Raw genomic sequence first — 230,686 nt, 5'->3', positions numbered from 1 at the left:
ATCATCATTTGCCATTTGGTGGCCGGGGAAACAGTGGCCTGGGGGCGTATCATGGAAAATACACCTTCAACCTGTTCAGCCATGCAAAGGCAGTGATGAAAACGCCCACCTGGTTTGATCCTGCAATCAAATACCCGCCATTTAAAGGAAAGCTGAAACTATTTAAATGGATAATAAGGTAAGGCGTAACTGACGACAATGGCGTTCAACAAATACCCGCCATTTAAAGGGAAGCTGAAACTATTTAAATGGATAATAAGGTAAGGCGTAACTGACGACAATAGCGTTCAACAAATAATACAATAGTTATGACAGGCAGGCAAAGAGTTTTAAAAATAGTATACCCCGTATGGATCGCCCTCACCAAACTGATGGGCAGGAATACTAAAATACTGGCGAATGCAAAAAATATTAAACCGGCACAGTCAATTTATGACCTTAGTGTTTCATTAAACAACGGGAATTCCCTGCCTTTGCAATCCTTCAGGGGTAAAAAATTATTACTGGTAAATACCGCCAGCAATTGTGGATATACCAACCAGTACGAAGACCTGCAAAAGCTATATCAACAATTCAACAATCAGTTGCAGATCATCGCATTTCCGGCCAATGATTTTAAAGAGCAGGAAAAAGGCAGTGATACTGATATTGCCCAATTTTGCCAGGTGAACTTCGGGGTTACCTTTCCCCTCGCCAAAAAAAGTGTGGTTATACCATCAGGCGATCAAAACAATGTTTTTCAATGGCTCACTGATAAATCGAAAAACGGCTGGAATGAACAATCGCCTTCCTGGAACTTTTCAAAGTACCTGGTAAATGAGCAGGGCACGCTTACCCATTATTTTGATCCTTCCGTTTCGCCCCTGAGTTCAGCCGTGATAAATGCGGTGCTTACTGCTTAATGCGGAAGGCCTAAGGCTGCTTCACATTCGCGCCTGCAGCTGTTTTTGGCCTTCAGCCTTTGGCCATTTGCATTATTTAATAAACCTGATGGCAAAAGGATATTTATAGAATTCGCCGTTATTGGCTTTTAATCCGGCCACTACAGCCAGTATCAACGCTGCCAGGTTAATGATCACGATGATGAGCCCCAGGCCAAATCCACCGCTCAAAAGAAAAAACGGACTGCGCCATATATGACGGAAACCGAATGCCGCTCCAATGGTTCCAACAAAAGCAATGGACGCAATTACATTAATGATCAAAATGGTTAACTGAAAATTGAGGGCCTCTTTTCCATAAGGTTCAATTTCGGGCAACTCGTTCTTCTTTATTTGCCAAACTATTAATGGCCCCAGAATATTTCCAAGCCAACCGAAAATTAAACCGGCAAGGGCTGATAAATGACAAAGCATGGCCCACGTGCGTACGTTTTGTTCCTGGGAATTCATGTTGAAGGGTATTTTATGTTTAAGATAAGAAAGAATGCCTTATCTATAAACATTAGTATCGGGCCAGGTTGAAATATTACAGGGCAAACAGCTACTGCACTACATCGGGGCGGTCGAGCAGGGAGGCCACTGCGGTGATCATGGCACATACCTGATAATAGAAACTTTTATTCACTTTATCGAAGGTATCGCCTGGGCGGTGGTAATCTGCATGATCTTCCACGCCAAAATACAGATATGGAATATTTTTTTGATAGAAGGGAAAATGATCCGATTGATTGGTCCAGTCTTCCGAACTGGGTTTATCACCGTCGTGCCCAAATCGTATATGTACCGCCGTGAAAGGCTGAATACTATCTACATAGCTTTTTAAAAAGGGAAAATGAGAAGTGCCGGAGGCGAAGATCTCGCTGCTATCGTTTCGGCTCACCATATCCATATTCACATTAAGCATAATGCTGCCTATTGGAACGGGGCTATTCGAAACGAAATATTTTGATCCCATTAACCCTTTTTCCTCGGCATCAAACGCTACAAACAGCAGGGAGTGTTTGGGTGGGTATTTTTTGAAATACTGGGCCATGGCCAGCAGGGCAGCAGTGCCCGATGCATTATCATCGGTTCCGTAATAAATATCTCCGTTGCGCTTGCCCAGATGATCGTAATGGGCAGTTATTGCGATGTAATTTTTTTCATAAACCGTTCCTTTAACCACCCCGATGATATTGTTGCCTTGCTGGTTGTTATTACCAAAAGGAAAGGGTTGTAACCAGGAATTGCCGACCTTATCTAACTTAAGCGAATCGAAAATTTTTACAATATACTCGCGTGCCAGCTGATTACCCGGGGTGGCCGTTTCGCGCCCTTCCATAACGGCAGATGATAAATACGCCAGGTGATTTATTAATGTAGCACTATCAATATTCGACAGCATATTGGCGGCAGCACGCTTCTTCTCCTTTTGGGGTGGGCAACCTGTAAACACCAGGCTTGCTGCGATAATTGTTATGGATGCAATTACCGGACTGAGCATTTTTTTTACACAGGACCTATAACGGTTAAACATATATGGAGAATTAAAGTGCCGTTTAGCATGCGCAGGCAGGTAGCTGGTCTTCACTTAAAGGAATTACCTCTCTTTCCAATACGATGCCTGCAAATTTTTCTTTTACCTCGTTCAATATTTCATCTACTTCTGCCAGTGTTTTTACGGTTACCAGGCGGGTACGGAATTCTTTAACATGGGGCAGTCCTTTAAGGTAATTGGAATAATGGCGGCGCATTTCAAGAATGCCCAATATCTCACCTTTCCACTCAACCGATTTGCGGGCATGTGTGCGGCAAACTTCCACGCGTTCTTCAATGGAAGGCAGCGGAAGTATTTGACCGGTTTGCAAATAATGTTTGATCTCCCTGAAGATCCAGGGATAGCCGATAGCTGCCCGGCCGATCATAACCCCATCAACACCAAAGCGGTTTTTATAGTCGAGCGCTTTCTGCGGCGAATCAATATCGCCATTCCCGAAAATGGGGATCTGAATACGGGGATTGTTTTTTACGGCTGCGATCAACGTCCAGTCGGCTTCCCCTTTATACAGTTGCGCGCGGGTGCGGCCATGTATGGTAAGGGCTTTAATACCAACATCCTGTAGGCGTTCAGCCACTTCCTCAATATTTTTACTATTGTCGTCCCAGCCAAGCCGGGTTTTAACGGTAACCGGTAAAGAAGTAGATTTTACAACGGCTGCTGTTAAGCGAACCATGGCATTCACATCCTTTAATACCGCAGCGCCGGCGCCCTTGCTTACCACTTTTTTAACGGGACAACCAAAATTGATATCAACCAGATCGGGTTGAACGGTGTCTACAATTCTGGCACTCAGGGCCATGGCTTCTTCATCGCCGCCAAAGATCTGAATACCAAAGGGCCGTTCAAATTCGGCAAAGTCGAGCTTTTGTTTGCTTTTGATGGCGTCGCGTATCAACCCTTCGCTGGAAATGAATTCACTGTACATCAGATCGGCCCCGTTCTGTTTGCATACAAAACGGAATGGCGGGTCGCTCACATCCTCCATGGGCGCCAGAAGCAGCGGGAAATCAGGAAGCAATATGTTAGCGATATGTACCATTTTGTAGCCTTTTTTAGTTCAACGGGTTGAACCAACCTAATGAATTTTAATAATTTGAAAGCAAATCACAATGCTTATCTTGCAGCTTTTGCAAGGATTTGCCGGGCAGCAAATTTACACACTAATATTTGTTTATACCAGCCTATGAGAGGTCATTTACGCATAAAATCACCCCTGTCGCAATTAGGGTTATTCCTGGGGATCTTTGGAGTAGCGTATATTCTAATTGGCGTACTATCGGTGCTCATATACCAGGCCAATGGTATAAGCATTGCTTCCCTTGAAACTATTGACTGGAACAACCCGCATTTTATAAGCATATCCAAATGGGTACAGGCGCTTTCTTCGGTATTCCTGTTCATACTGCCTGCCTATTTATACGCAAGATTTACGTTTACAGGGAATTATAGCTATTTTTTAGGCTTCAGAAATGCTGAAAAGGCAAATATGTATGTATTGGCGGTCGTTGGTATTTTGCTGGCCATTCCCTTTGTGTTCTGGATCGGAAAATTGAATGAAGGCATACCCCTGCCTGAAGGCTTAACAAAACTTGAACAACAGGCCGGGCAGCAAATGGCCGCCTTTCTTAAAATAAGGAACCCCTTCGATATTGTTGTGAATGTATTCATTATCGCCTTATTACCGGCAATAGGGGAGGAACTGTGCTTTAGAGGCGCGCTGCAGAGAATATTGATACAGGTTACCCGCAATCCCTGGGCAGGAATAGTTTTAACAGCTGTATTATTTTCGGCGTTGCATTTACAGTTCAGCGGTTTTTTGCCCCGGATGTTCCTGGGCATTGCGCTTGGCGCTTTTTACTGGTTCAGTGGAAGCATTTATACCAGCATGATCGCGCATTTTGTAAATAATGCCGTGCAGGTGATCTGGGCTTCCTATGCGCCGGACGTTATTGAAAAAAATCCTGAGATCCCGGTACTGGCAGCCATTGCCAGCGGAATAGTTGTATGGGCCATACTGTGGTTTTTTCAAAAACAATCAACTGTTACCTGGGCCAAAGTGTACCATACAGATGAGCTTACACCTTTCGATCAATTCATAGCATAAAATATATTCCCTTCGCCTATGGCGCTCAATGTACAAACATTTAAAACAAGGTCGCTGACCGCGGTAGTGTTCGTAGTAGTGATGCTTACAGGGTTGCTATGGAACCACTGGGCTTTTTTTATATTATTCAGTATTATTCATTTCGGTTGCTGGACTGAATTCCAGAAGCTGGTTGGATTGATAGACCCTGATTATACCAATATAACGCCGTTCCATAAGTATGGCGTGAAACTGGCTGGCTGGTGCCTTATGCTGTATTTTACCAATGACCAGTTCTCGATCTTCGGCATGCATTTGCATGAGCTGGGCTGGTGGCTGGGTTTGCTGTTTATTTTTATTCTGCCCATTATTGAATTACTATTTGCCCGGGAAATAAAGCCAAAGAATATTGGTTATTCTGCAATAGGATTGGTTTATATCTCGTTAGCGTGGGGGTTAATGATGGACCTGCGCAGCTCTTTTGTGCCGGCCAGGGCAGGTTTTACCGTATCGCCCGAAAGCTGGGGAAAACTGATCACCTGCGCATTGATCTTCAGCATCTGGATCAATGATACCATGGCCTACATGGTGGGGTCGTTGATAGGGAAAACCCCCTTTTCAAAGATCTCGCCTAAAAAGACCTGGGAGGGAACGGTTGGCGGGGCTATTTTGTGTGTTGTGGTAATTGCTTTGCTGGGGTATTTTACGGCTCCTGCCAACGGATATGCTGTTATTCACTGGATTATAATTGCCGCTATCGCTGCTGTGGTAGGCACCGCAGGCGATTTGGCAGAGAGCAAGTTAAAACGTGTTGCCAATGTAAAAGACAGTGGCCATATTATGCCTGGCCATGGTGGATTTTTAGACCGGTTCGATTCTTTGCTGTTAGCCATTCTTTTTGTTTGGTTATATATTCAACTGGCGCTAAAATGAAACGTTCATCCTGATGCCATCGGAATGATAATTTCCCCGTTCGGGAGCGGGCATCTGGCCAACAAAAAATAATATCTCCAGATGAAATACCAATTACTGATCATTATCCTTATTACGGCTTTCGCAAGCTGTACTGCCGCCCCTGGTGAAGCGCCTGTACCCTTGCTGGAATTTAAACCCGGCATGATCAATAAAAAATTGTATAAAGGGCAAATAAAAGAAGGAAGGCGATGGAAAGATAAACGGGGCGAAAACATTGTGATACTTACCGCAACCGGCATTTACTGGTCGAACGTGTATGAGGCTACCCGCGGCGCCAAACTGTTTGCCTATCATTTCATAAGAACGGCCGACAGTACATTGAAGGAAGTGTGGAAAATAAGTGAAACGGTTGATGAATGCGCATTTGATGTGCGTTGCGATTTTTTTATGAATTCCCTTACGGTTACCGATCTTGATGGCGATGGTATTGCCGAAGTGGGTTTTGCCTTTGAAAAAGGGTGTAAATCAGAATCGGGCCCCGATGAAAAGAAGCTGGTGTTTTATGAAGGAAAAGACCTGTACCAGATAAAAGGCACCACTACCGTTGTAAAGGGCACCCAAAAGCTGGGTGGCGATAAACAGGTGGAGAAAAAGTTTGAAGAGGCGCCTGAGGCATTTCTTGAATTTGCCAATAAACAATGGAATAAATTCGGCAATGCCAAGGTGGCGAAATAAAGAAATGCTGTTGTGCGATACTATTTTGTAATTTTAACCCCTAAAATTTTTAAATGACCATTCATAAAGAAGGCTACAAGAGTATATTGATCACGGCTATATTATTTGCTGTTGTTAACCTTGCATCGTTTTATTTTCTCAGTTTTTACTTTGCATGGTTAACCTGGTTGATTTTTATACTCACGCTGGGCTTGTTGTTGTTCATCATTTCTTTCTTCCGTGTTCCGCGCCGGCAGTTAACGCTGGGCAGCAACCTGGTTATTTGCCCTGCCGATGGCAAGGTGGTGGTTATTGAGGAAGTGTATGATGAGGAATATTTCAAAGACAAAAGATTGCAGGTTTCCATTTTTATGAGTCCCGCGAACGTGCACCAGAACCGCAACCCGGTTACCGGTGAAGTGGTATATAACCAATACCATAAAGGGAAATACCTGGTAGCCTGGCATCCCAAATCATCAACCGAAAATGAACGTCATTCAGTGGTGATCCGTCACCCGAAAGGAGAGATACTGGTAAAACAGATCGCCGGCGCATTGGCCAAAAGAATAGTGAACTATCTGAGTGTGGGACAAAAAGTGGAGCAATGTACCGAAATGGGCTTTATAAAATTCGGCAGCCGGGTTGATGTGTTATTGCCTTTGGACGCCAAGGTTAACGTACAATTCAATCAGGTGGTGAAGGGTGGTGTAACGGTGCTCGCTACTTTAGCGTAAAGGCAGCCACCACTGATCAAAAATAGTAAAGGGTTCGCCAGCTGGCGAACCCTTTTTTCTTAGAATATATTCTCCAGTTCTTTTAATGAATACACTGTATAGGTGGGCTGTATGGCCGGGGCAATATTCAGGTGGTTTACGTATATCTGATCAATACCGGCATTAATGGCGCCCTGTATATCCACTTCCACATTATCGCCGATCATGATGCTTTCGGCCGGCAAAGCATTTGTTTTTTGAAAGGCGTATTCAAAGATCTCCTTGTTGGGTTTTATATAGTTGCTGCCTTCCGAAGTGATCACTTCTATAAAATAGCTATCGATACCCGCGTATTTTAATTTCATATGCTGTACCTGTTCAAACCCGTTAGTGATCAAATGCAGGCGGTATCCCTTGTTGGTGAGATAGGTAAGTATTTCAACGGTGTGCGGAAACAGGGTTTTGCGGGTTGGTAACAGGTCGAGGAACCGGTTGGCCATATCCAACGCCAGTTTTTGATCGCCGATCTTAAAATCGAGCAGGGAAAGCCACATACGTTTCCAGCGCAGTTCATCTATTTTGATAAAGCCCTTTCTGAAGCGGTCCCACAATTTTTCATTGTGTACCATATAGTTTTGATAGAACAGCTCAAAGCTGTGTACGCCTTTTTCCTGCAAATTGTAAGCATGAAACAGTTCTTCGAGCGTTTGGCGGCTATTTGTTTCGAAATCCCACAGTGTATGATCGAGGTCAAAAAAGATATGCTGGTACTTCATTCCGCAAGATACGAAATACCTGTTTTGTATTTAATTTGCAACTATGAATGTTATAATTACCGGTGCATCAAGAGGATTGGGCAAAGCCATTGCTCATTTATTTGCACAGAACGGGCATAATCTGGTGCTCACCTCCCGTAATGAAGTGGCTTTATACAACGCCATGCAGGAAATAATGACTGCCTACCCGGCCATTACGGTGAAAGCCAAAGCATTTGATCTTTCACAAAAAGAAGATGCGCAGGCTTTTGGAAAATGGGTGCTCAGTTTGCAGGCCCCTGTTGATGTGCTGGTGAATAATGCCGGCTTGTTTGACCCCGGCAGTGTATACAATGAGCCCGATGGCACGCTGGAGCATATGATGGCGGTGAATTTGTACAGTGCCTATCATGTAACCCGCACGGTCATCGATCAAATGATTGCACAGAAAAGCGGTCATATTTTTAACATGTGTTCCATTGCTTCGTTGAAGGCATACCCCAATGGGGGCGCCTACAGCATCAGCAAGTATGCCCTGGCGGGGTTTTCGACCAACCTGCGTGAAGAAATGAAACCTTTTGGCATAAAAGTTACAGCTGTTTATCCCGGCGCCGCTTATACCGATTCGTGGGCCGAAAGCGGGGTTGATCCCAAACGTATTATGCAGGCTGATGATATTGCCCGCATGATCTATACTGCTTCGCAATTATCGCCCCAGGCCTGTGTGGAAGAAATTATCATGCGCCCGCAGCTGGGCGACCTGTGAGTTAATTTCCAGGAAAATAAATTAACAGCCCTTTGCCATTTAACATGGCCAATTGCCAATTGTCAATGACTATTGGTTTAACGCAGCTTTAACGCTAACATTTTTTCCCTCCTAAACCGGCAAAATTTATATTTGTTACAGGTCATATGAGTTATTGAATTTAAAAAAGCCAGCATCAGGAAAATTCTACATATTATTTTAACGGGGCTGTTTTTTTGCCTGTTTACCGGGTCGTTAAAGGCACAGGTACGATTTTATACGCTTGTTAGTGAATCTACTATTTCTGTGCGCCAAACCTTCCAGGTGCAATATATTGTTGAAGGCGCCAGCAACATCCGTCAATTTAAAGTTCCGCGCTTCAGGGATTTTGATATAGCCGATGTTTTCGACTTCAATTCAACCAATTTTGGCCAGGGCATCGACACCTATTCAAAAATAATTGTGCTGCTTGCTCCCCGAAAAGGGCGGTTCACCATTCCCGGCGCTACGGCCATTATCAATGGAAAGCAAATGCATTCCAATGCGGTTCATATTGCAGTGAAACCGGGCATGCCGGGCATGTATAATATTGATCCCGATGAAATTGATACCGAAGAAGAATCGGTTTTGCATCCGGGGGAGAATATCAATGATAAAATAGAAAAGAACCTGTTCCTGCGGGTTGAAACCAGCAAAACCACCTGTTACGTAGGTGAACCCTTGATGGTAGTATATAAGGCCTATTCGCGGCTGAATGCCAACTCCCAGGTTATGAGACGGCCATCCCTTACCGGGTTTAGTGTAATGGAAATGGTAGATGCCTATGACGGAAAACCGGAAATTGAAAAGTTGAACGGCCGCACGTACTATACCAACCTGGTGCGCAAGGTGCAGTTGTTCCCTTTGCAGGAAGGTAAATATACGCTCGATCCGGCCGAGATCGAAAGCGTGATCCATTTTATTAAAACAAATGAACCGGCCGGTAAAAAACATGGATCTTCATTGTATAGCAGGAACGGTACCCCTATGTTTCCCACGGCCATCAACCACCGCACTATTGTACGTACCGAGCCCAAAACGATCATTGTAAAACCATTGCCCACGGCCAATCAGCCAGCCGATTTTTCGGGTGCTGTTGGCCAGTTTACTTTGACCGTTAAAGCGCCCGGTGCGCCCATACACAGGGGCGATCTGGTAAAAATACAGGTAGCTATCAGCGGTAGTGGTAACCTGTCGCTGCTTACCCCGCCAGCTATAAAATGGCCGAAAGGGGTTGATACTGCCGAACCTTCTGTTAAAGAAAATATTAACAAATATAATTTCCCTTTAAGCGGTTCCAAAACATTTGAATATTCCTTTGCGGCCCCCGATACGGGTGATTATGTAATACCTGTTGCGCATTTGCCTTATTATGATCCGGTAGCAAATAAGTACAAAACCGCTGTCAGCGATTCCATTACCTTACATGTGCTGCCCGGGGTAAAGAAAACCGATGCGGGAACGGGCATGAATGCGGTTGATCACGTTGGTGCCATCAGGCCTGCTTATTACTGGTTTGCCGCTATTGCACTGGTCATTATTGCCTGCATTGCATACCAGGTCATTTCCTTACAGAAAGGAAAAAAGAAAGTGGAAGAGAAACCAACGGCTCCGGAGCCTGTAAAAGAAGTGCCCTCTCCTCAACAAGCGGCTTCCAAACTGCTTGCCAATGCAAGGCTGGCATTGCAATACCACCGGCAACAGGCTTTTTATCATGACGTACAGCAAGCCATTTGGCAGGTTATTGCAGAGAATTACCAGCTGTTACCTTCAAAAATGAACAAGCACTATATTGTTCAGGTGCTTACTGAAAAGCAGGTGCCGGCCGCAACCATCCACAACCTGTTGGCCATACTCGATGAATGCGAATGGGCTTTGTACACCCCCGGTCAATCTGTTAGCAGTATGGAAGAATTGGCCAGTAAAACCGAGGGTTTGTTAATAGTTCTGCTTGAAGTAAAATCCTGACCCTTCGATCCTTCGGCTTCGCTCAGGACGCTCAGGGCCCTGCTTTCCGTTATTCTGTGTATTTATAACCTACGCCGCGTACTGAATGAAAGTAGCGGGGATTGCGGCTGTCGTGTTCAAAATATTTGCGAAAGTTCAATATGAAGTTGTCGATAGTGCGGGTAGTAGGATAAACGTTGTATCCCCATACGGTTTGCAGGATCTTTTCGCGGGGCACCACATCATTCTTGTTTTCGAATAACAGCTTCAGCAGCATGGCTTCTTTTTTACTGAGCTGAATGCGTTGTCCTTCTTTTGTGACCGCTTCCTGGGCATTAAAATCAATTGTATGACCACCGAACTGATAGGTATCGCCCACCGTATCCTTATCCTGCATTTTTTTATTCTTTTCTATCAGCTTCTGCACCCGTAACAACAGCTCTTCGAGGTTAAAGGGTTTGGTAAGGTAATCATCGGCCCCCTTTTTTAAACCCAATACCCGGTCTGAACTGGTGTTTTTTGCGCTGAGTATCAAAATGGGCACCTGGTTGTTTTGAACGCGAATGGTTTCGGTTATGCTAATGCCATCTACATCGGGCAGCATTACGTCGAGTATGATAAGATCGAAATATTCGCTTTGTACTTTTTGCAGGGCTTCGCTGCCGGTAAAGGAAGAAGTAATTTCATACCCTTCCAACTCAAGGTTCAGTTTAAGCGCTTCGTGCAGGTTTTCTTCGTCTTCAACCAGTAATATCGATGGTTTATTGCTCATGGGCATGTTTTACAGTAAAACTTACTATAAAAGTACTGCCTCTGTTCAAATTATCGGTCACTCTGATGTGTCCGTGGTGATCTTCGACAATCTTTTTACAAAGGTAAAGCCCCAAACCGGTGCCTTTGGTGGTGCGGGTTGTTTCGTTGCCTATGCGGTAGAACTTTTCGAATACCCGTTTTTTTTCATCATCGGCTATACCGGGACCTTCATCCAATACCTGAAATTGTACAGATCTGTTCTTCTGGAACAATTTGCAGGTGATAAGGCTTTCTTTGGGTGAATATTTGATGGCGTTTTCGATGAGGTTATTTACCAGTATCTGTAACAGTAAGGAGTCGCCGTTGATATCTATTTCGGGTTCTATTTCGCTTTGCCAGTGGTGGTCGGGGAACCGGTTCCTGAATTCATTGACCGCAGTTTTTACCAGGTCTGAAAGGTCGAGCTCTTCCTTTGAGATGCGGTAACGGCCGCCTTCGAGTTGTGAGGATACCAGGATGTTGCTGACCAGGGTATTCAGCCGGTTGGTTTCCTGCAGGGTTGCCTGCAACATTTTCAGTTTCTTTTCTTCGGGCAGGGTATACTTCAGCAGGGTTTCGAGGTTGAGTTTGGCAATGGCAATGGGTGTTTTTAACTCATGCGTTATGGCCATCATAAAATTTTCCTGCTGGTGCTGCAGTCTTATCTGGCGCCGCACTGCCTGGTACACAAATATGGAAGCAATTAGAATAACAACGAGGAAAATACTGCCTTCGCCAACATTCCGGAAATTTTTGCGGCGTTTTTCATCAGCGATCGCCTGGTATTTGGCGGGAAAGGAGGGATCGTCCATTTTAAGCTCACTGATCTTATAGGTGGCCATCTGGTGGTTTTGCCGTTGCAGTGCAATGAACCACCATACCAGCGCCACAACTATGTAAGCCAGCAAAAGCCAGTATACAATACTGACAACAGCGAGTCGCTTTTTTTTGAATACATCCATTTTACAACATATAAACCTTATGGCGCCTTTTCAACCCGCACCCCAACATTCATTACATTTTTCAAAGGGTCTTCGCGCATAATGTTCTCGAGTTTAAAGCGATAGGTGCCTGCGTTTAGTGGTACAGGAGATTGCGGCGGTGTAATAAGTATGCGGTGTTCAAAAATATCATCCATTCCGGTACCCAGCCAGCCTTTACTGTCGGTTGCCAGTTGCAGGTTGAGGGGCAGGTTTTGAACAACCCCGTTTGGTGCTTCGGAATGAAAGTTTATCCAGATGTTCTTATAACGATAGGCGTCTGTATGCCTGATCACTATATAAATATTGTACCTGGCCGTAGTATCCTTAGGGTCTACCGTGAATACTATTTCCGGTTTATAGGAACTTTTCCAGAGTTGTTTTGGAATAGTGGCATTCTTTTCAAAAACATCTACTGTACCACAGGCAGGAAGGAGGAGGTACGAAGTAAGTAATACGAATATTGAAATATAGTTAAGGATATGCTTGCTCAAGGGAAAATTTTTGGCAAAGATAGGGATCGGGGGCAGAAGGTGCAAGGCGGGCGGGTTGAAGGTTTAAGGTAGAACGTAACCTCAATTGCGGTAAACCTTCTACCTTAAACATTAAACCGGTTATAACACGTTTAAAACCTGTTCTTTTGCTTTTTCCAGCTCGTCCTTCATAAGCACCACGCATTTCTGAATGGATGAATCATACGCTTTGGCGCCGGTTGTATTGATCTCACGGCCTATTTCCTGCAGCACAAAGGATAGCTTTTTACCTTTTCCGTCTTCAGGCTCGTTCAAAATGGTTTTAAAATATTCGCAATGTGTTTTCAGGCGTACCTGTTCTTCACTAAGGTCTATTTTTTCGATATAGTAAATAAGCTCCTGTTCGAGGCGGTTGGGATCGTAGTTCTCTTTCCCCACATTATCTTCCAGCACTTTGGTAAGGCCTTCCTTGATCTTTGTTTTTCGCAAAGGTTCCAGGGTGGCAATGATGTCCTGTTGTTTTTGAATATTGCTTATACGCAACAGCAGGTCGGCTTCCATTATCTTTCCTTCTTCGAGCCGGTGCGTAGTCAGGTTTTCTATAGCTGCTTCTATTACTTTTTCAAACTGGTCCCATTCTTCATCGGTTAGGGTTTCACCGGTAGGGGTGATCACTTCGGGTAGTTTGATGAGGGTGCTTAAGATATGTGATGGATCGAGGTTGAGGGCCTGTGATAATTCGGCGATGGGCTGATAATAAGCTCTTGCCAGATCGGTATTGATACTTACCGGTTTGGCGGCACCGCTTTCTTTAAGGCTTACGGTACAATCAATGGTGCCTCTTCCGAGTTTTTTAGATAATATCGTTCGTATATCGAATTCAAAGGGCTTTAAGAAAGCCGGTATTTTTAAGGATAGTTCGAATTGTTTTCCATTCAGTGATTTTATGTCAACCAGGAAGGTCTTATCTCCCACGGTTTGTTCACTTCTTCCAAAGCCGGTCATTGATTTCAACATAACGTACCTTTTTTTAGCAAGGTAATGAATTAAAAGTTAAGCCCGCCCGGATGAATCGTTCGGACGGGGAATAAGGTTTAACATCTTACCCGAACAATCGGGTATAGATGTCATTTTTATTCATTTCACGCAGCTCACCAGGTAATAAACCATCTAAAGTAATGCCACCAATGCGGTAACGGATCAAACGAAGGGTTGGAAAACCGGTTTGGGCTGTCATTTTTCGAACCTGGCGGTTCTTGCCTTCCGTTAAAACCAAACTGATCCAACTGGTAGGGATGTCTTTACGATATCGAATGGGTGGGTTGCGATCTGGAACAGCTGGTGTGTTAGTAAAACGCGTTGCTTTACAGGGCCGGGTTTTATATTTAGCGCCATTGATTGTTATGGTAACCCCTTTTTGTAACTCCTGCAATGCTTTTTCATGCATGTTGCCATCAACCTGTACCCAGTATTCCCTTTCGTGGGCAAATGAAGGATTCAGCAGGCGATGATTGAGTGTAGTATCATTAGTGAGTATCAGTAATCCTTCACTGTCATGATCTAACCGGCCAACAGGATAAACATCAGCAGGTACATTAAAGAATGCCTTCAATGTTTGTTTGCCTTCTTCAGAAGTGAATTGTGATAGTACTTGATATGGTTTATAGATAATAAAATAGCGATGCATACAAAAGAAAATCTCCCGGTGAGCCGGGAGATTCATTATGTGGATGGGTTAGTAAGTACCGGGAAATAAATTTCCCTACACAATATTAAAAATAATTTTTTCTATCTGGAAAAATTTTCTAATAAATTTTATTCACATTTTTTTTATGTAATGGGGAAAAGCATAGCCTTATTTCATCATTATCTGCAAAGTTGAACATGAATTTATAACTCCTTTATCGATCATGTGGGTATGTTTTGATTTTTTGCATAAGCTGAAACATGCACTGGCAACGGGTTGTAGCCTATGTAGTATAATGAGCGATAACTTATCAGTTGTTTAAATGAAGATCTGTAAAGCATTTATCTGTACATGCATCACAGTAAGATATTCCATCGATGAAGCCCGGCAACCCGCATTTATTTTTTGGCAAAAAGATCATTGAAACGGTAAAATGGCGCCCTTTAAAGACATAACAGGTTGTTTAAGCCGGTATGAAGTTGCGGTTTAAGTAATAAAGGGATGCTTTGATAGCAAATTCACGATGTTTATGCTTGTTTGAACCATTAATATATCAGAAAACACGAAACTGAAGGGAAGAATTACCCATCCTGTGTGCCCATCGTGCGTTACTTTTGCGAAAATTCAACGGATATGAAATTTCCTGCTCCCGTTTCGGTTCAATGGATAGCTCAATTGATAGGCGCTGAGCTTGCCGGCAATACAGAAGGAATAGCTACAGGTATAAATGAGATACACAAAGTGGAACCAGGTGACCTGGTTTTTGTTGATCATCCCAAGTATTACAACAAGTGCCTGCATTCAGAAGCCTCCTTTATCATCATCAATCAAAAAACTGATTGTCCGGAAGGTAAAGCGTTGCTGATCGTTGATAAACCATTCGAAGCATACCAAACTATAGTACGTCACTTTCGGCCCTTTAAGCCTGCTGTTAAACCTGTGAGCGATTCAGCTACTATAGGCGAGGGAACTTATATAGCACCTAACGTTTATATCGGGCACGAAGTAAGCATTGGAAAGAATTGCTTTATAGCGCCCAATGTTTCCATCCTGGATTATTGCATTATTGGCGACAACGTGATCATTCAGGCCGGAACGGTTATAGGTTCTGATGCTTTTTATTACAATACAAAGAAGGACCGCGAAGTATGGTATAAAAAAATGGAAAGCTGCGGAAGGGTGGTCATTGAAAATGATGTGGAGATCGGCGCCGGTTGTACGATCGACCGGGGTGTTTCGCATGATACCCGTATTGGCCGGGGCAGCAAGCTCGATAATATGGTGCATATTGGCCATGATACCGTTTTAGGGGCTAATTGCTTACTGGCTGCACAGGTTGGCATAGCTGGCGCTACAACCCTTGGCAATGGCGTTATATTGTGGGGACAGGTTGGGGTTTCAAAAACACTTACAATTGAAGATAATGTGGTAGTACTGGCGCAAAGCGGGGTAGGTGGTACGCTTGAAAAAGGCAAAGTTTATTTTGGATCGCCGTGCGAGGAAGCAGGCATTAAAAAAAGAGAACTGGTTTGGGTGAAACGGATCCCTGAGATCTGGGAACGGATAAAGTCACTTAAATAGACCGTTTTTCGGTAATAGCGATATGAAGTAAGAGGTATGAGGTAAGAAGTAAGAAGAATTCCTAATTTCTTAGCTCATACTATTTTTACTTCAGGGTATTTGAAAAAGGAAGGGAAGCCTGATAACTTTTGAACTTCTTAACTCATATTTCCTACTTCTTACTTCTGTATTCGTGGCTATTTGAATTTTGACAGAAACTCATCCTTCTTCCGCATAGATACTTCAATAGTGGTCCCATCTTCCATTTCAATGGTTCCGCCCCGGCCGCGATTATATTTTTTTATAAAATGATGGTTGATAATATATGACTGGTGCACCCGGGAAAAGTTTTCAAAAGGCAGGATGTCTTCAAATTCCTTTAATGTGCGCGATACCATTATTTTTTGCTGATCGTGCATATAAACGAATGTATAGCTGCCCCTTGCTTCGAGCCAAACCAGCTCATTGATGTTAACAAATACCAACCCATCGAGCGTAGGAAGCGCTACTTTTTGTAAAACAGGCTTACTTACCGACAGATTATACAGTAACGTATCAATTTTAGTGGTAATATTTTTTGTTTTAATACGATCTGCTGCCTTTTGTATGGCGTTCTGCAACTCTTTTATATTGACCGGCTTTAATAAATAATCCAGCGCAGAGTACTTTATAGCATTGATGGCGTAATTATCGAAGGCAGTAACAAAGATGATCTCAAAATTCACCGGCGACAGGTTGTTCAGCAGCTCAAATGCATTGCCGAACGGCATTTCAATATCCAGGAAAACCAGATCGGGCTGCGTATCCAAAATAAGGGCCTGGCCGGTGCGGATGTTTTCTGCCACGCCTGCAAGCTCAATAATGGGGCAATATTTTGTCAGCAGCAGTTTGAGCGCTTCAATGTTATTTGGTTCGTCGTCTATAATGATGGTTCTTATCATTTCTTCACAGGTTTATAATTAATGGAAAAGGGAATACGAAGAATAACTCTTGTGCCCATGGCTTGATTTTGTGCATTGGTTAAGTCTATTATTTCGATGGTTATAGGATCAATTAACTGGCGGTTTAAAATATTTATCCTTTCTGCGGTCAGTGACATGCCTTTTGACTGGTACTCAACATGCATTTGGGATTTATATTCCTGCGCCTTTTTTCTTCCGATGCCGTTATCCTCGATAATGCATATGAACCCGTTGCTGCTTTTCTGAAATTTTATGTCTATGCGGCCGTTACGGTCTTCTTTGTACCGGATCCCATGCCTGATGCTGTTCTCTATATAAGGTTGCAGTATCATGGTTGGAATGTTGACCAGGTCGCTGTCGAGATCGGGGGAAACTTCTATTTCATAGCTGAAAGAGTGGCCAAAGCGCATCATTTCCAGGTCGAGGTATCTTTTCAGGTATAATACTTCGTTAGTAATGGAAATGGTGCTTTTTTCAGAATTGTCGAGTGTTTGCCTGATGAGGTGCGCAAACTCCGACAAATACCAGTTAGAGGCTTCCAGGTCGTTTGTTATAATAAAATTTTGTATACTATTGAGGCAGTTAAAAATGAAGTGGGGGTTCATTTGTGCCCGTAAAGCCATTTGCTCCAGCTCATTTAGCTTTTGTTGCACCGACATTTTTTCCTGTTCTTCCCTGCGCAGGATACTAAAGCGCCAGGCAACCAGGAGCCAGGTTATTAAAATCACCACCGCTATTACCAGGATCTGAAAAGGCAGGGTTTGCCAAAAAGGTGCTTCCACCATGAATGCGATCTTTATCGCGTTGCTGATAATTCCTTTTTTATTTACTGCGATCAGTTCGAACTCATAATTGCCCGGCGGTACAGATGGATATTCCAGTACGGTTTGACCGGTTGAATCCCAGTTATCATTCAACCCTTTTAACCGGTAACGGTACGAAATACTGCCACCCGATTTGAATGAGATACCAGCATAGGATATTTTTAAACTGTTTTCATTGTAACGCACCTGGTAACTATCCTGAATTGGCTGGGCTTTACCGGCCACCGAAATATCGAGCAGGCGCAAATTACATTTTGAATAATTGGTCACTTTGCTTTCGTCGAAAAAGGTAAGCCCGGCTGGCGAACCTGCATATATGGTATTGCCATCAACATAAACAGCATTTATGATATCGCTGGGTAATCCATCGCTTGTGGTGTAAGTAGAAACCAGGTACGGTGTTTGGGTGATATTTATTTTATTGATGCCCTTATCGGTGCCGGCCCACAGGAAGTTATTGCTTACAAATATGGTACGGCATATATTGCTTGAAATACCATTACTGGTGGTTATCTGGTTGATCACCTGGTCGTTCTTCATGCAGATAATGCCTGCGCCAAAAGTGGCTATCCATAAAAGGCCATCGGGCGATTTGCAGAAATAGCTGATGCGCTGCCGTAACGCGGAATACACATCGCCCATAAACCGGGCGTGCTTATCTTTTGAAAGTATATACAAACCATCAACGGTTCCAATATAGTACTCGTTATTATAGTAACATACACTGGTAGTACGGTTAGGCCAAATGGTATCGAGGGTAGTTAACTTTTCAGCATCAACCAGCAGTGTCCTTCTGCCTGTGCAAACCACTAAAGAGCCATTGTCTGTTTCATCGACTGCTTTTACAGAATAGATGCTGGGATTGGAAATATATCCTTCAGGCGATTTTTTTGTTAAAAGACCATCTGACCCAATGATCAGTGACCCGTCTTTCAGTTGTTTTAAACAGGTTATCCGGTTGTTTGAATTGACGTTCGGAGAACGGTAAAAAAATTTTTGTACGTTAAGTGTGTCAATAGCTATACCACTTTTCACGTATGCACGGCCCACTCCCGAACCTGCGTATATTTTATCTTTAAACTTCAGGAGGGAGAAGATCTCTGCGGTCTTGTTGTTTTTGAAAAACCAGGTTTTGAATTCCCTGGATGCCAGTTTATAAACCCCTTCACCCAGGGTAGTAAACCAGATATTCTTTTCCCTGTCGACCAGGCCATGACTTACCTGTTTTCCTTTCAGAAATAATTCTTCATAATTGGCAAATGTAGTCGTGTCTACCATCCAGGAACCATTATAGGTACTGGTGAACCTTATACTATTTACACCAGGCGTAAAATCTTCAGCGGTAACACCTTTTATTGCTTTTCTGAAGCGTTGCAGGGCTTTATTAAAAAAAGCATCTTTGCCAACTATGTCACAGGAAATTTTATTTACCTGACCATCCATTACAATATAACACGAATCGTAATTTAAATTCAATTGAAACCCGTTCCCCACAGGGTTCGGCCTCATAAATATCTGATTAACACCTTTTATATAATGGCTGAGAACATCAACAGTATTATCTGAACGTATTGTGAAAAGATCTTTGTCTGAGTGCAGCAGGATGGTATGGTCGGCGCTTTCCTGCATTACACTAATAACAGATACCGGTTTTATCTTTTTGAGCACCGGGTCATTTTCCTGGTTATGTATTTTGCCATTATAATAATAACAAATGCTGTTTTTGAAAGGAGCCATCCAGATCCTTCCCTTCGAATCGGCAAAAAGTTTTATTACTTCAGTTTCAGGTAGTCCATCGGTAGTGGTGAAATTTTTAAAATGGGTGCCATCGAAACGGCTGATACCCGCTTCGGTTGCAAACCAAATGAACCCGTCTTTATCCTGGCACTCGTCATATACTGTAGAACCAGCCAACCCGTCTTTTACATCGTAATGTATGTAATTATATTCCTGGGCATAGGAGGTACAAGCAGTTAGTAAACCGGCAAAAATTAGCAGAGCTCCGATATAACGTTTGGTGATCATAGAGAGTTCAGCTACTATGATGGCAAGGGTCCCCATAAGCTACAGTCATTCTGCAAGCGCGCTGGCGGCTTTCAGAATTCCGTTTGAAGGTATAAAAAAAGGTTTTAGGCCAATATTTTAAAATGCAAAGGTTTTATTAATACGCGTATGAAGGACAATAAATAACAGGCAGGCCACTCTGCTCTTTAACTTTTCGGTTCCGCTCAGGGCAAGCCGCAGGCCCACTCCTGATCATTTATCGGTATTCGTAATCGTATGGTAATAGCTCGGCCAGTTTTTTCCAGGCCCAGTAACCTGTGTTGGTGACATCATACTGATCGTAGAAGTAGCCGTTCTTTTCAATGACAAAAGGATTGGCGATTTCCAGCACAGTGATCTGAAAACGGGTAGAAGGGGGTAATTTATATTCTTCCAGGAATTGCTTGTCGGGGTGAACATTTCCATAGCTGATGCGGTAACGGCCGGTCCAGTTTATTTCTACATCCCCACTGTCTGACAAATAATCCTGTTCGTTATAAGGGTTGGTAATAAATGTGCCTTTTACGTTTTGCTGATCGTCGTTCAGCTTTTCAAGAATGAAACCCTCCTTAATAAGGGTGCTGTCGTAAAACGACCGCATAAAATGCAGGCGTGAGCCAAGGTAGGTATGCGCCCGGTTCTTTTTCCACTGGGTTTTTACATCTTCGGTGCTATCCATTTCCTGAAACAAAGGCGAACCGGTGTATTGAGTAATACTGCTTGAATAATCGTAGCTGAAAGAATCGAGTTGGTACCGGATCTTATAACCGAGGAAATAGTTTACTATGATAAGGTCTTCTTTTGCCAATATTTTTAACCGGTTCCTTTTTTTGGAGTAGTAAAACTTCAATACTTCAGGATTTTGAATGGTACACTGGCCGGCAGAAGCGGTATTGCCAATAAAGTTCTCTGAAAAAAACTTTCCATATTTTGTTAATCCTTCCGGGTCTTCTGTGCTGGCTACCACGGCCACTTCGGTCAGTGATTTATCGGCTTTTCCCAGTTCTACCAGCATGGTATCTGTTTGGGGCTGGTTATTACTGATGCGGATTATTTTCTTTTCATAGCCGGTATAGGTAACCACCATGTCGTACCCGCCATTGGGCAGGCGCATATAAAACAATCCCTGATTATTTGAAACCGTTCCCTGTGTGGTATTTTGACAATAAGCCGAAGCGTTGGGCAACGGTTGTTTCGTTTCTGCATCGATCACTTTCCCCATAATGGAGAATGTTTTTTCCTGTGCTAACAAGGATGTACAACAGGTTGCGGATAAAAACAGGATCAGTAAATTTTTCATTTCGAATATTTACAATAATTCTTCACAAGATAGATATCGAATTTGCACTTTGACCGGGTAAAACCTCCAATAAACTTGTTGTTTTTACCTGGCAGGTTGCATAGATAAGAATAAATTCAAATATGCAACGGACTAATATGTTTTAGAACGTTTTACAGGCTTTGAAAGTATTGATTTCCCTCCTTTTGATGCCAGGTTCGGGGTTAAATTTCTTTAACATATTGGCCGGTAAGGTGTATACAACAAGTTTACTGCCAGTTATAGTGGTTGCAGGTGGGCCAGGTACTGTTCGCAGTCTTTTTGAATAGCTTTTTCGAGGGGAGTAAATGAAAAACCCGGCAGGGCCCTTAATAATTTGCTGTTATCGAAGTAGGTAACGCTTTGGGCAACCCGGGCGCTTTCGCGGGTGAGTAAGGGTTTTTTCCCCGAAAACATTGATTTCAGCTTCTCCATTCGCCAGGCAATTTTGCCCATAAAAGGAGTGGCTTCTTTATGCGGTTGTTTTTTCCCAAAGCCATCGGCAATGGTATTTAATAATTGTTGAAACGTCCAGTTATCGCCGTTCACAATAAACCGCTCGTTCGAATGGTTGCTTTCCATAAGCAATACGGCGGCTTTGGCAACATCGGCCACTGCTACAAAACCATTGATCCCTTTGGTGAACCAGGGAAATTCGCGGTATACGTTTTTGAATATGGCGCAACTCGACATACTCCAGTCGCCATAACCTAATACGGTGCTTGGGTTTACGATCACTGTATTGAGGCCTTCTGCGGCGGCGCGCCATACCTCCAGTTCAGCGTGGTATTTGCTGATGGCATAGGTGGTATGCCATTTTCCCGGCTGCCATTTCTTTTCTTCGTTAATTGTTTCGCCGCTTATGGTGCGGCCAATGGCGGCTACCGAGCTGATGTGCACAAAGCGCTGAATGTTTTTTTCGATCGCCATGTTCACCACGTTGGCAGTGCCGTCAATATTGATCTTGTTTAGTGTTCTTCTTTCACTGTCATGAAACGATACTTTGGCGGCGGCATGAATAACTGCATCAACACCGTCCATAGTCTCATAAAGCGATACCACATCCAGAATATCGCATTGTACCCATTCTACCTGGGCATTAATATGTGCAGGAATAAAAAATGGAGCTGCCTTGCTGTGCCGGATTGCCCGCACAGCATAGCCTTTTTCCACCAGTTCTTTTATGATGTAAGCGCCTATAAAGCCCGATCCGCCTGTAACGAGTATTTTGGTTAACAAGTGTAATAATTAACAGGGCACGAAGATAACTTTTATCATGAGTATTCGTAATACCCTTTCCCTGTTTTGCGGCCGAGTTCGCCTTTTTCTACTTTTTCCTGCTGAATGGGAGATGGTTGCAGTCTTTCGGGTTTGCCAAGGGCATCGTACACCTGGCAGCTGACGGCATAATTTATATCATTGCCAATGAGGTCCATCAAACGGAAGGGGCCCATTTTAAAACCGGTTGCCTCCAGCAGGGTGTCGATGGTTTGAAAATCGGTTACTCCCTGTTCGGCCAGCTTCAATGCTTCGAGGTAATACGGGCGGGCAACATGATTTACAATAAAACCCGGTGCATCCTGGCACAGAACAGGGGTTTTATCCATTTGCCGGGCGGTTTGTACTATGGTTTCAATAGTTTGTTCATTGCTGAAAGGGGTAGTCACTACTTCAACCAGCTTCATAATGGTGGCGGGGTTAAAGAAGTGCATGCCTGCTACCCGTTCGGGGTGTATGATCTTTTTGGCAATTTCGGTGACCGATAAGGATGATGTATTGGTTGCAAACACCACTTCGCTGTGATTCACTTCGGCCAGTTGGTTGAACAGGGCCACTTTTACTTCCGGTTTTTCAACAATGGCCTCTATTACCAGGTCGGCCAGGCAATCGTTGATATCTGAAACAAACTGAATGCGGCTTATGATGGCAGAACCCGCTTCGGCGGTGAGCTTGTTTTTCTGCACCAGGGTTTGCAGGTTGCTTTCCATAGCCGTTCGGGCTTTTTCAAGCATACCTGTACTTACGTCGTATAAAATAACGTGAAAGTTGTGCTGGGCTGCTGCCTGGGCAATACTACTGCCCATAGTGCCTGCGCCGCATATGCATATTGTTTGTACCATGGTAATGAGTTGCTAAGTCGCGCTCGTAAACTGTCGCAGGAACCGCACGTCGTTTTCGCTGAATAAGCGAATGTCATTGATACCATATTTGAGCAGGGCGGGGCGTTCAATACCCATCCCGAACGCAAAGCCGGTATATTTTTCGGGGTCAATATTACAATTCTCCAATACTTTCGGGTGTACCATACCGCAACCTAATATTTCGAGCCAGCCGGTACGTTTGCACACAGCGCAGCCTACGCCACCGCAAAGCTGGCAGCTGATATCCATTTCGGCGCTGGGCTCGGTGAAGGGGAAATAGGAGGGGCGGAACCGCACCTTTACATCCTTGCCATACATTTCCTGCACAAAGAAGTACAGGGTTTGTTTAAGGTCGGCAAAGGAAACATTTTCGTCGATATACAATCCTTCGATCTGGTGAAAAAAGCAATGGCTGCGGGCACTGATGGTTTCGTTGCGGTAAACGCGGCCGGGACATACAATGCGAATGGGCAGCTGGCCTTTTTCCATAGCCCTGATCTGGGTGTTGCTGGTATGGGTACGCAGCAGCCAGTCGGGATTTTGCTGTATATAAAAGGTATCCTGCATATCGCGCGCCGGGTGATGTTCGGGCAGGTTCAATGCAGTGAAGTTGTGCCAGTCGTCTTCGATCTCAGGACCTTCAGCCACCGAAAAACCGAGGCGGTTGAAAATGCTGATCACATGGTTCAGGAACAGGTTTATAGGATGGCGGGTGCCAAGGGGCAATGGATCGCCGGGCAGGGTTACATCAATGGCTGCTGCAGCGGTAGTGCCGGAACCTTCCAGCTGCTGTTTCCAGATTTCGTATTTTGATTCGGCCAATTGCTTGAATTCGTTCAGGATAAGCCCGAATTCTTTCTTTTTATCGGCCGGTACATTCCTCATTTCGGTAAACAGGTTCTTTACGATACCCTTTGTACCCAGGAATTTAATACGAAAAGCTTCCAGTGAATCGGCCCCATTGGTTGGCTGATTCTCGATCTCCTGCTTATAGGCTGCAATTTGTTGTAACAATTCATCCATACGGCAAAGATAGGGTTCTGGGGTCAATGGTGAATACCCGTTTAGGGACCCTACAAATATGTATTTTTTCTGTTACCACCTTGTGCCTTATTCAATTATCTTGCACCATATGTCAGATGCATTATATATCGGGGATTTTTTGCAGCCTGTTAACCGGTACATGATTTCGGATGATGAGGGCTATAAAGATGGGCAGATCGGTAAAAAGATCGTGGTGTATGAAGATGAAGAAGTGCCCGATGTGCGTTCGGCTGACATTGTATTGGTGGGTTGCAATGAATGGAGGGGAAACGGGAAGGCGCTTACGGGTATTTCGGCCCCTGATGCCATTCGCCGCCAGTTTTATTCCTTATATCAGTGGCACAGCGATGTTAACCTGGTCGATATCGGCAATATCATCATTGGCGCCGGTTTAAACGATACCTATGCCGCCCTGAAAACGGTGCTGTCTGAACTGGCAGATGCCGGAAAGACCATCGTGGTACTGGGCGGTTCTCACGATCTTACCCTGGCGCAGTACCATTCCTATACCAGCAAACACCAGATCATTGAAGCCACCTGTGTTGATGCGCTTATTGACCTGAGCATGGAATCGCGCAACCGGTCGGAGAATTTTTTAATGGAAATGCTTACCGGCGAGCCCAATTTTGTAAAACATTATAACCACGTCGCTTTTCAAAGCTATTATGTGCACCCGCATATGCTTGAAACGATGGATAAATTGCGTTTTGATTGTTTCAGGGTAGGCCATGTGAAAGAGAATATTGAAGAAATGGAGCCGGTGATCCGCAATTCGCAACTGTTCAGTTTTGATATTTCGGCCATCGCCAATGGTTTTGCGCCAGCCAATACTATTACGCCGAACGGACTAACGGGTGAGGAAGCCTGTGTGCTGATGCAATATGCAGGGTTGAGTCCCACTATCAATACTATTGGTATTTACGGGTATTCGCCCGACCGCGATAAGGATGAGCTTACGGCCAAACAGATCAGCCATATGTTGTGGTACCTGGTTGATGGCTATAACAGGAGCCTGCGCGAAGCAAAGCTGGAAGAAAAAGATTCATTTAACGAGTTCCATATGGCATTCGCCGAAATAGAAACGGTTTTTTTACAAAGCAAGAAAACCGGCCGCTGGTGGATGCAGCTGCCCGATAAGAAATATATAGCCTGTTCGTATAAAGATTATCTGCTTGCAAGCAGTAATGAAATTCCGGAAAGATGGCTGCGGGCGCAGGAACGGGAGTAATATTATAAAAAGGTATTAAACCAGATTGCCAGGGCTACTGCTTGTCACAATAAATAATTAATTTTCAGCATGAACATGCGAAGCAGATCCTGTTTTATTTTCCGTTCCACTCCTGTAGTCACTAATCCAGTTCTTAAAAGCTTTCTGCTTATAGCTTGCGGTTGGCTGGCGGCCTGCAGTACCCAACGCCAAATTTCCAAAGCAGCCAATGCGGCCCTTTTTCAGGATTCCACCATGCAACATGCGCATGTAGGCATCAGCCTGTTCAATGCAACAGATAATAAATACCTTTTTGACCATAATGCTAAAAAGTATTTTGTTCCGGCTTCCAACACCAAGCTCTTCAGCTGTTATGCCGCGTTGAAATACCTGGGCGATAGCCTGCCGGGCATTAAATACTGGGCAAACGATACGGCGGTTTATTTGGTTGGAACCGGCGACCCCAGTTTGCTACACCCCGATTTTAAAAAAAACCCGGTTATCGATTTCCTGCAGCAAACAAAAAAACCGGTCTATATAACTGATATTAACTGGAAAGATGAGGCCCTGGGCAACGGCTGGTCGTGGAACGACTATAACGACAATTATATGGTAGAGCGCAGCGCTTTACCGGTGTATGGCAACTATATTCACTGGGTGCAGGAGATGGGCGATAGCGTTAGCAATGCTGCCCAGGAAGATCAAACCCCTTCTATTTATTCCATTCCCGAAATAAACTGGAAAGTGCGTTTTAATGCCGGCATTATGCGCAAAGCCTTTTTTGTGCAGCGGAACCGCGACGAAAATTTCTTCCTGATCACTGAGGGAAAAGAAAAGAAAAAAGAGCAGGATGTGCCTTTTGTTACCCATGGCATTCAATCGGCCATTGAATTACTGCCCGATACAATTGGCAAACAGATCACCTATTTACCCGAATTCAAAAAACTGCCCGCCAACCTGCACACCATTTATTCGCAGCCGGTTGATTCGCTGTTACAGCCCATGATGTACCGCAGCGATAATTTTTTTGCAGAACAATCGCTGCTGATGGTGAGCCAGGTAAAACTGGGCGAAATGAATGACAGCAGAATTATAGATACCCTGCTGAAGACCGATCTGGCCGATCTGCCTCAAAAGCCCCGGTGGGTCGATGGCAGCGGGTTAAGCCGGTATAATTTATTTACACCCAACGACTTCGTAGTGCTTTTGCAGAAAATGCAGCGGGAAGTTGGCATGAAGCGGCTGCAGGGGATATTGCCCACGGGCGGCAAGGGCACGCTGGCCAATTTGTATAAACAGGATAGTAATTATATCTTTGCCAAGACCGGGACCTTGTCGGGCATTGTAGCATTGAGCGGTTATTTGTATACAAAGAAGAATAAGCTGCTGATCTTTTCGGTTCTTATCAATAATCACACAGGCAGCGCAGGTTCTATCCGCAGTAGAGTTGAGTCTTTCCTGACCGGTATCCGGGACCGGTATTAACAAAGTTTATAGATTTTTCTCTTTTCTCCCCCAACCGTAGCGCTATCATACCCCGTATTATTATCAGCAACTGGCAATTGGCCGTTAAACTAAAGAGAAAATTAGCATTCATAGTACAATTCAGGTTTAAAAAAATACCTGCGGGTACTACATGGACCAAAGCACTGCTACCATGAGTAAATTTACCAGGTATCAAATTCGGGGAAAGAACACCAAATAACAGGCTTGATTGTCCACCAATGCTACTGATATAGAACTCATAAATGGTTGTATAAATAACAACCGCAAGGCCCAGGAACACTTGTATAAGAAGTTTTACGGGCCTATGGCATCTATTTGTCTGCGATACACCCGTAACCAGGAAGATGCAATTGAAGTATTGCACAATGGTTTTTTGAAGGTATTCAAGAATATCCATATGTATGATATGAGCCGGGCCTCATTATATACCTGGGTACGAACGATTGTCATCAATTCGGCCATTGATTTTGTGAGGCAGCGCAGCAAATTTCATACGCACATTGAACTTGAAAAAGTAGATGAACCATCCATTGATGCAGATGCAATACAACGAATGTCTTCCCATGAAGTTTTATTACTCGTACAAAAGTTATCACCGGCCACCCAAACGGTGTTTAACCTGTATGTAGTTGAAGGATATAATCACCGGGAAATAGCTAACCTATTGGGTATTAGTGAAGGTACCAGCAAATGGCACCTGAGCGAAGCCCGCAAACAATTGCAAAAACTATTACAAACATTGCAAGTGTAAATGTGATGAACTCGAAACATCCATACGAAAAACACTTAGCGGAGAAACTGGTGCAGCTTCCGCCACCTGATGACCCTGACCAAAACTGGCAGCGTATGAAGACGTTGCTCGACAAAAATATGCCGCGGGGTGGAGGGGGATCTGGTGGATCATACCGCTGGTGGATCACCGGCACTGTTATAGTTGCCGTGGTGGTTGGTACATGGTTTGGAGGTAAAACATTCCTTACCAGGGAGCAGCGGAATGAATCCGTTGCCGGTACCATAAAAACCGTTAACAATAAAACGGCGTCATCCGTTGCTTCAACCGAAAATAATGCGGAGCAACCGGGTGGCTTTGCTGATGCTGATAATTCAGCTGGCAGCACTGCTAAACCAAAAACCAAACTGCCTGGTGCTGCTTATGCATCGAGCACAAGCCCAGCAGGCAACGACAATGCTGTTGCCGGCGATCAGCCTGTGCCCGTTACTACCGGTAAGGCCAATGAAAATAATTACGGCGAGTCGAAAAAAGATATTGCTGCCACCAATAGTTCAGCTAAAAATAATGCCATCACCATTGAGGAAGCTGAAAAGGCCCGAAGTAGCGGTAATAATGAAAATAACCCCCGGTTGTTAGCAAATAATAACAGTCCGGCTGCGACCGAAACCCCATCAAGCTATCACTCTAAAACTTCCCCTGATCGAAACAAAATTTACGCTTCTGATTCAAAGAATAATAAAACCAGTGCTGGTAATAAACATACAACCAATAATCGCCATCAACCAGCCAATAACTATACAAATATTCAAGCCAATGAAGCTTCCGTTGTAAAGAATACAACCGGGCGCAGGGTTACCAATAAAAAAGGAAAGAACCCCATAAAGAAAGCAGGGGTTGATGAAAATGGTGAAAATACAGCCGGTAATGAAGAAGCGGAGAAGCACCCGTATACTTATAAGCCGAAGATCACGTTGCCTTCCCAGCCATCTACCGGTTCTGAATTGAAGGCCTCGCCGGTTACTTATGATATTAATTATACAGCGGCATTGGTGGTGTCGCCTTCCGGTGTTATTCAACGGGAATTTACTTATTATACCCAGGCCGACCTGTTCCCTGATATGGCTACCCGCAACAAACCGGCAAACCGCAAGGCCTCAAGGGAATCAACCTCGCCCGAAGATAAAAGCTTTGCTGTGGGCTTATCGCTGCCACTTGGTTTTCCGGTTGGCGATCAGCAGGCCATGGGTTATAACAGGAATGCAGGTGTAAATACTCTTTCAGATTATATTCCATCACCGCATTTTCAATATCATTTCAATAATAAAACATACATCCAGGTAGGGTTGCAGTTTTCGGCGCCACAGTATATAAGCCCGGTGTTGTTATATCAGGAAAAACTCTATTCGGGAGGGCCTGTTCCCTCAGAACAGATCACCTCAATTACCGCCCGTAAATTGTATTATTTCAATTTACCGCTGACCATTTATCATAGTCCGCTCAAGAATTTTTATCTGGGTACGGGTTTACAGTACTCTTCTTTGTTAAGTGGCATAGCGCAATATGAGAAAATAAAGCGCAGTATGGCGGGGCCGCAACAGGAATATGTGCTTGAAAATTACTTTACCCGGTTCGGGAACGACTGGCTGTCGCATCGCCTGAACGGTAATGAACTGCGGTTATTGATCGATATGAGCTATTACTGGAGCAAGTTCACCGTTGGGTTGCAGTATAACCAGGCTTTCAATAATTATGTGAGTTTTCAGGTTACACCAACTTCACCTTATACATTCGATAAAAATAAAAGCCTTCAATTTTATCTGCGGTATAATATCTGGGAAGATAAAAAGCGGAAACAGCCTAAAGGGCAATCTTTGTTAACGCTTAAATAATTGCTCCAGGTAATCTTTTTTAAATTCTATATAGGTGGGATTGCCGCCGGCCGTCACATTGGGCTGGTTGCATTTGAAAAGATCGGTTGTTAACATTCGCATTTCTTCCAGTGAAAGCGGCGTTCCGGGCTTTATAGCCTGTTGCCAGGCCAGGGAGCGGATGAGCTTTTCGCGGCGCGAAAACTTAAGATCGCTGCTGAAATGTTTGAATTGTTCCAACAGGCTTTCGATGGCCAGTTTTTCATTACCGGCCGATACATCGGCCGGGGTGCCCTGTATAACGAAGGCATTGGCGCCAAATGGTTCAATGAGGTAGCCCAGCTGGTTGAGGTCAGTGGTCAGTTCCTGCAGCAATACGGCGTCTGAGGCTGATAGTTGCAGGGTAACGGGGAACAGGCTGCGCTGGGTAGCTATGCTTTTTCCGTGGGCGGCGGTAACAAAGCGTTCGTATAAGACGCGTTCATGCGCCAGCTGTTGGTGAATGAGCATAAATCCCCGGGCGGTAGGCGCCACAATATAGGTGCAATGCAGCTGAAAAAGCAGGGCATTGTCATCGACCAGCTGTTTGGCAAAAGGCGTATAATGCGTGGGAAGCGGAGAGTCGCTTCCAGGATCCTGTTTTTTTAATTTATCGAGAAGCGATTCAAACTTTTCTTCTTTTTGTCCGGTGCTGCCCGAAAAGCCCTGCGAACCTGAAGCAGATCTTTCATTTCCCGATTGGCTGTTGCCGCCCGGTTCAAAAAAATCTTTCCAGTGTTTGAGCTCTGTTTTGTCGGTAGGCTGTATAAAATGGGCCTGGTTCTTTTGCGTAAAGTTTTTGGCCAGGTCTGAGGAAAGGGCGGCGTCCTTTTTATCGTCAGTAAATGGTTTGTTTATGGCATCGAGCTGTTGAATGCCGGGATCAAGGTCGAACTCAAGCGTAGGTGTTATGCTGAACTGGGCCAGGGCATGTTTAACGGCTGCCTGCACAAATGCATATACGATCTTTTCATCTTCAAACTTTATTTCCTGTTTGGTAGGATGCACGTTGATATCGACCTGCGTTGGGTCAAGATCAATAAAGAGCGCATACAGGGGAAAACTATCGGCCGGTATCATTTCCTTGAATGCGCTCATGACCGCATGGTTTAAATAAGCACTGCGAATGAACCGGTTGTTTACAAAGAAGTATTGATCGCCGCGGGTTTTTTTGGCGGTATCGGGTTTTCCTACAAAACCATAGATGTTCAGGTAATCGGTTTTTTCCTGAACGGTTACCAGCCGGGCATTGTAATGCTGGCCAAGTACCTGCACTATGCGTTGTTTAAGACTGCCTTTTTCGAGGTGGAATATCTGTGTACCGCTGCTGCTAAGGGAAAAGAATATATTGGGGAACGACAGGGCTACCCGCATAAATTCATCTACAATATGCCGCATTTCGGCGGCATTGCTTTTCAGGAAATTGCGGCGGGCAGGTACATTGAAGAACAGGTTCTTCATGGCAATGCTGGTACCATTGGCGGCGGCCACCGGTTCCTGCTTTTTTACCATGCTGTTCTCTATTTCAATGCAGGTGCCTGTTTCATCTTCGGCGCGTTTGCTTTTGAGCTCAACCTGGGCAACGGCGGCAATGGAAGCCAGGGCCTCGCCCCGGAAACCCATGGTGCGAATATGGAACAGGTCGTCGATATTGCGGATCTTGGAAGTAGCATGGCGTTCAAAACACATGCGGGCATCGGTTTCGCTCATGCCTTTACCGTTATCAATTACCTGTACCAGTTGTTTACCGGCATCCTGGATAATCAATTTAATTTCGGTGGCGCCGGCATCAACGGCATTTTCCAGCAACTCCTTTACGGCGCTGGCTGGCCGCTGGATCACTTCGCCGGCAGCGATCTGATTGGCAATGTTGTCGGGTAATAATTGAATGATATCTGCCAAAAGCTACTCCTGATTTTGAGAGGGCAAATGTAAGATTATTTAATTGCATATAACAGGTCTCAAAAGCCGGCAACAAAACAGGGCTTATGGATATTCAGCTTTGAAGCTGATCGGTATAAACAATTACCTTAATGTGCTGTAAATACTGGGTTTCAGCCCCGCTCACTTGCACAAAACCGCACCCAATATTAGAAGAATTTTAATGATCCCAAAGCCTTATTAACATTAAATTTGATGCTCATTGCTGGCTTACTAAAATCACTTCATGTACATGAGGAATATGTTAAAAACAATTGGTTTAATTCTATTGGTCAGTTTGGTTGGTGGTCCTGTTCTAGCGCAACGTTCTTCCGGTAATCCTGCAGCCGATCATTGGGTTGACAGCGTTTTCAAAACACTTTCAAAAAATCAGAAAATAGCACAGCTTATGGTTGTGCGGGTGTCATCGATTGGGCCCGACCGCACCGTAATTTTTTATGATAAACAGGTTGAAGAGGCCATTCGTAAATACAATATTGGTGGTCTTTGTCTTTTTCAGGGCGGCCCCATAAAACAGGCTGCAATTCTCAATTATTTGCAAACAATTGCCAAAACACCCTTGCTGGTGACCATTGATGCCGAAAACGGCGTTGGTATGCGTATGGATAGCGTATTGCCTTTGCCCCGGCAAATGATGATGGGGGCTGTGCAGGACCGTTCTCTCATTTACGAATATGGCCGGGTGGTAGGGGAACAATGCAAACGGATAGGCATTCAGGTAAACTATGCACCGGTGGTTGATATTAATAATAATCCCAATAACCCGGTCATCAACGACCGGTCGTTCGGGGAAGATAAATACAAGGTGGCCGAATATGGGATTGCCTATATGAAAGGTATGCAGGATGTTGGCGTAATGGGTTGCGCCAAACATTTTCCCGGTCATGGCGATGTAGATGTGGATTCCCATCTCGATCTGCCGGTGATCAATAAAACAAAGCAGCAGCTCGATTCGCTGGAACTGTATCCTTTTAACAGGATCTTCAGGGCCGGTGTGGGCAGTGTAATGGTGGCCCATTTATCGGTGCCGGCGATTGACAGTACCGAACATACGCCTACATCCATTTCCTATAACAGCGTTACCCAGCTGTTACGCAAAGAGCTTAATTACAACGGGCTCACTTTTACCGATGCGTTGGAGATGAAGGGCGTGGCCAAATATTTTCCCGATGGCGAAGCATCGCGCCAGGCCCTTATAGCCGGTAATGATATGTTGTGTTTGCCTGGCGATATTCGCGGAAGCATTAAGAAAGTACGCAAGGCCATCCGTCGCCATAAGCTCCATTGGGCCGATATAAATGAACATGTGCGGAAAGTATTATATGCCAAGTACCAGTATGGACTGGCTAACTGGAGCCCTATCGATACCGCCAACCTGCTGGCCGACCTCAATAGCAAGGTGCCTGCCATGCGCCGCGACATTGCAAAAAGCGCGCTTACGCTGTTGCGTAATGATGAACCGGCCGTGTTTCCCCTGTTTAAAGGACCACGGGTGGCATATGTAGGTATAGGCTTAACGCAGGATAATGCTTTTGCAACACATGTGCGCAAGGACTACAATGCAAGCGTATATTATTTCGATTATAAAAAAGACAGCACCGAAGTGCAGCCCTTGTTGCAAAGAATGAAAGATTCTTTTGATGTGGTGATCATTGGGGTGCACAAATACGCCCGCTATCCGGCCAATAATTTCGGCATCAGCAATGCGGCGCTGCAATTGATAAACGGTATACAGGCGCAGCATAAGACCATTACCATGGTGTTTGGTAACCCGTATGCCATCAAAAATATGTGCGATGCCCGCGTGCTGGTAGCGGCTTATGAAGATGATGACATTACCCAGGTTACGGCCTGCGACCTGTTGCACGGGCGTTTTCTGGCCAATGGTAAATTACCGGTAACGGTTTGTTCTGCTTTCAAATATGGCGATGGCATTATTGCCCGAAGATTGTTGCCTTCGGTTCCTGCCAACCAGCTGGGATTTAATAGCGTGAAATTGACCAACGCCATTGATTCAATCGTAAATGACGCTATTAAACAAAAGGCTATTCCCGGCGCTGTAGTGCTGGTGGCAAAAGACGGCAAGATCGCTTATGAAAAAGCGTTCGGTTATCTTACTTTTGACAGTATAGAACCGGTTTATCCTGAAACCATCTATGACCTGGCTTCGGTTACCAAGATCATGGCCACTACTTTATCGGTAATGAAGTTATACGATGAAGGCAAGCTGGACCTGCAAAAAACATTGGGTGATTACCTGCCCAAAACACGTGGCAGCAATAAAGCGCCACTGAAGTTGTGGGATATATTACTGCATCAGGCCGGGTTAAAAGCGTTCATTCCTTTTTACCGCGAAACACTCGATGCTACGAACGGTAACCTGCCGCTGTCAACATTATACAAAACCACGCCTGAGGAAAATTATACGGTTCCGGTTGCGGCAAACTTATACCTGCGCAATGATTGGGAAGATACCATGTTCAACCGCATCCTGAAAAGCGATTTAGGTCCACATGGTAAATATGTTTACAGCGATAACGATTATATTTTTCTGGGCAAGATAGTAGAAGCAGTTACGAAAATGCCGCTTGACAAATACGTAAAGAAAACATTTTACGACAAGCTGAACCTGGCGGTTACCGGGTTTAATCCCGCTGAACGTTTCCCGTTGGATTATATAGCACCTACCGAACGGGAAAAAGAATTCCGCGGTCAATTGATACATGGGTATGTACACGACCCCGGCGCGGCTATGTTTGGCGGTGTGGCGGGCCATGCGGGTTTGTTCAGCAATGGGTATGAAATGGCCGTACTGGCGCAAATGCTGCTGAATGGCGGAGTGCTGAACGGACAAAACTTTTTTAGCCGGGCAACAGTTGATTATTTCAATCAATACCATAGCGACATCAGCCGCCGCGGGCTGGGTTTCGATAAACCCGAACGCGATAATGCCACCCGGGAAGATCCGTATCCCTGCGCTTCTGCTTCCCCGTTAACATTTGGCCACACCGGTTTTACCGGAACCTGTTTCTGGGTAGATCCTAAAAACAACCTGGTCTATGTTTTTCTGTCGAACCGGGTTAACAGTCCCGATGTAAACAAGTTCCTGCGAATGAGCGTACGGCCGAAAGTGCATGAAGCTATTTACCAGGCGTTGAAACTATATTGATCGAATTATGTTAGTAATAACAAGCCGTTCCGTAACCGGGGCGGCTTTTTTATTCAAGACTGTATCTTTAACTTCTTTTATACTCAATTTATGGCACAGGCAAAACCTGAAGTATGGCTGCGTGGTGCTCTGGCGGGTATACCGGCATTGGTGCAACCCGTTGCTCATGCTTTATTGCAGGCGCAGGAAGAGATCCATGAAATGATGAATGCGTTTCCTGATGAGCTGTTATGGCAACGCCCGGCAGGTGTGGCATCACCGGGCTTTCATTTGAAGCATATAGCAGGGGTTCTTGACCGGTTATTTACTTATGCTGCCGGTAAATCACTTACTGGTGAACAACTGAATTACCTGAAAGCAGAAGGGGAGGGAACCGGAGCAATTACAGTACGATCACTGCTCAATGGGTTGGATGCACAGATCGCTTCTTCACTTGACGCTTTAAAAGCTATCGATGCAGCTACAGTAACTGAACCAAGGGGAGTTGGCCGCCAGCAACTTCCTTCCACGGTATTGGGTTTACTTTTTCATGCTGCCGAACACACGATGCGGCATACGGGTCAATTGATGGTGACGGTAAAAATATTGCTCAGTGAACAAAAAAAGTAGCCCGTTGAAGTAAGGCCACTTCAACAGGCTACATGCAGGATCCGATGTTACTTTACACCCGGATATTTACTGGCGACAACCAGCTCATAATCTTCGCGGCTTTTTAATCTTTTGATCAGTTCGGCCAGCTCACAGCTGTCGTCTGTATCGTCGTATACCTGGTCGTGGGCCAGCAACACCAGGTTTTCGGGCAATCTTGTTTTGTTGTGGGCAAACATGCTGTCAATTTCATCTAACAGAAATTCAGACCTGTTCTTCAGGGTGAATGTCTTGTGATCATAATGCCATTCAAGGTCCCAGCCCATAATGGTAAAACCTGCCTGTTGTAAAGAGTCGGCGGCTGCGGCGCTTTTCTTCAGATCGGTGAACGTAAGGGTATCAACGCGCCAAATGTTTCGTCCCGGCGTTCGTACAATATCGTTACCCAGCTGCAGGCTGTCGTGGCAACGCCTGAAATCCTTTACTACCGAATCAGGTTGTTGATAAAAGCGAGCATAGTGATTGTGCGCATGCGTGTAGCTGTGATTGCACAATTCAATTGAATCGGTCATTTTCAGGCTGTCCCAGGTAGCATGTTGCGAGGTGCTGGCAAATACATGTTCTCCAACAATAAAAAAGGTAACGGGAACCTGTTCCTGTTGTACAATGCGAAGTACTTTGCGGGTGCCTTTGTTGGGGCCATCATCAAAGGTGAGGTAGATCTTCTTCTTTTTCTTTTTTGGGGGCGATGCCCTGACCGTTCCTTCAGGCGGGTCGTTGGGCACATTGTTCTTGTGGAATTTGAAGTTACCCTCGCGGGCGGTTTTGGTGGTTATTATTAATACCAGAAAGAGCATAAGGGGCCGATAAAAGAAGGCGGCGGTATTAGAATCGCCTTCCTCAGCATTTGTTTCCATAAATTGTTGTTGGGGATTTTGTTGTATGAAATTATAATGAGAACTGCGTATTGTAAAAGGCGCTTTGGTTAAAGAATGTATAAATTGGTGAATGGTGAGTGGTGAATGGGTTTCCGATTATTTTAAAAGTTAATATTATTGGCCTACAGGCGCATATTCTGGAGGAAAGGCGGTTCCAACAAATATTTAAAGCACTGAATTGAAGGCGGCAGCAATAGCCTGATTTCATCGAAATAGCAGAAAATCAAATGGCTGTATCATTTTTCCGCTAATCGTAAATGCCGCCGGAACCCGTGTTTAATGTGCATTTTACATATGAATATGGCAACCAATTACCGGCACCTGGTGTAATTATATCAGCAATCTGTCTTAACTTATACTAATTTTGCAAAATAACTAGAACAATTAGTCCAATGATTCGTAAAGAACAGCTCCTGCAGGATGTAGTGATCAAATTTGCAGGCGATTCCGGCGACGGAATGCAATTGACCGGCACCCAGTTTACTAACAATACTGCCTTGCTGGGCATTGACCTTGCCACTTTCCCTGATTTTCCGGCCGAGATACGCGCGCCCCAGGGTACCCTGCCCGGCGTGAGCGGTTACCAATTGCGGTTCTCGAGCGACCGGGTGTTTACCCCGGGTGATGAATGTGATGTACTGGTAGCTATGAATGCGGCGGCGTTGAAGGCGAACCTGAAGGGATTGAAAAAGGGCGGTAAGATCATTGCCAATACCGATGGTTTTGATACCAAGAACCTGCGTTTGGCCAATTATCCCGATGGGGTGAACCCGCTTGATGACGGCAGCCTGGGTAATTATGAGGTCATCAGAATGGATGTGACCAAGATGACCCGCGAGGCGCTGAAAGAAATCACCATGGGCACCAAGGAGAAGGACCGGGCCAAGAACATGTTTGTGCTCGGCTTTTTATACTGGATGTATAACCGCGATATGGACAATACCATCCAGTTCCTGAAAGACAAATTTGGTAAGAAGCCCGAGATACTGGATAGTAACGTGAAGGCATTACAGGCCGGTTATAATTTTGGCGATACCACCGAAACTTTTACCACCCGTTATAAAGTAGAAAAAGCCCGGATGGATGCCGGTGAATACCGTTCTATCATGGGTAACCAGGCTGTGGCCTATGGTTTAATTGCTGCTTCGCAAAAAAGCGGCTTATCCCTGTTCCTGGGTTCTTACCCCATTACGCCCGCTTCAGACATTTTACATGAGCTGAGCCGGCACAAGAGTTTTGGGGTGAAGACCTTTCAGGCCGAAGATGAAATTGCTGGTATTACTTCAGCCATTGGCGCTGCTTATGGCGGTGCATTGGGGGTTACTACCACTTCGGGGCCCGGTATGGCATTAAAGGCAGAAGCCATGGGCCTGGCCGTTATGCTCGAGATCCCACTGCTTATTGTGGATGTTCAACGCGGTGGCCCTTCAACCGGCTTGCCTACCAAAACTGAGCAAAGCGATCTGTTACAGGCTTATTATGGCCGTAATGGCGAATGCCCCATGCCGATCGTATCGGCCAGCACACCCAGTGATTGCTTTGGTGCAGTGTATGAGGCGGTACGCATTGCTGTTCAACATATGACCCCGGTTATTTTCCTGAGCGATGGATATATTGCCAATGGCGCTGAACCCTGGCGCTTCCCCAAGAGTGATGACCTTCCGTCAATAACGGTTAAGTTCAAGACCGAGTTGGGACATGGGGAAGAAAAATTCCAGCCTTATCTGCGTGACGAGAAGCTGGTTCGCCCCTGGGCTATTCCGGGTGTACCGGGGCTTGAACACCGTATTGGTGGTTTGGAAAAACAAAACAATACCGGTAACGTAAGCTATGATCCCGAGAACCACCAGCTGATGGTGAAGATCAGGCAGGAGAAAGTAGATAAAATAGCAGATCATATACCTGAACAAACTTTAGACAGCGGTCCTGAAACCGGTAAAATACTGGTGCTGGGCTGGGGCAGTACCTATGGCGCTATCAAGAGTGCAGTGGCTGAAATGCAACAACAAGGGTATGCAGTAAGTCATGCCCATTTACGGTATGTGCGTCCATTCCCAAGAAACCTGGGCACTATATTGAAGAATTTTGAACAGGTGCTGATACCGGAGATCAATAACGGACAACTGATTAAAATTATCCGCGACCAGTATTTTGTAGATGCAAAGGGATACAATAAGATAATGGGTGTGCCCATTACCAAAACAGAATTAGTGATGAAGTTGCAGGAAATGCTGGGCAGGGTAAATTAAGATACTAACAACTGAATAAAAATGTAATCCCTCCTGGTATACCGGGAGGGATTTTTATTTAAACAAACCAACATCATTTTCATGGGCAAGAACAGGTAGTTAATCATTTGTGCTTACGCTGTTCTGCATTCATCATCTTAATATTTTCCGGGTTTCATCTTCATGTGCGTTGAATCTCCTTTCATCTTCATATCTGCACTTTTCATCTTCATTTCATTATTATCCATTTTAAATTTTTTATTCCCGTCTTTCATTTTCAATTCATTTTTTTCCAGCTTTACCTTTTTCATGTCCAGCTTATACGGGCCTTCGGGCGTTTTGATGATATAATTGTTCACCACATATCTGCCCATTCCATAAATGGTGTCACCGGTACTCATGTCTACATAAAAATCAACAGGTTCATTGGTGACGGTTGAATAAACCCTGTTCTTCTTTGCGTCATAATAAAGATCAACCACCTGACCGGTATTCAGATCAATATATCTGGGTGCGGCCATGCCTGATATCACAGTATCAGCATTATTCATCATAGTATCAGTTCTGCCCTTTGGCACAGTATCAACCGCAGAATGTTCTTTAGCGGCAACATCACTTTCATTGTTGATATCCTGGCAACTTGCAATTATCAGCGCACTTCCCGTAATTGCCAGAAGTTTTGTAATGGTGTTCATAAAGGATTTAATTTATGATATTACAAGCAATTATTATGCGATGGTAAATGGTAACATTATTGCTAACGATGGGGAAAAACAGCAACGCTTTGTAAATAACTCAGAACTTTAAGGCAAATAACTCCATGGCCGATTCTTTTCCTTTCAGGTCAACCAAACCAAGGTTTATTGATTCCCAGTTCTTTAAATTGGTTTGCGTTGCGAAGTCTTTTGAAATGATCACTGTCTGGTTCAGTTCGCTGGTGGCGGAACGCAGGCGGGCGGCCGTGTTCATGGTATCGCCACTCATGGCGAGGTCTTTTTTTATAACACCTATTTCGCCAATGGTGATTTCACCGGTATGAATACCTGCTCTGAATTCAGGTACAACGCCGTATTGTCTTTTAAAGTAATTTTTATTGCGTGCTAATATTCGTTTACAGTCCAGCAGGGCCTGCAGGCATTTTCTGTTGGCGTTTGGCTTTTTTACGATCCACGATACAACTACTTCATCTCCTACATACTGGTATATCTGTCCCTCATTTTCGAGCAACGCCAAAGAAATAAAGTAAATAAAATCACGAATGAAGCGGAAGTATTTTTTATGGCCCAGGTGTTCTGCTATGGTGGTGGAATCAACGAGGTCGATAAACATGACGGTCCTTTTCTCGATCTTTGGGCTTATATAGCGACCGACCAGGATGTCGAAAAAAACGCCGGGCGAATATTTTTCATTTACCTCTATCAACAATATCGTAATTAAGAACGTGATCAACCAACGGATCATTTGACTTACAAACAAAGAGGTTTGAAATATCTTGTAATAGTTATGCCCCAGCTCGGTGGTGAGGGGCTCCCGTTCAATAAGCCAAATGTAGGTGAAGTGTAAGATATAGTTCAGTAAGAAAGCCGCTGCCACCAGAATGATGCTTTTTATGATGAGCCCAAACCATAATGGTAAATTACGCACCAAATGTTTTAGCTGATAGATCAACAGATACGCCATGGCCAGGCAAATAACAAATATAAGCCCCGACCGCAGCGCCAATACCACCGATGAATGCATATCGAACGGATGTTCTGCCAGGTTAATGCGATCGCGGTAAAATTTGTATAAATAAACAGCTGTGTCAATGATCGTCCAGAATAATGCGATCATCACCATCTCTTTTGCGCGGTATTTGTTGATGACACCCTTACTCAATATTTTACGGCGATCGCTTTTCATATATATTAACTGTATGGCGAAACAGACGATGAATTGATAACCGGTTGTTGCGGAGTATGCACCATGATGGCAACTATAAACGCAATTACCGAAACGAACAATCCGATCATAAATACGGTATAGGCCAGCCTGATGAGTTTGTATTTTCTTGCCAGCACAACACCCAGCTGATGTATATCCATTATCAATGAGCTGTACAAATAGTCGGGATCACGCATCATGGTATGCATGGCCCACTGGTATTCGCTAACCTTTGATCTGTAAAAATTGCCAAAGAACAACAGATTGGTATTCCTGTTAAGGATATCTTCCCGGCTGAAGTTACCTTGTGATACCTTTGGCCGGGTGGCCATAATGGCGATAATTATGGTGGTCAATGATGATGCCAGGAATACAAATGTGGGAATGGTCAAATGCGTTTCTACTTCAATACGGCGGATCAATACCGAAAGAATGACCGAGATGATGATGGCATTCACACTAATGAGGATGCTTGCTTTTCCATCGGCCATGTTACTTAGTTCCACATGGTTTTCGGAGATTAACCGCAACATGGTTTGTATGCCTCTGGCAACGAGCGAGTTTTTTCTTTTGTTGGCATTCCCTTTCCCATCCTCAGGAAGCAGCAGCGTTTCACTCACATTTATACCCTCCAGTTCGCGCCCGGTTATTTTTTTAGTCAGCCTGCGAATGTTCTTTTCTTTACCCCGCTGCAATGTGCCAATACAATAGGAAGTAAAGAACTGGTGTTTTTTCAGGAGTTCAAGGCTGTTCTTTTCCCAATCCAACACCATAGTGTTCATATTACGCAGGATCAGTTCCTTCTTCATGGCTTTATTGGTTTGCTTGAAGTCGGGCAGCCCGAAATGATAGGTATCGGCATCGCAAATGATCATTTCGGGCAAAGATTGCGGCGATGGTGGAAATTTGGTTATGCGTATCAATTTGGCAATATTATTTACCAACCCCTCATCATTGGTTTTAGTTTTCATATATGCCAGCATGAGCTCAACGCTTTTTTCCTCATGGTCGGGTGGGTCAGTTATGAGGTGGCCCGTATCATGAAACCAGGCGGCTATTGATAGTTCAAGCAGGTCTTTATCGGGTACCTGGTAATGCGCGGCAATTTCATACACCCGGTCTGCCACTTTTATCGTGTGGTCAAGATTATGAAAAATCAGGTTGGGGTTGTTATGCTGTTTAAATAATTCCCTTACATAGCTTTCTGTGTCAATTAAAAGGGCGTTATATGTTGACATGTGAATTCAATTAAAATGTTAAGTTCAACTTTGTGCCCAGTGTAAAGTTCACCAGGCTTTCTTCGCGCGATAAGGCAACGGTGGCCGATACCAGCACCATATTATAAGGCACATAATAAAAACCGCCGCCATAGGCATAATGCCATTTATTGCTGTTTTCGCCTTTTAACCATACCCGGCCAATATCATTAAAGGCTACCAGCCCTACCTGGCCAGGGAATACATACGATTTGCTATCGAACAGCTTTATGCGAAATTCCAGGCTGGCATAGGCAAGGGAGTTTCCTGTAAACCGGTTCTTCCTGAATCCGCGCAGGTAGTTATTTGCTCCCAATGTCATGGCCTGAAAATATTCAAGGCTATCGCTGTAGATCTTTCCGGCCCCTAATCGCAGCACGGTTACCCATTTTGCGGGAAAGCTCAGGCTGGCATACACCGTCATGTCGGATTCCAGTTTTGTGAGCGATGAACTGTTTTTATTAAGTGGTTGCAATTGGGTAAAGGTGGTTAACCAGTATATACCCCGGGTGGGGAACAGCTCGTTATTCAGGTTATTGAGTTGTATGCCCAATTTGCCACCCAAATATTCTTTTACAGAGTAAATATTGTTTGAGTCAAGTCCAATAAGCGAAGGCTTGCCGAGGATATAATCTTTATTGGTGGCGGGTTTATTCCAGTAACGGTAGTAAGAGGGGCCTGCAAACACGCTTAGTACCGAAACGATCTTTCTGCGGAAGAGAAAATCGCTTTCTATGTTTTTAAACCGGGCCCGGTAATACTTAATAGTTGAATCATTATTGACCTTTGTTTCGTTGCCAAAGCCAAAAAAGTTATTCAGGGCCGGGTCTTTCATTGCTGCATTGACCACAATATCTGTTTTGGGGAAAACGTCAACAAACAATCCGTGATACATGAACTGAAATGCCCGCTGCGAAACAGAGAACAGGGCCGAGAACCGTTGTTCTGATGCGAATGGTGATTTTCGCCAGGCATTATGCCGGTACCATAAACCAAAGCCAAGCATAAATCCATCATCGGCATTCCAGCCAATATTTATACGGGGAAAATGGAAAATGTTGTACTGATATTCACCGGTGAAATCGTAATCATTCACCTGGGTGTTTTGGCTAAGGCGATTAATTGTTTTTGTGTGAGCGCTTTTTTCCAGGAAATTCTTTTCGCTGGAGAGGTCGTACACATAGTTTTTGATATTGCCATTTATATTAAATGTGTCGTCACCCTTTCCGCCAATAATACGAAGGAAGGTATGGCTGCTGGTATTTGCTTTTATATCAAACTTATCGTTACCACGAAAACCGTACAGCCTTATTTCCTTGGTTATTTTAGGGTCGAACAACCGGTCGTACTTAACAAAGCTTGTATCTTTCTCTTCGCGCGCCAGCACCTGTACGCGAATGCTTTTGCCCTCATTGAACACCTTGAAGTATTCAGTTTTATTACTACCCAGGATGGTTACGCGTTTTGACAGAAAATCATAATACTTTATTGATTGTTTTTGCAGTTCATTTCTGCGGCTGATGAGCCGGCTGATGGTTTGTTTGCCATTAATGGCAAATATTTCGGGCGGCATTTGTTTTACTGCACGAATAATAGCCGTATCGGGCAACTGCTGCCGGAACACCGTTGTTACCGAATCCCATTCTTTTTTGTCGATCTCATTCAGGAACAGGCGGTCGAAGTCTTTTGAAATAGCCGATAAATGATCTACGTCGGGAATGTTATGTTTAAATCCTTTTAAAAAAGGCAGCCGTTTACGCGATACATACGCCAATAACAAACCATCTGATTTGAAGAATGCCTGATCGCGGTCTTTGGGAATGGGATAATAGATCTTGCCGCGTCCTGTATCCTGTACGCCCCATTTCCATTGGTCCATGTGCCGGTCCCAATCGGCGATCAGTATATCGAGCAGGCGGGCTTTTAATACTTCAGTTTGTTCTATGCGTTTGTCGTTGTCTTCAATCATATTATTGAATACAGTTACCGAGCTTTTGGTATCGGTGCCATCCCAGGAAGCATCTTTTTCCTCGAGCATACATACTTTATTGGCGAACATTGGCCGGTAAATGCCAAATGCCAGATCATCGGGCACCAGGTAAAACTTCGGAGTGGCATGGGGGATATGCAGTGAGGTAGCTAATGATGCAACGGGCAATGGGGCATAGGGATGTGCGGCGGAGATCATATCCTGCACAATTTCTGAAGCCACCGTATTGCGCAGGTTTTCGGGCAATGCGAGTTCGGGATCTTTATCAATAGTGCGTAATGACCATTCCTTGCCGTTTTTATCTTCGAGAGTCAGCGACTTGGTTTGTTTACCACCGCCCATGCTCTTGATCTTAAACCCGCCATGTTCTTCTTTCAGCCTGAATACTTTAAAGTTCACCGGTTGTGCCCAGATATTGCGGTAGTTGTTTCCCAGCACCAATCGTTTTAAAGCCGATGCATTTTTTTTATAATGGGCGCCGGCAGCTGTTTCATAATACTCTTTGTAGGCTGGTATCTTTAATTTGGCTGTGTCTTGTGCCAGGGCTGGTGGCTTTGAAAAATTCAGGATATTTTTTGAGAAGGCTTCTTTGGCTGAAGCCGAGTCAATATCTACAGTATAAAATTTAACCCGTACGTTTTTATTTTTTGATACTTCCAGTACGGCAAAGCCCAATGAGTCGCCATTAACATACAGCGAGTTCTTACTTTTTTCAACCCGGCTGGTATGGCAACCGCTGCCACTTACAATATAGAAATGACTGGTATCTTTCAGCAATTGCAAACTGTGATCATGGCCGGTGGCATAAATTATGTTGGGGTGTAACCGGGTTTCTGACCTTATGGTGTTCACCATGTTGGTATAGGCGGGATAGCTGATATCCTGGGGGCTGCCAAATACGCTTCTGCTGATGGGATAAATTGAACCTAATACCGGCAGGGGAATGTATAGATTCTTTTTCATGTCGGTAAAGGGAAAGATATGTTGTTTTAAGCCAAAATACCCTCCATGTATACCATTGCTCATAAAAGGGTGATGGCAGGCCATAATCACCAGCTTATTGTAGTTTTTACGTAGCAACTCCGAAAGCTGTAACATGAATTCACTTATTGTTTTGCAGGGGCAATCCCATTCAACACCGGGCTTATCGTTTTGTTGTAAAAACCACTGGCTGTCGAATACGATCATGACTATATCGTTTCCAATGGGAACTTCTACCGGTCCGGGACACCCTTCTTTGGGAATAAACTCAACGTTTTTTTCCTTCATCAGGTTTACATAAGCTTCCTGGCGCAATAGGGTTTCCCAGCCATAAGTTCGGCCGTTGGCCCAGTCGTGGTTGCCCGGGATCAAATAAACATGGGCAGGGGTATTGGCTGCTACCGCCATTTGCGAATCGAGTACTGTTCTTGATAATACATAATTTCTGTTGCCTTCATCGGGCAGGCCAAACTGATACAGGTTATCGCCGAGGTAAACAATGGTTGTTTTTTTATCGGGATGCAGGTAGTGTTTTACTGCTGAAGCAACGGGATGTTTGCCGTTTACCAATGCGCCGCCATCGCCAATTAAAATGATCCGCGCAGTTACTGAATCATCTGTTTGGGCAAATATTGCATGGCCAGCCAGTAACAGATAAAAGGCAAACAGGTATTTCATGATCTTGTTTTCTTGTTATATTTAAAAAATAAGAGATTCGCCACGCCCCGGTCGGCCGATTCGTTTGAAATGATCATATCTCCTTCCGGTGTAAAAGTAATTCCTTCCGGTTGTTTAAAAAGGCTGCCATCAATAGGAAAGGTTTGTTTCGGATTACCATTACGGTCAGTTATTACCAGCAGTTTATTTACCGATGATAAAATGTATAATTCATCGGTAACCGGGTTTATGGCTGCGGCTGAAGGTTTGAATTTGATCTTTTTTTCACCGATCATGTTGGCGATGGTGGTTACGTTTATGGAAGAAGAATCGTCGAAACGTTTGTGAAGCAAATCGAACCAGAAAGCGGTGAGGGCTTTCTTTTTATCTGTTTCACAATCTTTACAAAGCAAAATAAGTTTGAACATGTACGAGTCGTAATACAGGATCTCGAATTCGTTGCCCGAAGCGGGGAATTGTTGTTGCTGGGCGTGTATCTGGTTGTGTTCATCAAAGGTAAAGGCTGTTATATTGCCATTGCTTTGCAACACATAAAAGACTTTGTCAACCATAACCAGGTCTTCATAATCGCCCTCATTTGAAAATTTCCATTTGCGTATGGGTTTGCCGGCCGTTAAGGGAATTTTGTACAACCAGCCGAATTCATCGCCGATGGCAAAAACGCTGCTGTCGCGCGCATAAAAGGCCACGCCCGAGATCTCATCGAGCTCAACGGGTAGCTTTAAAAAGAAAGGTTTATTAAGATCGTAACCGGCAGGACTTCTATAGGTATGGCTATTATCTGCTGATGAAGTGCAGCGGCTATTAATAAAAACAACAAAAAGGAATATGAAGCATTGGTATCTGCAAAGCATAAAAAATGTAATGGGACATAGGTTATATGTCAAAATCTGGTGCCATACCTATAGCCATTGAACTTTTTATGCTGCTGTATTATGATTTACTGCCTTAATAATAACAGGTTCTGTTATATGTGTAGAAAAAGGTCTACAATGGGAGTTGAACGATCGATGAGTTGAAAAGCCGGGAATTAGCCTATAGTTGATAAGTTGAAAGTTGAGTGAGAGTCACAGAAGAGATGTGTTATTTGTTATGGTATTGATAATCAATATATTTTGTGTTAAGCCGCCTTTTTTCAATTTAATTGGCGGCCTTTCAATTGAATTGAACGCTCTTGTAATTGAATTAAACGGCCTGCTAATTCAATTACACGGTCCGCTAATTCAATTGAAAGCCCTTGTAATTAAATTACACGGCCCGCCAATTGAATTAAACGGTCTTCTAATTAAATTACACGGTCTGCTAATTTAATTGAAAGCCCTTGTAATTAAATTACACAGCCCGCCAATTGAATTAAACGGTCTGCAAATTAAATTGCACGCCCCGCTAAATTAATCGAAAGCCCTTCCAATTGAAAGGTTCTTCCAATTCAATTACTTTTTAGGCTTAACCTCTTTTTGATAATATTTACAGACTTCTGTTATACCGCATTTGTCGCACTTTGGGTTACGGGCAACACAAACATACCGGCCATGCAAAATGAGCCAGTGGTGGGCTATATGGATGAGCTCACGCGGAATGTGTTGAATAAGTTGTTTTTCTGTGGCCAGTGGAGTTTTGGCGTTTACGGTAAGGCCAATTCGGGCGGCTACCCTGAAAACATGGGTGTCAACCGCCATATTGGGCTGCTGATCAACCACTGAAGTAATTACATTGGCTGTTTTGCGACCAACACCAGGCAGGGTCACCAGCTCATCTACGGTAAGGGGAACCTGGCCATTAAACTGCTCCCGCAGCTTTTGGGCCATGCCAATCAGGTGTTTTGTTTTGTTGTTGGGGTATGAAATGCTTTTGATCAGCGGGAACAGTTCATCAAAAGTGGCTTTTGACAAACTGTCCGCGTCCGGATATTTTTCAAAAATAGCCGGTGTGGTCATATTAACCCGCTTGTCGGTACATTGTGCCGACAGGATCACTGCCACCAGTAACTGGTAGGGATTATCATACAACAATTCAGTTTCTGCATCGGGTGCGTGATGCAGAAAATAGTCGATTACAAACTGGTAACGTTGTTTTTTGGTCATTCTTTTACGTAGAATGACTGCGAAATTAAGGGAGTGGATTAATGTAGCCCAATGATTGTTAAATTATTGGGGGTCTACTGTTCTGCCTGAAGCTTTTAAGCAGTTGCAATCACCGATTCACGGGCGTATTGCAAAATGTTCATAATAACTTCTGTTCTGGGAGATTCAACGATCTTGTCCAGGTTACGGGCAGAGGCTTTCAATACCTCTAATTTTTCGCGAAGCGTCCAGTCTTCCTCTAATGCAGCTTCAATAGCGGCATTCATCGCCGGCGAGGTTTCTTTATACAAATAGCGTAAAAGGTCCTCCGGTGTAAAGAGAATAGTCATAGGCAAACCATTTATGTCCTTATAAAATTCCGAAAGAGTCAATTTCGGAGTCCGTCCGTGTTTAAAACGATATTAGGTTTCTCTTATTGTGCAGGAAATTGGATGGGAGAGTTGTAATTCGGTGGAAAGATAAAAAAAGGCGGTGAATGATGCAATAGGGCGCATCAAAACAACTTATTCAGGTGTTATAAACAAATCTTCGTTGTCTTTTTTCATCAAATATTTCTCGCGGGCGTATTTTTCCAGCATTTCGGGGTTCTGCTTCAGGCCTTCCAGCTCTTTTTGGGTGGTATCGATCTGCTGCAGGTAATAATCCCGGGTTTGTTCCAGCTGCCTGAGTTCGTTGCGGTACTTAAAATGGGTGGTAATTATATCGCGGTCGTCGAAGAACAGTAACCACACTGAAAACACCAGCAGGGTGAGAAAGTATTTGTTTTTAAGCCAGGGTGGTATGTTCTTTAAAACTTTCAAGCCTCTATATTCAAATTATGGGGTTGACCTTATTGATCAACCCCATGTAATATAATTATTTACCAAATTTAATTCTTCCTTTTGGATAAATAGCGTTTCCGTTCAGTGCTTCTTCAATACGGAGCAGCTGGTTGTATTTAGCCAAGCGGTCGGTACGGCTTGCAGAACCGGTCTTTATTTGTCCGCAGTTGAGGGCCACAGCCAGGTCGGCAATGGTGGTATCCTCGGTTTCACCGCTGCGGTGGCTCATAATAGACGTATAACCATTGGTTTGCGCCAGTTGAACGGCGTTAATGGTTTCGGTTATGGTACCAATCTGGTTTACTTTTACCAGGATGCTGTTGGCAATTCCTTTGTCGATACCTTCCTGCAGGCGTTTAACATTGGTTACGAACAGGTCGTCGCCTACCAGCTGGCATTTGCTGCCGATGGCTTCGGTAAGCTTTTTCCAGCCATCCCAATCATCTTCGGCCATACCATCTTCAATTGAAACGATGGGGTATTTCTTCACCCAATCGGCCCAATAGGCTACCATTTCATCGCTGCTGATGGTTTTGCCTGAGCTTTTGTAGAATTTATAGGTCTTTTTAGCTTCGTCGTACATTTCGGTGCTGGCTGCGTCCATGGCAATACCAATTTGCTCACCTGCTTTGTAACCGGCAGCTTCTATGGCTTGCAGAACGGTTTCAATAGCCTCTTCGGGGCTTTGGATATCTGGTGCATAACCACCTTCATCACCTACGTTGGTGCCGTAGCCTTTCTTTTTCAGAATAGATTTCAGGTTATGGAAAATTTCCACACCCCAGCGTAAGCCTTCACTGAAAGAAGGAGCGCCAATGGGAACGATCATAAATTCCTGGAAATCAATTTTGTTATCAGCGTGTACACCTCCGTTCAGGATGTTCATCAACGGCATGGGTAATACGGTTGCATTTACACCGCCCAGGTAACGGTACAGGGGCAGGCTGCTTTCTTCAGCGGCAGCTTTTGCAACGGCCATTGAAACAGCCAGGGTTGCGTTGGCGCCCAGTTTGGCTTTGTTTTCAGTACCGTCGATCTTTATCAGCAGGTCGTCGATGTAGGCTTGTTTTACTACTTCAATACCAATCAGTTGGTCAGCAATAATGTCATTTACATTTTTTACTGCCTGCAAAACCCCTTTGCCCATGTAGGTTTTTTTATCGCCATCGCGCAGCTCAACTGCTTCGTGTTTACCGGTTGATGCACCGCTGGGAACGGCTGCTCTTCCTAAAAATCCGTTATCGGTAACTACATCTACTTCTACTGTGGGATTGCCGCGACTGTCTAAGATCTGGCGGGCATGAATGTCTGCAATGTAACTCATGATTGGTTATTAGTTTTTTGAATTTAAACGCTCGGTTTTTCAATTTTTAGTCCTGGGCAGAACCCCTGCCGTTGATCGGGGCCAAAGGCTCAAAGGACGTGCAAAGAAACAAAGTTTGTGTTATAATTTTTCTGTTGTGGTCAAACTTCTGAACACATCTTCCAAACTTTGTCCGCCCGATTGTAAGGAAACGATATTAAGGTTGTGCTGAAGGGCCAGCTCAAGCAATTGCCGTTTGGCTTCTGTGGCTTCCCTGCAAACCAGTTCCCATTCATAGGTACTGATCTTGTTTACCTTTTGCACTGCGCTCAACCGTTCGAGCCAGGCAGCTTCCAGGGGTTCCTTGAAGGTTACTTTTAATAAATTGTTATTATCGACCTGCTGGCGCAGATTGCTTAATTTATCATTGGCCACCAGTTTACCCCGGTTAATAATGATCACCCGGTCGCAAATGGCTTCCACTTCCTGTAAAATGTGCGATGAAAATAATACGGTCTTGTTCTGCCCCAGGTTTTTTATCACTTCCCTGATCTCAATGATCTGGTTAGGGTCTAAACCGGTGGTAGGCTCGTCGAGTATCAATACTTCCGGATCGTGTATGAGGGCCGCGGCCAGGCCTACACGCTGTTTATATCCTTTCGACAGCTGGCCGATCTTTTTATTGCTTTCCAGGCTTAACCCAACAGTTTGGATCACCGCCTCTATGCGTTCTTTTTTTGTTTTGGCCGGAACCCGGTGCACATCTGCAATAAAGCCGAGGTATTCGCGTACAAACTGATCGTAGTACAGGGGATTGGCTTCGGGCAAATACCCGATAGTGGCCTTGGCATCGAGCGGTTGTTTTTTTACAGAAATGCCCGATACAACGGCTTCCCCTTTATCGGGCTGCAGGTAGCCGGTGATGATCTTCATAGTGGTGGATTTACCGGCTCCATTGGGCCCCAAAAAGCCAACAATCTCACCTTTATTTACAGTAAAGGTTATATTGTCGATAGCCTTTTGCTCGCCATATACTTTGGTAAGATTGTTTACTTCAATTGACATAATTACTGCGCAAATTAGCGAATTTGAAATTACCCGGCGGTTTGTAAAACGGATTCCCGGCCTGCAAAGTATGCAATGAACAACTGTTCGTTTTTTATGGATATGTTAATTGCTTAACTGGCAAACTGCTATTTTAGAGTCGGCAGTGCCGTAATACAGCAACCATTTGTTATTGACCTTCACCAGGCCTTCTATAAAACAAACCCGGTTCACCTGCCCGGTGACCTCGTATGGTTTATCGGGTTTTATAAAACAGGTATCCATTCGCTGTACCACCTGCGTTGGGTCATTTTTATTCAGTAAGATCTGCGCAGCTGCGTACGTGCCTTCGGGTAAACTGCTGTCGCCAATAGCGGGTATGTTGCGGCTGTTATAAAGAAGTACAATACCATCATCTGTTAACATCGCCGGTGGACCGGGTTCTACCAGATCACTATCGAATTTTTTGGGTCTTGGGCCAAATACGATCTTTATTTCGGGCATATCCTTCGCGTAATGGCGTAGGGGAATAGCAGGTTTTTCTCCCGGCGTGTACAATACGGGTGTCCAGTTTATAAGGTCATCACTGGTAGCCGCCCAAATGTTTACATCACCCCAGTACATCCAGTATTTACCATTGATCTTTACGGCAATGATATCGCCATTTACATATTTTGAAACTATGGAACCCGACTTTGACCAGGTATTGAGGTATTTGCCATTAAACGCTTTGGCAAATGCAGGCCCGTGTTTGTGCCATTGCAATAAATTTTTTGAAGAAGCCACCATTAACCGGGCGGTTTGTCCGTCGTAGGCCGTATAGGTCATAATGTAAGTGCCCGCGCTGTCCTGCACAACCCGGGGATCTTCACAGCCGCCTTCCCATTCATATTTTTTCTGTTCGTCGGGCGCCGGAAACAGTACCGGTTGGGCAAACCGGGTGAAATGCAATCCATCGGTACTTTGGGCCAGCCCTATGCGTGAGGTTCCGGCATATTTACCAATGGAATCTTCAGCGCGGTACAGCAGGTAAACCTTTCCATCTTTTATAATGGCGGCGGGGTTGAACACATCTTTTTCTTCCCAGTTAACCCGCTGCTTTCGTATGGGGCAATTAAAAGTTCCATGGCCTGGCTGCAGTATGGGGTTAACGGAATCAATTTTTACAAAAGGCAGCAGCATCCAGTGGCTGTCAGTAGCAGCTGTTGTGGCTTGTTGTTTTTTAGCTTCCGGTTGTTGACAGGCCAACAAACAGGCAACAATGGCTGCCAGGCTGTTGAAAAGGGCAATTGTATTTTTTATTGGCAGAACCGGCATATGTATGTTATTAAATGGCAGCAAGGGCGCTAATGGCAGTTTGTACAGTAATTTACAAAAAAAAAGTCCTCCCGATGAATCGGGAGGACTATAGTTAGCGTAATCGTATTAAAGGTGAGCACAATCTTTAAAGATCATCATACTCGTATAGAGGGTCAATGTGGGTGCCGGCCTTCATTTCAAAAACCGGTTTTATAAGGCCGTCTTTTAATCCGTATACCCATCCATGTAAGTCGGGTGCATTTTTTTCTTTCCAGGCACGCTGAATAATGGATGTTTTGGCCAGGTTATTTACCTGTTCACGAACGTTTAGCTCAACCAGCCTGTCGGTACGTCTTTCTTCATCCTTAATTGATTCCAGTTCTTCGCGGTGCAGGCGGTAAACATCTTTTATATTGCGCAGCCACATATTTAATACAGCCTTGAAATCATTTTGGGTAGCCGCAGCTTTTACGCCGCCGCAACCATAATGGCCGCAAACGATCACGTGCTTTACTTTCAGGTGGGTAACTGCATAATCGAGTACGCTCAGCAAATTCACATCGGTGTTCACCACCATGTTGGCAATGTTGCGGTGTACAAAGATCTCTCCGGGCTGGGTACCTGTAATTTCATTGGCTGGTACACGGCTATCGCTGCAACCGATCCATAAAAATTCGGGTGTTTGAATATGGGCCAGGCGGTTAAAATACTCCGGGTCGTCAGTTACTTTTTCTGAGGCCCAGGCTTTATTCTCCAGTAATAATTTTTCGTATGATTGCATGTTCAGTCTTTTTGTTGTGGTAAAATTAAACAACCTGCTTTTAATGGCCCGGTTGTGGTTTCGTTAACAGCACAGGCTATCGGCGGTTGGCTTTTTTATATTGCTGCCATTTCTTCTTTCTTAACAACGGGTTTGCCCTGTATCAGGATCTTGCCTCCATTGGCCGAAAATCCCTGCTCTCTATTTGCACTCTTTTTCAATTCAACAGTGATGCCTTTCAATGGCGCATGCTTTAAAAAATCTTCGATCACCTCTATAATGTCCTTGTCAATGAAATCGGCCCGGGTTGCATCGATGAGCACGTATGAATTTTCCGGAACTTTTTCCAATCTGTTCTTGACGATGGGTTTATTCAGGAACGATACATCTTTGCGTAAACGGAACAGGTACCGGTTGGCATCATTTACAACCAGCACAGCCGATTTAAAGTTGCTTCGGATCACAAAGAACAGTCCTACAAAGCAACCAACCAAAATACCTTTTAACAGATCGGTGAGCAAAATAGCCACAATAGTTATGGCAAAGGGTAAAAACTGGTCCCATCCTTTTTTGTAGAACTTAATGAACAGGGAGGGTTTGGCCAGTTTGAAACCTGTATATATAAGAATGGCTGCCAATGCTGATAACGGTATAAGGTTAAGCAGGGAGGGGATAAACGCTACCGAAAGCAGCAAAAATATACCATGAAGAATAGCCGACATTTTCGTTTTTGCGCCGGCATTGATGTTGGCCGAGGTGCGCACTACCACTGAGGTGATGGGCAGGCCGCCAATCAATCCTGAAAACATATTACCGGCTCCCTGGGCCATTAACTCGCGGTTGGTAGGCGTAACGCGTTGATAGGGGTCAAGGTCATCGGCCGCTTCAATATTCAATAAGGTTTCGAGGCTGGCTACAATGGCGATGGTTATAGCGGTTGTCCATACCACCGGGTTCAGTATATGGCTGAAATCGGGGAATGTAAAGAACGAGATAAAGGAGTTGATAGAATCAGCCACCGGCATTTTTACCAGGTGCGATTCTTTTATAGCCAGGGCAGGCGATGAGGCTTTTAATGATTCATTTATGGCTACAGCCACCAGAACCACTATCAATGGCGCAGGTATCAGTTGCAGTATCCTCGCTTTGGGCGCTACAAATTTTTCCCAAACGATCTGTATAAGCAGCGAAACCACGCCTATCAGTAAAGCCGCAGGTATCAAATGACCCAGGGCGCCAAACAGGCCGCTGAACGTATTTTTGCCATCGGCCTGCGAAAAGCTTTCATCGCCGGGGAAATCGGCATCATAGCCTACCAGGTGAGGAAATTGTTTCAGGATCAGTATAAGTCCTATGGCAGCCAGCATGCCTTTGATAACACTCGAAGGAATGTAATCGCCGAGAATACCGGCTTTTAAAAAGCCCAGGATGATCTGAATAATACCTCCCAGCACCACGGCCAGTAAAAAGGCTTCGTATACCTGTAATTTGCCAATAGCTACCACCACTATGGCGGTTAAACCGGCGGCCGGTCCGCTCACACTTAATTGCGAACCACTCAATGAACCAATGACAATACCGCCTATCATACCGGCTATAATGCCTGAAAACAACGGAGCGCCTGATGCCAGGGCTATGCCCAAACACAGGGGAAGCGCTACCAGGAATACAACTACAGCGGATGGTAAATCATATCGCAAAGCGCTTGCGTATTGTTTTACTTTCTGAACCATAAATAAATGTTTTTATGAGAAGCACATGGCTTGCCCGGTTTTAAACAATAAGATACCTGGTTGAAATCCTGTTGCACACAGTAAACCCGCAGGGGTTACAGCCTGATGTACAATTCATATCAACAAGCAATAGAGATCCCGGCTCGTGCGGGATGCAATGAAAAGATCAAATGAACGATAGGGTAAATGAGGGAAAACTATTAAGCTTCCGGAGGAGGTGAAAAAGATTCAGGATGAAATATGCAGAGTTTCTCTGTTTCATGCACTTTGTGCTGAAAGAAAGTATTGATCCAATCGGGACTTACCGGATTGTGATATTCATGCAGAAATTCTTCGGAAATGGTGATGGGCGCATCGGGCGATTTTTCGTCGGGACCAGCAGGATTGCTGTTGCAATCGGAACCGCTGTCATCATCGCCATTAGTATCAATACAGGTAACGAGGGCCGAACCAGGATCTTTCGATAAATACAAAAAATTAATACCGGTGATCCAGAGCAGTAAAAGCATCATGGCGCAGGCCACGATCCTTTTCGCAACAGAAGCGGTATATACTCTTTGTATTGATTTATTCATGCGTGCAATTAACGATGCAAAAATAAGGTTTCAAACCTCAGGTGACAAACGTTAAATTTTATTAACAATTGTGATAATAGTCCACTAAAATTATGCAATAAATGTAGAACTACCTACCGCTTATATATCTATGTTCAAACTATATAATAATAAACCCCGCCTGCACCCATTAATGTTTTACAAGCGGGGTTAAATTAAGTTGACCCAACTATCTTTTATATTTCGCGGGAGCTTTCGGGTAAATGGTCGTATTCGCCCTTAAAAGCATAATACCCAAAAATGGTGATGCCAATGGCAATGGGAATAAATACTATTACAAATACAGCCCATTGAATTTTGGTATCAATAACGGGTTTTTTGGCAATTTCAGCAGCTGCCGTTTTAACCAGGTAATATATAGCAACGGGACCCAGGATCATCCAGATCACGCCGAGGTATTTTTTTATTGCATTCATGATGGATTCTCTTTTATTATTATTTAATCGTTAACATCGGGGTCAATGCGGTTCGAAATATAGATAGCGCCAATGAACAGGCAAACTGCGCCAACTATGATCGTATACCACAAACCCGATAATTTATCAGTTACATAAATAGTGGTCAGTAAAGTAGCGATGAAGGGTGTTAAGCCTCCGAATACGCCATTGCCAATATGATAGGGCAACGACATGGATGTGTACCTGATGCGGGTAGGGAACAATTCAACCAGGAAGGCGGCAATAGGCCCATACACCATGGTCACATAAAGTATTAATATAAATACCCAGCCTACGATCTTTCGGTAGGCCACCGTACTGAGCTTTTTTTCTTTATACTTGATTGATGTTTTGGTAACAGCGGCACGGGCTGCGTCGGCAAATAAAGTATCGGCCTTTACTTCTTTAAACACAGCGCCATCGTTGTAATGCACTTCTGTAGTAACCAGGTGAATGCTATCGGCCGGGTTCTTTTCACTAACGATCGTTTTGTTCTCGAGCAGTTTTCTTTGACCGGTGAGCTCTGTTTTTCCTGCAGGATCAGTTAATATCATGAATTGTTTGAAAATGTATTGATAGGTGCATATGGCCAACAACATACCGGCCAGCATGATCCATTTGCGGCCTATTTTATCGCTCCAGCCGCCAAAGACCACAAAGAAAGGCGTGGCAAACAAAATACCCCAAATGAGTATGGTGCGCGACTGATCGAAATCTATACTGCAAACGTTTTCGAGGAAAGATTGCGCATAAAACTGACCGGTATACCATACAACACCCTGCCCCATGGTAGCGCCGAACAGGGCCAGTAATACCATTTTCAAATTGGCTTTATGACCAAAACTTTCCTTCAACGGGTTCACTGCGGTCTTGCCTTCTGTTTTCAGTTTGGCAAACAGCGGCGACTCATTCATGCGCAATCGAATGTATATTGACACAACTACCAATAATATAGAAACCAGGAAGGGAATGCGCCAGCCCCAGTCGTTAAAGCGTTGAATGGAGGTAGGTAGATCGGGCGCCAGCATGTGGCGGGTGATCAATATTACACCAAGCGAAATGAATAAACCCAGTGTAGCGGTTGTTTGTATCCAGCTTGTAAAATACCCGCGCCGGTGCGGCGGTGCATGTTCTGCTACATAAGTAGCGGCGCCACCATATTCACCGCCCAGGGCCAACCCCTGCAATAAACGAAGCAGCAATACAATGAGCGGGGCTGCAAACCCAATGGTAGCATAACCCGGTACCAACCCTATTGCGAAGGTAGAACCACCCATAAGCACCAGGGTAAGCAGGAAAGTATATTTTCTGCCAATGAGATCACCGAGGCGGCCAAAGACCAATGCGCCGAACGGGCGTACGATAAACCCGGCTGCAAAGGTGGCCAGCGTTGATAGCAACGCTGCAGTGGGATTTGTTTTTGGGAAGAACTGGCTTGCAATAACTGTTGCCAGACTACCGAAAATATAAAAGTCGTACCATTCAATTAAGGTTCCTAATGAAGAGGCTGCAATCACCTGCCAGATTGTTTTTTTTTCAGATTGGTGCGTCATATGGGAAGATGCGGGTTTAACTACTGATTAAGCTATAAATATAAGGGACAGTAACCTTTTTCTTCGTATTTTACCGCCCTAATTTTAAAAAGAGGATTTAAACAGATTGATATGTCATATCCTTATCAGATAAAATCAGTAGACCAATACAATGCAGCGTATGAAAAAAGTGTCAAAGACCCTGAAGGCTTCTGGGGTGAAGTAGCTGCCAACTTTTACTGGCGTAAAAAATGGGATAAAGTACTGGAGTGGAATTTCAAAAAACCAACCATAAAATGGTTTGGCGGTGGTAAGTTGAATATTACCGAAAACTGTATCGATCGTCACCTCGATACATTAGGCAATACGCCTGCTATCATTTGGGAGTCGAATGATCCTGAAGAACATCATCGTGTATTAACTTACCGCGATCTGCACGCCAAAGTGGTACAATTTGCCAATGTTCTTAAGAACAACGGTGTAAAGAAAGGCGACCGCGTTTGTATTTATATGGGCATGGTGCCTGAGCTGGCTATTGCCGTGCTGGCCTGCGCCCGCATTGGTGCTATTCACTCAGTCGTTTTCGGCGGTTTTAGCGCGCAAAGCATTGCCGACCGTTTGCAGGATGCAAAGGCAGAATTTGTAGTTACCATGGATGGTGCTTTCCGTGGCAATAAAGAAATTCCACTTAAAAGTGTAATTGATGATGCGCTTGTACAATGCCCCTTTGTAAAACGGGTGATCGTTTTAACAAGAACGCGTACAGCTGTTTCCATGATCAAGGGCCGCGATGTGTGGTGGGAAGATGAGATCAGGATCGTTGAAACGCAAGGCAATCCCGATTGCCCGGCCGAGGAAATGGATGCAGAAGATATGCTGTTTATATTATACACCTCCGGTTCAACCGGTAAACCCAAAGGAGTAGTGCATACCTGTGGTGGTTATATGGTGTATACCAATTATAGTTTTGTAAATGTGTTCCAGTACCAGCCTGGCGATGTTCATTTTTGCACAGCCGATATTGGCTGGATAACCGGTCATAGTTATATTGTATATGGCCCATTGAGCGCTGGCGCTACCTCGCTGATGTTCGAAGGTATTCCCACCTGGCCCAATGCCGGCAGGTTTTGGGATATCGTTGATAAGTACAAGGTAAATGTGCTGTATACGGCGCCAACTGCCATCAGGTCACTGATGGGCTTTGGCCTCGATCCGGTAAAAGACCATAAGCTTGATTCTTTAAAAGTACTGGGCACTGTGGGTGAACCCATCAATGAAGAAGCATGGCATTGGTACGATGAGCACATTGGTAAAAAGAAATGTCCCATTGTTGATACCTGGTGGCAAACAGAAACCGGTGGAATTCTTATATCCAATTTGGCGGGTGTTACACCAGCCAAACCGGCCCACGCCACTTTGCCTTTACCGGGCGTTCAACCCATACTGGTAGATGAGAACGGCAAAGAGGTTACGGGCAATTCGGTAAGCGGTAATCTTTGTATCAAATTCCCCTGGCCCGGCATGCTGCGCACTACATATGGCGATCATGAACGTTGCCGCCAGAACTATTTTGCCACTTACGATAATTTATATTTTACCGGTGATGGTTGTTTGCGCGATGAAGTGGGCAATTATCGTATAACCGGCCGGGTTGATGATGTGCTGAATGTGAGCGGCCACCGTATTGGTACGGCCGAAGTGGAAAATGCCATTAACATGCATGCGGGCGTGGTTGAAAGCGCCGTGGTGGGTTATCCGCATGATATTAAAGGACAGGGCATTTATGCATTTGTGATCTATCAGGGTACGCATGGTGACGATACTTTGGCCCGTCAGGATATTACCAAAACGGTATCGCGTATCATTGGCGCCATTGCCAAACCCGATAAAATTCAATTTGTAAGCGGACTGCCCAAAACAAGAAGCGGTAAGATCATGCGCAGAATATTACGTAAGATCGCCGAAGGTGAGATCGATAAACTGGGTGATACCAGTACATTGCTTGATCCTGCTGTAGTAAATGAAATTGCCAACGGAAGATTATAATTGCACACAATTTTTTAAACCCTGCCACCGGCAGGGTTTGTTTTTGGTACAGGGTATGAAGGCGTGTTAGTTTTTAGCCGCAAAATCGTGGATTATGTCAGTTGCATTCAATATTGATTTTAATAACCTGTATGAAATAGATAATATTTCAACTGATCTGCGATACAGCAGTTTTAAAAGCAATCTGAATAATGGAAAGGAAATACCGCTTGTTGTTAAAATAAGTAATGAAACACATGCCCTGCTTCCCAATGTATATAACCTGGCATTTGGGCCATTGAACCCGAAAGGCAAGATCGATGATAAGGCAGAGCTAAAGCATGAAGATTATTCGAAAGTGTTTTCGACCATATTATTCTCGGCGTTTGCCTATTTAAAAAACAACCCCGGTCATTACCTGGGAATCGACGGTTCAGATAATGCCCGGGCATACTTTTATTACCGGGCCATTCAAAGGAATTTCAGGTACCTCGATCAGCATTTTCGCATGTTTGGTATCAAGTATTTTGTCAGAATTACCCGGTTTGGAAAAACGCAGTACGATAACCCCTTTGATTTTGAGGATATTATGCCTTACCCGTTCAGGATTGAAAAAGGGTCAAGAATATCGCAGGACCAGATGTACAATTATTTTATTTTTAACCTTAAGGAATATCCTGCGAATAAAAAGATCAAAAAAACATTGTAAATTTGGTCACAATGAACAAGTCGATAGAACGTAAACTAGCGGCGCTTACAAAAAAGGCCAAAGAGAATGGCCGGAAAGCGGATGCCAAGGCACCCGTAAGTTCTTCTTTGCATAAAGTGATCAAAACCAAAGAGCAGGCTGACCTGTTCATGAAATTGCTGAAAGAAGCCTGATCGCAACTCCCCGTTTCCCCCGGTTAATTTTATTACTTATTTATTCAGAAAGAAAATTCGTTGGTGGTGGTAAAAGAGAAAACCCCACTGGCTGGAGATTGTGGGGTCTTCATAGAGACGGAAACATTGACCGTTTTCTAAAGCCAATGCTCGTGTATGGATTGTTTTGTCTCACAAATTTGTGATCCCGCTTTACGGGAAATATGCCATTGCAATATACGGGTGAAATGGCAAAACAGGTTGGCCTGTACCTGCTAATAAATATCAACATGACAATAAAATACCCTGGAAAGTTGCTGCTATCCTAAAAATACAGGGCGAATTAGTAATTGTACTATATGTATAAACGTAAAAGCCTTACCGGCGTATGCGTGAATACACCCGGTGCAGGTTTTACACAGTGTGGTTTGGGGGTTATAATAATAAAAGCGAAGTTATCTTTTGATGATCACCCTGGTGCCAACCGGCAATATGTCGTCCAGTTCATCAAGGTCTTCGTTCTTTAAGGCAACGCAGCCATTGGTCCAGTTGGTAAAATCATCAACCACCAGGTCGTCGTGCGGCCAGGTGCCGTGAATGGCAATACCACCGCCAATTTTAGCGCCTTGAGGTATAAGGCCTTTGGCTTTGCGTTCTTTGAATTTAGCCCAGCTTTCCTGGGTAGGAAAGTCCAGCATCAGCATTTTATGCCATTTCTGATGGGGTTTTTTGGAGATGATCTTGAAAGTGCCTTCCGGGGTGCGGCGATCGCCTTCTGTGAGTTTGTCAGAAAGGTCCTTGTTGCCGAATACAACGGGATAAGTAGCATACCAGCCATCTTCGTCAAACACCTGTAGTTCATAATCAGACTTATCTACAACGACATACACCTCACCTGCAGGTTTAGATCTGAAAATATTCTTTTTAATAACCCTTCTTTCAATGGTTTTAAAAGCCGCTAATCCGGTAACAGCAAGAATAATAAGACCTGCAAAGAGCCATTTAGATTTCATAAGTAAACCTGGTTTTAAGCGTAAAGACCAAGCAAATGATTAATGGGTTTAAAAATATATAAAAAAAGTTTTCCTGTTGCAATATGTGGATAATGGAACAGTCCACTCGACAAAACGCAACCGGCCGCCATTTATTTTTTGCGCAAAGGGCATTAACAATTTTTTTGTTTGTGATTAATATAAAAAAATAAATACCATTGAAAATCAATGGGGCGCAAGATAGTGGTAAAAACAAAAAACCAGTGCTGGCAACACTGGTTTTTATTCATGGCTATGTTACTTAATTCTACCAATTACTTAGGCGCAATCCAAAACTATAAGGTGTTTGATCGAGTCCTTTTTCGAACATGCTTTGTGAGGCAATGGAAGCATATAATTTTACGTAGCCCAGCGTTAATTCTCCGATATAGGAAATTTTCCATGGGCGCAGGTCAAAATCATCGTGTTCTTTTTCCTTGCCATCTGTATTGGTAATGGTTTTTTGCCGGCTCGAATACAGGTATCCCGCACTGGCGCCTGCGCTGAACCCGAATCCATGCTTTTTATGCGGGGTAAAATTAAAGTTCAGCAATAAGGGAACGGTTATGTAATCTGCGGCCAGTTTATTTTTTGAATAACTTTTTACATTGTCAAAGACTACCTGTGTAGGATTGGTCAGGAATTTTATCGGTTGCCTGTACCGGTAATTATTCAGTTCAACACCCAGGCCGTATTTCAGGTTCACTACATTGTGGGTGATGTTCAGTTTTTGCATGAACACCCAAATGTTTACGTTCACTGATTTGCCGGTGCGTAATTTAAAATCATCTTTATTGAGACCGGGGGCAAAACCGGTAACCGGATTTTGTATGGCTGCACTGGTGTAATCTGTATTATCGGTATAGTTGGTAAAACCAAGGTCAACGATCCACCAGTTGGTGCTTATGCGGCCTGATTTATTTTTACGATGGTAGGATTTGGCTTCATTATTATCATTGTCTTTATCGTGGCCATGTTTTTTAATAATGATCATACCACCTACCCGAATGGTATCATTTTGCTCATGTTCTGTTGAATCGGTTTGGGCCAGGCCAGTGATGTACATACTAATCCCCGCCAGGAGTGTAATTACCTGTTTCATGTTTCTGATTTTAACTTTAATGGTATTATTTCAAAGCAAATTCAAGGTTGGCTATACGTATGGCCCCTTTGCCATTATCGTCGGAGTTGGTAACCTTATCAACCACCCGCGAAACTTTGCGGAAGAAACCCCGTAACGGTGTTTTATTGATCGAAGCAGTGAGAATAGCTTGCTGCGATTGATCATTTTCATCGCCGGGTTTTTCTGCTACTGTGTTAACCGCTAATGGCTCATTGATAGTACGTTTAATGAGCCCGCTTTTAACAACTGGTGTTTCATTCGTATTGTTAAGAACTGCATAAACCGGTTTGGGTGCAAACGTTTTTTCTTCCCCACCTGCAGGTGTTTCCGGTTGTTTGCTTGCTTGTTTTACGTATGTGGGTTGCTGAATGTTACTCTCTTTTGGAATATTTTTTTTCAGCTTGTTTTGGGCAGTTGTATTATCAGTTTGGTTGGCCGCGGCTACAGGGGGCACAGCCTGGGGTGTTTTAATAACAGCATTGCTGTTATCGGCAACAGCGTCTTTAACAGGTGCTGTATCGTTATCCTTATTATTATGGACAACGGGCGGCTGGGTATTTTTTTCGTTACCTGATCTTTCAGGAAACCTGCCAGCTACATCTGTACCGGTATGTTGCGCTGAAATATACCAGGCCAGGCTGCCGATCACCAGTAAGGCAATAGCTGCTGCTGAAAGCCGCCACCAGGGAAATGCGATCACTCTTGAATCATCTTCCTCTGTGCGGTACAGATAGGTTTTATCAGGAAAAGTGAGCGCTTTATCGGGTACCAGCTTTACCTGTTGTATGAGTTCAAATTCTGCCTGGTATTGGGGGTGTTTATAAACGAACTGTTCAACTTTATCTTTCTCTTCATTCGTTAATTCATCATCGCCATACAACACAAAATATTCTTCATAGTTCAACTCGTTTATCAGCAGTGCTGCCGCCGCATCTTTAAACAGGAGTTCTTTTTGTTCAAATATGATATTGTCATCGGCCCGTAATACCGATTGCTGCAACATGACCATTTCTTCTTCGAGATCGGGGTTTTGTTGTACAAACCGCTCAACGGCTTTACGGTCAGCAGCGCTCAGTTCATTATCTACATACATTACGAAATACATTTCGTAATTATCACGGGTGATGATGGCTCCCTGGCTGCCGCCGGCAGAAGCAAAGAAATCATCGGTTCTGATAATATAGTAGTAGTTAAATGACATTCTCAGGTTTTACCAGATAGTTTTTTAATTGAATACGGGCCCGGTGAAGATACACTTTTACCTGGCTTTCGTTAAGTCCGGTAATTTGTCCGATCTCTTCATACGAATACCCCTCATAATCTTTCAACAGCACCAGCGAACGCTGGGTTTCGTTTAACCGGCTTAATGCTTCTTCAAGGATCTTCCGGGTATTGTACATGGGTTTATCGTAAACCGTTGTTTCTTCCCGGAACTCATCGCGTAATTGCACACGTTTGGCTTTACGCAGGTGATCGATCATTTGGTTATAGGCAACCGTAAACAGGTAACTTTTACATTTGGTATTATCTACATCCGATCTGTTGCGCCACATTTTTTCAAAGGCCGCCTGAACAACATCCCGGGCATCCTCTTCATGACGAAGGTTTTTTAGGATGAACCGGTACACGTTGTCTGCATACTCAGCCACGCATTGATTATATTCTTTCTCGGTCATAAGCAGGACCTGTCTGTTATTCTAATTTAAGAGTGATACGCACCAGGGTATTGAATAGTTACAATGATTTTCAATAAAAATAAAAAAAGACCCCGCCTGGCGGGATCTTTTATAATGAAATGTTGATTGTCATAAAGTTAGAATTGTCCGTTCGCAGCAATAGCCCGGCTAAGCGACTCCCAGATAATAAAATCACTTTGGGTTTTCTTGTTACAGCATTCTTTTTCTGAGGATGGTGTACACCCCTGATTGACCGGCTTTTTTGAAGTATGGGTTGTGGCAAAAACAAATATTCCAGCCAAAGCCACCATTATTATGAGGGTTGAACGGATAAAGGTTTTCTTCCACATAATGAGTCGTTTTGTATTATAAGACGAAGTTATTGTGAATTTGTTACAGTTTTTATAATAAAAAGTTAGAATTATAAGGTAGTCGTATGGGTTATTTAGAAGATTCGAATAATAAGTAATACGATATTAATGGTTTACAGGATTGCTGTTTGAACAGGGAATAAATGAGCAAGGGGAAAAAAACGGGATAAGCAGGGAAAATCAGCTGATGAAGGAGGTTAAAAGTTACTCCCGGCCTGGCAAGGCGCTGGTTATGGGTTTCAGCCGGATAGTGGAGCAGCACAAAAGTGCGATCCCGACTAAAGTACGGCCAGTCCCAACAGGTGCCTGATAGCAAATCATTATCCGGGGGAGGCACAACTTGTCCAGACTTTGTCGGGATTAGCAAATCAGCAAAATATCACATCGACTATTATTACATTTGTGGCATTACAAAAACTACATGCTCCATGAACGAAAAATTTGTACAGCGCCTTGCCACTGAACTGGCCGAGATCAAAGCGGCTGGTTTATACAAAACAGAACGAATTATTGAATCGCCACAAGGCGCTGAAATAAGGGTAAATGGTAAAACAGTCCTTAATTTTTGCGCCAACAACTACCTCGGGTTATCGTCGCACCCCAAAGTAATTGAAGCTGCCAAAAAGTATGTTGATCACCGGGGATACGGCATGAGCAGCGTACGTTTTATTTGTGGCACGCAGGACATTCACAAAGAACTGGAACAAAAAATATCGACCTTCCTGGGTACTGAAGACACGATCCTGTATGTGGCTGCCTTTGATGCCAATGGCGGGGTGTTTGAACCCCTGTACAACGAGCAGGATGCCATCATTTCAGATGAGCTGAACCATGCCTCTATCATCGACGGCGTTCGTTTATGCAAGGCCCAGCGGTTTCGCTATAAGCATAATAACATGGCCGACCTGGAAGAGAAGCTGAAAGAGTCGCAAACGGCCCGCAACCGCGTCATCGTTACCGATGGCAGCTTTAGCATGGATGGCACTATTGCCCAACTGGATGCCATTGTGGAACTGGCTGAAAAATATGATGCGGCAGTCATGATTGATGAAAGCCATTCAAGCGGATTCCTGGGTAAAACAGGCCGTGGAACGCATGAATACCGTGGTGTAATGGGTAAAATTGACATCATTACCGGAACGCTGGGAAAAGCCCTGGGTGGTGCATCGGGCGGTTTTACGAGCGGACGAAAAGAAGTGATTGAGATGTTGCGGCAACGCTCACGGCCTTATTTGTTCTCCAATACGCTGGCGCCGGGTATTGTGGGCGCTTCCATTGCCGTGCTTGATCTATTAAGCGAAACCACCGAGTTGCGCGATAAGCTCGAATTCAATACCAAATATTTCCGCAGTAAAATGACGGAAGCCGGTTTTGATATAAAGCCCGGTGATCACCCCATAGTGCCCATCATGCTGTATGATGCTGTTATAGCCCAAAATTTTGCAGCCCGCCTGCTCGATGAAGGCATTTATGTAATTGGCTTCTTTTATCCTGTGGTGGCTAAAGGGCAGGCCCGTATTCGCGTGCAGTTAAGCGCCGCACATGAACAGCGCCATCTTGATAAAGCCATTGCTGCTTTTGCCAAAATAGGAAAGGAGCTGGGCGTGCTGAAAGCTGAAAAATTGACGAATTAATAAACCTGCCTGCCAGGTCAACGTTTAGATATTGGGTCCGGTAGATGTGCGTAGCAATACAAGCGGCTGCCGGACTTTTTATTTAGGGCCTGCCGAAACTGATCATCTCGTTTTTGTATAAAGCGGTTGAAAAACCGGTTGAATAAATGATTCATACAGATCATTGACCTGTATGAATCATTTGATTTTTATGATGACTTTATTTCGCTGCGATCATACTTATTTCAACATTCACATTGCGCGGCAGCCCTTTAACGGCCACTGTTTCCCGAGCCGGGTAATTGCCACTGAAATACTTTCCATACACTTCATTTACGGCGGTGAAATGCGACATATCGCTCAGGAAGATGGTGGTCTTTACAACATGACTGAAATCGTAGCCTGCTTCTGTTAATACCGCATTCAGGTTCTTCATTACCTGTTCGGTTTCGCCGGCAACATCGGTAGCTTCAATAGTACCGGTAGCCGGGTTTAAGGGTACCTGGCCGGAAATAAATAACAAATTACCTGCCTGTACTGCCTGGCTGTAAGGGCCAATAGGAGCTGGCGCCTGGGTGGTATTGATGATGTTTTTTTGCATAGCCAAAGGTAAGTGCTCAATGTGATAATGTGATAATTTGCTAAAGTGTTAATGGGCGTTAAACGGGGACGTCCCCACTCATTGGGGGCAGGTCACGAACCGGAAACATGGACAACTTATTCACCATTGACTATTCACGATAATAAACTTTCTTTGCGAATAAATTCAGCAGCACATGACAGTGGCCATATTAGCCGATGAACAATTATTACAGGAGTTTAAAAGTAAGGGAGTGCCAGCTGGTACTGAGGTGATTTTTACCGACTCCGTACGTGCTTTAACCATTGCAGAAGCCGATGTATATATAGACCTGTTGTTTGAACCGGATGCAGAAAGGACCCAACATTTAAAAAGATTATTGCCCAAACCTGTTTTGGTAAATGCGGTAAGCTATACCACCAAAGAGATAGGCGCCAACTTTATAAGAATAAATGCCTGGCCGGGTTTACTACAGCGTTCGGTAACGGAGCTGGCTTTGCCGGCTGCAATAAGCGAAGCGGCCATAAAAGAGATCTTCGACCAGTTACAATGGAAGTATGTGCTGACGCCCGATATACCCGGTATGATAACCGCCCGCGTACTGGCGACCATCATCAATGAAGCGTACCATACCCTGGGCGCTCAGGTAAGCAGCAGGGAAGAAATAGATATCGCCATGAAGCTGGGCACGAGTTACCCCTATGGACCGTTTGAATGGAGCGCGAAGATAGGTTTACAACGGGTGTATGAATTATTGATACAGTTAAGCAGTGTTGATAAACGTTATATGCCTGCAGGGTTGCTGAAAGAAGAAGTGGAAAAATTGCAGCGTTAATAAGATCATGGGTGTTGAAATACGACAGAAGGAATAAGAAGCAGGGAAAAAGAGGGTGAAGTCAAAAAATACCCATTCACCATTAGGGCCGCCTTTGCTGATGTTACGGGCGGCCAGGTATTCACCATTTAGAATTTGGAACTTACAATTTATACAGAGAGATGATCTTAAGCATAGACACCGCCACCGAGCAAGCCAGTGTATGTTTATCGAAAGATGGCGAGGTAATAAACACATTGATAAATGATTATCAGAAAGATCATGCAGGCTGGGTGCAGGTTGCTATAAACAGCTTATTGCAGAAGGAAGGGGTCACCTTGCAACAGCTGGAAGCGGTGGCTGTAACCGCAGGACCCGGCTCCTATACTGGTTTACGGGTAGGCATGGCAACAGCCAAAGGGTTATGCTTTGCCTTGCAAATACCACTCATAACAATTAATACCCTGCAGGCAATGGCATACGGAGCCATTACGCAATGGCGATCAAAGACAGAAAGTATACAATCACCGCTGGGTTATTGCCCAATGATAGATGCCCGCCGTATGGAAGTGTTCACAGCGGTATATAATGAGGACTTACAGGAGATCGTAAATCCTAAAGCGATGATCCTTGACGAATTATCTTTTAAGGAAGAGTTAAATAATCTTTCGTTGGTATGCTTCGGAAACGGTAGTAATAAGTGGAGAAATGTAAGCAGGTATCCTAACGTTCTATTTATAGATGAAAAAATTGATATTGCTAAATCTCTTGCTAAACTGGCGTCCGGCTTGTATTTGACGCAGAATTTTGCCAACTTGGCGTATGCTGAACCCGTTTATCTAAAAGAATTTTACTCTTATATCAAAAAATGACCAAATGAAACTTTTATCCTCCTTTCATCCCTAGCATATCAATTTTCTTGTAAATTTGATTTTTAGCGTTATCCTATTAAATATCTTAAAAGCTCTGATGTGCACATGAACGTAACAACCAATTACTCCATGGTCTTAAATGCAGATGGTGGGGATGGTGAATCGGTAAAAGTTGACTTCCTGAACCTAAAAAAGGCTGCGATGATTCTTCGCGCCTTGAACCACAAGCTGCGACAACAGATCGTTAAACTGATCGATGAGAACAAGCGTCTTACCGTGACGGAGATCTATGTACGCCTGCGGTTGGAACAGTCCGTTGCTTCTCAACACCTCGCCATTTTACGTAGAGCAGGTATCGTGAAAACTGACCGGGATGGTAAATTTATTTACTATTCTGTAAACAGTTCACGGGTTGCTCACATCATGAAATGCGTGGACGACCTAAACATCTGATAAGACGGAGACGACAAATTTAGTTTTTAAAACAGTTAACCTGTAGCCCATTTGGCTACGGGTTAACTTGTTATGGTGTATTTTTGCCCAAAAAAGACTACATGTTTATTAAGCAATTGTATACCGGCTGCCTCAGCGAAGCAGCCTATTACATTGAAAGTGATGGAGTTGCGGCAATTATTGACCCCCTCAGAGATATAGATAGTTATGTACAGCTGGCCCGGGAACGGAAGGCTGAGATAAAATACATCTTCGAAACCCATTTTCACGCCGATTTTGTAAGTGGCCACCTCGATCTGCAAAAAGCAACCGGTGCGCCCATTGTTTACGGTCCCAATACAGAAACCAGTTTTCCCATACACCTGGCTAAAGACGGTGAAACATTTCAATTGGGTAAAGCGGCTATTGAAGTGTTACACACCCCCGGTCATACCATAGAAAGCACCTGTTACCTGCTGCGCGGCGAAAACGGTGAACCCCATGCGGTGTTTACCGGCGATACGCTGTTTGTGGGTGAAGTAGGCCGCCCCGACCTTAGCAGTGGTAATCTCGACAAGGAAGAGCTGGCTTCTCTGTTATACGATTCATTAAACCAGAAATTAGCCAGCCTGCCCGATGCGGTGATCGTTTATCCGGCCCATGGTCCGGGTAGTAATTGCGGCAAAAATCTTGGCCCGGCCACCTCAAGTACAATTGGGGAAGAAAAAGCAAACAACTATGCCCTGCAACCGCAGGAGCGTGAAGCGTTTATAAAGGCCGTTACGGCCGATTTGCCGGCTGCCCCATCGTATTTCCCCATTAACGCGCGAATCAATAAGGAAGGCTATGACAGCCTGGAGAAGATACTGGAAACGGCGTTGATACCCCTTACCCCCGCCGATTTCAAAAAATGGATGGAACAGGAAGATACCATCATACTCGATACCCGCAGTGCGGGTGATTTCACCGCAGCATTTGTTCCGGGTTCTATCAGCATTGGCCTTGAAGGGCGTTTTGCTGAATGGGCCGGTAGCCTGTTACCCTTCAATAAACCGATCATACTGGTAACTGAGAATGGCCAGGAAAGGGAAAGCGTTGTTCGCCTGGCCCGGGTTGGGTTCTCACAAATACATGGTTACCTGGCGGGTGGCATACAAGCCTGGCGCCAGGCTGGCTCAGCAATTGACCTGATCATTGACGTTGAGGTTGATGAACTGGCCATGGACCTGCCCTACGATGATCATCTTGTAGCAGTTGACGTGCGCCGTGAAGCAGAGTTTGCCGACGGTCACGTGCGGGGCGCAGTAAACATTCCTTTAAATGAACTCACCGATCCCGGTTCAATGGCCAATATTGATGAGTTGCAGAACCTGTACCTGTATTGCGGCAGCGGTTATCGCAGCGTTATTGCTGCTTCGCTGATGAAGCGGCAGGGCATTCACAACCTGCGGAATGTATTGGGTGGTTTTAATGCCATTCGTTTACAGCAAGGTATTGAGATCGTGAAAGATAGCAGTGTGTTGAACTAACGGGTTACCCGGTTATAAATAAAAGCCTGTAAGGAACTGAGTAATTGCTCAATTTCTTATAGGCTTTTTGTTTTCCTATAACTATTCGCTGCTGCTACACATTCACTATGTTATTCTTGATAGCGTATAAAACAAGTCCAACCCGGCTTTTAACATTCAGTTTCTCAAATAAGGCATCGCGGTAACCATCAATAGTGCGGGCGCTGAGGTACATTTTTTCTGCTATTTCCTTATAGGTCATTTCGGTGCAAACCAGTTTTAAAAAATCTATCTCCCTGGCATTGAGCGATACAAGGCCTTTCAGGGCTTCATCTGGTTCATCTAACTGGCTAACAGCGTGTATGAGTTTACCGGTGATCAGTTCTGAGGAATAGAATCCTTTGCGTGTTAATGCATCGAGCGCCCGGCGAAACTCCAGGGGGTCAACATCTTTCAGGATAAAACCTTTGGCGCCATTTTTCATCATACGGATCACAGAATTCTCATTATCGTATGATGATAGTGCGAGGATCTTGATACCAGGGTAATTTCGTTTTAGCCACCAGGCTGTTTCATATCCATCCCGCAATGGCATATTCACGTCGAGTAGTGCAATGCCTGGTAATCTGGGTCGTAGTTGTTTGAAGATCTCTTTTCCGGTACTGGCTTCAAAAAGAACCGCATACGTCTCGAGGCCCCGGATAAGATTTACAAGTCCGTTGCGTAGCAGAATGTGATCATCTACAATAGCCACGCTGGCATTAGTCTTTAGCATAATGGTTAAGGGTTTATGGTGAGAAAAAGGGTAGGGAAAAGAGTCACGTAGTTCCTATTCGGGGGATACTGGTAAGATTTGATTCGTGCATTGAGTACCAGGGCCTGGTCTGCTAATGATCTGATGGCCCTCTTCTTTCAAAATTAGGACTTTCATTTATATTCAACAACCGTAATACTACCTTTTCCAATGTCCGTTATAGTTACTAGGTGTAACCCTATAAAAGAAATTGATCAGGATTAAGTTCTTAATCGAAATGTTACCAGTTGTAAGAAACATTTTATCATCTCTGTGTGCAGAGTATGACAGCTGTTGCTGATCATAATCAGTATCAACTTAACAAAACAGTAACCTGTTTGAGTGAGAATATAAATGTTCAACCAGTCATTTACTACGGTTAGAATAACCGAAATAAAATGTGCTGTGTTTTAATGCAATTATTTACAGGAAGATAGTTGTGCTGATCTTTAAATTGGTCCTTGCGGGACTCAACAATTATAAACTCAAATAGATGAGAGGGGCGTTATTTTATTCAACCCAGTTTTTTCTCCATTCTTCATTCCAGTCTTTTTTCCAGCGGCGATGGCTCCACAACCACATATCGGGTTGTTGTTTAATCACTTGCTCCAGATAGCGGGCATAACGCAGGGTAAGTTCGCCTCTTTTCAACGAGGAAGGCTGGTCTTCGGCCAGGGTAAACACCACTTTATAATAACCCCGCCTGGGCTTTTCAATATTGGCAAAAACAACCGGGATATTGTTTGCGCGGGCGCCTGTTTCGGGGCCGGGTACAAAGCCGGTTGGTTTTCCAAAAAAGTTACACCAGAAGCTTTTTTCGGCCGCTGAGGGTGACTGATCGGCTACCAGGCCAATACAGTATTGTTTGTTGCGCCAGGGAAGCATGGCCGTACGCATTTCGGTGGCCGGCAATAATACGGAGCCTGATTTGCTGCGGAGATGTCTGAATAACCGGTCGAAGGTTTTGTTCTTAATGGGCATATAAACACCCAAAAAGGTATAATGCATGGCTTTGGCCCCCACCAGGTTGGCCCATTCCCAGTTGAACGTATGACCCAGGTGTATTTGGCAGCTGCGGCCGGTTTTATAAAGATCATTCAACACTTCCCAGTTACCGCTTACCCTTTTTTTGATATAAGCATCACTGGCTGAAACCATTTTCAGGCTTTCTATAATGGAATCGATAAAATTATGGTAGAATTTGCTGGCGATCTTTTTTCGTTCGGCCAGGGTTTTCTCTGGAAATGCGATTTGCAGGTTGTCGAGCACTACTTTGCGGCGATAACCTAATATGCGATAGACCAGTACATAAAAGGCATCTGACAAAATATACAATACGCGCAGGGGCAATAACGAAATCAGGTACAATAAACCGTAAACAATGTAATACATGGGCTGCAAAGATAGTAGTTAGTTGCCTTTTCGCAGAACCAGGCTCAAAGTTTGCCGTTTATCCAACGCACTTTGTGGTTAATTGATTCTCAACCATTCACCCAGTTTTTCGCTTCCTGCTCCACGTGCTTTAACTCTACCTTAACCCTGAACTTATTGCGCAGGTGGCGGGCCAGGGCATCGGCCGCATAAACACTGCGGTGCTGGCCGCCGGTACAGCCAAAACTTACGGAAAGGTTCTCGAAACCGCGGCGGATATAATCTTCAACCGAGATGTCAACGATGTCGAATACACTGTTCAGGAACTCAGCCATACGGGTTTGTTGTTCCAGGTAGTCCTTCACCCCTTTATCGCGGCCGGTTTGGGTTTTGAATTGTTCAATGCGGCCCGGGTTTAAAATACCCCGGCAGTCGAATACGTAACCACCGCCATTGCCTGAAGGATCGGTAGGAAGGCCTTTTTTAAATGAAAAGCTTTGTACCCGTACTACCAGCGGGGTTTCCTCATCGGCGGTCAATGGGGTGAACCGGTCAACGATCTCATCACTTACGCAAACCTGTAATACTTTGCTGAATTCAGGTACGGCAATGCCCATGCTTTGGTCGTTGATAAACGAGCGCAGGTTTTTTAACGCCTGCGGTATGCTGGTCAGGAACTGGGCCTTCCGCTCAAACAGTCCGCGGAAACCGTATGCGCCTAAAACCTGCAGCAACCTGATGAGCACATAGCCGTTATACTGGCTTTTGAACAGGTCGCGGTTAACCTGTTCGTTCATGATGTGTTCAAAAGAATCGATATAGTCGTTCAGCAGGCGTTCCTTCCACTCGTCGGGTAAATTGGCCCTTGCCTGCCATATCATACTGGCCACATCGTATTGGGGTGCGCCCTGCATGCCACCCTGGTAATCGATAAAATGTACCGAGTCATCGGGCGATACCAGAATGTTGCGGCTCTGAAAGTCGCGGAACATGAAATATTTATACTCTGTATGCGTGAGGTAGTTACTCAGCGCTTCAAAATCATCGATCAGTTTTTGCTTGTCGTAGGGCTTACGCAATGCATCCAGGAAATAGTATTTAAAATACAGGAGATCGGCCATAATAGCCTGTTTGCCAAATTCCTGGTTGGTAAGGCAGCGGGTGTAATCGAGCCCCACGTGGCCTTTTATCTGTAACTGGGCCAGCTGGTGCAGGCTCTTTTTAAAAAGAGCATAAATGTTTTCGGTAAACCCTTCTGCCTCGAGCCGGTTCAATAATGACACATCGCCGAAATCCTGCTGCAGATAGATCGTTTTATCTTCTCCCAAAGCATAGATCTGAGGAACTGGAAGCTGCTGATTATAAAAGTGTTCTGAGAAATAAAGGAAGGCCTCATTTTCGGGAACGTTATGGCCGTGGGTGGCAATGCAGGTCCCGGTAGGAGTATGGATACGAAAATATCGCCTGTCGGAGCCGGATTGAGGTAAGATCTCGATTCGTTCACAGGTTGAGCCGCTCCACTCAGCATAGAGCTTATTGATTCCGTCGATTATTGATTGCATAGTGTTATTGGTCAGTAAAAATAACGTAATAAAATCATGAGCGGGTGCAAAAAAACGCAGTTAAATTTTCCCCATTGAGGGTGGAATGCAATAAGGATTGAGGGGGAAGAAAAACGGGTGCTGGCAGCACATAACAAGGGCTCTAAAAGAACCGGGGTCAGGGTATAAGTGGTGGACCTGCCGGTGACATTCCGGGTACTGACGGGGTTTTGCATGCGGGGTGCAGGCGAAGTGTAGGCGAGGTGCAGTCGAGTTACGAGCGAGTTACAGGCGAGTAGCCAGCGAGTATAATCCCTATAAGTTCCCTATAACTCCCCTATAACTCCCCTATAAGTCGCCTGTAATTGGCAATTGGGTGCAACTATTCAAAAGTCTCGAATAGTTCAGGCCCTGGGTTCCCGCCATATTTTTTTAATCATCGTCGTCCTCATCTGCCTTGTTCAACTTCACAAAGGCTGCCCGCCGGGGGCCGGGGAAGGGAATATCATCGCCTTTTAAGCCATGCCATAATACGATATTGAATTCGAGGTCGGGCACCGCATCTTCTTTCAATAAGTTAAAGGCTTCTGACTTTTGCTGCCATTTGTTGACCGCCGTATTTTTTTCGTTGAGGTCAATATTCGAAGATAGCGAAGTGTATGGCGTGCTGTTGGGCGTGGTGGTAAAGCAATTCCACATGGGAGTGGCGGCTGCATCGTACTGACTCATGGGCGGAATGCGCAGTATCAACTCCATTGTTCTTAACATGGATGAGGTGGAGTACATGGTATGATCAACAAAATGACGCTTTACCAGTCCACCGGCCACATACGCCGTGCTGCGATGGGCGTCAACATGGTCGGCGCCATTTTGCGCATCGTCTTCAATGATAAAGACGGCGCATTGGTTCCAGATAGCGCTTTTACTTAAGTACTCGATGAACATACCTACTGCCAGGTCATTATCGGCAACATGTGCAAAAGGCGTAGGTCTTCCTTTGCGCAGGCCTTCTGTATGGTCATTGCCAAAACGCACTGAATTAAACTGCGGCAGTTGGTTTATGGCCAGTAACGAATCAAAATCTTTTTTCCATTGATAAAAACGAACGGTATCGCGGGTTGCCAGGTCCCAGCCGGTATAGCTGGTACAAAAATGCCCTTTTAAAACAGGGATATTGGGTTTGTAGTCGTCGGCAAACTCACCATAGGTGCGAAAGCTAACGCCGGCCCGTTGGCAGTGGTCCCACAAAAAGCCTTTTTTATTATTGGCAACGGCACGGTTACCTTCAGCCGAATAGGTGCCGCCACGGCCGCCATAACTGGTAGGCCAGGTTTTTTCGAGATAATCGGTTGCATAGGCGCCCATGGTCCAGTTATGGCCATCGGCACTTACTTCGCCATCGACATAAAAATTATCGAGCAACACAAATTCACGTGCAATGGCATGCAGGTTAGGCGTTATTTTTTCACCGAACAATACGAGTTTTTTATCTCCATTGCCTTCGGATATATCGCCCAGCACCTGGTCGTAGGTGCGGTTTTCCTTGATCACATAGAACACATACTTTATGGGGGAAGGATCACCAATTTTCATAGGCACCGGGTTACCGGCTTCGCCCTGCGTATGCAATTCTTTTTCCTTGTTATAAGGCGAATTGTCATACACCATCTTTGAAAAAGCGCCCATTTGTTTTTCAGCCGGTTCGTCAATGATGCTTAATGTGCCTTTGAATAAACCGGCAATGTATTGCACGTTTGTGGGCTTTTTGCTATCGCCCTGTTGATAATTTACTTCTTCCTGGGTTTTAACCGGCTTGGGTCCATTGGGGTTGGGCAGGGAAGAAAAGCCTTTGCCATTGGCAACATATATTTTCCGGCCGATCACTTTTACGCTGGTAGGGTACCAGCCGGTGGGTATAAATCCTTTTGATGAACTGGCTGCGGGTTTGGTTACATCAAAAACGGCCAAACAATTATTGTCGGCATTGGCGATGTACAGTGTTTTTTCATTGGCGCTTAATGCCAGCCCGTTGGTGGTAGAACCATTGGGCGCATCGGCGTATAAAGCGGTATTGAACGTTTCTATCACTTTGCGTTGCGCCACATCTATCACTGAAACGGAGTTGTCATTGGCATTGGCAACATACAGGTATTTACCGTTTTTTGTGAGGCAAAGCTCATTGGGGTTATCGCCTACCGGAATGGAATCGGTAACAGTTCGGCTATCGGTATTCACCACAATCAGTTGATCGCCGCCCCATAATGAAATGTACAGTTCTTTTTTGTCGGGCGATAGCACACAGGTAAACGCTTCGGCAGTTAACTGTATGCGTTGTACTATTTTTTTGGTAGAAAGGTCAATGATGTACAAACTGTTGTTCTCGCGGGTAACCACGTACAATAACTTCTTTGCATCGTCAATATCCAAACCGGCCGGTGAAATTTTAGCCGGCCATTTCTTACCCAGTATAATACTGTCTTTTAATACCAGTTTATTATCGGTGATGGCGTATTGTAATATCCAGTTATCGTTGCCGCCTGAAGCATAGAGGAATTTTTCATCGGCAGAGAACCGCAGCCCGTACCAGCTTTTGGGAATGATTTCGCTGTACAATACTTTTTCATGCTTTGCATCGATCAGTTGCAGCGACTGCACACTTTGCCCGTTATTTGTTACGGCCAGGTATTTTTTTGAAGGGGAAACAACCAGGTTCAGGGGCAGATCGCCCAGCGGTAATGACCGGCCTGTTGGCGAAAGATACCAGCCATTCGACAGTTTTACTTTTTCGGAAGAATTGCTGTTATAGGGTGTAGGTTGAGCAAAAGCAACAAAAGTGGTCAACAGTAAAATGAAAATGGCAGGAATGGATGTCTTTATCATGTGCAGTAACTAAGGTGATAAAGATACTGCATAGGCCCATTGATGAACCTGTTTAATAATTTTTTAATAATAGCCGTATGGCGGGGCTTTCAGCCTGCAAAAACCTGCAATATTTATTTGCTGAACAATAACTCTGCTTCGGCTACTGAATCGGGCTTGCCAACATCGATAAACCGCGAGCCGCTGTGATCGAATCCTTTTATGGTATGCGTAGCGGCGAGTTCAAGATATACGTCAACGATCGAGAATTTTCCCTGTTGTTTTATGAGGGGCAACATTCTTTTACTGATCACATGTATACCGCTGAACGCCCTGGGTATATAAGTGGCCGCTGCGCGGGCGATCTTTTCTTCGCCGGTTTTGGTGTTGCGCCAGCCGCAGAGGTTGTTGAGTTCATCAAAAAGAAAATAACGGGAAGTGGTCCTGTTGGTGATGGCGATGGTTGAAACAGGATTGATCTGCTGGTGATAAGCAATGAGCTTACCGAGGTCGAGGTCGGTAAGAATATCGACATTGATCACCACAATGTTTTCGGTGGTAAAAAGCGGTTCGGCTTTTTTGATACCGCCACCGGTTTCCAACACCATATCGGTTTCATCGCTGATGGTGATGGCGCTGCCCCAGCCATTATTTTTTTTAAGTGCATCGATGATCTGACCAGCAAAATGATGCACGTTCACCACTACATTGGTAATGCCATATTGTTGCAGGTATTCAATATTGCGTTGCAGCAGGCTTTTCCCATTCACCACTGCCAGTGCTTTGGGATGTTTATCGGTCCATGGTTTGAACCGGGTACCCAAACCCGCGGCGAAGATCATGCCCCCGAATGTTTGTTGAGTGTGATTCATTGGTCTTGTTCTGCTGATTATAAAACAATATTCTGTACCAGCGTACTCTTGTACGGGTAATCGGTATTGAAATGCAATCCACGGCTTTCTTTGCGGAACTGGGCGCATTTTACGATCAGGTAGCCAACGGTGATCATATTACGCAGTTCGCACAATTGGGGCGAGAGGGCAGTGGTTTGATACAGGGCTTCTGTTTCTTCCCACAACAGATCGAGGCGTTTGGCGGCACGTTCTAAACGGATGTTGGTTCGTACGATACCCACATAATCGCTCATTACCTGTTGCAGCTCTTTCAGGCTTTGGGTAATAAGGATCATTTCCTTGGGCTGGGTGGTGCCGGTAGCTTTCCAGTCGGGCACCAGGGTGGCGTTCTCGCCCAGCCCTTTTAATTTTATTTTCTCCGATGCATCAACAAAACAACGGTGGGCAAAAACCATTGCTTCCAACAGGGAATTACTGGCCAGGCGGTTGGCGCCATGCAGGCCAGTGCTGGCGCATTCGCCGGCTGCATATAAATTAATTATTGAGGTACGTCCCCATTCATCGGTCTTGATGCCGCCGCAGCTATAGTGTGCAGCTGGGGCTACCGGTATCAGCTGTTTGCTTACATCGATTCCAATAGAGCGGCATTTTTCGTAAATGTTGGGAAAATGCTCAATGAATTTATCGGTGGGAATATGGGTAACGTCGAGGTACACATGCTCGGTACCGGTGATCTTCATTTCACTATCGATGGCGCGGGCAACAATATCGCGGGGCGCCAGGTCTTTCCGCGGATCGTACCGTTCCATAAACGCTTCCCCGTTCTCATTGCGCAAAATACCGCCATCGCCGCGAACGGCTTCCGAAATAAGGAATGATTGTCCGCGTACACCCGGTTCATACAACGCCGTAGGGTGAAACTGGATGAATTCCATATTCTCGATGCGGCCCTTGGCACGGTATACCATAGCAATGCCATCGCCGGTTGCAATATTGGGATTGGTGGTTGAGCGGTACACCTGCCCGTTTCCACCACTGGCCAGCACTGTTATTTTGGCCAGTATTTTTTCCATCTGGTTGTTCTGGAGATTTAATACATACACGCCATAACATTCAATATGGGGCGTTGATTTGGTGACCAGGTACCCGAGGTGGTGCTGTGTGAGCAGGTCAACAACAAAACAGTGTTTTACAATTTCGATATTGGGAAAGCTTTGGGCTGCTTCGAGCAGGGCCCGTTCCATTTCCTTTCCGGTAACATCTTTATGATGTAATATGCGAAACTCACTGTGTCCGCCTTCCTTGCCGAGTTTGTAATCGCCATCCGATTCTTTATCGAATTGAGCGCCCCAGTCTATCAGTTCCTGAATGCGGTCAACACCTTCCTTTACCACAATTTCAACCACCTGTTTATTGCACAGGCCATCGCCAGACACAAGGGTGTCTTCAATATGTTTTTCGAAGCTGTCTTTTTCAAAATCGGTTACGCCGGCAATACCGCCCTGGGCATATTTGGTATTGGTTTCATCGGCCTGCGTTTTTGTGATTACCAGGACTTTTTTATCAGGAAAACGTTGAGCTGCCTTTATTGCAAAGGTCATTCCGGCTATGCCGGATCCGATAACAAGAAAATCAGTTTGCATAATATATTGGGTTCCAAAACCTCAAACCTAGTTAAAAATGCGTATTAATCAAACGTTATGCTTCCGGCTCAATATTGTATGGAGTAAGCAAATTTATCGGGGTTTTCGAGCAACTCAAGCAGGTTGTACTTCATGGTCACTGTTTTTTTGTCTTCCGATAATTTGATCATCGGGTTATCGGTCTTTTTCGCTGCACGGGGTAATTTAATGGTAGTGGTGTACAGGATCTCCATACCTGAGCTGTTCAATTGTTTCATTTGCGCCATTTCGGGGCGGTCCATGAATTCTTTATATTTCGCTGCATTTACTTTTTTCTGAATGAGGCCATTCTTGATGGTTACATCATAAATGGCGGCAAAATCGCCCATATCGGGTGCTTTGGGTGCGCCTGGTTGGTCGGCCGGTTCATCTTTTTTACCGAACATGTTCTTGAATGCGCTGGAAATACCGGTTCCGCTGCCGCCTTTGCCGCTCATTAACAGTTGCAGACTGTTCTGGTCTTTGAAAGGGAAATTCATATCCATTTTGAATATCTTTTCCTTGATATTCATTTGCATTTTCATTTTGCCATCTTTCATCAGCTCTTTTTGCTCAGCCGTAACATCTTTTGCCGAATCGAGCAGGCTTTTAAAAAGAATGGTGGTATCGTATACTTTATCGAGGCCATCTTTTTTCAATTCTTCATCGCCGGCGAAGGTTTGCATCATATCTATCAACTGGCCCATATCCATTTTGGTAACATAGGTGCCGCTGCCATCGGAGTTGATCTCAATTTCTTCATTTACTTCATAACAGCTTACAAAAAAAACAGAGAGCGCTACGGCCAAAACGTATTTGAAATACTTTTTCATTACAGGTGGTGGTTTATTACGGCAAGTTAATCGTTTTCAGCCACTCCTGCCTTGTACCAAACTGTAAAAGTTTGCGAACGGCTGGGCGCCAGCATATACAGGCCCATGCCATTATTGAAGCAATCGGGTGCGGCGCTGAGGTTTTCAATGGCGATGCTTTTGCGATGCGGTGGTGTATACAGCTGTAAATAGGGATAGCGGTTATTGGTGAAAATAGAAATATAAGCGCCGTTGGCGGGGTTGTACAACACTGCGCAGGGGCGTTGTTCCACCGGGTGTACTACAAAACAGTTATCGAGCTGCAGGTCGCCAATGCGGATGGGGTTCGAAAACCGGTGATCAGGAATGAGATTTCCGGTGGGAATAAGACCTTCATCGAACTCAACCATGGTATCGGAGCTCATCTGAAATTCGTAATCATTAATATTTCCGCCCAGTTGAAAATAGGGATGCCAGCCATCGGCCAGTGGAATTGATACGGTATCGAGGTTCAGCAGCACCGTTTCAACCTGCAAAATACTTTGCGGCAACAGGGTGTAGCGCACTTCACAAACGTAATCGTAGGGATAACCCGCGTCTTCGTGTTTGAAATGATATTTGAGCGTTACGTTGGCCTGGTTGTCGTCGGCAAATTCATCAGATATTTTAAAAGGTTTATCGAACAATAAACCATGAATGGCGTTTCCGTCGGTAAATTTTTTACTGATCTCGAATTCTTCGTCTTCGAGGGTATATTTCCCATTGCGAAGCCGGCAAACGAATGGTGATAATTTGCTGCTTTTGTAGGAGTTCGCCAGGGTTTGTTCAACATCTTCCTTACCGGAATAATTGTCGATAATATTCAGGGTTTCACCGTTTACCGGTATTTCAAAACCATGTAACAGGGCGCCATATTGAGGAAGAATGGTAATGATTGTATTTGTTGCATTATCTTGCAGCTTTACCAATGATAACCCGTTTTGGGTAATGCGGGAAACTCTGAAACTCATAGTATCAATTTAGGTACAAAGAAAATTTTTTAAAATTAATTTATCTAACGATAGTAGCATGATCAAAAAATTACAAAAGGCTTTCAGCGAACGCTTTAATAAGGAGCCAATCGTCTTTGGTGCACCGGGAAGGGTTAATCTCATTGGCGAACACACCGATTATAATAACGGTTTTGTGTTACCGGGCGCGGTTGATAAAAAGATCTATGTGGCCATTGCGCCCAATAATACCAATACGGTAAACGTATTTGCCAACCAGTTTAATGAGTCATATTCATTTTCTTTAGATATCACCGAGCCGCATAAGGGCTGGATGAACTACCTGCTGGGCGTTACCTATCACATTCAGCAACAGGGAAAAAAGATCGGTGGGGTTGATTTGATCATCGATGGCGATATTCCGGTAGGCGCCGGTATGAGCTCGTCGGCTGCTTTATGCTCGGCCTACGGCTTTGCATTGAATGAATTGTTCCAGTGCGGACTCAGCAGGATGGACCTCGCGTTCATTGGTCAAAAAACCGAACATACGTTTGTTGGTTTAAAGTGTGGTATCATGGACCAGTTTGCCAGTTTGCATGGTAAAAAAGGTCATGTAATGAAACTCGATTGCCGCAGTCTGGAGTATGAATATATTCCGTTCGATTTTCCGGGTTACAAAATCGTGTTGGTGAACAGCATGGTTAGCCATTCACTGGCCAGCAGCGAATACAATGTTCGCCGCCAGCAATGTGAGGAAGGCATTTCTATTCTGAAAAAGCATTATCCCGATATTTCTTCCCTACGCGATGTAGAACCAGCGCAGTTGCTGCAACATAAAGAGGAGCTGCCACCGATCGTATTCGATCGCTGCTCGTATGTGGTGTATGAGAAAGAAAGATTGCTCGCCGGTTGCGAAGCCCTCAAAAAAAATGACCTGACTGCTTTCGGAAAATACATGTTTGCCACGCATGAGGGATTAAGTAAGAAATATTCGGTGAGCTGTACCGAACTTGATTTTCTGGCTGAATGTGCTGAACATATTACCGGTGTTGCCGGCGCCCGTATGATGGGTGGCGGTTTTGGCGGTTGCACCATCAACATCGTTCAAACAGAAGCTGTGGAAACCTTTACGCAAAAGATACAGTCGGCATTTCACGGGTTGTTCAAAATAACACCTGAGGTATATGTAACGCAAATTGAAGACGGCGCGAAAGTATTGGATATGCAAACCGCTTAGTTCGCTAAAGCGCGACAGCTGCGGAAAATATAAAACAAAACGTCCCGATACATCGGGACGTTTTGCATTAAATATAAACCGGCAACAGGCGTTTTCTGGCGTTCGGCCGGTTTTGTGTTTTTCCTGGCGATACCCCAATTTGTATTTCGGTCATGTTCTTTTCTGGTTCGGCAAAATTTATATTCAGGAATACTTCCCGGCACTCATTGGTAACCGGTATATGATTTTCGGCCAACCGTTCCATGATCTGGGCATGACTGCCGGGCAATTGTTCCCAGGGCCCTTCATGCGGAAAAGTGATGGCTTTAAAAAAATCGAGCTCCTTTACCCTGAATCTTGATGAAAGAAATGCTTTTCTTACAGGAATAGCGATCTCGAGGGTGAACACCGTATCGGGGTTCCCATCCATTCCATAATAGATCCAGTGTAGCGGGCCATTGATAAAACTTTTGCGGCCGGCTTCTGCATATAATTCAGCCATAACCGGACCAAACTTTTGTAATTCGGCTATAGTGGTTTGATGTATACTGCTTAAAACCGTTAATGGCGGATATGTTTTGATGTTCATATGGATGCCGTTTGGATGTCGTTTGAATGTTTCATGACGTATGAGACAAGATAAATCAGACAAAATAGGTATACGAAGTAAGAAGTAGGAAGCACGAATTAAGAAGTATGAGATAAGAAATAGACGGTATGAAATAAGGCATGACTAATACTTAACAGGCAATAAAATTCAGCTTCTTCTTATGTCTTACTTCTTACATCCTATTTCGGCTTCTTCGGGTCCAATATTTTGTTCTTTCAAAATGGCTTCCTACAAACGCACACTATGCCAACGGTACCTTGCCCCAGGCTTCCCATTCTTCCTTGCTGGGTCCATATATGCCCGGAACTTTTAATCCGGCCATGCGCATCAGCACGGTCATTTGCCCCCGGTGATGTGTTTGGTGCGTTAGCAATACCCACAGCGAAAACCCATTCTTCCACGAAGCACCGTACATATTAGTGTCTTTTTCGAGCGTATCATCACTCCAGTGGCTGATAATGGCGCCTGCCAGCTGATCAGCATATTTTTTGTAATGTGTTACCAGTTCCTGTACAGTCGTATAGTTTACGGTTTCTTCCATAATAGGTAAACCCAATTGGTGGGGCATTTCAGTAACCGTTTCAACTATGTGATTGGCAAGCCGGCCCAGGGTGCGGCCGCCGGGAATAGCCACCTGCAGCGATTCGTCGGTAAGGCTTTTAAAGATCTTCAGCGTAGCGTCGGTCTCTTCTTTCCAGCGTTCGAGAAAGTCATGGATAGTGCGTATCATTTTGATCTGGTTTTTAATGTGAAGGTTACAAGACCAAAATAACAGCCGGTTTGTGACAACAGTATGTCAGTAGGAAGTTGTTGTTTGTAGATTTTTTTTGAAATGGGGCGTGTTTCAACACTTCGGCTTTCTGCCACCAGGCACACGTGCGCTCAAGGTATGCCCGCTCAATGCTTTAGCAACTGGTCCTTCGGCTTTCCGCCGGCAGGCGGATACGTGCGCTCAGGACCTTTAAGGCTGTTCAACAGGCAGATAGTGCTGGCGCACTTCTTCGGACAGTTCTTTCATGACGGTAAGCAGGGCTTCCGGTGATTCAACATTGACATGGTGTGTATACATCAACAGCCAACGGCCAAAGTATTCAAGATGCGAGGTCACAAAATATATGTACACGCCATCGTCTTTAACTTCTTCGCGCACATAACCGTAGAAATATTTTTGACTGCCCAGGTGACGGGCGGCGTTTTTTTCGAACCGCACCACTACTTCCTGCAGTTCGGAGCTCCTGATCATAGTTTGCAGGTACTCCTGCAGCGAGGGATGTGAATCGGGTTCGAAGGTTTTATCGAGTATTTCCAGGTGTTGTATGCGGCTTACCCTGAAATCGCGATACCCGTTGCGTAAATGACACCAGCCGATCAGGTGCCAGGCCTGGCCATAATGACAAAGTCCGATGGGCTCAAGGGTGCGTTCTGTCAATGCATCCTGGCCCGATTGATACCTGATATGAATTTCTTTTTTATCGCCCAGCGCTTTTTGCAGTTCTACGAGGTAACGGCCTGCTGAATCGTCGTGCGGCAGGCGCGACAAAACCGCAATATTATCATTCAGCTGGTCCATATGCTCCTTGTCGGAGGTGCGCAGTACCGCTTTTATTTTGAATAGGGCGGAATTGAATTGTTTTTTGATTGACTCGTCGGTGAGGTGTTCGGTAATTTTAGCGCCCAGCAATAAGGCAGAGGCTTCTTCCTGGGTGAACATGACGGGTGGCAACCGGTACCCTTCCATAATGGTATAACCGCTGCCTGCTTCGCCAATGACCGGCACGCCGCTTTCTTCCAATGCTTTAACATCGCGATATACGGTGCGTAAGCTGATGTTAAAGCGATCGGCTACCTCCTGCGCAGTAACCCTTTTTTTACTTTGCAGGTGAGTTAAAATGGCATGAAGTCGATCGATCCGGTTCACGAAAAAGCAGTATTTAGTTTGTTATAGCGAAATCCTTAAACGGTCTTTTCTATCCAGGCATCATTTTCCTTCAACAAATTAATCAATTCTTCAACAGCAATGGCGCTATCGACATTGCGTTTCACGATTTCTTTGCCTTTATATAAAGTGATCTTGCCGGGGCCGCTGCCTACATAACCAAAATCGGCATCGGCCATTTCGCCGGGGCCGTTCACAATACAACCCATGATGGCGATCTTCACCCCTTTCAGGTGATGGGTCACCGAGCGGATCTTCGCTGTGGTTTCCTGCAGATCGAACAGGGTGCGCCCGCATGAGGGGCAGGAAATATATTCTGTTTTGGAAATGCGTGTACGGGTGGCCTGTAAAATTGAGAACGAGGTGTTATTGATGAACTGGTGATTGTTCCTGGTTTCCAGATACGTGCGGCCACTCACTTTCTGGTTCATGATCTTTTCGGGCTCGTTCATGAGCCAGATGCCATCGCCCATACCATCGAGCAGCAACGCGCCACTGTCGGTTGAAAAATGGATCAGTTGTTCATCAATAGTTGTATCATGGCTTTCAACCGCCAGTATTACCGGACAGCTAATACCCTGGTTCATGAGCTCGATGATGTAACGCCGTACCGAAGGCATGGCATGCGCATTCGTAGAATACAGGCACAGCACTACTGTGTGATCTTTGCGAATTTTCTGTAAAAGTTCCTGTGAGGCAGGTTCGTTTACATTGGCCGACACAAAATTCAGGACGCCTGAATGATCGGTACGTTGCAGGTATTCGGTCGATTGAAACAACGGATAATATTTCTCTTTGTCAGGCGCATTTAACCAGGTAGCGTGATCGCAGATCACTTTCAGGGTGCCGGGCAAAGCAAAGTCGAGCAGCTTTTTACCGGTGTACAGGTAATCGGCTGCTGCGTCGGCAATGGTGAATTTATCCGTGGCGGTGTTATAGGTATAGCCAATGGCCTGCAGGTCTTCGTGGCGAATGGTGGCTGCTTTCATAAAGTCGGCCACTACCACCGGCACCTGCTTACCGCCGATATTTGAGACGGTGTTTGTATTTCTTCTGGTATATTCAAAGAGAGAAAAAGGAACTTTAATAATGGCAGGAATTCCGGATTGCTGATTTTCAATTGTCAGTTGCCGGCTTGTATATCGCTTCACCAGATCGCGGCAAACCGGGATCTCAAATTCAGGGTCTTCGGTCAGTGAAACGCGAATGGTATCGCCCAAACCATCTTCGAGCAAAGAGCCAATACCGATGGCCGATTTAATTCTTCCATCTTCGCCATCGCCGGCTTCTGTTACACCGAGGTGCAGGGGATAGCATTCGCCAAATTCATCCATCATCACGTTCACCAGCAACCGGTAGGCCTGTACCATTACCTGGGGATTGCTGGCTTTCATACTTAATACAATATTGTGATAGCTTTCATTGCGGGCAATGCGAAGGAATTCCATGGCGCTTTCAACCATACCCATGGGGGTATCGCCATAGCGGCTCATGATGCGATCGCTGAGTGAACCGTGATTGGTGCCAATACGCATGGCGGTACCATATTCTTTACAGATCTTAACGAGTGGTGTAAAACGGTCACGAATGCGATCTATTTCTTCGGCATATTCCGCATCGGTATAATCGATTTGTTCAAATTTCTTTTTATCGACATAGTTGCCCGGGTTCACCCGCACTTTTTCAATGATACGGGCAGCTATTTCGGCCGCATTGGGTGTAAAATGAATATCGGCTACAAGGGGTGTTTTATACCCTCTGCGGTGCAGCTCTTTTTTTATTTCCAGTAAATTCTCCGCTTCTTTTTTGCTGGGCGCAGTAATGCGTACCAATTCGGCGCCCGCTTCAATACAACGGATACTTTGCTCAACGGTAGCAATGGTATCCATGGTATCGGTAGTGGTCATGGTTTGCACACGAATGGGGTTGAAGTTGCCCAGCAGCAGGTCCCCAACTCGTACTTCACGGGTTGCCAGGCGTTTATATTCGGTCAGTGAGTCGCAGTAAAGCTGCATTGTATTATTTCAGGTTTAAAAGTAATTGCCGGTTGGTAAAACGGCAAAATGTCTGCAAAATTACGATAAAGTGGGAAGTAAGAGGTGTTAAGGAATAAGTAAAGGTAAATGCATGCTGCGGCAGGCTTATTACCGGTAATTGGCAATGGTGAATGGTCAATGGTCAATGGTGAATGGTCAATGGTGAATGGTTCCTGTTAGCCAGGTTTCTGACTCCCCCTTTAGGGGGCTGGTGGGTATTACCAGTCTTTTTCGGGCTGGGTTACAGCGCGGGAGCGGTTTTGCTGCATTTTTCGCTGAACTTCCTGTTCTTTTTGTTCAAGCGATTTTAAATACTGCTCCATCTTCTTTTTATCGAGCTTGTTGTTCTGCTGCTTTTGTTTTTGCTGCTGCTTTTGCTGTTGCTGTTTTTCCTGTGGCTGTTGTTTTTTCAGCTCGGTCAACGCTTTTTGCAGGTTGAAGCGGGCGTCTTCATCGGTGGGGTCGAGCTTTAAAGCATTTTTGTAGGATTCGATGCTTTCCAACAGTTTTTTCTGCTTTGTTAAGGTTACGCCCTTGTTATAATAGCCTTTCTCTTTATAATTCTTTTCATTCGATTTTTCGATCAGCTCATCAAACGACTTTTCCGCATCGGGCAAATTACCGGTGCGGTAGCGGGCATTGGCCAGGTTGTACCGGGCTTTTGTATTGTTGGGATTTTGCTCAATAGCTTTTTGATAGGCGGGCAGTGCTTTCTCATACTGCCGTTCTTTGTACAGCTTATTGCCTTCACGGATGGCAGCGTTTTCATCCTGCGCCAATACCCAGGCAGGGAGTACAATGAACAATGGCATGAGCCATACTATATAGAATAATTTTTTCAAGCTGCTTTTAATTTCCGTTCAGGTAAAAAGAATTCAATCAGCAGGAATACAAAGGCAATGGCCAGAAACCATTGAAAATAGTTTTTGTAATCCCTGAATGCATTATCATCAAGCGATGATGATTCAATAGTGCTTAACTGTTTGGTGATCGCATTTACTGTAGCGTCTACATCATTCAGTTTTACATAAACGCCCCTGGTAGCGCCGGCCAGTTGTTGCAATTCTGTTTCGTTCAGTCTTGATACAACGGTATTACCGGTTTCGTCTTTTTTGTATGTATTGGTGGCTGGGTCCATGATGGGCGCGCCTTCTGCCGAGCCAATACCCACTGTATTGATCATAACGCCGTCCTGCGCCAGTTGTTGCGCCAGGGGAACTGCCTGCGGGTCATGGTCTTCCCCGTCGGTGATCAATACTATTGATTTAAATTTTCTTTCCTTGCTGTTGAATGCGGAATTGCTGGCGCGTAACGCTTCTGAAATTACAGTGCCCTGGGTAGGCACTACCTCGGGGCCAGCCTGTTGAATGTACATGTGGGCAGCGCCATGATCGGTGGTGAGCGGCATTTGCAAATAAGCCCTGCCGGCAAACAGTACCAGCCCCACCCGGTCGTTCGGTAACTGGTCCATTAATTTATACACCAGCTGCCGGGCCCTTTCGAGGCGATTGGGTTTTATATCTTCAGCCAGCATGCTTTTGCTAACATCCATGGCTATTACTACATCTACCCCTTTGCGTTGAACGTTCTCCATAGCGCCCGGTTTTTGCAAATTGGCGGCAGCTATAATGACTGCGGTCAGCGCCAGGGCGAAGAACATGAATTTAAGGAGGAAATTAATGGGCGAATAATTGGCAATAAGGGCCTGAACCAGTTTTGGGTCCCCAATCTTTTTGATGGTATTTTTTTTCCAGTACAGTAACTGGAAGTATAATAATACTATCAGGGGAATAGTGGCCAGGGCTATCAAATACTCAATATGTTGAAACCTGTAATTCAATGTGATAATTGGATTATCGATAAAGTATTATGGGCAATGCAAGAATTAAACCAAATTACAATTCCATACAAATTAAGTATTTGCGCGCGTATTTTCCTGTTAAAATACATCGTATAATTAACAGGAACAGGCTTTTCATGATGCTGGGCGCCGGCGATCGCGCCCAGCATCACAACTTGTCCCGACAAAGTCGGGATTATCGAATTAGCTAATTATTTCTTGCCTTCGAAGAACCCGTAACTTTTCAGAATGGTTTTCAGCAATTCGACCCTGATGGTTTTGAAATCGACATTTTTATCGGGCGATTCAACCTGCAGCACAAAAAAGTAGGGATGGTTGTTTTCTTCGATCCAGCCAATGATCCAGCCGATCTGATTGCCTTTGTCTGTCGTGTTCCAGCCGGTTTTATAGCTCAGTTTGTAGTTGCTGTTGCTTTCCCACAACATCATGCTGCGTACAATGCGTTGTGATCTTTTTTGAAAAGGCAGTTGATCGAAATATAATTTCTTTACCAACCCCAATTGTTCATCGCCGGTTACTTTGGCGGTATTATCGAGCCAGAAGGTATCGAGGTTGTTCTTTATTCTAAAGGTATCGTACCGGCGGGCATAGCCTAAGGTATCGAGCCAGTGTTGCATTTTCGGCTGGCCAATTTTGCGGGCCAGTTGCTGGTACCATGGCGGACAGGAAATGCGGAAGGCATCCCACATGGTCATATCGCGGTTACATTCGGTGCGGGGGCGCGCCACACTGTCCCATTTAAACATTGTGTTGGTATCATTTACGATCCCTTCTTCTAACCCAATGAGGGAGTTTACGATTTTGAAAGTGGAAGCGGGCGTATAGGTGCTGTCGCTAAAGCGGGGCAGGTTGTAAATGGTAAAGCTTCCCTGACCGTTATCGAAAAGGCCAAAGCAGCCGGTGACTTTATTTTGATCGAAATATTTTTTCAGGCTGTTGTCTACTGTTACATTATTGGGTGAGCAGGCGGCCAGGGCAATTGTCACTAACAGGCCGGCTGTAATCCATTTAATCATAGCGGAAATTTGCGCAAAAGTAAGGCAATTGGTCAATGGTGAATGGCCAATGGTGAATAAGTTCCCGAAATGCTGTTTTCCCCTCTGCATTACTTCGGCATCCCGAACTTATTGATCAGGGCCAGCAGCACCCCGTTCGTCCAGCCGAAACCATCCTGACCGGGATATTCGCCACCGCCTGCTTCGAGGTTCAGGTCAACCACATTGTATTTTTCCATGAGTTTGCCGGTGCGTTTATATACATCAACATTCAGTTTGATCCAGCGTTCTGCAATATCGCGTGCCAGTTCGCGCTGGCCGCAGCGGTCGAGTCCCCAAATGGTCATCCATTCAAGGGGCGCCCAGCCATTGGGGGCATCCCATTGCTGTCCGGTTGTAAAGGGAGAAGCCGTAATACCACCGGGCTGTAATAATTTTGTTTTTACCTGTTCGGCGGCCTGGCGGGCAAGCAGGCTCATATAGTCAAGCTGTTTGGTGAACACGCAGAACGGGTACATACCGGCGGGCGTTACCACATCAGATGGTTTGCGGGTTTTGAAATTAAAATCTGTATAATATTTCAGGGTCTTGTTCCAGCAGTATTTATCAATGGCAATTCTTCTTCTTTCGGCTTTGCGTGTATAGTCGGCCGAAGCCTGGGCATCATGGACTATGAACTTGGCCTTTGCCAGCACGGTTTCCAACACATATAATAAACTGTTCAGGTCAACCGGCACCATGTTGGTAACGTTGATGGAGGTAAGGTTCTTTTTGTCTTTGAACCAGCGGCTGCTGTAATCGATGCCGCTTTCGGCGCCGGCGCGCAGGTTGGTATACATTTCCTTTTTATCCCGGCCCGATCTTTGGGCTGTTTCCACATCTTCTTTATAGCTTTCCTGGCGGGGAAAAGGATAATCGTCCCAGTAGCGGTTCAACACCAGGGTATCGTTTAATTTAACTACCCGCCTGACGGCCTGGCCCGTTTTTAATTTTGCGGCGCCTTCCATCCAGAATTCGTATTCCTTTTCCAGCGCAGGCATAAACGTTAGGTAGGTACTGTCGTTTTTGATCTCGGCCAGTAATTCAACCATCAGGGCAAAGAAGGGCGGTTGCGAGCGGCTGAGGTAATAGGTTCGGTTACCGTTGGGAATGTGCCCATAAATGTCGATCATCCAGGCAAAGTTCTTTACCATGTTTTCGATCATTTCGCCTTCACCGCTTGCCCGCAGGCCAAGCATGGTAAAATAGGAATCCCAATAGTACACTTCCCTGAAGCGGCCACCGGGCACAATATACGGGTTGGGCAATGCCAGTAATGAACTTCCTATAACAACGGTATCGGGCTCACGGCGCAGGTTGCCCCACAGGTTTTTTATGTGTTTGGTAACATCTTTTTCCTGCATAATGTAATTGAGCTGCGGCGGGGGCGGCGGCATTTCAAAATTGTTCTGAACAAATTGTTTCAGATCGAATTTGGCCGTGCCTTTCTGCTGCAGGTAATCGGTGACAATATTTTTGGGATTTCTTTTCGGTATGCAGTCAACAAATGTTTTTCCATCGGGGAATACCTTGCTTAACTGCACATCACGGAATAATTCGCCATAAATTTTATCAGGAGTAGCCGGCGGCTGCGCAATCGTGTAAACAAACTGCCAGCTGATCAGCAGGCACAGCATCAATTTTTTCATTCCTTACTTCGTTTAAGTTACCTGTGGTTGTTCCAGAATCAAATGTAGTAAGTAGTTATAAAATAAAAAACCGTCCCAATGGAAATCGGGACGGTACGTTTGACTTACTATTTATGCTCTCAAAAACAAAGGTGATCCCTTAGAACCGGCAATCCACCGTTATGTACCCTTCACGGCCATCAGATGACCAAATGCCGGGGTCGGGGTAAAAGGTTGGCCTTTTAGTGAAATATTGTTTGTTGGCTATCGTGCTCTGGTTCTCGAAAGAGATGACTTTACCGCTATTTGATTAATTATATTTTAGTTGCCCGCGCCATCGGTTTTAGCGCGTTGCACAGCATAATCGCCCACATGCTTCCCACAATCAAGACCGGTTTCACAATCGGCGCGGTAATGTATACCGGCCAGCATCCGCGATAAAGAGGCTTCCTGCGCCATGGCGGCATAGGCGCTTGCCCGCTCGGGAACGATGTACGACAAAATAGTGGCGGCAGCACCGCTAAAAGTGGAATGGCCTGAAACGTATGATGGGAAATTGGGAACACCGGTAAGGGTTTTTATTTTAGGGTTCATTTGCGAAGGCCGCGGATTGAAATAATAGTATTTAGTATCCCAGCATACAATGGCGGCATCCATCAGCGACATGTTCAGCAAGGCCATATTGCGGGCCCAGCGCACCTCGCTGTAATTCTTTTTAATAAAATCTTCAGCCGCAATAGCATCCCAATGACCGGGTGGGGTAGAAGTGCCTACGCCATCGGCCCAGAAATGCACAATACGGTAATGTTCACGTGAATCGTCCTTGGTAAGGTTATATATTTCCTCGGTTTCATCTTTCATTTTGCTGCTGGCAGTAAGCGGTGGCGGGCCGGGTCGTAATGAAATGGCAGTTAATGAATCGAACAGAAAGGCTTTCACTTTTCCGAACATCGGCAACATGGGTGGGCGTTTGGGCGTTTCCAGGCTGTACCAGGGTGTTTCACCTTTGGCTATACAATCGGTTTCCAGTTTGGTCCAGTCGGTTTGTGTGCCTGCTGCTGCCCCAGCGCGGTCGCCGCGGGCGCGGGTCACAAATTTTTGGGCCACTGCTTTACCCAGCGCTTCACCGGCTTCTATATCACTGCGTACATTGGCGCCGGCAATAATGCGGGCCCGTTTATGTTCTTCGGCTTTTTGCTGAATGTAATCCTGGTCGCCGGGAAACAACAGCTTCAACATTTCCACAGCGGCGCCTTCAACCACCGCATCTTCCGACGGATAGGAGGGCAGGTCTGATGTTGGTATCAATACATTGATAGTTGCATCTACTTTATAGGGCGCCGGCCGGTTGTATAATTTTTTATAATAGAACGCTGCTACCAGTGCATCGTACTGTGCAGCGCTTACATAGGCATAGGCACGGGCGGCATAAGGCGGGTTTGCAAACGGGAATTGCGGATAAGCCAGCGGGTTATTGGCGCTGGGGAAAGGATAGGTGCCGTCATCGTTTTGGTAAGGCGGCAGGTTATGTTTGGCAACCAGCTGCCGCAAGATCTCGTTCCAGCGCAATATGGCTCCGGCGCTCCAGTATTTTACGATGTTCTTTTCATCATCACTTAATGAAGCCTGCCAGCTTTTGATCTCATTCATTTGCGCGATATATTCCGGTGTGGTGGTAGCAACAGGCGCGGCGACGGCAAATTCACTGGCTGATGTGAGCAGAATGGGTTTCCAGCTGCCGGCATCAATATCGGTTTTATCGGGTTGCAATGCGGGCGCATCATCTGTACGGCCGCTTATGCTTTTTGAGCAGGCAAAAGGTACAACGGCTGAGGCGATGACCAGCAGTGCAATTGCCGGGTATAATAATTTTTTCATTTGGTTTGTTGTTGAAGCGATGAAGATGCTGGTTTCTTTTTATTGAAATCAAGTATATAGAACAAACCGCCGCTTATGCTGGTTGACTGCCCCACATTGCGCCCGGCAATAACATAATTACCCGTAGCGATTAAAGAGAGCCCCCGCGGTACGTTCAATTCATATTTCAACCAGGTACCCAGCCTTGTCGCATTCATTTTATTGCTGGGAAACGGCATGTTGTTGCGCGTTATATCAAAACCACCGAGGGTGGTTTGGTTATCGAGAAAAGCTTCGGCAACTACATTGTTATGCCTATAGCCGGTTCGTATGTTGAAAGTGAGCACATCGGGCATTGATACCTCGTTGGTATAATGCATTTCGGTGGTGTAATAGGCATCGCGGTCGATCTTTATATTGCTTCTGTATATATAGGTACCCGATGCGGTAACAAAGAATTTACCCAGCTGGTAATCGCCCATGGCCCTTAATGAAAAGGTTTTGCTGTGTAAACCGATAGAAAGTGGCAGAAAGTCGGCTACATAATTCGAAAGCGGCACCGATGCGCCGGCCAATGCGTACAGCGACAGATCGCCTTTACCGATCGTTTTATCGAATGCCATGTATTTTACCCATAACGAAGCATCCTGAATGCCCTTTTGGCCATGCAGAGTGCCTGCAGATGCCTTGGTAGTTACGTAAGGCACGTCGAACAGGACATTCAATTTATCACTTATGCCAAAAACACCCATCACGCTGTACATGTGTGTAGAAACGGTGCCGAGGTTCAGGTTCTCTCTTTTCAGCGTTCCCTCCCAATAATGCTTCCAGCTGCTATAGCCAAACATGGGTCCAATGCACAAGTTGTTTTTCTTCATCATAATGCCGTCGATATCTGTTTGGGCCATAGCGGGCGCCAGAACCAGAATAAGGAACGTAATTAACAGGCAAGATTGCCGGCAGGCCTTCCAGAATTGTATCATAAACAGGTTGGTTTTGCGCGTTGCGGTTAAAATTTAAAGGTGCAACCAATATTTACCAGGTAATCGGCAAAAGCGGCATCACCCTGGGCATGAACCCCGGTGGCTGCTGTTTTTAATTTATCGGCATTGCTTTGCGTGCGGTTCCGTTTAACAGCGTATGGAACATAGGCATATAAAGTAGCTTTTTTGAACTGATAGTTCACGCCCGGTTCAAGCGAAATAATATAACCCGGCCGGCGGAAACCACTGCTGCCTCCAACGAGGTCTTTCGATGGCTGGCATTCCATGCGCATACCGCCTGAAAGCGTGAATTTTTCAATACTGGCGCTGGCGCCGGCGCGTATCATATATTGGTCGGGCACGCTCATTACTGCGGTGCCATATTTTAATGCATCGGAAGATACGGTTCCACCCCGGGCGGTTGATACGCCATTTTGTTCGCGGGGATTAAGCAGGTAATAGAAGTTCGTATAAACCCCGAATTGCGGAATGAAATTATAATAAGCATTCATTTCGAAGGTAAATCCGGTTCCGCCATCACCTAACTGTATCGATTGATCGACCGGACCTAATATTTTGGTAGAATCATTTTTTATAAAATAGTCCTGGTACCGGTAATCGCCGGTTGGCAGTTTGAGACCCAAACCCACCTGTATGTTGCCCTTGGGCATTTTGCTTTGGTCGAACAGCCATTTATACACTGCTACGCGTACATCGCCGATGCCGAAAGCCTTGGTTGAATGCCGGGCGCTCTCCTCAGTACCGCCACCATGCTCATACAACGAGGAGCGGGTATTGGAAATAATGGGAACGTCAAGGCCGATTGACCAGCCATTTTTGAGATTGCGGAAAAGTGTAAGGTCCAACGTATATGCATAGTTAATTACTTCGGTGCCCTGTTCGAGGCGTTGTTTCTGTTCTTCGGTTCCAACAAAATGGCGGAACGATTTAAAATACCGGTTGCTGACCGACAGCATCCAGTTGTTGTTGTCGTGTTGCGTGGCCTGGTCGCGGGTGCAAAAGCCACCAGTGCTTCTTATAGCTACACAGCCCTGTGATTGCGCCTGGTGCGACAGTAAAAGGTAAAGAACCGATGCAATAACAATCTTCTTCATAATAGTTTGTTTTGGTGTGGTTGGATGTTTTAATGTTATTTACTGGCGAGCTGTTCTTTTCTCATATTAAGCTTTGATAACACATAGTTGCCCACTTTTTCGCCCTGTTCGCGGGCTACAATTATAGAAGGCCGGTAGTGAATACCACCATAGAAGCGGCTTATGCCGGCTTCATCAGCGGCTTGCCGGGGTGAATTAAAGGTTCGGTCGGGAAAGCCCCAGGGGCGTTCAGTACTGTCTCTGAACGCAGTTTGCTGTCCATATATATGTTCCAGTATGGTTGCAGCGGCAGTTGAAATAATGGAGTGGCCGCTGGTATATTCCGGAAAAGGCGGTGTTTGCAGAAAAGGTTTCCAGTTGGCATCGATGTACTTGTTGATCACTGTTTCGGGGCGCACCAGGTTAAACGTGTATTTGGCATCCCAGCAGGCGATAAATGCATCCATTAACCCAAAGGAAACTGCAGTATAGGTGTACACGGTTTTATTGAAGTTGGCTTGCTCGTTCTGGCAAATGATGCCGGTAATGCCCATCCAGTGGCCGCCTGGTGTCATAGCCTTGGTAGCATACATCGTATGCCCCACTACGTTTAGTTTAAAACCATTGCAATCCCAGAAGCTGGCGATGGCTTTTTGTTCTTCAGTTAAATTAATACCGGTATCCAGTACCTGTTTGGTCATTTTGTAAAAAGGGCAGGTGGAGTCTTTGCCAAATGCGCAGGGTGGCGGCGGGGCAAACTGGTTGCAGCTGTCGAGGGCAATGGTGCGAATGGTTTTCCATTGCGGTTCTACGGCCTGGAAATAGCCGGGTGGGGTTGGCACCCATTTGCCTTCGTCGTTGGGCACTGTGTATTTGGCCGCCGAACGGGTTTGTGCATAATTGTCTTTCTTGCTCCAGGCCAGTATGGCTTTGGCAACAGCTACGCCATAGGCTTCGGAGTTTTGCTTCATGTCGGCAGGCATTCCATGATCTTTGGCCAGCATTTTCAGCGAGTCAACAATTTTATCGGTCATGTCTTTTGAGAAGGTCAGCGTTCTGCCCACTTCCATAAATGCCAGCAGGGCGGCATATGGATAATCGATCGCTTTGCCGGCTTCGGGACTGGGCACTTCGGCAAAACCTTTCAGCTGACCCTTCAGCGATGTATAACTGCTATCGCCCCGCGCCATGGTTTCAAAAGCAGCCAGGTGTGAGTAAGCATAAATGCGGCTCGCTACGGGCGGCGTAAAAATATCATAGGTAATAACATCGGTGAGCTCACCGGTTATTTTACTATACAGAACAGGATCATGAAGTACTTGCTGGTAATCGGCAGCGCGTTGTGTACAGGCGACTGCGCCTACCATAATGATAGCAAACAAAAATGCACGCATGATTGTGTTTCAATTATGATTGAATCAAAAATTACATGAATGACAGGCTATAACTTTCCCATAAAAATTGATGGAACTAACCCTCGGGAGGCTGTGCCGGTGTTGTAGTGGGTGGTGAAGAGGGAATAACCGCCGCATAGGAGGTGTAATGGTGCTGCTGTGCAGCCAATGCTTCAAAATGCCAGTTATTTTGTTGTTGCCAGTATTCAGTTACCGGGCTCTTTACGGTGTGGGCAGGCGCCGGGCTTTTGGTGGGCGCATTCTGCAGATCGTTCACCAGCTTGAAGAATTCATCGCGGGCGTTTTGCAACCGCATCCGGTTTTCGTTGGGTAAACACAAAAGCACCAGTTCGCCATTGGCAACTTTACGCTTTACATATTTATAATGTATTCCGTTGTATTCAATTTCGCCATCGTACCGTTCAAAATCGGAAGAAACATTCTGGTAAGGCATGTTGAGGGGAATGCGGATCTCTATGAGGTTGGCTTCATTGTATTGGTTCTGATCGAGTTGTGATTCCAGCCGGGTATCGGCCCGGTGTTGAAGATAATCGGATAGCAGCCGATATCCAAACCAGTTAAACAGGAAGATGAGAAGCAGCAATATGGCAGCAGCCCGTTTCATCTAAGAGGCAATCGCTTTGAGTTACCACAAAATAAGACAATTCGGGGTATGAAAATGCTGTAAGCCAAAATATTTTAGCTGTTGTTTTGGTTATGAATGCAGTAGCAGTATCAGTCGATAACTATAAGTGCATGCTAACGGTGAGTTTGTAATCAAAAAAGTGTGGCATTAAATAAAAGGCAGATGAAGTAATGGGAACTTTGGCGTCACTGAACAATACTCCGGTTAGGTTGTGGTTTGGTTGTGGTCGTATTGTGGTAATATTAGGTTAACCTTTTGTTTACCCCTTAGGTAATAAAAAGGAAATGAAAAGGTAAAGGCAATATTACCCTAAAATAAAGGGTACCTGAAGAAGGGAGAAGAAAAGCCAACCAGGGGGTAATGAAAAGGAGAAGACGGGGTAATGAAAGGGTAAAGAAAAAGAGAAGGATACCCAGGCGGGAGGTAAAGAATAGGTAACCAGGGGTAAAGAAATGATTTTGTTGATCATAGAAATCAATTGGTTACGAAACGCAGCAGTAACCAGGAGGTAAAGAATAGGTAAAGAACCGGTTAGATCTGTTATAACAAAAAAAGCGTTCCGAAACCCCGGAACGCTTTATAACGTATTGAAATATTATTACTTAGTTGTTCAATTTCACAAAACCACCGTCGATGGGGTAATCGCAGCCGGTGATAAAAGAGGCCTCATTTGAGCACAGGTACAGCGCCAGGTACCCGATCTCTTCGGGTTTGCCCATACGGCCAATAGGCTGGGTCTTCGACAGCTTTTCAAACATTTCCTCTTCCTTGCCCGGATAGTTCTTAGCCAGGAAGCCATCTACAAAAGGGGTATGCACACGGGCCGGTGAAATACAGTTACAACGAATATTGTATTTCAGGTAATCCTTGGCAACTGATAAGGTCATACCTACTACGGCGCCCTTGGTCATGGAATAAGCAAAACGGTCGGGTATACCAACCAGTGAGGCAATAGAGGCCATGTTCACAATAGAGCCGCCGTTCTGTTTCATATGCGGCAGTACGGTATGTAAACAATTGTATACGCCTTTAACGTTCACGCTCATTAACCGGTCGAAATCGGTTTCGGCAGTGGTATCGGCAGTGCCGATGTGTGCAATGCCCGCATTGTTCACGAGGATATCGATGGAACCGCTGGCTGCAATGCCGTCGACTATTTGTTTTACTTCGGCCTGTTTTGATACATCACATTTGTAGAACTGTGCTTTGCCCCCATCTGTAGTAATTTCTTTTACTACATTGTTAGCGCCCTGCTCATCCATATCGAGAATATGAACGGCAGCGCCCTGTTTTGCAAATACAGTGGCAATAGCTTTTCCTATACCGCTTCCGCCACCGGTAATGATGGCTGTTTTATTATCGAGTCTAAACATGCGTGCGAAGATAAGTTGATATGTTAAACTGTTTTTACTTTATAACCTTTCCAACCAAAAAATAATACCACAATAAAACAGATCAATGGAATGATATATCCGTTTTGAATATTGTGGGTAATATCGGCAATGCGGCCCATGCCAAGTGGTATTAAGGCGCCACCTACAATTGACATAATAATAAGGCTTGAACCTAATTTGGTGTCGGCGCCCAAACCCTGTATGCCCAGCGCGAAAATAGTCGGGAACATGATCGACATAAAGAACCCAACACCAATAAGTGCATATACCGTTATCATGCCGGTGCTCACAATGGCAATGGCAGCTAAAACAATATTTATTGCTGAATAAATCACCAGCAGTTTATTGGGACTGATATATTTCATAAAGAAGGTGCCTGCAAACCGGCCAACCATGAAGGCGACCCCATATCCATATCCCAGGTAATTCGCAGCCGTTTTTTCATCAATGTGAGCAGCTTTCACCGCTATATTGATAAAGAAGCTGGTAACACAAACCTGTGCGCCCACATAAAAGAATTGCGCAACTACGGCCCATATTAAATGTTTGTGGCGGGTTGCATGAGCGAAGCTTGATGGCTTACCTTCTTCTTCCTTTATTTCGGGGAGCTTTGTAAATGCAAAGATCAATGCCACCACCAGGATGATGGCGCCCAGAATTAAATAGGGTCCTTTTACCGTGGCTGCTTCTGAAGCCAGATAGGCATCAAGCGCCTGTGGCGACATGGCCGCTTTTTGAGCATCAGTTAAATTGGTTCCTGATAATATGAATTTGCCACCGATTACAGGGGCCAGTACAACAGCCAGTCCGTTAAATGATTGCGCCAGGTTTAACCGTTGTGTGGAGGATTCTTTGGGCCCCAACAGCGAAGCATAGGGATTGGCAGCCGTTTCCAGAAAGGTAAGTCCGCTGGCAATGACAAACAGGGCACCTAAAAATAAAGCGTACACTCTGGTATCGGCCGCAGGTATAAATAATAAGGAGCCTGTACCAAATAGCAATAATCCCAAAATGATCCCTGATTTATAACCATACTTTCTCATTACAAACCCGGCGGGCAATGCCATGGCAAAATAGGCAATGAATACCGCTGAATCAACGAGTGATGATTGCAAATAACTTAGCGTAAAAGCTTTTCGCAGGTGCGGTATTAAGATCGGGTCCAGATTATGCACGAAACCCCAAAAGAAGAACAGGCTGGTCACTAATATAAAAGGGAACAGATAGCCTTTTGTCTTGTTTTGATTCAGGGTTGTGTTGGTCGATGTTGGTAGGGCCATGCAATCGGGAATTTATGTTTATTGTTGTTGGATGTTATTCAATATTAAGTCAATGACCGGTCAAGATGTGTGTAGCCGCCATCTACATAAATGATCTGTCCGGTGGTATGGCTCGAGCGGTTGCTCAGCAGGAAAACCGTCATATCGGCGATCTCTTCTGATGTAGTGAAACGCTTCTCAAATGGTATTTTGGAAACGATCTGCGCCAGTTTTTCTTTCGGGTTCGGTAATGAGTTGATCCAGTTCTCATACAATGGTGTCCATACTTCGGCAGGGATCACGGTATTTACCCGAATAGAATGGGGTAATAATTCAACGGCCCACTCACGGGTAAGGGCGTTGATGGCTCCTTTAGAAGCTGCATAGCCCGAGGTATTACCCTGACCCGTGTCGGCTACTTTGGAACCTATATTAATGATATTGCCTTTTGTTTGTTTCAGATAAGGCAGGGCATAATGCGCCAGGTTATAAAAATGGCTCAGGTTCTTTTGCAGCGACTGAAAGAATTTTTCGGGAGAACCGCTTTCCAATCCTACGCCGTCGTTTACGCCTGCATTATTGATGAGCCCGTCAATGCGGCCGAATTCTTTTACTGTAAAATCGATCACTTCTTTACAGGCAGTGGCTTCGGCCAGTTCTACTGCTATGCTGGTTGCTTTTCCTTTTGCTTTTATAATTTCATCTACTTTGGCCTGGTTATCTTCTTTCTTTCTTCCTGCAATCACTACAATACCGCCCTCGGCAGCAATTGAACTACATATGGCCGCACCAATTCCCTTGGCACCTCCGGTAACAATAAATACTTTGTTGGTGAGATGTAAATCCATGTTAGTTATAAATTATAAAATTGAATGGCATTAAGGCCAAATACTTTTTCCCTGTCTTCCGGTGTATAATTCTCCATGTATTTCTCCAGCAAACTTTTCCATTGTATATAAATGCCGCTGAGCAACATTACGGGCCAGTCGCTGCCGAACAATAACCTGTTTGGTCCAAAGGCTTCAAACACCACATCGAGGTATGGATAGAAATCAGCCGCGCTCCATTCTTTCCAGGCCGCTTCGGTGAACAGGCCCGAGAGCTTACAGTTTACATTGGGGAATGTGGCTATTTCTTTCATCAGCCTTCTCCATTCGTCAATGTTTTTATGGCGAATATCGGGTTTGGCGCAATGGTCAATCACAAACGGCATACCGGCAGGCATTGCCTTTACAAAATCAATTGCCGGCTGCAACTGGTGATGATAGATGAGAATATCGTACGTATAGTTGTATGCCTGTAAAGCGGCCACACCGCGGCGGAAATTTTCGCGGTACAGAAAATCACCTGGTTCGCCCTGCACTACGTGGCGGTATCCTTTAATAATGGGATACTGCGAAAAATAGCGCAGGCGTTCTTCAATATTTTCGGCCTGCAGATCGATCCAGCCTACAACGCCTTTGATGATGGAATGTGTTTTGGCCAGCTCAATCAGGAAATGGGTTTCCAGTTCTGTTTGTGTTGCCTGTACCGCCACTACGCCATCAACATTATTCCTTCTTGCCACCAGCGACAGGTGCTCAGGTAAATAATCCTGCTGCAAGGTCTTCATGGAATTATCTATCCAGTCGTAGGTTTTTTTATCGTATTTCCAGAAGTGGGCATGTGCATCGATCACAGCAGTGCGCCGCTCGGAAGAACCACCAGGGTCATCGGAGAAGGCAGCATCGTAATATTTTTTCATATTCATGTGTAATGATATTTACGTGTTTCACGGCAGTTCGAAGATCTTTTCCATCAATACCCATTTTTCACCGGGTTTGGCCCAGGGAAGCGCCTGCTGGAACTTCCACATAAGGGTTTCCCACTCCTGCACTTTGGGATTGGCGGCATCAGCCTTTGCTTTTTCTGCATGTGAATACTGATCATTGACTTCCATGATCATGAATAAACGGTTGCCAGTGCGGTAGATATCCAGCAACGTAATGCCGGCCGATTGAATGCTCTGTATGATCTCGGGCCATACCTGTTGGTGATAGCGCTCGTAGTCTGCTATTATTTTCGGATCGTCTTTCAGATCCAGGGCAAGACAATATCGTTGCATTTTTAAGTTTTTAAGTTTTTAGTTCTAAGTTCTTCAATCCGGAATTCGCTATTTTTTCGATCCTCACGTTTTATCAGGAACAAAGAACCGGGAACATAGAACTTATTTATAAGCAACAGCAACCTGCTTGCTGCTACCCAAACCGTCAATACCCAACTCTACAATATCGCCGGGTTTTAAATAAACCGGTTCAGGCTTCTGACCTAAGCCAACACCTGCGGGTGTACCGGTGCTGATAATATCGCCCGGAAGCAGGGTCATGAACTGGCTCACGTAAGAGATCAGGAACGGGATGTTAAAAATGAGGTTGCTGGTATTGCCATCCTGCATCATTTTACCGTTTACAGTAAGCCACAAACGTACATTATGGATATCGGCAATTTCATCGGGGGTAGCCAGCCAGGGTCCCAGCGGTGCAAACGTGTCGCAGCTTTTGCCTTTTACCCACTGGCCATTACGCTCCAACTGAAAAGCACGTTCGCTGAAATCATTGTGCAGCATGTAACCTGCTATATAGTTGTTGGCATCTTTTTGGTCAACGTAAGAAGCTTTTTTACCGATCACTACAGCCAGCTCCACTTCCCAATCGGTTTTTGTACTGTTCTTCGGGATCACCACCGGGTCGTTAGGACCGGTCATCGCTGTGGTAGATTTAAAAAATATAATGGGTTCGGTGGGGATCGCCGCATTGGTTTCTTTGGCATGGTCAACGTAATTCAAGCCAATACACACGATCTTTGAAGGGCGCGCCAAAGGTGCTCCCAAACGCTCGCTGGCATCAACGGCCGGGCAGGTTGACTGGTTTGTTTTTAACCAGGCTGCTAATCGGGCAATACCATCATTGGTGAAAAACTGCTCGGTGTAATCTTCTCCAAAAGCACTGGTATCAATTCTTTTTCCATCGGGTAATTCAACGCCAGGCTTTTCCTGTCCTGATTTTCCAAAACGTATAAGTTTCATTTTACCTGTATAATTTTTTGAGAGTCGAAACTATTTCATTTTCACTGCAAACCAAACGAAAAATTTCGGAATCGTTCCCGGAAGTTTGGCATATTATTCAATTTTAGAAGCAGGGTAAACACAATACTAACAAGCATTAGCTTTTTTGAACTAACTTTAGGCCGATTTTGTAATGCTTGCATATTATGAGTTATACGCCAGTTAATAAAGTTAGAATAGTTACTGCCGCCTCCCTGTTCGATGGTCATGATGCTGCTATTAATATTATGCGGCGCATTTTACAGTCGAAGGGAGCCGAGATCATTCATTTAGGCCATAACCGGTCGGTAGCCGAAATTGTAGAATGTGCCATTGAAGAAGATGCCCAGGGTATTGCCATTACCAGCTACCAGGGCGGGCATGTGGAGTTCTTCAAATACATGAAGGACCTGCTCGACGAGAACGGGTGCGGTCATATTAAAATATTCGGGGGCGGGGGTGGAACCATTTTGCCCCAGGAGATCACTGAACTGCATAATTATGGCATCACCCGTATTTACAGTCCCGATGATGGCCGAAGAATGGGACTGGAAGGGATGATTGAAGAGGTGATACAACAATGCGATTACCCGGTAAATGGCGACCCGGCCAATTTTAAAAATGGAATGAAGCTGGGCGAGTGGAAAGATATTCGCAAGATCTCCCGCGCTATTTCCAATGCAGAAAATAAGGTGAATGGGACAACACCGGTTACCAAATCGAAAGCCAGCATACCGGTGTTGGGGATAACCGGCACCGGCGGCGCCGGTAAATCATCTGTCACCGATGAAATAGTAAGGCGTTACCTCAACGCATTTCCTGAAAAAACGATCGCGGTTATTTCTGTTGACCCTTCCAAAAAGAAAACGGGTGGGGCATTGCTGGGCGACCGCATTCGCATGAACAGCATTCATTCGCCCCGGGCCTACATGCGTTCACTGGCTACCCGCGACAGCGATGTGGCATTGAGTGAACATGTGCAGGAAGCCATTGATGTGTGTAAGGAGGCGGCTTTTGATCTTATCATCCTGGAATCGGCCGGGGTGGGACAAAGCGATGTCAGCATTCTGGACTATTGCGATATAAGCCTGTATGTGATGACGCCTGAATATGGAGCGGCTTCGCAACTGGAGAAGATCAATATGCTCGACTATGCCGATGTGATCGCTATTAATAAATTCGATAAAAGCGGCGCCCTCGATGCCTTGCACGATGTGCGTAAACAGTTTAAGCGTAATCATGGTTTATGGACGGCCAAAGACGAAGAACTGCCTGTTATTGGCACCATTGCCGCCCAGTTCAACGATGCGGGTATTAATGAGCTGTTCGAAAAAATAATGGTTACCCTTAAAACAAAAACAGGCGTTGAGTTTGGGCACGTAGAAGTGCATGCTCATTTAAAAGACACCACAACCAAATCACAGATCATTCCGCCCAAACGGGTGCGTTACCTGTCGGAGATCGCTGATAGCAACCGCGGATACGATGTATGGGTGAAAGAACAATGCGCCCTGGCCACGCAGCTTTACCAGGTGCAGGGAACGCTGGCAGCTACTACGACTTTATCTGCCGCAGTTACGAATGAGCTGGCCGCTATTAAAAAAACGCTGGAAGAAAAATTACATCCTGAGTGCAGGAAGCTGATTGAACAATGGCCTGCACTGGTAACCAAATATAAAGCTGACTTCTTTGAATACCAGGTGCGCGATAAAGTGTTTAAACAAGCCATGACCACCCGCTCGCTCAGTGGTACCAGAATACCGAAAGTGGTGCTGCCAAAGTATAACGACTGGGGCGATATTCTGCAATGGCAATTGCAGGAAAATATTCCGGGTGAATATCCTTACACGGCCGGGGTGTTTCCTTTAAAACGCGAAGGGGAAGATCCTACGCGGATGTTTGCCGGCGAAGGCGGACCCGAGCGTACCAATAAGCGCTTTCACTACGTATCACTCGATCAGCCGGCGCGGCGCCTGTCAACTGCATTTGACAGTGTGACCCTGTATGGCGAAGACCCTGCTCACAGACCCGACATATATGGAAAAGTTGGGAACAGCGGTGTAAGCATCGCCACGGTGGATGATGCCAAAAAATTATACAGCGGTTTTGATCTCTGCGATGCCAAAACCTCTGTTAGTATGACCATTAATGGTCCGGCCCCCATCATACTGGCGTTCTTTATGAATGCGGCTATTGATCAGGAATGCGAGAAATATATAGAGGGCAACGGGCAATGGTCAATGGTCAATGAGAAAATGGAGGAAAAGTTCAAACATCTTCCCAGGCCTTCTTACTTCAATCCTTCAGCGCCGGAACGACTGCCCGATGGCAATAATGGATTGGGTTTGAAATTATTGGGTTTTTCCGGAGAAGAGGTTTTACCTATAGAAATTTATGAAAGAATAAAAGCCGAAGCATTGGCGCAGGTGCGCGGTACGGTTCAGGCCGATATATTGAAAGAAGACCAGGCGCAGAACACCTGTATCTTCAGCACCGAGTTTGCCTTAAAGCTGATGGGCGATGTGCAGGAATATTTTATACAACAGAAAGTCCGCAACTTTTACAGCGTAAGTATCAGCGGTTATCATATTGCAGAAGCGGGCGCCAATCCCATTACGCAACTGGCATTTACCCTGGCCAATGGGTTTACCTATGTAGAATATTATTTGAGCCGGGGTATGCATATTGATGAGTTTGCGCCAAACCTTTCCTTCTTCTTCAGCAATGGTATGGATGCTGAATACAGTGTGATCGGCCGGGTGGCGCGGCGCATTTGGGCCAAGGCCATGAAATATAAATACAAGGGCAATGACCGCAGCCAGAAGTTAAAATATCATATTCAAACTTCAGGGCGCAGCCTGCATGCACAGGAAATTGATTTCAACGACATTCGTACCACCCTGCAGGCATTATACGCCATTTACGACAATTGTAACAGCTTACATACAAACGCCTATGATGAAGCGATCACCACACCAACCGAGGAAAGTGTTCGCCGGGCCATGGCCATTCAGCTCATCATTAACCGCGAACTGGGCAGCGCCAAAACCGAGAACTTTATACAGGGTTCGTTCCTGATTGAAGAAATGACCGACCTGGTTGAAGAAGCAGTGCTTGCCGAGTTTGACCGTATTACCGAACGCGGCGGCGTGCTTGGTGCTATGGAGCGGATGTATCAACGTAATAAGATACAGGAAGAAAGCCTGTATTATGAAAGCCTCAAACACAATGGAGAATTACCCATAATTGGGGTGAATTCATTTTTGAATAAGAAAGGTAGTCCTACCGTTTTACCCGGCGAAGTCATTCGCAGCACTACCGAAGAAAAAGAACAACAGATACAGAACCTGCAAGCATTCTGGAAACGGAATGAAGACAGGTCGGCCGACATGCTGACCCGGCTTAAGAAAGTTGCCATCAATAATGGGAATATTTTTGAGGAATTGATGGAAACTGTAAAGTATTGTTCCTTAGGGCAAATTACCCATGCCCTGTTTGAAGTGGGGGGCCAATACCGGCGAAACATGTAATACATACCTTCTAATACTGATAAATATCCCACTTGTAGCTGATCAGTATCAACCAGTTTGATAATTGATTGGTATAACTTGTATCAGGTGCGGAAATATTTCCTCATTCTAATTAACTGATTGGATATGCCATGCTTTTTAAGCATGGCATACTATGTTATTCCATTTATCCTGGTGCCAGGCCGTTTATCAGTGCAATTGGAACCCGCGATAAATGAATTGTTAAGCCATTGGTAAACCTTTTAACTATCCACCGGAAACCTCTTCTAAAAACTTCAAATATCAGTGTGGGATCACATTGATATAAATATAAAGAGTATGCTGAAATATTTTCTACTAATAGCAAGCCTTTGCGGGGGAGCGTCTGCTGCCATATATGCACAGGATTCTTTATCGGCACCTTTGAAATGGGATCTGCAAACTTGTTTGGATTATGCGAAAAAGAATAACATCACTATAAAGAACCTCCGCTGGGATGCCCGTAGCAGTGAGCAGGACCTGTTGCAGTCAAGAGCAGCCAAACTGCCCAATTTAACCGGTACGCTTAGCCAGTCGGTGGTGAACAGTAACAATGCCAACCCGGTGGTGGGTGGCTTTCAAACCCAGGCAAAGGCATCGGGGAATTATGGCCTCAGTTCAAACTGGACCATTTTCAATGGCGGTTACCTCAACAACGATGTAAAACAGAAAGGTATTCTGCTGGAGAGTTCCAATTTAAGTGTGCAACAGGCAGAGAATGATATTACCCTGCAGATAACACAAGCTTATTTGAATATTTTATTGCAAAAAGAGAATATAGTTTACCTGAAGGAATTGGTGAATACTTCACAGTCGCAACTGGCATTGGGCAAACAACGCTTTGATGCCGGCAGTTTGGCCCGTAAGGATTACCTGCAACTGGAGGCCACGCTGGCCAACGATCAGTATAACCTTACCACGGCTATGAATGCGCACCGCACGGATCTCATTACGCTGAAACAAATATTGCAACTGCCATCATCAGTAAGTTTTGATATTGTACAGCCCGATACGCTGGTGACCAATGAGGCTGTTGTGGCTTTACCTGAAGCAGAAAATGCTGCAGCCAATACAAGACCCGAAGTAAAGATCGGCGAGCTGGGGGTACAATCGGCACAGGTAGGGTTGGAGAAGTCAAGGGCCGGCGCCTTGCCAACCGTGAGCCTGGGGGCGGGATTATCAAGTGGCTATTCAGATAACAATGACCTTAAATACTTTTCTCAGATCAACAATAACTTTTATCAACGGTTAGGTGTAACTGTGTCTGTTCCCATTTTTGCCAACCGTGTTAATAAAAGCAATGTTGAACGGTCGAAGATACAGATAGAACAGGCGAAGTTGTCGCTGCAGGGAACAAAGACCACGCTCGATCAGGCGGTTGAGCAGGCGTATATAGCGGTGTTGAATGCACAGGCGCAGTTAACCTCAGCAGAATCACAATGGAAGATCAACCAGGAAAGTTATAAGATCACCAATGAGCAATTACGGTTGGGGGCGTTAAATACCATTGATCTGCTTACGCAAAAGAACCTGTACGTTCAGGCCCTGCAAGCCTATGTGCAGGCCAAGTACAATAACATTTTAAATAAAAAGATCTATGAGTTTTATACAGGGGTACCTGTAACGCTATAATTACGGATAATTATAAATGAAGTAACATGAAAAGATATAAATGGATCATTTGGGCGCTCATCATCATTGCTGCCGGTGTTGGCATCTGGTTCTGGAAATTCAAGGAAAATGAAAAGCCCATAGTGTTGGAAACAGAACAACCGCATTACGGGTTTATTGCCACCAGCGTTACCGCCACCGGCACTGTTCAACCGGTTGATACTGTATCGGTGGGTACACAGGTGTCGGGCACCATCAGCAAGGTGTATGTTGATTTCAATGACAAGGTGAAAAAGGGTCAGCTGATAGCCGAAATAGATAAAACCATTTTAACGGCGCAGCGTGACCAGATCAGCGCTAACCTGCGGCAGGCAAAAGCTAATCTCGATTATACGAAAAGCAATTACAACCGGCAAAAGCAATTGCTCGATGTGGGCGCTATCAGCCGGGCCGATTATGAAACGGCGCTTAATCAATACAATGCGGCGCAGGACAATGTAAACAGTATTGCCGCGCAATTAAAGGCCGCACAACAAAATCTCTTCTATGCAAATATTTACTCGCCTATCAACGGAACGGTTTTATCAAGGAATGTAAGTGTGGGACAAACCGTGGCATCCAGTTTAAATACACCCACCTTGTTTGTGATAGCCAAAGACCTTACCAAAATGCAGGTACAGGCAGCCGTAGATGAAGCCGATATTGGTAATGTGAAGAACGGGCAGCGGGTAACTTTTAGTGTAGATGCTTTTCCGGATAATACATTTGAAGGCCATGTGAAGGATGTGCGGTTGCGGCCCAGTGTATCCTCGAATGTGGTCACCTATTCAACCATCATCGATGCGCCGAATGATGATATGAAACTGAAACCCGGTATGACCGCCAATATTACCGTATTTACACAGGAGATACAAAATGCATTACTTGTTTCTGCAAAAGCTACGCGGTGGTGGCCCGATTCTACCCTTTATAAAAAATATACTATAGAAGGCGGCCGGTATAAAAGCGGCGGACAAAAAGATGGCTCCATGCGTATTGGCAGCGCATCGCCAAAAGATAGTGCCAGTGTAAACCGTAAAGGCCGGAAAGATGCCCGGCAAACCGATGCATCGGAAAAAACAGCCATGGTATGGGTGACGAAAGACAGCACGCTTACCCACAGACGAATAAAGATAGGCCTCACTGATGATACCTATATACAGGTGTTATCGGGTTTAAGTGTTGACGATGTGGTGGTATCTGGTTCACATTCGGCAGATAATTCATCAAAAGGATCATCGGGAACCGCAAAAAGTCCGTTTATGCCGGCAAGACGTGGGGGCGGCGGTAGTAGTGGTGGCAATAGGAGTGGTGGCGGTGGAAGGCAATAAACATTGAAGAATGAAAAAGTTGTAAACATGGCAAACAAGATAGTATCGATACGTGATCTGAAACGCGAATTCAGGATGGGTGTTGAAACGGTGCGGGCATTGAAAGGCGTTTCGTTCGATGTAGAGCCCGGCGAATTTGTAACGATCATGGGTAGCAGTGGTTCGGGCAAAACTACCATGCTGAATATACTGGGTTGTTTAGATAAACCCAGCGAGGGCACTTACCTGCTCGATGGGGTTGATGTTGGAAAGCTATCGCGCAATGAACTGGCGGTGCTGCGCAATCATAAAATTGGATTTGTATTCCAGTCCTATAACCTGTTGGCGCGTACTTCTGCATTGGAGAACGTGGAATTGCCCCTGTTGTACAATTCAGCCGTATCATCGAAACAACGGCACGAAAGAGCGGTGAAAGCCCTGCAGGCAGTAAAATTGGGCGACAGGATCGATCATTTGCCTAACCAGTTATCGGGCGGTCAACAGCAGCGCGTGGCCATTGCCCGCGCCCTGGTAAATGAACCGGTGATGATACTGGCCGATGAAGCTACCGGTAACCTCGATACGCGTACTTCTTACGAAATAATGGCCCTGCTGCAGGAGTTGAATCAGCAACAGGGCAAAACGATCGTATTTGTTACGCATGAACCAGATATCGCTGCCTTCAGCAGCAGAACAATAACCCTGAGAGATGGTGAAGTGATAAAGGATAGTCAAAACCAGCAGGTACGTTCTGCCCGGGAAATGCTGGCTTCATTGCCGGTGGCAGCAGATTATTAAAAGAACAACACATGAAACTTTTAAATCTCATACGAATTGCGTTACGGGCATTACAGCGGAACAAGCTGCGCGCCTTTTTAACCATGCTGGGCATTATCATTGGTGTGGCGGCGGTGATCGCCATGGTGGCTATAGGGCAAGGATCAAAACAAAGCATCCAGGACCAGCTAAGCAGCATGGGCTCAAATATGATCACCATACGGCCCAACAGCAATCAAACAGTTGGCGGCGGCGCCCGGTTAGATGCATCGAGCCTGCAATCGCTTACCCTCGATGATATAAAAGCCATACAAAAACAGGCAACTTATATAACTGCCGTATCGCCAGCAGTACAGTCAAGGGGACAGGTTATCAATGGCGCCCTGAACTGGCCCACTACCATACAGGGCGTTAGTCCGCAGTATTTAACCATCCGCAACTGGCCGTTGAAAGACGGCATTGCATTTACCCAGGACCATGTGAATACTGCCGATAAAGTATGTTTAATAGGACAAACAGTAGTGGAAAACATTTTTGGTGCTGGTGAAGACCCGGTGGGTAAGATCATCCGTTTCAATAAGATCCCTTTCAAGGTCATTGGCGTATTAAGTGAAAAAGGGGAGAACGCATTCGGCCAGGACCAGGACGATATTGTCATAGCACCATATACCACCGTGCAAAAAAGGATACTCGCCATCCCTTACATTCAGAATATATATGCCTCGGCAGTGAATGAGAGCAGCAGCGCTTTGGCAACGGCCGAGGTTACCGATATTTTGCGGGCTTCGCATAAATTAAAAGCAACAGATGACGATGATTTTCTGGTGCGTACGCAGGCTGAGCTCATCAGTACCTTCAGTTCAACCAGCGAGCTGTTGACCGTATTACTGGCAGCCATAGCCGGTATTTCACTGGTTGTGGGTGGTATTGGTATCATGAACATCATGTATGTATCGGTAACAGAACGTACCAAGGAGATAGGGTTGCGGATGAGCATCGGCGCCCGGGGTGTGGATATTCTCTTCCAGTTTTTGATAGAAGCGATACTGATCAGTATCACAGGTGGCATCATTGGCGTTGTGCTTGGTATAACCGCTTCGCGGTTGGTAACATTGTTTTTATCGTGGCCCACGCTGGTATCGCGCTCATCGATCATGCTGTCGTTCATGGTTTGTGCCATAACAGGTGTATTCTTCGGATATTACCCGGCACAAAAAGCATCGCGGTTAGATCCTATTGACGCATTGCGGTACGAGTAATGTGAGGCCGGAAGCAAGAAAGGAAACCTATACGCTGAGGTCTTTCTTCCTGGCTTTTTTCTTTGCGGGCTTTTTAACCGGATTATAAAGCACCTGGCAGTTCTCGCAATAGAACGTGCGGCGATTGGTTTTACCTAAATACTTTTTTATAACAGGGATGTTACAACGCGGGCAGGTTTTTTTGGTGTGGATCAGCCAGTGCTTTTTAAGCACAAAGGCTTTTTTCCACTCCAGAAAATCATAGCTGTAATTACGGGCTTCATTGATGAGTTCGGTGAGTTTGCGCGGTGGAAGCGATTGAATGGTATTCTCTGGATGAACCTTTATGCGAAACAGCACTTCGTTCTTGATAATATTTCCTACCCCGGCAAATATGTTCTGGTCTAATAACGCATCGCATACCAGCTGATCGGGTTGTGCTTTCCCTTTTTTTCTTGCTTTGCGGGGATCCCAGTTTTCATTAAGTACATCGCCGCTCCAGTCGTATACAAGGTCCAGGTCTTCTTCGATCATCCTGATCGAGCAGGCATAAAAATACAGGTCGCCATTGCTGAAATGAAGATGAAGCCGGGGATTCTTTTTGGTTTGTTCATTAATGCTGTAAGAACCGAATAACAGGAAATGAATACGCAGGGTAAATTTGGGAAAACAGATCAGAAAATGTTTACCCCAGCTTTTAAAGCCGGTCACTTTTTGATTGATCAGTCTTTCTTTATCAATAATAGTAGAATTTCCGGTTGCAGACAGCACCTTCCTGCCTTTAAACAGTTGAACTGCTTCTTTTAAAATGACGATGCTTGGCCCATCGGGCATATACAATACGGCTATTTATGATTGATATGATTTTACGCAGGGAAAGAGGTGATAGCCGCTTATTTGAGATGGCGCCACTGAGTACAGAATTCTACATTTCTGTTTAGGTTGCTCTATCGCGCGTATTGCGGATGAGGCCAACACCGGCAAAGAAAAAGATGGCGCCCAGCACACCGTACAGAATGATTTGCTTTACGTTATGCGTACTGGCCCCGCCGTTTATAAAGTTGATACCGGCTAATATAAGTCCCACAACGCCAACGAGTGCGAGTATCATACCCAGAACACGTTTTTCCATAACATTACTTTAGAATACAATATGGCAAAGGGTGTGCCGGGGAAGCCCGTTTATACATTATTGATTTACATGGCCAAATTCCATTATATTTGCTATAATATTATTTTATCTGCAGAGGACTATGCTCCGCAAACACCTAAATATCATTTCATCTTGCGCTTTACAGAATTCGGTTTACACCCTGACCTATTAGAAGGCATTGAAGCCTCCAATTACGAAAATGCCACCCCCGTACAGGAGCAGGTAATACCGCCTATACTGGCCGGTAAAGATATTATTGCTTCCGCCCAAACGGGCACTGGTAAAACAGCCGCTTTTTTATTGCCCCTGATCCACCGGCTGCTGAGCCATCGCATTGAGGGACAGGTAGGTGCCCTGGTGATTGTGCCTACCCGTGAGTTGGCCATACAGATCGCCCAGCACCTTGAAGGGTTGTCGTACTTCACCAATCTGAGCTCAATTGCGGTATATGGCGGAAACGACGGCAGTAACTTTATCACAGAAAAGAAAGCCTTGCAAACCGGTACCGATATTGTCATTTGTACACCAGGCCGCATGATCGCCCACCTGAATATGGGCTATGTGCAATGGAAACAATTGCAGTTCCTGGTGCTGGATGAGGCCGACCGCATGCTTGATATGGGTTTTTCTGATGATATCAACAAGATCATTGCTACCCTGCCGGCCAAAAGACAAACCCTGTTATTCTCGGCTACCATGCCCGAAAAGATCAGGCAGCTGGCAAGGAAAATCCTTACCGATCCGGTTGAGGTCAATATTGCTATCTCTAAACCACCTGAAAAGATCGTGCAAAAAGCCTTTGTGGTATATGAGCCGCAAAAGCTGCCTTTGCTAAAAGATATTTTAAAGAACGTTCCCTTTAAAAGCGCGCTCATCTTTTGCAGCCGCAAACAAAGTGTAAAATCACTTTCACGTGAATTGGAACGCGCCAAGTTTAATATTGCCGAAATACACAGTGACCTGGAGCAGGCGCAACGCGAAAATGTATTGAATGGCTTTACGAGCGGACGAATACCCATTCTCGTGGCAACCGATATTTTGAGCCGGGGTATTGATATTGATACCATTGACCTGGTCATTAATTTCGATGTACCCCGCGATGCGGAAGATTATGTACACCGCATAGGCCGTACGGCACGGGCCGAAGCCGATGGTATGGCGTTTACGCTTGTGAGCCAGCCCGAGCAAAATCGCTTTGCGATCATTGAGAAGCTTATTGGCAAGCCGGTTGAAAAGGCCAAAGTGCCCGAAGAATTTGGCAGCACGCCTGAATACCAGCCGCAACTTCGGTCGAAAGGTAAGGGCGGCGGTAACAGAAGACATTATCATAAAGGAAAATCGAATAATGGCAGGCCCCGGGGAAATAAGGCGTAAGAGAACAGGAGATGAAAGTTAGAAATTAGAAGTAAAGAATGAGAAGCGTGAACGTCGTTGCTACCGGTATCTGGGTAATGTGACACCTGCAGCTAATTCCATTACTCAAAAAAGCCTTAACTGTACTCCTTTGGATCGTTTTGCCGGCGGCTTCGCTTTCCCCATCACTGTTCTCCCGCCATATTGCCAGGATTCATTGCGCTCCTTTTCTATCAGTTGTTCAAAATTATTATTGGGAATAAAATCTTCTTCGGCCCTTTGCGCCAGCTCTGTTAATTTTTTAATGGCCTGCAGTTTATCGCTTTGTCCAATCTTTGCCTTTTCTACTGCCCGTTGCAGCGTACTGATGGTTTCATCATATACTTTGGTTGGAACCGGAAAGGGATGACCATCTTTACCGCCATGCGCAAAAGCAAAGCGTGCAGGATCTTTGAACCGGGAAGCCGTGCCATGAATTACTTCGCTTACCAATGCCAGTGATTGCAGGGTGCGAGGCCCCATGCCTTCGAGCATTAATAATTCTTCAAAATCAGCCGGCTTTTTTTCATGTGTTACCCACAACATGGCGCCCAGCCGTTTCAGGTCAACATCTTTAGCCCGCACATCGTGATGGGCCGGTAAAATAAGTTGTTGTATTTCGGGTAAAAGATAAGCAGGAGATTCTTTTGATACCGTCAAGATACCTGAGCGGGCAGCGGCTGCATCTTTATCGACAAGGTTTAAAATATTACCCGGTTTCAATCCGCAGATGGCAGTATGCGGCTCATTTACGAATGATTGCAGTTGTTGTGAATGCCAGTGGTAACGCCGCGCGGTACCGGTATTATCATTGAGGCCTTGTTGAATCACTGTCCATTCTCCTTCATTGCTTACAATAAAGCTGTGCAGGTATAATTGAAAGCCATCCTGAATAGCGGTGTTATCTACTTTTGCGCTGAGTTTGCTGCAATGCACCAATTGTTGGGCATTGAGGCCGGTTTGTTCACCAATGGCCATTAGTTCATTAGGGGTTTGGCGGGAATGTTTTCCCTTTCCACCACAAATGTAAATGCCCAGTTCTTTTGAAAGCGGATTGATAGCTTTTTTCAACGCGCCCAGTACTGAAGTGGTAATGCCCGATGAATGCCAATCCATACCCATTACGGCGCCAAGGCTTTGGAACCAGCAGGGATCGCTCAGCCTTTTGATGTAATCGGCTTTTCCATATTCCATCAGGATCACCTCTGTTACAGCCAGGCCCAATTTGGCCATGCGTTCTGCCAGCCAGGGTGGAACAGCGCCATAATGCAGGGGAAGATCGGCTGTGCCGGAGCGTTTCATAGTACTAACAAAATTAGTAAATAAATACTAAATTTGCTAATTTTGCACAGCCTGGAAGAAATGGGCAATGGTGAATGCGCCGGTCGTATGGTGTAGAGCGAGAATAATACTTACGCGAAGCAAATGCATCGACCTTCGGGAGCCCAGAAGAGAATCAGCCTGCTTGACCTTCGGGGAATTTTGCATTTTACAGTTTAAACTGTTACATTCGCCCCGCATCAAGATTCGAGTCCAGTTTTTGAAAGAGTAGCCGGCAAAAAAACAATGTAAAAAACGAATTTGTTAGCAAATGGAGGCCAAAAAACAATTTTTCCCCCTAATTAATTCTTTACGAGCTTTTGCAGTCCTTATTGTTATTTTTTTTCATGGTATTACTGAAGTGTTTTGCAGAGAGCATGGTTATTACTATCCTTTTAAGAATGGTTTTTTGGGCGTTGATTTGTTTTTTGTTTTATCGGGCTTTTTAATCACCAATGTATTAATAAGGGAATATTTATTAACCGGAAAGGTCAGTATAAAAAACTTTTATATTAGGAGGATTCTAAGGCTATATCCCCCAATTATTGTAGCAATTGTCATCTTTTTAGTTCCACTATCCTTTTTCAATTTTAAAGATGCATTTTCTAACTTTTTTTTCCTGGCAACTTACACAGGGGATATAGTGATGCTATTTAGACACTTTATTCCTTATCTGGAATATCCGCTATTCTTTTCACATTGTTGGTCGCTTTCAATCGAAGAACAATTTTATATTTTTTATCCAACACTATTCTTGATATTTCTAAAGGTTTTTGGACGAAAGAAGATCAACTTCTCCTTTTTGTTTTACATTTTTAATGTGTTCTTTTTATTGCTGGTAGTTGTGGGTACACTTCTAATGGGGGGACATTTTTATAAATTCTTCTTATGGAGATTTTTTGAAATTTTTATGGGTGTTTTCCTTGCATTGCTAACAAACGAGTCATTTAAAAAGCAATTTAATATCGACGCTAATAAAAGTATTAATGGTATAGTAAGATTCCTCTCTTCTTCAATTACTTTATATATTGCTCTTGCTATAACAGTATTAACTGTATTAGGTCTGTTGTTATCAAACTACGGCTTGCATTATTATGTTTTTTCTTTTACAAGCGGGATAGTTATTCTTCATGCCGCATTTGAAGATAACAAAATACTTAACACGGTACTTTCGGGCAGCGTTCTACAATACTTAGGCAAAATTTCTTATGGCTTGTATTTGTATCATTACCCAGTATTTTACAGTACTCAATACTTAAAAATAAAATTAGAGCCTCAAAATATATATCAGGCTATGTTTATTGATGTTGTCAGGATAGGAATTGCCTTAATAATATCAATTTTAAGTTATGAATTGATTGAAAAACGAATATTAAAGCTTAGAACAAAATTTGAAGCATAAAATTGCTGTTTATTTTATCAACTGCCCTAATGCCTTCAAATCCTTTAGTAACAGGTTAGAAATTTGTCCCGACGAATATAATGAGCCCCTTCAAATGATTTGATTTGAAGGGGTTTTTAATTTGAATGATTTTTAAACGAATTGTCTACCAATAGCTAAAAGTTAGATCAAAATGCGGCATAGTTAGCGACTTTTGTGTATCTAAACAATTTCTGCCCCGATCTTTGCGAGACAAGGTCAGGGTTAGCTTTCTTTTAGGCCCGTAAAACATATGTTTGCCTACATCCCCCAAGAATTTGATTTGATCCAGATAATCAGACTGCCTGACCTTCAAGTAATTCTCCGCCAGCTGGCGGAGGCTGGGGTGTAAAATTGAAAAGTCCCGCTTTTGCAGGACTTTCCTGGAACCCCGTTTATTTTGATGAACTTACTCTCGTGTTGTAGGTAAAAAACGCAGGGGAGTGACCAGCCCAGCCACTCCATGCCTTGATATTTTTCCTGATGCTTGTGGATTCAGATAGGGGCCTTGTTCGTTTTTCCGGTTTTGGGTTCTTCAACAGGTATACGGGTTCGCCTATGCCATATGGCAAACGACCGTAACCAACTAAGGATATTATGCTACCGGGGCTCCTTCAGCACGGAATCGATTATCAGCACTTTTCCTGCGCAATATGACTATTAAAAGAAGGTTGGTTATTGATCAACAGGGGTTAAAACTACAAAGTACTCTTTTACGCCCGGGGCCAATGTGTGTAAACTGCGGATTTATGCATGTGAAAGTAGCTATTAGGTGGGTGAAATGCGAAAAGTATGTAATGTTTTGCAACAGGCCTCAATGATTTAAAGTCATTCAGGAAAAGATGATGATGCAAACAAACAATTGTAAGTAAGGTTTATTAAATAAAAATACATGAACAATGATCAAACATTTATTCTGCACGATCCTTTATTCTACCATGTAAATAGAAATATTACAACTTCAGGTTATAACTCTGTTATGTTGTAACATAACCGTTAATAGTATTTATTTACCGTTGGTGTATACATAAAGGAAAGACTGTAACACGCCGATACTTTTGCCGACTAAAACTGCAAATATTTTTATTCCATGAAAAAGTTGATATTGATAGCATTGCCCTTGTTGTTCTGCGCAGCTGTTACCAAGGCACAGCAGGTAACGGGTAATGTTAAGGATGACCAGGGTAAGGCCTTGTCCGGAGCAACTGTAGCACTGAAAAAAGTAAAAGACTCCGCTCTTGTAAAGTTGGCTGCCACCAATGCCGGGGGCCAGTATACGTTTACCAGCATCAATGCAGGTAACTATTTTGTTGCTGTAACTTATACCGGTCATGTAGCCAAAACTTCTGCCGCATTTGAAGTAAGTGGCGCTGGTGATGTAACCGCTCCTGAAATAACCCTTACAAAAACTTCGGGTCAGTTAAAAGAAGTAGTGGTAGCTGCCCGTAAGCCAATAGTAGAAGTGAAAGCCGATAAAATGATCCTGAATGTAGAAGGAACTGTGAATTCAGTAGGCCAGGATGCGCTTGAACTATTACGTAAATCACCAGGTGTTATGGTCGATAAAGACGATAACCTTACCCTAAGCGGTAAAAACGGTGTTCAGGTTTATGTAGATGGACGCCCCACCCCGCTTTCAGGGAAAGATTTGTCAGATTATCTCAGGACCCTGCAGTCTTCCTCCATTGAAGCCATTGAGATCATTACGAACCCTTCTGCCAAATATGAAGCTGCCGGTAATGCCGGTATCATTAATATCAGGCTGAAGAAAAATAAATCGTATGGTACCAATGGTTCAGTAAATGCCGGTTATAACCAGGGTATTACGCCCAAATGGAATGGCGGCATATCATTGAACAATCGTAATAAGTATGTAAACCTGTTCGGTAACTACAGCTATAATGATGCTAGCAACGAGAATAATATCAACCTGCACCGCGAGATCCTGGATACCCTGTTCGATCAAAAGTCAAAACTGAATATTGGCAACAAGAGCCATAACTTCAAGGCCGGCATGGATTATTTCATTAATAAGAGGAGCACAATAGGTATCATGGTGAACGGCTCATTAAGTGATCAGCAATTCAATAATTACAGCCGTACCGAGATCTCTTATATCCCAAGCAAACAAACCGACCGCATATTGATCGCTGATAACACCAATAAGAACAAAAAGAATAATGTCAACGGAAACCTGAACTACCGGTACGCCGACTCCGCAGGTCATGAGTTGAATATTGATGCTGACTATGGTGCTTACCGCAATAAAAGCGATCAAAACCAACCTAATGAGTATTGGGACCCAACGCAAACTATGAAGCTGTACAGCCGCAACTATTTTATGAATGCGCCTACTGACATCGATATCTATAGCTTAAAGACTGATTATGAACAGAACTTTAAAAAAGGCCGTTTGGGTTTGGGCGGAAAAATAGGTTTTGTTGAAAGTAACAATGATTTTAACCGGTACGATGTGGATCCAAATACAAATGTGAAAACACTTGATCTGCAGCGCAGCAATAAGTTTGTTTATAAAGAGAATGTGAATGCCGGGTATATCAACTATAACAGACAGTTCAAAGGATTTATGATACAGGCTGGTTTGCGGGTTGAAAATACCCATGCCACAGGCCGCTCAACAGGAATGAAACTGGATGGAAGCAATTATGTTGATTATGATTCAACGTTCACCCGTGATTATACCAACCTGTTCCCCAGTGCTGCCATTACAATAAACAAAAAGCCAATGAGCCAATGGAGCTTTACCTTCAGCCGGCGCATTGACAGGCCTAACTACCAGGACCTGAATCCTTTTGAATTCAAACTGGATGAGTATACCTATAGAAAAGGAAATACGGAGTTAAGACCGCAGTATACTAACAGCGTTGGTGTTACGCACACTTATAAGTACCGGTTAAATACCACATTGAATTACAGTCATGTGAAAGATATCTTTGCTTCACTGGTTGATGTCACCGATAAGTCGAAATCATTCATGACGCAAAAGAACCTGGCAACACAGGATATCGTGAGCCTGAACATCAGTTATCCGTTCATGTACAAATGGTACACCATTTTCGGTAACCTGAATTCTTTCTATTCAAAATACAAAGCCGATCTGGGTGTTGACCGTAAAGTTGACCTCGATGTATTTGCCTTTACCTTTTATGCCCAACAAACTATTCGTTTAGGTAAAGGCTGGACCAATGAATTCAGCGGCTTTTACGCTTCTCCTTCCATTTGGCAGGGTACCATCAAGAGCAGTAAAATGTGGAGCGTAGATGGCGGTTTCTCAAAAACCATCCTGAAAGGAAGTGGTACTTTCAAAGCGTCGGTAAGCGATATTTTCCATACAATGAAATGGAGAGGTACAAGCAATTTCGCTGGTCAGAGCCTGGTAGCAAGCGGTAATTTCGAAAGCCGTCAGCTGAAGCTGAACTTCACATACCGGTTCGGAAACAGCCAGGTAAAAGCTGCCCGTCAACGTAAAACAGGTACAGAAGAAGAGAATAAACGTGCTGCAGATAGTGGCGGTGGTATAGGCGGTGGCGGTAATCAGAAATAAACGGGGTTTCAATAAAATGAAAAATCCTCCTCTTAACCGGGGAGGATTTTTTTTTGTTCTGAGCGAAGTCGAAGAATTAATTATCTTCCCTACTTTGCAGGAGTTGTAATAAAAACCGTTCACTATGCGTGTATTTGCAGGTTCTTTGTTATTTGCCGGGATAATTTCAGCCCTCGCATACAGTTGTGCGCATAACCCATATGCCAAAACAAACAAGATGTATAAAAAGCAGGCAAAAGATCTGGCCAAAAGACTGCAGCCTGTGCCCAATAAACTTTTGCTCGATTCAGCCATTATGCCGGTTTATGCTGTAGGAACTACCAACTTTGATCTGCGTAAACCGAATTTTGTGATCATTCACCACACTGCGCAAAACTCATGCGAGCAAACATTAAAAACATTTACCCTGCAACGGACTAAGGTAAGCGCTCATTATGTTATATGTAAAGATGGTACCATACATCATATGCTGAACGATTATCTGCGTGCCTGGCAGGCCGGTGTAAGTAAGTGGGGTAATTTTACGGATATTAATTCAAGCAGCATTGGTATTGAACTGGATAATAACGGAAGCGAACCCTTCCCCGAAACACAGATCACCAGTTTGATAAAATTACTCGATACCCTGAAACGGAATTATTCCATCCCAACTGCGAATTTTATTGGTCATGCCGATGTAGCGCCTGGCCGCAAAGTTGATCCCAGCGCTTTTTTTCCCTGGAATACACTGGCGCAACGCGGTTTTGGCTTGTGGTACGATACCACGGCGGTCGTAGTGCCTGAATATTTTAATGCACCACAGGCTTTACGCATCATCGGGTATAATATTAAAGATACACTTGCAGCCATCCGGTCCTTTAAACTGCATTTTGTACCACAGGATACCATAGCCGTTCGTACGTTAACAGATGATGACAAGAAGATCCTTTTCGATCTTTCGCGCAGGTATCAATGATCAATGTAATTCAACAGCCGGCTCATGGTCGTCGTACACATCGCGTAATTTCATTAATTCTTTTTTCAATTGTGCGATCAGTGTTTGCTGTTCGGGCGAATGGATCAGGTTCTTTTGCTCCTGGCTGGCTGTTTGCAGGTCGTACAGTTCCCCAAGTGCAGTAACTTCATAGACAAACGGTTAGTTGTTATGAAGTTACTATGATTGAAAAATATAACTTACTATTTTGGTAGGAATTTATGGCAGCTCTTCACAAAAATATCCGGCCTGCTGCAACGTAGCTTCTACTTTACGCGGAGAAAGATTATCCGATTCAATGCGAAGGACCCTGTCTATATCGTCCAGGTCAACATTCCAGCGGGCAATACCGTGCAGGTTGTTGATATGAGGTGTTACTGCATTGATCTGCTTTTTAAAGCGAAGGTTGGTTTTAAATACAAGCACTTCCATAATATGCGGGCTGTATTAAAGATCGGGTTTATTTGCGCCGGGTTCGTTGGTGGTGAAATTCGATTCACTAAAGCGGCCGCCCCAGCCCCGGCACCGGTTCTTCAATTCATCTTTGAACTTTTGTTTTTCTTCGGGCGTCATCTTTTCCCATTTGTCCATCATTTTCTGACGGAAACGATTTCTAAAATGTTCCCGTTTATGGGCAAACCCGCCAAAGCCGCTGAATAATATTTTTGATAATACCAGTATTCCCAATGCCTGCCAGAAGGTGATCACTTTTACACCCAGCACAGCCGGTAATACTGCATTCCAGATGCTCATTACTATAAAGCTGAACAACATGACAAAAGCTGTACAGAATACCAATATCATAACAGCTTTGCCAAACCAGAATCTTCGTTTCATGTTACACGTTGTTTAATAATTTAATAATTCGTCTTTCAACACACGAAGCCGCTCGCGCAGGTGTAAAACTGCATAACGTTTTCGGCTAAGCAGCGTATTCACCGTTTCACCGGTTCGCTCGGCAATTTCTTTAAATGGTATTCCTTCCAATTCATTCAGGATAAACACCTGTTTTTGTTCTGCGGGTAATTCGTTGAGCGCATTGGTCAACTCTTCCCAGAACAGGGTTCGCAGGTATTCTTTTTCAGGGTTATCGCTGGCGTCGAATAAAAATTCTGTCCAGTTAAGCCCACCTTCTTCTCCCTCTTCTTCCCCAAACAGGTCTTCCAGTGCTTCGGGACGTTTTTTTCGTTGCCGGTCGATGATCTTGTTGCGCGCTACGGTAAACAGCCAGGCAGTCATTTGCTCAATAGGCTGCGTGTTACCAATAAACTGGTAAAACACATCCTGCAATATATCCTCTGCATCGGCTTCATTATTTACCCGTTTGCGGATAAATCCCATGAGGCGTTTGCTGTAGTCGGTAATGACCTGCGTTATATTGCGTTTCCTGTCTGCCGTCATGCCGGGTGTTATCGTCAGCGTCTCCTTCATGTATTATATCAGGGTAGACGACCGGCGGATAGTTATATTTTAAAGATGGTGAAAAAGTTGAAAAAGATGGAAAAATGCTGTCAACTTATTACCTTGTTAAACGGTAAACTTATGAACTGAGTTTAATATGAAATTTGGAAAACTCCCTGAAAGTGAACTAAATACAGTGGATTTTAGCTTGCCGGCAGAACCTGCCGGCAATAAAAAGATACTGGGCGGAATAAAAAGGGGCGCGGTAAAAATACATATCGGTTGTCCGCAATGGGGCGTGCCCGGCTGGGTTGGAAAAATATACCCGGCCAAAGCCCGGGAAAAGGATTTTCTCGCCAACTATGTACAGCATTTCAATTGTATTGAACTCAATGCCACACATTATAAAATATATGATGAGGCAGCCATTGCCAAATGGGCCGACAAAGCCAGTGGCCGCGATTTTATATTTTGTCCCAAATTGTACCAGGGCGTAACGCATCAGGGTGGTTTAAGCCGAAAGGAAGGATTGGTTGCTGAATTTCTGCAAGGCATAAAAGCATTTAACGGTCACCTGGGACCAGTGTTTATGCAATTAAGCGATTCATTTGGCCCGGCCCGTAAAGAAGAGCTGTTTGCATTTCTGCGATCGCTGCCAAAGGAGGTAACCTTCTTTCTGGAAGTTCGCCACCCCGACTGGTTTGCACTGGAAGCGGTGCGAAAAGAGTTGTTCAATACATTGTATTTATTGAAAACTGGTGCAGTTATAACTGATACGGCTGGCCGCAGGGATTGTGCGCACATGCACCTCACCATTCCCAAAGCATTTGTACGGTTTGTGGCCAACAGTTTGCATGCTACTGACTATACCCGCCTCGATGCCTGGATAGAACGGATCATAAATTGGGTAGAACAGGGATTGCAGGAACTGTACTTTTTTGTTCATATGGAAGAGGAGTTGTACTCGCCTGAATTGATAACTTATCTTACAGACAAGCTTAATGCTGCCTGTGGCTTACAATTATTGCCGCCCCGTTTTATTGAACCGGAAGGGCAGGCTGCTGGTTCGCAGATAACATTTTTTGATTAGCGTGCTTCCTCAGCTCACTTCATACAATTCTTCCCATCGTGTAGTATACCGCTTGCTACGCAATTCCTGCCGCATTTTCCAGTTGCGGGCGAGGCCCGAAGTTGCAAATTTCAGCACATCATCACGCATGCTGAAATTGATGTTATCCATCATATCCATTAGCAGCCGGTGATATTTTTGCGGGCCGGCCGCAAATAAATTACCCTGTATTGATTCATCCGGTTCTAACCCGGCCAGCATAACCCCGGCCTTCTTATACACCTTTCCCTGTTCATATAATGATTCAACCAGTTGAACGGCCGGTTTTATTAATTCAGGCGTGCTGCTGGTGGCTGCAGGCAGGGTAATATGTGAGCTAACGGTTGCTCCCCGTCGAAAGCTTACTTCATAGTTTTGTTCGCGCGGTACAATAAATACGCTGATCACTTTGGCTGCGCTATGCTGGCGGCGTAATTTTTCTGCTGCCCGGGATGTATAGGTGGCTATGGCTTCTTTAATATCATTAAGATCAGTAACCGGTTGCCCGAACATGCGGGTAGTGGCGATCATTTTTTTATTTACCAATGGCTTTTCCATTTGGCGGGAGGGCAGTGCATTCAATTCCCTGATCAACCGGGCACCGGTAACCCCGCCTAAATGCGAGTAAGCCCATTCTTCGGGCATGGTACTTAATTCCCAGGCGCTGGTAATGCCCTGGTCAATGAGCTTTTGAGCATAGGCCCAGCCCACCCCCCATACATTACCTACCCGCGTTTGCTTCATGGCCGTTACCTGCTCACCGCGTGTTGCCAGCACTTTTACACATTTAGTGGCTGCTTTGTCTTTCTTGGCCAGGTAATTGGCGAGCTTGGCCAGCGTTTTGGTAGGCGCTACCCCTATTGAAACGGAGATGCCGGTCCATTGTTCAACGGTTGTTCGAATGTTCATTGCTGTATTATATAGATCTTCTGCAGGTATATTGCCCAGATCAATAAATGCTTCATCGACAGAGTAAACTTCCACTTTGGAAGCATCACCCAACAGCATCCGTAATGTTTCCATTACGCGCCAGCTCATATCGCCATATAAATTGTAGTTGGAAGAAAATGCAGAAATGTTATGCTTTTGAATAAGTGGTTTGGTTTCAAAATAAGGAACGGCCATGCCTATGCCCGCGGCTTTGGCCTCATCGCTGCGCGAAACTATGCATCCGTCATTGTTGCTCAAGACCACTACTGGTTTATGTTGCAGATCGGGCCGGAATAATCGTTCACAGGAACAATAGAAACTGTTGCAATCAACAATTGCTTTCATAATAAATGTTTTTGTTTCCGGGATGTATGTGCAGTCTGTTGGGTTTGGAGTAGCCCGCCAACAGGCGGACTACTCAACAATGTACAGGATGGCTTAATGGAATGGTTTAATATAGTTGTACGCTTGTATAATAGCGATAAAGGTGTTCATTGCTGCATATTGCAGTGGTGTACAAGAGTGCGATCCGCCAAAGGCGGGACAAGCGCAACGGCTGCCAAATAGTAATACTTCAGCCGGGTATCAAAAGATCTACACCGGATGGATGCTGTACGTAACTACGCCCCAAATGCCCAGTGAATCGCAGGAGGCATCCACTTCAATAGTTGCATGCTTTGGCGTTTCGGATAAAAGCCTCACTTTATTAAATGTTTTTTCGAGCCGCCTGATCAGCATTTCACCATTGAGCGTTGCCACTACCACTTTGCCACTGTCGGCCTTCAGGCTGCGATCGACAATAATAGTATCGCCATCGAAAATGCCTGCGCCCGTCATAGCGTCGCCGCGTACACGCATAAAGAAAGTAGCAGGTTTATTGCGGATCAATTGCTCATTAAGGTCAATGCCACGTTCCATATAATCATCGGCAGCAGCACCAAAGCCGGTTGCGTCGGCGGTTTTAACATCCTGTTGCGAGAACTTCTTTGTTCCCCGGTACGATGTTTCATTAAAATATTCCCCCTCCATATAATTTATTTTTGGTGTACTAAATTATTTAGTAAATTTATACTAAATTTATGACCCAATAAAAATTGTTTTATGAATACCGGGTTAGTAAAAAATGCTCCGTTTGCCTGGCCTGGCAACGGTAATCGGGAATACAGGCTGGTCATTTATCCTGATGCCGTTGTATATGAAAAAATAATGGCTGAAAAACAGCGGTTTAGTTTGAAATATGGGTTGGAACCGGCTGTTCAGTCGTTCCCCTATATAATGGTAACCGGTTTTTATGCGGGCGAAGGCATGGAAGAAACACTGATCCGCTGGATACAACGCATCTGCAGCCAGCACAACAGTTTTGAATTAACGCTTAATAATTATAGCGGTTTTCCCCAGCATAGCATTTACCTGCGTATTCAGGATCCGCAACCCCTACATCAACTGGCCACACAACTGAAAATGCTCGATAGCCATGTACAGATCATGCGGGGCAATGCTTTTGAACGTATTCCGCATATAGCCCTGGCCAATGAATTGCCTGAAGCGGTTTACCAGCAAAGCATGCCAGTGTATTCACAAAAAACATTTCGTGCCCGCTTTATGGCAACAGAACTGGTATTGCTTGGGCGCGATCATCCATACGCGACCAGTAAAACTATTAACGTATTCCGTTTTTTACCTGCTAATCATAAATCTTATAGTGAAGTGGCCTGAGATATTATTTCATCCCAAAACTTAAATTATGAAAATCAATATTCAGTCTATACCCGGATGCAGAATCAATGAGTATATGTTGGTGTTAAATCCGCATGAAGAGTTGCGAAACAAGATCACAAAGCTTAGAAGTGAGTTCAGTGAAACGTATAAGAATTCAGCTGCGCTCCTGAATAAGCCGCATATTGCATTGGTGCGGTTTACGCAACTTGAAATGATGGAGGAAAGGATTGTAAATCGCCTGAAAGTAGTGGGCATGGGTTTTCAGCCATTTAAATTATCCTTAAAAGATTATGGAAGCTTTCCCTCGCATACCATATACATTAATGTTACTACTAAAATACCGGTTAATAACCTGGTGCGTGAAATACGCGGGGCGCAACGGCTTATGAAACTCGATGCAGAACATAAGCCCCATTTTATTGATGAACCGTTCATTGTTCTTGGCCGAAGGCTAATGCCCTGGCAATATGAAAAGGGTTGGCTCGAATTTTCGCACCGGCATTTTACCGGTTCATTTATCGCCGATAATATGTTATTAATAAAGCGCAGGATTGGCGACCGGTCCTGGCAAATAGCGCAACGTTTTGATTTTATGAATTTGCCCGTTACGACAAAACAAGGGGAGTTGTTTGTATAGTCATGCTTATTTGGGTTGTTGTTTAAGCCTTTCTTTCAAATTTGTGTTGCCGCCTCCCCGCTTCGGCGGGGAGTGTCGTGCGGGCCGGCGAAGAAGATGGAACGGGAACAATCGCCCGTGAAATTGGTGTGACTATGTGAAAATAAAAGAGGTAAAAAATGAAAGAAATAAAACAGGATTCATACAGGGTTGCCCCAAGAAAAATGGATGACAGTGAAAATTATAAAAAAGGCAGGGGCGCCCAGATCAATACAAAGAACCGTTTCCTGAAAGATGAGCATGTTCAGGAACATGTAGAAGGTATTGACGACTGGACCGAAAAGCAGGAACCTACCCAATATATTGAACAGGAGGCCAAAAGCCTGGTGAATAAAGTTACCAGTCCCGATGTAGGTATGTGGTACAGCATGAACCCTTACACCGGTTGCGAACATGGTTGCATTTATTGTTATGCCCGTAATACGCATGAATACTGGGGGTACAGCGCCGGGCTCGATTTTGAAAGGAAGATCATTGTTAAAACGAATGCGCCACAACTGTTACGCAAGTTCCTGATGAACCCCAAATGGGAGAGTGTGCCAATCAGCATTAGCGGAAATACCGATTGTTACCAGCCTGCTGAGCAAAAATATCGACTTACCCGGTCATTATTAGAAGTGTGCCGCGAATTTAACCAGCCGGTGGGTATTATTTCCAAGAACGGGGGCATGGTACGTGATATAGACATTTTAAAAGAAATGGCTAATAGGAAACTGGTTTCTGTGATGGTAACCATTACCTCGCTTAATGAGGATCTGCGACGTGTAATGGAACCGAGAACCACAACGGCCACCCAGCGCTTACGGTTAATACAGGAACTTAGCCAGGCAGGCATACGGGTAGGCGTAATGATGGGGCCAATGATACCGGGGTTAAATGAACATGAAATGCAGCGGATCATGAAGGCAGCCCAGGAACATGGGGCTACGGCTACTGCCTATACTTTTATCAGGTTGAACGGGGCGGTTAAATTATTGTTCCACGACTGGCTGTATAAGAATTTTCCTGACCGGGCCGATAAAGTATGGCATATGATTGAGCAAAGTCATAATGGACAGGTAAATGATTCGCGATGGGGAGTACGGATGAGAGGAGAAGGCGATATTGCCGAGATGGTTGCCCAGCAATATCGCACATACTCAAAGCTCTATAGAATGAACGCCGACGAAACAGATTTAGACACGACCAACTTCAGGCGGCCGGGTGTACAAGGCAGGTTATTTGATTGAAATATTAATAGAACACCGGGCTGCTTTTTTTATAATGACTCTTTGAAGAACTTCTTTAATTCGCACGATCTCTTTACACAAACTGGCAATTTCCCTGGCATTCTCCAGAATATTTAACTGAGCGAGGGATTGTTCCAGTTCCTGAATTTTTCCCCTGTAATAATATTCCATTACCTCTACTGAATCGGCCAAAATCATTTTAAATGATTCCGGGGCAATTTCCTTAGCCGATACAGGGTTCGATTTACTGATGGATGAGTGTTGCTGTCTCATAAAAAAAAATTAATTGTTATTAATGTTCAATCGGGCCGAACCTATTCTACTGTAACTAGGGAATGCGGTGTTTGCTGCTTCAAAGTTCCTTCTTATACCCTTGAGCAACAAGAGTTAAAGTACCAAAAGATACAGGTAATAGCTGTAGAGAAATTGAGTAGTTCTACGGATTTTCGGGCTGGTATTAACCAATATCTTTAGCGCCCCGTTTAACCAATTTTTTTATTTAAAGCAACTATCATGAAAAAGTCACTGTTGACTTACCCTCTAATTCTTTTGTTCTTTATGGGAGCTTTGTTGATCGGTTCCTGTAAGGAAGGGCCTAAACCAGGTCAGATCTGTATCACTATTCCGAAAGACACATCGGAACTTGGCAGAAGAAACCATTTTATTCCTGTAATGGATATTGACATTTTCAGGAAAGACTTTCAAACTGTTCGCGACAGTGTTGTAAGCCGGAGTCCCAACTTTTTTATTCCGAATAGTGAAACATTCAACATAGCGGCGATAGATAGTTTTGTTCAGAACCCCAAGGTTTTTGGACTTAGATTTTACTACGGAGTAAAACCCGGACCCGGTAATAAAAAAGCCTTGCGATTAATTGTAGTAGGCGTTGATTCTTTGGGTCATGACATATATATCAAAAAGAAGGGCGCGGCCCTGGCAGCGCAGGTTTCGGATGATGACGGTGGTTTGGAATACGGTCAATGCAGCCCTCCATGTACTGTTGAGCAGCCATAATGTTGTGGTTTTGTTTATATGAATTTCAATGACTGAGATTTTCTCATACAATGGATGACACCTTACGTTTTATTTTTAGTTTAAGCATAGGTTTTGCTGTAATAATCGGGATAGTAAGATTTCGAAGGATAGATCCGTCTTACTATCCCTTCATTTTTAATTGTATAGCAGCCTTGGCTGTAGAGATACTTAATTGGAGGCTCACTGAAACAGGCCATCCGTCGGCTTTTATTTTTGTATTGAATGTTTTTTCTTATATTGACTTTTTCTTATTTCTCTGGTTATTTCATAACTGGGGATTGTTTAACAGAAATAAATCGACATTTTTAACCATTGCCGGAATTGGCTTCCTGATGTGGATAGTAGAGAATGTTACAACCGGTTTTGTAAAGCACAATTATTACTTTTTTATACTGTATGCATTTGCCCTGATCTTTTTCAGTGTGAATACGTTTAACAAGATGGTGGTTCATGAACGAAACAGCATATTCAGGAACCCGAAATTTTGGATATGTTTGGGAATAATTATTTTTTATTCGTTCTTTATACTGGTAGTAACTACCGGCATAACATTGATCGTTCATAAAGTAAGCGTTCAATTCAGAAGGGATTTGCAGGCGATAGGCGTATTTTCTAATTTATTGGTTAATCTTTTGTATGCAGTTGCATTAGTATGGGTCCCCAGGAAAAAGCACTATACCAGTCTCTTTTGATAGTAGTAGGTGTAGTGGGTATAATTTTGCTCTACTTCATTATCACCATCATACGCTATCAGCGCCGCAGCCTGAAACTGCATAAGGAAAAGATACAGGCCGAAATTGATACATTGGAAAAAGAGCGTCGCCGAATTGCTTCTGACCTTCACGATGAACTGGGTCCCCTTCTTAGCGCCGTAAAACTTCAGATCAACAACCTCAATACTACCGATCCCGATGACGAGGAAATGATTGGCAAATCGAGCACCCATCTCGACAGCATTATTCGGAAATTGCGGGAGATCTCAAATAACCTCATGCCCAATACGCTGGTACGTAAGGGGCTTCAAAAAGCCATCACCGAGTTTATTGATAATAACCGCAATGCCTATGCATTAGAAATAAGATTTATATGTGAGCAGGACCTGCATTTGAACCAGCAAAAAGAAGTAAATATCTACCGCATTATTCAGGAAATTCTTCACAATACCATAAAACACGCCCAGGCCTCCCTGCTGATCATCAAAATAGTTACCGAGGGTAACCGACTTTTGTTAATGACGGCCGATAATGGAAAAGGATTTGATTATTTTGCCAAAGTAAAAGACAATCCCGGCCTTGGACTTCGTAACTTGCAAAGCCGGACCGAGGTGATGGGCGGTGAGTTTACCTGTCAAAGTGAGCCAGGTAAAGGCACCACATATACGATCGAAATTCCTCTTTGACCAGAACCAGGTGTTTATATTTATATGAGAACTTATGGCAATATAAAAGTTGCTATTGCGGACGATCATGAAATTTTTCGCGATGGATTGCGGGCCATGCTGCAAAAGCAGCCGGATATTTTATTGGTGGCAGAAGCTGCCAATGGAAAAGAATTGATAGAACAGGTAAAATCGCAGGAGCCGGATATTGTGATCAGTGATGTAAAAATGCCTGTTATGGATGGGGCTGCCGCTACCCGCCATCTTACGGAGTATTATCCGCAAATTGGCATCATCGCACTGACCATGTTCGATGAAGAAGATCTTATTATCGATATGCTGGAAGCCGGCGCCCGTGGTTACCTTTTGAAAAATGCTGATAAGAATGAGATCATAGAAGCCATTAAATCGGTTTACCAGCAACAACCGTACTACTGCCGTCATACCTCCAACAAGCTGGCCCAAATGGTGGCCAAAAGCAAGTTCAACCCCTACAAACAGAAACAGCGACCCGATTTTAATGAACGGGAGATCGATATCATTGCCGATATCTGTAATGGCCTCACCAGTAAACAAATTGCCGATAAAATATTTTTAAGTGTACGAACTGTAGAAGGACTGCGGTTAAAGATCATGGAAAAAATGGAAGTGAAGAACACCGCCGGGATAATTATTTATGCCATAAAGAACAACCTGTACAAGCCGGGCAATATATAACATATGGCTTACCACGCCTATTGACAATCACCTCTTTGGTACTGTAATTAATCCCGATGTATAACCGAAAATATGGGTACTGCATTGGGGGACTAAAAAAATATTTTTAAAAAACTTTCCAAATTATTTGGTGTAATTGAAAAAATATTAACACCTTTGCATAAACAAATCAACAAACATGAATCGCAAACAAAGAAACATAGAATCACAATACGGCTGGAGTCGGATTCATGACTTTGCTGTTTGCGGGGCGTGTTACGCTGATGAATAAGTTGAAAAAACTAATTCGATATAACACAGGCCCCGCAAGGAATTGCGGGGTTTTTTATTTATCGGCTGTTTGAAAAAATACAGCGAAAGGGCCGGTTCATGACCTTGCAGGGAAGGGTATGTTTTATTCATATGTGTGTAAAGGTTAGTGGCTGAGTTAGCAAAGAAATAATTACTGAAGCTTATGAAATTTATAAATAACAACATCTAAATAAACAAATACAAATAATGCCGAGACCATTGCAATATATACGACGGATGAGGAAGGATAGTTCAAAACGATTTATCCTGTGGCATACGTGTGCAAATGCGGAGGTGGTGATTTTTATCAATGGCGGCACGAAAGAGGATACTATACCAATACGACCAGGTTGTGTTTAAACGAAACTGTATAAACAGGCATCGAATAAAAAAGCCCGGTCGACAAAAACGACCGGGCTTTTTTATTGGTGTAATACCGGCAAATAGGTGTAATAATTAAAACTTCAGATGAAAAAGAAAAAGAGAGGTACGTGATGAAATTAATAATGAGTGTATTTCTGATCAAAGCTATTGTTGCTTTATTCGAAAATAAGGCCAAAAGGAATAAGAAAAACGGGCAACAGCATGCAGAACAAAATGATGCAAGACACCCGGCCGAATTTCAGGTACGATAAAAATTGATTAAAGATACGTGGTTCAAAAAGGAGGAAAATAAGCGTCCGCCGGCTGGCGGATGCTTTTCCAAAAACATTCATTGACCATTAAACCTGACTAAGATTAAACCTTATGAAAATGTGTAGCGGTAGCCATGGCCGCTACAAAATATAGGAGTATTCCGGTTGGTCGGATACCCCGTTTGGATCGGGGAGGCTGCAGGTTCGAGTCCTGTCTCCTATACCAAAAGCAGTATAAGCGTTGATGGCGGCGTACCTGACTTCCAATCAGGAGGACGGAGTTCGAATCTCCGGTGCTGCTCAAAGGTTCGTTGGTGTAAAGGCTAACATCCCGGATTGTCTATCCGATGATATGGGTTCGATTCCCATACGGACCGCGAAAAATTGTTGAGTGGTGTAACGGTTAAGCATATCAGTCTTTGACACTGATGGTGTTGGTTCAAACCCAGCCTCAACAACAAATGGTGGCTGTAGCTTATTGGTAAAGTGCCCCGCTGTGAACGGGGAGAACAGGGTTCGAGCCCCGCAGCGCACCCGAAACTGGCTTATAGTTTAATGGAAGAACACTGCGCTACGAACGCAGAAATGAAAGTTCGACTCTTTCTAAGCCATCAGTAAAACTGGCCCGTAGCTTAGTTGGCAAAAAGTACCCGGCTTTTACCCGGGGGATCATGAGTTCGAGTCTCATCGGGCCAACAAAAAATGACCCGTAGCTCAATGGTAAGAGTAAGTGCCTTATACGCACAAGGTTACCGGTTCGAGTCCGGTCGGGTCAACAATAAGATGACTTAGCTCAATTGGTAGAGCAGTACCCTGATACGGTACCGGTTGACAGTTCGAGTCTGTCAGTCATCACAGATAGTTAGGAACTGGCCCGTAGCTTAGTTGGATAAAGCATCCGGCTTCTACCCGGGCGATTATGAGTTCGAGTCTCATCGGGCCAACAAATAAATGGATGAATAGCTCAGCGGCAGAGCGTTCCCTTGTTAAGGGAAGGGTCGAAAGTTCGAATCTTTCTTCATCCGCAATTGGTCTGTTCACCTAGCTGGTTAGGCTTCCCGCTTTAGCGGGATGCATGAGTTCGAATCTCATACAGACTACCAGGTGCTTTGGCAGAGATGGTTCTATTGCATCCCGTTGAAGCCGGGATCATCGTGGTTCTCCCGATAGCTATCGGGACACGGGGCACCACCCATACGGACATAATGTAATGGCTAGCATGATAGTCTCCAAAACTTTCAGTCTTCGTTCGAGTCGAAGTGTCCGTGCTAAAAAAACAGGTTATGCGTACTCGTGTAATGAAATAGTTAATGAGACATTCTTTGTAAACAAAGGAGCATACATCTATTAACTATTTAAAGGAAAATATGGAAAATATATTTACGCAGAAGGTAATCAGCGCCAATCATGTGTTTGATGAACGCTTTCTGGATACTAAAGTATTATACCTGTACTATTTCAACCGCGTACCCAGTTTGAGCTTTATAAGCCATATAGATGGTGAAAAAGCGTTCAAAGCGATAAAGGAAAAGTTTGGTGCACAAATAAAAGACATACATCAGTATCGCTGGTATAGAAGTACGAAGAAGCAATATGAGTTTGATAAAACGATAATTATTCTGGAGAATAATTGTCTTATAGAGCTCGATGATTACTGTGAAATTTTGCACGATGGTTTGCAGGCTGATGTGATAGCTACATTAACAGAAATAGCGAGTCAATTCAAAGAAAAGCAAAGACGTCAGCCACTTGAAATCAACTTGATAGTGCAAAGTGGGAGCAGCCTTGAGCTAAAATCCATGGAGATCAAACGTACAAAACTGGATATCGGCCTTTTTTATGAAGATGATTTCAGGGAAACGGATGAGATCATCAGGCAAAGGCTGAATAAGAAGAACGATAAAGGAATTGTTTTGCTGCATGGCTTGCCGGGAACGGGGAAAACAACTTACCTGCGCTACCTGATTGGAAAAATAAAAAAACGTGTGTTGTTTTTGTCGCCATCGGTAGCTGGTAACCTGATGAATCCTGATTTTATTGAAATGCTGATCGATAATCCCAACACCGTAGTGGTCATTGAAGATGCAGAAAATATTATCATGGACCGCAAGTACAATTCCGGGTCGGCAGTGTCGAACCTGCTGAATATTTCAGATGGGTTACTGGCCGATTTCCTGAACGTACAGCTCATTTGCACTTTTAATAATTCGCTCACATTGGTTGATAGTGCATTGATGCGAAAGGGAAGGCTGATAGCAAAGTATGAGTTCGGAAAACTGAGTGTTGAAAAAGCACAGCGGTTAAGCGATCATCTGGGTTTGAAAACAATTGTTAACCAGCCCATGACCATAGCAGAAATTGCCAACCCGCATGAAAAGGAGCAACCGGTTAGCAGGGTAGAAGTGATTGGTTTCAGACGAAATCTGATTCAAAACTAAAATACAAGGAATGGTAAGCCATGGAACAACAGCAATGGAGGCGGCTGGATGGTACTCGAATTAAAAGACCTATTGAAGACGAAGTAAGGACCGTACTGGTTCGTGAAAAAGAGATGGGGCATACGTTAAAAGTATGTATTGGTACCGATAGCCAGGTAAAGGGTAAAGAAACCGAATTCGCAACAGTGATCGTGTTCATTCGAAAAGGGAAAGGTGGTTTCATGTATATACACAACGAAACAACCCAACAGAAGATGAGCATTAAACAACGGATGTTAATGGAGGTTTCAAAAAGTATTGAGGTCGCTTATGCATTATGCCGCCTGTTTACTGTTTATAACGTAGACATGGAGGTGCATGCCGACATCAACACCAACCCGAACTTCAAAAGTAATGATGCGTTGAAAGAGGCCATGGGCTATATCATGGGGATGGGATTTGTGTTTAAAGCCAAGCCACATGCATTTGCCAGCTCAAGTTGTGCAAATAAAATAGTTCAGTAAACAAACATATCCAGGATGTATATGCCTGGATATGTTTCTTAAATAATTTAACCTGTTTAAAGATTTTAAAAAATGAAGAAGAGTACACAGTTCATAATGAAAAATAGGATAGCAAGGGTGCAATGGCACCGGAGTTTTCGATCGAAACCAAAAAAATCATTATGGACACAAAACTCATTCAGCAATACGGTACTGAAATTCTTTCGTATCGATTGCGTACTGTAAGGCAAAAGAAACGCATGCAGTACGAGGATTTTGATAAGCAGTTGTTGAAGACAAGCAGAAGACAAAGCGAATTATACGAGCAAAAACGCAATCTCGGCTGGGAGCCATTAGTTCCGCCCGTACAAAAAGGATGGATTCGATTCTTTGTTTTGCGGGATGATGTTGCGCGCAGTAAGCATGCTGAGTTATTTGAAAAAATTCTGGCAAAAATTAATACGTGCGACTGGAGCCATCGTAAAGATTTTTTAGTTAAGTACAGAAGATACGGGACAAAGAAATACAGGGTGAAAAAGCAAAGCTTATTACGTCCGTATGAATGTCAGTTTAAGCAGTTGGCTTTTACAGATGAAGAAAAGCAGTTCTTCTATGAAGTATGGGAAACCGATTGCAAAAAAAGATTGGTGAAGCGGTATGTTTTCAGTGAACCCTGGCGGTTTGTCTTACGCACCCGCCCCAATATTATTGATAAAGTAAAGAAAAGAGATGCATTGATTGATGCGGAGTTGCAGGGTATCTGGAATTATTTGCGAAGAAATCGCTTCTGCCGGCGATTAGATAAATTATTAAATGGAGGAGGTGGGTGCTGGTGGAAAGACTATGAAGACGGTCGTGAAAAGAATATGCTGAAGAATAAATCTCTGCAACAAATTCTAGATGAATTAACTGAAGACCGGGTTTAGTTAGTAAAAAATATTATTAATGACCATACTCGGGCCATTGCCTGGTCTGGTAAAAAAGCTTCTCCAACGGGAAGACTGGTATATAGCCGGTTGAAAACAACCTCGGTTGGTGAACGAACAAACTGATGGAAGAAAATGCCATGTTGTGGAAGCTGAAGGAAATGGAGTATGTAGAAAAGATCGCAGACAAGATCAGCAATATCAGTGTAAACGGAAATGGCGTATTGATCGATCAGCTGAAGCAGATCCTGGTATCACAGAAATGACCAGCCTTGTTTAAAGGTTGCGAAATATAACCTGTAGCCGCCGGAACGGACAGGTAGCTTGTAAGTTGTATAGCCTTGAGAATTAAAGTGGTCCCGGCCCGGCCGGGGCTACTTTATTACCATTCGGTTAAACCAGAGTAAGTAACCAGTAAAAGAATTATGTATGATGGCCGAAGTGATCAATACAATTGAAATGGAGCTCAAACAAACCTTTGATGAATTGTTCAAATGGTTTAATATTGATAATGAGCTGTTGAATTATACACCCGATAATAGGGGATGGAGCATTCGTAAGAACCTTGAACATATATCGCTGACGAACCATTATTTATTATTGCTGATAAGTAAGGGAGCTAAAAAAGCACTTGAAAGATCAAAAAAAGAAGATTTTTTAGGCAGTCTGGCCGATTATGATCTTGATTGGGACCGGTTAAAGATCATTGGTCAACACAGATCATTTGAATGGAGCCGCCCTGGTCATATGGAACCAAGAGGCAGAATGCGGATCACTGAAATCAGGTATGAGCTGGAACAACAATTGAAGCAATGCCATAAACACCTGCTTTCTTTGCAAGGTGGTGAAGGCGTTTTGTATAAAACCATGATGAGTGTAAATAATCTGGGTAAAATAGACGTTTACCATTATATATACTTTCTGGTTCAACATGCTAAAAGGCATATTACCCAAATGGAGCGTGTTGAAGTTGAATTTAATCTTGGCGTTAGCTGAATAAAAACAAATTATGGCGAAACTGAAAATATCAGGTAAAGAGTTAAGAGCTATCGGTTATCCCGAAGGACCCGTGATAAGCATAGCGATGAACGTAATGGAGAAGAACTATAAGTATGAGAAAAAGGAGGAAGTGATGGAATTATTGAAAAAAATACTGAGCGCGCCGGTAGAGTATGAAAATGATGCGGTGCTGGGTTTGATAGCCGAACAGCTGATCCCCAAAAAAGAAACTGCCCCAGGCGAAGCTATTGAATTGAATGCTACCGGTATTCACTTTAATGTTTTCGGAGGGGAAAATATTGAAGAAGGCGCTATTCATCAAATGCAACTGGCGTCCCGCTTACCTATTAGTGTGGCCGGTGCCTTAATGCCCGATGCGCATGCGGGCTATGGGTTGCCCATAGGGGGTGTGCTGGCAACAGAAAATGCAGTGATCCCTTATGGTGTTGGTGTTGATATCGGGTGCCGCATGTGTTTAAGCGTTTTTCCTATCACCCCAAAAGAATTAGTGCAACGGGAACATTTCTTTTCACGGGAATTAAATGAAGCCACTTTGTTTGGTAGCCCCGGAATATTTGAAGATGAAGATACTGTTGACCATGAGGTATTGGAACGGAAAGAGTTTGACGAGCTACCTTTATTGAAAAGTTTGCAATCAAGGGCCTGGAAACAACTGGGGTCGAGCGGATCAGGAAACCATTTTGCAGAATTTGGTATAGTTGAAGTAAGTGAGAAAGATGCGATATTAGGTATTGACGCTGGTTTGTATATAGGGTTATTGACCCATTCAGGTTCAAGAGCATTAGGGGCCAACATCGCCAACCACTATACTAAAATAGCAAGGGAAAAAAGACGATTACCCGGTGAAGCGGCTAATTTGGCCTGGTTGAATTTAGATGAACAGGAAGGTATGGAATACTGGCTGGCGATGAACCTGGCTGGTGATTATGCATCGGCCTGTCACCATGTTATTCATGCAAAGATTGCAAAAGCAATAGGTGAAAAGCCATTAACGATGGTTGAAAACCACCACAATTTTGCCTGGAAAGAAATGATGATAACCCCTGATGGAAAAGTAAAGGAACTGATCGTTCACCGTAAGGGGGCAACGCCGGCAGGAAAAGATGTGCTGGGGATCATTCCTGGTTCCATGACCGCTCCGGGATTTATTGTGAAAGGAAAAGGCGAAATAGCTTCTGTTTCATCTGCTTCACATGGAGCCGGAAGAAAAATGAGCCGTAGCAAAGCATTAAATTCTATTACGCAAAGTGAGCTGAAAGAACAATTGCAACGGAACGGGGTGAAATTGCTTGGCGGTGGGTTAGATGAAGCGCCGAATGCTTACAAGGATATTGAAGTAGTGATGAAAAGCCAGTCGGCATTAGTGGATGTTGTAGGTAAATTTTCGCCCAAGATTGTTAGAATGGATGGAACTGCACCAAAAAAATGGCAAAAAACGAATTCATTGGACGGTGAATAAAAGGATATATGCCGTTTCGGTTTAACCGGGACGGCATTTTCTTTTGTGCGCCCGGCACGGGCGCAAACTTTAAATTAAGGCGTTGAAAGCTTTTCAAAAATATAAGATAGGGCACTTTCTTCCAGTACCATCCGTTGCGACTGGCCATTTTCTTCTTTCCATTTTACCAGTCTGATGTTATCGCCTTCAATTTCAATACCGGTAACATCTCCATCTGAATAACAACAGCAACCACTATTAAAATACGATGGGATCACCATGGTTTTATGAAATTGTTTGCCGGCGTATTCCTGCTTTCTTTTTTCCAGTTCTGCTTCCAGAGTTTGAATAGCGGCAGTATCCTGTTTATCTTTTGCCTTTTTTAATTGTTTGGTAAGCCGTTCTATATGATCAAGCGAAGCAAATACCGGTTTATGGGTGTGGCCCGAAATGAACAACAGGTCTTTCTGCGTGGCACTCCATTCATACATCATGATATTATGTTTGTCGACCAGTTCAAAAGAGTCGGATGTTGAATTGATGCTGATATCGAGGAAGCGTTGCAGGGGCGTCCAGATGGCAGCTACAAACCAGGTGCTGAAAGCATTTCCATCACTCTTTTGATCGCCCTGGTGACCATGTGTACAAAAGATTGAATATTCGCGGTTGTTGTAATTGGTTTTCAGTAGCAGTCCTTCATATATGGTGAGTTTATCACCAAACACGGGTTTCAGAAAACGGGTGCGTGGAAACTCGAATTTCCATTGCAGATCGTGGTTGCCAAATACCCGGTAATAGCGATCCTGTTGTAAAAAACGCAACTCTGCCTGCAGATCGGTTTTGTTTTTATCCATCACTATATCCGGTTTGTTTTCCCAAAGCTCTTCGCAATCGCCCAGGTTGACAAAGTAAAATCCGTTATTGAAATAATAATTTAGCGCATTCAGGTAATTTTTCTCGGCCAAACGGAAATCATCTGCCAGGTCGCGGGCGCCTTTATGTTCGTCGGACAGGATGATGAACTTACCCGTTGACAGTTCAAATGGAAGAATGAGTCCACAGCCTTCTTTTTTATTTTGGATATTATTGAGTAACTGTGTCAATGATGTGAATACCTTGTCCTTTTTAGGAGAAGAAGAGATGCGCTCGGCCAGCCAGGTAACCGGTTTTTTAAATATGAATTGTAGCAATTTTTTCATAGTGAAAAATCAGGTTTTTTTCAATTGCCTGAAATTTATTACTTTAGTAAGATAGCAAATCACAGTCATTTAAAGATCAATGCAGTTTGACTGTATACCCGGCATGAAGATCGGAAAAATGCCAGGTTCTCTCCTGAATCCTGCTCTATACTATTTTAAACAGGCAGTCTGATAAATTAGCAGGAATGCCTGTTAACAAAATACTTGCTTCAATGAAACAACTATCGTTTGCTCCTCCCGCAAATCTTCAACGCTGGTTTTGGGTACTTTTGGCCATCAATTGCCTGTTTATTATTGCTTCAAAATGGTATATGCAGCCGCTGGCTACAGATGAAATTGTGCGGTTTGAACTGGCTAAAGAGCTTTCTGTAGCTGAAAGAATTATACTTGACTGGGAAACTTATGGAAAGCTGAACCATGCCATAATTGGAATATATCTCGATTTCCTTTTTATTGTTTTATATACTACCGGACTTTCGGTGGCCTGTATTTATTTTGGCCGGTTAAGCGGCCATGAGATCCTGATGCGTACGGGTAAATTCATGACTTATCTGTTAATAATAGCTGGAATTTGCGATGTAATTGAAAATATAGCCATGCTGAAAAGCTTACAGGGGTCACCTACCCGCTGGTCGGTTTTGCTGGCCTATGACATGGCCACCACCAAATTCTCCATGGTAATTCTATCGGCCCTGTATATAGCCATATGTCTGGTGTTCCGGTTACTGCGAAAAATAGTATTGTAAAAATTACACTTTGATATAGATCTTTTTTCTGTCCATAATGTATACGATGAGCCAGTAAAATGCGATCATACATATTGCATATAGCAAGGAACCGTTTTTTAAATTGGCTGAAACGGGTTTGCAAACATGTTGATAGAACCAGGGTAATGCGCTGGTATATACTTTTTCTCCTTTGTCGTCATAATGATCGACCCAGCGGAATAGTGCAATAACGCGCGGTAAAAAGCCACTCAGAAAGAAGATAAATAAGGCGTTCTTGCCAAAAACATCAAAAAAGCGGCTCCAGATACCTTTTGCGTCTTTGAATTCAATTAATAATATACAAACGGAAAGCACCAGTATGGCCAGGCCTGTAGTATAAAGCACATAGGAGCTTGTCCATATTTTTTTATTGATGGGGAATGTCATATCCCAGGCATAGCCGGTAAAGATCAAAATACAGCCGGCGATCAGTAAATGAGCCAGCATTTCATAATTCTTACCCTTTTGCTGAATATAAAAACCAACGAAATAGCCAAAGATCACCTGAACAATGGAAGTAAGCGTGCTGGTAATGCCTTCAGGGTCGAATGCAACGCCTTCACCATGATACATATGTGACTCGCCCAGTATGGCCTTATCTACCTGAACACCAAAATAACCATTCATGCTATAAGGATCGGCCGCACTGCCCAGCAAAAAGGTCATTGCCCAATAAAACAATAAGAGGGTGATGGCAGTTACAAATGCGCCACGTATCTTAAAAAAATAAATGATCAGTGAAGCAAAGAAATAGCTGAGTGCTATTCGTTGCAATACACCCAGAATACGTATTCCGACTAAAGCGCCATTTGCGCCTGCATATTCCCACGCTTTAAAGGTAAGGTGATCATCATTCCACCTTATAAAAGGCGACCAGTTAAGGAAAAAGCCAATGAGAAAGATGAGCAAAGATCTGGTGACCACTTTTTTAAGAAAGGCGGGAGTGCCAGCTTCCTGAAGCCGGGGCATTACAAAAGACATAGCATTACCTACAGCAAATAAGAAAAAAGGAAAAACGAGATCGGTAGGTGTACAGCCATGCCAGGGTGCATGTTCAAGCGGTGCATACAAATTTGCCCAGCTGCCTGGATTATTTACCAGGATCATAAAAGCCACTGTTGCACCACGGAAAACATCAAGTGAGTAGAAGCGTTTTTGCAAGCGAATACATTTATAGGGAAAGATAAGAAACCAGTGAACAGAAAACAAGCTATTGGGACCCTGAAAAAGCAGGATAATCCTTATTGTGTAATGCAGTTTTTTGCGAGTAGCGTTTGACCTTTTATAAGCAACAATATTTATTTATTCATATACGTTTTTGGCACGATATTATAAACCGCCAGTGCAGCAAATACTAAAATTATAGCAGTGTAATGGGGGTATTGAGTTATTCGTCGTTTATGATCGAGAGGATCATTAAATAAAAATAATACCTGTGTTTTACTGCTTAATGCAAGGCTGATTATAAAAATGATTATTTACCTTGCGGCAGTTGCCGAAGGGGGATGAATGAGGTATAAGAATACTCTTTAATGTGTTTTTTCGATTATTGGTAAAAGATTGGGACTGAGAAAATGGTATTTTGGATTGAAAAATAAAGGGTTAAGATTTTTTGCACATGTTTATACACATTAAAAAACACCTATATTTGCACCCGTTCAGGTAGCATTGCAGGCTTTTGCCGATGGAAGTACCGAATGGTTAAAACTTCCATGCTTTAGAATAAAAACATGGAAAGAATTCCTTTGTCAGCGCTAATTGTTACACTAAATATATTTTATAGTGGAAGGGTATAAGGAGTACTTCATTGAAGTGGCTCGCTTATGCCCTTTATTATTGGGTTTTTGATTTGGTAGACTTGAATTTAAATAATTCATAATCAATCGGTTCCGGAAATTATTCTGTGACTGACGAGGCGAAGCCATGCGCAGCCTGAATTTACTGACTGCATTACCTGATTATGAATTATTACAATTTTTATAGCTGATTTGTTGCATGAGGCTTTAATTCTTATATGGCTGCACAAACATCAAAAAAATGGTTTGCTGTGTATACCCGTCCACGATGGGAGAAAAAGGTGCATAAGCTATTGGAAGAAAAAGGAATTGAAAGTTATTGCCCGCTCAATAAGGTGCATCGCAAATGGAGTGATCGCATAAAACTGATTGATGAACCCCTTTTTAAATCGTATGTATTTGTAAAAGTAAATGAAGAAGAAAAAACGCCTGTTCGAATGACAAGTGGTGTAGTAAACTTTGTTTATTGGTTAGGTAAGCCGGCCATAATAAAAGAGAAGGAGATTTTGGTAATCAAGAAATTTTTGAATGATCATGAAGATGTTGAAGTGCGGGCTGTTGATATAAAGGCCGGTAAAAAAGTGATAGTGCAAAGTGGCGTATTAATGGGTAAGGAAGGTACAGTGAAAAAAGTTTTGCACAAGAAAGTAGAAGTAGTTATAGAAAGCATAGGATTTATACTTTCTGCCTATATTGATAAATCAAAAATTGTACTTCTTGAAAAATAATCAAATACGCGAATCTCTGCTTCGCATTCATTATTTTCCATTCATTATTTGCGCATTAATTGTTGCATTAACAACATCCTGCGGTAACGTTAAAAACCTGCAATACCTGCAAGGATCGTTTGATACGGCAAAGTTAAGCAAGGTGGAAGTTCCTGAGCCGATTATTCAGAAGGGTGATTTGTTAGGGATTACTGTTTATAGTGATGATCCGCTGGCAACGGCGGCGGTAACGAATCCATTGGCAAATAGTTCATCAACTTCATCTTTCGGTAACATAGGTGGATCTGGCAATGCTTCAGGAGGTACTACAACTTCGGGAGCTTCTACACTGCAGGGATTTGTTGTAAGTCAGTTCGGAGAGATTCAGTTATACAAGTTAGGTTCTATTCAGGTAGAAGGTAAAACAAAAAAACAATTGGGCGATACGTTGGCTTATATGTATTCCAATCTTGGATTATTAAAAAATCCTTATGTGGAAATAAGGTTTATGAATTATAAGGTTACTGTTATTGGAGAGGTAAATCGCCCTGGTTCATTTTCTGTTCCCACCGATAAATTAAATGCATTTGAGGCGATTGGTCTTGCCGGCGATATCACTATATATGGCCGGCGAGATAATGTGGTGGTAGTCCGGGAATCGAATGGCCAGCGAACGTTCGGCCGGTTGAATCTTAAAGATCCCAACGTTTTTCTATCACCCTATTACTATTTACAGCAGAATGATATGGTTGTGGTAGATGTAGGTAAGAATAAAGCTGCGGTGAATAATCAATCTGCATTTCAGGCTGTGTCACTTGGAGCCTCAATTCTCTCAATTACTGCCGTATTTATCAGTTTATTCAGAAGATAATCTTATGTCAGAAGAAATAATGGAGAATCAAACCAAAAAAACAGGTATCAGTCCCAGGGAAATGATCTTTAGATATCTCAGATACATTCCCTGGGTAGCAATATCAGTATCCTTGGCATTAGTAGGTGCTTATGTTAAGCTACGTTATTCCACTCCTACATATAATATAGCTGGTAAGCTCCTCGTGTCAACCCAAAACCCTTACGGTAGTGGTGGAGATAAGTTCGATGACATTTTTATGATGCAAAGGGTAGATAAATTGAATGATGAAATAGAGATTATCAAGTCACGGTCTATTGCCAGTCGCGTTGTAAATTCGCTTGAGCTGCAAAAACAGGTATTTAATAAAGGAAAGATCCGGTCCACTATTGTTTATCCAAAAGATGTGCCCTTTAATTTTGAGATATTATCAATACCTGATTCTTCTTCAGGGTTCAGCCTATTGATTTCTTTACAGGGGACTAATGAGTTTTTGCTGAATGAACAACCACAAAAACATTTCTTCAATGAGAGAATCAAGCTGAATAATGTAGAATTCAGAATTACTGCTAATAACAGGGATCGCAAATTGTTTGCCAGTAATGATTTTGTAGTATCCTGGCAATCAACAGAGAGTATGGCGTCTGGGTTAAGTGGGGGTATCAATGTAATCAGGGTTAACGATTATGCCAATGTACTATTACTGTCATTTACTAACGAAAATACGAGGCTGGGAGTTGATATAGTAAATCAATATATGAAGGAATACCAGCAGGCCAGCCTGGAAGATAAACGGGAGATTGCGGCAAAAACCCTTGCATTTATAGATGACCAATTAAAGGCAGTTTTCCGCGATCTGGGAGGGGTAGAACAAAATCTAAAGAATTATCGGGAAAAAAGTCGTGTAATTAATCCTGAACAACAAAGCCAGTTATTTTTTAATGAATTGTCTGAAACGAATAAGTTAATGGCAGAGCAGGAAATAAAAGTTAAGGTTATTGATTATTTGATCAATTATCTTTCAAGCAATGCCAATCAGTATAAGATAATTCCTTCTATGTTGGGCATTGAAGAACCTTCTTTGCTGCAACAGGTTACTGAATTTAACCGACTTCAGTTAGAGCGGGAAACAACCCTTAAAAATGTAGCGCCTAACAATCCGCGCATACTCATGATGGAAGCAGGCATAGGAAAACTGCGCAACGATATGCTTGAAAATCTAAAAAATGTGCGGCAAACCTATGTGCTTGCGCTGGACGCTATCAAGAACAAGAGCAAAGAAGCCGACCGATTGATCAATTCTATTCCGTCCAAAGAAAAACAACTGCTGGAAGTAACCCGGCAGCAGAGTATATTACAGGAACTATACCAGTATCTTTTACAGAAGAAATTGGAGACTGCTATTTCCTCTGCGTCTACCATATCAAATATTAAGGTAATAGAGCCTGCTATTGCTTCAGGAATTCCTGTTAGTCCCAACCGGAAAGGACTTTATATGTTTGCTATACTGATTGGGATTGCAATACCAACCAGTATTATTTTCCTAAGAGAATATCTTAACGATAAAATAAAAGGAAAACAAGATATCCAACAAATTACCCAAACGCCAATTCTTGGTGAAGTAGGGCATGCTGAAGAAGGCAAAACGCTGGTGGTAACCCGGAATAATCGCCGGTTTCTGGCAGAGCAATTTCGTATAGTACGATCGAACCTTCAATATATATTGCCGAATGTATCCAAACCGGTGCTGTTAGTTACTTCTTCGTTCAGTGGAGAAGGAAAATCATTTGTCAGCACAAACCTCGGCTCTGTACTGGCATTATCAGGAAAGCGTACCGTAATACTGGAGTTTGATATTCGTAAGCCGAAGATCATGAAGGGACTCGGACTGCATGAGCGCAAGGGAATTACCAATTATATTGTTGGAAGTATTAATCTGCATGAGGCGATACATCCGGTGCCGGATGTAGAAAACCTGTATGTAATCCCCTGCGGTCCGGTACCTCCCAATCCGGCCGAAATGTTGTTAAGCGAAAAAATAGAACTGCTATTTTCCGAACTTCGCAAACAGTTTGATGCTATCATAATAGATACAGCGCCTGTTGGGCTGGTAAGTGATGCTATAACCCTGGGTCGTTACGCAGATGGTACGATTTATATTGTTCGTCATAATTATACACAAAAAAGACAAATTCAACTGATCGACGATATTTACCGGCAAAAAAAATTGACACATCTTTCTATCATTATCAATGATATATCTGCAAGTGGCGGTTATGGCTATTATGGCTATGGTGGCGGCTATGGCTATGGTTATGGGTATGGATATGGAAATGGAGCCGGCAGTAATGGCGAAAGTTATTTCGATAATAGCGCACCTAAGCGTAGCAGATGGAGTAAATGGCTCGCAAAGAAATAGTTTTTTAAGAACAAAAATTTTCTAATAACATTATAAGGGATAATTATTAAATAGCATGGCAGCATTGACCGACGAACTCGTTATTGAGCCTGGGCGGGCCGAGAAAAATTACTGGAAAGATATCTGGCGTTACCGCGAGTTGTTTTATATTCTTAGCTGGAGGGATATTAAAGTAAGGTATAAGCAGACTGTAATAGGTGCTGCCTGGGGTGTGATTCGACCACTTCTGACAATGTTGATTTTTACTTTTGTGTTTGGTAAAGTCGCAAGTCTTGCTTCAAGCACTTCATCTACTCCATATGCGATAATTGTATTTGCCGGATTACTTCCCTGGCAGTTTTTTTCAACTGCACTTTCTGAGGCCAGCAATAGTCTTTTGGGTAATGCAAATCTTATATCAAAGGTTTATTTTCCCCGGATGATAGTTCCCGCTTCATCTGTAATTACAAGCCTAGTTGACTTTGCCATTTCGTTTGGGCTGTTATTGTTGATAATAATATATTACAAGTACCCACTTTCATTAAATATGTTATTGCTGCCTGTATTTATTATCATGGCATTTCTATTAGCTTTTGGAGTGGGCCTGTATGTTACCGCATTAAATGTTAAATACCGCGACTTCAGATATGTAGTTCCTTTCATTGTTCAACTAGGATTGTATGTTACTCCCGTTGGTTACAGTAGCAGTGTTATTGCTGAAAGGTATTCGGGAGAAATTCGTTTTTGGTTTTCGTTTAATCCTGTAGTAGGCATTATTGATGGATTTCGATGGTGTATTGTCGGCGAACCTATGTATTGGCCTGGATTTTATTTGTCCTTGGGAATGATATTGTTTTTTATGTGGTTGGGTATTTGGTATTTCAGGAAAACAGAAAAAACATTTGCTGACAATATTTAAGTTTAATTAATATGGCGTTGCCTTTAATAAAAGTTGAAAATTTATCCAAGAAGTTCCTCATATCCCATGAAAAGCAGGAGCCCTATACAACGCTGCGAGATGTAATGGCCAAAAGTGTTAAAAAATTATTTCAAAAAGGAGTTAAGCCTGAGGGAAACAGCGAAGAGTTTTGGGCCTTACGAGATTTAAACTTTGAAATAAAGCAAGGTGATCGGGTAGGAATAATCGGTCGAAATGGTGCCGGGAAAAGTACACTATTAAAAATATTGAGCAGGATATCGGAGCCTTCATCTGGGAAGATTTCTATTCGGGGTCGTGTTGCAAGTTTGCTTGAGGTTGGTACAGGATTTCATCCTGAGCTTACGGGACGCGAAAATGTTTTTTTAAATGGAGCTATTTTGGGTATGGGTCGCGCGGAAATAAATAAAAAGTTTGACGAAATAGTTTCATTTGCTGAAGTTGAGCGATTTCTGGATACCCCTGTAAAGCGATATAGCAGTGGTATGTATGTTCGGTTGGCTTTTGCAGTGGCTGCGCATCTTGAACCTGAAATTTTAATTGTAGATGAAGTGCTGGCTGTTGGAGATACCCAGTTTCAGAAGAAGTGCATTGGAAAAATGGAGGATGTTAGTAAAAATGAAGGGCGAACTGTTTTGTTTGTAAGTCATAACATGAATGTAATAAAGAACATTTGCAAATCGGGGATAGTTTTATCTCAGGGCAAATTGGTCTTTAGCGGAGGAGCCAATGAAGCTGTTGAAAAATATCTTGAAGGCAGTGCTGATCTTGGCACTGTGGCAAAGTTATATTCCCATAAAGTGAAATGTGAGTTTGCTAAAATTGTAAATATTAATATTAATAATAGTAAGAACCCACTGGTAACAATTTTTGAGAAACTTACAATCGATCTTGAGATTGAAGTTTTGCAAAATATAAGTCAGGTTGAATTTTTCGTTCTTATTTATAATATTGAAGGCTCACCAATTACCGGCTTATTTCAAAAAGATAATGATGAGCTGTTTAAAATTGACAGTACCAACCATAAGGTCTCTGTTACATTGGAAAATAATTTAGTCCCTGGAAAATATTTTGTTTCAGCCGGAATGTTTGACAGATCAAGGCAGTTCGTGGACTGGGTTGAATTCGGGGAGATGTTTGAAATTGAACATGCCTATGCAGATGGTCGATTGTTTGAACCAAGGTTAGGAGCTACTTTACAAAAAGTACAATGGGAGAAGATTCGTTAAAATTGAAGAAGCTTGTTTGTATTGGGGATAGCCATGCCAGTTTCTTTGCAGGTAAGGATATGATTCAGAAAGAATACCCTGACCCTTCAATAAATGCTATCCCTTTTCTGGAAGGTATCAGGTTGGGGCCTGTGCTAGCATATAGCTTGCATAAAGAAAATACTACTAACTGCGGCAGGGAAAAATTGTTTGAAATAGTTGCAAAGCTGGATAAGGAACAGGCTTCTATTCTTTTTTGTTTCGGGGAAATTGATTGTCGCTTTCATATTATTAAACAGGCAGAAAGACAGGGAATAAGTCTGGAAGAAGGCGTCAGGAATTGTGTTGACAGTTATTTCAAAGTAATAAAGGAAGTAAAAGATTTGGGATTTGATGTGTTCGTTTGGAATGCTATTCCTACATCTTACTTAAATCAAAACCCTGAATATCCTCATTACGGAAACCACCAGCAAAGAAATTTATGTACCAGATGCTTTAATGATATGCTTAAAAGCAAGTGCAATAATCATGGAATTGTGTTTGTAGATGTATTTGATGCATTGGTTGTAAAGCGGCTATTTACAAAGGAACATTACTTGTTTGATGGTGTGCATTTGGGACAAATTGCCATGCCTTTGTTTCTGAGGGAAATAAAACAATATTTTCCTCAAATCAAATTGCCTTTAAGAAGAAGAGTTTTTAGTTATTATGAATTGATCAAAGTGTATTCTCTTTTTAAAGCCAGAAAGTTTAGGCAACTCATTGTTAACAAAGTTCGGGCGCTGCAAAAAGATTGGTACCCATCAGTAAAATAACAGTAATAAAATATTCATTCAAAATTATATGAACTTAACCTGGCTTAAAAAGATATTATGGCGCCCTGTTTTTAAATGTATAACAAAATACAAGAAATGGTATGCACAGAAGTATATCATCCCTCCTTATGAGGAGAAAAGGCAAATAATTAAAGATCATCAAAAGCAATTTGGTGTTAATGTTCTGGTGGAAACCGGAACTTTTATGGGAGATACTGTAGCTGCATTGAAAAGTGATTTCTCAAAAGTGATTTCAATTGAATTAAGCGAAGAACTTGCGTTGAAGGCACAGCAGCGTTTTGCCAATGAGCCCACAGTAAAAATAATTCATGGAAACAGTGGAGCCTTAATGGCAAATTTACTTAGAGAGATTAACGCCCCCTGCATTTTTTGGCTGGATGGTCATTATTCATCGGAATTTTTCTTAGGCGACACGTATATTAAAACTGCTAAAGGAAATAAGCTAACTCCGGTGCTGGAAGAGCTAGGTGCTATTTTTTCATCGCCTCATAAAGAAAAGCATGTCATATTAATAGATGATGCCCGTTGTTTTGATGGTACAAATGATTATCCTACAATTCCAGAGCTGAAAGACTTTGTTTCTAAATTTAACGCGAAGCTTAAAGTTGAGATCAAAAGGGATATTATAAGGATTTTACCTAATTAAGTAATTGACGACAGTACAAATTGTTTGGTTCTTATTTACCAAAAAAGAATGGATAGAATTAAAGTAAATTTTACAGATTTCTGGCCTAGCTTTAGGGTGAGAGATAATTATTTCTTTAATCTCCTGAGCAAATATTTTCAACTGGAAATTTCTGACGAACCAGATATTCTTTTCTTCTCAAATTACGGGTACAGGCATTTGTCTTATAGTTGCCATAAAATTCAATTTTTTGGCGAAAACATTCGTCCCGATTTCCGCATAGCTGACTACGTTTTATCATTTGATTATCTTGATCATCCAAGGCATTTAAGGTTCCCCTTATATGTACTCTATTTCGACAATGAATATACGGTTGACAAATTGGTAAGAAAAAAAAGTGCGGATGAAATTGAGGCGTTAATGCAACGAAAGAAAAAATTTTGTTGCTTCATAGTCTCTAATCCCAAATCGGATACAAGAATTGATTTTTTTCATAAGTTGTCAACCTATAAAAAAGTTGATTCAGGAGGCCGCGTTTTAAATAATATAGGAAAGCAGGTTGCCGATAAACTGAGTTTTGTAAACGAATATAAATTCATTATTGCTTTTGAGAATTCTTCACATCCTGGATATACTACGGAAAAGGTGTTGGAGCCCATGCAGGTAAATACGGTGCCTATATACTGGGGTAATCCGGTAATAAACCAGGAGATGAATACAAAGAGCTTTATTAATTATCACGATTATAATTCTTTTGATGCATTAATGGAAAGAATTATTGAGATAGATAATGATGATAATTTGTATAAGCAGTATTTAGAGGAATGCTTATTTAATGATCACCAACCCAATGAATATTTTAGCGAAGAAAGGCTTGTTTCTTTTTTTAAGGGTGTAGTTGAGGCGTTGGACGAAAAACCGGTATCAGCAACATTAAATTATAAAAGAGTAAAAGCTGGCTTACTATTAGGCAATTATCAAAGAAAGATAAAACAAAAATTGCATGACTGGCTGTAAAAATTGTATTCTCGATTATAGTGATGATGCAAACCTGCAAATAGACGAGAATGGAGTATGCAATCACTGTCACTATTATTACAAAGAAGCGCAATTTCTTTTAAAAACAGGTGCTGAGGCTGAATCGTTACTTTCTGGAACCATAAACACTATAAAGCAATATGGAAAGAACCGAAAGTACGATTGCCTGATCGGATTAAGTGGAGGTGTAGATAGCAGTTATGTGGCATACCTTGCTGCAAAATTTGGCTTGAAAGCCTTGTGCGTACATTTTGATAATGGATGGAACTCTGAATTGGCAGTTAAGAATATTGAGAACATTGTAAATAAGCTTGGATTTGACCTATATACTTATGTTATAGATTGGGAAGAGTTTAAAGATTTACAGTTAGCTTATTTAAAAGCTTCTGTAATTGATATTGAAGTGCTGACTGATCATGCTATTTATGGTAGTATGTTTAAAATTGCCAAGGACAATGATATTAAATATGTATTAGGTGGGCATAATGTTGTAACCGAAGGCATATTGCCTTATCATTGGACTTACAATAAGAAAGATTTTATAAATATTCAGGCTATTCATAAAAAGTATGGTACGCGGAAATTGAACTCCTTTCCTTTTCTTGACAGAAAAATGAAAAGATTTATTAACAAGGCGGGTGTTGAATTTGTGAATTATCTGAATTGGGTTCCTTATGTAAAAGATGAAGTGAAAAAAACACTAATCCAGGAACTCGACTGGAGAGATTATGGCGGTAAACATTATGAATCGGTTTGGACGAGATTTTATCAGGGATATATTTTACCTGTTAAATTTAAAGTGGATAAGCGTAAGGCGCACCTTTCTTCATTGATTTGTTCCGGACAAATAACCAGGGATGAAGCATTAGAGGAAATGAAGAATCCTGCATACGATCCTGAGTTATTGAAGGTTGATATTGAATTTGTTTTGAAAAAATTGGGATTAACAAAAGAAGAGTTTGAAAAGATAATGAAACTGGCCGTACGGGATCATAGGGAATTCGATACGGAAGGCTCTTTTTTTAATTACTACCCTTTTCTAAAACCGCTAAAACCCCTTTGGCAATCGTTTAAAACGGTTGCAGGCATAAGAAAAGTCAATGCATCCTAAAGATATAAACGGCAATCGTCCTATAGTTTCTATTATTACCCCCAGTTTTAACCGCGGTGATATTGTTTTTGAAACGGCTTCATCGATCTTCAAACAAACCTATACTAATTGGGAATGGGTCATTGTAGATGATGGCTCTACAGATAATAGCCTGGAAGTATTAAACGGGTTTGCTGAAAAAGATGCTCGGATAAAAGTGTTTCAACGAAACCGAGAGCCCAAGGGCGCATGCACCTGTAGAAATATTGCAGTTGAAAATTCTTCAGGTCAGTATGTATTATTCCTCGATACCGACGACCTTTTGGCCCCTTTCTGCCTGGAACAGCGTGTGCAAGCTGCAAACGAATCTCCTGAATCTGATTTCATTGTTTTTTCCATGCTGCTGTTCAAAAAGCAGCCTGATGACATGGGGGTGCTTTGGAATATTGATACCGACGAAGACGATGTGACCCGTTTGCTATTGGGAGACCCTGTATGTCAGGGAACTGGTACCCTGTGGAAAAAGGATTCATTTAATAAAGCTGGCATGTGGAATGAAAATCTCAGATTATGGCAGGATGTGGAGTTGCATCTCCGTTCAATCTTAAACGGGTTTTCTTACAAAAAAAGATTAGACCTTGATCCGGATGTTTATATAAGGGTGTCGGAAGTAAGTTTATCACGAACAGGCTATCATTCGCGGCCAAAACTTCAAAGCCGCATGCTTGTGTTTACAGAAACCACCATTTCGATTGAAAATAAAAACGAGAAGTCGAAATATAAAAGAGGATTGCGGAACATGGGTGTGGATTTGATTTCAAGTGCAATAAGAAGCAATTGTTTTGAAGAGGCTAAAACGCTTCTTGGTTTTTGTATTACCCATAATATTTTGTCGGGTTCAGATGAAAAGTTTTTTTTAAAGTATATAGGCCTTAAGAAGTTCAAACTGTTGAGCATTCCATTTCTTAATCATTATTTTGAAAAGAAGTTGAAGGCGCTGCATATACCTGTTGAAAGTTATTTGGGAAAAATAAAATATTCCCATCCAATTCAATTTAGTTAAAAAACTAGGGAAAATTTAATGTTCAGTAATTCACACAACAGGATCAAGGAATGTAAAAAGCAAAAGCTTGTTTTGTGAGTAATAGTAGTAAAGTATTGGTATCTATTGTAATTCCTGTTAAAAATGGGGACTATTGGCTTAGTGATACGCTAAAAGGGTTATTAAGTCAAAAAATAAATGGGGGATTAGAGGTAATAATAATAGATTCCGGTTCAACAGATTCAAGTCTTGATATTATAACCCAATTTCCGGTTCGCCTGATACAAATTGATGCGGCTTCTTTTAATCATGGTTTAACGCGAAACCTGGGAGTTAAGGAGGCAAAAGGGGAATTTGTTATAATGACTGTCCAGGATGCAAAGCCCGTCGACGAATTCTGGGTTCAACATTTACTCAATGGGTTCGAAGAAGAAAGTGTAGCTGGCGTTTGTGGTCAGCAAATTGTTCCATGGGAGAAAGATAAAAATCCCGTAGCATGGTTCAGGCCGCAATCTGATCCACAACTCGTAAAATATAATTTTACTCCGGATCAATTCAACCAATTACATCCAACACAAAAAAGAACTGTGTGTGGATGGGATAATGTGTGCGCGATCTATAGAAAAAAGATCTTGGAAGAAATTCCTTTCCGGGAAGTTATGTTTGCTGAAGACTGTTTATGGGCCAGAGAGGCAATTTTGAAAGGATATTCCATTGCATATAATCCCAAAGCGAGAGTTTATCACTACCATTATGAGGAGCCGGCTTCTATAGTTAAAAGACTGTTTGCTGAGTATTATCATTTTTACAGGTTTTTAGGCTTTAAGCCCTCATATACAGATAATGGCTTTATTCGGAAATTGAAAGATATCAAGTTATTAGTGAAAGAAAGGGAAGTGACATGGCCCGACAAATGGAAGTGGTTCTGGTACAATCTTGCAATAAGGGAAAAAGTAAATGAAACCATTGACATTTTTAACCAATCTGTTTCTGAAGGAGAAGATGCTCTTCTTAAAAAATATAAATTATTGTGCGACCAAATTCCTCAAGCGCATAAACCCGTTTAATATTTCCTGCTAACAATATGCAATACCCACTGGTTAGTGTATTAATGACGGCTTATAATCGTGAAAAGTATATTGAAGAAGCTATCGAGAGTGTACTGGCCTCTACACTTAAAGATTTTGAACTAATTATTGTAGATGATAGTTCGGCCGATAAAACAGTTGAAATAGCAAACTCATATGCTAAAAAAGACAAAAGAGTAAAAATCTTTATTAACGAGCATAATCTTGGAGATTATCCAAACAGGAATAAGGCGGCTTCTTATGCACAGAGTAAGTATATCAAGTATCTTGATTCAGATGATATTATGTATCCCCATTGCCTCGAAGTAATGGTTCATTGCATGGAAAAATTTCCTGCAGCCGGTTTTGGCTTATCCGCAAAAACAGATCCTTCAAAACCATATCCTGTATTTTTAACTTCCAGAGAAGCATATATAGAGAATTTTTATGGCTATGGCCATTTTGATAGAGCGCCGGGCTCCTCAATAATAAAAAAAGAAGCATTTGATAAAGTGGGTGGATTCAGCGGTGAAAGAATGATAGGGGATACTGATCTGTGGTACCGGCTTGCAATGAACTATCCAATGGTAAAATTTGTGCCAGACCTGTATTGGTCTCGTTTGCATGAAGGGCAGGAATCCCAGTCATCTTACGCACAGCAGCAATATGAACAATTGCGTAAGATGGTAATGGACCGTTATTTCAAGAATCCTGCCTGCCCTTTAAATGATAAGGAAAGGAAAGATTTCTTGGCCGGCATTTCGCGAAAGAAGCGGAGAACTTTTTTTATCAATACTGTTAAGAAAGTTCTCAGATCAAATAATCATTAAAATCATCAATAATGTTTGACGCCAGAAAGTACTGGGATGAACGTTTGTCGAATCAATATGACTTAGTAGGCGTTGGTGATATATCCCTTGGAATGAATTATAACAAGTGGAGTTACAAAGTTACCAGGAAAATATTGTTCAGACTTTTCAGGAAATATAGTTCAATGTTTCAAAACAATAAAGTGTTGGATATTGGTCCGGGCACTGGCTTTGTTGTAAACATATGGAAGTCGTTGGGTAAAGACCTGACCGGAATAGATATATCAGCTACGGCTGTTAAGAATCTAAAGGTCCAGTATCCTGAATATTCGTTTTTGGAATTTGATATTGGCAGTAGCAAAGTAAATTTACCTGAGAATACTTTCAGTTGTTGCAGCGCTGCTTCCGTATTGTATCATATTGTAGACGATAAGGCGCTGGATATTGCGCTTTCGAATATTCACCGATTGTTGAAGAAAGATGGAATATTTATTTTTTCTGACAATTTTATTCGTGAAGGTCAGTACAATATAACCCATCAGCGGTGCAGAACTTTACAGGAATACAAAGATGCATTACATAGGAATGGTTTTGAAATTCTGGATAGACTTCCTAATTACGTATTAATGAACGATCCAGTTGATGCGCAAACAAAATTTTATCCCAGACTGTGGCATCTGTTAACAAGGCTTTCGGCAAAATCTAAATTGCTGAACGCTATTTTATGGCCCGCAGTATATCCTATAGAGTTGCTGCTTACTTCCGTGCTCAAGGAATCACCGGCACAGGAATTTATGATTTGTAAGGCTATCAAGTAATGCACGTTCTTATTATCCCTTCAGAAGAGTTTGTGCCTGATGCCAATCCGGTGGCTGGCATTTTTCAATATCATCAGGCATCTATACTTAGAGAGGCAGGGCATAAGGTGGGGGTCATTTCTATAAAGCAAACTTTTTCAATTCCTATGTTGATAAAGTCGTTGCTTTTAAAGAGTCTTAAAAAGAAGGCAAATAATGAAACTGACGACTTTACCTTTAAACAGGTGTTGTTGCTGGGATATAGAAAGCTATTTAAACTGAAAGAATTTATAACGGTTGAAAATAAAAAGGGCATTTCTATCTATAGAATAGACGGATTTTACTATTTGCCGCCGTCAGATGTTAACAACAGATCAGGATGGTTAAAAGCGGGCATGATTGCTTACCAGGCATATATAAAAGAGAACGGTACTCCCGAAATTATTCATGCTCATAATGCTGTATATGCCGCTATGTTAGCGGAAAGAATAAAAAAGAATTATGGCATTACTTATATTGTTACAGAACATAGTACAGCTTTTGCAAGGAATACGATTACCAGTCCGTCGCTTTTAAAATATATAAAAGCGGCGTATAAAAATAGTAATAGCAATTATGCTGTAAGCCAGCCTTTTTGTAACTTATTGGAAAATCTTTTTTCCGGGATATCATTTTCCTGCTTGCCGAATGTAATTGATCCTTATTTGGAAAAAAAGCAATATGTTCCTGATATCAAAAAGGAGAATAATGAGTTTGTTTTTGTAAACATTGCCGAACTGCATCCTAAAAAAAACCACCGTTTATTGATTGATGCTTTTAAGAAACTCAGGCTAAATTATCCTGATAAGGCTATAAAATTATGGATTGGAGGCAGAGGCGTGTTGCAGGAAGATCTAAAAAGGCAAATAAGTTTACTTGGATTAGAGCCAGAGATCAAACTGCTTGGACAATTAAACAGGGAACAGGTTTTCGATGCCATTAGGAACGCTGATTGTTTTGTGTTGTCAAGTTCTTATGAAACATTTGGTGTTGTTTTAATTGAAGCAATGTTATTAGGTAAGCCGGTGATAAGTACCCGATGTGGGGGGCCTGAAGGTTTTGTAAATGAAGTAACCGGACTTTTAGTAAGCAGGGACAATGAAGATGAGGATCTTTTTAAGGCCATGATGCAAATGATTGAAAGTAGAGAAGAATACAATCCGAAGTTGATCAGCGAGTATGCTATTAGTGAATTTGGTCAGGAGGCTTTTATTAAGCGCATGAACACAATATACAATCAAATAATTCGTAGTTAATGAGTAATGAGAAGGTATACAGGCAATGTGCAGTGTCTGTAATGGATACAATTGCAGACCCTGACATTACATTTGATGATATAGGAATTTGCAATTACTGCCATGAGTATCGCTTAGCGGAAAAAGAGGCTGTAGTGAAAGGTGAGAAAGGACGTATAAAACTGGAAGAAATTGCCGGCATAATAAAGAAAGCCGGACAGGGGCAACCCTACGATTGTATAATGGGCTTAAGTGGAGGAGTTGATAGTACTTATATAGCATGGCTTGCGAAACAACTTGGTTTACGGCCCCTTGCTGTTCATTTTGATAATGGGTGGAATTCGGAGCTGGCAGTTCAAAACATAGAAAATATTGTGAACCGCCTGGGATTTGACCTTTTTACGTATGTAATAAACTGGGATGAATTTAAAGACCTGCAAATCGCTTATTTAAAAGCATCGGTAGTTGATATCGAAGCGATTACAGATCATGCAATATTTGCGACGTTATACCGCCTGGCTGGTGAAAGAAAAATAAAGTATATATTGAGCGGTACTAATGTTCATACCGAGCAAACATTGCCTAAAAGTTGGATTCATCCAAAGTCGGATCATATTAATATCAAATCTATCCACAAACAATTTGGTACAGTTCCTTTAAAGACTTTTCCATTCATGGATGCAAAAGTTAAAAGGTACTACCAACAAATGTTGGGGGTAAAGTCAGTTTCAATTTTGAATTATACTGAATATAATAAAAAGCAGGTTAAGGAATTGATTCAGCAGGAACTCGGATGGCGTGATTACGGTGGCAAGCATTATGAGTCAATTTGGACCCGTTTTTATCAGGGTTATATTTTACCTACAAAGTTCAGTATTGATAAACGTAAGGCGCATTTGTCGGACCTGATTTTTGGAGGTCAGATTACGAAAGAGGAAGCGCTTGAAGAATTAATGAAACCAATTTACGATCCCGGTCAGTTGAAAATAGATTTTGAATTTGTGCTTAAAAAGCTGGGATTTACCAGAGATGAGTTTGATGCTTTGATGAAACTGCCGCCGCATAGTCATTATGACTATGATTATGAAATGCCAATAGATCAGAGATATCCTTTGTTGAAGCCGGTTAAAACAATTTATAGAAAGCTTTTTCCTGTAAAGAAATGATCGCCATTATTAACTACGGACTAGGAAACCTTACTTCCATTTTAAATATGCATAAGAGGCTCGGGATAGAGGCCATTATAACAAATGATCCTCAGGAGCTTCAAAATGCTGATAAACTCATTTTACCAGGTGTAGGTCATTTTGATAAGGGCATGCAAAATTTGAATCAAAGTGGTTTGACTGGCCTGTTGAATCAGTTGGTTTTAGAGAATAAAAAAACAATACTTGGTATTTGTTTGGGAGCCCAGTTAATGACAAGAAAAAGTGAGGAGGGAGTAGAAAATGGTTTGGGCTGGTTACCAGCTGATACTATAAGATTTAATATTAATGGGAATGGATCCCTGAAAGTTCCCCATATGGGTTGGACCGATCTTGCCATTGTGCAGGAGTCTCCAATCTGGCAGGACCTTCCTGTTAATCCGCGTTATTATTTTGTACACACCTTTCATTTCAAATTTGATAATGCTTCATTCGTAACCGGTCAAAGCACTTACGGTTATGAGTTTGCCTGTGCATTTCAAAGAGAAAACATTTATGGGGTTCAGTTCCACCCTGAAAAAAGCCATAAGTTTGGAATGAAACTACTTGAAAATTTTGCACGATTACAAAAATGAGCAAACGCATACGCATTATACCGGCACTGTTGTTAATGAATGAGGGGCTTTATAAAACTGTTGGTTTTAAAGATCCTGCATATGTGGGTGATCCAATTAATACAGTAAAGATATTTAATGAAAAAGAAGCCGATGAATTGGTATTGGTCGACATTACTGTATCCCGGGACAATAAGCCGATTAATTATAAAAAAATTGCAGAAATAGCCGGTGAAGCATTTATGCCCATGGCGTATGGCGGTGGTATCAGGAGTTTTGATGATGCCTGCAAAGTGTTTGATGCAGGATTTGAGAAAGTAATTATTAATTCGGCAGCAGTCAGGAATCCTGATCTGCTTGGGGCAATTGCCAGAGTTTATGGGAGCCAGGCTGTAGTAGTTAGTATGGACGTTAGGCCAAATTGGTTGAGAAAGTATAAGGTATTTACATTAGGCGGAACCCAGAATACCAATCTTTCTCCTGAGGTATACGCCCGCCAGGTTGAGTCTGCAGGAGCAGGTGAAATATTTTTACAGGCTATACACAAAGACGGTACCTGGGGTGGATATGATATCCCCCTTATTAAAATGGTAAGCGATGCGGTGAATATTCCGGTGGTGGCCTGTGGTGGAGCTGGAAATATAGATGATTTTAAGAAGGCGGTAATTGATGGGGGAGCCTCGGCCGTTGCTGCTGGAAGCATGTTTGTATATCAGAAGAAAGGAATGGGTGTGCTTATTACCTTTCCTACTGGGGATAATATTCGAATGGGGAATAATTGAAATAGAAAATTATGCGAAAAGTTTACACCCAGTTAGATGGTTTCAGGTTTGTTTTTATTTTTCTTGTTCTACTGGAACATTGGCTGCCTTATGGAGTATTTAAATACACGAAGTGCGGTACTATAGGGGTTAACTTATTCTTCGTTTTAAGTGGTTTTTTGTTAGGTGAAATTTTATTAGAGCAAAAAGCAACGCCTGTAGCCAAAGAAATAATCATCAAAAATTTCTTTATCAGGCGTTCGTTGCGCATATTCCCACTTTATTTTGTTGTAATTATTCTCTACAGCGTATTTTTCACCTCCGGTCAAATCTTTTTATGGAATGCTACCTATACTACTAATATTTTAGAGTGTATAAATATTAATCGTGTACCTCTTGAATTTCAACACATTTGGTCTTTATGCGTGGAAGAACAATTTTATTTGATCTTTCCCTTCATCATAGTTTTTGTTCCAAAAGAGTTTTTTTTAAAGATTTTTATTGGTGCAATTGTAATTGCCTTTGCGTGGAGATTTATCTCAATAAATAGTTCAGTATTTGAGAGTTACCCCAATAAATGGTCTTCACGCTTTCCGTTATCGGCTTTTGATGCATTGTTCGGGGGCGCATTATTGGCGTATTTTAAGGTTCATCATTATATTAAGACAAGTAAGTTCTTTTCATTAAAAATAGTACCGGTTTTGTTGTTTTCGCTGATTGCCATAACTATTTTCCTTACTGTACAGCAAGAGGCATTTTGGACTGATCTGTTTTTAAGATTGGTTTGCACGTTTATTGGTATTATAACAATAGGTTATGCTATTATAATAGGATATTCAGGCCATGTTAAGCGCTTTTTGGAACATCCTGCAATTGCATTTATGGGAAAGATCTCTTACGGAATTTATTTATTTCATCCTTTTGTGCAGGAGATATATTTTCAATATTTCCCCATAAAAAAATTAGAGGAATTATGTAAACTTGTTCCCAAGTTGCAGTATAATATGTATCTGCCTCACTTTGTGATCCTTTTCGTTTTCACTATACTTATATCTGTTATTTCATTTTTTTTATTTGAAAAGAGATTTTTGAAACTAAAGCGTTATTTCATTTAAATTTTACAAAATGATTGTTGGTAGGAAAATCAACTTTGCAATAATTGGTTGTGGTCGTATTGCTCAACGGCATGCAGAGCATATTCAAAATAACGGTGTTTTAGTAGCCGTTTGTGATATTGTAAAAGAGAAGGCTAATGAACTAGCGCAAAAGTATGGCGCCTCTCCTTATGATAATGTTGATGAATTATTGAAAAGCCATCCGGAAGTAGATGTTGTATCAATTTGTTCACCCAATGGATTACACGCGGAACATAGTATAAAAGCACTTAAGGCCGGCTTTCATGTATTATGTGAAAAGCCAATGGCATTGAATGTGCATGATTGCGGTGAAATGATCAACGCAGCTGAAAGAGCTAACAGGCGATTATTCATCGTTAAACAAAATAGGTTCAATCCGCCCGTTGCTGCAGTGAAAAAGCTGATAGAGGAAGAAAGGCTGGGAAAGATATACAGTATACAGTTAAATTGCTTCTGGAATAGAAATGAAGCCTATTATTTGAATTCCTGGAAGGGAACCAAAAAACTGGACGGTGGAACGCTATTTACTCAATTTAGCCATTTTATTGATTTGTTATACTGGTTGATTGGTGACGTAAAATCGGTTCATGCCATGGGTGGTAATTTTCATCACAGTAATACTATTGAGTTTGAGGATACAGGTGTAGTATCCCTGCAGTTTTACAATGGAGCAATAGGCACCATTAATTATACCGTTAATTGTTTTGAGAAAAATATGGAAGGTTCTCTTACCATTTTTGCTGAAAAAGGCACTATAAAGATCGGAGGGCAGTACCTGAATGAACTTGAGTACCAAAAAATTGATGGATATGTTATTAAAGATCTTCCGCCTGGTAATCCGCCGAATAATTATGGCCAGTACATGGGATCTATGTCTAATCATGATAAAGTTTATAAGAACCTGTCAGAAGTATTGACTGGCAATGGCATAATTGCAACCAACGGCTTCGAAGGGCTAAAAACAGTAGAAATCATTGATAAGATTTATACGGCGATGGGATCGTAATTCAGGTGTATAACAACCTGTCTTAGATAATTTGCAGGTAATTTATAATTTATGAGGGTTGTTAACATGGAATTAACTTACAACTTAATTAGAAATGGAAAATAAACCGAGGATTTATGATTACGGTATCCGGGAAGATGTAGTATTTGGAAAAGATGTACGGGTGATACAACCGGTAAATTTATATGGATGTAAAGTTGGAGATAATAGTTTTATTGGTCCATTTACAGAAATACAAAAGGATGTTGCTATTGGAGATCGTACCAAGGTGCAATCTCACACCTTTATATGTGAATTGGTTACGATCGGCAATGATTGTTTTATTGGGCACGGGGTCATGTTCATAAATGATTTATTTTCTGAAGGAGGCCCCGCAGCAGGTGATAAAAGTAAATGGAAAAGTACGGTGATAGGCAATCATGTTTCAGTTGGTTCAAATGCAACTATATTACCGGTGTCTATATGCGATCATGTAGTAATAGGTGCAGGTTCGGTAGTTACAAAAAATATAACTGAACCTGGCATATATGCCGGAAACCCTGCACGGCTTATGCGCAGGCATCCCAAACAATAGAATTAATATTATGAATATTCCCTTTGTAGATCTGAAAACCCAATATCAAAGTATCAGGCAGCAAATAGATACTGCCATTCAGCAGGTTATAACAGAAACCGCTTTTATTGGGGGAAATCACGTAAAAACATTTGAACAGAATTTTATCACTAAATACAATGTTAAACATTGTATTGGGTGCGCCAATGGCACAGATGCAATATATATATTATTGAAGATGCTGGGGGTTGGGCCCGGAGATGAAGTAATTACAACAGCATGCAGTTGGATATCTACATCTGAGACCATCGGACAAACCGGGGCCATTCCGGTGTTTGTTGATATTGAACCAAACTATTATACCATCGATGTGGACCGGATTGAAGAAAAAATAACTTCCCGTACCAAAGCAATCATCCCGGTACATTTATACGGGCAGATGGTGGATATTGAAGCGATTACCAGACTTTGTGAAAAACACGGGCTATATCTTATTGAAGATTGTGCGCAATCACATTTTTCTCAGTATAAAGAACGCAATGCAGGTACCTGGGGCATTGCAGGCACCCTAAGTTTTTACCCGGGTAAAAATCTTGGGGCTTATGGTGATGCCGGGGCAATTATAACCAATGATGATAAGCTGGCAGAAAAATGCCGGATGTATGCCAATCATGGCGCTTTGGTTAAGCATCAACATCAAATCGAAGGAATTAACAGCAGGCTCGATGGATTGCAGGCTGCTATTTTAAATGCCAAGCTACCTTATATTGGTCAATGGACCGAGCAGCGGATAGCCAATGCTGCTGTGTATGATGAATATTTAAAAAATATCCCTTCAATAAAAACGCCTAAAGTGCGCAATGGCTCGCGGCATACATTCCATTTGTATGTAGTACTGGCCGAGCGCCGTAATGAGCTGGCCGCATTTTTAAAGCAAAAAGGAATAGAAACCGCTATACATTATCCAACACCACTCCCTTTTTTACCGGCATACAAGCATTTATCAGGCACTCCGCAGGATTTTCCCATTGCTGCCCGTTACCAAAATCAAATACTTTCTTTACCGATGTATCCGGAATTAACGAAAGAGGCAATTCAATACGTTAGTCAATGTGTAGCAGAATTTTATCAGAAATAATTCGTGGGATTTCAATTCAATAATAAGGTTGTATATCTTCTTTCTTCTGACCGATGGGGCACAATGCGTGTTTCCAAGCATCATTATGCTCTTGAACTGGCGGAAAGAGGTAATAGGGTTTTTTTTATAGAACCACCCGATCTGCAAAACAAGGGAATAACCATTTCTCCCTCAGAAGATCATCCGTCTTTATATATTGTAAAATACCGGCCGGTTTTCAGGGGAAAGCGTTTCTTACCTGATCCTATTTTCCGGTTACTTTTGAAAGCGCAGGTGAAATTGCTGACCAAAGCAATTGGGCTGCGACCCGATATAGTCTGGTGCTTCGATCCTTACCGCTTTCTGAATCTGAAATGGTTTAAAGCTTCGGTAAATATCTTTTTTGCTGCTGACCTTTTCTATTATGATCATTTACCCGAAGAGGCGTTTACGGCAGATGTTTGTTTAGGGGTCTCAGATACGATAGTTGAATTATTAAAACCTGCTTGTAAAACGGCTCATTTTATTAATCATGGTGTAAACCGGCACTTTACCAGGATTGCACAGGAAGCATTGGACCAGTTACCTGGTACAATTCATCCTAAAAGCAAAATAACGGTGGGTTATGTAGGCAATCTTTTAATGGAAGCGCCCGATAGAAATACCATGAAAAAAGTCATTTCTGCTCATCCCGATACTCAATTCGTTTTTTGGGGGCAGTATGAGATAAAGGGAAACTTTGTAGCTTTTGATAAACCAGAGGTGTTTGATTTCGTCAGATTTCTTCAATCTCAGCCAAATGTTGTTTTGCGTGGAGCGGTACACCCATCTGTATTAAGCGAAGAAGTAAAAATGGCTGATATGTTTTGGGTCTGTTGGCAAACAACTACAAGTAAAATGTGGGATGGTTCAAATTCGCATAAGATACTTGAATACTTGAGTACAGGCAAGCCGGTAGTTTCTCATTATATGTCAACTTATCGCGATAATAATATTATTGACATGCTCGATTCAAAGGATAACAGTGAATATTTATCGCTGTTTTCGCAAATATTGAAAAGGGTTAGATCAGGTGAGCTGACTGATTTACAACGGGACCGTATACTTTTCGCTATGGAAAATTCATATCGATCACATATTGCCGGAATTGAAAAATTGATAGAATCACGTTTTTCATGAAGCATATTTTGTTTTTAACCAGTACTAATTTGGCTTGTAATCCACGGTGCCGTAAGGAGGTGGAATTGGCTCTTGATGAAGGATATAAGGTATCGGTTGTGGCTTTCGAAATGGACAACTGGACTAAGGACAAAGAGAGGCAGATTATCGAAGTGCTTAAAGATGTGACTTTTTACCATTTGCCAGCAGGCCGCTCGTCTTACTGGAATTGGTTAAAGTCAGTGTTAATAGAGAATGCGTGCCGGTGGTTATACAAATTTGGGATTCGTACCACATGGGTTATTGGCATGGCTGTTAGCCGAAGAAGCATTCTGATAAACGGATTACTAAGAAAAATAAATATTTCTCCTGATCTTATTATAGCACATAATCCGGGCGCTTTTTATCCTGCCGCTAAATTTGCCAAAAACCGGCAATCAGCATTTGGTATTGATGTAGAGGACTATCACCCGGGGGAAGGGTCTGATCCTTTTATAAGGCAGGTGAATGAGCAATTATTAAAGAAGGTTTTACCTAAAGCCGCATATGTGTCTTACGCGTCGGAACCAATTATGCATCGTGTGTTTGCTTTAGGCACTAAGAATAAAACGTCTCCTCAATTTGTAGTTAATAACACTTTTGCCGCGAGCGATTTCGGAGTGCCTGCTGAAAATAAGGATATTCAGTATTTACATTTCATCTGGTTTTCACAGAATATTGACGTTACAAGAGGGCTTGAGCAAGTGTTACCTATATTGGATTCCTTTCAGGACAAGGTTAGGCTGACGTTGATTGGAAACCTGAATAAATCTTTTTTTGACCAGTACCTCATCAACAGGAAATATGTTACAATAATATCTTCTTTGACACAGGAAGATCTGCATCGTCGTCTTGTGCAATATGATATTGGTCTTGCGATTGAACCTGGTAAAGATGAAAATAATAACCTGGCTTTATCAAACAAGATCTGGGCTTATTTTCAAGCCGGCTTGTATATTCTTGCCACCGGTACTGAAGCACAAAGCTCATTCATTGAAAAATTTTCAGATCACGGGGTTATTTCATCACTCGAAGAGACTGATTTAAAAAGAACAATTTCTTCTTTGCTTGATAAGCGTGATATAATTCTGGCAAACAAGTTGGCCAGATGGAAATATGCTCAAAGAAATTCATGGAGCGTTGAAAGTAATAAACTTTTAAAATCCTGGAAGCAAACCAATTAGTTGTGAAAAAAGTTTTGATAATTTCTCCTCATTTTCCCCCTTCTAACCTGGCAGCTGTTCATCGTTCCCGCCTGTTTGCACAACATTTGCCGGCGTTTAACTGGCAGCCTGTTATCTTAATGGTGGATGAAAAGTATTATGAAGAGAAACTGGATTATAATCTTGTGGAATTATTACCGGAAGGATTACATATAGAAAAAGCGAATGCGTTGCCGGTTACCCGGCCACGGTTCATCGGGGACATTGGCTTGCGCGCTTTTTTTCAATTGTATAAGCAGGCAAAGAAATTGGTAAAAAAAGAGAAAATAGATTTTATATATATAGCTATTCCTTCTTTTTATGTTGCTTTATTAGGAAGATGGTTGCATTATAGTACCGGAGTAAAGTATGGAATAGATTATATTGATCCATGGGTTCATCATTTCCCTGGATCTGACAGGAAATTTTCGCGGGCATGGTTTAGTACGGTCTTAGCAAAAACGCTGGAACCTATTGCAGTGAAAAAAGCATCTTTGATTACAGGTGTTGCGGAGGGGTATTACATGGGAGTATTAGAGCGTAACATGCATCTGAAAGGGAAATGCATTGCCGGTGCGATGCCTTATGGCGGAGAAAAGAATGATTTTAATATATTGAATAAACTGCAATTGCAGCCTTACCTGTTTAAAAAGGAACCCAATATAATTGATGTCATATATGCAGGTGTGTTGCTTCCAAATGCAGTTGAGGTTTTTCGTTGCTTTTGTAAAGAGATTTATGATAACAAACGGCTTTTTGAAAATGTACGGTTTCACTTTATAGGAACAGGTAAGGTATTGAATGATCCTACTGCATATTATGTTAAAAACCTGGCAGCGGAGTTTGAAGGATTGTGGGGCAACATGATCTTTGAATATCCGCAGCGTATACCCTATTTAGATGTACTGATCCATTTAAAAGCGGCTGATGGCGTTTTAGTTATAGGCAGCACACAACCACACTATACCCCTTCAAAAGTTTTTCAGGGTGCCTTGTCTGGTAAACCCATACTGGCCCTATTGCATGAACAAAGCACGGCAAAGGAGGTTATCGAAATGTCTGAATGTGGGCTTACGATGGGATTCAATGAAGAAAATTTTCAATCGGTATTCAGGGCTCAATTCATACAGAAGTTTAAAGCTTTTTTGCAATTGGTTCAGAAGTATGATTTCAGTACTATTAATTTAAAGGCATTCGAGGAGTATTCAGCTAAAAGTGTGACAGCAAAGCTGGCTGATCTTTTAAATCAGGCCGTTACAAAGAAATGAGATGAAACGACTTGCTATAATTACCACACATCCCATTCAGTATAATGCACCATGGTTTAAACTATTAAATGAAACTGGTAAAATTGCTGTAAAAGTATTTTATACCTGGGGGAGGGCGGGTATGGGAGCAAAGTATGATCCTGGTTTTGGTAAGGTAATAGAATGGGATATTCCCCTGTTGGAGGGGTACGATTATGAGTATGTTGATAATATTTCAAATGAGCCAGGTTCTCATCATTTCAAAGGTATCATCAATCCTGATCTTATAGAAAGAATCCAGGCATGGAAGCCAGATGCTTTATTAGTTTTCGGCTGGAGTTTTGACAGTCATTTAAGGTGTCTCCGTTTTTTCTATAAAAAGGTACCAGTCTTATTCCGTGGCGATTCTACTTTGTTAGATGAAAAAGTTGGGATCAGGCAACTTATCAGGAGATTTTTCCTGCGGTGGGTTTTTTCCCATGTTGATTTTGCACTGTATGCCGGTACCAATAATAAAATGTATTTCCGGAAACATGGCTTAAAGGAACACCAACTTGTGTTTGTTCCTCATGCTATAGACAACGAAAGGTTTTGCAATAATCCGGAAGTAAATGAGCAAAAAGCGAGGGACTGGCGCAAGAGGTTAAATATCAACGATTCTGATCTTGTAGTGCTGTTTGCTGGTAAATTCGAAAGCAAAAAAAATCCCGAACTTCTATTAAAAGTCGCTTCGGAAATACCTAATAAGGATATTAGGTTCATACTTGTAGGAAATGGGCATCTTGATTCGACTTTGAAGAATGCTGCGAATGGTGATCCACGAATTCATTTCCTAGATTTTCAAAACCAGAATTTAATGCCAGTTGTGTATAGGTTAGGTGATGTATTTATTCTACCTTCCAATGGTCCCGGAGAAACCTGGGGACTTGCCGTGAATGAAGCGATGGCAAGCAGTCGTACCATTATGGTTTCTGATAAAGTGGGTTGTGGAGTTGATCTGGTTTCTCATAAGAATGGAATAATATTTCCACATGGAAAACATGTAGAATGTGTATCGTTTTTAACTGCACTGCTTGAAAACAGAAAAAAATTAGCCGAAATGAACCGTGAGTCAGAAAAGCGGATTACAGATTTTTCATATGAGCGAATTGTAAGGGCTGTACTAAATATTCTGGACACCCTCAAAACAAAGGATTAATTGTAGCCATAGGTTTACCTGGGTTTCCCATTACTTAATAATTCATGATTAGCGCATTTTCAAATAAGATAAGTTTTTCAACAGGAGTAATAATAATACTTGCATTAAGTGTTTTGACATTGCCTCTGTTTCAAAACGGTATGTATTTATTTCTTTGTTTTGCCACTTTATTTGGAATGCTGGCAATTCTGTGGAAGTATAACAGGCCCGGTATTATTGTTTTTGCTTTTACACTCCAATGGGTACAGGTGGTTGCTTATGTAATATGGATGAATGTAAAAGAAAAGCCAATTGATTTTTTATCTAAAAATGCACCTAATGCTTTGCTTGTAGCATGTTTGGGGCTATTGTTAATGGCTTTTATTATAAGCAGAGGAGTGAGCAAACTGCCCGTATACTCAGACCAGGATTTTCAAAAGCAGGCGAGCCTGGTTAATAAAAAGAAGTTACTAATTCTCTATATTATTTCAACTTTGTTTTTAAGTTCGATAGGATTCGTGTTTGGAAATACCAGTGGTCTTGCTCAGATGCTGGTAACTGTGTCGCTTTTTAAATGGATATTTTTTATCTGGTATGGTGTCATAGTTTGGCTTAGTAAGAAAAATAGAATGGTCCTGATTGTAATATTGGCATATGAATTTATATCAGGCCTTTATTCTTATTTTTCATCTTTCAAGGAAGTACTTTTTTATACGATCATTGTTTCTCTTACATTCATTAAGCAAATAACATTCCGGCAGTTTATTAATTTCTTATTAATATCCGTAAGCTTATTATTTGTTTTTGTTACCTGGACGGCCGTAAAGGGGGGATACCGTGAATTTCTAAATCAGGGTTCACGTATGCAAGTTGTAAACGTTTCTAAGTCCGAAGCGCTTTCCAAGATTGGTGAGAAGGTGCAAACCATTTCGTGGAATCAATATCAAGCGTCAATGACTATGTCGCTTTACAGGATACAATATATACTCCATCTCACTAAAGTCATGGACAGAATTCCTAAAATAATGCCACATGAAAATGGGAAATTATGGTGGGAAAATGTTTCCTTTGTGTTTACTCCCCGCATTCTCTTTCCTGAAAAGTCTATCTACGAACCTAGCAAAAAGACCAATAAATACACCGGGTTTAAGTATGCCGGATTACAAAAAGGGGCAGCGTTCAGTTTAGGATATTTTGCTGACTCCTATGTTGATTTCGGTTTTATCGGAATGTTTTTACCCCTGTCTTTACTTGCGCTTTTTATAGTGCTTATCTATCGTACATTTTACAACATGCACCAATTGAATTTGGTTTTTCGATTTGCCATAATAAATGTCACCCTGTATAATTTTATCAGTTTCGAGGCTGATGGCTTGTTCTTATTTGGCCGTTTGTGTACGAACCTTCTGGTGTTCTGGATTTTAAGTAAAACTGTTTTTCCAACAATTCAAAAGTGGCTTTATGAGTAAGGTGCTTTTGAGTACTTGGGTGGTTGTAACTTTAGATTAATATAATTTGAAAAGAGCTATAATTACCGGGATAACCGGGCAGGACGGAGCTTATTTATCAAGGCTTCTAATTGAGAAAGGATATAAAGTAACAGGCCTTATAAGATCTAATTATGGGTCGAACTTAGGCCGTTTAAAGTATCTGGAATTGCTTGATAAAGTGGAGCTGCTTGAGTGTGATCTAAGCGATTTGTCGCAGGTTTTAAATATTATCACTAATTGCAAGCCAACTGAAATATACAATCTTGCTGCTCAAAGTGCAGTTTCATTATCCTTTCAACAACCCATTGGTACAATAACGTTTAATATTCATTCAGTATTAAATATACTGGAGGCTATAAGATTAATAGATCCGGTTATTCGTTTTTACCAGGCCTCAACCAGCGAAATGTTCGGGAAGGTAAACCAACTTCCGATCACCGAGAATTCCATAGTACATCCGTTAAGCCCATATGCTATTTCAAAAGTTACCGGGCATTATGTATGCATAAATTACAGGGAATCTTATAATTTATATACCAGCTGTGGTATTCTTTTCAATCATGAGTCATATCTGAGAGGAGAAAATTTCTTCGTAAAAAAATTAATTAAAGGAGCAATTGAAATCGTTCATGGTAAACGTGAATGCCTTGAATTCGGTAATCTGGATATAAAACGCGATTTTGGCTGGTCAGAGAAATATGTAGAGGCCATGTGGATGATGTTACAACAGGATCAGCCCGATGATTTTATTATCAGTTCAGGCAAGTCAATTACATTACGGGAAATTGTTTATTACGTTTTTGACAAATTGAACATAGACAGAAGCTGCATTAAAATAAATCCTTCCCTTTTCAGGCCTACCGAAATAGAAGATATATACGGTTCAAATAAAAAGGCACGCTCGGTTTTGAATTGGCAGTATGATATGGATTTTTTTGAGGTTTTGAATTTAATAATTGAGGAAGAGTTTAAGAATTATGGAAAATAAGAAAAAGGCATCTCTGGAAGTGGTATTCTTTCACAGAAAGCCAAGGACGGTTGGTAACTACAGCGTGGAATTTATTTTTGAGGATGTTAGAAAGCGACTGAATGGAAAAATTAATTCACGGGTTGTTGTTTCTGCTTATGAAAGCGCGGGGCTATTTAAGCGTTTATATAATTGCTACCAAGCCTGGCGAAATCAGGGGCAAGTAAATCATATAACCGGTGATGTAAATTATCTGGGACTGCTTTTAAAACGGAACGCAACCATCCAAACCATTTTAGATTGTGTACATCTGAATTCTTCCAGAGGTATTAAGTATAGCGTACTCAAGTTGTTTTGGCTTTCCATTCCTGAACGCCGGGCAAAATTTATTACTGCGATTTCAGAATCAACAAAGCAGGAGATTTTGCGTCACCATAAATGCGATCCGAATAAAATTGTTGTTATACCTGTAGCTATATCTTCGAAGTTTAAGAAAGCAGAGAAACCCTTCAATAAAGAATGCCCGAGGATTTTACAGGTTGGGACTGCACCTAATAAAAATATTCCAAAGCTTATAGAAGCCCTTCAGGGGCTACCCTGTGTGTTGAATATTGTCGGAAAACAGAATGATGCGTATGAGGCCCTGCTAAAGAAGTATAATATTCAATACATTTATGAATGGGGGTTGACTGATGAGCAGATCATGGAACGATATGAACAGGCTGATATATTAAGTCTTGTTTCAACTTATGAAGGTTTTGGCATGCCTATTCTGGAAGCGCAGGCTGTAGGCAGGGCCGTTATAACAAGTACTTTATATTCCATGCCTGAAGTGGCAGGAGAGGCTGCTGTAATGGTAGATCCATTTGTTGCAAGTGAGATCAGGAAAGGGTTGGAAAAAGTAATTAATGATGATTCATTTAGAACGGACATGATTGCGCGTGGTTTTGAGAATATTAAAAGGTTTGATCCGGAAGTGATTGCTGAAAAGTATTTGAACCTTTACCAGAATGTTATTCTTAGTCATTCAATTAGTTAAATAAATTTTTAATACTGTAATTATGTGCGGCATAGCCGGTATTGTAGCATTTAAAAGGAGTATCGATTTACCTGTTACTATCCGTCAAATGACTGATGCTATGGCGCACCGTGGACCCGATGCAGATGGATTTTTCACTAACGATACCATTGCTTTGGGGCATCGTCGGTTGTCAATTATTGATTTGTCATCATCTGCCAATCAACCTATAGCTGATCATACCGGCCGGTACCTGATCATATTCAATGGAGAAATTTATAATTACCGCGATGTAAAAAAACTTCTGCCCGAATATCCGTTCAGTACGAATAGCGATACAGAAGTATTGCTGGCTGCATACAGTAAATGGGGCGAAGCCTGTTTGCCATATTTAAAAGGTATGTTCGCCTTTGTGATATGGGATACTGTTGAACAGGTAATGTTTATTGCGAGAGATAGAATGGGTGTGAAGCCTGTGTATTACTTCGTTAATGATAATGTGTTCCTGTTTGCTTCAGAATTGCGGGGAGTGCTTGGAAGCGGCATTGTGCCTGCTAAAGCAAATAAGTCGGCTATCATTGAGTTTTTAAGTTATCAATCGGTTGGTTTTCCAGAATCGGCCATTCAAGGAATTCTACAACTGGGAGCCGGTAGTACCATTACCATTCGCGGTAATAAATATAGCATCAAAAAATATTGGGATATTACCAGTACGCCGACAATTGATTTCGATTTTGGCGACCGCTTACGAGTTCAGCAACAGGTACGCCAGTTGTTGTGTAATGCCGTTGAAAGACGGTTGGTAAGTGATGTTCCTCTTGGGGCATTCTTATCGGGTGGTATTGATTCCAGTGCTGTGGTTGGCCTCATGGCAGAAGTCGGTACTGGCCGTCCAAATACATTTACGGTAGGTTTTCAGGAAAAAGAATTTGATGAGTCTGGCTATGCAAATATCATTTCCCGCAAATTCAACACGAACCATAATCAGATTTTGTTAAAGCCGGCAGTATTTCTTGATGAATTAACGAATGCCCTTAATAGCATGGACACGCCAAGTGGAGATGGCGTTAATACATATGTGGTTTCTAAGGCCATCAAACAAAGTGGCCTCACAGTAGCATTATCAGGAATAGGGGGTGATGAACTGTTTGCCGGCTATCCCTTCTTTAAACAGTATCTTCAATTTAAGAAGTATGCATCGGTATGGGGGCCAGCGAAATTATTGCGTTTGGGAGCCAGGCTTGCATTAGGTGGCAGCAATAAATCACAAAGAATGAAGGCTTTGTTGAATGCTCCTGATACAACTATCAGATATTTTTATCCTGAATTCAGAAGGATCATTGCACCACAATTACTTTCTTCACTAACCAAATGGAATAATAGCAGGCCGATGTTGGAGGAGCAGCTGGTTAAATTACCTGCAACTCTGGAAAAATATCCGTTGTTAAGTCAGGTTTCAATAGCCGAATATACCGGTTACACGCAGTTTACCCTGTTAAAAGATACAGATCAGTTCAGTATGGCTGTTTCACTAGAAGCACGAGAGCCTTTTTTTGATCATGACTTAATTGAATTCGTACTGGCAATACCAGATCATTATAAATACCCGCATTATCCCAAACAGCTACTGGTGGAATCATTAAATGGATTGCTCCCAGATGAGATAGTGCATCGTAAAAAACAGGGATTTTTATTCCCATGGAGTGTTTGGATGAAGAATGAGCTTCGGTCCTTTTGTGAAACTCATCTTCAGCGAATTGCTCAACGAGATTTTATAAATGGTAAAAACCTGCTTACCTACTGGCAACGGTTTTTAAATAATGATACATCAGTGAGATGGATGGAAATATGGTTGTTTGTAATACTGGAATATTGGTTGGAAAAAAACGGGATTGAGTAGAAAGTACCATGAATAAAACAATTCTTGTATTTGCCGATTGGTTCGAACCTGGTTATAAAGCCGGTGGCCCTATTCGTTCATGCGTACATTTTGTACATCAAATGAAAGGCGAATACAATATCTATTTAATTACCACCGATCGCGATTTAAATGAAACATCGCCTTATCCCAATATAAATGTAGATCAATGGATAGATTATGACAAAGGAGTAAAGGTATTTTATTGCTCCCCCCAACAGCTTTCGTGGTGTCATATTCGTGCTCAGTTAAAGAAGATTAATCCCGATTTTATTTACCTGAACAGTATGTACTCACGGTATTTTACTATTTATCCGGTGTTGATGCAACGCCTTGGTCTAATTAACAGCAAAATTGTTCTGGCACCGCGAGGCATGCTGAAGGAAAGCGCAGTTCAGTTTAAATCATCGAAAAAGAAGCTTTTTCTTACTATTTTCCGCCAGATAAGATTGCACAGAAAGATTCATTTTCATGCTACCGATAAAACGGAAGAAAACGACGTGCTAAAATATTTTGGAAGTAAAGTGCGTTTGTCGCTAGCTTCTAATTTTCCGGGTATTATAAAAGATTATCCGGGAAGCATCGTTAAAAAAGAAAATGAGTTGTCGGTTATTTTTATCGGAAGGCTGCATCCAGTAAAAAACCTTGATTTTCTGTTACGAGCTCTTCAACCGGTAAAAGGACATGTTTTACTTACAATTGTTGGTAATGCTGAAGACGAAGAATATACCAGACATTGCAAAACTATAACGGATGAATATCCTGAAAATATAAAGGTGCAGTTTACGGGGGAGATTCCTAATTATAATTTGCCAGCCATCATAGCTCAACACCACATTTTTGCTTTGCCGACAAAAGGGGAAAACTTTGGGCATGCGATCTTTGAATCCTTGTCAGCAGGTAAACCCGTGGTTATCAGCGATCAAACACCCTGGCGAAATTTGGGTAGTATACAAGCTGGCTGGGATATATCTTTACAGCAGCCGGAAAAATTTTCGGAAGTACTGCAACGGTTTGCATCATTCAACCAGGCTGAATACAATACGTGGTCATATAATGCCTGGCAATTCGCAAAAGGATTTGTTCAGAAAGACGATCTTAAAAAGATTTATAATGATCTATTTAGTTAAATAAATTGCTTAATACTTATTTTGCAACCGGGAGTTGAGAAACATGCTTCTATAAGAATTAATTTCTAATAATTATATTTTTATTCGACATGAGCGCAGTCGATCATTCAATCTATAATAATGAGTGGTATAAACGTGAGATTGGTGCAGGTAAGTTAAAACAGCTTTTGTGGTATTTTATTAATGTCATTTTTTTTATCAATCCACTGAATGTTAGTGGTGGAGTTAAAAGATTTTGGTTACAGGTTTTCGGTGCTAAGATTGGAAAGGGAGTGGTGCTGAAACCTGCAATTAATATAAAATATCCATGGAAGTTGTCAATTGGTGACTATTCATGGATAGGGGAAAAGGTGTGGATCGACAATCTGGCCAATGTAACGATCGGTAAGAGTGTATGCATTTCGCAAGGAGCTATGCTTTTGACCGGTAATCATAATTATTCAAAAAAGAGTTTTGATTTAATGGTAAAAGGCATTGAGTTGGAGGATGGTGTTTGGATAGGTGCCCAATCAATAGTATGTCCGGGTATTCTTTGTAAAACGCATGCAGTCCTTTCCACTTTGTCTGTTGCCACAAAGGATCTGGAGCAATATACTGTATATCAGGGCAACCCTGCCGAACCTGTGCGCCAACGTGTAATTAGCGATAAATGAAGATTTCAATAATCACAGCCACCTATAATAGTGCCGCAACTATCAGAGATACCCTGGTGAGTATTGCAGAACAACAATATACCAATATTGAACATCTTATTGTTGATGGGGCATCCAATGATAACACCCTTGCCATAGTGAATGAGTTTACACATGTAGCCAAAGTAATTTCCGGAAATGACAACGGAATTTACGATGCCATGAACAAGGGCGTACTACTGGCTACAGGCGATATAATTGGTATATTAAACTCCGATGATTTTTATACCAGTCCTTTTATATTATCAAAAGTTGCAGCTGCTTTCAAAGATCCTGCAGTTGATGCAGTATACGGCGATCTTCTGTATGTAAAAGCCACTAATGTGCAGGCTGTTATCCGTACATGGAAGTCTGGCGTCTATAAAAAGGGGAACCTGTATTATGGATGGATGCCTCCGCATCCTACTTTTTTTGTACGCCGCCAGGTATATGATAAATGTGGATTGTTCAATACTTCTTTAAGGTCAGCAGCTGATTATGAATTGATGTTGCGTGTTTTGTTAAAGCATAACGTCAGTGCACGGTATATACCGGAAGTGCTGGTGAAAATGCGTGTGGGTGGTATGAGCAACGCTTCTTTAAAAAACAGGTTAAGGGCCAATAAAGAAGACGAAATGGCCTGGAAACTGAATGGCCTGAAACCTTATTTTTTTACTACATGGCTTAAACCAATAAGAAAGATATTACAATTTAACCCGATCAGTATATGGAAAAAGTAGCATTGGTTACAGGGGTAACCGGGCAGGATGGTGCATATTTAACCGACCTGTTATTGAAAAAGGGATATATAGTGCATGGTATCAAACGCAGAAGTTCTTTATTCAATACAGAGCGTATTGACCATTTATACCAGGATCCGCATGAACAGAATGTACGTTTAAAATTACATTATGGTGATCTCACCGATTCAACCAATCTCATTCGCATTATACAGGAAACCCAACCCGACGAAATTTACAACCTCGCGGCCATGAGCCATGTGCATGTAAGTTTTGAAACTCCTGAATACACTGCTAATGCCGATGGTATTGGAACATTGCGTATACTGGAAGCGGTACGTTTATTGGGCCTGACCAAGAAAACAAAAGTATACCAGGCATCTACATCTGAATTATACGGGCTGGTTCAGGAAGTTCCTCAGTCTGAAAGAACGCCATTTTATCCTCGTTCGCCATATGCTGTTGCCAAATTGTATGGCTACTGGATCACGGTAAATTACCGCGAGGCATATAATATGTATGCAGTAAATGGTATCCTGTTCAATCATGAATCTCCATTACGTGGGGAGACTTTTGTAACCAGGAAGATCACCCGCGGTGTGGCTAAAATAGCCCTTGGATTGCAGGATAGAATATATCTCGGTAACCTTGATGCGCAACGCGATTGGGGCCATGCCAAAGATTACGTTGAGGCTATGTGGCTGATTTTACAACAGGAAAAGCCGGAAGATTATGTAATTGCCACTGGCGTTACTACACCAGTTCGTGATTTTGTAAGAATGGCATTTGAAGAAGTTGGCATTGAGCTGGAATTTAAAGGCAAAGCAGAAAATGAAACAGGGGTGGTGAAAGCCTGTAAAAATCCGGATTATCATCTTGAAATTGGTAAAGAAGTAATTGCTGTAGATAAGAAATATTACCGTCCCACCGAGGTTGACCTGCTTATAGGTGATCCCACAAAAGCGCAAACGCAGTTAAACTGGAAACCGAAATATGACCTGGCCGGGCTTGTTAAGGAAATGGTTGCTAATGACGTGGATTTGTTCAAAAAAGAAAAGTTGTTACAGGAATCGGGCTACTATGTGCGTAATCAGTTTGAATAAGTTGGATGAAAGCCGTTCAAAAACTCCTTATTAACCCCAGGGTATGGAATTAAAGTATCACAAAGAACTGGATGGAATCAGGGCTATTGCAGCTCTAATGGTAATTGTTTTCCATTTTTTTGGAGAGTTTAAAGCAACCGGCCTGTTTGCTGTTTTAAATAAAATTGCAGTTTTTGGACAAACAGGAGTTTCCCTGTTTTTTGTTTTATCGGGCTTTTTAATAACCCGAATTCTTTTGAGTACAAAAGAATCTCCAGGTTATTTCGTAAATTTTTATGCACGAAGAGCCCTGAGGATATTTCCCTTGTATTATTTATTTCTTGCTATCTATTATATTCTTCTCCCGTTAACTCTTAATACACCCATTGTCAGCCTGAGTTTACAAAAATATCACTGGCTGTACCTTCAAAATTTCGCCATGACATTTAGATGGCCTAATGAAGGACCAATACATTTTTGGTCTTTGGCGGTAGAAGAACATTTTTATTTATTCTGGCCTCTTTTAGTTTACTTTTTGAGTAGCAGGAAATTAATGGTATCGAGCGTATTTATTATCATTTTAGCGTTTTGTGTAAGACTATTGTTGGTAAAGCTTAATTATGAAGTGTTTTATTTCACATTCTGTAGAATAGATGAACTCGCTGTTGGGACGTTGTTGGCAATTCTGGAAACTAAAAAGAAGTTGAATGAAAAAAACGCTAAAAAATTTCTTTATTTGGCTGTAGCTATATTGATTCCAACCCTCGGTCTTTGGACTGTTTTTACAGGTGCCGCTAATCCGGTAATACAGGTCTCCAAGTTTATACTCCTTTCATTTACGTATTTTGCTGTAATAGGATTTGTTGTTTCTATTAAAGAAACTCATCCCGTTAAAAGGATCCTTGAAACAAAATCTCTTTTATTTTCTGGTAAGATCAGTTATGGGTTATATGTGTATCATCCCATGTGTATTGGGCTAATAAGTGTGTTTTTGAAGACAAAAAGTATTGCGCTTAATTTTATATTGGCTATTGTTTCTACCTATCTCGTAGCTACTGTAAGCTTTTATTTATTTGAATTGAAATTTTTAAAGCTTAAGAAGTATTTCGAATCTAAAAAGAAAATAGTGCAACCTGAAATCGAATATCCTGTGCAGCAGGCCTAATATTGTTTTTGCTTTATTAATCAAATCAAATTAGTTCCTTAAATGTTTATCTGAACAAAAAATGAATTCTAATAGCAAAATATACGTTGCCGGTCACCGGGGTATGGTGGGGTCAGCCATTGTACGTAAACTGCATCAGGAAGGATTTAATAATATTCTGATGCGCACTTCGTCTGAACTTGACCTGCGCAACCAACAGGCGGTACAGGACTTCATGAAGCAGGAAAAGCCCGATTACGTTTTTGTAGCGGCGGCTAAAGTAGGTGGTATTCTGGCCAATAATACATACCGGGCTGAATTTATTTACGATAATATTATGATGCAATCAAACATCATTCACAATGCCTGGGTGAATGGTGTTAAGAAACTTATGTTCCTGGGTTCATCCTGCATTTATCCCAAACTGGCCCCCCAACCGCTAAAGGAGGAGTACCTGCTCACCGGTTTATTGGAACCCACGAATGAACCTTATGCCATTGCAAAAATTGCAGGTATAAAAATGTGCGATGCCTATCGCGCTCAATACGGTTGTAATTTCATTTCGGTAATGCCTACGAATTTATACGGCCCTAATGATAATTACAGCCTCGAAACTTCACATGTGTTGCCCGCCCTTATAAGAAAATTCCATGAGGCTAAACTAAAAAGCGAGCCATCAGTTATAATGTGGGGTACCGGCCAGCCACGACGGGAATTCCTGCATGCCGATGACCTGGCAGATGCCTGCTATTTTTTGATGCAACAATATAATGAAGAGGGGTTTGTAAATATTGGTACCGGCGAAGATATTACGATAAAAGACCTTGCATTAATGGTTAAGGAAGTTGTTGGCTACGAGGGCAATATTGAACATGACCTGTTGAAACCCGATGGTACCCCCCGCAAACTGATGGATGTACGGAAATTGCATAACCTGGGGTGGAAGGCCCGGATAGATCTGCGCGAAGGGATTGGGAAAGTGTACCAGGAATTTTCACAATTGTATGCTGGCGGGTTGTAGCTTTGCTGCCGGTATTGTTTTTATATTGATTCTTACATGTTTTCTATTTTTAATAAAAAGAAAAGAGCCCGTATTGATCTGAGTGGTCTGGGTACTGATATGCACTCGCATTTATTACCCGGAATTGACGACGGATCGCCAGATGCAGAAACCTCGCTGCAGCTGATAGCCGGTTTGCAGGAACTGGGCTACCGGAAGTTTATTACCACCCCGCATATTTTGTGGGATGTATACAAGAACGACGCTGCTACCATTGGTACAGCATACCAGCAATTGCAACAGGCGTTGCAGGCAAATAATTCAGCTATTCCCATTAGAGCTGCCGCAGAATACTTCCTCGATGAACATTTTGATGAATTGCTGCAAAACAATATCCCCTTACTTACTCTACACGAAAACTGGGTGTTGGTTGAATTTTCCTTTGTAACCACGCCCCTCAATTTTAAAGAAAAGCTGTTCAACATGCAAATGAAGGGATACCAGCCAGTGCTGGCGCATCCTGAACGGTATTTATATTTTATGAGCGATAAAAGGTGGTACGATGAGCTGAAAAATGCAGGTTGTTTTTTTCAGTTGAATATTTTGTCGCTCACTGGTTATTATGGAAAAGCCTCCCTGCAACTGGCCCATTACCTGTTAAATAAACGTTTCATAAATCTGCTGGGCACAGATTGCCATCATATGCGTCATCTCAATACACTTCGTTCGGCCGGTGATAATATTATGGAGCCGATTCAATCCCTTCTCGACAGCGGAATGCTGTTAAATCCTTCTTTGTAATTGTTTCCTTTGAGTTTTAATAAGTGAAAACACTGGTATACGTATTTGGAATAATAATAATCTATCTTTGCCCGTTTTTAAGAATTGATATTAACCCTATCAACAATGTGTAGACGGTAATTGGGGATCTTGATAAGCCAGCAATATTTTATTGTGTGGCTAAAATGTTTTTTTTGCGAAAAATACTACTTTTGCATTAAACTAAGTAACCCCACGGAAGTCTGTCATATTGTTAAAAACAAGAACAATATCCTAGGAAAAATAAATAATGGTATGAATTCCATACTGTTTTTTGTTTACCCCTATAAATCATGGCCTTTGAAATCTTTTAGAAAAAGTTTTGCCAAATCTGTTGGCAAAACCTTTACTTCCCGCTATACACTGGTGTTTGTAAATGGTTTTTTACTAGCATCCCTTCTTTATTTTTACTCGGAAGATTCATACGAGAAAAAGCTTTTTGAAGCCCTTGCCAGCTACGTGAAGGATGAAACACCACGTACAAAAAATAACGAAGAAGCTCTTCTGCTAAATAGTTTGCACCTTACTTATAGCCTGGGTAAAAACCGGGCTGGTATTTTTGCAAATAAAGAGATCAATACACTTAAAGCGTCGCTGATTCATCCCGTTACTTATGATCTTATGACCACTAATGGGGCTTGTGGTAGTTATGCATATATCTTAAGCCGCCTGTTAAATGAATTGAAAATTCCCAATCGAATCGCTCAAATGAAAGTAGACGGGCTTTATGGCGGGCATATTCTTGTAGAGGCAAAAATGGCCAAAGGCTGGGTTGTACTGGATGGTTCATATGATCTGTATTTCAAACGGGCCAACGGTAGTTTGGCAAGTTTTGACGATGTAAAAAATAATTGGGACTATTACAAATCACAGGTCCCTGCTGATTATAATTATCATTACGCTTATAATGATGTACGCTATACAAACTGGGATAAGATCCCTGTTGTAATGCCTGTAATAAAAGGTTTTCTTACACTCGCTGTTGGAAAAGAGATCGCAAACAATTTTTCATTTCGCACCTATGCGTTGCGCAAATTCCATATATTATTCGAGGCTACTATTTTTATCTATTTGCTGATCTTTTTGTTCATCTTCCGCAGATATCTTCAAACGAACCGGGAGAAGCTCACCAGGTTTTTGCCTTTCACCTTTCCCCGCAGAAAGCCATTGCTGGTTATTTCAGGAAATGCCGAAAGAAAAGTTGCCTAAGCGTAAATGCCTGACAGTGTTTTGCTTATATTACAGGTTAAAAAGTGCAATGGTTTAGTTTAAGCAATCTTATAGCGTGTTTAAACAATTTGATATTGCACTTTGTAGTTAACTGTATATGAATGCGTTTACCATAAAGGACCTGGAAAATCTTTCTGGTATTAAAGCCCATACAATTCGTATTTGGGAACAACGCTATTCCTTTTTACGGCCCCAACGCACTTCTACCAACATTCGCTACTATACCAATGAGGAATTAAAAATAGTACTGAATATTGCCCTGCTCAATAAATACGGGTATAAAATTTCCCATATCGATAAAATGAGCTCTCAGGAAGTGCGGGAAAAAATTGTTTCTCTCTCTCATATCGAAGCCCAGCAGGAACGGCTGGTTAATGATATGTTACAGTACATGATCGACCTCGACCTGGAGAAATTCGAGGATGTGCTGGATAATTATATCATTGCAAAAGGGATCGATAAAGCCATCAGTTTCCTCATTTTTCCATTTCTCGATAAAATTGGCATTTTATGGCAGGCCAGCCATATTCACCCTGCCCAGGAACATGTTGTTACCAATATTATCAGGCAAAAGCTCATTGTGGGCATCGAAAGCGTGGTTTCACATATTTCGGTCAACAAAAAAGTGATCCTTTTTTTGCCCGAAGGTGAGTATCATGAGCTTGGGCTGCTGTACACCTATTACCTGCTTAAAAGCCGCGGCGTACAGGTCATTTACCTGGGCGCTAATGTGCCTTTCCATGATCTTGAATTTATTACCTCCTGTAAACAACCCGATTACCTGTATACCCACCTCACCTGTATTGCCGGCAACTTCAATTTCGAAAAATTTATCACCCGGATCCGCCAACACGCCCCCCAGGTCCAGATCATAGTTTCGGGTCAGTTAACGAACTGTAATCTGAAAAAACTGCCCGCCGGTGTTCTCCTTAAACGGTCTTTAGGGGAAGTACTGGAATTCATAGCCGTACTATAATTATTAATAATTTATTTAATATTTCTGTTCAGGCCTGAATTTTAATTTTCTTAACAAATATTTTGGCCCATTAACCGTCAATCTCAATGGGGGATGGTCCTTTCTGCGCTGTCATATTCGTCATATGCCTGGAAGGCGGTTGGGGTGGTTCAATATTTTATTATAGAATTATTAATCGCCCGGATTTTTCCCTTATTCAATTTATGTTTAAATTTGGAGTGAAATTATTTAAACAAACTTTTTATGTCGACGGTTGAATTTAATCAAATGCTGGTGAACAATGCGGAGTTTTTGAAGCCGTTTGCAATAACGTTGACGAGAGATTCCGAGGCTGCAAAAGACCTGTTTCAAGAAACACTGTTTCGTGCATTGGCAAATAAGGACAAGTATAGTGTAGGCACTAATATCAAGGCGTGGCTGTATACTATCATGCGTAATATCTTTATTAACAATTACCGAAGGAAAGTTAAACAGAATACTATTTTTGATAGTACTCCTAATGATTTTCTGATTAACCAGACACAAAGCGTAGTTGCTAATAATGCTGAATCAAATTTGCGGTTAAAAGATATCCAGGAAGCTATTCATAACCTGCCCCAGATATTCAGAAACCCTTTCCTGTTGTATTTCGATGGCTTTAAATACCACGAAATTGCCGACATGCTTGGCGAACCGCTGGGTACCATCAAGAGCCGTATTCACTTTGCCCGTAAGCTGTTAAAGACGCAAATAGAACGGCACTAGTAGTTTATTTACCTGTTAACACCTGAACCGGTAGGGGATACTGTATTTATCCAAAATCATTGTCAGGATCGTATTGTTATCTTCTTTCCATTTGATATTGAATTGTAAAATTCAATAAACCTGATACTTCTGTCCTTTTCGGTTAACTGGCCTGAAACCATGATTTTGTACAGGCAATTATGGTAACACCATGAATATTTAGCAACTTTGTACCATGAGTAAAGTAACCGACGTGATACTGGTAAATGAACAGGATGAACCCATTGGAGTAATGGAAAAAATGGAGGCCCATCGCAAAGGGGTGTTGCACCGTGCTTTCAGCATTTTTATCTTCAACAGTAAAGGGGAAATGCTGCTGCAGCAACGGGCCGTAAGTAAATACCACAGCGGGGGATTATGGACCAATACCTGTTGCAGCCACCCGGCACCGGGCGAAGATACCTTAATGGCAGCCACCCGGCGCCTGCACGAAGAAATGGGTTTTACTACTTTACTCGAAAAGGTTTTTGATTTTACGTACCTGGCCGAATTTGAGCATGGCTTAACAGAGCATGAATTTGATCATGTTTTTATTGGCATGTACGATGGCCGTATATCACCCGATCCTATGGAGGTGAAAGATTACTGCTATAAAAGCCTGGAAGAAATAGAAGCTACGCTGCAATCGCACCCGCAGAAATATACTACCTGGTTCAATATTGCATTTCCTAAAGTACAGCAATGGGCTGTCGAAAACCTGCTGAAAAAAGTGGTGTAATTCCTCCCGGGCAAGAAAAAGGGCAGAAAGACAAATATAGTGTTCCACCAATGCTTTACGATCTTCTACAATAATACAGAAAACCCTTAGTGGCCTGTAAACATATTGATCATTTTATTGAATTGTTCGTCATAGGGCTGGCTATCCTGTTTGCTGCAGGGTATATTTGGAATACAAAGTCCAATAACCTGCGAAACGGGCCCCGTTTTTAAAACGGTATCTTATGAACGAAACCAGAACTGTTCCCAAATGGACCTGTAAAGCGGTTATACATCAATAACTATGAAGAATATGTACGAACACCTTTGCAGGTATAACAAAATTACCTGGATCCCTCGCTAGTCGGGGGATTTTTTATTGGTGGAATTGGTGGCGTCTGCAATTCCGCCCCTGTAAAAGGATATTACTGTTTCAAGAGCATATAAGCAGGAATATCCAGCGCTTCGGCTAACTGAGCCAGTGTGTTGAGTGTAACATTCACCTCGCCGTTTTCCATTCTGCTTATTTCGGCATTGTCAATATTACAAAGCGCGTACAAATCGCGCTGGCTCAAGCCTTTTTCATTTCTGAAATGACGCAGGTTTGCGCCGAACGTTTTCAATATCTGTTGGTTAGCAGCCAATGGTGTAGGTATTAGAAGGTTAAGATGAAGTTTTTTTTTAATTTTTCGGCTGTGATATAGTACATCATATTAAAAAATATATTATCTTCGTTTAAGCATCATCAGGGGATTGCAATGGCAAGAATAACCTGTTTTAGGGCATTTACCCATTTCAATAAGTATTCCTTCACCATTAACCAAGCTATTATGCGGTCTCTTAATAAGCACCCTGATTGGCATAATCAACCACTTCGCCTGAATGAAGAAGAATTAAAGAACCCCCGGCTGGCTATTGAAAACTTTTTTGAAAGTTATCATTTACAGGAAGTAAGGCAAATCTTATGGAACTGGATGGTGGAAATTGTAAGCAGCAGCCGCAGCATTTCCCAGGAAGGCCAACAGCGTAATGACCATATTTACTTTTATGAAAAAATGGAAGCCCTTGTTGAAGCCGCATTCTTATTGAATCAAAGAACAGATCTGTAAAAATTATACATATAACGACAGTTCCAGATGGCTAGCTTTTAGATGTATGTTTAGGTTAGGGGGATTCCTGCGCCTTTTAAGTACCGGTCCGTACCCTATATTTATTGTTTCCTGTTGCGCAACAGGTTTTATTTATCTGTTACATCAAACGTAAAATAATAGCTTCCTGCATACCCGGCATCATCCATGCCCTGCAGAACAGCTACATATTTACCCTTTCTGTCTGATGTATAAAACTCAACAGTAGCCTGGCCTTTGCTATCGGTTCGTACATCGGGCGACCAGTATAAAAGGTTCCTGAAATCAGGTATGCGGCTTAATGCCTGCTGTTCAGTTTTATACACCGGTGAGTAAAATTCACGTTTTAACTGTAACCCATCATAATCGAGGATCACCGCTTTTGAATCCAGTTTAAGGTCCTGTATATCTCCATGGTAGGTGGTAAAGTTTACAATACCATGGTAAATAAATTCTCCGTTGATGTATTTATTCGTCACCACTTCCAGCTTGTTTACCTTTAGCGGATCATAGTTCATGAGGATAGTATTATCTACCTTAACCCCATCCAGTAAAATAAGCGGATCGGTTGAATAAAAATCCCTTATATCAAAATCAAACATTTTCAGATGCAACTGACCGCCATACCGGCGTACCGCTACCTCGGGAACATATTCACGCAATACTTCTTCCATAGTGGTAAAACGGGTATAATCGTCGAGCATGTAAACTCTAAAGGGCTTTCCGTAAAATGGTACTGTGTCAATGGCAGGAACCGCAAAGCGGCTTAATTTGCTTCCCTCATAGGTATTGAGCACCTGCATGCCGATGCTTTGTTCGTTGAGGTTTTGTTGGGTAGCCCGTGGCAGAGCGAAGGCAGGCAATTGCCAGTCGCTGTATTTTTCAGAAAACGGATTCAGTACATCAACCCTGAAATTGCTGTCGACCGCATCGGTTTGAACAATGATCTCGTTTTGCCCATAATAATCCCGCACGTCAAAATATACTTTCCCTTCTTTATTGATTTTAGAATTATAGAATTGCAATTGTATACCGGGTATCGATAACCAGGCCTCTTCCGGGGCCATGGTGGCATTGCCCGTGTTATGTTTTACCTGGCAGGTAATAATGTGTCCATCAAATTCAGGCGCATATTCAAATGCAGGGCGGTTATCATGCAATACCTGTTCCCAATTGAAACGCCGCCAGCCATGCACCAGCATCAGGTTGTCAGTAGCTTCTTTAATTTCATCAGTGGCTGCTGAAAAATAATATTCCGGTGATTCAATATTACCCGTAAGTTCCGATGTGAGCCATAAATAACCAGGCAGCGAATTGGCATCAATTGTTTGCAAGGTGTCAAGGCGGTAAACCGCTAACGATAGCTCTGCAGCTGTGCCCGCCTGGGCATTGGCATGCCGGGTATTCACTGAAATTGCCACCCGTTTACGGTTGCCATATTGGGCCGCATTGCTATTGGCGGCAACTGTTAATACCTGTTGCGGCTTTTTGAAATACAGCCGCTCACATACCGGTTGTTGCTGTTCATTGAAAAGCGTAATGTTCGTGAGGCCTTCGGCCAGTTGGTTTTTATCGATCACAAAACGGGCCTGCCCGTTTATGAGCGATTGTTTTTCGGCCACCTGCATAACCTGGCGGCTATGCGCAAAAAGGAAAACAGGTTGATCGGGCACGGAGCGGCCGGTCACCGATATCGTGATAGTACCTGAAGCCTCTTCGGCTAATTGCATTACATAACCCTCATCATAAACGGCAGGCAGGGTTTGTGAAATAGTGTTGCCATCGGCCAGGGTTATCAGGGCTTTTGCCGGTTGGGTGCTGGCTGGTGTAAATAGAAAATGCCCCATGCCAAATTTAAAAGTTTGAAAACTGGCCATGGTATCATTGTTGGCTGATAGTACCACGCCTTTGCAGTGAACCCCTTTTCCAAAACGGTCGGTAACCCTGAAGGCAACTTTGCTGGTGACGGCTTTCACCAGGTTACCCCCTTCGGGAAAGAATGCAACCTGATAGCGGTTGCCTGTATCGGCAGCTTGTGTAGAATAAGTTTTTAAGGTGTTTACAATAGTTATGGGTTTTTCAAAATAATAACCTACAGAAAGATTCTTCATCCAGTTGGTATAGGCCCGCAGCTTGTAATTACCCGAGTTAATAGAAACCGGTAAATAAAACGAACCATTGCCTTTTCCCTTGCTGAGTGCAATTTTGGCTTGCATTACGGGTTTGTTGTCTTTGTCGAGAATTTCAACGTAAGCGATCTTGCTCAGGTCAACCGGTTGGTATAAAGCGGCATCTACATTATAAATTTTGAACCATAACAGTTCACCCGCCAGGTAGAAATTTTTGTCGGTATGCACGTACAGTTTCTCAGGGCTGTTCCCGGCATAATATTGTTTGAACCGGTCGGGTATGCCCGTTAAAACATCCTGGGCGCTGATAGTATTTAAAAGCAGCAGCGCCAGCAAGGTGGTTATTATATGTATGTGCTTATTTAGTTTCATGTATGCAAACTGTTATATCAGGTCAATGGTTTTATTATGGCCAGAAAGATGGTTTTGTATTGGTGCCACGTAAAGTGCAATCAACGCAGGTTGGGGACGCAGCAAAATATACATTTATGTTCCCGAACGGGTCTATATCAAGGGGAATTACAGGCGTAAGGTAAGAGTAATACTCTGCGGAATCCTTTGTTACATTATAGGTTTCGCAGTTTTGAAAATATCGCCAGTCGGGCACATCATTCCTGCTGATCCAGATCCTTTTTTGCTGGCGGTTGGCAATGCCGATATAGCCGATCACCGGTTCGCTGGGGTTTGAAAGACAATGAATATTTCCCTTGAGCTCAGAGGGTTGCCGGCCAAATACATTGCCTGTTTCTTCTGAATTTTTTTTCATCTTGTCAAGGAATTCATATTCTTCCTTGCTGAGTGCATATTGTGATACGAGCAGGCTGTACAACACGCTCAGTTTCCACGATGACGGTTCTATAAAAATGAGCGACCGGTGTAAACTGTCAATACTCAGCTTGGCCGATGAGCCCAATAAGAGGTTGCTTGAGATTTCTCCCTTCCAGCAGGTATATATTTTTTCTTCCCGGGTTTGATTGGGGTATCGCCATTTAACTCCGTCAATGCGGTGGGTAACGGGGTCTCTCGAAAAATCAATCGTTGTGGAATACGTTGAATGAAATTCCCACGTTTCTTCGGTTGTCCAGCGATAATACCAGGTATTATTTTTAGGGTCATGGGTATTTACATATAGCTGTACGCCGCCGTCTTGCCGTATCCAGCCCACACTGTCGATCGGCGGCGCCGCTCTTACATTCACATAATCCGATGCATATTCTTTGCCTGAAAGGGTTTTTATATAAAGCCGGTATTGCTGACTGCTATTGAGATTGATCCCGGAATTGATATACATTCCGCCGCTGGTTTCACTCAGGTTGTAGGTTGAGTTATCACGCCCCTGCAACTGTACTTTGGCCAGCGTTTCATTGATGAGTTTGGCGGTATCGGCCAATGGAATGGTGCGTGAAATATGGATCTCGGCAGGGCCGTTGGCGCTGATATAACCTTCAATGACCAGGTACCCGGTTTTAGGCACATTTACCGGTGCATTGTATTTTTCTTTGCAACAGAGCAGCAGTATCGTCAGGCAGCAGAATACAAACGTTCTCATATTATCTTATTTAAAACCTGATATTAAAGTTTACAAACGGTATGGCGTTTCCGAAAATGGATAGCTTGTATCCATTGATGGCGCCATTTTCAGAAACATAATACACCGAGTACGGATTCTTTCTTCCTGTGAGGTTGTATATACCTACCGTCCAGGAATTGTGTGTTAACTGATGCACTTTATGATTGCCTTCAATATTCATTGAAAGATCGGTACGGAAATAATCCGGAATGCGATACGCATTGCGATCGGCATAGAGCGCCCGCCACGAACCGGCATAATAAAAACGCCCTACGGGCAGGGTAATGGGCCGGCCGGTACTATAGGTAACGTTCAGGGAAACACTGAACCGGTGGCTGAAGCGGTAATTGCCCACCATGGTTATATCATTTGGTTTGTCGTAGTTGGCAGGGTAATATTTTCCGCCATTAACGACTTCGCCCTTGGTTGAGTCATCCATCTTCAGCAAGATCCTCGACCAGGTATAACTGATCCAGCCGTTTAATTTGCCGTTTTGTTTTTTCACCATCAATTCTACACCATAAGCTTTCCCTTTGGTGCTCATTACATCGGTTTCAATGTGGTGGTTCAAAACCAGCTGCGCCCCGCTTTTGTAATCCAGGTAATTTTTTATGTTCTTGTAATACACTTCTGCCGAGGTTTCAATTGTGTTCGATTTAAAGTTCTTGTATAAACCAAATGAAACCTGGTCGCCGATCTGTGGTTTAATATTGGGGTCGCTGAGCTTCCAGATATCGGTTGGTGAAATGGCAGTGGTATTCGACAAAACATGTATATACTGCCTTAATGAATTGTAGCCGGCTTTTACCGAAAAGCTCGAGGTGAGGCTGTAACGAAGCGCCAGCCTGTATTCAGGACCATGGTACGTATGTATGAATTTGTTTTTTTCATAAACTTTTGTGCCCTGCTGATTATCTTCTGTAATGGGTAACCCGGGCGTATACTCATTCACCGTTTTCGGTCCCAGGAAATTATAGAGGGAATAACGAAGCCCGGCCTGTAACGACAGTTCATCAGTGATGTTCCATTTTTCACTGAGGTAGGCGGCGCTTTCCAGTGCATGTTCTGCTTCCATGTTGTCTTTAGATACCAACGATGTTTTACTGTTGGGTTCATATGTGCCGGGATGCAGCAGGTAGCGAATGGAGCTTATACCAAAGTCAATGGTATGGTTGGCATTGATGTACCAGTTAAGATCTGATTTGAAATTATACTGGTTGATATCAAATTTCATTTTGTAGGCAAACAGGCTGTCCTTATCGCTGCCAATTTGATAGTCGTAATGATCGTACCCGCCGGTAAGCACCATGGTGAGTTTGTTCGAGAAGGTGTGCTTCCATTTTACGGATACGTTGTTGTTAGCGTAGCCATAGGTAGTATCGCTGTTCAAATTAAACTTGTCCTTGCTCAAATAGCCTGTTATGTACAGGTTGTTATTTTTGTTGAACTGGTGACTGATGTTCAGGTTCACATCATAGAACGAAGCCTTGCTGTGTCTGTATTCCTGAGGTAAGAATTGTAGCAGCCAGTTGGCATAGGTTGTTCTGCCACCCAGGATAAAAGATGTTTTATCTTTTTTAATGGGCCCTTCAATGGTAAAGCGGCTTGTAAGCAACCCAATACCGGCTACGCCGGCAAATTGCTTCTTATTGCCCTCGCGGCTGCTGATATCGAGCACCGATGACAGGCGGCCGCCATATTTGGCGGGAATACTGCTTTTGTATAATTCCACATCTTTTACCACCTCAGGATTGAATGCAGAGAAGAATCCAAAGAAGTGCGAGGGGTTATAAATAGTAGCGTCGTTGAACAATATCAGATTCTGGTCGGCCGATCCGCCTCTTACATTAAAACCGGTACTGGCTTCACCCACTGATTTTACCCCCGGCAGCATGAGTACGGCTTTTAAGATATCGGCTTCACCAAAAGCCGTTGGTACCTGTTTAATGGCTTTTATGCTCAACCTGTCGATACCCAGTTGTACGTTGCGTACGTTGGCCAGCTTTTGTGCCGATACAATCACTTCTTTCAACGAAGTGACCCGTTCATCCATATCAATATCAAAATTGCCGTTTGTATACACCATCACCTGCCGCCTGGTATCCTTCATACCTATACCCTGAATGGTGAGCAGGTTGCGTCCCTTGGGCAATGTGATGGAATAATATCCATACTGATCAGTGGCCACACTGATGGCAGGGCTGGTAAATGTAATAATAGCGCCGGCCACCGGTTCGCCTGTTTTTATATTGCGTACATATCCGGCCATGGTTACCGAACCTGAACCGGGATTATTATTCCGGATACCGATCTCGAATAATTTATTTTCTATGGAAGCGTCGATCCTTGTTTTCTTTTTATCGCCGTAAACCGGTGTTGCCAGCGAGCTGTCGGCTGTGGCATTGGAAAAGAAACCCGGCGGCAGGGTTGTTTTTATGGTAGCTCCTTTGGTGAGTAAAACATAAGTTTGTTTTTCGGGGATGGCAAAATGATATTCAGAATTGGCAAATACGAGTTCAAGCACTTTTTGCAGCGATACATTTGATACCGACACGCTTACCCGCAGGCTGTCAAACTGCGCCGGATCATAATAAAAGTGATAACCTGTTTGCGATTCCAGCTCGGTGATAAGGCTATCGATGGTTGCCCCTTTCAGCTCAATGCTCACTCTTTTGGTGTCAGACTGGGCGTTGAGGGAAAACCCTGTAAGTAAAAAGATAAGGTTCAAAACTATAAGCAGTCGCAGTTGTCTCATGTTACTTGTTTAACGAATCATAATAGGCAGTGGCTTTTACGATGGCGTTCTCAGGACCCTTCCGGTATTTGATCCTGTTTTTGCGCAGGTATTGTCTTACTTCTTTTGATCTGTCTTTTAAAAGGGCCAACAACCCTTTGTAGTTTTTGATTGCATAATAGGTGCCTTCTTTCTGAATAAAGAACAGGTCTTTTTGAATGAATTCCCGCTCCAGTTCGTCCTTGATGGTTTCTTCAATGTACTTTCCCCTTTTCACCAGTACTTTTAAGCGGCCTGTATATACTTCATCGTAATACCCCGTAATAATGGGTGGCCCTAAAAGGCTGTCAAGGCGAATGAAATGATGACCGTTCAGGGTAAACGCTGTTACTTTTTCGTGCACCAGTCCTATTTTGGTAAAACCATTGAAGTGTTGAACAACTACCTGGTCTTTCAGCAGGTCGTATAACATTGGCACATTTACAAATTCAAGCCCATCATAAACGACGCTACCGGTTTGCAATTCCCTTTGCAGAAAATAGGCGTGCCCTTTTATTTTGAAAGCATAACCCAAATGTTCTATGCCATTATACAGGCGCGATTGTTTTTCAATAAAGGGATTGTATACGTTGCCGGCATTAACAATGGTGGGCAGGGCTGCAGGGCCGCTTATGTTATTCTGCGCCATCCCCGGTTGTAAGAAGGCTGCAAAACATATTACTGGAAGAGCGTATTTTACCATTAGCAGTTATTGGTTTATTGCTCGTTGCATTATAATAATACTGACATTTTCATGAAACGGTTGGTAATGACGTTTTCATGACAGAAAAATTGCCGGCCGTGTTGCAGAAACGGGGATTGTTTTATCCCTTTTTTGCAATCAGCCTGGGCGTTTTTCAATAGACCATTTAGAATTTTGTACCTGCCGGTACTGATTATTTGTCTGCAACACTATTATTTTTCTCCTTGTGGAATACGCCTGTAGCTTTATGGGTGTACAAGATAAATAATGTAGAGTAGGAAAGACATTCTTTAAGCAAAAATTAATTTTCAAAGGTAGCTGGCGTTCAATATATTATTCTTTTTTAAGATCAAAGCGATGAACCGGCGGATTATTTCGGTTGTAATACAGGGTTACAGGAGTGGTTTCGGCATTACAGGTAATGAACGAAGCAGGTGCGAAGCGGTATTTGCAGGAAAGAGCGGCCTGTAGCAACAGGGTGAAAATGACGGGTAATTTCGGAAAAATCAGCCTGGGCGGCATTTGCGACGGTATTTCTATTGCTGGCTGCGGAACCGTTTTTTCTTAATCACCTGAACACCAGAGAGATAATTTTTGAAAAATATCTAATATTTTACCGGGTTGTACCAAACCACCCGTAAAGCCAGTAAATTTGCGCGCCGCGCCGGCGCGGCGCAATCAAAGGAGAAGATTCATGAACAATTCTTTACAGCAGTTGGCTAAAGACCTGGAAGGTGAATTGTATTTTGATAAAACCATGCGGGTATTGTATGCCACAGATGCTTCGGCATACCGCGAAATGCCCCTGGCAGTAGCCATACCGCGAAACTTAGATGATATCAGAAAGCTGATCGTATTTGCCCACAACCATAAAACTTCACTCATTCCCCGTACGGCGGGTACTTCCCTGGCCGGGCAGGTAGTAGGAAATGGTATTGTGGTGGATGTCTCCAAAAACTTCACCCAGATCCTGGAACTGAATGCTGCTGAAAAATGGGTACGCGTTCAACCCGGTGTCATCCGCGATGAGCTGAACATGTTCCTGAAGCCACATGGGTTGTATTTTGGACCTGAAACCTCTACTGCCAACCGGGCCATGATCGGCGGTATGGTGGGAAATAATTCCTGCGGTTCCAACTCCGTTGTATATCGTAGCACCCGCGAGCATTTGCTGGAAGTAAAGGCCCTGCTGAGCGATGGCACCGAAACGGTGTTCTCGGCCATGAGCATCGATGAGTTTCACAAAAAGTGCGAAGGCGCCACGCTGGAAGCAAATATTTATAAAACCGTTCGCAGCCTGTTGAGCGATTACAACAACCAGGTTGAGATCAGGAAAGAATTTCCGAAAAAAAGTATTGAGCGAAGAAATACCGGTTATGCGGTGGATGTAATGCTGGAAATGGCGCCCTTCACAGCGGGCGGACCGGAGTTTAATTTTTGTAGTTTGATTGCCGGTTCAGAAGGTACACTGGCATTCCTTACCGAAATAAAATTGAACGTGGTGCCTTTACCGCCCAAGGAAACGGGTTTGCTGTGTGTGCATTTCAATTCCATCGACGAATCGTTGCGCGCAAATTTGATCGCTCTGAAATACAACCCCAGCGCCAGTGAGCTCATTGACCATTACATTCTTGAATGCACCAAGGATAATATTGAGCAAAGTAAGAACCGCTTTTTTGTTCAGGGCGATCCCGGCGCTATACTGGTGATTGAATTTACCCGCAATACAAGAGAAGAGATTACCGAAATTGCCAAAAAGGTGGAAGCCGATATGCGTTCCGCTGGTTTAGGTTATCATTTCCCATTATTGTTTGGCGACGATACCAAAAAGATCTGGACCCTGCGCAAAGCCGGGTTGGGATTACTGGGTAACCTGCCCGGTGATGAAAAGGCGGTACCGGTTATTGAGGATACTGCTGTAGATGTGAACGACCTGCCGGCATACATCCGTGATTTTAATGAAATACTGAAGAAATACAACCTGTACTCGGTGCACTACGCGCATGCGGGTTCGGGTGAAATCCATTTGCGGCCAATTATAAATTTGAAAACTGAGGAAGGCAATAAATTATTCCGCACCATTGCAGAAGAAATTGCGACCCTCGTTAAAAAATATTCCGGTTCATTAAGTGGTGAACACGGCGATGGCCGCTTACGCGGAGAATTCATTCCGCAAATGGTAGGGGAGAAGAACTACCAGCTGCTGAAACAGATCAAATATACCTGGGACCCTGAAAATATCTTCAACCCAAACAAGATCGTGGATACCCCATCCATGAATAGTATGCTGCGGTATACACCGGGGCAACAAACACCTGCTTTTAAAACGGTATTCCGTTATCATAACCAGGATGTGTTGCAGCACGCCGAACAATGTAACGGTTCAGGCGATTGCCGTAAAACGCATTTGTCGGGCGGAACCATGTGTCCTTCTTTCATGGCTACCCGCAATGAAAAAGATACTACCCGTGCCCGGGCCAATATTTTGCGCGAGATGTTGACGCGTTCCGACAAGGCCAATCGCTTTGATCATGAAGAGATCTATGAGGTAATGGACCTTTGCCTGAGCTGTAAAGGTTGTAAATCGGAATGTCCGTCGAATGTGGATGTGGCCAAATTGAAAGCCGAATTCCTGCAGCAATACTACGATGCCAACGGCGTGCCTTTCCGCTCAAAGCTCATTGCTGGTTTTTCGAGTTCGGCCAAATTGGGCGCTCTTGCACCGGGACTGTACAATTTTGCAGTTACTAACCCGGTAATAGGTGGTTTAATAAAGCGCTTCTCTGGTTTTAATGTAAAGCGGTCGATGCCTACGATGTACAAGACCACTTTGCAAAGCTGGTATAAGAAACATGCCAAAGCAAAAACCGGAAAAGGCGCGCGCAAGGTGTACCTGTTCTGTGATGAGTTCACCAATTATAACGATACCGAGATCGGTATAAAGGCCATTCAATTACTGGAGAAGCTGGGCTATGAAGTGGAGATACCACAGCACATAGAAAGCGGCCGTACCTGGTTATCGAAAGGGTTGTTGCGAAAGGCAAAAGAGATCGTCAATAAGAATATAGCGCTGTTGCACCCCCTCATCTCAGAAGAAACGCCGCTTATTGGTATTGAGCCATCGGCCATTCTTACTTTCCGCGATGAGTATATTGACCTGGCAACCGATGAGCAACTGGAAGCTGCCCGTAAATTGAGCAAACATGTATTTACGTTTGAAGAATTTATTGCGCGGGAAGTGGAGAAGGGTGCTATTCGCAAGGAGCAGTTCACTACCGAAAAGAAGGTGATACAATTGCACGGCCATTGCCAGCAGAAAGCATTATCATCAACCACGCATTCGGTGAAAATAATGACCCTGCCGGTGAATTATACGGTTCAAACCATTCCATCAGGATGTTGCGGCATGGCCGGTTCATTCGGTTTCGAAAAAGAGCATTACGACCTGTCGATGAAGATAGGGGAGTTGGTGTTATTCCCTACTGTGCGCAAACAGCCTGAGGAGGTGATCATTGCCGCCGCCGGCACCAGCTGCCGCCACCAGGTATTTGATGGAACCGGAAGGCATGCCCTGCATCCGGTTGAGGTGTTGTATGATGCATTGGTTTAAATAAATTATTGAATTTTTATATTAGTTTTTGATCCCGCCGCCCGGCGGGATTTTTTTATTTATACCTTTCTGTTGTCTACATACAAAATTGTTGCGTTCACATACATACGGGGGTGACAAAAAGGGGACCAGAAGTAAATTCGCCTGCTTTTAAAGGCAATGTATTTTATGAAGACTATCAAACCTCTGTTATTATTGGTACTGGGCCATTTTATAATGAATGCTGCAACAGCACAAAGCGTTGCTATTAATACCGATGGGTCTGCTGCTGATGCAACCGCCATACTGGATGTAAAAAGTACTTCAAAAGGAATGCTTATTCCCCGCATGACAACTGCCCAGCGTACGGGCATTGCTACACCGGCAACCGGGTTGCTTGTTTTTGATACCGACACAAACGCTTTTTGGTATTACAATGGAACTGGCTGGACAAAGCTTGACATGGCAGGCAATAACTGGTCAACCACTGGTAACAGCGGTACCACCATCGGTACCAATTTTATCGGCACTACTGATGATATTCCCTTTACGGTAAAAGTCAATAACCAGGTCGCGGGATATGTTAGCAGCACCGTTAATCCTGGTAGGAATAATACAAGCTGGGGATACCTGGGGCTGGGCCAGAATACGACAGGTAGAAAAAATGTCGCTATTGGTTCGCAGGCGCTAATGGCCAACACAACTGGTCAAAACAATACAGCACTTGGCTATCAGGCGTTGATGTCTGTTACTACCGGCAACGGCAATACCGCTTTCGGTTCCCAGGCATTATTCTATAACCTAAGTGCTGGTAACACAGCTATTGGGGTGCAATCTTTATTTACTAATACGAACGGTTATAATAATGTTGGGGTTGGAATTAGTTCAATGGCACTTTCAACCAGTGGATCATATAATACCGGAATAGGGGGCAACTCCCTAATAAGTCTTACAACTGGTGTTGATAATACCGGCATCGGCTATGGTGCAGATGTAAGTTCAGGGGCGCTTACCAATGCTACGGCTATAGGTTGTACCGCTATAGTTGACGCCTCTAATAAAGTACGTATTGGTAACAGCGCTGTTACTGTAATAGAAGGCCAGGTGCCTTTTACCACTCCTTCCGACGGCCGGTTCAAGTATAATATAAAAGAAGATGTAAAAGGCCTGGATTTTATTTTGCAATTACGCCCCGTTACTTACCAGTTCGATGTACAACGGTTCGATGCTTCCATGAAAGGTGATGCCAATAATATGGCGCATCCTGTAAATAATGTATTACAGACTTCCTACAATGAAGCGGCCGCAATACGCCGCACCGGTTTTATTGCCCAGGAGGTGGAACAGGCAGCTATAAAAACAGGGTATGATTTCAGCGGCATCAATAAACCCAAAAACGCAGCAGATCATTACAGCCTTAGCTATGAAAGTTTTGTTGTTCCGTTGGTAAAAGCGGTGCAGGAACAAAATAAACAAATAGAGGAATTGAAGAAAACCATCACCATGCAACAAAAGGCGCTGGAAGAATTAACAACGCGTCTGGAGAAGCTGGAACAACAATAATGACAGCTTATGAATAAAATAACTTCTTTATCAATAATAGCTTTTGTTGGCAATTGCCTGCTGCCGCAGCTGGCTAAAGCCCAGTTGAATAACAACGGCGCTACCATTGTCATGGGCAGTGGTGCTTACCTGGTTGTTGATGACCTCGATTTTCAGAATAACGGAACCTTTGCTCAAACAGCCGGCACTGTTCAGTTTACAGGTTCGGGAAATACTTCCATAACCGGTTCTGCCCAACCCCAATTTTATAATCTGCTATTAAATAAAACAAGCAGTTCGTTGTTGTTGCAAAACCATATTACGGTGAACAATCAATTATCGTTCAGCAGCGGATTGCTGAACCTGAATAATTACAATATTACACTTGATGCGGCGGCCTCGTTAAACGGAGAAAGCGAAAGCAGCCGCATTACCGGAACCATCGGCGGTTATGTGCAAATTACCAGCAATCTCAATGCGCCATCTGGTGTTAATCCCGGGAACCTGGGGGCGGTGATCACTTCTGCACAAAATCTTGGGAGTACGGTCATCCGGCGCGGACATGTTTCACAAACCAATGGAAGCGGATTGGGAAGCTCTGTTTTCAGGTATTATGATATAGTGCCAACCAATAATTCCGCATTGAATACAACTTTGAATTTTAATTATTTTGATGCGGAATTGAACAGCCTCGATGAAAACGCATTAATAGTGGCAACAAGCCCTAATGCCATCAACTGGAACAGCAAGGGATTTGATACACGCAATATCATCACCAATGTAGTTACCAAATCTGGCTTTCCTGATTTTGCACGGGTTACGCTGACGACCCCATTGAGTGCGCTGCCACTGGTGTGGGGGGCATTCAATACCAAATGTGCAGAAAGCGGTGTTGTCATTACCTGGAAAACATTGCAGGAGGCGAACACAAACGTGTTTTATGTCCGTCGTAGCAAAAATGGGCGCGACTGGCAAACTATAGCAACACTGCCCGCTGCCGGTAATAGTAATTCAACAAGCACTTATTCTTACACTGATCCGTTGTCATTCACCGGCGCTGTTTACCGCATTATACAGGAAGACCGCGATGGCATGCAAACCCTTTCGCCTGTTTTGCAAAGCAATTGTACAGTCAGCGATGCAGTTAGTGTATATCCTAACCCGCTGTATAGCAGTTGCTGGGTAAGTGTTCAATCGGCAAATAGCACAACAGTAATGATGCGCATATACGATACAAAAGGTGTTCTGGTAAAACAGCAATTGGCAAATGTACAGGCTGGTACAAGTCAGATCGCTTTACAAATAAACGGGTTAAGCCATGGCCTGTACAACCTGGTAATAAGCTGGGGCAATGGCAACAGGAAAGCCCTGAAAATAGAAAAGCTGTAAACATTACTTTCACGAGCAGTAAACTATAAGGCAATACTATTTTTATAGTGTTGCCTTTGTTTTTGAAGTACAATTAACAAGGAGTTGCGCCGGTACCAGCTGCGTTACCAGGCTGTTGAATAGAACCGAAGGGTTGGCCTTGCATTTCTACAATGCCTGGTATGACCCTAAATAATTGAGCTTTAATACAAATCCCGCCACCCTGGCGGGTTTATTTTTTTATGTTTCGGTAGGGATTTACCGGCAAAATTTGCAATTTTTTGTGGTGTGTATTGACAACGTAAATAATTTGCCGTATGTTCACCTGAATTTAAAATCACCAGTATTTTATGAAAGCCCTTATACGTCGTACCTCACAAGCCCCTGTTTTTACTTTCCTGTTTTATTGCTTTTTGAATAAGGGACGGCTGGTAACCTTGACAGAATCTCCGGCCGATCATCATTAATTTCACTTGCCTGCCTGCTTTACTTTTTTCAACGACCATTTTGTTCTTCAAATGGCCCTGATGAATTTTTTTGCCACTGTTCAATCTTTTTGCGACGAAATTTGGTCCTTTTGAACGGCCATTTAGTCTTTTAAAGAGGGGCTAAAAAGAACTTTGCCATCATTTTTATCTTATTTCTGACTCGTTTAATTTTTTTCTGCTGCAGAAAATTTTTAGATGACACAGAAAAAAAGTTTTTGCGTCATAAAGTTTTTTTCCGGCGCAGATAATTTTTTTCTGCTGCGGATAATTTTTGGACGATGCAGAAAAAAAGTTTTTGCATCATAAAGTTTTTTTTCGTTGCAGATAATTTTTTTCTGCTGCAGAAAATTTTTAGATGACGCAGAAAAAAAGTTTTTACATCAGAAATTTTTTTTCCGGCGGAGAAATTTTTTTATGTAGCTTAAAAGAAAGTTCAAATACCTGCTTATGACCGAACAAACCATTAATTGGGCAGCGCCTGGCACTGAAATCCCGGCTCGTTGGATTACCCGAAACAGAAAGCCGTGAACTAAAACCCTTCCCACTTGCCGTTTGTGGTGCAGATAGGTCGTTTGTCTAAGAATCCCCCGCATTTTGTTGAGTATAAGGTAATTTAGAATAGAATTTCGGGGGTATGAATTACAATAAAAGCAATGTAAAATGGAGTGTTTTGTTCTGGCTGCTTTATTTCCTGTACGAGTGGATAGGGCAGGCGTCTATTGCCAATGAATATCATCGCTACCTTATCAACGCCCTGGTCATTGTTCCCATTACTGCGCTGGCCACCTGGTACACTACCGAAGTACTCATAAAAAAATACCTGCTTAAAAAAAGGATTAGCGCCTTTCGCATCGGTTTTATAGCGAGTGCGGTGGTCTTTACACTTATTCGCCGGGCTTTTAATTATTACTATACCTATCCAATGTATTATCCGCAAGGGAAGTACATGCCATACCTCTTCCCGCCCAAGGTCATTATTGAAGCGGTTAATATTTATCTCATTGTTGCCCTGTATACCATGTTCTATTTTCTGCGCGCCTGGTACGAACAGCAGCGGCTGGCACAGGAACTGGCGCGCGATAAAGCGGTAGCGCAACTGGAGTTGCTGAAAAGCCAGGTGCAACCACATTTTATTTTCAATACGCTGAACAACATCTACTCGCTTTCCCTAAAGAACAATCCCAGAACATCAGACCTGATTTACCGGCTATCATCATTGCTCAGTTATATGTTGTACGACAGCCGCCAGGAGTTTATTCCTGTGAGCAAGGAAATGGAATACATTCACAATTATATTGAGCTGGAGAAGATCAGGTATGGTGAGCGGCTCGATGTAGCCGTAAACTGTTTTGATGCAGTTGACAAATTCACCATTCCGCCATTATTGATCTTGCCCCTGGTCGAAAATAGTTTTAAACACGGCGTAAGCAATGATGTGGGCAATAGCTGGATAAGGGTCGACCTGTCGGTAAAAGATGACTGGCTTACGGTGAAAATTGAGAACAGCCGCGTGGGCGATTCCCTGAACGGGCATGCCGTTTATAAAGGCATAGGTATGGAAAATGTAAAAAAGCGGCTCGAGATCATTTATCCCGATCGCCATGAGTTTAAATGTATGAGCGAAGGCCAGTCGTTCCTGACCATCTTAAAAATCAAAAAAAGCTGATGTGAAAATACAATGCCTGATAGTAGATGACGAGCCGCCTGCCAGGGAACTGTTGACGTCGTACATTGAAAAAATGGATGACATGGAAATAACAGGCCAATGCGGAAATGCGCTGGAAGCTTTTGCCTTTCTTCAAAAAAATCCGGTAAATATTCTTTTCCTCGATATCCAGATGCCCCGCATGAACGGACTGGAACTGATAAAATCGCTGCAGGAACGGCCGCGCATTATTCTTACCACGGCCTATCGCGAATTTGCAGTGGAAGGTTTTGAGCTCGATGTGCTCGATTACCTGGTAAAGCCCATTTCGTTTGAACGATTTCTGAAATCGATCTCAAAATTTCACCAATATAATATCCTGAAACAGCCGGCCGCCGTGGAAAATAAAGAAGAAGCATTTGAAAAGGCCTATATGTATTTCAAGGCGAACAAAGAACTGGTGAAAATATTTTTGAAAGAGATCATTTATATCGAAAGTATAAAGGACTATGTGAAAATAATAACGCCAGGCCGAAGTGTTATCACTTACCAGCGCATCGGGTATATGGAAGAGAAATTACCCGAAAACAAATTCGTACGTATTCATAAATCGTACATCATATCGGTCGATAAGATCGTAAGCTACAATAATGAAGAAGTGAATGTGCAATCTTTTTCATTGCCTATCGGAAGGAACTACAAGCAGCAATTTCTCAGGGTGCTTAATGCCTAAGCTGGTATAAATAAAAAGCAGGAAGTAGGAAAACCATTTTTTCTTACTTCCTGCTTCTGAACCATAAAGCATATAATTATTACTTCGCTTGTTCACACAATTGCAAAGTCTCAGTTCCATTGGTGCTGAACTGTATTAACCGCACTTTATTGGCTTTATTAAAATGCAGTACCAGGCAACCATAATTTGTTTGATAGGCATCCCAGGTAGCATCTTTCATTTTGGGATTTCCCAGGGTCTTGAATAAACTTCCACGGGCAGCTCCCAGTAAAGGAATACTGAGTTTTCCCTTAAAGCCCTCCGTAATTTCCACATAGTCACGGCTGGTAAAAAACGAAATGCCTTTGTCTTTATAAAAGACACCTTCGCCGCATTTAGCGCTGTCGGTAGTAACACTGCTAAAGCAGGGCCATTTGTTTTTGATCATACCGGCGATCGTATTTGCCTTAAACCCATTCACTTTTCCATCAAGGATGTCTACTTCAAAAGGGGGGCAGGCAGCAACAGAAGTTTTTAATTGGGCCATGGATACGGATGCCAGGCATAGGAATGCTACAAAAAAACTGATCTTTTTCATATTATTGACTTTTAAGGGGCGCAACCTGTTTTTACAGGGCGTTTTGAAACTATATGCAAAATCCTTGCTAGAAAATACCACTCGCCCCTATCGTGCAATAAATCAATTTATTTTGCTTAAATTAGGATACTGTTAGCTTCAACTGTCCGGGTTGTGAACCACGAAACAACGCAAGGGACCTCCCTTTATCCAACTGCAGATCCGGCAGCTACCTTCTGTAAAAATTAACGGGCTTGTTTAATCTGTATCTCATTTGCCGGCCATTGAAAATGGGCTTATAGGCTATTTCCCGACCCCCTTCCTCCAATTCCTGGAATAAACAGTACCCGGTACTGCTTTTCATAAATTTAAAATTACTGCTATGAGAAAGGATTTTCACAAACACTATGCGCTTACGCTGCTCTTGTTTTTACTTTGCTCTCCCGTTTTACTTTCCCAGGTTACCACGGCAACGCTTAGTGGTATTGTTAAAGACCCCAAAGGCACGCCTTTGCCAGGTGCAACGGTGGTGGTTGAGTTTGCCGATGCGGGTTTCAAACAGGCGCTGGCCACAAAAGGCGATGGCCGGTTTACCCTTACCAATTTACGGGTGGGCGGTCCTTATACTATTACCGTTTCCTTTATAAATTACCAATCATCGGTTACTGATAACGTTATCCTTGAACTGGGGCAAAACAATTCAGTTGAGATTCAGTTGAAAGAAAAGGCCGGTGAGCTCAAGGAAGTAACGGTGACGGGCAGAGGGGCCATCTTTGATAATAAAAAGACCGGCGCCTCTGTGAATATCAACAGCCGGCTCATACGGGCATTGCCAACTATTTCCCGTTCTGCCGACGATTACCTGCGGTTAACGCCTTCCGCTTCTTTTACCTATAATGGTCTTTCCTTTGCTGGCCGAAACGGACAGTACAATAACTTTTCACTGGATGGGGCCGTGTTTAATAATCCGTTCGGGCTGGATGCGCCCACACCGGGCGGACAAACCGGCGCCCAGCCCATTTCTCTCGACGCCATTGACCAGATACAGGTGAACATTGCCCCTTATGATGTTACACAGGCTGGGTTCACCGGCGCAGGGGTTAATACCGTTACTAAATCGGGGAGTAATAATGTTTCGGGAACCGTTTATGGCTTTTACCGCAACCAATCACTCACCGGATCGAAGATTGAAGATAACAAGCTGGTATTGCCCGATCTGAAACAATGGCAGGCCGGTTTTTCACTGGGCGGCCCCGTTATGAAAAACAAGTTATTCTATTTTATAAGTTTTGAAACGGATCAACGGAAAGATGAAGCATCTTCCTATGTGGCCCAAAACAGCGGCAATGCGGGCAAATCAAATACAAGCCGGGTGCTGGAGACAGACCTGCAACAGGTAAGCTCTATTTTGAAATCGAAATTTAATTATGAAACAGGGCCTTATCAGCACTTTACGCTTGACCAAACAAATTATAAATGGCTTGTTAAGCTCGACTGGAATATAAACCCCAAACATCGCCTGTCTTTTACCTATAATGGATTGGATGCCCATAAGGATAAACCGGCGCACCCCAGTGCCATTGGCCGGCGTGGTCCCGATTTCACCACGCTGCAATTCAGAAATTCGGGTTATGAAATAGTGAACAAATTGCAATCATTTGGCGCCGAGCTGAAGTCGACATTGGGGCCCGATTATGCCAATAAGCTGCGGGTGGTGTATACAACATTCAGAGATAAACGCAATCCATTTTCAGCGCCATTCCCGGTCATTAATATTGACAAGAACGGAGTGCGGTATATAATTGCGGGCCATGAACCATTTTCCATCAACAACCGCCTTAACCAGGATGCCTTTCAGGTAACTGACAACTTCAATATGTTCTTTAAGGATCATACTATAACGGCCGGCGCTTCTTTTGAATCGTTCAAGTTTGCGAACTCATTTAATTTGACCGGTTATGGCGCCACCCTGTTTTCAGATGCCGATATAAAAACTTTCATTGACAGTGTACCGGTAAGCGGTAAATACGTTTTTGGCGCTTATCCGCTGGATGTTGATGTGAATTATGCCCGCAATCGCGGAATTGCCGGCCAGTGGACCTGGTATTATTTAACCGTGGGCCAGCTATCGGCATACCTGCAGGATGAATGGCAAATGACAGAACATTTCCGCCTCACAGCTGGTTTGCGCATGGATATACCTTTTTACTTTAATGCCAGTTATCGCAATCCGGTAATGAATGCAGATGGTACTTTCGGCGGAAAATATGATGAAGGCAAACCCACATTGCCAAATAAAGACAATCTAACGCTGTTCGATGAAAATGGAAAATCGCTTACTAATGGCCCCGGCAAAGATGTGGACAATACCCGTTTGCCACAAAAGAAACCATTATTATCGCCCCGCCTTGGTTTTAATTGGGACGTAACAGGTGATAAAAAAGTACAGGTGCGTGGTGGTACCGGTTTGTTTACCGGCCGTTTCCCTTTTGTATGGCTCGGAAATCATATTGGTAACCCCTACAGTTTTTTCTATAATGTTACCGCCCGCGATTTTAAATGGCCGCAGGTTTGGCGGTCAAATCTGGGCACCGATATCAGGATGCCGTTTGGAACAATCTTTACCGTAGATGTGGCGTATACAAAAGATGTAAATGGAATGATGGTACGCAACTATAAGCTGGGAACACCAACCGGAACCCTGAATTCCGGCACCGGCGATAAGCGTAAAGTATACCTGCCGGCCGACCAGGGCGCTGCAAATACCTATGCATTTACCAATACCAGTGTGGGTTATCAGTTCAATGCTACTTTCCAGGCACAGCAAAGCTTTGGGAGCGGTTTCTATGCCATGGCCGGTTACAATTACCTGATCGCAAAAGATGCCAGTTCTATTTCTGCAGAAATATCGAGCGATGCATTTGATAGAAACCCGATCCTAAACAATTCCAATAAGGCGGTTTTGTCGCGTTCCCTGTATGGCAATACCCATCGAATTGTAGCTGCCTTTTCGAAAAAATTCATTTATAGTGGATACGCGGCCACAACTATTTCCCTGTTCGGTTCCTGGAATTCGGGTAACCGTTTTGCCTATGTATATGGCGGCGATATCAACAATGATGGAACAGCTACGAACGACCTGTTGTATGTGCCTACAAATGCCGAGATCGATAATATGCAGTTTGCTCCGTTGACCGATGTGAATGGAAATATTAAGGATGCTGCGGCGCAACGGCAGGCATTCAAAACTTTTATTGGCAACGACAAATACCTCCGTAAACATCGCGGAGAATATACTGAAAAGTATGCCGGCGAAAATCCCTGGTTAAGCCAGGTTGACCTGCGCATTCTGCAGGACATCATATTTTCACCAACAAAGAAACCAAAGACGTGGCAGGTGAGTATCGATTTTGTAAACATCGGAAATTTGATAAGCAGCAACTGGGGAGTGGTAAAATATGCCACTACATCGGGCTATTTTCAACCATTATCGGTCACTTATAATAACAACGCACCGGTTTATCAATTTGATCCTTCGTTAACGTCCACCTTCACCGCCAGTCCCGATCTGCCTTCACGCTGGCAAATGCAGGTGGGGTTAAGGTTTATTTTTTAAGGTGAGCCCATGTTAATGGGAAATTCGTTTCCTTACTAATAACAACCAAACCAGGCCCGGCAACGCAAAGAAGCTTATCAATAATACCGGAATATGATTGACGGTATCGGTTGCTGCTGTTAATAATTGCATACCCAGCGATAACAGCGAGAGACCCAGGCCGGCGCCAATAAAATAGGAAGTGGTGCAAATGCCGGCCGCTACGCCCTGTTGCGTAAGAGGAATATCGCGTATGGCCAGCGCCGTTAAACTGGGATAGCAAACCGACATGCCACTGCCGGTAACACAGGCTATTGATAATAAGATCAGCGGCAGGTTGTGGTTAAAAATAATTGACGCCATCAACAGCAAGGCGCCTGAAAGCATGAGACCCATGCCCATGATGCCGGTTTGTAATACCGTCATTTTTTTAAACAGGGCAGGAACCGCATAGCGCGATACAAAGAATGACAGCAGGCTAAACGGAAAGAGCAGCAAGCCGGCGTTGGCTGCACTCAAATGCATATTGTGCTGCAATACCAGTGATAATAAGAACAGGTAGCTTAAAAAGAAGGCGCCTAATAGAACAGTTATGCTATTACCTGTAATTGTACCCGTGCTCCGGAATAAAGTGAGATCGATGAGTGGTTGTTGCAGGGTGCGTTCGCGGCGTTTGAAAATAAACCCGGCAGCAATGATCAATATTACAAATGAAAGTAACAGCCTGTAGTTTTTTGAGAAACCCGGCAGGTGATGCACTACATAGGAGAGCAGCACAATCATCAATGTTAACAGAATGCTGGAGACAATATCAGGAAGTGGCTGTTGTTTGTTCACCACATCTTTGTCGATATACCGGTAAGCCAGTATCAATGCTGCGGTGATCACCGGCACGTTGATAAAAAAGATCCATTGCCAGCCTAAGTAAGTTGCTACTATACCACCAAGCGCCAGTCCGCACCCCGAACCAATGGCCGCGAAAGAACTGAAGATGCTTATGGACCGGTTGCGTTCTGCCGGTTCGGTAAATGTATTTGTTATGATCGATAGCGCTGATGGCATTACCATGGCTGCTGCCAGTCCCTGCAATGCCCTGAAAGCAGTTAACTGTATAAAGGTGTTGGAGAAGCCGGCGCCCAGCGAAGTGAACAGGAAAAGAGAAGCCCCTGCAAGGAAAATGGTTTTGCGGCCAATGGTATCGCATAGTTTACCCCCTATCACCAGGAAACCGCCATAAAAAAGTACGTATACGGTTTGAACCCATTGTATGGTTTCGGCATCCAGATGAAATTGTTGTTGCATTAATGGAATGGCCAGGTTAAGGATGGCAATATCCAGCGCCTCAAAAAATATAGCAGTAGAAGCTACCAATAGAATGATCTGTTTTCTTCGCATCTTGGCCTCATTTGTTCTGTGCAAATCTATTTATATGCTTTGTTTGTACGTTTAAGTATTAATAATTTAGAACAAATGAGTAAATTTAACGTCGATAAAAGAACAAATAAACAGTTTCCCATGCGCATACCGGCTAAAACAGAACAAGCGGCCACCACGCCCATCGCCCTCGATGAAAAGGATTATGCCATTCTGCGATTGCTGCAGCAGAATGCAAAACTGACCGTACGCGAAATAGCTGCCAGTGTTCACCTGAGCCCTACTCCTGTACATGAGCGTATAAAACGCATGGAGGCAAACGGTGTTATTAAACAATACGCCACCCTCATCGATCATCGTAAGGTGCAAAAAGGCATCATGGTCATATGTTATATTTCATTAAAGGAACATAACCGTAAAATTGCCCGGGTATTTATTGATGCAGTAACAGGATTTAAAGAAGTGCTGGAATGTTATAACATTTCAGGGCAATTTGATTTTATGCTAAAAATTGTTAGCGAGAATATGGAAAGCTATCATGATTTTTACCTGCATAAATTAAGCATGGTAAAAGGCATCAGCCATACACAAAGTATTTTTGTAATGGGAATACTGAAAGACACGCATCAATTGTTGTAAAATATATATCCTGTTCTGTAATAGGGGCAATTAATGTCTCCCTTTTGTCTTCGCCTGGTTAGTAACGGTGATGGTAAAAGTATTTGTTAACCTTTTAACAAGAATACCTTTTCTAATTGCTAACTTGCCTCCCGTCAGTAACTTCACTTAAGTAAAAAATCTTCTATACTGGTCTTCGGCGACTTTTCATTATTTAATCAGACGGCATTAAGGGAATAGGTGGATTATAGTGCAACGCTTTTACCTGGCGTTCATGTCATTTATTTTTTTAAATCACATAAACTTTATCTATGAGTAATGTTTACCTCGCACTGAAAAGAAGTGTAGGAATTATTTTACTATTCTTTAGCCATGCAGTATTGGCTCAACCGGTCATTAATTCTTTCAGCCCCACTTCGGGGCCTGTTGGAACATCGGTGACCATCACCGGTACAGGGTTTAATACCTTGTCCGATAGCAACATTGTTTATTTTGGTGCAGTGCGGGCAACACTGCAATCCGTTTCAGCCACATCCCTCACGGTTACGGTACCGGCAGGCGCCACATATGCGCCCATTACGGTAACATCGAACCGGCTCACAGCCTATTCGCGGTTGGCGTTCACTGTAACTTTTGCCTATGGCCACACGCCGTTCGATTCAACCGCATTTACACGCCAGGCCGATCTTACTGGTTTGGGCAATCCAAGGAATATTGCCATTGCTGATTTTAACCGTGATGGCCGGGCCGATCTGATGGTAACTAATCAGAGCTCCAATGTTGTTTCTGTTTACAGAAACAATGGCACTCCCGGCGGACCTGTTAAATTGGTGTTGTATAGAAATATTCCGCAAGGTTCTCAACCTTTTGGTATCGCTACCGGCGATCTGAATGGTGATGGAAGGCTGGATGCAGCGGTAACCAGCTTTGGTTCCAATACCGTAACGGTATATACGAATAAATCTATAAATGATACTATACGATTTGATACCACCACCTACGTGTGTGGATCAAATTCGGTAGGCGTTGCGATCGCCGATGTGGATGGGGACGGTAAACCCGACCTGGTTACAACTTCCAGCAATAGCGGCCTGATCTCCGTTTTTAGGAACACTACCACTGGGTTCGCCGTCACATTTGCGGCAAAAGTAGATTTCAGTACGTTCGACCGTGCCGATGAAGTGGCTATTGGCGATCTTGATAATGATGGAAAACCCGAGGTAGTGACCGCTAACTTTTTAGGCACTATTTCAGTATGGAAAAATCTCAGTTCTCCCGGAAGTATCTCATTAAGTAAAACAAATTATACTGCGGGCAGCTACCCCGGCAATATTGCCATTGCCGATCTGAATGGCGACGGTAAGCCCGATATTGTTTTTTCACATTATGGCTCTCACTTTTTATCTGTTTACAGGAATATAAGTACTGCCGGCAGCATTTCGCTTGATGTTAGAAAAGATTTCACTACCGGCCCACAGTCAAGGGGTATTAGCATTGGCGATCTGAACGGGGATGGTAAAGCCGATGTGGCCGTGGTTTCCGATTCAATTTATGTGCTTACTTTATTGCAGAACGCCAGCTCAGGCGATAGTATCCTGCTCAACAACCGGTACGATTTTTCATTGGGCGCTGGTCCTACAGGGGTTGCTATCGGTGACCTGAACAACGATGGCAAACCCGATATAACAGCTACCAATAGTTATAGCAAAGTTTCCATTTTCAGAAATACCCAAACTGGTCCTGTACCAGTGATTACCAGCTTTACGCCAACAAGTGCACATAAAGGCACCGGGGTAACCATTTTTGGTTCCCATTTCACTGGCGCCACTGCCGTGAGTTTTGGTGGTGTGCTGGCTGATAGTATCGTGTTTGTGACTGATACCGCAATCAGGGCAATAGTAGATACAGGCGCCACTGGTAACGTATCAGTGACCACGCCTTATGGTACAGCAACAAAACCTGGCTTTACCTTTATCAGGGATACCATTCCTGATACTACAGCAGCACCGGTAATTACATCCTTTACGCCAACAAGCGGCAGCAAGGGTACGAAGGTGTTCATTCTGGGTTCCAAATTTACAAACGCAAATGCAGTAAGTTTTGGTGGCGTGCCAGCCGATAGCATCACGTTTAAGAACGATACGCTAATAATAGCGATCGTAGATACAGGCGCCACCGGTAACGTATCGGTGACCACGCCTTATGGTACAGCAACAAAATCCGGTTTCACGTTTATAAAGGATACCATTCCTGATACCACTGCAGCACCGGTAATTACGTCCTTTACGCCAACAAGCGGTCGCAAGGGTACGAAGGTGTTCATTCTGGGTTCCAAATTTACAAACGCAAATGCAGTAAGTTTTGGTGGTATACCAGCCGATAGCATCACGTTTAAGAACGATACGCTAATAATAGCGATCGTAGATACAGGCGCCACTGGTAACGTATCAGTGACCACGCCTTTGGGTACCGCTTCAAAAGCTGGCTTTACATTTATCAAAGACAGTACAAGTATACCTGATACAACAACGGTTCCCGTAATAACCAACTTTACGCCCACCTTCGGCCAAAAAGGAACCGTAGTGACCATCTTTGGTAAACATCTTACCGGAGTTAATCAGGTGCAATTTGGTGGAATACCGGCCGATAGCATATGGCATTATTCAGACACTGTTATCAAGGCCAGAGTTGATACTGGCGGAACCGGTGCAGTATGCGTATTTGCACCTACAGGCTCCGCTTGCAAAGCCGGCTTTACGTTTGTTGGTGACAGCACCATAACTGACACATTGTTCGTGAATACCCGGGCAGGAATTAATAACAATACTACATTGACCACAGCCAAAGCATTCAGGATGTACCCTAACCCGGCAAGCCATTATGTGGTTTGGCAACAACCGGCTACTGATCACCGCACCAGCTTGCAGTTGATCGATATTTCGGGCCGCATAGTAAGAAAAATGGTTGTGGCCAGTAACGCTACACAAACAACCGTGCAGGTAGGTGAATTACATGCCGGTGTATATAAACTGGTATGGAGTGATGGAAATAAAAAACTGACGCACACCCTATTGATACAGTAAACCAACCAGGCATTTAATTAAAAAGTCCCGACATGTCGGGACTTTTTAATTAAATGCTTATACAATTACTGTGCATAATCAGTTGATGTGGCGAGTTCTTTTACTGTTGCCATATCCTGTTGAACCGCTTTTATTTTAACCTCTGCTAATTGATACGCATCCTTGCCAAGGAATACATGCAGCGCTGGTTGTTTTTGTTCGGCAATGGCAATCATAACTTCGGCAGCTTTTTCCGGGTTGCCACTCTGGTTATGATTCATATCATTTTGATGGAAGGTTTGTATCTCCCTTACCAGTTTGTAATCAGCGATCTCATTTTTGGGCGTACCCAGTGAGGCATCCAGAAATTCTGTTCTGAAATACCCGGGCGATACAATAGAAACAGTAATTCCAAAAGGTTTTACTTCTGCTGCCAGTGATTCGGAGAAACCATGCATGGCAAATTTGGTAGCGGTATAACTGCCAAAGCCAGGGAATGATCCGGTGAACCCGCCAATAGATGCAATATTGAAGAAATGACCTGATTGCTGTTTGCGCATGTAGGGCAATGCTTTTCTGATCACATTAAGCACCCCAAAAACGTTGATGTCGAAATTTTGACGTACTTCTTCATCAGAGAGTTCTTCCAGGCTTCCTGTAAGGCCGTACCCGGCATTGTTCACCACTACGTCTATAGATCCAAAATGAGCAACGGTTTCTTTTATTCCTTTTTCAACACTGCTTTCATTTTTAAGATCAACCGCCAGGGGAAGAAATACCTCGCGGCCGGCGCCTACCGCCTGTTGCAATTCTTTTACGTTACGCGAAGTAGCGGCAACGCGATAACCTTCCTGAATTAATTTTTTAACAAGGGCCAGTCCCAATCCTTTGCTGGCGCCGGTTACAAACCATATCTTGTTTTTCATCTTTATTTTTTTTATTTGATTGTTGTAAGTTATTGGTCGTTCATGAACTGATGACACAAAGATAGATTGACGCAACCCGCCCATTATTATGCCTTTCAAACAGATAGTTGTATAATTCAAACAAGTGTTGGTGTGGGTTAGGTTATTTGAATTTTGCAGGAATAGAATAAGGAGTGAATGAAAATGCCTCCTATGTAGTGGAAGGCATTTGTCAAATATTTATTTATAACAACTTTAATTCCTGAATGCTGATGGCGTCATGCTGGTCTGCTTCTTAAAGAAATGATTGAAATGCGCCGGTTCTTCAAAGCCCAGGCAATAACCGATCTCGGAAATGTTCCAGTTGGTATGTTTCAGCAAGGCCTTTGCTTCACTGATAAGCCGGTCAAAGATATGATCGGTAGTGGTTTTGCCGGTGGTGATGCGGATGGCGCGGTTAAGGTGGTTCACATGTACCGATAATTGTTCGGCAAAATCCCTGGCCGAACGTAAGGTAAACCGTTGCGTGGGCGATTCAATAGGGAATTGCCGCTCGAGCAATTCAGTAAAAACAGCAGTGATGCGGGCATTGGCATCTGTATGCTGATACAGGTTTTCGGTGGGCTGCATTTTCAACGCATAATGGATCATCTCCATAATGTAGTTGCGGATAAGATCATATTTATAAACATAATCAGATCCAATTTCATCAACCATTTTTTCAAATATCTGGCTTACAAATTTGTCCTGCGTTTTGTTGAGGGCATAACTGGGTTTATTACCCGAAATGAACATGGGCAGATCTTTAATACCACCGCGGATCTTTTCTGTAAAGAACTCTTCCCTGAATATGCAAAAGAACCCTTTGGGATCATCGGTTAACGATTCAAAGGTGTAAGGCACATTCGGGCTAAAAAAGATGAGGGTAGAACCAGAGACCTCAATGCTTTTATCGGCATAGTGATATATATAATCGCCCTGCATCAGGGATATCTTGTAGTAATCGCGCCGGGTATAAGCTACTGGTGTTTTGCCCGGGCCTACACAATCCTCCACTTTAAACACATTGAAATGGCCGATATCTTTTTTAAGATTTTCGGGCAACCAGTTCATTTTATGGCGGTAAAAATCTTCCAGTGTTTCTGTCTTGGGCATATGGTAAATTTAAGACAATTGTATATTTTTCAAACCCACGTTTTTCGCTTCACCTTATAAAATTACGACAGCCTGGCCCTCCGGACTTTATAGGATTCAAACAAAAACTTGCAAAATTCAAACAATTAGCGGATTGCCTGGATCACTTCTTTAAGGTACTGGTTTTCGTCAACAGTATGCACCCCCAGGCGTATAACGATGAGTTTTTTGGAGGGAATTATGAAAATGTTCTGTCCGCCAAAGCCATCTGCAAAATACATATCGGCCGGCACATCTGGGAACCAGCGTTTGCCGGGATCTTTTTTATCAAGGCCATTCAGCCAGAACTGAAAACCATAGCGTTGCAATTGGTTGGCCGCCGCCGGCTTTATCGTTTCCTTTACCCAGTTTTCAGGCAGCAGCTGTTCCCCGTTCCACATCCCATTATTATAATACAGCAAACCAAAACGCGCAAAATCGCGTGCAGTAGCATAGCTATAGGAAGAACCAATATAGGTGCCTGATGCATCAGGTTCAAGCAAAAGAGAATACATATTTATTTTATGGAACAATGCCTGGTAAGGGAATGCGGCATAGCCCGAATCGCCCACCGAATGACGGATGATGCGGCTGAGAATATTGGCATTGCCACTGGAGTAATTAAAGAAAGTGCCCGGTTTAAATTTCAACGGAAGCATGGCAGTAAAAGCGCCCATATCGCCCCGCATGAACAACATATTGGTTGCCTCGCTGGGGCTGCTGTAATCTTCTGTATAATCCAGTCCCGAAGTTTGCTGCAGCAACTGTTTAAGCGTGATCTTTTCTTTCGAGGTATTTTTCCATTCGGGTACGGGTGCCGGTGCATCAGGGTTCAACTGCCCTGCTTTCGTGAGCACGCCTATAACGGCAGCGGTTAAACTTTTACTTATCGACCAGCCGATCATCACCGAATGCTTGTTGAACCCGGGTGCATACTGTTCGCCAACGATGTTACCATCATATACCACCAGAAAAGCGCGGGTATACGCCGGTCCCCCATTTTTCGATGGCGCCTGCATGGCATGGTCAATAGCGTTCTTTAGTACAACCGTATCGATGGTTGAAGGAATGCTGCCTGATAATTTATCGCCATACGGCCAGGCAATGGTATCGGGGTTTTGTTTGGGAACCAGTGGTAAATTGAAATGTTGTTCCCTGATAGCTTCTTCGGTAAGATCATTCACCAGCGTACAGCCGATCCCTTTTCTGTAAATAGCTTTGCGCCGGGCAAATCCCCATACTGATCCGGTAACAGAAGAATCTTCCGTATTGAGAGTGTATGTTCCCAGAGAAACAGGGAAGAAGGCCAGCTCTTCATGTAACACACTTGCCGGTTTTCGATGTTGCAGGTAAATGGCGGAGGCCATATTCTTGGCGCCAAAACCGCTGATAATGGGAAAGGCCCGCCACGCAAACCAGATGCCATATGCCAGTAACAGCAATAGCACCAGAGATACAAAACGGAAAATCTTTTTTCGCAAACCCATTAGAATGACCATTACAATTAATAATGAAAAATTGGGTATAATTGTTTTCGGTAGCACCAAAAAAAAGAGACCGGTTGCCGCCGGTCTCTTAACTATTTTTAGTATGGCTATTATGGGATCACTTTTGTGAAGATTTCTATTACACCATTGGCGCCAATAGTAGCACCGAATTTTTTGATGGCATCATTGCCTTTCCAAACATTGATCCTGCTTATTTGTTCGGGTTTAAGCTTAATGACTTCATCTGAAGTAGCCAGTTGATTATCGATGTAATATACCGCCGGGGGAAGTGATGCCTTTAATGTGCTATCCGATTTTCCTGCCAGGTTCAACATTACTTTCTCGGCCCTTGCGGTAATGACCTCATTTTTATCGTGAACATTAATTTCTGCTGTCAGTGAGTTTGCTTTTGATTTTGCGGGCGTACAGGTATCGCTATTAGTGGCAGGCTTTTGGGCAGGAATGGGTTTGAAAACCTTCGGTTGTTTCACAGTAGTTGATACGGCTGCTTCCTGCACCGGCGGTGAAAGATCAGGTTGTTGAGTAAGGATAACAGGCGCAACCATAGGCGCAACAATAGCATTGGCTTTCCTTTCAATCATTGAAACAGATAAAACGCCAACTGCTACCAGGGTGAGCGGAAGAACCAACAGCTTCCGCAACGGGCCCCAGGTTGTTTTGTTTGGTGTTGTTAACATAATTAAGCGACGTTTAATAGATGAATAATAGAATGCGTGTGTAGGAGATAAAAAATGCTTTCCGTAATGGGCCTGTAAAAGCAGCTTCACAAAATCTTCCACATTGTTGTTGCCAACAGCTTCTTTGTCTGCTATAAATTCATGGATGGCCTTCAGTTCTTTTTGAATAAGCCAGTTGAACGGGTTCATCCAGAAAACGGCATTGATGACCTGACAAAAAATGATATCCAGCGTATGCTTCTGCTGTATATGGGTGAGCTCATGTTTGAAGATCTTTTTCCCGTATTCCTCATCCATTGAAATAGATTCCTTCCAGAACAGGTTATTTAAAAATGAAAAAGGTGCATGCTCCAGGTTGGTATAAATGAAATCGATGCCATCCATTTTCAGAATAGCCGATCTTCTTTTCAGTTGATACACTTTAAAAACGTTCATGGCAAAAAAAGTGATCAGGAAAAGGCTTATACCAATAGCCAGATAAAAGACAATATCCAACCAGGGAAAAGCCGTTGTATTATGATTAGAGAGTGGCGTTGCAATAAAATTCAGTTGTATAGAAGCGACAGGTATATCTTTCTTCTCGATCGTGAACCAGCTGAAGTTGAAAAGCGGAATGAGCAGGCTGCCCGCCATGCTGAGCAACAAATAAAATCTATTATACGAATGAAAGCTTTTGTTGCGTAAGGCTACCAGGTAATAGCCCAGAAAAATACAAGAAATGAAAATTGATTTCAGTACATATAGTAATAAGGTATGGCTATTCATTGCCTTTATTTTTAAGTTGGCTCAATAAAAATTCCAGGTCTTCGATCGACATTTCTTTTTTATCTACCAGAAAGGAAACCACTTTGGTGTACGAGCCCTGAAAATAATTTTCTGTAATGGCCTTTATACCACTGGCAGAATATTCTTCTTTGGTGATAAGGGGGTAATAGAAGTTGTTGCGGTTGGGGTTCTTAATACCTACAAATTTCTTTTCAACCAGTATCTTCAGCAAAGTGCCCACCGTATTGTAATGAGGTTTGGTTGCTGCCAGGTGTTCCAGAATATCTTTCATAAAAGCACCTTTGCCCAAACTCCATAGTGTTTGCATGATCTGCTCTTCAGCTGCAGTGAGTTTTTTCATGATTCTCGTTTTGCCTAATTTCTTAGGCAATATTATGCCTAAATATTTAGGCAGACAACATATTCCGGAAAATATTTTTTAGAAAGCTGAAAATCAATATACTGGGAAGCTGTTTTGGAAGACTTTGTGCCAACGTTTGCCCAGATTAGTGCATTTTCTACGGCAATTCGGTGCATATTACAGCCCGGCTCGGCCAATTCTTTTTATAAAAAATTAGAACATCGCATCCATGAATTGTAAAGGCGTATCGATTGTTTTGTCATTACTACTATGTAGCCAGATTACATTCGCGCAACGTAAAACCGCCGTAACCCTACATGTAGATTTTTCTTTCCTCGATACCAAAATAAAAAGCTGGGTCGACAGTGGTTATTACAAGGGGGCTGGTATTGCGCTGGTTCAAAACAACCAGTTGATCCATAAAAAGTATTTTGGCAATTACAAACCTGAAACAGTTGTCTTCATTGCATCGGCTGGTAAATGGCTGGCAGCTGCTGCCATTGCTGCGGTTGTTGATGAAGGAAAGTTGCATTGGGATGATAAAGTAAATAAGTGGCTGCCTGAGTTTACAGATATTAAAGGAGAAACAACGCTGGTGCAATTGTTTTCTCATACGGCTGGTTATCCTGATTATCAACCGGCAGGTGCACCCATTGATATTTACCAGGACCTTGCCACATCGGTTGCCCAGATTGTAAACTTACCCGCTGATACCTTGCCCGGAACAAGATTTAAATATGGTGGCCTGTCGATGCAGGTAGCAGGCCGAATGGCTGAACTGGCTACAGGAAAAAGCTGGGAAAATATTTTTCAGGAGAAGATAGCTATTCCATTGCATATGCCATCGACCCATTTTACGCCGGTAGATTCGTCGGGCGGGCATGCCCCCATGTTAGGTGGCGGTGCGCGCAGTACGCTCAACGATTACCTGAATTTTCTGTCCATGATCTATAACCGCGGTGTATATAATGGTAAAAGGATCTTGTCGGAACAGGCGGTGCGCACTATGCAGGCGAACCAGGTGCTTACGGCGGATGCATCCCGGGAAAGATTTATTGCAAATATCCGCACCCGCGCAGGAAACGATATATACGGTTTGGGCGAATGGCGCGAAGAAGTGAATGAGAAAGGGGAGGCAACGTTGATCAGCAGTCCATCCTGGGCCGGCGCTTATCCCTGGATAGATTATGAACACCATCTCTATGGATTTTTTATTACGCATATAACGGGTTATAAAAATGGGTTCTCTTCATTCTATGCCAGTCCGGTATTGCCCTTGCTGGTGCGGGATGCATTAGAAGATGCTTACAATCCGGCGGTAAAAAGTGGTTTTGTGCCGGTGAAAGCAGGTAAATTATTTTATGAAGAACTCGGACAGGGCGAACCGTTGATCTTTATTCATGGCCATTCGTTCGATCATTATGAATGGGACCCGCAGTTCTATTTCTTCTCAAAAAAATACCGCGTAATACGGTATGACGTAAGGGGATATGGCCGTTCTTCCATGCCTGCTGAATTCTCTAACACTTCGCATGCAGATGACCTGGCTGCATTGATGGATGCGTTGAAGATTAAAAAGGCACATATAGTAGGATTATCGATGGGTGGTTTTATTGGCCTCGATTTTCTGGTAACGCATCAGAACAGAGTCAAATCGGTTACATTAGCCAGTGGCGATGTATGGATGGGCTCACCCGGGCCGGCTGTTCCCTGGACGCAGGAAGCCATTGCCACACGGCGAAAAGAAATAACAGAATTATACCGGAAGGGCATCGATTCATTCAAGCGGTTGTGGTTCAATGCGCTCACCATGAGGCAGGGAAGGCCCATTGAGCAACTTAGAAAACCGGTGTGGAATATGATCTATAAATGGGATGCCTGGCAACCTACACATATTGAACCAAGATTTTTGCTGGGCACATCGGTCGTAGACAAATTGAAAACAATGCAGGTAACAGTACCTGTATTGGTGTTGACTGGCGATGCCGATGCCCAACACAAGAGCAAGGTGCTGGAACTGGTTCCATCTGCAGTGCAGGCAATTGTACCCAATGCGGGCCATGTAAGCAACCTGGAAAATGCAAATGGGTTTAATGAGGCGCTGACGAGGTGGTTGCAGCCAAAGCGGTAGTTCACATTTACTGGCCGGGCCCCGCTGTAGCATCGATCTTTTCTGCAATGCTATTGGCCAGCGGGTAGTAATTTTCAACAGGTAACAGGTCCTTTGCTAAATCTGTTTGTCCATTTTTTATCAATTGATAAATATGTTTGCATTGAGCGGTGATGTCTTCAATATCCGCAATCCATTCTGAAACATATTTTTCAACTGCGATCCCCCACAACCCGATCTGGATGGAGCGGTAGGGCAGGGGTTGTAAAAAAATATCTTTTTCGGGATCCCATTGAATACGCACCGGCGATCTTTTCAATGCATTTTGCCATTCTTTATTGGAGGAATGTCTGGTGTGATCGTAATGGGCCAGGCAGGAGTTCTCCAGCGCCCAGGCCAGGCCTTCGCGTTTTATTTTGATGGCCAGAATGCATTCCTGGTTTTCTTTGGTTGCCCAGCCCGACCGGTACATCATCCAAAGAAAGGATGGTTTTATCCAGGTCATTCTATCAATTTTAAATGGCGGGGAAATAAATTTTTTATGTTCAACTGCTGGTTGTGCAATTGCGTTGTTATACGCCTGGTAAACGGTTATGGTATTGTCGTCGTATTGGGCTCTGATTATTCTCTTGCTCAAGGTTATATAATTATTCGTTACAAAATTATTAACTGTTTTCGCTTTACCAAATCTGCACACTTACTGTCGGGAATGACACGCGTATTGCCAAATATGCGCACTTATCAGTTGGCATTATGAAAATGCGGGCCATGAAATATATCTTCGTTCTAATGAAGGTGCAATGGTCCCGAAGCATAAAGATCTGGACGCTCATTACCCATGGGTTGATCATTTCCACCCCCATTTGAACATTTTTCTACCTTTTTGACCGATTTGTATACTTTTTTACAGCTTCGGAAATTTACTTTAGCCTTTACTTTGCAGTTGCCAATAAGGCATCTTGCATATGAAAAAAAGAAGTTTTGTTCTTTATCCATTAGCGGTTTGCTTACTAATGAGTATGGGCGCAATTGCGCAGAACGGGAAATTTCCTTTTCAGAATTACAAGCTTTCCTTTGAAGAACGGGTCAATGATCTGGTAAGCCGCATGACATTGGAAGAAAAGGTGTCGCAAATGCTGAATGCCGCCCCCGCCATTCCACGGCTCGAAATACCTGCTTACGACTGGTGGAACGAAACCCTGCATGGAGTGGCAAGAACTCCCTACAATGTCACCGTTTATCCGCAGGCGATTGCCATGGCAGCCACTTTCGATACGGCGGCCCTTTTTAAAATGGCCGATTTTTCAGCATTGGAAGGAAGGGTGATCTTCAATAAAGCAGTGGCAGCCGGTAAAACAAATGCCCGTTACCTCGGACTTACCTATTGGACGCCCAACATAAACATCTTCCGTGATCCCCGCTGGGGGCGCGGACAGGAAACTTATGGCGAGGATCCTTTTCTCACCGCCACACTCGGCGATGCATTTGTACGTGGCCTGCAAGGCAACGATCCCAAATACCTGAAAGCAGCCGCTTGTGCAAAACATTATGCCGTTCACAGCGGTCCCGAGCCCTCACGCCATGTATTCAATGCCGATGTAACACCCTATGATCTGTGGGATACTTACCTGCCGGCATTCAGAAAACTGGTGGTAGACTCAAAAGTAATCGGCGTCATGTGCGCCTATAACGCCTTTAGAACACAACCCTGTTGCGCCAGCGATCTGCTGATGACAGATATTCTGCGCAACCAATGGAATTTTAAGGGCTATGTGACTTCAGATTGCTGGGCTATTGATGACTTCTTTAAAAACCACAAAACGCACCCTGATGCAGAATCTGCCTCCGCCGATGCCGTGTTTCATGGCACCGACCTCGACTGCGGAACCGATGCCTATAAAGCATTGGTGCAGGCAGTAAAAGATAAAAAGATCACAGAGCAGCAAATTGATGTTTCTGTAAAGCGGCTTTTTCTCGTACGATTCAAACTGGGCATGTTTGATCCGCCATCTATGGTGAAGTATGCGCAAACCCCGGCTTCTGAACTGGATGCGCCAGTACATGGCCAACACGCCTTGCAAATGGCCCGTGAATCAATTGTGTTATTGAAAAATACAAATAATATCCTGCCACTGGCAAAGAACGGGAAGAAGATCGCGGTATTGGGGCCGAATGCCAATAATGTGATCGCGCAATTGGGCAATTATAACGGAACGCCTTCCAAACTTACCACTGTTTTTCAGGGAATAAAAGATAAGGTAGGCGCAACAACACAGGTAGTGTATGAAAAGGCGATTAATTTCACCAATAATAATATTCTCGCCTATATCGATATCAGTAAGGCCTGTTCCATTGACGGGAAACCTGGGTTCAAAGCAACTTATTATAATAACAGGGAACTTAATGGCGAGCCTGTAGCAACGGTATTTGAACAACGGTTAGATCATAACTGGCAGGAAGGAGAAAATGTTGTTGAAAATCTCAGGGCCAATAATTTTTCAGCGCGCTATGTTACCGACTTCAAGCCTACAGAAAGCGGCGCCATTACTTTTGAATTGGAAGCAGATGATGGTGTACGGTTCACCATCAATGGAAATACAGTATTCGATTCCTGGACAAGAAAGCAAAGGAATATTGCAACCTATAAATTAACAACGGCAAAAGATTCTGTTTATCACCTGGTATTGGAATACTGGCAGGGCGAAGGAAAAGCAACCCTGAAATTGAATACAGGACAAGCCGTAGAAACGGACCCTGATGCCCTGGCAAAGAAATACAGTGATGCAGACGTGTTCATTTTCGCCGGTGGCATTTCACCGCAACTGGAAGGTGAAGAAATGAAAGTAAGCGACCCTGGTTTCAATGGCGGTGACCGCACTACTATCCTATTGCCGGCAGCACAAACCGCATTGATGAAAGCCTTGCATGCAACCGGCAAACCCGTCATTTTTGTAATGATGACCGGCAGCGCCATTGCAACGCCATGGGAATCAGAAAATATTCCTGCCATTGTAAATGCCTGGTATGGCGGACAGGCAGCTGGTACCGCTATTGCGGATGTACTTTTTGGCGATTACAATCCATCAGGGCGACTGCCGGTTACTTTCTACAAAAGCGATAGCGATCTGTCGGCTTTCGAAGAATATTCCATGAAGAACCGAACGTACCGGTATTTTACCGGAAAGCCATTGTATGGTTTTGGCTATGGACTTAGTTATACAACATTCCGGTACGACAAGCTCGAATTGCCTGCAGTGGCGCCGGTTGGCAAGGCTGTTTCTGTTTCAGTGCAGGTAACCAATACCGGAAAAAAGGAAGGCGATGAAGTTGTTCAATTGTATATAATAAATGAGAATACAGCGATCACAACGCCGCTAAAAGCCCTGAAAGGATTTCAACGGATTACATTGAAACCCGGGCAAAGCAGGCTGGTTACCTTTACTGTAAAGGGGGAAGACCTTACTTATGTAGATGCAAATGGTAAACGCCAACCCCTGAAAGGAAAGGTAAAAATATGTGTCGGTGGAAACCAGCCCGATGAAGCCAACCCCGTAAGCGGAAATGTGGTGAAGAAGACGGTTTTGCTTCAATAATATTTTGACAGGAAATTTTGTCTGAATAAAGATCCGCATAATTATTATATGCGGGTTTTTACTTTTATTTCGTATAAATACTGAATACAGCGAATGTTCCACACATAATGTATTAGTTTTCATTCACATCAAATTGTCCCATTCAGCGAGGAATTATTCACCAGCGCCCGTGTATTCAATGTGTCAAAATATTCTGCCGTTCAATGGTGCCGGAGTATTTAATTTTTACAATTAAGAATGTACATTAGCGACCTGTTTTTCCGGAAAACAGGCTTGACAATAAAAAACAATACAATCTTATGGCCAAAGAAATCATTGCAAAAGAAAACCCAGTGACAGACGCATTAAAAAAACTCAAAGAAGAAGAACTCGAATTGATGGCAAAACTAAAACCACTCCAGGAAGCTATCAGTGCCCTTGAGAAAATTCTTGACAAATCTGCAAAGAAATCAAAACCGGCTAAAGAAAGTGCCAGCGAAATGTTTGCTGAAGAAAGTGCAGCAGCATCAGAAGAAACGCCAGAAGCGCTAAATTAACCGGGAAAAGCTATTTATCGCTTTGAAGTTGCAGGGTATGGAAATGCCCTGCAATTTTTTTATATATACGTTCTTAAACTAACGTTAAAACACCTTACCTGTAAGAAAGGCCTTTCTTTTTTCATTAATTTTTTGTAATCTCGGAACCGAGAATGGAATGTCTCTACTGGTGACAAGCCGTTTACCGTTATTGACAACTTTTATACGACCATGCATAAACAAATAACTTCACTATTTCTTGTGGGCATATTATCTGGATTATTTTCGCTATTCGGGTGTGCACAAAAAAAGCATTCAGCTACAAAAGCCATAAAAGCTACAAAACGGGATACAGCTTTTGTTGCATACTATCCAACAGATCACAAACTATCAAAAGAAGAGCGGAAAAGCTTTTCCAACAAATTCCTTAAACTGAAAGGTGTACCCATTTTAGAGGGCCTTCCATTTGTGGAAGATTATACAGAAGCTAAATTCAGAGACGAAAAGGAAGTTGCAAAGAAGGCTGTTGTACTTTATGGGTTAATATACGTAGCGCATGAAGAAAAAACTGCAAAAGAAATGATTGAGTATTTTAAAAAATACAATCTATGGAACGCAGTTTCACCAGAGGAAAGACAATATTTAGAACTTAAAAATAAAACACCAAAGGACAATAACCCTGTCTCCTGGCGTATTGAAAATCTAAATGTTCTACTTTGGGCATTAGGTAATTTTGAGAAGTTATCTTTTCCTGCAACGATATGTGATTTTAGTGAGTACAAAAATTTACCAGATCTTGAAACCGATCCAACAGAATGGATCTCAAATTCAAAGCTGCGCAACACGGAAGACATTTTAAATGAAACTGACCTTATTTACAGAATACATTGGGCTACAAGAGACGCTGACTTAAATGGGAAACCAATACCAGCTGGTTTAAATGAGGATATAATAATGGAGAGGCATTTTGCTTTAAATTGGTTAACAATGTATGCAAAGGCTTGGGACGACATTACAACTGATACATAATAGATAAGGCAGCCACTCAACCCTCGAATTTCCCGGAACCGGAGGCTGTAACAGATTCAGGCTGCGGCGTACAAATAAAGAAAAACTAACCTATTCTAACGCGTCATGACTTTTGATTTTTATCAACAGTATAAGGATTATTCTACTACTGACTTACTGAAAATAGTAAAGCGGCCGGCAGAATATCAGCCGGCGGCGGTTGAAGCTGCAACGCAGCTCTTAAGTGAGCGACCCGTAACTTCGGAAGAAATGCAGTTTGTTGATCAATATTTTCAGGACCTTGAAGACTCGGCAAAAGCTAAAAAGGAAAAAATTGACGCACTAAAGAACGAGGCGACCGATTTGCTTGAACCTATTTTACAACCAGGCGAAAACGTAGAGCCACCCCCCGCTCATAAACAACAATTTCATTTTTTGATCTTTGGGTCAGGAATTTATTGCCATGCAACTCTATTTTCCCTTTTCATAGTGCGCCAGGTTGTTAAAGTTTCTGTCCCATAAAAGCAGCAGGTGAAGGCTAAGTTTGTACAACGTTACCTGTTTTGCTTTCCCTGACCATAGTCAAAACTTGAAATTTATAAATGGGATTGTTCTTTTACCAATTTTGTTAAGAAGTCCTATTTGAAGAACTTTTCCTTCCTGGCAACGGTTCAACAAACCTATCTGTACACCTTTTCCTGTTGTTGTTTTGTTGCGGAATCCGGCTATTAATACGCCCTTGAAACTATAATGATGGTTAAAAAGACCTGCAATGGACAGGCCTTTCATTGAATGAGATAAATTAATTATCGCTGAAACATTCACTCCATTGCTTTTTACCCTTGGTGTAACAGAACCAAGTACCAATCCATTAAAGGCACTTTTTAAAGTATCTGCTTCAGGATATAAATTCCTGCTATCAAAGTCTGTACGGGGATATGATGAACTTTTGGGGTTATCGTAGTAAGCAAACAAAAATACGAATAGAGCAAAAATGGGGTCCGAGGGCGATGCGGAAATAGAAAGCCCATTGATGTTAAGTATTGTTGCTCCATGCCAGCGCACCGGTTGTAACCCAATAGCAAGGCCGTTGATGGTAGTGTTCCTTGAGATGGGAGTTGTAAAAATAACATTTCTTATTTTAGGCGCCGAAGTGTCGGGCTTGTATATTGGGAAACACTGTCCATTTACCAGCCAGGGTGTCAGAAATATAAGTAAAAGTAACAGGCAGGTTAGCAGGGTACGGGGCCATGCAGGCAGTTGTTTGGGTTTGATAGGATTTTTCATGGCAGGGATGGGTAGTTGTATTTTATTGGGTACTTCTTTTAAGATATAGTTGCCCTATACTTTTATCCCTACGCTATCAATGGTTTATATTTGATGCCCCGGTTGCTCACCTCGAAGGTCATCCTGACAATTAACTGTATTGAGAACATTTGCAGGGGCCTAAGATATAAAAAATAATGAGTACTTGTATGCTGGCTGGTATTTCGAACAATTACAATTGTTTATAGTTATATATCTTTTTTTTAACCCTCCGGGTGGGTGATAATTCGCCTGGCAGGGTATCAACAAATGAGCATGGTAATGAAAAATGGAAAAAGTAACTGATCTCATCCTTATAAACAGTCTTAAATGTGATAGTAATGAAGCTTTTGCGGCTTTGTACGCAAACTATTTCCCGTTTGTACAGGCTTATGTAACCAGGAATTCCGGAAACCTGGAAGATGCGGAAGATGTTTTTCAGGATACAATGGTTATTCTGTTGCAAAAAATAAATCAGAAGGACTTTAAGTTGACTTCCTCCCTTAAAACGTACTTTATTGCCATCGCAAAGAATCAATGGTTAAAGCGTTCAAGAGACAACAGGCTTTTGCCGGTAGAAAGCATTGAAAAATACCAGCCCGGCACAGATGTTTTCCCGATTGAGATCAGGCCCGAAAAGACAAACGAGGAAAAAATGAATTCATGGCTGAGTAAGATTACAGAGAACTGCCAGCGCATATTAAAGGCTCTTTTCTTCTACAGAGAGTCCATTGAAATAATCTCCAAAAGAATGGGTTGGAAGAACAAACACACTGCAGCCAATCAAAAATACAAATGTATTGAACAGGTAAGAAGGGAAAGGCTACGGTCAGAGAAATGTGAATGGTAGCGGGTGATTTTATTTTTGAGTTGGTATAAATAGCAAATCAACTTAAAAATGAATAATGTAAGACAAAAGGAATTGGAAGGCAACGGTGCCAGCTGTCCTATAATCCCGGCAAAACTTCCCTGGTATAAAAAGGTTTGCCAGTGTTTTTTCCGCTTCGGCGCCTGCCCTTTATGTATAATAAAGAGTTGTGCATATAGTATACGCAGGTATTTTCGGAAACCCTGACCAAACTACCCCCCTTTTTAGGTCAATAGCCCCCACTTCGTTTTTTAGGATGAATAATATTTTTGATGGCATTTGCCATTTGAAAAAATTATACAATCCCAACTATGAAGTTAAAAATTAACCACAGGCAACAATGCTTTCTACACAAGGTATTGGTATCGCTAACGATTGTTCTTGCCCTTCAGGATCTTGCCCGGGCACAAACCTTTGTCCATCCCGGTGGCCTGCATACACAGGCCGATCTTGACCGGATGAAATCAAAAGTAGCCGCCAGCACGCATCCCTGGATCGATGACTGGAACCTTTTGATCACCGATTCAAAAGCACAAAATACCTACGGCGCTGCGCCACGGGCGAATATGGGTGCGAACCGGCAGCGGGCCGATGCCGATGCTCATGCTGCTTATCTGAATGCGATACGCTGGTATATTTCCGGCGACACTACGTTTGCAGAATGCGCCAAACGGAATTTGGACGGTTGGAGCGCTGCAGTAAACCAGGTGCCTACCGGCACCGATATCCCTGGTTTAATGGGAATTGCGGTTATGGATTTTGCGCTGGCTGCTGAAGTGCTGCGCATTTATCCCCATTGGGCTGATACCAGCTTTACCCGCTTCAAGACTATGATGAATACGTACCTGTATCCCGTGTGCCACGATTTTCTCACCAATCACAACGGCACCTGCGGCACTCATTATTTCGCCAACTGGGATGCCTGTAATGTGGGCGCTTTGATTTCAATGGGTGTTTTACTGGATGATACAGCCAAGTTCAATGAAGGGGTTACCTATTACAAATCAGGGGTAGGAAATGGTAACATCATGAACGCGGTGACTTACATTCATCCTAACGGAATGGGCCAATGGCAGGAGAGTGGCCGCGACCAGGCGCATGCCATGCTGGGATTAGGGTTTTTAGCGTATGCCTGCCAGGTAGCCTATAACCAGGGTATTGACATCTTTAGTTATAGTAGCAATCGCCTGCTGGCAGGTGCCGAGTATAATGCGGCATATAATTTATGGAAATGGGTTCCGTATGAACCGTACGTAAACTGTGATGGCTGGAATTTATTTTATCCTGCCATAAACGGGCATGGACATTTGGATAATAAACCCATTTTTGAACTGCTTTACAATCATTATGCTGTTCTTAAAGGCTTATCGGCGCCGAATGTAAAATCCGCCGCTCAAATAGTACGTCCTGAGGTGGGCGATTTAGATCATTTGGGATATGGTACACTTACATTTACACTGGATGCTACTGCATCGCCGTATCCACCGTCACCGGTGGCGCCGGTTCCAACGGGAGTAACTGCAATACCCGGTATGGCAAGGGTATTTTTAAAATGGGCATCGAGTGGTGTCACTGCTCAGGGTTACAATGTGCTGCGGGCTACAACAAGCGGCGGTCCTTATACAACAATTGCCAGCTGGACGAAGAACACCTATGCTGAATACACCGATGAAAATGTTACCGCGGGCACAACATATTATTATGTTATTCAGTCCATTAATCAATCAGGCACAAGCGCCAATTCAACGCAGGTAAGCGCCACACCGGTTACCACCACCACATTGCCATCGGGCTGGGCGCGTCAGGATATTGGTACGGTAAGCGCTGCAGGCAGTGCCGGTTTTGCCAATGTGGGCGACAGCACTTTTATTGTAAGTGGCTCGGGAACCGGAATAGGTGGAACTGCCGATTCTTACAGTTACGCTTATACCAATGTGAGTGGTGATGTTACTATTACAGCCCGTATGTACGATATTACCGGAACACTTCTGAGAACAGGTCTTCTCATTCGTGAATCGTTAAATGCCAATGCAGCGGCAGTAGCCGTAACGCTCGGTGAGTCGGGCTGGCGGTATTCCAGATTCGGAGCAAGAACGGCTACGGGCGGCTCAATGGGGTGGAATGATGGAAATCAGTTTACCTGGACGCCCGTTTGGTTTCGCCTGCAACGGTCGGGTAATACCTTCACTGCTTATCAATCGTTAGATGGAGCAGCATGGTTTCAGATAGGAACAACAACCATTACAATGGCCACTAGTTACTATATTGGCCTCGCTGCCTGTTCGGGCAGCTCAACCGGAGCTATCGATAGCACCCATTTTGATAATGTAAGTCTGATAGCAGGAACGCCGCAGCCAATACCGAACGGCCTCTATAAGATCGTTGCAAAGCACAGTGCCAAAGTGCTGGATGTATATAATAATGGTACTGCCAATGGCACCAATGTACAACAATATACCTGGAACGATTGTTCCTGTCAAAAATGGACGGTAACATATACCGGCAGTGGTAAGTATTCGATTGTCGGACTTTCGAGTGGAAAATATTTGGATGTAGCTGGTGTTTCAACGGCCGATGGCGCCAACATTCAGATCTGGCAATCAACCGGTGGCGATAACCAACGGTTTAGTTTTACCCCAACGAGCGAAGGTTATTATCGCATAACACCTGTTCACAGCGGTAAAGCAGTTGATGTAAATGCAGGCTCCACTGCCGATGGCGCCAATGTTCAACAATGGACCTACCTGGGTGGCGACAATCAGCAATGGATGTTAGTGCCGGTTACTGCATCAACCACGCAGGGAACAAGGATCGCAACAGAGCCAACAGCAACCATTCCGGTTCAGGAAATGGCGTCTAATGAAGTGATTATTTATCCAAATCCGACAATAACACAATTGACTGTAAAGCTTGCAAGTGAGTTTGAGAATGGAGCTACAGCAACCCTGACTGATGTAACCGGTCGTGTATTGAAGTGTTTTCCGGTATCCGGAAAGCAATATGTGCTGAAGTTAAGCGATATACCCAGCGGTGTATATTTTATCAAGGTCAGCAACAATACAAAAAGCGTAACGAAGAAGTTTATCAAAAAATAGCAGGAAGATACCAGAGAGCGAAAAGAGGGGCGAAAGTCCCTCTTTTGCTGTTAATGGAAGATCGACTTTTTGCAGATTGAAATTTCGAAGAACGTGTTGGGAGTTGTTTTTGGAAAATTGACAGCTTTTGTGGCAAAGTTGAGAATAATATCATCCAATAAAACTCAAAACATAATCACCTTCCTCTTTCTTTTTTGTCAATTCGGTACAAGGTAGCGGTTTGTCCCATAACTCGTTTAATGTTTTGAAATATACAATGCCCCCTGTATTGGCAAGGGGGCATTGAAGTATACATTGCCAACAATAGTTATTTTATGCTTTCAATGTCTTTACTTTTTAGGTTATAACTAAGAGGAACATAATTTCGGTAAATAATCTTTTTTTGCTGCAGGTCGTATATGGTTATGAATTTATCGGTAGAGCTTTTTACGTACTCAAATAAAAGCCTGCCCTTTTTACTTATTTGAAAAAGGTCGAATAATTCTTCATCGGTACAGAGCCTGTATTTATAATGATAACCGTCAAAAATGGTTTCAGGTTTTTCTTTCTCTTTTCCTGATAAAGCGTTGAAGCTCATCAGTAATGTTTTTGGCACATACAAGGTATCGTTGGATAAGATACTTGAGAGGTCTTTGTCCTTAATTTCAGTGTAATGTTCTGGTTTAAAACTTTTTTCCAGGTTTGAAGATACAGCTTCCAGCTGCGCTTTTAAAAGTATAGGGCTCCAGTTGTAAAAAGCCCCTTTAGTATATAAATTTTCAACTACCTCTTCCGATCTACCTCCACCCATATTAAGAGTTTCCGTATTGGGGTATAATTCAATGCGGCATAAACCCGTTGAAATAATATTTCCTTTTTTGGTCACTTCTTTGAACAGACGCAGATTTATATAATAATGTGTATTGCTGGTGTATTTGGATTCTTTAGTAAATCCTTCGATGATGAAATAGGAGTATTTTGGATTAGAAGCATATTTGTCAAATTTGCTAATATCATCAAAGACCAACGGCGTTAACTTCCAGCCATCAGTAACTGCCTGTTTAATGAGGTCAATCTCTGATTTCTGTTGTTTGGAATAAAAGAATACGGTGGTTGTTGCCTTTAATTGAGCCATAACTTCGTCGCTAAATTTTTGACTCGAAATGGCTGCCCTTATATCAGCGTACTGGGCTATTGAAGTTACAGAACATAAAATTGCGAGATAAAGGGCGAAAAATTTTCTTTGCATAGCTGGTTTTGAAAGGTTTGTTTTCAAATTGATGAGAACGTTAGGGGGAAAGATAGAGAAAAGTTTGAATTCTTACGAGGTTTCCTTATCTCGATAGGTTTGTCAGGCAGAACAAAAAGGACGAGATTGAGTCATCTTGCTTAAACGGCTTTAATGTTCAAAACCTGGTTAAAATCAATGATTTATTACGGTGAGTCGGACTACTAACCTCGGAGGTCACCTTAGAACTTGAGGGAATCGAAGGTGGAGAAAAATTGAATGTGCTTTGAAAGAAATATGAAGATGTGTTAAGTTACAAATAATGGCTTTTTGTATTTATCTTGAAGTTTTTATCCTTTGATTTTAATAACGTCTTTATGAAAATCGCCTTCAGATTATTTCTTTTCGTAAATTTTCTATTTTGGCTATCAGCTTGTATTCGAACTGATAAAAGCAGTAGGAATAGCAATGGCACAAATAATACAGCCGATAGCGGAACAGCAAACCAGGTAACAGACAGCGTTATTACTACCCGGGTTGTTCAGACCACACTTCAGGATTGCAAAAAATTGGATGGAAGTATTTTCCGGTTTAAAGAGCGGGAGGACCTTTCTGATTTGCCTGAAAATGCAAAAATACCAGATAGTGTCCATTACACCGTAATATTTCGTTGTGAAAATGATTCATTGAAGGCTGTAATGTTTGGCCCTGATCCTGAAGGTGAACATGGTTTGTTTTATTTTAAGGAAGATCTCGATAGCGTTTATACAAATAATGGTTTTATATCTTTCAGCCTGGTTGAGCATGAATTATATTTGAAACCCTATACGTTGAATAATTATAATAAAGGTATTAAGTATGAAGTTAGAGGAGGAAGCAACGAAAGGCAGTTATTTAGGGGTAAATTGGCCGGTGATTCAATTGTATTTACATGTAATTCTGATCCTGGGGGAATGTGTTACAGTGATACAATGGTTTTCAGAAAAATTAAT

199 protein-coding genes and 12 tRNA genes (2 of these 211 only partly in view) are annotated in these 230,686 nt (G+C 43.1%); 118 read left to right on the top strand and 93 right to left on the bottom strand.

Going from position 1 to position 230,686, the window contains the following annotated elements; translation table 11 throughout:
- Positions 1 to 182 carry the 3' end of an aldehyde dehydrogenase gene (locus tag A3860_RS01320; protein ID WP_143773889.1) on the top strand. It extends 1,201 nt beyond the left edge of the window, so 182 of the gene's 1,383 nt are visible here — the last part of the coding sequence; its start codon lies beyond the left edge, outside the window; its stop codon occupies positions 180 to 182.
- A gap of 126 nt (positions 183 to 308) precedes the next feature.
- Complete coding sequence (locus A3860_RS01315; RefSeq protein WP_081144726.1) at positions 309 to 902, top strand: glutathione peroxidase; 594 nt, start codon at positions 309 to 311, stop codon at positions 900 to 902.
- Positions 903 to 974: 72 nt separating this feature from the next.
- Here the strand turns inward: A3860_RS01315 and A3860_RS01310 are convergent, their stop codons facing one another.
- The 3 genes from A3860_RS01310 to dusB all read right to left on the bottom strand — a co-directional run bounded on the left by A3860_RS01310 (position 975) and on the right by dusB (position 3,520).
- Positions 975 to 1,391: a DUF4870 domain-containing protein gene (locus A3860_RS01310; RefSeq protein ID WP_081144725.1), complete on the bottom strand. Its 417-nt coding sequence runs from the start codon at positions 1,389 to 1,391 to the stop codon at positions 975 to 977.
- A gap of 91 nt (positions 1,392 to 1,482) precedes the next feature.
- Positions 1,483 to 2,457 carry a M28 family peptidase gene (locus tag A3860_RS01305; RefSeq protein WP_081144724.1) on the bottom strand — a complete coding sequence of 325 codons (975 nt, stop codon included), beginning with the start codon at positions 2,455 to 2,457 and terminating at the stop codon, positions 1,483 to 1,485.
- Positions 2,458 to 2,479: 22 nt separating this feature from the next.
- Complete coding sequence (gene dusB / locus A3860_RS01300) at positions 2,480 to 3,520, bottom strand: tRNA dihydrouridine synthase DusB (RefSeq protein WP_081144723.1); 1,041 nt, start codon at positions 3,518 to 3,520, stop codon at positions 2,480 to 2,482.
- Positions 3,521 to 3,664: 144 nt separating this feature from the next.
- On the opposite strand from dusB, the gene A3860_RS01295 reads away from it, so the two are divergent.
- The 4 genes from A3860_RS01295 to A3860_RS01280 all read left to right on the top strand — a co-directional run bounded on the left by A3860_RS01295 (position 3,665) and on the right by A3860_RS01280 (position 6,927).
- Positions 3,665 to 4,585 (top strand): CPBP family intramembrane glutamic endopeptidase, encoded by a 921-nt coding sequence (locus tag A3860_RS01295; RefSeq protein ID WP_158085113.1) that lies wholly within the window; start codon positions 3,665 to 3,667, stop codon positions 4,583 to 4,585.
- Positions 4,586 to 4,603: 18 nt separating this feature from the next.
- The gene (locus A3860_RS01290; protein WP_081144721.1) at positions 4,604 to 5,497 is read left to right on the top strand and encodes a phosphatidate cytidylyltransferase; all 894 of its coding nucleotides are present in this window, start codon (positions 4,604 to 4,606) and stop codon (positions 5,495 to 5,497) included.
- 81 nt (positions 5,498 to 5,578) lie between these two features.
- Complete coding sequence (locus A3860_RS01285) at positions 5,579 to 6,214, top strand: M949_RS01915 family surface polysaccharide biosynthesis protein (RefSeq protein WP_081144720.1); 636 nt, start codon at positions 5,579 to 5,581, stop codon at positions 6,212 to 6,214.
- Positions 6,215 to 6,267: 53 nt separating this feature from the next.
- On the top strand, positions 6,268 to 6,927 hold the full coding sequence (locus A3860_RS01280) for a phosphatidylserine decarboxylase family protein (RefSeq protein ID WP_081144719.1): 660 nt from the start codon (positions 6,268 to 6,270) through the stop codon (positions 6,925 to 6,927).
- A 59-nt stretch (positions 6,928 to 6,986) separates the two neighbouring features.
- Here A3860_RS01280 and A3860_RS01275 read toward each other — a convergent pair whose 3' ends face one another.
- On the bottom strand, positions 6,987 to 7,682 hold the full coding sequence (locus A3860_RS01275; RefSeq protein ID WP_081144718.1) for a YjjG family noncanonical pyrimidine nucleotidase: 696 nt from the start codon (positions 7,680 to 7,682) through the stop codon (positions 6,987 to 6,989).
- Positions 7,683 to 7,725: 43 nt separating this feature from the next.
- Here A3860_RS01275 and A3860_RS01270 point away from each other — a divergent pair, with 43 nt between their 5' ends.
- Positions 7,726 to 8,427: an SDR family oxidoreductase gene (locus tag A3860_RS01270; RefSeq protein WP_081144717.1), complete on the top strand. Its 702-nt coding sequence runs from the start codon at positions 7,726 to 7,728 to the stop codon at positions 8,425 to 8,427.
- Positions 8,428 to 8,580: 153 nt separating this feature from the next.
- Positions 8,581 to 10,413 (top strand): BatD family protein, encoded by a 1,833-nt coding sequence (locus A3860_RS01265; protein ID WP_081144716.1) that lies wholly within the window; start codon positions 8,581 to 8,583, stop codon positions 10,411 to 10,413.
- A gap of 49 nt (positions 10,414 to 10,462) precedes the next feature.
- Here A3860_RS01265 and A3860_RS01260 read toward each other — a convergent pair whose 3' ends face one another.
- The 5 genes from A3860_RS01260 to A3860_RS01240 all read right to left on the bottom strand — a co-directional run bounded on the left by A3860_RS01260 (position 10,463) and on the right by A3860_RS01240 (position 14,360).
- Complete coding sequence (locus A3860_RS01260; protein WP_081144715.1) at positions 10,463 to 11,164, bottom strand: response regulator transcription factor; 702 nt, start codon at positions 11,162 to 11,164, stop codon at positions 10,463 to 10,465.
- Positions 11,154 to 12,146: a sensor histidine kinase gene (locus tag A3860_RS01255; RefSeq protein ID WP_081144714.1), complete on the bottom strand. Its 993-nt coding sequence runs from the start codon at positions 12,144 to 12,146 to the stop codon at positions 11,154 to 11,156. Before A3860_RS01255 ends, A3860_RS01260 begins: the two co-directional genes overlap by 11 nt.
- A gap of 17 nt (positions 12,147 to 12,163) precedes the next feature.
- Entirely contained in the window at positions 12,164 to 12,658 is a 495-nt protein-coding gene (locus A3860_RS01250) for a gliding motility lipoprotein GldH (RefSeq protein ID WP_158085112.1), read from the bottom strand.
- 120 nt (positions 12,659 to 12,778) lie between these two features.
- Complete coding sequence (locus A3860_RS01245) at positions 12,779 to 13,654, bottom strand: YicC/YloC family endoribonuclease (protein WP_081144712.1); 876 nt, start codon at positions 13,652 to 13,654, stop codon at positions 12,779 to 12,781.
- An 85-nt stretch (positions 13,655 to 13,739) separates the two neighbouring features.
- Positions 13,740 to 14,360 carry a pseudouridine synthase gene (locus tag A3860_RS01240; RefSeq protein WP_245843444.1) on the bottom strand — a complete coding sequence of 207 codons (621 nt, stop codon included), beginning with the start codon at positions 14,358 to 14,360 and terminating at the stop codon, positions 13,740 to 13,742.
- A 597-nt stretch (positions 14,361 to 14,957) separates the two neighbouring features.
- On the opposite strand from A3860_RS01240, the gene A3860_RS01235 reads away from it, so the two are divergent.
- Positions 14,958 to 15,905, top strand: a complete 948-nt coding sequence (locus A3860_RS01235; RefSeq protein ID WP_081144710.1) for a UDP-3-O-(3-hydroxymyristoyl)glucosamine N-acyltransferase — start codon at positions 14,958 to 14,960, stop codon at positions 15,903 to 15,905.
- Between the two features lie 176 nt (positions 15,906 to 16,081).
- On the opposite strand, the gene A3860_RS01230 is transcribed toward A3860_RS01235, so the two are convergent.
- The 6 genes from A3860_RS01230 to pheS all read right to left on the bottom strand — a co-directional run bounded on the left by A3860_RS01230 (position 16,082) and on the right by pheS (position 24,195).
- On the bottom strand, positions 16,082 to 16,825 hold the full coding sequence (locus A3860_RS01230) for a LytR/AlgR family response regulator transcription factor (protein ID WP_081144709.1): 744 nt from the start codon (positions 16,823 to 16,825) through the stop codon (positions 16,082 to 16,084).
- Positions 16,822 to 19,731, bottom strand: a complete 2,910-nt coding sequence (locus tag A3860_RS01225; protein WP_081144708.1) for a sensor histidine kinase — start codon at positions 19,729 to 19,731, stop codon at positions 16,822 to 16,824. Before A3860_RS01225 ends, A3860_RS01230 begins: the two co-directional genes overlap by 4 nt.
- Before the next feature lie 199 nt (positions 19,732 to 19,930).
- Positions 19,931 to 21,013 carry a carboxypeptidase-like regulatory domain-containing protein gene (locus A3860_RS01220; RefSeq protein ID WP_081144707.1) on the bottom strand — a complete coding sequence of 361 codons (1,083 nt, stop codon included), beginning with the start codon at positions 21,011 to 21,013 and terminating at the stop codon, positions 19,931 to 19,933.
- 258 nt (positions 21,014 to 21,271) lie between these two features.
- On the bottom strand, positions 21,272 to 22,270 hold the full coding sequence (locus A3860_RS01215) for an NAD-dependent epimerase/dehydratase family protein (RefSeq protein WP_081144706.1): 999 nt from the start codon (positions 22,268 to 22,270) through the stop codon (positions 21,272 to 21,274).
- A 35-nt stretch (positions 22,271 to 22,305) separates the two neighbouring features.
- A complete protein-coding gene (locus tag A3860_RS01210) occupies positions 22,306 to 23,151 on the bottom strand; it encodes a 3-hydroxyacyl-CoA dehydrogenase family protein (RefSeq protein WP_081144705.1) in 846 nt (281 codons plus the stop codon).
- 12 nt (positions 23,152 to 23,163) lie between these two features.
- Positions 23,164 to 24,195, bottom strand: coding sequence for a phenylalanine--tRNA ligase subunit alpha (gene pheS / locus A3860_RS01205; RefSeq protein WP_081144704.1), 1,032 nt, complete (start codon positions 24,193 to 24,195; stop codon positions 23,164 to 23,166).
- Between the two features lie 109 nt (positions 24,196 to 24,304).
- Here pheS and A3860_RS01200 point away from each other — a divergent pair, with 109 nt between their 5' ends.
- The 4 genes from A3860_RS01200 (at position 24,305) to A3860_RS01185 (ending at position 29,551) form a co-directional block, all read left to right on the top strand.
- Complete coding sequence (locus tag A3860_RS01200) at positions 24,305 to 25,444, top strand: formimidoylglutamase (RefSeq protein WP_081145142.1); 1,140 nt, start codon at positions 24,305 to 24,307, stop codon at positions 25,442 to 25,444.
- 75 nt (positions 25,445 to 25,519) lie between these two features.
- Positions 25,520 to 26,908, top strand: a complete 1,389-nt coding sequence (dacB, locus tag A3860_RS01195) for a D-alanyl-D-alanine carboxypeptidase/D-alanyl-D-alanine endopeptidase (RefSeq protein WP_158085111.1) — start codon at positions 25,520 to 25,522, stop codon at positions 26,906 to 26,908.
- 229 nt (positions 26,909 to 27,137) lie between these two features.
- Complete coding sequence (locus A3860_RS01190; protein ID WP_081144702.1) at positions 27,138 to 27,680, top strand: RNA polymerase sigma factor; 543 nt, start codon at positions 27,138 to 27,140, stop codon at positions 27,678 to 27,680.
- Between the two features lie 2 nt (positions 27,681 to 27,682).
- Positions 27,683 to 29,551 (top strand): hypothetical protein, encoded by a 1,869-nt coding sequence (locus A3860_RS01185; protein ID WP_143773887.1) that lies wholly within the window; start codon positions 27,683 to 27,685, stop codon positions 29,549 to 29,551.
- Here A3860_RS01185 and mutL read toward each other — a convergent pair.
- Complete coding sequence (gene mutL, locus A3860_RS01180; RefSeq protein WP_081144700.1) at positions 29,537 to 31,471, bottom strand: DNA mismatch repair endonuclease MutL; 1,935 nt, start codon at positions 31,469 to 31,471, stop codon at positions 29,537 to 29,539. The genes A3860_RS01185 and mutL overlap by 15 nt on opposite strands.
- Before the next feature lie 271 nt (positions 31,472 to 31,742).
- On the opposite strand from mutL, the gene A3860_RS01175 reads away from it, so the two are divergent.
- Together A3860_RS01175 and A3860_RS01170 are read left to right on the top strand one after the other, a co-directional pair.
- Positions 31,743 to 34,679, top strand: a complete 2,937-nt coding sequence (locus A3860_RS01175; protein ID WP_245843443.1) for a glycoside hydrolase family 3 N-terminal domain-containing protein — start codon at positions 31,743 to 31,745, stop codon at positions 34,677 to 34,679.
- Between the two features lie 90 nt (positions 34,680 to 34,769).
- The gene (locus A3860_RS01170) at positions 34,770 to 35,288 is read left to right on the top strand and encodes a DinB family protein (protein ID WP_081144698.1); all 519 of its coding nucleotides are present in this window, start codon (positions 34,770 to 34,772) and stop codon (positions 35,286 to 35,288) included.
- Between the two features lie 47 nt (positions 35,289 to 35,335).
- Here the strand turns inward: A3860_RS01170 and A3860_RS01165 are convergent, their stop codons facing one another.
- Positions 35,336 to 36,184, bottom strand: a complete 849-nt coding sequence (locus tag A3860_RS01165) for a polysaccharide deacetylase family protein (RefSeq protein WP_081144697.1) — start codon at positions 36,182 to 36,184, stop codon at positions 35,336 to 35,338.
- Positions 36,185 to 36,597: 413 nt separating this feature from the next.
- Between A3860_RS01165 and A3860_RS01160 the strand changes: the two genes are divergently transcribed.
- A complete protein-coding gene (locus A3860_RS01160) occupies positions 36,598 to 38,454 on the top strand; it encodes a 2-oxoacid:acceptor oxidoreductase subunit alpha (RefSeq protein WP_081144696.1) in 1,857 nt (618 codons plus the stop codon).
- A 137-nt stretch (positions 38,455 to 38,591) separates the two neighbouring features.
- On the opposite strand, the gene A3860_RS01155 is transcribed toward A3860_RS01160, so the two are convergent.
- From A3860_RS01155 to A3860_RS01075, 16 genes are all read right to left on the bottom strand, one after another.
- Positions 38,592 to 39,128: a hypothetical protein gene (locus tag A3860_RS01155; protein WP_081144695.1), complete on the bottom strand. Its 537-nt coding sequence runs from the start codon at positions 39,126 to 39,128 to the stop codon at positions 38,592 to 38,594.
- A 100-nt stretch (positions 39,129 to 39,228) separates the two neighbouring features.
- The gene (locus A3860_RS01150; RefSeq protein ID WP_081144694.1) at positions 39,229 to 40,335 is read right to left on the bottom strand and encodes an adenylate/guanylate cyclase domain-containing protein; all 1,107 of its coding nucleotides are present in this window, start codon (positions 40,333 to 40,335) and stop codon (positions 39,229 to 39,231) included.
- A 5-nt stretch (positions 40,336 to 40,340) separates the two neighbouring features.
- Positions 40,341 to 41,594, bottom strand: a complete 1,254-nt coding sequence (locus A3860_RS01145) for a Pycsar system effector family protein (protein WP_081144693.1) — start codon at positions 41,592 to 41,594, stop codon at positions 40,341 to 40,343.
- A 10-nt stretch (positions 41,595 to 41,604) separates the two neighbouring features.
- A complete protein-coding gene (locus A3860_RS01140) occupies positions 41,605 to 45,261 on the bottom strand; it encodes a BamA/TamA family outer membrane protein (RefSeq protein WP_081144692.1) in 3,657 nt (1,218 codons plus the stop codon).
- The gene (locus A3860_RS01135) at positions 45,258 to 46,115 is read right to left on the bottom strand and encodes an SdiA-regulated domain-containing protein (protein WP_081144691.1); all 858 of its coding nucleotides are present in this window, start codon (positions 46,113 to 46,115) and stop codon (positions 45,258 to 45,260) included. Before A3860_RS01135 ends, A3860_RS01140 begins: the two co-directional genes overlap by 4 nt.
- Before the next feature lie 579 nt (positions 46,116 to 46,694).
- The gene (nth, locus tag A3860_RS01125) at positions 46,695 to 47,345 is read right to left on the bottom strand and encodes an endonuclease III (protein ID WP_081144689.1); all 651 of its coding nucleotides are present in this window, start codon (positions 47,343 to 47,345) and stop codon (positions 46,695 to 46,697) included.
- Positions 47,346 to 47,440: 95 nt separating this feature from the next.
- Positions 47,441 to 47,674 (bottom strand): hypothetical protein, encoded by a 234-nt coding sequence (locus A3860_RS01120; RefSeq protein WP_081144688.1) that lies wholly within the window; start codon positions 47,672 to 47,674, stop codon positions 47,441 to 47,443.
- A 174-nt stretch (positions 47,675 to 47,848) separates the two neighbouring features.
- A complete protein-coding gene (locus tag A3860_RS01115; protein ID WP_081144687.1) occupies positions 47,849 to 48,145 on the bottom strand; it encodes an FtsB family cell division protein in 297 nt (98 codons plus the stop codon).
- Positions 48,146 to 48,200: 55 nt separating this feature from the next.
- Positions 48,201 to 49,490 (bottom strand): phosphopyruvate hydratase, encoded by a 1,290-nt coding sequence (gene eno, locus A3860_RS01110; RefSeq protein ID WP_081144686.1) that lies wholly within the window; start codon positions 49,488 to 49,490, stop codon positions 48,201 to 48,203.
- 120 nt (positions 49,491 to 49,610) lie between these two features.
- Entirely contained in the window at positions 49,611 to 50,534 is a 924-nt protein-coding gene (gene gldA, locus A3860_RS01105; protein WP_081144685.1) for a gliding motility-associated ABC transporter ATP-binding subunit GldA, read from the bottom strand.
- Between the two features lie 105 nt (positions 50,535 to 50,639).
- Positions 50,640 to 51,830, bottom strand: a complete 1,191-nt coding sequence (locus A3860_RS01100; protein ID WP_216823355.1) for a glycoside hydrolase family 130 protein — start codon at positions 51,828 to 51,830, stop codon at positions 50,640 to 50,642.
- A 127-nt stretch (positions 51,831 to 51,957) separates the two neighbouring features.
- Positions 51,958 to 52,593: a carbonic anhydrase gene (locus A3860_RS01095; RefSeq protein ID WP_081144684.1), complete on the bottom strand. Its 636-nt coding sequence runs from the start codon at positions 52,591 to 52,593 to the stop codon at positions 51,958 to 51,960.
- Positions 52,594 to 52,688: 95 nt separating this feature from the next.
- Positions 52,689 to 54,305, bottom strand: coding sequence for a SulP family inorganic anion transporter (locus tag A3860_RS01090; protein WP_081144683.1), 1,617 nt, complete (start codon positions 54,303 to 54,305; stop codon positions 52,689 to 52,691).
- A 200-nt stretch (positions 54,306 to 54,505) separates the two neighbouring features.
- Positions 54,506 to 54,880: a hypothetical protein gene (locus A3860_RS01085; RefSeq protein ID WP_081144682.1), complete on the bottom strand. Its 375-nt coding sequence runs from the start codon at positions 54,878 to 54,880 to the stop codon at positions 54,506 to 54,508.
- 215 nt (positions 54,881 to 55,095) lie between these two features.
- The gene (locus A3860_RS01080; protein WP_081144681.1) at positions 55,096 to 55,335 is read right to left on the bottom strand and encodes a DUF6814 family protein; all 240 of its coding nucleotides are present in this window, start codon (positions 55,333 to 55,335) and stop codon (positions 55,096 to 55,098) included.
- Between the two features lie 23 nt (positions 55,336 to 55,358).
- The gene (locus tag A3860_RS01075) at positions 55,359 to 56,909 is read right to left on the bottom strand and encodes an MFS transporter (protein WP_081144680.1); all 1,551 of its coding nucleotides are present in this window, start codon (positions 56,907 to 56,909) and stop codon (positions 55,359 to 55,361) included.
- A gap of 111 nt (positions 56,910 to 57,020) precedes the next feature.
- Here A3860_RS01075 and acs point away from each other — a divergent pair, with 111 nt between their 5' ends.
- From acs to A3860_RS40865, 3 genes are all read left to right on the top strand, one after another.
- Positions 57,021 to 58,934, top strand: a complete 1,914-nt coding sequence (acs, locus tag A3860_RS01070; protein ID WP_081144679.1) for an acetate--CoA ligase — start codon at positions 57,021 to 57,023, stop codon at positions 58,932 to 58,934.
- A 94-nt stretch (positions 58,935 to 59,028) separates the two neighbouring features.
- Complete coding sequence (locus tag A3860_RS01065; RefSeq protein WP_081144678.1) at positions 59,029 to 59,622, top strand: DUF6934 family protein; 594 nt, start codon at positions 59,029 to 59,031, stop codon at positions 59,620 to 59,622.
- Between the two features lie 11 nt (positions 59,623 to 59,633).
- On the top strand, positions 59,634 to 59,795 hold the full coding sequence (locus A3860_RS40865; protein ID WP_158085110.1) for a hypothetical protein: 162 nt from the start codon (positions 59,634 to 59,636) through the stop codon (positions 59,793 to 59,795).
- A gap of 434 nt (positions 59,796 to 60,229) precedes the next feature.
- Here A3860_RS40865 and A3860_RS01060 read toward each other — a convergent pair whose 3' ends face one another.
- The 5 genes from A3860_RS01060 to A3860_RS01040 form a co-directional block, all read right to left on the bottom strand.
- On the bottom strand, positions 60,230 to 60,787 hold the full coding sequence (locus A3860_RS01060) for a L,D-transpeptidase family protein (protein WP_081144677.1): 558 nt from the start codon (positions 60,785 to 60,787) through the stop codon (positions 60,230 to 60,232).
- Positions 60,788 to 61,073: 286 nt separating this feature from the next.
- Complete coding sequence (locus tag A3860_RS01055) at positions 61,074 to 61,907, bottom strand: outer membrane beta-barrel protein (protein WP_081144676.1); 834 nt, start codon at positions 61,905 to 61,907, stop codon at positions 61,074 to 61,076.
- Positions 61,908 to 61,932: 25 nt separating this feature from the next.
- Positions 61,933 to 63,129: a hypothetical protein gene (locus A3860_RS01050; RefSeq protein WP_081144675.1), complete on the bottom strand. Its 1,197-nt coding sequence runs from the start codon at positions 63,127 to 63,129 to the stop codon at positions 61,933 to 61,935.
- Positions 63,119 to 63,604: an RNA polymerase sigma factor gene (locus A3860_RS01045; RefSeq protein WP_081144674.1), complete on the bottom strand. Its 486-nt coding sequence runs from the start codon at positions 63,602 to 63,604 to the stop codon at positions 63,119 to 63,121. The genes A3860_RS01050 and A3860_RS01045 overlap by 11 nt, the downstream gene beginning before the upstream one ends.
- 137 nt (positions 63,605 to 63,741) lie before the next feature.
- On the bottom strand, positions 63,742 to 63,954 hold the full coding sequence (locus A3860_RS01040; RefSeq protein ID WP_081144673.1) for a hypothetical protein: 213 nt from the start codon (positions 63,952 to 63,954) through the stop codon (positions 63,742 to 63,744).
- 449 nt (positions 63,955 to 64,403) lie between these two features.
- Between A3860_RS01040 and kbl the strand changes: the two genes are divergently transcribed.
- The gene (gene kbl / locus A3860_RS01030; RefSeq protein ID WP_081144671.1) at positions 64,404 to 65,609 is read left to right on the top strand and encodes a glycine C-acetyltransferase; all 1,206 of its coding nucleotides are present in this window, start codon (positions 64,404 to 64,406) and stop codon (positions 65,607 to 65,609) included.
- A gap of 199 nt (positions 65,610 to 65,808) precedes the next feature.
- On the opposite strand, the gene A3860_RS01025 is transcribed toward kbl, so the two are convergent.
- On the bottom strand, positions 65,809 to 66,189 hold the full coding sequence (locus A3860_RS01025; RefSeq protein WP_081145140.1) for a RidA family protein: 381 nt from the start codon (positions 66,187 to 66,189) through the stop codon (positions 65,809 to 65,811).
- Positions 66,190 to 66,364: 175 nt separating this feature from the next.
- Between A3860_RS01025 and A3860_RS01020 the strand changes: the two genes are divergently transcribed.
- The 4 genes from A3860_RS01020 (at position 66,365) to A3860_RS01005 (ending at position 69,815) form a co-directional block, all read left to right on the top strand.
- Positions 66,365 to 67,003: a 3-hydroxyacyl-CoA dehydrogenase family protein gene (locus A3860_RS01020; RefSeq protein ID WP_081144670.1), complete on the top strand. Its 639-nt coding sequence runs from the start codon at positions 66,365 to 66,367 to the stop codon at positions 67,001 to 67,003.
- A gap of 161 nt (positions 67,004 to 67,164) precedes the next feature.
- Positions 67,165 to 67,854 (top strand): tRNA (adenosine(37)-N6)-threonylcarbamoyltransferase complex dimerization subunit type 1 TsaB, encoded by a 690-nt coding sequence (tsaB, locus tag A3860_RS01015; RefSeq protein ID WP_081144669.1) that lies wholly within the window; start codon positions 67,165 to 67,167, stop codon positions 67,852 to 67,854.
- 105 nt (positions 67,855 to 67,959) lie between these two features.
- Positions 67,960 to 68,307: an ArsR/SmtB family transcription factor gene (locus A3860_RS01010; RefSeq protein WP_014222809.1), complete on the top strand. Its 348-nt coding sequence runs from the start codon at positions 67,960 to 67,962 to the stop codon at positions 68,305 to 68,307.
- Positions 68,308 to 68,408: 101 nt separating this feature from the next.
- A complete protein-coding gene (locus A3860_RS01005; RefSeq protein ID WP_081144668.1) occupies positions 68,409 to 69,815 on the top strand; it encodes an MBL fold metallo-hydrolase in 1,407 nt (468 codons plus the stop codon).
- A gap of 94 nt (positions 69,816 to 69,909) precedes the next feature.
- Here A3860_RS01005 and A3860_RS01000 read toward each other — a convergent pair whose 3' ends face one another.
- The 8 genes from A3860_RS01000 to A3860_RS00965 form a co-directional block, all read right to left on the bottom strand.
- Positions 69,910 to 70,569 (bottom strand): response regulator transcription factor, encoded by a 660-nt coding sequence (locus A3860_RS01000; protein ID WP_081144667.1) that lies wholly within the window; start codon positions 70,567 to 70,569, stop codon positions 69,910 to 69,912.
- A 528-nt stretch (positions 70,570 to 71,097) separates the two neighbouring features.
- Positions 71,098 to 71,979: a lysophospholipid acyltransferase family protein gene (locus A3860_RS00995; RefSeq protein WP_081144666.1), complete on the bottom strand. Its 882-nt coding sequence runs from the start codon at positions 71,977 to 71,979 to the stop codon at positions 71,098 to 71,100.
- Between the two features lie 89 nt (positions 71,980 to 72,068).
- Positions 72,069 to 73,520, bottom strand: a complete 1,452-nt coding sequence (locus A3860_RS00990; RefSeq protein WP_081144665.1) for a RapZ C-terminal domain-containing protein — start codon at positions 73,518 to 73,520, stop codon at positions 72,069 to 72,071.
- A 411-nt stretch (positions 73,521 to 73,931) separates the two neighbouring features.
- Positions 73,932 to 76,379 carry a bifunctional YncE family protein/alkaline phosphatase family protein gene (locus A3860_RS00985; RefSeq protein ID WP_081144664.1) on the bottom strand — a complete coding sequence of 816 codons (2,448 nt, stop codon included), beginning with the start codon at positions 76,377 to 76,379 and terminating at the stop codon, positions 73,932 to 73,934.
- A 113-nt stretch (positions 76,380 to 76,492) separates the two neighbouring features.
- On the bottom strand, positions 76,493 to 77,230 hold the full coding sequence (locus A3860_RS00980; protein WP_081144663.1) for a nucleotidyltransferase family protein: 738 nt from the start codon (positions 77,228 to 77,230) through the stop codon (positions 76,493 to 76,495).
- Between the two features lie 17 nt (positions 77,231 to 77,247).
- Positions 77,248 to 78,855 carry an L-aspartate oxidase gene (gene nadB / locus A3860_RS00975; protein WP_081144662.1) on the bottom strand — a complete coding sequence of 536 codons (1,608 nt, stop codon included), beginning with the start codon at positions 78,853 to 78,855 and terminating at the stop codon, positions 77,248 to 77,250.
- A gap of 68 nt (positions 78,856 to 78,923) precedes the next feature.
- A complete protein-coding gene (locus A3860_RS00970; RefSeq protein ID WP_081144661.1) occupies positions 78,924 to 79,706 on the bottom strand; it encodes a hypothetical protein in 783 nt (260 codons plus the stop codon).
- Positions 79,707 to 79,732: 26 nt separating this feature from the next.
- Complete coding sequence (locus tag A3860_RS00965) at positions 79,733 to 80,695, bottom strand: aldose 1-epimerase (RefSeq protein ID WP_081144660.1); 963 nt, start codon at positions 80,693 to 80,695, stop codon at positions 79,733 to 79,735.
- Positions 80,696 to 80,753: 58 nt separating this feature from the next.
- Between A3860_RS00965 and galK the strand changes: the two genes are divergently transcribed.
- Positions 80,754 to 81,911 (top strand): galactokinase, encoded by a 1,158-nt coding sequence (gene galK, locus A3860_RS00960; protein WP_081144659.1) that lies wholly within the window; start codon positions 80,754 to 80,756, stop codon positions 81,909 to 81,911.
- A 67-nt stretch (positions 81,912 to 81,978) separates the two neighbouring features.
- On the opposite strand, the gene A3860_RS00955 is transcribed toward galK, so the two are convergent.
- From A3860_RS00955 to A3860_RS00865, 19 genes are all read right to left on the bottom strand, one after another.
- Positions 81,979 to 82,479, bottom strand: a complete 501-nt coding sequence (locus tag A3860_RS00955; RefSeq protein ID WP_081144658.1) for a GyrI-like domain-containing protein — start codon at positions 82,477 to 82,479, stop codon at positions 81,979 to 81,981.
- 262 nt (positions 82,480 to 82,741) lie between these two features.
- Positions 82,742 to 83,230, bottom strand: coding sequence for a DinB family protein (locus A3860_RS00950; RefSeq protein WP_081144657.1), 489 nt, complete (start codon positions 83,228 to 83,230; stop codon positions 82,742 to 82,744).
- A 231-nt stretch (positions 83,231 to 83,461) separates the two neighbouring features.
- Positions 83,462 to 84,418, bottom strand: coding sequence for a helix-turn-helix transcriptional regulator (locus A3860_RS00945; RefSeq protein ID WP_081144656.1), 957 nt, complete (start codon positions 84,416 to 84,418; stop codon positions 83,462 to 83,464).
- Positions 84,419 to 84,453: 35 nt separating this feature from the next.
- Complete coding sequence (gene ispG, locus A3860_RS00940; protein ID WP_081144655.1) at positions 84,454 to 86,451, bottom strand: (E)-4-hydroxy-3-methylbut-2-enyl-diphosphate synthase; 1,998 nt, start codon at positions 86,449 to 86,451, stop codon at positions 84,454 to 84,456.
- A 239-nt stretch (positions 86,452 to 86,690) separates the two neighbouring features.
- The gene (locus A3860_RS00935; protein ID WP_081144654.1) at positions 86,691 to 87,314 is read right to left on the bottom strand and encodes a tetratricopeptide repeat protein; all 624 of its coding nucleotides are present in this window, start codon (positions 87,312 to 87,314) and stop codon (positions 86,691 to 86,693) included.
- The gene (locus A3860_RS00930; RefSeq protein WP_081144653.1) at positions 87,311 to 88,312 is read right to left on the bottom strand and encodes a VWA domain-containing protein; all 1,002 of its coding nucleotides are present in this window, start codon (positions 88,310 to 88,312) and stop codon (positions 87,311 to 87,313) included. The genes A3860_RS00935 and A3860_RS00930 overlap by 4 nt, the downstream gene beginning before the upstream one ends.
- Positions 88,313 to 88,524: 212 nt before the next feature.
- On the bottom strand, positions 88,525 to 89,349 hold the full coding sequence (locus A3860_RS00925; RefSeq protein WP_081145139.1) for a penicillin-binding transpeptidase domain-containing protein: 825 nt from the start codon (positions 89,347 to 89,349) through the stop codon (positions 88,525 to 88,527).
- A gap of 89 nt (positions 89,350 to 89,438) precedes the next feature.
- On the bottom strand, positions 89,439 to 91,016 hold the full coding sequence (treF, locus tag A3860_RS00920) for an alpha,alpha-trehalase TreF (RefSeq protein ID WP_081144652.1): 1,578 nt from the start codon (positions 91,014 to 91,016) through the stop codon (positions 89,439 to 89,441).
- Between the two features lie 300 nt (positions 91,017 to 91,316).
- A complete protein-coding gene (locus tag A3860_RS00915) occupies positions 91,317 to 92,873 on the bottom strand; it encodes a vanadium-dependent haloperoxidase (RefSeq protein WP_081144651.1) in 1,557 nt (518 codons plus the stop codon).
- Positions 92,870 to 93,835 (bottom strand): transporter, encoded by a 966-nt coding sequence (locus A3860_RS00910; protein WP_081144650.1) that lies wholly within the window; start codon positions 93,833 to 93,835, stop codon positions 92,870 to 92,872. Before A3860_RS00910 ends, A3860_RS00915 begins: the two co-directional genes overlap by 4 nt.
- Before the next feature lie 26 nt (positions 93,836 to 93,861).
- On the bottom strand, positions 93,862 to 94,950 hold the full coding sequence (locus tag A3860_RS00905; protein ID WP_081144649.1) for a transporter: 1,089 nt from the start codon (positions 94,948 to 94,950) through the stop codon (positions 93,862 to 93,864).
- Between the two features lie 35 nt (positions 94,951 to 94,985).
- Positions 94,986 to 96,323 (bottom strand): vanadium-dependent haloperoxidase, encoded by a 1,338-nt coding sequence (locus A3860_RS00900; protein ID WP_081144648.1) that lies wholly within the window; start codon positions 96,321 to 96,323, stop codon positions 94,986 to 94,988.
- A 76-nt stretch (positions 96,324 to 96,399) separates the two neighbouring features.
- A complete protein-coding gene (locus A3860_RS00895) occupies positions 96,400 to 96,948 on the bottom strand; it encodes a hypothetical protein (RefSeq protein WP_081144647.1) in 549 nt (182 codons plus the stop codon).
- 623 nt (positions 96,949 to 97,571) lie between these two features.
- Complete coding sequence (locus A3860_RS00890; RefSeq protein ID WP_081144646.1) at positions 97,572 to 98,342, bottom strand: SDR family NAD(P)-dependent oxidoreductase; 771 nt, start codon at positions 98,340 to 98,342, stop codon at positions 97,572 to 97,574.
- 23 nt (positions 98,343 to 98,365) lie between these two features.
- Positions 98,366 to 99,643: an L-fucose:H+ symporter permease gene (fucP, locus tag A3860_RS00885; RefSeq protein ID WP_081144645.1), complete on the bottom strand. Its 1,278-nt coding sequence runs from the start codon at positions 99,641 to 99,643 to the stop codon at positions 98,366 to 98,368.
- Between the two features lie 44 nt (positions 99,644 to 99,687).
- Entirely contained in the window at positions 99,688 to 100,470 is a 783-nt protein-coding gene (locus A3860_RS00880) for an SDR family oxidoreductase (protein WP_081144644.1), read from the bottom strand.
- A 5-nt stretch (positions 100,471 to 100,475) separates the two neighbouring features.
- Entirely contained in the window at positions 100,476 to 101,372 is an 897-nt protein-coding gene (locus tag A3860_RS00875) for an amidohydrolase family protein (protein ID WP_081144643.1), read from the bottom strand.
- A 21-nt stretch (positions 101,373 to 101,393) separates the two neighbouring features.
- A complete protein-coding gene (locus tag A3860_RS00870) occupies positions 101,394 to 101,726 on the bottom strand; it encodes an L-rhamnose mutarotase (RefSeq protein ID WP_081144642.1) in 333 nt (110 codons plus the stop codon).
- Between the two features lie 102 nt (positions 101,727 to 101,828).
- Positions 101,829 to 102,686, bottom strand: coding sequence for a fumarylacetoacetate hydrolase family protein (locus A3860_RS00865; RefSeq protein ID WP_081144641.1), 858 nt, complete (start codon positions 102,684 to 102,686; stop codon positions 101,829 to 101,831).
- 185 nt (positions 102,687 to 102,871) lie between these two features.
- On the opposite strand from A3860_RS00865, the gene A3860_RS00860 reads away from it, so the two are divergent.
- The 5 genes from A3860_RS00860 to A3860_RS00840 all read left to right on the top strand — a co-directional run bounded on the left by A3860_RS00860 (position 102,872) and on the right by A3860_RS00840 (position 111,248).
- On the top strand, positions 102,872 to 106,234 hold the full coding sequence (locus tag A3860_RS00860) for a methylmalonyl-CoA mutase family protein (RefSeq protein WP_081144640.1): 3,363 nt from the start codon (positions 102,872 to 102,874) through the stop codon (positions 106,232 to 106,234).
- Positions 106,235 to 106,552: 318 nt separating this feature from the next.
- Complete coding sequence (locus A3860_RS00855) at positions 106,553 to 107,884, top strand: TolC family protein (RefSeq protein WP_081144639.1); 1,332 nt, start codon at positions 106,553 to 106,555, stop codon at positions 107,882 to 107,884.
- A 26-nt stretch (positions 107,885 to 107,910) separates the two neighbouring features.
- Positions 107,911 to 109,233, top strand: coding sequence for an efflux RND transporter periplasmic adaptor subunit (locus tag A3860_RS00850; protein WP_081144638.1), 1,323 nt, complete (start codon positions 107,911 to 107,913; stop codon positions 109,231 to 109,233).
- 27 nt (positions 109,234 to 109,260) lie between these two features.
- The gene (locus A3860_RS00845; RefSeq protein ID WP_081144637.1) at positions 109,261 to 110,010 is read left to right on the top strand and encodes an ABC transporter ATP-binding protein; all 750 of its coding nucleotides are present in this window, start codon (positions 109,261 to 109,263) and stop codon (positions 110,008 to 110,010) included.
- A gap of 11 nt (positions 110,011 to 110,021) precedes the next feature.
- Positions 110,022 to 111,248 (top strand): ABC transporter permease, encoded by a 1,227-nt coding sequence (locus tag A3860_RS00840; RefSeq protein WP_081144636.1) that lies wholly within the window; start codon positions 110,022 to 110,024, stop codon positions 111,246 to 111,248.
- A 27-nt stretch (positions 111,249 to 111,275) separates the two neighbouring features.
- Here the strand turns inward: A3860_RS00840 and A3860_RS00835 are convergent, their stop codons facing one another.
- Positions 111,276 to 112,061, bottom strand: coding sequence for a DNA-formamidopyrimidine glycosylase family protein (locus A3860_RS00835; RefSeq protein ID WP_081144635.1), 786 nt, complete (start codon positions 112,059 to 112,061; stop codon positions 111,276 to 111,278).
- 103 nt (positions 112,062 to 112,164) lie between these two features.
- Positions 112,165 to 112,359: a hypothetical protein gene (locus tag A3860_RS00830; protein WP_081144634.1), complete on the bottom strand. Its 195-nt coding sequence runs from the start codon at positions 112,357 to 112,359 to the stop codon at positions 112,165 to 112,167.
- 69 nt (positions 112,360 to 112,428) lie between these two features.
- On the opposite strand from A3860_RS00830, the gene A3860_RS00825 reads away from it, so the two are divergent.
- Complete coding sequence (locus A3860_RS00825; protein WP_245843442.1) at positions 112,429 to 113,754, top strand: DEAD/DEAH box helicase; 1,326 nt, start codon at positions 112,429 to 112,431, stop codon at positions 113,752 to 113,754.
- Positions 113,755 to 113,859: 105 nt separating this feature from the next.
- On the opposite strand, the gene A3860_RS00820 is transcribed toward A3860_RS00825, so the two are convergent.
- Entirely contained in the window at positions 113,860 to 115,074 is a 1,215-nt protein-coding gene (locus tag A3860_RS00820) for a DUF763 domain-containing protein (protein ID WP_081144633.1), read from the bottom strand.
- A 289-nt stretch (positions 115,075 to 115,363) separates the two neighbouring features.
- On the opposite strand from A3860_RS00820, the gene A3860_RS00815 reads away from it, so the two are divergent.
- From A3860_RS00815 to A3860_RS00805, 3 genes are all read left to right on the top strand, one after another.
- A complete protein-coding gene (locus A3860_RS00815) occupies positions 115,364 to 116,494 on the top strand; it encodes an acyltransferase family protein (protein ID WP_081144632.1) in 1,131 nt (376 codons plus the stop codon).
- A gap of 1,108 nt (positions 116,495 to 117,602) precedes the next feature.
- The gene (locus A3860_RS00810) at positions 117,603 to 120,077 is read left to right on the top strand and encodes a TonB-dependent receptor (RefSeq protein WP_081144631.1); all 2,475 of its coding nucleotides are present in this window, start codon (positions 117,603 to 117,605) and stop codon (positions 120,075 to 120,077) included.
- Between the two features lie 124 nt (positions 120,078 to 120,201).
- On the top strand, positions 120,202 to 121,032 hold the full coding sequence (locus tag A3860_RS00805; protein WP_081144630.1) for an N-acetylmuramoyl-L-alanine amidase: 831 nt from the start codon (positions 120,202 to 120,204) through the stop codon (positions 121,030 to 121,032).
- A gap of 237 nt (positions 121,033 to 121,269) precedes the next feature.
- Here the strand turns inward: A3860_RS00805 and A3860_RS00800 are convergent, their stop codons facing one another.
- From A3860_RS00800 to A3860_RS00790, 3 genes are read right to left on the bottom strand one after another with little or no spacing between them, the layout of a single operon-like run.
- Positions 121,270 to 121,482 carry a hypothetical protein gene (locus A3860_RS00800; protein WP_081144629.1) on the bottom strand — a complete coding sequence of 71 codons (213 nt, stop codon included), beginning with the start codon at positions 121,480 to 121,482 and terminating at the stop codon, positions 121,270 to 121,272.
- Positions 121,483 to 121,497: 15 nt separating this feature from the next.
- Positions 121,498 to 121,887, bottom strand: a complete 390-nt coding sequence (locus tag A3860_RS00795) for a hypothetical protein (protein WP_143773886.1) — start codon at positions 121,885 to 121,887, stop codon at positions 121,498 to 121,500.
- 12 nt (positions 121,888 to 121,899) lie between these two features.
- Complete coding sequence (locus tag A3860_RS00790; RefSeq protein WP_081144628.1) at positions 121,900 to 122,481, bottom strand: RNA polymerase sigma factor; 582 nt, start codon at positions 122,479 to 122,481, stop codon at positions 121,900 to 121,902.
- 127 nt (positions 122,482 to 122,608) lie between these two features.
- On the opposite strand from A3860_RS00790, the gene A3860_RS00785 reads away from it, so the two are divergent.
- On the top strand, positions 122,609 to 123,541 hold the full coding sequence (locus A3860_RS00785) for a DUF72 domain-containing protein (protein ID WP_081144627.1): 933 nt from the start codon (positions 122,609 to 122,611) through the stop codon (positions 123,539 to 123,541).
- Between the two features lie 9 nt (positions 123,542 to 123,550).
- Here A3860_RS00785 and A3860_RS00780 read toward each other — a convergent pair whose 3' ends face one another.
- Positions 123,551 to 124,834, bottom strand: coding sequence for a Y-family DNA polymerase (locus A3860_RS00780; protein WP_081144626.1), 1,284 nt, complete (start codon positions 124,832 to 124,834; stop codon positions 123,551 to 123,553).
- Between the two features lie 249 nt (positions 124,835 to 125,083).
- Positions 125,084 to 125,518 carry a LexA family protein gene (locus tag A3860_RS00775; RefSeq protein ID WP_081144625.1) on the bottom strand — a complete coding sequence of 145 codons (435 nt, stop codon included), beginning with the start codon at positions 125,516 to 125,518 and terminating at the stop codon, positions 125,084 to 125,086.
- Positions 125,519 to 125,590: 72 nt separating this feature from the next.
- On the opposite strand from A3860_RS00775, the gene A3860_RS00770 reads away from it, so the two are divergent.
- The 3 genes from A3860_RS00770 (at position 125,591) to A3860_RS00760 (ending at position 128,113) form a co-directional block, all read left to right on the top strand.
- Positions 125,591 to 126,205 (top strand): 2'-5' RNA ligase family protein, encoded by a 615-nt coding sequence (locus tag A3860_RS00770; RefSeq protein ID WP_081144624.1) that lies wholly within the window; start codon positions 125,591 to 125,593, stop codon positions 126,203 to 126,205.
- A gap of 28 nt (positions 126,206 to 126,233) precedes the next feature.
- Positions 126,234 to 126,845 (top strand): 2'-5' RNA ligase family protein, encoded by a 612-nt coding sequence (locus A3860_RS00765; protein WP_081144623.1) that lies wholly within the window; start codon positions 126,234 to 126,236, stop codon positions 126,843 to 126,845.
- A 158-nt stretch (positions 126,846 to 127,003) separates the two neighbouring features.
- Complete coding sequence (locus A3860_RS00760; RefSeq protein WP_081144622.1) at positions 127,004 to 128,113, top strand: PA0069 family radical SAM protein; 1,110 nt, start codon at positions 127,004 to 127,006, stop codon at positions 128,111 to 128,113.
- Here A3860_RS00760 and A3860_RS00755 read toward each other — a convergent pair.
- Complete coding sequence (locus A3860_RS00755; RefSeq protein ID WP_081144621.1) at positions 128,102 to 128,386, bottom strand: hypothetical protein; 285 nt, start codon at positions 128,384 to 128,386, stop codon at positions 128,102 to 128,104. The genes A3860_RS00760 and A3860_RS00755 overlap by 12 nt on opposite strands.
- A gap of 240 nt (positions 128,387 to 128,626) precedes the next feature.
- Here A3860_RS00755 and A3860_RS00750 point away from each other — a divergent pair, with 240 nt between their 5' ends.
- The 22 genes from A3860_RS00750 (at position 128,627) to A3860_RS00645 (ending at position 138,494) form a co-directional block, all read left to right on the top strand.
- Positions 128,627 to 129,127 (top strand): hypothetical protein, encoded by a 501-nt coding sequence (locus A3860_RS00750; protein WP_081144620.1) that lies wholly within the window; start codon positions 128,627 to 128,629, stop codon positions 129,125 to 129,127.
- A 299-nt stretch (positions 129,128 to 129,426) separates the two neighbouring features.
- Positions 129,427 to 129,840: a hypothetical protein gene (locus A3860_RS40860; RefSeq protein ID WP_158085109.1), complete on the top strand. Its 414-nt coding sequence runs from the start codon at positions 129,427 to 129,429 to the stop codon at positions 129,838 to 129,840.
- The gene (locus A3860_RS00740; protein ID WP_245843441.1) at positions 129,837 to 130,547 is read left to right on the top strand and encodes a sensor histidine kinase; all 711 of its coding nucleotides are present in this window, start codon (positions 129,837 to 129,839) and stop codon (positions 130,545 to 130,547) included. Before A3860_RS40860 ends, A3860_RS00740 begins: the two co-directional genes overlap by 4 nt.
- A 24-nt stretch (positions 130,548 to 130,571) precedes the next feature.
- Complete coding sequence (locus A3860_RS00735) at positions 130,572 to 131,243, top strand: response regulator transcription factor (protein WP_081144617.1); 672 nt, start codon at positions 130,572 to 130,574, stop codon at positions 131,241 to 131,243.
- A gap of 1,076 nt (positions 131,244 to 132,319) precedes the next feature.
- Positions 132,320 to 132,395, top strand: a tRNA-Pro gene (locus A3860_RS00725).
- Positions 132,396 to 132,398: 3 nt separating this feature from the next.
- Positions 132,399 to 132,470 (top strand) — tRNA-Gly (locus A3860_RS00720).
- Between the two features lie 4 nt (positions 132,471 to 132,474).
- Positions 132,475 to 132,546: transfer RNA gene (locus A3860_RS00715), tRNA-Asp, on the top strand.
- A gap of 8 nt (positions 132,547 to 132,554) precedes the next feature.
- Positions 132,555 to 132,627, top strand: a tRNA-Gln gene (locus A3860_RS00710).
- Between the two features lie 6 nt (positions 132,628 to 132,633).
- Positions 132,634 to 132,702: transfer RNA gene (locus A3860_RS40855), tRNA-His, on the top strand.
- 8 nt (positions 132,703 to 132,710) lie between these two features.
- Positions 132,711 to 132,781, top strand: a tRNA-Arg gene (locus A3860_RS00705).
- A gap of 9 nt (positions 132,782 to 132,790) precedes the next feature.
- Positions 132,791 to 132,865, top strand: a tRNA-Lys gene (locus A3860_RS00700).
- 7 nt (positions 132,866 to 132,872) lie between these two features.
- A tRNA-Ile gene (locus A3860_RS00695) sits at positions 132,873 to 132,945 on the top strand.
- 6 nt (positions 132,946 to 132,951) lie between these two features.
- Positions 132,952 to 133,024: transfer RNA gene (locus tag A3860_RS00690), tRNA-Ile, on the top strand.
- 15 nt (positions 133,025 to 133,039) lie between these two features.
- A tRNA-Arg gene (locus A3860_RS00685) sits at positions 133,040 to 133,113 on the top strand.
- A 9-nt stretch (positions 133,114 to 133,122) separates the two neighbouring features.
- Positions 133,123 to 133,194: transfer RNA gene (locus A3860_RS00680), tRNA-Asn, on the top strand.
- Positions 133,195 to 133,199: 5 nt separating this feature from the next.
- Positions 133,200 to 133,272, top strand: a tRNA-OTHER gene (locus A3860_RS00675).
- Positions 133,273 to 133,536: 264 nt separating this feature from the next.
- A complete protein-coding gene (locus A3860_RS00670; protein WP_081144615.1) occupies positions 133,537 to 134,607 on the top strand; it encodes an AAA family ATPase in 1,071 nt (356 codons plus the stop codon).
- A gap of 20 nt (positions 134,608 to 134,627) precedes the next feature.
- Positions 134,628 to 135,110 carry a ribonuclease H-like YkuK family protein gene (locus A3860_RS00665; protein WP_081144614.1) on the top strand — a complete coding sequence of 161 codons (483 nt, stop codon included), beginning with the start codon at positions 134,628 to 134,630 and terminating at the stop codon, positions 135,108 to 135,110.
- A 161-nt stretch (positions 135,111 to 135,271) separates the two neighbouring features.
- Positions 135,272 to 136,015 carry a hypothetical protein gene (locus A3860_RS00660; RefSeq protein ID WP_143773883.1) on the top strand — a complete coding sequence of 248 codons (744 nt, stop codon included), beginning with the start codon at positions 135,272 to 135,274 and terminating at the stop codon, positions 136,013 to 136,015.
- 125 nt (positions 136,016 to 136,140) lie between these two features.
- Positions 136,141 to 136,281 carry a hypothetical protein gene (locus A3860_RS00655; RefSeq protein WP_216823354.1) on the top strand — a complete coding sequence of 47 codons (141 nt, stop codon included), beginning with the start codon at positions 136,141 to 136,143 and terminating at the stop codon, positions 136,279 to 136,281.
- A gap of 163 nt (positions 136,282 to 136,444) precedes the next feature.
- On the top strand, positions 136,445 to 137,011 hold the full coding sequence (locus A3860_RS00650) for a DinB family protein (RefSeq protein ID WP_081144612.1): 567 nt from the start codon (positions 136,445 to 136,447) through the stop codon (positions 137,009 to 137,011).
- Positions 137,012 to 137,024: 13 nt separating this feature from the next.
- The gene (locus tag A3860_RS00645) at positions 137,025 to 138,494 is read left to right on the top strand and encodes an RtcB family protein (protein ID WP_081144611.1); all 1,470 of its coding nucleotides are present in this window, start codon (positions 137,025 to 137,027) and stop codon (positions 138,492 to 138,494) included.
- A gap of 74 nt (positions 138,495 to 138,568) precedes the next feature.
- Here the strand turns inward: A3860_RS00645 and A3860_RS00640 are convergent, their stop codons facing one another.
- Positions 138,569 to 139,672, bottom strand: coding sequence for a metallophosphoesterase (locus A3860_RS00640; protein WP_081144610.1), 1,104 nt, complete (start codon positions 139,670 to 139,672; stop codon positions 138,569 to 138,571).
- 212 nt (positions 139,673 to 139,884) lie between these two features.
- Between A3860_RS00640 and A3860_RS00635 the strand changes: the two genes are divergently transcribed.
- On the top strand, positions 139,885 to 140,418 hold the full coding sequence (locus A3860_RS00635) for a hypothetical protein (RefSeq protein ID WP_081144609.1): 534 nt from the start codon (positions 139,885 to 139,887) through the stop codon (positions 140,416 to 140,418).
- Between the two features lie 3 nt (positions 140,419 to 140,421).
- Here A3860_RS00635 and A3860_RS00630 read toward each other — a convergent pair whose 3' ends face one another.
- Positions 140,422 to 141,600 (bottom strand): acyltransferase family protein, encoded by a 1,179-nt coding sequence (locus A3860_RS00630; RefSeq protein ID WP_081144608.1) that lies wholly within the window; start codon positions 141,598 to 141,600, stop codon positions 140,422 to 140,424.
- Between the two features lie 853 nt (positions 141,601 to 142,453).
- Between A3860_RS00630 and A3860_RS00625 the strand changes: the two genes are divergently transcribed.
- From A3860_RS00625 to idi, 40 genes are all read left to right on the top strand, one after another.
- A complete protein-coding gene (locus tag A3860_RS00625; RefSeq protein ID WP_081144607.1) occupies positions 142,454 to 142,963 on the top strand; it encodes a UpxY family transcription antiterminator in 510 nt (169 codons plus the stop codon).
- Positions 142,953 to 143,813: a polysaccharide biosynthesis/export family protein gene (locus A3860_RS00620; protein ID WP_143773881.1), complete on the top strand. Its 861-nt coding sequence runs from the start codon at positions 142,953 to 142,955 to the stop codon at positions 143,811 to 143,813. Before A3860_RS00625 ends, A3860_RS00620 begins: the two co-directional genes overlap by 11 nt.
- 4 nt (positions 143,814 to 143,817) lie before the next feature.
- Positions 143,818 to 146,211, top strand: coding sequence for a GumC family protein (locus A3860_RS00615; protein WP_081144605.1), 2,394 nt, complete (start codon positions 143,818 to 143,820; stop codon positions 146,209 to 146,211).
- Positions 146,212 to 146,266: 55 nt separating this feature from the next.
- Complete coding sequence (locus A3860_RS00610) at positions 146,267 to 147,109, top strand: ABC transporter permease (protein WP_081144604.1); 843 nt, start codon at positions 146,267 to 146,269, stop codon at positions 147,107 to 147,109.
- Positions 147,110 to 147,120: 11 nt separating this feature from the next.
- Positions 147,121 to 148,356 (top strand): ABC transporter ATP-binding protein, encoded by a 1,236-nt coding sequence (locus tag A3860_RS00605; RefSeq protein ID WP_081144603.1) that lies wholly within the window; start codon positions 147,121 to 147,123, stop codon positions 148,354 to 148,356.
- On the top strand, positions 148,338 to 149,150 hold the full coding sequence (locus A3860_RS00600) for an SGNH/GDSL hydrolase family protein (RefSeq protein ID WP_081144602.1): 813 nt from the start codon (positions 148,338 to 148,340) through the stop codon (positions 149,148 to 149,150). The genes A3860_RS00605 and A3860_RS00600 overlap by 19 nt, the downstream gene beginning before the upstream one ends.
- Before the next feature lie 28 nt (positions 149,151 to 149,178).
- A complete protein-coding gene (locus A3860_RS00595; RefSeq protein ID WP_081144601.1) occupies positions 149,179 to 149,817 on the top strand; it encodes a hypothetical protein in 639 nt (212 codons plus the stop codon).
- A gap of 48 nt (positions 149,818 to 149,865) precedes the next feature.
- The gene (locus A3860_RS00590) at positions 149,866 to 150,813 is read left to right on the top strand and encodes a glycosyltransferase family 10 domain-containing protein (RefSeq protein WP_081144600.1); all 948 of its coding nucleotides are present in this window, start codon (positions 149,866 to 149,868) and stop codon (positions 150,811 to 150,813) included.
- Positions 150,800 to 151,945: an N-acetyl sugar amidotransferase gene (locus A3860_RS00585; RefSeq protein ID WP_081144599.1), complete on the top strand. Its 1,146-nt coding sequence runs from the start codon at positions 150,800 to 150,802 to the stop codon at positions 151,943 to 151,945. Before A3860_RS00590 ends, A3860_RS00585 begins: the two co-directional genes overlap by 14 nt.
- Entirely contained in the window at positions 151,935 to 152,987 is a 1,053-nt protein-coding gene (locus tag A3860_RS00580) for a glycosyltransferase family 2 protein (protein WP_081144598.1), read from the top strand. Before A3860_RS00585 ends, A3860_RS00580 begins: the two co-directional genes overlap by 11 nt.
- Before the next feature lie 74 nt (positions 152,988 to 153,061).
- Entirely contained in the window at positions 153,062 to 154,033 is a 972-nt protein-coding gene (locus tag A3860_RS00575) for a glycosyltransferase family 2 protein (RefSeq protein ID WP_081144597.1), read from the top strand.
- A gap of 17 nt (positions 154,034 to 154,050) precedes the next feature.
- Entirely contained in the window at positions 154,051 to 154,863 is an 813-nt protein-coding gene (locus tag A3860_RS00570; RefSeq protein WP_081144596.1) for a glycosyltransferase family 2 protein, read from the top strand.
- An 11-nt stretch (positions 154,864 to 154,874) separates the two neighbouring features.
- Positions 154,875 to 155,660: a class I SAM-dependent methyltransferase gene (locus A3860_RS00565; RefSeq protein ID WP_081144595.1), complete on the top strand. Its 786-nt coding sequence runs from the start codon at positions 154,875 to 154,877 to the stop codon at positions 155,658 to 155,660.
- A complete protein-coding gene (locus A3860_RS00560) occupies positions 155,660 to 156,934 on the top strand; it encodes a glycosyltransferase (RefSeq protein WP_081144594.1) in 1,275 nt (424 codons plus the stop codon). The genes A3860_RS00565 and A3860_RS00560 overlap by 1 nt, the downstream gene beginning before the upstream one ends.
- Positions 156,934 to 158,079 carry an N-acetyl sugar amidotransferase gene (locus A3860_RS00555; protein WP_081144593.1) on the top strand — a complete coding sequence of 382 codons (1,146 nt, stop codon included), beginning with the start codon at positions 156,934 to 156,936 and terminating at the stop codon, positions 158,077 to 158,079. Before A3860_RS00560 ends, A3860_RS00555 begins: the two co-directional genes overlap by 1 nt.
- Positions 158,076 to 158,693 carry an imidazole glycerol phosphate synthase subunit HisH gene (gene hisH / locus A3860_RS00550; protein WP_081144592.1) on the top strand — a complete coding sequence of 206 codons (618 nt, stop codon included), beginning with the start codon at positions 158,076 to 158,078 and terminating at the stop codon, positions 158,691 to 158,693. The genes A3860_RS00555 and hisH overlap by 4 nt, the downstream gene beginning before the upstream one ends.
- Positions 158,690 to 159,454, top strand: coding sequence for an AglZ/HisF2 family acetamidino modification protein (locus A3860_RS00545; RefSeq protein WP_081144591.1), 765 nt, complete (start codon positions 158,690 to 158,692; stop codon positions 159,452 to 159,454). Before hisH ends, A3860_RS00545 begins: the two co-directional genes overlap by 4 nt.
- 11 nt (positions 159,455 to 159,465) lie before the next feature.
- Complete coding sequence (locus tag A3860_RS00540; RefSeq protein WP_081144590.1) at positions 159,466 to 160,548, top strand: acyltransferase family protein; 1,083 nt, start codon at positions 159,466 to 159,468, stop codon at positions 160,546 to 160,548.
- Positions 160,549 to 160,558: 10 nt separating this feature from the next.
- The gene (locus A3860_RS00535; protein WP_081144589.1) at positions 160,559 to 161,575 is read left to right on the top strand and encodes a Gfo/Idh/MocA family protein; all 1,017 of its coding nucleotides are present in this window, start codon (positions 160,559 to 160,561) and stop codon (positions 161,573 to 161,575) included.
- A gap of 94 nt (positions 161,576 to 161,669) precedes the next feature.
- The gene (locus A3860_RS42195) at positions 161,670 to 162,149 is read left to right on the top strand and encodes an acyltransferase (protein WP_081144588.1); all 480 of its coding nucleotides are present in this window, start codon (positions 161,670 to 161,672) and stop codon (positions 162,147 to 162,149) included.
- Between the two features lie 10 nt (positions 162,150 to 162,159).
- Positions 162,160 to 163,266: a DegT/DnrJ/EryC1/StrS family aminotransferase gene (locus tag A3860_RS00525; protein ID WP_081144587.1), complete on the top strand. Its 1,107-nt coding sequence runs from the start codon at positions 162,160 to 162,162 to the stop codon at positions 163,264 to 163,266.
- 261 nt (positions 163,267 to 163,527) lie between these two features.
- Positions 163,528 to 164,424 (top strand): glycosyltransferase family protein, encoded by an 897-nt coding sequence (locus A3860_RS00520; RefSeq protein ID WP_143773879.1) that lies wholly within the window; start codon positions 163,528 to 163,530, stop codon positions 164,422 to 164,424.
- The gene (locus A3860_RS00515; protein WP_081144585.1) at positions 164,421 to 165,626 is read left to right on the top strand and encodes a glycosyltransferase family protein; all 1,206 of its coding nucleotides are present in this window, start codon (positions 164,421 to 164,423) and stop codon (positions 165,624 to 165,626) included. Before A3860_RS00520 ends, A3860_RS00515 begins: the two co-directional genes overlap by 4 nt.
- A 287-nt stretch (positions 165,627 to 165,913) precedes the next feature.
- Positions 165,914 to 166,912: a glycosyltransferase family protein gene (locus A3860_RS00510; RefSeq protein ID WP_143773878.1), complete on the top strand. Its 999-nt coding sequence runs from the start codon at positions 165,914 to 165,916 to the stop codon at positions 166,910 to 166,912.
- Between the two features lies 1 nt (position 166,913).
- The gene (locus tag A3860_RS00505) at positions 166,914 to 168,089 is read left to right on the top strand and encodes a glycosyltransferase family 4 protein (protein WP_081144583.1); all 1,176 of its coding nucleotides are present in this window, start codon (positions 166,914 to 166,916) and stop codon (positions 168,087 to 168,089) included.
- 44 nt (positions 168,090 to 168,133) lie between these two features.
- Positions 168,134 to 169,537 (top strand): hypothetical protein, encoded by a 1,404-nt coding sequence (locus A3860_RS00500; RefSeq protein WP_143773877.1) that lies wholly within the window; start codon positions 168,134 to 168,136, stop codon positions 169,535 to 169,537.
- Positions 169,538 to 169,583: 46 nt separating this feature from the next.
- A complete protein-coding gene (locus A3860_RS00495) occupies positions 169,584 to 170,546 on the top strand; it encodes a GDP-mannose 4,6-dehydratase (RefSeq protein ID WP_081144581.1) in 963 nt (320 codons plus the stop codon).
- A complete protein-coding gene (locus tag A3860_RS00490; protein ID WP_081144580.1) occupies positions 170,536 to 171,564 on the top strand; it encodes a glycosyltransferase family 4 protein in 1,029 nt (342 codons plus the stop codon). The genes A3860_RS00495 and A3860_RS00490 overlap by 11 nt, the downstream gene beginning before the upstream one ends.
- A 22-nt stretch (positions 171,565 to 171,586) precedes the next feature.
- Complete coding sequence (asnB, locus tag A3860_RS00485; protein ID WP_081144579.1) at positions 171,587 to 173,443, top strand: asparagine synthase (glutamine-hydrolyzing); 1,857 nt, start codon at positions 171,587 to 171,589, stop codon at positions 173,441 to 173,443.
- 8 nt (positions 173,444 to 173,451) lie between these two features.
- Positions 173,452 to 174,591, top strand: coding sequence for a glycosyltransferase (locus A3860_RS00480; protein WP_081144578.1), 1,140 nt, complete (start codon positions 173,452 to 173,454; stop codon positions 174,589 to 174,591).
- Between the two features lie 89 nt (positions 174,592 to 174,680).
- The gene (locus tag A3860_RS00475; RefSeq protein ID WP_081144577.1) at positions 174,681 to 175,244 is read left to right on the top strand and encodes a WcaF family extracellular polysaccharide biosynthesis acetyltransferase; all 564 of its coding nucleotides are present in this window, start codon (positions 174,681 to 174,683) and stop codon (positions 175,242 to 175,244) included.
- Complete coding sequence (locus tag A3860_RS00470) at positions 175,241 to 176,002, top strand: glycosyltransferase family 2 protein (RefSeq protein WP_081144576.1); 762 nt, start codon at positions 175,241 to 175,243, stop codon at positions 176,000 to 176,002. Before A3860_RS00475 ends, A3860_RS00470 begins: the two co-directional genes overlap by 4 nt.
- A complete protein-coding gene (gene gmd, locus A3860_RS00465; RefSeq protein WP_081144575.1) occupies positions 175,990 to 177,105 on the top strand; it encodes a GDP-mannose 4,6-dehydratase in 1,116 nt (371 codons plus the stop codon). Before A3860_RS00470 ends, gmd begins: the two co-directional genes overlap by 13 nt.
- Before the next feature lie 43 nt (positions 177,106 to 177,148).
- Positions 177,149 to 178,249 (top strand): acyltransferase family protein, encoded by a 1,101-nt coding sequence (locus A3860_RS00460; RefSeq protein WP_081144574.1) that lies wholly within the window; start codon positions 177,149 to 177,151, stop codon positions 178,247 to 178,249.
- Positions 178,250 to 178,310: 61 nt separating this feature from the next.
- Entirely contained in the window at positions 178,311 to 179,249 is a 939-nt protein-coding gene (fcl, locus tag A3860_RS00455; RefSeq protein WP_081144573.1) for a GDP-L-fucose synthase, read from the top strand.
- Positions 179,250 to 179,285: 36 nt separating this feature from the next.
- The gene (locus A3860_RS00450) at positions 179,286 to 180,029 is read left to right on the top strand and encodes a tyrosine-protein phosphatase (RefSeq protein ID WP_081144572.1); all 744 of its coding nucleotides are present in this window, start codon (positions 179,286 to 179,288) and stop codon (positions 180,027 to 180,029) included.
- 318 nt (positions 180,030 to 180,347) lie between these two features.
- Positions 180,348 to 181,256, top strand: a complete 909-nt coding sequence (locus tag A3860_RS00445; protein ID WP_143773875.1) for a hypothetical protein — start codon at positions 180,348 to 180,350, stop codon at positions 181,254 to 181,256.
- Positions 181,257 to 181,374: 118 nt separating this feature from the next.
- On the top strand, positions 181,375 to 182,253 hold the full coding sequence (locus tag A3860_RS00440; protein ID WP_081144570.1) for a MerR family transcriptional regulator: 879 nt from the start codon (positions 181,375 to 181,377) through the stop codon (positions 182,251 to 182,253).
- 243 nt (positions 182,254 to 182,496) lie between these two features.
- The gene (locus A3860_RS00435) at positions 182,497 to 182,997 is read left to right on the top strand and encodes an RNA polymerase sigma factor (RefSeq protein WP_081144569.1); all 501 of its coding nucleotides are present in this window, start codon (positions 182,497 to 182,499) and stop codon (positions 182,995 to 182,997) included.
- Between the two features lie 214 nt (positions 182,998 to 183,211).
- Positions 183,212 to 183,754 carry an isopentenyl-diphosphate Delta-isomerase gene (gene idi, locus A3860_RS00430; protein WP_081144568.1) on the top strand — a complete coding sequence of 181 codons (543 nt, stop codon included), beginning with the start codon at positions 183,212 to 183,214 and terminating at the stop codon, positions 183,752 to 183,754.
- A gap of 403 nt (positions 183,755 to 184,157) precedes the next feature.
- Here idi and A3860_RS00425 read toward each other — a convergent pair whose 3' ends face one another.
- Positions 184,158 to 184,355: a helix-turn-helix domain-containing protein gene (locus tag A3860_RS00425; RefSeq protein WP_216823353.1), complete on the bottom strand. Its 198-nt coding sequence runs from the start codon at positions 184,353 to 184,355 to the stop codon at positions 184,158 to 184,160.
- A 207-nt stretch (positions 184,356 to 184,562) separates the two neighbouring features.
- Here A3860_RS00425 and A3860_RS00420 point away from each other — a divergent pair, with 207 nt between their 5' ends.
- Entirely contained in the window at positions 184,563 to 184,841 is a 279-nt protein-coding gene (locus A3860_RS00420; protein WP_081144567.1) for a hypothetical protein, read from the top strand.
- A 128-nt stretch (positions 184,842 to 184,969) separates the two neighbouring features.
- Here the strand turns inward: A3860_RS00420 and A3860_RS00415 are convergent, their stop codons facing one another.
- From A3860_RS00415 to A3860_RS00395, 5 genes are all read right to left on the bottom strand, one after another.
- Positions 184,970 to 187,360: a hypothetical protein gene (locus A3860_RS00415; RefSeq protein WP_081144566.1), complete on the bottom strand. Its 2,391-nt coding sequence runs from the start codon at positions 187,358 to 187,360 to the stop codon at positions 184,970 to 184,972.
- Positions 187,361 to 187,394: 34 nt separating this feature from the next.
- On the bottom strand, positions 187,395 to 188,537 hold the full coding sequence (locus A3860_RS00410) for a DUF4249 domain-containing protein (RefSeq protein ID WP_081144565.1): 1,143 nt from the start codon (positions 188,535 to 188,537) through the stop codon (positions 187,395 to 187,397).
- 10 nt (positions 188,538 to 188,547) lie between these two features.
- Positions 188,548 to 191,313 (bottom strand): TonB-dependent receptor, encoded by a 2,766-nt coding sequence (locus A3860_RS00405; RefSeq protein ID WP_081144564.1) that lies wholly within the window; start codon positions 191,311 to 191,313, stop codon positions 188,548 to 188,550.
- A gap of 1 nt (position 191,314) precedes the next feature.
- Entirely contained in the window at positions 191,315 to 191,980 is a 666-nt protein-coding gene (locus tag A3860_RS00400) for a hypothetical protein (RefSeq protein WP_081144563.1), read from the bottom strand.
- Positions 191,981 to 192,367: 387 nt separating this feature from the next.
- Positions 192,368 to 192,556 carry a hypothetical protein gene (locus A3860_RS00395; RefSeq protein ID WP_081144562.1) on the bottom strand — a complete coding sequence of 63 codons (189 nt, stop codon included), beginning with the start codon at positions 192,554 to 192,556 and terminating at the stop codon, positions 192,368 to 192,370.
- A gap of 172 nt (positions 192,557 to 192,728) precedes the next feature.
- On the opposite strand from A3860_RS00395, the gene A3860_RS00390 reads away from it, so the two are divergent.
- The 5 genes from A3860_RS00390 to A3860_RS00365 all read left to right on the top strand — a co-directional run bounded on the left by A3860_RS00390 (position 192,729) and on the right by A3860_RS00365 (position 201,399).
- Entirely contained in the window at positions 192,729 to 195,644 is a 2,916-nt protein-coding gene (locus tag A3860_RS00390) for an FAD-binding and (Fe-S)-binding domain-containing protein (RefSeq protein WP_081144561.1), read from the top strand.
- Between the two features lie 168 nt (positions 195,645 to 195,812).
- Entirely contained in the window at positions 195,813 to 197,186 is a 1,374-nt protein-coding gene (locus A3860_RS00385; RefSeq protein WP_158085106.1) for a tail fiber domain-containing protein, read from the top strand.
- Between the two features lie 9 nt (positions 197,187 to 197,195).
- Positions 197,196 to 198,554 (top strand): T9SS type A sorting domain-containing protein, encoded by a 1,359-nt coding sequence (locus A3860_RS00380; protein ID WP_081144559.1) that lies wholly within the window; start codon positions 197,196 to 197,198, stop codon positions 198,552 to 198,554.
- A 1,101-nt stretch (positions 198,555 to 199,655) separates the two neighbouring features.
- Positions 199,656 to 200,687 carry a sensor histidine kinase gene (locus A3860_RS00370; protein WP_081144557.1) on the top strand — a complete coding sequence of 344 codons (1,032 nt, stop codon included), beginning with the start codon at positions 199,656 to 199,658 and terminating at the stop codon, positions 200,685 to 200,687.
- 1 nt (position 200,688) lies between these two features.
- A complete protein-coding gene (locus tag A3860_RS00365) occupies positions 200,689 to 201,399 on the top strand; it encodes a LytR/AlgR family response regulator transcription factor (RefSeq protein ID WP_081144556.1) in 711 nt (236 codons plus the stop codon).
- 79 nt (positions 201,400 to 201,478) lie between these two features.
- Here the strand turns inward: A3860_RS00365 and A3860_RS00360 are convergent, their stop codons facing one another.
- Positions 201,479 to 201,976: a hypothetical protein gene (locus A3860_RS00360; protein WP_081144555.1), complete on the bottom strand. Its 498-nt coding sequence runs from the start codon at positions 201,974 to 201,976 to the stop codon at positions 201,479 to 201,481.
- Positions 201,977 to 202,337: 361 nt separating this feature from the next.
- Between A3860_RS00360 and A3860_RS00355 the strand changes: the two genes are divergently transcribed.
- Positions 202,338 to 205,571: a TonB-dependent receptor gene (locus A3860_RS00355; protein WP_081144554.1), complete on the top strand. Its 3,234-nt coding sequence runs from the start codon at positions 202,338 to 202,340 to the stop codon at positions 205,569 to 205,571.
- A 12-nt stretch (positions 205,572 to 205,583) separates the two neighbouring features.
- Here A3860_RS00355 and A3860_RS00350 read toward each other — a convergent pair whose 3' ends face one another.
- Positions 205,584 to 206,945: an MFS transporter gene (locus A3860_RS00350; RefSeq protein ID WP_081144553.1), complete on the bottom strand. Its 1,362-nt coding sequence runs from the start codon at positions 206,943 to 206,945 to the stop codon at positions 205,584 to 205,586.
- 75 nt (positions 206,946 to 207,020) lie between these two features.
- Here A3860_RS00350 and A3860_RS00345 point away from each other — a divergent pair, with 75 nt between their 5' ends.
- Positions 207,021 to 207,563 carry an Lrp/AsnC family transcriptional regulator gene (locus A3860_RS00345; RefSeq protein ID WP_245843440.1) on the top strand — a complete coding sequence of 181 codons (543 nt, stop codon included), beginning with the start codon at positions 207,021 to 207,023 and terminating at the stop codon, positions 207,561 to 207,563.
- Positions 207,564 to 207,853: 290 nt separating this feature from the next.
- A complete protein-coding gene (locus tag A3860_RS00340) occupies positions 207,854 to 210,625 on the top strand; it encodes an FG-GAP-like repeat-containing protein (RefSeq protein WP_081144552.1) in 2,772 nt (923 codons plus the stop codon).
- 65 nt (positions 210,626 to 210,690) lie between these two features.
- On the opposite strand, the gene A3860_RS00335 is transcribed toward A3860_RS00340, so the two are convergent.
- The 5 genes from A3860_RS00335 to A3860_RS00315 all read right to left on the bottom strand — a co-directional run bounded on the left by A3860_RS00335 (position 210,691) and on the right by A3860_RS00315 (position 215,993).
- A complete protein-coding gene (locus A3860_RS00335; protein ID WP_081144551.1) occupies positions 210,691 to 211,530 on the bottom strand; it encodes an SDR family oxidoreductase in 840 nt (279 codons plus the stop codon).
- A 234-nt stretch (positions 211,531 to 211,764) separates the two neighbouring features.
- Positions 211,765 to 212,664 carry a helix-turn-helix domain-containing protein gene (locus tag A3860_RS00330; RefSeq protein ID WP_081144550.1) on the bottom strand — a complete coding sequence of 300 codons (900 nt, stop codon included), beginning with the start codon at positions 212,662 to 212,664 and terminating at the stop codon, positions 211,765 to 211,767.
- 125 nt (positions 212,665 to 212,789) lie between these two features.
- On the bottom strand, positions 212,790 to 214,163 hold the full coding sequence (locus A3860_RS00325) for a serine hydrolase domain-containing protein (protein WP_158085105.1): 1,374 nt from the start codon (positions 214,161 to 214,163) through the stop codon (positions 212,790 to 212,792).
- Positions 214,164 to 214,279: 116 nt separating this feature from the next.
- Positions 214,280 to 215,632, bottom strand: a complete 1,353-nt coding sequence (locus A3860_RS00320) for a M56 family metallopeptidase (RefSeq protein ID WP_081144548.1) — start codon at positions 215,630 to 215,632, stop codon at positions 214,280 to 214,282.
- Complete coding sequence (locus tag A3860_RS00315; protein ID WP_081144547.1) at positions 215,625 to 215,993, bottom strand: BlaI/MecI/CopY family transcriptional regulator; 369 nt, start codon at positions 215,991 to 215,993, stop codon at positions 215,625 to 215,627. Before A3860_RS00315 ends, A3860_RS00320 begins: the two co-directional genes overlap by 8 nt.
- 229 nt (positions 215,994 to 216,222) lie before the next feature.
- Here A3860_RS00315 and A3860_RS00310 point away from each other — a divergent pair, with 229 nt between their 5' ends.
- On the top strand, positions 216,223 to 218,124 hold the full coding sequence (locus A3860_RS00310) for an alpha/beta fold hydrolase (RefSeq protein WP_081144546.1): 1,902 nt from the start codon (positions 216,223 to 216,225) through the stop codon (positions 218,122 to 218,124).
- Between the two features lie 7 nt (positions 218,125 to 218,131).
- Here A3860_RS00310 and A3860_RS00305 read toward each other — a convergent pair whose 3' ends face one another.
- A complete protein-coding gene (locus A3860_RS00305; protein WP_081145135.1) occupies positions 218,132 to 218,740 on the bottom strand; it encodes a DUF4291 domain-containing protein in 609 nt (202 codons plus the stop codon).
- Positions 218,741 to 219,068: 328 nt separating this feature from the next.
- On the opposite strand from A3860_RS00305, the gene A3860_RS00295 reads away from it, so the two are divergent.
- The 4 genes from A3860_RS00295 to A3860_RS00280 all read left to right on the top strand — a co-directional run bounded on the left by A3860_RS00295 (position 219,069) and on the right by A3860_RS00280 (position 223,741).
- Positions 219,069 to 221,696, top strand: a complete 2,628-nt coding sequence (locus A3860_RS00295) for a glycoside hydrolase family 3 C-terminal domain-containing protein (protein WP_081144544.1) — start codon at positions 219,069 to 219,071, stop codon at positions 221,694 to 221,696.
- Positions 221,697 to 221,995: 299 nt separating this feature from the next.
- The gene (locus tag A3860_RS00290; RefSeq protein ID WP_081144543.1) at positions 221,996 to 222,232 is read left to right on the top strand and encodes a hypothetical protein; all 237 of its coding nucleotides are present in this window, start codon (positions 221,996 to 221,998) and stop codon (positions 222,230 to 222,232) included.
- A gap of 210 nt (positions 222,233 to 222,442) precedes the next feature.
- The gene (locus tag A3860_RS00285; protein WP_081144542.1) at positions 222,443 to 223,240 is read left to right on the top strand and encodes a DUF4272 domain-containing protein; all 798 of its coding nucleotides are present in this window, start codon (positions 222,443 to 222,445) and stop codon (positions 223,238 to 223,240) included.
- Between the two features lie 105 nt (positions 223,241 to 223,345).
- Positions 223,346 to 223,741 (top strand): hypothetical protein, encoded by a 396-nt coding sequence (locus A3860_RS00280; protein ID WP_081144541.1) that lies wholly within the window; start codon positions 223,346 to 223,348, stop codon positions 223,739 to 223,741.
- A gap of 60 nt (positions 223,742 to 223,801) precedes the next feature.
- On the opposite strand, the gene A3860_RS00275 is transcribed toward A3860_RS00280, so the two are convergent.
- Entirely contained in the window at positions 223,802 to 224,506 is a 705-nt protein-coding gene (locus A3860_RS00275; protein WP_081144540.1) for a hypothetical protein, read from the bottom strand.
- A 307-nt stretch (positions 224,507 to 224,813) separates the two neighbouring features.
- On the opposite strand from A3860_RS00275, the gene A3860_RS00270 reads away from it, so the two are divergent.
- Positions 224,814 to 225,374 carry an RNA polymerase sigma factor gene (locus A3860_RS00270; protein WP_081144539.1) on the top strand — a complete coding sequence of 187 codons (561 nt, stop codon included), beginning with the start codon at positions 224,814 to 224,816 and terminating at the stop codon, positions 225,372 to 225,374.
- 329 nt (positions 225,375 to 225,703) lie between these two features.
- Positions 225,704 to 228,487: an RICIN domain-containing protein gene (locus A3860_RS00265; protein WP_081144538.1), complete on the top strand. Its 2,784-nt coding sequence runs from the start codon at positions 225,704 to 225,706 to the stop codon at positions 228,485 to 228,487.
- 307 nt (positions 228,488 to 228,794) lie between these two features.
- On the opposite strand, the gene A3860_RS00260 is transcribed toward A3860_RS00265, so the two are convergent.
- The gene (locus A3860_RS00260; RefSeq protein ID WP_081144537.1) at positions 228,795 to 229,715 is read right to left on the bottom strand and encodes a hypothetical protein; all 921 of its coding nucleotides are present in this window, start codon (positions 229,713 to 229,715) and stop codon (positions 228,795 to 228,797) included.
- 356 nt (positions 229,716 to 230,071) lie between these two features.
- Between A3860_RS00260 and A3860_RS00255 the strand changes: the two genes are divergently transcribed.
- Positions 230,072 to 230,686 carry the 5' portion of a hypothetical protein gene (locus tag A3860_RS00255; protein ID WP_081144536.1) on the top strand. It continues 12 nt past the right edge of the window, so 615 of the gene's 627 nt are visible here — the first part of the coding sequence; it begins with the start codon at positions 230,072 to 230,074; its stop codon lies off the right edge, out of view.

Source organism: Niastella vici (assembly GCF_002077945.1).
Taxonomy (GTDB): domain Bacteria; phylum Bacteroidota; class Bacteroidia; order Chitinophagales; family Chitinophagaceae; genus Niastella; species Niastella vici.
This window is presented reverse-complemented; position numbering and strand designations above follow the sequence as displayed.

What these genes read in the sequence shown, in the direction of transcription:
- fcl (WP_081144573.1), top strand. Translation starts at nt 178,311, where the DNA reads ATGAATTCTAATAGCAAAATATACGTTGCCGGTCACCGGGGTATGGTG.
- A3860_RS01135 (WP_081144691.1), bottom strand. Translation starts at nt 46,115, where the DNA reads ATGCTTTGCAGATACCAATGCTTCATATTCCTTTTTGTTGTTTTTATT.
- A3860_RS00490 (WP_081144580.1), top strand. Translation starts at nt 170,536, where the DNA reads ATGGAAAATAAGAAAAAGGCATCTCTGGAAGTGGTATTCTTTCACAGA.
- asnB (WP_081144579.1), top strand. Translation starts at nt 171,587, where the DNA reads ATGTGCGGCATAGCCGGTATTGTAGCATTTAAAAGGAGTATCGATTTA.
- A3860_RS00980 (WP_081144663.1), bottom strand. Translation starts at nt 77,230, where the DNA reads ATGAATCACACTCAACAAACATTCGGGGGCATGATCTTCGCCGCGGGT.
- A3860_RS01075 (WP_081144680.1), bottom strand. Translation starts at nt 56,909, where the DNA reads ATGACGCACCAATCTGAAAAAAAAACAATCTGGCAGGTGATTGCAGCC.
- A3860_RS01315 (WP_081144726.1), top strand. Translation starts at nt 309, where the DNA reads ATGACAGGCAGGCAAAGAGTTTTAAAAATAGTATACCCCGTATGGATC.
- A3860_RS01055 (WP_081144676.1), bottom strand. Translation starts at nt 61,907, where the DNA reads ATGAAACAGGTAATTACACTCCTGGCGGGGATTAGTATGTACATCACT.
- A3860_RS01060 (WP_081144677.1), bottom strand. Translation starts at nt 60,787, where the DNA reads ATGAAATCTAAATGGCTCTTTGCAGGTCTTATTATTCTTGCTGTTACC.
- A3860_RS00570 (WP_081144596.1), top strand. Translation starts at nt 154,051, where the DNA reads ATGCAATACCCACTGGTTAGTGTATTAATGACGGCTTATAATCGTGAA.
- A3860_RS00845 (WP_081144637.1), top strand. Translation starts at nt 109,261, where the DNA reads ATGGCAAACAAGATAGTATCGATACGTGATCTGAAACGCGAATTCAGG.
- ispG (WP_081144655.1), bottom strand. Translation starts at nt 86,451, where the DNA reads ATGCAGCTTTACTGCGACTCACTGACCGAATATAAACGCCTGGCAACC.
- A3860_RS01255 (WP_081144714.1), bottom strand. Translation starts at nt 12,146, where the DNA reads ATGGATGTATTCAAAAAAAAGCGACTCGCTGTTGTCAGTATTGTATAC.
- A3860_RS00965 (WP_081144660.1), bottom strand. Translation starts at nt 80,695, where the DNA reads ATGAGTTTCAGAGTTTCCCGCATTACCCAAAACGGGTTATCATTGGTA.
- A3860_RS00390 (WP_081144561.1), top strand. Translation starts at nt 192,729, where the DNA reads ATGAACAATTCTTTACAGCAGTTGGCTAAAGACCTGGAAGGTGAATTG.
- gmd (WP_081144575.1), top strand. Translation starts at nt 175,990, where the DNA reads ATGGAAAAAGTAGCATTGGTTACAGGGGTAACCGGGCAGGATGGTGCA.
- A3860_RS42195 (WP_081144588.1), top strand. Translation starts at nt 161,670, where the DNA reads ATGGAAAATAAACCGAGGATTTATGATTACGGTATCCGGGAAGATGTA.
- A3860_RS00900 (WP_081144648.1), bottom strand. Translation starts at nt 96,323, where the DNA reads ATGCGTGCATTTTTGTTTGCTATCATTATGGTAGGCGCAGTCGCCTGT.
- A3860_RS01310 (WP_081144725.1), bottom strand. Translation starts at nt 1,391, where the DNA reads ATGAATTCCCAGGAACAAAACGTACGCACGTGGGCCATGCTTTGTCAT.
- A3860_RS00595 (WP_081144601.1), top strand. Translation starts at nt 149,179, where the DNA reads ATGAACTTAACCTGGCTTAAAAAGATATTATGGCGCCCTGTTTTTAAA.
- A3860_RS01005 (WP_081144668.1), top strand. Translation starts at nt 68,409, where the DNA reads ATGTTTATTAAGCAATTGTATACCGGCTGCCTCAGCGAAGCAGCCTAT.
- A3860_RS01270 (WP_081144717.1), top strand. Translation starts at nt 7,726, where the DNA reads ATGAATGTTATAATTACCGGTGCATCAAGAGGATTGGGCAAAGCCATT.
- galK (WP_081144659.1), top strand. Translation starts at nt 80,754, where the DNA reads ATGATCAAAAAATTACAAAAGGCTTTCAGCGAACGCTTTAATAAGGAG.
- A3860_RS00790 (WP_081144628.1), bottom strand. Translation starts at nt 122,481, where the DNA reads ATGAAGGAGACGCTGACGATAACACCCGGCATGACGGCAGACAGGAAA.
- A3860_RS01235 (WP_081144710.1), top strand. Translation starts at nt 14,958, where the DNA reads ATGAAATTTCCTGCTCCCGTTTCGGTTCAATGGATAGCTCAATTGATA.
- A3860_RS00405 (WP_081144564.1), bottom strand. Translation starts at nt 191,313, where the DNA reads ATGAGACAACTGCGACTGCTTATAGTTTTGAACCTTATCTTTTTACTT.
- A3860_RS01225 (WP_081144708.1), bottom strand. Translation starts at nt 19,731, where the DNA reads ATGGGGACCCTTGCCATCATAGTAGCTGAACTCTCTATGATCACCAAA.
- A3860_RS00825 (WP_245843442.1), top strand. Translation starts at nt 112,429, where the DNA reads ATGGCCAAATTCCATTATATTTGCTATAATATTATTTTATCTGCAGAG.
- A3860_RS00820 (WP_081144633.1), bottom strand. Translation starts at nt 115,074, where the DNA reads ATGAAACGCTCCGGCACAGCCGATCTTCCCCTGCATTATGGCGCTGTT.
- A3860_RS01120 (WP_081144688.1), bottom strand. Translation starts at nt 47,674, where the DNA reads ATGACTATTCTCTTTACACCGGAGGACCTTTTACGCTATTTGTATAAA.
- A3860_RS00775 (WP_081144625.1), bottom strand. Translation starts at nt 125,518, where the DNA reads ATGGAGGGGGAATATTTTAATGAAACATCGTACCGGGGAACAAAGAAG.
- A3860_RS01245 (WP_081144712.1), bottom strand. Translation starts at nt 13,654, where the DNA reads ATGTTGAAATCAATGACCGGCTTTGGAAGAAGTGAACAAACCGTGGGA.
- hisH (WP_081144592.1), top strand. Translation starts at nt 158,076, where the DNA reads ATGATCGCCATTATTAACTACGGACTAGGAAACCTTACTTCCATTTTA.
- A3860_RS00755 (WP_081144621.1), bottom strand. Translation starts at nt 128,386, where the DNA reads ATGAGACAGCAACACTCATCCATCAGTAAATCGAACCCTGTATCGGCT.
- A3860_RS00555 (WP_081144593.1), top strand. Translation starts at nt 156,934, where the DNA reads ATGAGTAATGAGAAGGTATACAGGCAATGTGCAGTGTCTGTAATGGAT.
- A3860_RS00750 (WP_081144620.1), top strand. Translation starts at nt 128,627, where the DNA reads ATGAAAAAGTCACTGTTGACTTACCCTCTAATTCTTTTGTTCTTTATG.
- A3860_RS00460 (WP_081144574.1), top strand. Translation starts at nt 177,149, where the DNA reads ATGGAATTAAAGTATCACAAAGAACTGGATGGAATCAGGGCTATTGCA.
- A3860_RS01095 (WP_081144684.1), bottom strand. Translation starts at nt 52,593, where the DNA reads ATGCAATCATACGAAAAATTATTACTGGAGAATAAAGCCTGGGCCTCA.
- A3860_RS00320 (WP_081144548.1), bottom strand. Translation starts at nt 215,632, where the DNA reads ATGAATAGCCATACCTTATTACTATATGTACTGAAATCAATTTTCATT.
- A3860_RS01305 (WP_081144724.1), bottom strand. Translation starts at nt 2,457, where the DNA reads ATGTTTAACCGTTATAGGTCCTGTGTAAAAAAAATGCTCAGTCCGGTA.
- dusB (WP_081144723.1), bottom strand. Translation starts at nt 3,520, where the DNA reads ATGGTACATATCGCTAACATATTGCTTCCTGATTTCCCGCTGCTTCTG.
- A3860_RS01155 (WP_081144695.1), bottom strand. Translation starts at nt 39,128, where the DNA reads ATGAACACCATTACAAAACTTCTGGCAATTACGGGAAGTGCGCTGATA.
- A3860_RS00615 (WP_081144605.1), top strand. Translation starts at nt 143,818, where the DNA reads ATGTCAGAAGAAATAATGGAGAATCAAACCAAAAAAACAGGTATCAGT.
- A3860_RS00540 (WP_081144590.1), top strand. Translation starts at nt 159,466, where the DNA reads ATGCGAAAAGTTTACACCCAGTTAGATGGTTTCAGGTTTGTTTTTATT.
- A3860_RS00500 (WP_143773877.1), top strand. Translation starts at nt 168,134, where the DNA reads ATGATTAGCGCATTTTCAAATAAGATAAGTTTTTCAACAGGAGTAATA.
- treF (WP_081144652.1), bottom strand. Translation starts at nt 91,016, where the DNA reads ATGAAAAAATTGATGCTGTGCCTGCTGATCAGCTGGCAGTTTGTTTAC.
- A3860_RS00260 (WP_081144537.1), bottom strand. Translation starts at nt 229,715, where the DNA reads ATGCAAAGAAAATTTTTCGCCCTTTATCTCGCAATTTTATGTTCTGTA.
- A3860_RS01290 (WP_081144721.1), top strand. Translation starts at nt 4,604, where the DNA reads ATGGCGCTCAATGTACAAACATTTAAAACAAGGTCGCTGACCGCGGTA.
- A3860_RS01040 (WP_081144673.1), bottom strand. Translation starts at nt 63,954, where the DNA reads ATGTGGAAGAAAACCTTTATCCGTTCAACCCTCATAATAATGGTGGCT.
- A3860_RS01175 (WP_245843443.1), top strand. Translation starts at nt 31,743, where the DNA reads ATGAGGAATATGTTAAAAACAATTGGTTTAATTCTATTGGTCAGTTTG.
- A3860_RS00585 (WP_081144599.1), top strand. Translation starts at nt 150,800, where the DNA reads ATGACTGGCTGTAAAAATTGTATTCTCGATTATAGTGATGATGCAAAC.
- A3860_RS00275 (WP_081144540.1), bottom strand. Translation starts at nt 224,506, where the DNA reads ATGAAAAATCCTATCAAACCCAAACAACTGCCTGCATGGCCCCGTACC.
- A3860_RS00420 (WP_081144567.1), top strand. Translation starts at nt 184,563, where the DNA reads ATGCGGTCTCTTAATAAGCACCCTGATTGGCATAATCAACCACTTCGC.
- A3860_RS01150 (WP_081144694.1), bottom strand. Translation starts at nt 40,335, where the DNA reads ATGAAAAGCGATCGCCGTAAAATATTGAGTAAGGGTGTCATCAACAAA.
- A3860_RS00560 (WP_081144594.1), top strand. Translation starts at nt 155,660, where the DNA reads ATGCACGTTCTTATTATCCCTTCAGAAGAGTTTGTGCCTGATGCCAAT.
- A3860_RS00785 (WP_081144627.1), top strand. Translation starts at nt 122,609, where the DNA reads ATGAAATTTGGAAAACTCCCTGAAAGTGAACTAAATACAGTGGATTTT.
- A3860_RS00310 (WP_081144546.1), top strand. Translation starts at nt 216,223, where the DNA reads ATGAATTGTAAAGGCGTATCGATTGTTTTGTCATTACTACTATGTAGC.
- A3860_RS00435 (WP_081144569.1), top strand. Translation starts at nt 182,497, where the DNA reads ATGTCGACGGTTGAATTTAATCAAATGCTGGTGAACAATGCGGAGTTT.
- idi (WP_081144568.1), top strand. Translation starts at nt 183,212, where the DNA reads ATGAGTAAAGTAACCGACGTGATACTGGTAAATGAACAGGATGAACCC.
- A3860_RS00580 (WP_081144598.1), top strand. Translation starts at nt 151,935, where the DNA reads ATGCATCCTAAAGATATAAACGGCAATCGTCCTATAGTTTCTATTATT.
- A3860_RS00990 (WP_081144665.1), bottom strand. Translation starts at nt 73,520, where the DNA reads ATGCAATCAATAATCGACGGAATCAATAAGCTCTATGCTGAGTGGAGC.
- A3860_RS00340 (WP_081144552.1), top strand. Translation starts at nt 207,854, where the DNA reads ATGAGTAATGTTTACCTCGCACTGAAAAGAAGTGTAGGAATTATTTTA.
- A3860_RS01165 (WP_081144697.1), bottom strand. Translation starts at nt 36,184, where the DNA reads ATGGAAACAAATGCTGAGGAAGGCGATTCTAATACCGCCGCCTTCTTT.
- A3860_RS00635 (WP_081144609.1), top strand. Translation starts at nt 139,885, where the DNA reads ATGAAACAACTATCGTTTGCTCCTCCCGCAAATCTTCAACGCTGGTTT.
- A3860_RS00335 (WP_081144551.1), bottom strand. Translation starts at nt 211,530, where the DNA reads ATGAAAAACAAGATATGGTTTGTAACCGGCGCCAGCAAAGGATTGGGA.
- A3860_RS00350 (WP_081144553.1), bottom strand. Translation starts at nt 206,945, where the DNA reads ATGCGAAGAAAACAGATCATTCTATTGGTAGCTTCTACTGCTATATTT.
- A3860_RS00535 (WP_081144589.1), top strand. Translation starts at nt 160,559, where the DNA reads ATGATTGTTGGTAGGAAAATCAACTTTGCAATAATTGGTTGTGGTCGT.
- A3860_RS00590 (WP_081144600.1), top strand. Translation starts at nt 149,866, where the DNA reads ATGGATAGAATTAAAGTAAATTTTACAGATTTCTGGCCTAGCTTTAGG.
- A3860_RS00650 (WP_081144612.1), top strand. Translation starts at nt 136,445, where the DNA reads ATGATGGCCGAAGTGATCAATACAATTGAAATGGAGCTCAAACAAACC.
- eno (WP_081144686.1), bottom strand. Translation starts at nt 49,490, where the DNA reads ATGAGTTACATTGCAGACATTCATGCCCGCCAGATCTTAGACAGTCGC.
- A3860_RS00400 (WP_081144563.1), bottom strand. Translation starts at nt 191,980, where the DNA reads ATGGCGCAGAATAACATAAGCGGCCCTGCAGCCCTGCCCACCATTGTT.
- A3860_RS00290 (WP_081144543.1), top strand. Translation starts at nt 221,996, where the DNA reads ATGGCCAAAGAAATCATTGCAAAAGAAAACCCAGTGACAGACGCATTA.
- A3860_RS00565 (WP_081144595.1), top strand. Translation starts at nt 154,875, where the DNA reads ATGTTTGACGCCAGAAAGTACTGGGATGAACGTTTGTCGAATCAATAT.
- A3860_RS01280 (WP_081144719.1), top strand. Translation starts at nt 6,268, where the DNA reads ATGACCATTCATAAAGAAGGCTACAAGAGTATATTGATCACGGCTATA.
- A3860_RS01010 (WP_014222809.1), top strand. Translation starts at nt 67,960, where the DNA reads ATGAACGTAACAACCAATTACTCCATGGTCTTAAATGCAGATGGTGGG.
- A3860_RS00890 (WP_081144646.1), bottom strand. Translation starts at nt 98,342, where the DNA reads ATGTTTAGACTCGATAATAAAACAGCCATCATTACCGGTGGCGGAAGC.
- A3860_RS01080 (WP_081144681.1), bottom strand. Translation starts at nt 55,335, where the DNA reads ATGAATGCAATAAAAAAATACCTCGGCGTGATCTGGATGATCCTGGGT.
- A3860_RS01085 (WP_081144682.1), bottom strand. Translation starts at nt 54,880, where the DNA reads ATGAATAAATCAATACAAAGAGTATATACCGCTTCTGTTGCGAAAAGG.
- dacB (WP_158085111.1), top strand. Translation starts at nt 25,520, where the DNA reads ATGCGAAGCAGATCCTGTTTTATTTTCCGTTCCACTCCTGTAGTCACT.
- A3860_RS00865 (WP_081144641.1), bottom strand. Translation starts at nt 102,686, where the DNA reads ATGAAACTTATACGTTTTGGAAAATCAGGACAGGAAAAGCCTGGCGTT.
- A3860_RS00905 (WP_081144649.1), bottom strand. Translation starts at nt 94,950, where the DNA reads ATGAAGAAGATTGTTATTGCATCGGTTCTTTACCTTTTACTGTCGCAC.
- A3860_RS00410 (WP_081144565.1), bottom strand. Translation starts at nt 188,537, where the DNA reads ATGAGAACGTTTGTATTCTGCTGCCTGACGATACTGCTGCTCTGTTGC.
- A3860_RS00480 (WP_081144578.1), top strand. Translation starts at nt 173,452, where the DNA reads ATGAATAAAACAATTCTTGTATTTGCCGATTGGTTCGAACCTGGTTAT.
- A3860_RS00525 (WP_081144587.1), top strand. Translation starts at nt 162,160, where the DNA reads ATGAATATTCCCTTTGTAGATCTGAAAACCCAATATCAAAGTATCAGG.
- A3860_RS00955 (WP_081144658.1), bottom strand. Translation starts at nt 82,479, where the DNA reads ATGAACATCAAAACATATCCGCCATTAACGGTTTTAAGCAGTATACAT.
- A3860_RS00795 (WP_143773886.1), bottom strand. Translation starts at nt 121,887, where the DNA reads ATGAAACGAAGATTCTGGTTTGGCAAAGCTGTTATGATATTGGTATTC.
- A3860_RS00665 (WP_081144614.1), top strand. Translation starts at nt 134,628, where the DNA reads ATGGAACAACAGCAATGGAGGCGGCTGGATGGTACTCGAATTAAAAGA.
- A3860_RS00850 (WP_081144638.1), top strand. Translation starts at nt 107,911, where the DNA reads ATGAAAAGATATAAATGGATCATTTGGGCGCTCATCATCATTGCTGCC.
- A3860_RS01145 (WP_081144693.1), bottom strand. Translation starts at nt 41,594, where the DNA reads ATGTCAACATATAACGCCCTTTTAATTGACACAGAAAGCTATGTAAGG.
- A3860_RS00760 (WP_081144622.1), top strand. Translation starts at nt 127,004, where the DNA reads ATGAAAGAAATAAAACAGGATTCATACAGGGTTGCCCCAAGAAAAATG.
- A3860_RS00910 (WP_081144650.1), bottom strand. Translation starts at nt 93,835, where the DNA reads ATGATACAATTCTGGAAGGCCTGCCGGCAATCTTGCCTGTTAATTACG.
- pheS (WP_081144704.1), bottom strand. Translation starts at nt 24,195, where the DNA reads ATGGATGAATTGTTACAACAAATTGCAGCCTATAAGCAGGAGATCGAG.
- A3860_RS01170 (WP_081144698.1), top strand. Translation starts at nt 34,770, where the DNA reads ATGGCACAGGCAAAACCTGAAGTATGGCTGCGTGGTGCTCTGGCGGGT.
- A3860_RS00645 (WP_081144611.1), top strand. Translation starts at nt 137,025, where the DNA reads ATGGCGAAACTGAAAATATCAGGTAAAGAGTTAAGAGCTATCGGTTAT.
- A3860_RS00355 (WP_081144554.1), top strand. Translation starts at nt 202,338, where the DNA reads ATGAGAAAGGATTTTCACAAACACTATGCGCTTACGCTGCTCTTGTTT.
- A3860_RS01220 (WP_081144707.1), bottom strand. Translation starts at nt 21,013, where the DNA reads ATGAAAAATTTACTGATCCTGTTTTTATCCGCAACCTGTTGTACATCC.
- A3860_RS00765 (WP_081144623.1), top strand. Translation starts at nt 126,234, where the DNA reads ATGAAAATCAATATTCAGTCTATACCCGGATGCAGAATCAATGAGTAT.
- A3860_RS00600 (WP_081144602.1), top strand. Translation starts at nt 148,338, where the DNA reads ATGGGAGAAGATTCGTTAAAATTGAAGAAGCTTGTTTGTATTGGGGAT.
- A3860_RS01000 (WP_081144667.1), bottom strand. Translation starts at nt 70,569, where the DNA reads ATGCTAAAGACTAATGCCAGCGTGGCTATTGTAGATGATCACATTCTG.
- A3860_RS00780 (WP_081144626.1), bottom strand. Translation starts at nt 124,834, where the DNA reads ATGAAAGCAATTGTTGATTGCAACAGTTTCTATTGTTCCTGTGAACGA.
- acs (WP_081144679.1), top strand. Translation starts at nt 57,021, where the DNA reads ATGTCATATCCTTATCAGATAAAATCAGTAGACCAATACAATGCAGCG.
- A3860_RS00270 (WP_081144539.1), top strand. Translation starts at nt 224,814, where the DNA reads ATGGAAAAAGTAACTGATCTCATCCTTATAAACAGTCTTAAATGTGAT.
- A3860_RS00660 (WP_143773883.1), top strand. Translation starts at nt 135,272, where the DNA reads ATGGACACAAAACTCATTCAGCAATACGGTACTGAAATTCTTTCGTAT.
- A3860_RS00505 (WP_081144583.1), top strand. Translation starts at nt 166,914, where the DNA reads ATGAAACGACTTGCTATAATTACCACACATCCCATTCAGTATAATGCA.
- nth (WP_081144689.1), bottom strand. Translation starts at nt 47,345, where the DNA reads ATGACCAAAAAACAACGTTACCAGTTTGTAATCGACTATTTTCTGCAT.
- tsaB (WP_081144669.1), top strand. Translation starts at nt 67,165, where the DNA reads ATGATCTTAAGCATAGACACCGCCACCGAGCAAGCCAGTGTATGTTTA.
- A3860_RS00925 (WP_081145139.1), bottom strand. Translation starts at nt 89,349, where the DNA reads ATGATTAAATGGATTACAGCCGGCCTGTTAGTGACAATTGCCCTGGCC.
- A3860_RS00515 (WP_081144585.1), top strand. Translation starts at nt 164,421, where the DNA reads ATGAAGCATATTTTGTTTTTAACCAGTACTAATTTGGCTTGTAATCCA.
- A3860_RS40865 (WP_158085110.1), top strand. Translation starts at nt 59,634, where the DNA reads ATGAACAAGTCGATAGAACGTAAACTAGCGGCGCTTACAAAAAAGGCC.
- A3860_RS00330 (WP_081144550.1), bottom strand. Translation starts at nt 212,664, where the DNA reads ATGCCCAAGACAGAAACACTGGAAGATTTTTACCGCCATAAAATGAAC.
- A3860_RS00995 (WP_081144666.1), bottom strand. Translation starts at nt 71,979, where the DNA reads ATGTATTACATTGTTTACGGTTTATTGTACCTGATTTCGTTATTGCCC.
- A3860_RS00805 (WP_081144630.1), top strand. Translation starts at nt 120,202, where the DNA reads ATGCGTGTATTTGCAGGTTCTTTGTTATTTGCCGGGATAATTTCAGCC.
- A3860_RS00770 (WP_081144624.1), top strand. Translation starts at nt 125,591, where the DNA reads ATGAATACCGGGTTAGTAAAAAATGCTCCGTTTGCCTGGCCTGGCAAC.
- A3860_RS00870 (WP_081144642.1), bottom strand. Translation starts at nt 101,726, where the DNA reads ATGCAACGATATTGTCTTGCCCTGGATCTGAAAGACGATCCGAAAATA.
- A3860_RS00380 (WP_081144559.1), top strand. Translation starts at nt 197,196, where the DNA reads ATGAATAAAATAACTTCTTTATCAATAATAGCTTTTGTTGGCAATTGC.
- fucP (WP_081144645.1), bottom strand. Translation starts at nt 99,643, where the DNA reads ATGGCCCTACCAACATCGACCAACACAACCCTGAATCAAAACAAGACA.
- A3860_RS01230 (WP_081144709.1), bottom strand. Translation starts at nt 16,825, where the DNA reads ATGATAAGAACCATCATTATAGACGACGAACCAAATAACATTGAAGCG.
- A3860_RS01210 (WP_081144705.1), bottom strand. Translation starts at nt 23,151, where the DNA reads ATGGTACAAACAATATGCATATGCGGCGCAGGCACTATGGGCAGTAGT.
- A3860_RS00855 (WP_081144639.1), top strand. Translation starts at nt 106,553, where the DNA reads ATGCTGAAATATTTTCTACTAATAGCAAGCCTTTGCGGGGGAGCGTCT.
- A3860_RS00315 (WP_081144547.1), bottom strand. Translation starts at nt 215,993, where the DNA reads ATGAAAAAACTCACTGCAGCTGAAGAGCAGATCATGCAAACACTATGG.
- A3860_RS01240 (WP_245843444.1), bottom strand. Translation starts at nt 14,360, where the DNA reads ATGAATCTCCCGGCTCACCGGGAGATTTTCTTTTGTATGCATCGCTAT.
- A3860_RS00545 (WP_081144591.1), top strand. Translation starts at nt 158,690, where the DNA reads ATGAGCAAACGCATACGCATTATACCGGCACTGTTGTTAATGAATGAG.
- gldA (WP_081144685.1), bottom strand. Translation starts at nt 50,534, where the DNA reads ATGTCAATTGAAGTAAACAATCTTACCAAAGTATATGGCGAGCAAAAG.
- A3860_RS01275 (WP_081144718.1), bottom strand. Translation starts at nt 7,682, where the DNA reads ATGAAGTACCAGCATATCTTTTTTGACCTCGATCATACACTGTGGGAT.
- A3860_RS00800 (WP_081144629.1), bottom strand. Translation starts at nt 121,482, where the DNA reads ATGGAAGTGCTTGTATTTAAAACCAACCTTCGCTTTAAAAAGCAGATC.
- A3860_RS01090 (WP_081144683.1), bottom strand. Translation starts at nt 54,305, where the DNA reads ATGGTTCAGAAAGTAAAACAATACGCAAGCGCTTTGCGATATGATTTA.
- A3860_RS00875 (WP_081144643.1), bottom strand. Translation starts at nt 101,372, where the DNA reads ATGAATATGAAAAAATATTACGATGCTGCCTTCTCCGATGACCCTGGT.
- A3860_RS00625 (WP_081144607.1), top strand. Translation starts at nt 142,454, where the DNA reads ATGGCTGCACAAACATCAAAAAAATGGTTTGCTGTGTATACCCGTCCA.
- A3860_RS01295 (WP_158085113.1), top strand. Translation starts at nt 3,665, where the DNA reads ATGAGAGGTCATTTACGCATAAAATCACCCCTGTCGCAATTAGGGTTA.
- A3860_RS01025 (WP_081145140.1), bottom strand. Translation starts at nt 66,189, where the DNA reads ATGCAAAAAAACATCATCAATACCACCCAGGCGCCAGCTCCTATTGGC.
- A3860_RS01065 (WP_081144678.1), top strand. Translation starts at nt 59,029, where the DNA reads ATGTCAGTTGCATTCAATATTGATTTTAATAACCTGTATGAAATAGAT.
- A3860_RS00370 (WP_081144557.1), top strand. Translation starts at nt 199,656, where the DNA reads ATGAATTACAATAAAAGCAATGTAAAATGGAGTGTTTTGTTCTGGCTG.
- A3860_RS00860 (WP_081144640.1), top strand. Translation starts at nt 102,872, where the DNA reads ATGAGTTATACGCCAGTTAATAAAGTTAGAATAGTTACTGCCGCCTCC.
- A3860_RS00640 (WP_081144610.1), bottom strand. Translation starts at nt 139,672, where the DNA reads ATGAAAAAATTGCTACAATTCATATTTAAAAAACCGGTTACCTGGCTG.
- A3860_RS00830 (WP_081144634.1), bottom strand. Translation starts at nt 112,359, where the DNA reads ATGGAAAAACGTGTTCTGGGTATGATACTCGCACTCGTTGGCGTTGTG.
- A3860_RS00880 (WP_081144644.1), bottom strand. Translation starts at nt 100,470, where the DNA reads ATGGATTTACATCTCACCAACAAAGTATTTATTGTTACCGGAGGTGCC.
- A3860_RS01140 (WP_081144692.1), bottom strand. Translation starts at nt 45,261, where the DNA reads ATGAAATACCTGTTTGCCTTTTATCTGTTACTGGCTGGCCATGCAATA.
- A3860_RS00475 (WP_081144577.1), top strand. Translation starts at nt 174,681, where the DNA reads ATGAGCGCAGTCGATCATTCAATCTATAATAATGAGTGGTATAAACGT.
- A3860_RS00970 (WP_081144661.1), bottom strand. Translation starts at nt 79,706, where the DNA reads ATGAAAAAGTATTTCAAATACGTTTTGGCCGTAGCGCTCTCTGTTTTT.
- A3860_RS01285 (WP_081144720.1), top strand. Translation starts at nt 5,579, where the DNA reads ATGAAATACCAATTACTGATCATTATCCTTATTACGGCTTTCGCAAGC.
- A3860_RS00265 (WP_081144538.1), top strand. Translation starts at nt 225,704, where the DNA reads ATGAAGTTAAAAATTAACCACAGGCAACAATGCTTTCTACACAAGGTA.
- A3860_RS00815 (WP_081144632.1), top strand. Translation starts at nt 115,364, where the DNA reads ATGGAGGCCAAAAAACAATTTTTCCCCCTAATTAATTCTTTACGAGCT.
- A3860_RS00670 (WP_081144615.1), top strand. Translation starts at nt 133,537, where the DNA reads ATGGAAAATATATTTACGCAGAAGGTAATCAGCGCCAATCATGTGTTT.
- A3860_RS00285 (WP_081144542.1), top strand. Translation starts at nt 222,443, where the DNA reads ATGCATAAACAAATAACTTCACTATTTCTTGTGGGCATATTATCTGGA.
- kbl (WP_081144671.1), top strand. Translation starts at nt 64,404, where the DNA reads ATGAACGAAAAATTTGTACAGCGCCTTGCCACTGAACTGGCCGAGATC.
- A3860_RS00735 (WP_081144617.1), top strand. Translation starts at nt 130,572, where the DNA reads ATGAGAACTTATGGCAATATAAAAGTTGCTATTGCGGACGATCATGAA.
- A3860_RS00950 (WP_081144657.1), bottom strand. Translation starts at nt 83,230, where the DNA reads ATGATACGCACTATCCATGACTTTCTCGAACGCTGGAAAGAAGAGACC.
- A3860_RS00280 (WP_081144541.1), top strand. Translation starts at nt 223,346, where the DNA reads ATGACTTTTGATTTTTATCAACAGTATAAGGATTATTCTACTACTGAC.
- A3860_RS00985 (WP_081144664.1), bottom strand. Translation starts at nt 76,379, where the DNA reads ATGATAAAGACATCCATTCCTGCCATTTTCATTTTACTGTTGACCACT.
- A3860_RS00605 (WP_081144603.1), top strand. Translation starts at nt 147,121, where the DNA reads ATGGCGTTGCCTTTAATAAAAGTTGAAAATTTATCCAAGAAGTTCCTC.
- A3860_RS00415 (WP_081144566.1), bottom strand. Translation starts at nt 187,360, where the DNA reads ATGAAACTAAATAAGCACATACATATAATAACCACCTTGCTGGCGCTG.
- A3860_RS00655 (WP_216823354.1), top strand. Translation starts at nt 136,141, where the DNA reads ATGGAAGAAAATGCCATGTTGTGGAAGCTGAAGGAAATGGAGTATGTA.
- A3860_RS00915 (WP_081144651.1), bottom strand. Translation starts at nt 92,873, where the DNA reads ATGAAAAAATTATTATACCCGGCAATTGCACTGCTGGTCATCGCCTCA.
- A3860_RS00835 (WP_081144635.1), bottom strand. Translation starts at nt 112,061, where the DNA reads ATGCCCGATGGGCCAAGCATCGTCATTTTAAAAGAAGCAGTTCAACTG.
- A3860_RS01260 (WP_081144715.1), bottom strand. Translation starts at nt 11,164, where the DNA reads ATGAGCAATAAACCATCGATATTACTGGTTGAAGACGAAGAAAACCTG.
- A3860_RS00810 (WP_081144631.1), top strand. Translation starts at nt 117,603, where the DNA reads ATGAAAAAGTTGATATTGATAGCATTGCCCTTGTTGTTCTGCGCAGCT.
- A3860_RS00295 (WP_081144544.1), top strand. Translation starts at nt 219,069, where the DNA reads ATGAAAAAAAGAAGTTTTGTTCTTTATCCATTAGCGGTTTGCTTACTA.
- A3860_RS00895 (WP_081144647.1), bottom strand. Translation starts at nt 96,948, where the DNA reads ATGAAACGGGCTGCTGCCATATTGCTGCTTCTCATCTTCCTGTTTAAC.
- A3860_RS00840 (WP_081144636.1), top strand. Translation starts at nt 110,022, where the DNA reads ATGAAACTTTTAAATCTCATACGAATTGCGTTACGGGCATTACAGCGG.
- A3860_RS01100 (WP_216823355.1), bottom strand. Translation starts at nt 51,830, where the DNA reads ATGCCGGTTCTGCCAATAAAAAATACAATTGCCCTTTTCAACAGCCTG.
- A3860_RS01045 (WP_081144674.1), bottom strand. Translation starts at nt 63,604, where the DNA reads ATGACCGAGAAAGAATATAATCAATGCGTGGCTGAGTATGCAGACAAC.
- A3860_RS00345 (WP_245843440.1), top strand. Translation starts at nt 207,021, where the DNA reads ATGAGTAAATTTAACGTCGATAAAAGAACAAATAAACAGTTTCCCATG.
- A3860_RS00385 (WP_158085106.1), top strand. Translation starts at nt 195,813, where the DNA reads ATGAAGACTATCAAACCTCTGTTATTATTGGTACTGGGCCATTTTATA.
- A3860_RS01160 (WP_081144696.1), top strand. Translation starts at nt 36,598, where the DNA reads ATGATTCGTAAAGAACAGCTCCTGCAGGATGTAGTGATCAAATTTGCA.
- A3860_RS00610 (WP_081144604.1), top strand. Translation starts at nt 146,267, where the DNA reads ATGGCAGCATTGACCGACGAACTCGTTATTGAGCCTGGGCGGGCCGAG.
- A3860_RS01020 (WP_081144670.1), top strand. Translation starts at nt 66,365, where the DNA reads ATGACAGTGGCCATATTAGCCGATGAACAATTATTACAGGAGTTTAAA.
- nadB (WP_081144662.1), bottom strand. Translation starts at nt 78,855, where the DNA reads ATGCAAACTGATTTTCTTGTTATCGGATCCGGCATAGCCGGAATGACC.
- A3860_RS00440 (WP_081144570.1), top strand. Translation starts at nt 181,375, where the DNA reads ATGAATGCGTTTACCATAAAGGACCTGGAAAATCTTTCTGGTATTAAA.
- A3860_RS00360 (WP_081144555.1), bottom strand. Translation starts at nt 201,976, where the DNA reads ATGAAAAAGATCAGTTTTTTTGTAGCATTCCTATGCCTGGCATCCGTA.
- A3860_RS01200 (WP_081145142.1), top strand. Translation starts at nt 24,305, where the DNA reads ATGTCAGATGCATTATATATCGGGGATTTTTTGCAGCCTGTTAACCGG.
- A3860_RS01050 (WP_081144675.1), bottom strand. Translation starts at nt 63,129, where the DNA reads ATGTCATTTAACTACTACTATATTATCAGAACCGATGATTTCTTTGCT.
- A3860_RS00395 (WP_081144562.1), bottom strand. Translation starts at nt 192,556, where the DNA reads ATGCCGCCCAGGCTGATTTTTCCGAAATTACCCGTCATTTTCACCCTG.
- A3860_RS00470 (WP_081144576.1), top strand. Translation starts at nt 175,241, where the DNA reads ATGAAGATTTCAATAATCACAGCCACCTATAATAGTGCCGCAACTATC.
- A3860_RS00450 (WP_081144572.1), top strand. Translation starts at nt 179,286, where the DNA reads ATGTTTTCTATTTTTAATAAAAAGAAAAGAGCCCGTATTGATCTGAGT.